This window comes from Agarivorans albus (assembly GCF_019670105.1).
Lineage (GTDB): Bacteria > Pseudomonadota > Gammaproteobacteria > Enterobacterales > Celerinatantimonadaceae > Agarivorans > Agarivorans albus.
The window spans coordinates 2,571,345-2,802,030 of sequence record NZ_AP023032.1 but is presented as its reverse complement, the minus strand read 5'-3'; the positions used below and the strand labels follow the sequence as shown (position 1 = coordinate 2,802,030).

General features: G+C 43.4%; 151 protein-coding genes, 1 tRNA gene and 1 other RNA gene (2 of these 153 only partly in view). 99 read left to right on the top strand and 54 right to left on the bottom strand.

What is annotated here, in order from left to right; translation table 11 throughout:
• The 4 genes from lon to K5620_RS12555 all read left to right on the top strand — a co-directional run.
• Positions 1-1,936: the 3' portion of an endopeptidase La gene (gene lon / locus K5620_RS12570; RefSeq protein WP_016402625.1), read on the top strand. 413 nt of this gene lie to the left of the window's left edge; 1,936 of the gene's 2,349 nt are visible here — the last part of the coding sequence; its start codon lies beyond the left edge, outside the window; the stop codon is at positions 1,934-1,936.
• Positions 1,937-2,148: 212 nt separating this feature from the next.
• The gene (gene hupB, locus K5620_RS12565; protein WP_016402624.1) at positions 2,149-2,421 is read left to right on the top strand and encodes a nucleoid-associated protein HU-beta; all 273 of its coding nucleotides are present in this window, start codon (positions 2,149-2,151) and stop codon (positions 2,419-2,421) included.
• Positions 2,422-2,505: 84 nt separating this feature from the next.
• Positions 2,506-4,374 carry a SurA N-terminal domain-containing protein gene (locus tag K5620_RS12560; protein WP_016402623.1) on the top strand — a complete coding sequence of 623 codons (1,869 nt, stop codon included), beginning with the start codon at positions 2,506-2,508 and terminating at the stop codon, positions 4,372-4,374.
• A 67-nt stretch (positions 4,375-4,441) separates the two neighbouring features.
• Positions 4,442-4,801, top strand: a complete 360-nt coding sequence (locus K5620_RS12555; RefSeq protein ID WP_016402622.1) for a DUF2850 domain-containing protein — start codon at positions 4,442-4,444, stop codon at positions 4,799-4,801.
• A 52-nt stretch (positions 4,802-4,853) separates the two neighbouring features.
• On the opposite strand, the gene fabV is transcribed toward K5620_RS12555, so the two are convergent.
• Positions 4,854-6,056, bottom strand: a complete 1,203-nt coding sequence (gene fabV, locus K5620_RS12550) for an enoyl-ACP reductase FabV (RefSeq protein ID WP_016402621.1) — start codon at positions 6,054-6,056, stop codon at positions 4,854-4,856.
• A 294-nt stretch (positions 6,057-6,350) separates the two neighbouring features.
• On the opposite strand from fabV, the gene K5620_RS12545 reads away from it, so the two are divergent.
• Complete coding sequence (locus K5620_RS12545) at positions 6,351-7,214, top strand: PEP-CTERM/exosortase system-associated acyltransferase (RefSeq protein WP_215426442.1); 864 nt, start codon at positions 6,351-6,353, stop codon at positions 7,212-7,214.
• Positions 7,215-7,223: 9 nt separating this feature from the next.
• Here K5620_RS12545 and K5620_RS12540 read toward each other — a convergent pair whose 3' ends face one another.
• The 6 genes from K5620_RS12540 to pspF form a co-directional block, all read right to left on the bottom strand.
• The gene (locus K5620_RS12540) at positions 7,224-8,006 is read right to left on the bottom strand and encodes a peptide ABC transporter ATP-binding protein (protein ID WP_371923311.1); all 783 of its coding nucleotides are present in this window, start codon (positions 8,004-8,006) and stop codon (positions 7,224-7,226) included.
• Entirely contained in the window at positions 7,996-9,003 is a 1,008-nt protein-coding gene (locus tag K5620_RS12535) for a peptide ABC transporter ATP-binding protein (RefSeq protein ID WP_016402617.1), read from the bottom strand. The genes K5620_RS12540 and K5620_RS12535 overlap by 11 nt, the downstream gene beginning before the upstream one ends.
• Positions 9,003-9,890, bottom strand: coding sequence for an ABC transporter permease subunit (locus K5620_RS12530; protein WP_016402616.1), 888 nt, complete (start codon positions 9,888-9,890; stop codon positions 9,003-9,005). Before K5620_RS12530 ends, K5620_RS12535 begins: the two co-directional genes overlap by 1 nt.
• Positions 9,877-10,842, bottom strand: coding sequence for an ABC transporter permease (locus tag K5620_RS12525; protein ID WP_016402615.1), 966 nt, complete (start codon positions 10,840-10,842; stop codon positions 9,877-9,879). The genes K5620_RS12530 and K5620_RS12525 overlap by 14 nt, the downstream gene beginning before the upstream one ends.
• 3 nt (positions 10,843-10,845) lie before the next feature.
• A complete protein-coding gene (locus K5620_RS12520) occupies positions 10,846-12,444 on the bottom strand; it encodes an ABC transporter substrate-binding protein (protein ID WP_016402614.1) in 1,599 nt (532 codons plus the stop codon).
• A gap of 72 nt (positions 12,445-12,516) precedes the next feature.
• Positions 12,517-13,497: a phage shock protein operon transcriptional activator gene (gene pspF / locus K5620_RS12515; RefSeq protein ID WP_016402613.1), complete on the bottom strand. Its 981-nt coding sequence runs from the start codon at positions 13,495-13,497 to the stop codon at positions 12,517-12,519.
• Between the two features lie 172 nt (positions 13,498-13,669).
• Between pspF and pspA the strand changes: the two genes are divergently transcribed.
• The 7 genes from pspA (at position 13,670) to K5620_RS12480 (ending at position 20,565) form a co-directional block, all read left to right on the top strand.
• Positions 13,670-14,338 (top strand): phage shock protein PspA, encoded by a 669-nt coding sequence (pspA, locus tag K5620_RS12510; protein WP_016402612.1) that lies wholly within the window; start codon positions 13,670-13,672, stop codon positions 14,336-14,338.
• Positions 14,339-14,346: 8 nt separating this feature from the next.
• Positions 14,347-14,571, top strand: a complete 225-nt coding sequence (gene pspB / locus K5620_RS12505; RefSeq protein ID WP_016402611.1) for an envelope stress response membrane protein PspB — start codon at positions 14,347-14,349, stop codon at positions 14,569-14,571.
• A complete protein-coding gene (gene pspC, locus K5620_RS12500) occupies positions 14,571-14,945 on the top strand; it encodes an envelope stress response membrane protein PspC (RefSeq protein WP_016402610.1) in 375 nt (124 codons plus the stop codon). Before pspB ends, pspC begins: the two co-directional genes overlap by 1 nt.
• Before the next feature lie 260 nt (positions 14,946-15,205).
• Positions 15,206-16,678, top strand: a complete 1,473-nt coding sequence (locus K5620_RS12495; RefSeq protein ID WP_016402608.1) for a TyrR/PhhR family helix-turn-helix DNA-binding protein — start codon at positions 15,206-15,208, stop codon at positions 16,676-16,678.
• A gap of 260 nt (positions 16,679-16,938) precedes the next feature.
• Positions 16,939-18,045 (top strand): 3-isopropylmalate dehydrogenase, encoded by a 1,107-nt coding sequence (gene leuB / locus K5620_RS12490; RefSeq protein WP_016402607.1) that lies wholly within the window; start codon positions 16,939-16,941, stop codon positions 18,043-18,045.
• Positions 18,046-18,160: 115 nt separating this feature from the next.
• Positions 18,161-19,339, top strand: a complete 1,179-nt coding sequence (locus tag K5620_RS12485) for a cystathionine beta-lyase (protein WP_040307381.1) — start codon at positions 18,161-18,163, stop codon at positions 19,337-19,339.
• Positions 19,340-19,485: 146 nt separating this feature from the next.
• A complete protein-coding gene (locus K5620_RS12480) occupies positions 19,486-20,565 on the top strand; it encodes a DM13 domain-containing protein (protein WP_016402605.1) in 1,080 nt (359 codons plus the stop codon).
• Positions 20,566-20,876: 311 nt separating this feature from the next.
• On the opposite strand, the gene K5620_RS12475 is transcribed toward K5620_RS12480, so the two are convergent.
• The 4 genes from K5620_RS12475 to pdsR all read right to left on the bottom strand — a co-directional run bounded on the left by K5620_RS12475 (position 20,877) and on the right by pdsR (position 27,714).
• Positions 20,877-23,654: an EAL domain-containing protein gene (locus K5620_RS12475; protein WP_215426441.1), complete on the bottom strand. Its 2,778-nt coding sequence runs from the start codon at positions 23,652-23,654 to the stop codon at positions 20,877-20,879.
• Between the two features lie 353 nt (positions 23,655-24,007).
• Positions 24,008-24,760: a substrate-binding periplasmic protein gene (locus tag K5620_RS12470; protein WP_016402603.1), complete on the bottom strand. Its 753-nt coding sequence runs from the start codon at positions 24,758-24,760 to the stop codon at positions 24,008-24,010.
• 99 nt (positions 24,761-24,859) lie between these two features.
• Complete coding sequence (gene pdsS, locus K5620_RS12465) at positions 24,860-27,022, bottom strand: proteobacterial dedicated sortase system histidine kinase (protein ID WP_016402602.1); 2,163 nt, start codon at positions 27,020-27,022, stop codon at positions 24,860-24,862.
• Positions 27,022-27,714, bottom strand: coding sequence for a proteobacterial dedicated sortase system response regulator (gene pdsR, locus K5620_RS12460; RefSeq protein WP_016402601.1), 693 nt, complete (start codon positions 27,712-27,714; stop codon positions 27,022-27,024). The genes pdsS and pdsR overlap by 1 nt, the downstream gene beginning before the upstream one ends.
• A gap of 220 nt (positions 27,715-27,934) precedes the next feature.
• On the opposite strand from pdsR, the gene pdsO reads away from it, so the two are divergent.
• The 3 genes from pdsO to K5620_RS12445 all read left to right on the top strand — a co-directional run bounded on the left by pdsO (position 27,935) and on the right by K5620_RS12445 (position 31,590).
• On the top strand, positions 27,935-28,675 hold the full coding sequence (gene pdsO, locus K5620_RS12455) for a sortase-associated OmpA-like protein PdsO (protein WP_016402599.1): 741 nt from the start codon (positions 27,935-27,937) through the stop codon (positions 28,673-28,675).
• A 26-nt stretch (positions 28,676-28,701) separates the two neighbouring features.
• Positions 28,702-30,885 carry a marine proteobacterial sortase target protein gene (locus tag K5620_RS12450; protein WP_016402598.1) on the top strand — a complete coding sequence of 728 codons (2,184 nt, stop codon included), beginning with the start codon at positions 28,702-28,704 and terminating at the stop codon, positions 30,883-30,885.
• 84 nt (positions 30,886-30,969) lie between these two features.
• Entirely contained in the window at positions 30,970-31,590 is a 621-nt protein-coding gene (locus K5620_RS12445) for a class GN sortase (protein WP_016402597.1), read from the top strand.
• 14 nt (positions 31,591-31,604) lie between these two features.
• On the opposite strand, the gene K5620_RS12440 is transcribed toward K5620_RS12445, so the two are convergent.
• From K5620_RS12440 to K5620_RS12430, 3 genes are all read right to left on the bottom strand, one after another.
• Complete coding sequence (locus K5620_RS12440; RefSeq protein ID WP_016402596.1) at positions 31,605-32,609, bottom strand: AraC family transcriptional regulator; 1,005 nt, start codon at positions 32,607-32,609, stop codon at positions 31,605-31,607.
• A 53-nt stretch (positions 32,610-32,662) separates the two neighbouring features.
• A complete protein-coding gene (locus tag K5620_RS12435; RefSeq protein WP_016402595.1) occupies positions 32,663-33,454 on the bottom strand; it encodes an SDR family NAD(P)-dependent oxidoreductase in 792 nt (263 codons plus the stop codon).
• Positions 33,455-33,630: 176 nt separating this feature from the next.
• On the bottom strand, positions 33,631-34,707 hold the full coding sequence (locus tag K5620_RS12430; protein ID WP_215426440.1) for a DUF3179 domain-containing (seleno)protein: 1,077 nt from the start codon (positions 34,705-34,707) through the stop codon (positions 33,631-33,633).
• A 409-nt stretch (positions 34,708-35,116) separates the two neighbouring features.
• Here K5620_RS12430 and K5620_RS12425 point away from each other — a divergent pair, with 409 nt between their 5' ends.
• The 12 genes from K5620_RS12425 (at position 35,117) to K5620_RS12370 (ending at position 47,664) form a co-directional block, all read left to right on the top strand.
• Positions 35,117-35,980, top strand: coding sequence for an AraC family transcriptional regulator (locus tag K5620_RS12425; RefSeq protein ID WP_016402593.1), 864 nt, complete (start codon positions 35,117-35,119; stop codon positions 35,978-35,980).
• Positions 35,981-36,133: 153 nt separating this feature from the next.
• Positions 36,134-38,275, top strand: coding sequence for a TonB-dependent siderophore receptor (locus K5620_RS12420; RefSeq protein ID WP_016402592.1), 2,142 nt, complete (start codon positions 36,134-36,136; stop codon positions 38,273-38,275).
• Positions 38,276-38,320: 45 nt separating this feature from the next.
• Positions 38,321-39,037 (top strand): siderophore ferric iron reductase, encoded by a 717-nt coding sequence (locus tag K5620_RS12415; RefSeq protein ID WP_016402591.1) that lies wholly within the window; start codon positions 38,321-38,323, stop codon positions 39,035-39,037.
• Between the two features lie 17 nt (positions 39,038-39,054).
• The gene (locus K5620_RS12410) at positions 39,055-39,825 is read left to right on the top strand and encodes an ABC transporter ATP-binding protein (protein ID WP_016402590.1); all 771 of its coding nucleotides are present in this window, start codon (positions 39,055-39,057) and stop codon (positions 39,823-39,825) included.
• Positions 39,816-40,727: an iron-siderophore ABC transporter substrate-binding protein gene (locus K5620_RS12405; RefSeq protein WP_016402589.1), complete on the top strand. Its 912-nt coding sequence runs from the start codon at positions 39,816-39,818 to the stop codon at positions 40,725-40,727. The genes K5620_RS12410 and K5620_RS12405 overlap by 10 nt, the downstream gene beginning before the upstream one ends.
• Positions 40,724-42,694, top strand: a complete 1,971-nt coding sequence (gene fhuB, locus K5620_RS12400) for a Fe(3+)-hydroxamate ABC transporter permease FhuB (protein ID WP_221077373.1) — start codon at positions 40,724-40,726, stop codon at positions 42,692-42,694. Before K5620_RS12405 ends, fhuB begins: the two co-directional genes overlap by 4 nt.
• A gap of 99 nt (positions 42,695-42,793) precedes the next feature.
• Positions 42,794-43,573, top strand: a complete 780-nt coding sequence (locus tag K5620_RS12395) for a DUF3450 domain-containing protein (protein ID WP_016402586.1) — start codon at positions 42,794-42,796, stop codon at positions 43,571-43,573.
• A complete protein-coding gene (locus K5620_RS12390) occupies positions 43,570-44,904 on the top strand; it encodes a MotA/TolQ/ExbB proton channel family protein (protein ID WP_016402585.1) in 1,335 nt (444 codons plus the stop codon). Before K5620_RS12395 ends, K5620_RS12390 begins: the two co-directional genes overlap by 4 nt.
• The gene (locus K5620_RS12385; protein WP_016402584.1) at positions 44,894-45,433 is read left to right on the top strand and encodes a MotA/TolQ/ExbB proton channel family protein; all 540 of its coding nucleotides are present in this window, start codon (positions 44,894-44,896) and stop codon (positions 45,431-45,433) included. Before K5620_RS12390 ends, K5620_RS12385 begins: the two co-directional genes overlap by 11 nt.
• Positions 45,430-45,834 carry an ExbD/TolR family protein gene (locus K5620_RS12380; RefSeq protein WP_016402583.1) on the top strand — a complete coding sequence of 135 codons (405 nt, stop codon included), beginning with the start codon at positions 45,430-45,432 and terminating at the stop codon, positions 45,832-45,834. The genes K5620_RS12385 and K5620_RS12380 overlap by 4 nt, the downstream gene beginning before the upstream one ends.
• Entirely contained in the window at positions 45,834-46,478 is a 645-nt protein-coding gene (locus K5620_RS12375; RefSeq protein ID WP_016402582.1) for an energy transducer TonB, read from the top strand. Before K5620_RS12380 ends, K5620_RS12375 begins: the two co-directional genes overlap by 1 nt.
• A complete protein-coding gene (locus tag K5620_RS12370) occupies positions 46,471-47,664 on the top strand; it encodes a tetratricopeptide repeat protein (RefSeq protein ID WP_221077372.1) in 1,194 nt (397 codons plus the stop codon). The genes K5620_RS12375 and K5620_RS12370 overlap by 8 nt, the downstream gene beginning before the upstream one ends.
• Here K5620_RS12370 and K5620_RS12365 read toward each other — a convergent pair.
• The 4 genes from K5620_RS12365 to K5620_RS12350 form a co-directional block, all read right to left on the bottom strand.
• Positions 47,661-48,107 (bottom strand): hypothetical protein, encoded by a 447-nt coding sequence (locus K5620_RS12365; protein WP_016402579.1) that lies wholly within the window; start codon positions 48,105-48,107, stop codon positions 47,661-47,663. The two genes, K5620_RS12370 and K5620_RS12365, sit on opposite strands and share 4 nt — an antisense overlap.
• A 281-nt stretch (positions 48,108-48,388) precedes the next feature.
• A tRNA-Pro gene (locus tag K5620_RS12360) sits at positions 48,389-48,465 on the bottom strand.
• A gap of 87 nt (positions 48,466-48,552) precedes the next feature.
• On the bottom strand, positions 48,553-50,367 hold the full coding sequence (locus tag K5620_RS12355; RefSeq protein ID WP_016402577.1) for a DUF3413 domain-containing protein: 1,815 nt from the start codon (positions 50,365-50,367) through the stop codon (positions 48,553-48,555).
• 27 nt (positions 50,368-50,394) lie between these two features.
• On the bottom strand, positions 50,395-50,616 hold the full coding sequence (locus K5620_RS12350; protein ID WP_040307371.1) for a YejL family protein: 222 nt from the start codon (positions 50,614-50,616) through the stop codon (positions 50,395-50,397).
• 75 nt (positions 50,617-50,691) lie between these two features.
• Between K5620_RS12350 and yejK the strand changes: the two genes are divergently transcribed.
• The 5 genes from yejK to K5620_RS12325 all read left to right on the top strand — a co-directional run bounded on the left by yejK (position 50,692) and on the right by K5620_RS12325 (position 57,009).
• Positions 50,692-51,696 (top strand): nucleoid-associated protein YejK, encoded by a 1,005-nt coding sequence (gene yejK, locus K5620_RS12345; RefSeq protein WP_016402575.1) that lies wholly within the window; start codon positions 50,692-50,694, stop codon positions 51,694-51,696.
• 285 nt (positions 51,697-51,981) lie between these two features.
• On the top strand, positions 51,982-53,163 hold the full coding sequence (gene malE / locus K5620_RS12340) for a maltose/maltodextrin ABC transporter substrate-binding protein MalE (RefSeq protein ID WP_016402574.1): 1,182 nt from the start codon (positions 51,982-51,984) through the stop codon (positions 53,161-53,163).
• A gap of 87 nt (positions 53,164-53,250) precedes the next feature.
• The gene (malF, locus tag K5620_RS12335) at positions 53,251-54,882 is read left to right on the top strand and encodes a maltose ABC transporter permease MalF (RefSeq protein WP_016402573.1); all 1,632 of its coding nucleotides are present in this window, start codon (positions 53,251-53,253) and stop codon (positions 54,880-54,882) included.
• Between the two features lie 12 nt (positions 54,883-54,894).
• Positions 54,895-55,785 carry a maltose ABC transporter permease MalG gene (gene malG / locus K5620_RS12330; protein WP_016402572.1) on the top strand — a complete coding sequence of 297 codons (891 nt, stop codon included), beginning with the start codon at positions 54,895-54,897 and terminating at the stop codon, positions 55,783-55,785.
• An 87-nt stretch (positions 55,786-55,872) separates the two neighbouring features.
• A complete protein-coding gene (locus K5620_RS12325) occupies positions 55,873-57,009 on the top strand; it encodes an ABC transporter ATP-binding protein (RefSeq protein ID WP_016402571.1) in 1,137 nt (378 codons plus the stop codon).
• Between the two features lie 70 nt (positions 57,010-57,079).
• On the opposite strand, the gene K5620_RS12320 is transcribed toward K5620_RS12325, so the two are convergent.
• Positions 57,080-57,796, bottom strand: a complete 717-nt coding sequence (locus tag K5620_RS12320; RefSeq protein ID WP_040307370.1) for a PilZ domain-containing protein — start codon at positions 57,794-57,796, stop codon at positions 57,080-57,082.
• 116 nt (positions 57,797-57,912) lie between these two features.
• Between K5620_RS12320 and K5620_RS12315 the strand changes: the two genes are divergently transcribed.
• Positions 57,913-58,785: a 6-carboxytetrahydropterin synthase gene (locus K5620_RS12315; RefSeq protein WP_016402569.1), complete on the top strand. Its 873-nt coding sequence runs from the start codon at positions 57,913-57,915 to the stop codon at positions 58,783-58,785.
• A gap of 43 nt (positions 58,786-58,828) precedes the next feature.
• Here K5620_RS12315 and K5620_RS12310 read toward each other — a convergent pair whose 3' ends face one another.
• Complete coding sequence (locus K5620_RS12310) at positions 58,829-60,865, bottom strand: methyl-accepting chemotaxis protein (RefSeq protein WP_040307369.1); 2,037 nt, start codon at positions 60,863-60,865, stop codon at positions 58,829-58,831.
• A gap of 314 nt (positions 60,866-61,179) precedes the next feature.
• On the opposite strand from K5620_RS12310, the gene K5620_RS12305 reads away from it, so the two are divergent.
• From K5620_RS12305 to K5620_RS12280, 6 genes are all read left to right on the top strand, one after another.
• Positions 61,180-62,640: a COG3014 family protein gene (locus tag K5620_RS12305; protein WP_016402567.1), complete on the top strand. Its 1,461-nt coding sequence runs from the start codon at positions 61,180-61,182 to the stop codon at positions 62,638-62,640.
• Positions 62,641-62,653: 13 nt separating this feature from the next.
• On the top strand, positions 62,654-63,043 hold the full coding sequence (locus K5620_RS12300) for a YcfL family putative periplasmic lipoprotein (protein WP_016402566.1): 390 nt from the start codon (positions 62,654-62,656) through the stop codon (positions 63,041-63,043).
• 14 nt (positions 63,044-63,057) lie between these two features.
• On the top strand, positions 63,058-63,648 hold the full coding sequence (lpoB, locus tag K5620_RS12295; RefSeq protein WP_040307368.1) for a penicillin-binding protein activator LpoB: 591 nt from the start codon (positions 63,058-63,060) through the stop codon (positions 63,646-63,648).
• A 6-nt stretch (positions 63,649-63,654) separates the two neighbouring features.
• Positions 63,655-64,686, top strand: coding sequence for a beta-N-acetylhexosaminidase (gene nagZ, locus K5620_RS12290; protein ID WP_016402564.1), 1,032 nt, complete (start codon positions 63,655-63,657; stop codon positions 64,684-64,686).
• 44 nt (positions 64,687-64,730) lie between these two features.
• Entirely contained in the window at positions 64,731-65,279 is a 549-nt protein-coding gene (ycfP, locus tag K5620_RS12285; protein WP_016402563.1) for an alpha/beta hydrolase YcfP, read from the top strand.
• Between the two features lie 183 nt (positions 65,280-65,462).
• Positions 65,463-66,758: an NAD(P)/FAD-dependent oxidoreductase gene (locus tag K5620_RS12280; protein WP_016402561.1), complete on the top strand. Its 1,296-nt coding sequence runs from the start codon at positions 65,463-65,465 to the stop codon at positions 66,756-66,758.
• Between the two features lie 127 nt (positions 66,759-66,885).
• Here K5620_RS12280 and K5620_RS12275 read toward each other — a convergent pair whose 3' ends face one another.
• The 4 genes from K5620_RS12275 to K5620_RS12260 are packed head-to-tail and all read right to left on the bottom strand — an operon-like array spanning position 66,886 to position 72,531.
• Positions 66,886-67,278, bottom strand: a complete 393-nt coding sequence (locus K5620_RS12275) for a DUF2919 family protein (protein WP_016402560.1) — start codon at positions 67,276-67,278, stop codon at positions 66,886-66,888.
• An 8-nt stretch (positions 67,279-67,286) separates the two neighbouring features.
• Complete coding sequence (locus tag K5620_RS12270) at positions 67,287-68,504, bottom strand: CsiV family protein (protein WP_016402559.1); 1,218 nt, start codon at positions 68,502-68,504, stop codon at positions 67,287-67,289.
• Complete coding sequence (gene mfd / locus K5620_RS12265; protein ID WP_221077371.1) at positions 68,488-71,943, bottom strand: transcription-repair coupling factor; 3,456 nt, start codon at positions 71,941-71,943, stop codon at positions 68,488-68,490. Before mfd ends, K5620_RS12270 begins: the two co-directional genes overlap by 17 nt.
• A gap of 9 nt (positions 71,944-71,952) precedes the next feature.
• Complete coding sequence (locus tag K5620_RS12260) at positions 71,953-72,531, bottom strand: hypothetical protein (RefSeq protein WP_016402556.1); 579 nt, start codon at positions 72,529-72,531, stop codon at positions 71,953-71,955.
• Positions 72,532-72,743: 212 nt separating this feature from the next.
• Here K5620_RS12260 and K5620_RS12255 point away from each other — a divergent pair, with 212 nt between their 5' ends.
• The 3 genes from K5620_RS12255 to lolE are packed head-to-tail and all read left to right on the top strand — an operon-like array spanning position 72,744 to position 75,859.
• On the top strand, positions 72,744-73,928 hold the full coding sequence (locus tag K5620_RS12255) for a lipoprotein-releasing ABC transporter permease subunit (RefSeq protein ID WP_016402555.1): 1,185 nt from the start codon (positions 72,744-72,746) through the stop codon (positions 73,926-73,928).
• Positions 73,921-74,619, top strand: coding sequence for a lipoprotein-releasing ABC transporter ATP-binding protein LolD (gene lolD, locus K5620_RS12250; RefSeq protein ID WP_016402554.1), 699 nt, complete (start codon positions 73,921-73,923; stop codon positions 74,617-74,619). The genes K5620_RS12255 and lolD overlap by 8 nt, the downstream gene beginning before the upstream one ends.
• A 1-nt stretch (position 74,620) precedes the next feature.
• Positions 74,621-75,859: a lipoprotein-releasing ABC transporter permease subunit LolE gene (gene lolE / locus K5620_RS12245; RefSeq protein ID WP_016402553.1), complete on the top strand. Its 1,239-nt coding sequence runs from the start codon at positions 74,621-74,623 to the stop codon at positions 75,857-75,859.
• A 52-nt stretch (positions 75,860-75,911) separates the two neighbouring features.
• On the opposite strand, the gene K5620_RS12240 is transcribed toward lolE, so the two are convergent.
• Positions 75,912-76,415 carry a DUF2062 domain-containing protein gene (locus tag K5620_RS12240; RefSeq protein WP_016402552.1) on the bottom strand — a complete coding sequence of 168 codons (504 nt, stop codon included), beginning with the start codon at positions 76,413-76,415 and terminating at the stop codon, positions 75,912-75,914.
• 35 nt (positions 76,416-76,450) lie between these two features.
• Here K5620_RS12240 and K5620_RS12235 point away from each other — a divergent pair, with 35 nt between their 5' ends.
• Genes K5620_RS12235 through K5620_RS12210 form a run of 6 tightly spaced genes read left to right on the top strand, consistent with a single transcriptional unit; the run spans position 76,451 to position 82,865 of the window.
• Positions 76,451-78,664: a DNA internalization-related competence protein ComEC/Rec2 gene (locus tag K5620_RS12235; RefSeq protein ID WP_084681910.1), complete on the top strand. Its 2,214-nt coding sequence runs from the start codon at positions 76,451-76,453 to the stop codon at positions 78,662-78,664.
• 56 nt (positions 78,665-78,720) lie between these two features.
• Positions 78,721-80,469, top strand: coding sequence for a lipid A export permease/ATP-binding protein MsbA (msbA, locus tag K5620_RS12230; protein WP_016402550.1), 1,749 nt, complete (start codon positions 78,721-78,723; stop codon positions 80,467-80,469).
• A gap of 3 nt (positions 80,470-80,472) precedes the next feature.
• Positions 80,473-81,453 carry a tetraacyldisaccharide 4'-kinase gene (gene lpxK, locus K5620_RS12225; RefSeq protein WP_016402549.1) on the top strand — a complete coding sequence of 327 codons (981 nt, stop codon included), beginning with the start codon at positions 80,473-80,475 and terminating at the stop codon, positions 81,451-81,453.
• Positions 81,443-81,631, top strand: coding sequence for a Trm112 family protein (locus K5620_RS12220; RefSeq protein ID WP_016402548.1), 189 nt, complete (start codon positions 81,443-81,445; stop codon positions 81,629-81,631). The genes lpxK and K5620_RS12220 overlap by 11 nt, the downstream gene beginning before the upstream one ends.
• On the top strand, positions 81,628-82,362 hold the full coding sequence (kdsB, locus tag K5620_RS12215; RefSeq protein ID WP_016402547.1) for a 3-deoxy-manno-octulosonate cytidylyltransferase: 735 nt from the start codon (positions 81,628-81,630) through the stop codon (positions 82,360-82,362). Before K5620_RS12220 ends, kdsB begins: the two co-directional genes overlap by 4 nt.
• A gap of 26 nt (positions 82,363-82,388) precedes the next feature.
• Positions 82,389-82,865, top strand: coding sequence for a DUF2947 domain-containing protein (locus K5620_RS12210; RefSeq protein ID WP_016402546.1), 477 nt, complete (start codon positions 82,389-82,391; stop codon positions 82,863-82,865).
• A 70-nt stretch (positions 82,866-82,935) separates the two neighbouring features.
• Here the strand turns inward: K5620_RS12210 and gltA are convergent, their stop codons facing one another.
• Positions 82,936-84,207: a citrate synthase gene (gene gltA, locus K5620_RS12205; RefSeq protein ID WP_016402545.1), complete on the bottom strand. Its 1,272-nt coding sequence runs from the start codon at positions 84,205-84,207 to the stop codon at positions 82,936-82,938.
• A gap of 398 nt (positions 84,208-84,605) precedes the next feature.
• Here gltA and sdhC point away from each other — a divergent pair, with 398 nt between their 5' ends.
• The 9 genes from sdhC (at position 84,606) to K5620_RS12160 (ending at position 96,390) form a co-directional block, all read left to right on the top strand.
• A complete protein-coding gene (gene sdhC / locus K5620_RS12200; protein WP_040307366.1) occupies positions 84,606-84,986 on the top strand; it encodes a succinate dehydrogenase cytochrome b556 subunit in 381 nt (126 codons plus the stop codon).
• The gene (sdhD, locus tag K5620_RS12195) at positions 84,980-85,321 is read left to right on the top strand and encodes a succinate dehydrogenase, hydrophobic membrane anchor protein (RefSeq protein ID WP_016402543.1); all 342 of its coding nucleotides are present in this window, start codon (positions 84,980-84,982) and stop codon (positions 85,319-85,321) included. The genes sdhC and sdhD overlap by 7 nt, the downstream gene beginning before the upstream one ends.
• A gap of 5 nt (positions 85,322-85,326) precedes the next feature.
• A complete protein-coding gene (gene sdhA / locus K5620_RS12190) occupies positions 85,327-87,096 on the top strand; it encodes a succinate dehydrogenase flavoprotein subunit (RefSeq protein ID WP_221077370.1) in 1,770 nt (589 codons plus the stop codon).
• Positions 87,097-87,106: 10 nt separating this feature from the next.
• Positions 87,107-87,820 carry a succinate dehydrogenase iron-sulfur subunit gene (locus K5620_RS12185; protein WP_040307614.1) on the top strand — a complete coding sequence of 238 codons (714 nt, stop codon included), beginning with the start codon at positions 87,107-87,109 and terminating at the stop codon, positions 87,818-87,820.
• 124 nt (positions 87,821-87,944) lie between these two features.
• Positions 87,945-90,746: a 2-oxoglutarate dehydrogenase E1 component gene (sucA, locus tag K5620_RS12180; protein WP_016403619.1), complete on the top strand. Its 2,802-nt coding sequence runs from the start codon at positions 87,945-87,947 to the stop codon at positions 90,744-90,746.
• 21 nt (positions 90,747-90,767) lie between these two features.
• Positions 90,768-91,955 (top strand): 2-oxoglutarate dehydrogenase complex dihydrolipoyllysine-residue succinyltransferase, encoded by a 1,188-nt coding sequence (gene odhB, locus K5620_RS12175; RefSeq protein ID WP_016403618.1) that lies wholly within the window; start codon positions 90,768-90,770, stop codon positions 91,953-91,955.
• 92 nt (positions 91,956-92,047) lie between these two features.
• Entirely contained in the window at positions 92,048-93,214 is a 1,167-nt protein-coding gene (gene sucC, locus K5620_RS12170; RefSeq protein WP_016403617.1) for an ADP-forming succinate--CoA ligase subunit beta, read from the top strand.
• Positions 93,214-94,086 carry a succinate--CoA ligase subunit alpha gene (gene sucD / locus K5620_RS12165; protein ID WP_016403616.1) on the top strand — a complete coding sequence of 291 codons (873 nt, stop codon included), beginning with the start codon at positions 93,214-93,216 and terminating at the stop codon, positions 94,084-94,086. Before sucC ends, sucD begins: the two co-directional genes overlap by 1 nt.
• 216 nt (positions 94,087-94,302) lie before the next feature.
• Entirely contained in the window at positions 94,303-96,390 is a 2,088-nt protein-coding gene (locus K5620_RS12160) for an FtsZ/tubulin family protein (protein ID WP_016403615.1), read from the top strand.
• 49 nt (positions 96,391-96,439) lie between these two features.
• On the opposite strand, the gene K5620_RS12155 is transcribed toward K5620_RS12160, so the two are convergent.
• The gene (locus K5620_RS12155) at positions 96,440-96,592 is read right to left on the bottom strand and encodes a hypothetical protein (protein WP_016403614.1); all 153 of its coding nucleotides are present in this window, start codon (positions 96,590-96,592) and stop codon (positions 96,440-96,442) included.
• A gap of 461 nt (positions 96,593-97,053) precedes the next feature.
• On the opposite strand from K5620_RS12155, the gene pfkA reads away from it, so the two are divergent.
• Positions 97,054-98,016: a 6-phosphofructokinase gene (gene pfkA, locus K5620_RS12150; protein ID WP_016403613.1), complete on the top strand. Its 963-nt coding sequence runs from the start codon at positions 97,054-97,056 to the stop codon at positions 98,014-98,016.
• Between the two features lie 62 nt (positions 98,017-98,078).
• On the opposite strand, the gene K5620_RS12145 is transcribed toward pfkA, so the two are convergent.
• Positions 98,079-98,831, bottom strand: a complete 753-nt coding sequence (locus K5620_RS12145; RefSeq protein WP_040307615.1) for a DUF547 domain-containing protein — start codon at positions 98,829-98,831, stop codon at positions 98,079-98,081.
• Between the two features lie 98 nt (positions 98,832-98,929).
• Between K5620_RS12145 and ffs the strand changes: the two genes are divergently transcribed.
• Positions 98,930-99,026: signal recognition particle sRNA small type (gene ffs / locus K5620_RS12140), an RNA gene on the top strand.
• A gap of 227 nt (positions 99,027-99,253) precedes the next feature.
• On the opposite strand, the gene lepB is transcribed toward ffs, so the two are convergent.
• The 7 genes from lepB to K5620_RS12105 all read right to left on the bottom strand — a co-directional run bounded on the left by lepB (position 99,254) and on the right by K5620_RS12105 (position 114,039).
• Positions 99,254-99,916: a signal peptidase I gene (gene lepB, locus K5620_RS12135; protein WP_040307613.1), complete on the bottom strand. Its 663-nt coding sequence runs from the start codon at positions 99,914-99,916 to the stop codon at positions 99,254-99,256.
• Between the two features lie 86 nt (positions 99,917-100,002).
• Positions 100,003-100,338, bottom strand: a complete 336-nt coding sequence (locus tag K5620_RS12130) for a hypothetical protein (RefSeq protein WP_016403609.1) — start codon at positions 100,336-100,338, stop codon at positions 100,003-100,005.
• Between the two features lie 17 nt (positions 100,339-100,355).
• Positions 100,356-101,708, bottom strand: coding sequence for a hypothetical protein (locus K5620_RS12125; protein ID WP_016403608.1), 1,353 nt, complete (start codon positions 101,706-101,708; stop codon positions 100,356-100,358).
• Complete coding sequence (locus tag K5620_RS12120) at positions 101,708-108,322, bottom strand: Ig-like domain-containing protein (RefSeq protein ID WP_016403607.1); 6,615 nt, start codon at positions 108,320-108,322, stop codon at positions 101,708-101,710. Before K5620_RS12120 ends, K5620_RS12125 begins: the two co-directional genes overlap by 1 nt.
• Positions 108,323-108,336: 14 nt before the next feature.
• Positions 108,337-112,194: a carboxypeptidase-like regulatory domain-containing protein gene (locus K5620_RS12115; RefSeq protein WP_016403606.1), complete on the bottom strand. Its 3,858-nt coding sequence runs from the start codon at positions 112,192-112,194 to the stop codon at positions 108,337-108,339.
• A gap of 129 nt (positions 112,195-112,323) precedes the next feature.
• A complete protein-coding gene (locus tag K5620_RS12110; RefSeq protein ID WP_016403605.1) occupies positions 112,324-113,205 on the bottom strand; it encodes a peptidyl-prolyl cis-trans isomerase in 882 nt (293 codons plus the stop codon).
• A gap of 3 nt (positions 113,206-113,208) precedes the next feature.
• Positions 113,209-114,039: a peptidylprolyl isomerase gene (locus K5620_RS12105; RefSeq protein WP_016403604.1), complete on the bottom strand. Its 831-nt coding sequence runs from the start codon at positions 114,037-114,039 to the stop codon at positions 113,209-113,211.
• Between the two features lie 545 nt (positions 114,040-114,584).
• Here K5620_RS12105 and K5620_RS12100 point away from each other — a divergent pair.
• The 4 genes from K5620_RS12100 (at position 114,585) to K5620_RS12085 (ending at position 157,115) form a co-directional block, all read left to right on the top strand.
• Positions 114,585-152,795 carry an Ig-like domain-containing protein gene (locus tag K5620_RS12100; protein WP_221077369.1) on the top strand — a complete coding sequence of 12,737 codons (38,211 nt, stop codon included), beginning with the start codon at positions 114,585-114,587 and terminating at the stop codon, positions 152,793-152,795.
• The gene (locus K5620_RS12095) at positions 152,792-154,366 is read left to right on the top strand and encodes an alpha-amylase family glycosyl hydrolase (protein ID WP_016403684.1); all 1,575 of its coding nucleotides are present in this window, start codon (positions 152,792-152,794) and stop codon (positions 154,364-154,366) included. The genes K5620_RS12100 and K5620_RS12095 overlap by 4 nt, the downstream gene beginning before the upstream one ends.
• A 287-nt stretch (positions 154,367-154,653) precedes the next feature.
• Positions 154,654-155,814: an arginase family protein gene (locus K5620_RS12090; RefSeq protein ID WP_016403683.1), complete on the top strand. Its 1,161-nt coding sequence runs from the start codon at positions 154,654-154,656 to the stop codon at positions 155,812-155,814.
• Positions 155,815-155,867: 53 nt separating this feature from the next.
• Positions 155,868-157,115, top strand: coding sequence for an MFS transporter (locus K5620_RS12085; protein ID WP_221077368.1), 1,248 nt, complete (start codon positions 155,868-155,870; stop codon positions 157,113-157,115).
• 103 nt (positions 157,116-157,218) lie between these two features.
• On the opposite strand, the gene K5620_RS12080 is transcribed toward K5620_RS12085, so the two are convergent.
• Positions 157,219-157,911 (bottom strand): pseudouridine synthase, encoded by a 693-nt coding sequence (locus tag K5620_RS12080; protein WP_040307627.1) that lies wholly within the window; start codon positions 157,909-157,911, stop codon positions 157,219-157,221.
• Positions 157,912-157,972: 61 nt separating this feature from the next.
• Positions 157,973-159,592 carry a transmembrane adenylate cyclase gene (locus K5620_RS12075; protein ID WP_215426487.1) on the bottom strand — a complete coding sequence of 540 codons (1,620 nt, stop codon included), beginning with the start codon at positions 159,590-159,592 and terminating at the stop codon, positions 157,973-157,975.
• Between the two features lie 301 nt (positions 159,593-159,893).
• Between K5620_RS12075 and K5620_RS12070 the strand changes: the two genes are divergently transcribed.
• Complete coding sequence (locus K5620_RS12070; protein WP_016403676.1) at positions 159,894-161,051, top strand: Ldh family oxidoreductase; 1,158 nt, start codon at positions 159,894-159,896, stop codon at positions 161,049-161,051.
• 393 nt (positions 161,052-161,444) lie between these two features.
• Entirely contained in the window at positions 161,445-162,242 is a 798-nt protein-coding gene (locus K5620_RS12065) for an SDR family NAD(P)-dependent oxidoreductase (RefSeq protein WP_016403675.1), read from the top strand.
• 47 nt (positions 162,243-162,289) lie between these two features.
• Here the strand turns inward: K5620_RS12065 and mepA are convergent, their stop codons facing one another.
• The gene (gene mepA, locus K5620_RS12060) at positions 162,290-163,129 is read right to left on the bottom strand and encodes a penicillin-insensitive murein endopeptidase (RefSeq protein ID WP_016403674.1); all 840 of its coding nucleotides are present in this window, start codon (positions 163,127-163,129) and stop codon (positions 162,290-162,292) included.
• Between the two features lie 144 nt (positions 163,130-163,273).
• On the opposite strand from mepA, the gene K5620_RS12055 reads away from it, so the two are divergent.
• Both K5620_RS12055 and K5620_RS12050 read left to right on the top strand, forming a co-directional pair.
• The gene (locus K5620_RS12055; RefSeq protein WP_016403673.1) at positions 163,274-163,804 is read left to right on the top strand and encodes a GNAT family N-acetyltransferase; all 531 of its coding nucleotides are present in this window, start codon (positions 163,274-163,276) and stop codon (positions 163,802-163,804) included.
• A 146-nt stretch (positions 163,805-163,950) separates the two neighbouring features.
• The gene (locus tag K5620_RS12050; RefSeq protein ID WP_016403672.1) at positions 163,951-164,973 is read left to right on the top strand and encodes a hypothetical protein; all 1,023 of its coding nucleotides are present in this window, start codon (positions 163,951-163,953) and stop codon (positions 164,971-164,973) included.
• A gap of 84 nt (positions 164,974-165,057) precedes the next feature.
• Here K5620_RS12050 and K5620_RS12045 read toward each other — a convergent pair whose 3' ends face one another.
• A complete protein-coding gene (locus K5620_RS12045; RefSeq protein ID WP_016403671.1) occupies positions 165,058-165,987 on the bottom strand; it encodes a polysaccharide lyase family 7 protein in 930 nt (309 codons plus the stop codon).
• 549 nt (positions 165,988-166,536) lie between these two features.
• Here K5620_RS12045 and K5620_RS12040 point away from each other — a divergent pair.
• From K5620_RS12040 to K5620_RS12020, 5 genes are all read left to right on the top strand, one after another.
• A complete protein-coding gene (locus K5620_RS12040; protein ID WP_016403670.1) occupies positions 166,537-167,451 on the top strand; it encodes a dienelactone hydrolase family protein in 915 nt (304 codons plus the stop codon).
• Positions 167,452-167,595: 144 nt separating this feature from the next.
• Positions 167,596-168,636, top strand: a complete 1,041-nt coding sequence (locus K5620_RS12035) for a bifunctional transcriptional activator/DNA repair enzyme AdaA (protein WP_016403669.1) — start codon at positions 167,596-167,598, stop codon at positions 168,634-168,636.
• A gap of 5 nt (positions 168,637-168,641) precedes the next feature.
• Positions 168,642-169,001: a luciferase domain-containing protein gene (locus K5620_RS12030; protein WP_016403668.1), complete on the top strand. Its 360-nt coding sequence runs from the start codon at positions 168,642-168,644 to the stop codon at positions 168,999-169,001.
• Positions 169,002-169,115: 114 nt separating this feature from the next.
• Positions 169,116-170,981 carry a putative nucleotidyltransferase substrate binding domain-containing protein gene (locus K5620_RS12025; protein WP_016403667.1) on the top strand — a complete coding sequence of 622 codons (1,866 nt, stop codon included), beginning with the start codon at positions 169,116-169,118 and terminating at the stop codon, positions 170,979-170,981.
• A gap of 8 nt (positions 170,982-170,989) precedes the next feature.
• Positions 170,990-171,691 (top strand): exonuclease domain-containing protein, encoded by a 702-nt coding sequence (locus tag K5620_RS12020; protein ID WP_016403666.1) that lies wholly within the window; start codon positions 170,990-170,992, stop codon positions 171,689-171,691.
• A 218-nt stretch (positions 171,692-171,909) separates the two neighbouring features.
• Here K5620_RS12020 and K5620_RS12015 read toward each other — a convergent pair whose 3' ends face one another.
• Together K5620_RS12015 and K5620_RS12010 are read right to left on the bottom strand one after the other, a co-directional pair.
• Positions 171,910-172,458 (bottom strand): RICIN domain-containing protein, encoded by a 549-nt coding sequence (locus tag K5620_RS12015; RefSeq protein ID WP_016403664.1) that lies wholly within the window; start codon positions 172,456-172,458, stop codon positions 171,910-171,912.
• A gap of 523 nt (positions 172,459-172,981) precedes the next feature.
• Positions 172,982-174,757, bottom strand: coding sequence for a sodium:solute symporter family protein (locus K5620_RS12010; RefSeq protein ID WP_016403663.1), 1,776 nt, complete (start codon positions 174,755-174,757; stop codon positions 172,982-172,984).
• A gap of 476 nt (positions 174,758-175,233) precedes the next feature.
• Between K5620_RS12010 and K5620_RS21820 the strand changes: the two genes are divergently transcribed.
• Together K5620_RS21820 and K5620_RS12000 are read left to right on the top strand one after the other, a co-directional pair.
• Positions 175,234-175,953 carry a FadR/GntR family transcriptional regulator gene (locus K5620_RS21820; protein WP_221077367.1) on the top strand — a complete coding sequence of 240 codons (720 nt, stop codon included), beginning with the start codon at positions 175,234-175,236 and terminating at the stop codon, positions 175,951-175,953.
• Between the two features lie 453 nt (positions 175,954-176,406).
• Positions 176,407-177,177, top strand: a complete 771-nt coding sequence (locus K5620_RS12000) for an SDR family NAD(P)-dependent oxidoreductase (RefSeq protein ID WP_016401903.1) — start codon at positions 176,407-176,409, stop codon at positions 177,175-177,177.
• A 150-nt stretch (positions 177,178-177,327) separates the two neighbouring features.
• Here the strand turns inward: K5620_RS12000 and K5620_RS11995 are convergent, their stop codons facing one another.
• The 4 genes from K5620_RS11995 to imuA are packed head-to-tail and all read right to left on the bottom strand — an operon-like array spanning position 177,328 to position 183,092.
• Entirely contained in the window at positions 177,328-177,963 is a 636-nt protein-coding gene (locus tag K5620_RS11995) for a CDP-alcohol phosphatidyltransferase family protein (protein ID WP_016401902.1), read from the bottom strand.
• 36 nt (positions 177,964-177,999) lie between these two features.
• Entirely contained in the window at positions 178,000-181,056 is a 3,057-nt protein-coding gene (locus K5620_RS11990; RefSeq protein ID WP_016401901.1) for an error-prone DNA polymerase, read from the bottom strand.
• Complete coding sequence (locus K5620_RS11985; RefSeq protein ID WP_016401900.1) at positions 181,056-182,438, bottom strand: Y-family DNA polymerase; 1,383 nt, start codon at positions 182,436-182,438, stop codon at positions 181,056-181,058. The genes K5620_RS11990 and K5620_RS11985 overlap by 1 nt, the downstream gene beginning before the upstream one ends.
• Positions 182,439-182,465: 27 nt before the next feature.
• Positions 182,466-183,092 carry a translesion DNA synthesis-associated protein ImuA gene (imuA, locus tag K5620_RS11980; protein WP_016401899.1) on the bottom strand — a complete coding sequence of 209 codons (627 nt, stop codon included), beginning with the start codon at positions 183,090-183,092 and terminating at the stop codon, positions 182,466-182,468.
• 221 nt (positions 183,093-183,313) lie between these two features.
• Here imuA and fbp point away from each other — a divergent pair, with 221 nt between their 5' ends.
• Positions 183,314-184,324 carry a class 1 fructose-bisphosphatase gene (gene fbp, locus K5620_RS11975; protein ID WP_016401898.1) on the top strand — a complete coding sequence of 337 codons (1,011 nt, stop codon included), beginning with the start codon at positions 183,314-183,316 and terminating at the stop codon, positions 184,322-184,324.
• Positions 184,325-184,326: 2 nt separating this feature from the next.
• Here the strand turns inward: fbp and K5620_RS11970 are convergent, their stop codons facing one another.
• Positions 184,327-185,136: a DUF1853 family protein gene (locus tag K5620_RS11970; RefSeq protein ID WP_016401897.1), complete on the bottom strand. Its 810-nt coding sequence runs from the start codon at positions 185,134-185,136 to the stop codon at positions 184,327-184,329.
• Between the two features lie 136 nt (positions 185,137-185,272).
• Between K5620_RS11970 and K5620_RS11965 the strand changes: the two genes are divergently transcribed.
• The 3 genes from K5620_RS11965 to K5620_RS11955 all read left to right on the top strand — a co-directional run bounded on the left by K5620_RS11965 (position 185,273) and on the right by K5620_RS11955 (position 186,558).
• Positions 185,273-185,476 carry a DUF2517 family protein gene (locus K5620_RS11965; RefSeq protein ID WP_016401896.1) on the top strand — a complete coding sequence of 68 codons (204 nt, stop codon included), beginning with the start codon at positions 185,273-185,275 and terminating at the stop codon, positions 185,474-185,476.
• A 66-nt stretch (positions 185,477-185,542) separates the two neighbouring features.
• On the top strand, positions 185,543-186,295 hold the full coding sequence (locus tag K5620_RS11960) for a Nif3-like dinuclear metal center hexameric protein (protein WP_016401895.1): 753 nt from the start codon (positions 185,543-185,545) through the stop codon (positions 186,293-186,295).
• 71 nt (positions 186,296-186,366) lie between these two features.
• Complete coding sequence (locus K5620_RS11955) at positions 186,367-186,558, top strand: bacterioferritin-associated ferredoxin (protein WP_016401894.1); 192 nt, start codon at positions 186,367-186,369, stop codon at positions 186,556-186,558.
• A 20-nt stretch (positions 186,559-186,578) separates the two neighbouring features.
• Here the strand turns inward: K5620_RS11955 and K5620_RS11950 are convergent, their stop codons facing one another.
• Genes K5620_RS11950 through cdd form a run of 3 tightly spaced genes read right to left on the bottom strand, consistent with a single transcriptional unit; the run spans position 186,579 to position 189,965 of the window.
• The gene (locus tag K5620_RS11950; protein WP_016401893.1) at positions 186,579-187,931 is read right to left on the bottom strand and encodes a hypothetical protein; all 1,353 of its coding nucleotides are present in this window, start codon (positions 187,929-187,931) and stop codon (positions 186,579-186,581) included.
• Between the two features lie 2 nt (positions 187,932-187,933).
• Positions 187,934-189,109: a formate-dependent phosphoribosylglycinamide formyltransferase gene (gene purT / locus K5620_RS11945; RefSeq protein WP_016401892.1), complete on the bottom strand. Its 1,176-nt coding sequence runs from the start codon at positions 189,107-189,109 to the stop codon at positions 187,934-187,936.
• A gap of 10 nt (positions 189,110-189,119) precedes the next feature.
• Positions 189,120-189,965 (bottom strand): cytidine deaminase, encoded by an 846-nt coding sequence (gene cdd / locus K5620_RS11940; RefSeq protein ID WP_016401891.1) that lies wholly within the window; start codon positions 189,963-189,965, stop codon positions 189,120-189,122.
• Between the two features lie 159 nt (positions 189,966-190,124).
• Here cdd and K5620_RS11935 point away from each other — a divergent pair, with 159 nt between their 5' ends.
• Positions 190,125-191,855, top strand: coding sequence for a glycoside hydrolase family 36 protein (locus tag K5620_RS11935; protein WP_051147616.1), 1,731 nt, complete (start codon positions 190,125-190,127; stop codon positions 191,853-191,855).
• Between the two features lie 14 nt (positions 191,856-191,869).
• Here K5620_RS11935 and K5620_RS11930 read toward each other — a convergent pair whose 3' ends face one another.
• Positions 191,870-192,412 (bottom strand): hypothetical protein, encoded by a 543-nt coding sequence (locus K5620_RS11930; protein ID WP_016401889.1) that lies wholly within the window; start codon positions 192,410-192,412, stop codon positions 191,870-191,872.
• Positions 192,413-192,488: 76 nt separating this feature from the next.
• Complete coding sequence (gene sbcB / locus K5620_RS11925) at positions 192,489-193,901, bottom strand: exodeoxyribonuclease I (protein WP_016401888.1); 1,413 nt, start codon at positions 193,899-193,901, stop codon at positions 192,489-192,491.
• Positions 193,902-194,157: 256 nt separating this feature from the next.
• On the opposite strand from sbcB, the gene K5620_RS11920 reads away from it, so the two are divergent.
• The 6 genes from K5620_RS11920 (at position 194,158) to K5620_RS11895 (ending at position 206,684) form a co-directional block, all read left to right on the top strand.
• Entirely contained in the window at positions 194,158-194,928 is a 771-nt protein-coding gene (locus K5620_RS11920) for a dienelactone hydrolase family protein (RefSeq protein ID WP_016401887.1), read from the top strand.
• A gap of 234 nt (positions 194,929-195,162) precedes the next feature.
• Positions 195,163-200,241, top strand: coding sequence for a PAS domain S-box protein (locus K5620_RS11915; protein WP_221077366.1), 5,079 nt, complete (start codon positions 195,163-195,165; stop codon positions 200,239-200,241).
• A 78-nt stretch (positions 200,242-200,319) separates the two neighbouring features.
• Positions 200,320-201,354, top strand: a complete 1,035-nt coding sequence (gene pyrC, locus K5620_RS11910; RefSeq protein ID WP_016401884.1) for a dihydroorotase — start codon at positions 200,320-200,322, stop codon at positions 201,352-201,354.
• A 680-nt stretch (positions 201,355-202,034) separates the two neighbouring features.
• Positions 202,035-202,454 (top strand): CBS domain-containing protein, encoded by a 420-nt coding sequence (locus K5620_RS11905; protein WP_016401883.1) that lies wholly within the window; start codon positions 202,035-202,037, stop codon positions 202,452-202,454.
• A gap of 64 nt (positions 202,455-202,518) precedes the next feature.
• Positions 202,519-206,379: an ATP-dependent RNA helicase HrpA gene (hrpA, locus tag K5620_RS11900; protein WP_016401882.1), complete on the top strand. Its 3,861-nt coding sequence runs from the start codon at positions 202,519-202,521 to the stop codon at positions 206,377-206,379.
• A 5-nt stretch (positions 206,380-206,384) separates the two neighbouring features.
• A complete protein-coding gene (locus K5620_RS11895; protein WP_016401881.1) occupies positions 206,385-206,684 on the top strand; it encodes an Rdx family protein in 300 nt (99 codons plus the stop codon).
• Positions 206,685-206,730: 46 nt separating this feature from the next.
• Here K5620_RS11895 and sodB read toward each other — a convergent pair whose 3' ends face one another.
• A complete protein-coding gene (gene sodB, locus K5620_RS11890) occupies positions 206,731-207,312 on the bottom strand; it encodes a superoxide dismutase [Fe] (protein ID WP_016401880.1) in 582 nt (193 codons plus the stop codon).
• A 212-nt stretch (positions 207,313-207,524) separates the two neighbouring features.
• Here sodB and K5620_RS11885 point away from each other — a divergent pair, with 212 nt between their 5' ends.
• The 9 genes from K5620_RS11885 to K5620_RS11845 all read left to right on the top strand — a co-directional run bounded on the left by K5620_RS11885 (position 207,525) and on the right by K5620_RS11845 (position 222,479).
• Entirely contained in the window at positions 207,525-207,863 is a 339-nt protein-coding gene (locus tag K5620_RS11885) for a Grx4 family monothiol glutaredoxin (protein ID WP_040307201.1), read from the top strand.
• Positions 207,864-208,025: 162 nt separating this feature from the next.
• Positions 208,026-209,741: a DEAD/DEAH box helicase gene (locus K5620_RS11880; protein ID WP_040307184.1), complete on the top strand. Its 1,716-nt coding sequence runs from the start codon at positions 208,026-208,028 to the stop codon at positions 209,739-209,741.
• A gap of 172 nt (positions 209,742-209,913) precedes the next feature.
• Positions 209,914-211,203, top strand: a complete 1,290-nt coding sequence (dacB, locus tag K5620_RS11875; RefSeq protein WP_016401877.1) for a D-alanyl-D-alanine carboxypeptidase/D-alanyl-D-alanine endopeptidase — start codon at positions 209,914-209,916, stop codon at positions 211,201-211,203.
• Between the two features lie 198 nt (positions 211,204-211,401).
• Positions 211,402-212,781: a sodium-dependent transporter gene (locus tag K5620_RS11870; RefSeq protein ID WP_040307182.1), complete on the top strand. Its 1,380-nt coding sequence runs from the start codon at positions 211,402-211,404 to the stop codon at positions 212,779-212,781.
• 139 nt (positions 212,782-212,920) lie between these two features.
• Entirely contained in the window at positions 212,921-215,545 is a 2,625-nt protein-coding gene (gene pepN / locus K5620_RS11865; protein ID WP_016401875.1) for an aminopeptidase N, read from the top strand.
• Between the two features lie 13 nt (positions 215,546-215,558).
• Positions 215,559-215,777 (top strand): DUF2835 domain-containing protein, encoded by a 219-nt coding sequence (locus tag K5620_RS11860; protein WP_016401874.1) that lies wholly within the window; start codon positions 215,559-215,561, stop codon positions 215,775-215,777.
• A 159-nt stretch (positions 215,778-215,936) separates the two neighbouring features.
• Entirely contained in the window at positions 215,937-220,769 is a 4,833-nt protein-coding gene (locus K5620_RS11855) for an NAD-glutamate dehydrogenase (RefSeq protein ID WP_016401873.1), read from the top strand.
• A 57-nt stretch (positions 220,770-220,826) separates the two neighbouring features.
• Positions 220,827-221,837, top strand: coding sequence for a quinone-dependent dihydroorotate dehydrogenase (gene pyrD, locus K5620_RS11850; RefSeq protein WP_016401872.1), 1,011 nt, complete (start codon positions 220,827-220,829; stop codon positions 221,835-221,837).
• A 90-nt stretch (positions 221,838-221,927) separates the two neighbouring features.
• Entirely contained in the window at positions 221,928-222,479 is a 552-nt protein-coding gene (locus K5620_RS11845; RefSeq protein WP_016401871.1) for a cell division protein ZapC domain-containing protein, read from the top strand.
• On the opposite strand, the gene K5620_RS11840 is transcribed toward K5620_RS11845, so the two are convergent.
• Positions 222,476-223,117: an arylesterase gene (locus K5620_RS11840; RefSeq protein ID WP_051147618.1), complete on the bottom strand. Its 642-nt coding sequence runs from the start codon at positions 223,115-223,117 to the stop codon at positions 222,476-222,478. The genes K5620_RS11845 and K5620_RS11840 overlap by 4 nt on opposite strands.
• Positions 223,118-223,137: 20 nt before the next feature.
• Between K5620_RS11840 and K5620_RS11835 the strand changes: the two genes are divergently transcribed.
• The 4 genes from K5620_RS11835 (at position 223,138) to K5620_RS11820 (ending at position 229,618) form a co-directional block, all read left to right on the top strand.
• Entirely contained in the window at positions 223,138-223,836 is a 699-nt protein-coding gene (locus tag K5620_RS11835) for an ABC transporter ATP-binding protein (RefSeq protein ID WP_040307180.1), read from the top strand.
• Positions 223,837-223,846: 10 nt separating this feature from the next.
• A complete protein-coding gene (locus tag K5620_RS11830; RefSeq protein ID WP_016401867.1) occupies positions 223,847-226,345 on the top strand; it encodes an ABC transporter permease in 2,499 nt (832 codons plus the stop codon).
• Between the two features lie 138 nt (positions 226,346-226,483).
• Positions 226,484-227,470, top strand: a complete 987-nt coding sequence (cysB, locus tag K5620_RS11825) for an HTH-type transcriptional regulator CysB (protein WP_016401866.1) — start codon at positions 226,484-226,486, stop codon at positions 227,468-227,470.
• 327 nt (positions 227,471-227,797) lie between these two features.
• The gene (locus tag K5620_RS11820) at positions 227,798-229,618 is read left to right on the top strand and encodes a sensor domain-containing diguanylate cyclase (RefSeq protein WP_016401865.1); all 1,821 of its coding nucleotides are present in this window, start codon (positions 227,798-227,800) and stop codon (positions 229,616-229,618) included.
• Here K5620_RS11820 and K5620_RS11815 read toward each other — a convergent pair.
• Positions 229,615-230,019 (bottom strand): GFA family protein, encoded by a 405-nt coding sequence (locus K5620_RS11815; RefSeq protein ID WP_040307179.1) that lies wholly within the window; start codon positions 230,017-230,019, stop codon positions 229,615-229,617. The genes K5620_RS11820 and K5620_RS11815 overlap by 4 nt on opposite strands.
• A 341-nt stretch (positions 230,020-230,360) precedes the next feature.
• On the opposite strand from K5620_RS11815, the gene K5620_RS11810 reads away from it, so the two are divergent.
• Positions 230,361-230,686, top strand: the 5' portion of a protein-coding gene (locus K5620_RS11810) for a hypothetical protein (protein WP_016401862.1). It continues 421 nt past the right edge of the window; only the first 326 of its 747 coding nucleotides appear in the window; it begins with the start codon at positions 230,361-230,363; the stop codon falls past the right edge of the window.

Genomic DNA, 230,686 nt, shown 5'->3' with positions numbered 1-230,686 from the left:
TGAAGGCTATATCAAGCTAAACAAGAAGATTCCGCCTGAAGTGCTTACTTCTGTTTCTGGCATCGATGATGCAGCGCGTTTAGCCGACACCATGGCTGCTCACATGCCGCTCAAGTTAGAAGACAAACAGTCGGTGCTTGAAATCGCCAGTATTCCAGAACGCCTTGAATACCTAATGGCAATGATGGAGTCCGAAATCGATTTGCTACACGTTGAGAAAAAGATCCGCGGACGTGTGAAAAAGCAAATGGAAAAAAGCCAGCGTGAGTATTACTTAAACGAGCAAATGAAGGCCATCCAAAAAGAATTGGGTGAGTCGGAAGATGGTCAAGACGAATTTGAGCAGCTTTCTCAACGCATCGATGAAGCCAAAATGCCTGAAGAGGCAAAAGAGAAAACGCTTGCCGAACTCAACAAGCTTAAAATGATGTCGCCAATGTCGGCAGAAGCTACAGTGGTTCGCGGTTATGTTGATTGGATGCTTAGTGTTCCTTGGGTGAAACGCTCAAAAGTGAAGCGTGATTTAGCCAAAGCCGAGCAGGTGCTTAATCAAGACCACTACGGTTTAGAGAAAGTAAAAGAACGTATTTTGGAATACTTGGCAGTGCAAAGCCGAGTCAACAAACTTAAAGGTCCTATCCTTTGTTTAGTTGGTCCGCCAGGTGTAGGTAAAACTTCGCTGGGCCAATCTATCGCCAAATCAACCGGACGTAAATACGTACGTATGGCCTTAGGTGGCGTGCGTGATGAAGCTGAGATTCGCGGGCACCGTAGAACGTATATTGGTTCTATGCCGGGTAAGCTGATTCAAAAAATGTCTAAAGTGGCGGTGAAAAACCCACTATTCTTGCTTGATGAAATTGACAAGATGGCATCTGACATGCGCGGCGACCCTGCCTCTGCATTGCTAGAAGTATTAGACCCAGAGCAAAACAATAGCTTTAACGATCATTACCTTGAAGTCGATTACGACTTATCAGATGTAATGTTCGTTGCTACTTCAAACTCAATGAATATTCCAGGTCCATTGCTTGACCGTATGGAAGTGATTCGTTTGTCGGGCTATACCGAAGACGAAAAACTAAATATTGCTAAACAGCACTTAATTAGCAAACAGATCAAGCGCAATGGCTTGAAAGAGCACGAAATAGTTATCGAAGACAGCGCTATCACTGGCATTATTCGTTACTACACCCGTGAAGCTGGTGTGCGTAGCTTAGAGCGTGAAATCTCAAAGTTGTGTCGCAAAGCAGTGAAAGAAATCTTGCTAAACAAAGACACCAAGAAAGTAGAAATACGCCAAGATAACCTCAGTGAGTACCTTGGTGTGCAGCGTTGTGATTATGGCAAAGCCGATGAGAACAACCGTGTTGGTATGGTAACAGGCCTTGCTTGGACTGAAGTGGGCGGTGACTTGTTAACTATCGAAACAGCATCGGTGCCAGGTAAAGGTAAACTTAGCTATACCGGTTCTCTTGGTGATGTGATGCAAGAATCTATTCAAGCAGCCATGACTGTGGTTAGAGCTCGCGCGGATAAGTGGCGCATTAACAGCGACTTCTATGAGAAACGTGATATTCACGTACACGTACCGGAAGGTGCAACACCAAAAGATGGTCCAAGTGCCGGTATTGCAATGTGTACTGCTTTAGTTTCTAGCCTAACCGGTAATCCGGTAAAAGCTGAAGTCGCGATGACCGGTGAAATTACCTTACGTGGTGAAGTATTGCCGATTGGTGGCTTGAAAGAGAAGCTATTGGCTGCGCATCGTGGTGGAATTAAAACCGTTCTTATTCCACAAGAAAATGAACGTGATTTAGAAGAGATACCAGAAAATGTTATTGGCGACCTTAAAATCATTCCAGTTCGCTGGATTGAGCAGGTTCTGGAAGCGGCTTTAGAGCAAAATCCTGAAGGCTTTGAAGTAAAAGCTTGAGTCAATGCAAATAAACGATATTCAATCGTGAAATAGTACTTGCCAGCCTTGTTCAAGGGCTATAGCCTAAGGCTGGCAAGGAAGCCGTTGATAACAATATTGATGGTATATTTTAACTAAATGTAGACTGACGAACCTCATTCTGAGCCGCGATTATTAGGGAAGCTTCCCTGCGGTGAGAAGAAAAGGAATAACAACAAGGGGAACCAATTGTGAATAAAGCTCAACTCGTAGACAAAATCGCTGAAGGCGCTGACATTTCTAAGGCCGCTGCAGGTCGTGCGCTGGATTCTTTCATTGACGCGATTTCAGACACACTTAAAGAAGGTGACAACGTTGCTTTGGTAGGTTTCGGTACTTTCCAAGTTAAAGAACGTTCTGCCCGTACTGGTCGTAACCCTCAGACTGGTGCAGAGATCCAAATTGCCGCTGCTAACGTACCGTCGTTTAAAGCAGGTAAAGCGTTAAAAGACGCTGTAAACTAACTGTCAGACGCAATTGCGATCTGTCAAAGGCGCATCCATTCGATGCGCTTTTTCATTATTTAATGTGGTAAAGAGTAATTAAGCATGTTGGAAAAGCTCCGTGAAGGAAGCCAAGGTCCGGTAGCCAAAATCATCCTAGGTTTGGTCATATTATCTTTCGCTCTGGCTGGTGTAGGTAGCTACATCGCAAGCCCTAGTGAGCAATTAGCCGCTGAAGTTAATGGTGAGTCCATTAGCCGTGCAGAGTTTGATCAAGCTTATCAAAACGAGCGTGCCCGCTTAGAAAGCCAGTTTGGTGCTGCGTTTAATCAACTAGCCGCCGACCCAAGCTACATGGCCCAGTTTAGAAGTAACGTATTAGACCGAATGATTGGTGAGCGCTTGTTAGACCAAGCTGCAGAAAGCTATGGTTTACGAGTAAGCGACGCGCAAGTTAAATCACAAATTTTAGGCATGCAAGAATTCCAAGTTGATGGTCGTTTTGATAACGAGCGTTACTTAGCTGTTCTTTACCGCGCCAACCTCCAACCTGCTCAATTTCGCGATATGATTCGCAACGACTTAACCCGTCGTCAATTGCAGCAAGCTTTGTTAGGTAGTGAGTTTGCGCTACCAAGTGAAGCTGAGTTGCTGGTTAAGCTAAATCAACAAACTCGTGACGTGCGCTACGTTACGATTCCTGTGGCTCAGTTTGCTAACCAAGAAGCGCCAAGCGAAGAAGACTTATTGGCTTACTACGAAGAACGTAAAAACACTTTCCGCACTGAAGAGTCGGTAGATGTTGAGTACATCGTAGTTGATGCAGAGAAAATTGCTGCAAGCATAGAAGTTAGCGAAGAAGACATTCAACAATTTTACGATGCAAATCAGCTAACTTATTCACAACCAGAGAAGCGTAAAGTTGCCCACATTTTGGTTGCTGATGAAGCTAAAGCTGAAGAGCTGTTAGCTAAAATCAATCAAGGTGAAGAATTTGCGACGCTAGCCGCTGCTGAATCTGAAGATACTTTTAGTGGTCAGGAAGGTGGTGAACTAGATTGGTTTGAAAGTGGCGTAATGGCTCCTGAGTTCGATGCTGCTTCATTCGCACTTGTTAATAACGGTGACGTAAGTGAAGTTGTTAAAACTGAGTTTGGTTATCATCTGATTAAATTGCTAGATGTTCAAGAATCTCAAGCACAACCTTTAGAAGAAGTGAAAGAGCAAATTAGTCAGCGCCTGCAACAAGAACAAGCACAAGATGCGTTCTATGAGCAAGCTCAGCGTCTTGCTGAAGTATCTTTCGAAATTCCAGATTCATTAGTTGATGTTGCTAGCGAAACGGGCTTAGAAGTTGAAACTGTTAAAGGTTTAACTCGCGCTAGTGCCAATGGTGCCTTAGGTGAGCCTCAGGTCATTAATCAACTATTTAACTTAGACTTCATCGCTGAAGGCTTAAATAGTGATGCAATCCAGTTGTCAGACAACAGTTCAATTGTTGTTCGTGTTATGGCTCACCAAGCTTCAGAAGTTAAACCTTATGAAGAGGTTAAAGCACAAATAAACACTGCACTTACTCAGTCTCGTTCAACAAAGGCCGCACAAGATTATGCAGATAGCCTAATTGCTGCGCTTGAGAGCGGTGAAGGCATAGATGCTTTGTTGTATGAGCAGCAACTTAAACTGGACTCTAAGTTTAAGGTAGCTCGCGATAGCCAAGATTTTGAGCCTCAAGTGGTGCGTCATTTATTTATGATGGCAAAACCTTCAGAGCAAAAAGTAGCGAGCCGTATTACTACCATGAGCGGTGACCAACTGGTTATTCAATTAACAGCAGTTAACGAAGCAGAAACCGTTGATGCCAGTGAAACTAATCAATGGTTACAACAACTTAGCAACGTTAAAACTGAAGCAAGTTATCAAGTATTGATTGATGTCTTAAAAAGCAAAGCAGAAATCCAAAACTTGTTGTAAGCTTAGTGCTTACGTAAGATACTGAAAAAAGGACGTTTTACGTCCTTTTTTAGTTTTGGAGAACAATGTGAAGAAATCCATTGTGCTGCTTATAGCACTTCTTGGTATTGGTTTAGGCGTAACATCTTTTGTTTACTTTGCTTATCCAGAGTTGGTTGGCATAGAGCCTGAGCTTAAAGTAAACCCTATTGTAGGTACCTGGGAAGCAGAGCATGATTTTTATGGCAAGAAAGAACGCCTTGTATTCTCAGAAGATGGCCAAGTTAAATCTGGCAGCCGGGTAGCGACCAAATACAAGATAAATGGCAATCGCGTGGTAGTGACCTCAGCGGATAAAGTGATTGAATACCGCATTTCAAAAGATGGTCAGACATTGGATGCATACTTGCCAAGAGCAGGGCGTATTCGTTATCAAAGAATCAATTAAAAAAGCCCTTAACTGCAACGGTTAAGGGCTTTTGTGGTTGTTAAGCTAGTTATTAGTCTAAGGTTACTACTTCAAACGGCACTGCTGTTGCAACATCTTCTTCGTAATCAACACCGTCAACCCCGAAGCCAAATAGCTTCAAAAACTCCGCTTTATAGTATTCATAGTCAGTATGTTCTTTCAGGTTCTCGGTGGTAATTTGTGGCCATAGGTCAACACAAGCTTGTTGAATATCTTCACGTAATTCCCAATCATCTAAACGCAGACGATTCTGCTCATCTACAGGAGCTTGTTCACCTTCTAGGTACAAACGTTCATTGAATAAACGATAGATTTGCTCCATACAGCCTTCGTGCAGACCTTGTTCTTTCATGATTTTGAAAACCATCGAGATGTATAAAGGCATCACAGGAATTGCAGAGCTAGCTTGAGTGACTACACTCTTAAGCACTGCAACGTTGGCTGAGCCTTGCTTACTGCTTAGTTTTTCATTAAGTGCTGTTGCAGCGCGATCTAGGTCCATTTTCGCTTTACCTAAAGCGCCATCCCAATAGATTGGCCAAGTTAGCGCGGTGCCAATGTAACTGTAGGCAACGGTTTTACAACCTTCAGCTAGCACGCCGGCTTCATCTAAGGCTTTAATCCAAAGCTCCCAGTCTTCACCACCCATTACCGTTACTGTATCAGCGATTTCTTGCTCGGTTGCTGGCTCCACGCTCGCTTCGATAATGGTATCTTTATTGGTATCAACAGCTGTTGCTGTGTAAGTTTCACCGATAGGTTTTAAGCTAGAGCGAATCAGTTCTCCGCTGTCTGGTAATTTACGAACTGGAGAGGCTAGCGAATAAACCACAAGGTCAATCTGTCCAAGATCTTGTTTAATTAAGTCAACAGCGGCTTGTTTTGCTTGATGTGAGAAGGCGTCACCATTGATGCTTTTAGCATAAAGGCCGGCTTCACGCGCTTTTTGGTCAAATGCAGCAGCATTGTACCAACCTGCAGTACCAGGTTTCTTTTCAGTGGCAGGCTTTTCGAAAAACACGCCAATAGTTGCGGCATCGCTACCAAAAGCTGCCGCGATGCGCGATGACAAACCATATCCGCTTGAAGAACCAACCACCAATACTCGCTTAGGGCCATTACTTACTTTGCCTTGCTGTTTGGTGTAATCGATTTGCTCTTGTACATTAGCCGCACAGCCTACCGGGTGAGTGGTGGTACAGATAAAGCCTCGGATCTTGGGTTTGATGATCATACTAATTCCTTTAAGGTGTCCGATAATAAGGCGCTGAATACATGATTGTTATAGCGCTAAAAAATGCAGTGATTCTAGCATGTTTACCGCTAAAGTTGCATTTAGCCTAGCTGATCAGAGCAGTTAAATAGGGAGGAATTTGGTTTTATTGTGTCGTTAGTTTATAGCCCCTTGCTTAGGCGATGTAAATTTATTATCAAAAGAACTATACATTATCTTATTTAGGTAGTATCAATAACATAACGCGATAAAAAAATAAGACTAAAGACACTTAAGGGAATAAGGGTTAAGCTTTTGAAAAGTAAAATATTGCCGACCAGCATTAAAGGAAAGGTGGTTGGTTTACCCACCAGTAAAACCACTCAGCATGCTGCTAAAAAGAAAGCTGCAGAGATTGCCAAGCATTATGAAACCTATTTTCATCCACTTGTCGCGCTCAGCGACGAAGATGTAGAAAGTGTCTATCACCTTCGTCACGATGTTTATTGTGAAGAGTTAGGCTTTGAGCCGGTTAACCCGCAAAAAGTAGAACGCGATGAATTTGACGATTACTCCGACTATTGCTTAGTGCGACACAAGTCTTCAAATACCTATGCTAGTACCGTGCGAGTTGTGGCCCCGTCAGGCGAGCAATTACTACCTTTGGAAAAGTATTGCGAAGGTGCTATTACCGATGAGGAATTACATCCGCAAAATTTTGCTCGAGAAGACGTTTGTGAAATTTCCCGTTTAGCATTAAGAGCAACATTTAGACGACGTAAAGCCGACAAGTTTAAAGACTCAGCGGTAGGTGGGATTAACATCAACGAGCTCTATGAAGAAGAGCTGCGCTGCTTTCCTTTTATCACTGCTAGTATGTATCTAGCCGCTACAGTGTTGGTAGAGCGACATAATATCAAACATGCTTATGTGATGATGGAGCCTCGCTTAGCTCGAAGCACCGCGCTGTTGGGCATTAAATTTCAACAAATTGGTCCCGTTGTTGAGTACCATGGACAACGCGCGCCATATTATATTACTGCTGAAAAGATCCGCAGTGATTTGCCCATTACCTTAAGACCATTAATGAATATGATCGAGCGCGAAGTTAACGCTTCTCTTTCTATGTCACAAGTGGTGGGTGCGCAAGAAAGTATTCTGTATCGTGGTAATTCTTAATACCTCTCGCTATTTACGAAAGGCATTTTGATAGGCATTTATCAGTCGTTGACTCAGCTCGTGTTCGGGCTGAGTAAAGAACTCTTCGGTATGCTTAAATTCTACGGCTTTGCCTTGTTGCATCACCAGAACCTTATCTGAAAAATGTCGAACTAACCCTAAGTCATTGGATACAAAGATATAGCTGATTGCAAATCGTTGCTGCAGCTCTAGCAATAGGTTAATGATTTGGGCTCTCACCGAGACATCAAGGGCCGCAATACTTTCATCAATAACAATGATCTTGGGGCTTAAAATTAACGCTCTAGCAACCGCAATACGCTGTTTCTGACCGCTAGATAGCATACTGGGGAAAAACTCGGCATGCTCTTCTAATAAACCCACTAATTTTAAGGTAGCAATTACCTTTTGTTGCTGCTCTTGCTGGGAAAGTGCGGTATTTAGAATAAGTGGTGCAGACAAAATTCGACCGATGTTAGAACGCGGGTTGAGCGAGCTATTTGGATCTTGAAATATCATTCTGATTAAGCGGCACCTGCGGGTGTAGTCGCCAAACTTTAAAGCCTCGCCGTTAACAAAAATATCCCCGTTACTCGGTTTGTTGATGCCCGCTAATACTTTTGCCAAGCTAGATTTACCTGAACCTGACTCACCAATTATCGCTAAGCTTTCACCCATGTTTAGCTCGAAACTTATGTCATCGATGGCTGCAAAACGTTGCCTGCTCAACCAACCTTTGTGAACATAAACGTGTTGAGATAAGTTTTTTACGTGCAGCAAATTAGCCATTATTGCTTACCTTTTTCTCTAAGTTTAAAGGGTAGTGGCAAGCATATTGATGACCTTTCACCTTTTTAAGTTTGGGTTGAGTAACACATTTTCGCTGCGCTTTTGGGCAACGCGGGCCAAGTCGACAGCCAATCGGCAAGTGTTGTAAAGCGGGAATTGAGCCGGGTAGGCCAGGTAAAAACGCTTTGCGCTCAAAAGGTTTATTAAATTGTGGTGCTGAGCTCAGTAAAGCTGAGGTATAAGGGTGCCTTGAACTTCCTACCACTTGATCAGAACGACCCACTTCTACCATTTGGCCGCAATAAATTACGCTGATGGTGTCAGCTAAGTCGGACAGTGTGTTTAAGTCATGACTAATCAACAAAATGGCGGTGTTATTCAGTTTATTAAGTTTGTGTAATAAGCGTAATATTTGGCTGGCTGTGGTCACTTCCATGGCTGTAGTTGGTTCATCGGCAACTAATAGCTTAGGCTGCCCTGCAATGGCCATGGCAATCATAACTTTTTGGCAAAGCCCATCCGATAGCTCATAAGGGTAGCTGCGCATTACCTTGTGGTGATCTTTAACACCTACTTTATGCAGTAAGGCTTGCGCTTGCTTTTTTCGCCACTGGAAACGTCGCCAAAATCCACCTTTAATATTGTGGCAGGGAATGGCTTCCTCAATTTGTTTACCAACCTCTTCCGAGGGGTCTAAACATGAGCTAGGTTCTTGAAATATCATCGCAATTTCATGGCCTAGCACTTTGCGCCGTTGGCGGGTAGTTAAGGACATTAGGTCTACGTCACCCAGGCGCATGCGGTCGGCTTTGATGGTCCAGCTGGGTTTAGTTACCCCTAATAATGCTTTGGCTATCAAGCTTTTGCCTGAACCAGATTCACCGACTAAGGCCTTTATTTCGCCCTCTGCCATGGTAAGGCTAACTCGATCTACCGCTTTAACTATTCCTGCGGGTGTGTTGATTTCAATAGTTAGGTTGCGAATATCTAGTAAAGCCATTAGTCGACTCCTTGAATCATCGCTTGGCGTAAACCTTCACCTACCATATTCACACTAAGAATACTGGTCATGATGACGAAGCCGGGTAGGGTAACGGTCCAAGGCGCAGAAAAGAGTAAATCTTTACTTCCACCTAACATGGCGCCCCATTCTGGCAGTGGCGCTTGTGCACCAATGCCAATAAATCCAAGGGCGGTAATATCGATAAGTGATGAAGAAAAGCTGCGACTAATTTGAAATACAATTGAGTCAGCAATATTAGGGAGCACGCCATTTTTCAAAATACGGTAGTTAGTAGCACCATCTAGGCGAATCGCCGTAATGTACTCCTTTTGAATTTCGCTTGAAACAGCAATATAGGTAAAACGAATAAACTGCGGGATCTGCGCCAATGCAATCGCAATCAATGTATTCTCTAAGCCGGTTCCGAGAAAAGACACCACCATAATTGCAATTAACAGGGAAGGAATCGATAACGCGGTATCCATCACGTGGTGTAGCACACTCGATTTAATTCCACGGCTCATGCCAGAAAGAATGCCTACGGGAATACCAATTAAAGCGGCAAGCGTTACTACTATAAAGCCGCCACCAAAGGTTAATTGGCAACCATAGATTAAGCGGCTGAGTAGATCTCTGCCTAAGTCATCAGTGCCTAAAAAGTTATCTACATGGCCCTGCTGATTCCAAGATGGAGGCTGTAATAAGTTGTCACCTTGATAATCCAGTGGGTAGGGCGCAAGCAGCGGGCCGAACAAGGCCAGCACTAAAAAGCCGAGTAACACCCAAAAACCAACCATCGCAACAGAGTTGTCTCTAAAACGGATCAGTACCTGCTGCAAGGCACTGGAAATAGTCGTTTCAGAAAATACATTAGTGCTGAGCATAAACTTCTCTTCGACGCAGTGGGTGGATGAGTGCGGTAAATAAATCGGTTAAAACAAAGGTGATAATCACTAAGGTTGCTACAGCTAACATACCGCCTTGAATGGCAATATAATCTTGCTGATAGATGCTTGAAATTAACCAACGCCCAATGCCCGGCCAAGCAAATACCACTTCTAGCACCATTGCCATAGTTAGCACGTTGCCAAATTGCAAACCTAAGCTAGGAAGAATAGGGGGGAGCGCATTGTGTAAGGCATGGCGAGTGACTATTTGCCATTTCGACAAGCCCTTTGTAGCAGCGGCTTTAATGTAATTCTCACTCATTACTTTAGCCATAGAGTTGGATAGCTGGCGAATAACCTCTGTAGTGGGCACTACAGCCAGTACTAGGGTAGGCAAAGCTAAGTGGCTTAATATGCTCATTAGTGCTGGCCAGCGGGCTTGAGGCTCTAACCACATCACGTCAATAATGCCAAAACCGGTTACTTGGGGAATTTCCAATAGCAAGTCATAACGCCCTGATACGGGGAACCATCCCAGCATTAAGGAGGAGTTCATGACTAGGAGTAGCGCAAGCCAAAAGACTGGAATACTGTAACCCACCATTGTCACGCTTAAAATTAGGTTTCTAATCCAGTGCTGATGGTAAATTCCGGCTAGGGTACCCAACGGGATCCCAATAATAAACGACAGCAAAAAAGCCGAAAAACAAAGCTCTAAGGTAGCAGGGAGAAAACTTACCAGTTCATCAAATACCGGCTTGCCGCTAATGCTAGATACACCTAAGTCACCATTGATATTTTGCAAAACAAACAATGCGTATTGTTTAAACCAAAAATCATCGGATTCAACTAACAGGTTTTGATTCTGCTGAAAAATAAAAGCAATTAGGTTGATGATTAAAAATGTAATCACCAGTAGGTTAATGCGGCGAATCAAATATCGGAGCATGGCTTACTTCCTATAGGCGTTGTTGAACGAAACGCCTCCAAATGGGTTCCAAGTAATACCGTGAACGCTGTCGTTATAGGAATACATTTTTAATGCATGGGTTAAAGGCAAAATAGGCACATCTTGTTCGATTATTTTTTGGATCTTGTAATAGTTTCTTACTCGGTCGGCAAGGCGCGGAGAGGCGGTTGCAGCATTGAGTAGCTGTTCAAAGTGACCATTACACCAACGGCTAAAGTTATACCCTTGTTCTACCGCATCACATGAGAATTGCTGTCTGAAAAAGTCATCGGGGTCACTATTGTCGGTAGACCAGCCAACCAATAATAAATCGTAGTTTACTTCTGGCGCGCGCAAATAACGGCGTAATACTTGCCAATCTAACAAACGTACGTTGACTTGATAGCCATCATTCACCAAATCGTTTCGGATTAATTCAGCCGTTTTTCGTGGTTGTGGGTTATAGCTTTTAGCTTCATTTAATACCCACAACTCTATGGGTTGTTGCTTGGCTTTTTCAATGTAGGGGTAAACCAGGTGGTCTTGCTCTGGTGAGCGAGATTGATGGCGGTAAGCCCAAGAAGAAGGAGAAAGAACTCCATTGGCAATGTCTGCAGTTGATAAATAGACCGAGTCTAGAATCCGCTGCTTATTTACCAGCCCAGCTACATTTCGGCGAATTCGTACGTCGGCAAAAGGAGGCTTTTGAGTATTGAATGCTAAGTAAGAAACGTTGAGTCCAGCCTGCACAGAGACCAACAGTTCTTCACGGGCTTTAAGCACTTCAAGCTGGTTTGCTGCTGGCTGCGCCATAATATCGCATTGACCAGTTAGCAATTTGGCTAAGCGAATAGAAGAGGTTGGGGTTATATCAAATACCAACTGCTGCATCGGCGGCGCACCACGCCAGTGTAACCAATGACGGTAGTATCGAATAAAGTGGTCTTTACGCTGGTTAACGTAATAAAACGGCCCGCTGCCAATAGGCAGCTGGTCGAGCAGCCCAAGTTGGTTTGCTTGGCTGAGCTTATCGGCATATTCAGCTGATAGAATTACAGCATAGTCGCTGGCTAGGTTTGCCAAAAATGCCGCATCTGGTCGCTTTAACTCAAATTCAACACTGCTATCAGACAGCTTAGTGAGTTTACGAATATTGCTGCCAAAACCAATATTATTGAAAAAGGGATAATCGCCGTTAGCCAAGATGTATAGAGGATGTTCGGGGTCAAGAATGCGTTCGAAGCTTAGCATCACATCATCGGCATTTAAGTTGCGCGATGGGCTAAAGTAATCGGTTTTATGAAAATGAATACCTTGACGTAAATAGAAACGATAACGCAGCCCGTCTTCGCTTACCTGCCAGTTATTAGCAACACCGCCAACCAGTTGCTGAGTAATTGGATCAACTTCAACTAAGCGGTCATAAAGGTGTCGCGATGTCACCGCAATCGCATTGATTGAGCTTTCAAGTTGTGGATTAAAAGTATGCGGTGCGGTTTCGGTACAATAGACTAAACCAAGCTTTTTTACGTCTTTTTGCTGGTCACAGCCAAGTAGCAAAAAAGCCAGACACATCACTGTGCCAATTGAGAATGCATTCATGAGAAGCTGATATCCTGATAACTGCTTGATAATTTACCATTAACCATCTGCTTATCTCAACCAATGAAAGGCTTAGCCTTGAGTATTAATGTGATGTTTTTTGATCAAACCCCTTAGTTGATGGTAGCTGATCTGTAAGGCTTTAGCGCTGGCTGTTTGTTTGTAATGATGGTTTGCTAAGGTTTCACTAATTAATTGCTTCTCAAAGTCGGCTACTTGTTGATTAAAATCGAGCTGCTTGGGCCTAATCTGCGAATCTTGTGGAGCTTGCTTTAGTGGTCGCCATGGCGAAGCAAAAGGGTCTAGGTTTATTGCATCAACTAAACCTTGGTTATCACTGTTCTCTACCACCGCTCGCTCTACAACGTTTTTAAGTTCACGAATATTGCCAGGCCAAGTATAATCATTTAGTTGTGTTAGCACCGTTGGGCTAAAACTAGGGACCTGGGAAAAATTGAGTTCTCTGGCCATTTTGTGAGCAAAATGCTCGGCTAATAGCTGAATATCTTCAACGCGGTGGCGTAATGGTGGCAAGGTAATCACTGCGAAAGATAATCGGTCTAGCAAATCAGCTCTAAAATCCCCTTGCTCCACTAACTCTGGCAGATCTTGGTTAGTGGCACACACTAATCGAACATCTACCTCAATTGATTTATTACTGCCAAGGCGCTCAATTTTATTGTACTCAATGGTGCGTAATAGCTTCTCTTGCACTTCATTTGGCATGTTGGCTAGTTCATCTAAGAACAAGGTGCCTTTATCTGCTTGTTCAAATCGGCCAATACGTTGCTGAGATGCCCCGGTATATGCGCCGGCTTGATGCCCAAATAGCTCAGATTCAATCAAGTTTGGGTTCAAGCTTGCGCAGTTTAAGCTTAAATAGTGTTTGTCCCAGCGCTCCGACAAAAAATGTAAGCGTTCAGCAATCAGCTCTTTACCGGTGCCCCTTTCACCAATAACCAGTACTGGTCGGTTTAGCGGAGCTAAGAGTGATACCTTGTCTAACACCTCCAAAAAGCTAGGTGCCTTACCTAATAGGCTAGGGGAATCCATTTGGTCTCTCTGACTAAAAGTTGATTAGTATAACTATATAGTCATTATTGAGTTTTGTCATTTATCTATAAAATCCATAAGTATCATTGGTTTGTTAACTTGGCATGCGACTTGTAAACAATTATCTCGAAAACATACATTGATCTTTATTCGACCTTATTAGGAGTCCCCCATGGGAATGTTTAGCCGCTTAACAGATATTATTAACTCCAACATCAGCACCATGTTGGATAAAGCTGAAGATCCGCAAAAGATGCTACGCCTTATCATTCAAGAAATGGAAGACACCTTGGTGGAAGTGCGTGCTAGTACTGCAAAAGTATTGGCCGATAAAAAACAGCTGATACGTAAAATTGAGCATTTAGAAGAGCAAGCTGAAGATTGGCAAGCTAAAGCTGAACTTGCCTTAAGCCGAGAACGAGAAGATTTAGCGCGCTTGGCATTAGTTGAGAAAAAACACTTACAAGAATCAATTAAGCAACAGCAAAAAGAACTAGGCTTAGTGGACGATAGTTTGTTGCAGTTGCAGCAAGAAATTGAGCAGCTAGAGCTTAAATTAAGCGAATCAAGAAATCGTCAAGCTGGTTTATTAGCTCGTCAAACAACAGCTAAAAACCGCCATGCAGTAAGGCAGCAGCTAGATAACGAACGCGCGCTAAAAACGCGAGAAAAATTTGAACAGTTTCAAGCTAAGATCGATCAACTAGAAGCGCGCGCAGAGGTATTTGGTAAGGAAGGTGATAACAACCCTGACTTAAACAAGCAATTTGCTGAGTTAAGTGCTGATGCTGAAATTGCCGACGAGCTAGACAAGCTTAAAGCCAAGTTAGAGCAAAAATAGGAGAATTTATGCTTACCGTATTGGTGACGCCATTAATTTTGTTTATGGCCATAGTGGCCCCACTGTGGCTTATTTTACATTACAAGAGTAAGCGTCAGGTAGAACATGGAATTAGTGAACAAGAGCGCGAGCAGCTAAATGCTTTAGCTACTCGAGCCAAAGATATGTCAGCGCGCATTCATGCTTTAGAGAATATTTTAGATGAAAGCGTGCCGCATTGGAGGGAGCGCTAATGTTTGATAAACCGCTATATCGCGACCCACAAAAAGGAAAAATTGCAGGGGTGTGTGCTGGTTTAGCACATAGCCTTGGCGCCGAAACATGGTTAATTCGAATCATTGCTGTGACTTTGGCAATTACTAACCTCGGACTATTTTTTATTATCTATGGTGCAGCGTGGTTGTTTATGGATAAACGCCCCAGTAATTTAAGAGGGGATGAGGGAGTAACCATTAAGTCAAAAGTGTGGCAACGTGGCGAAACGCCTAGTCAAGCAGTTAGCGAGCTAGAGCACCAGTTTGATGATTTTGAACAGCGTTTACGCAAAGTAGAAAAAGTGGTCACAGCACGAGATTTCGAGCTTCATAGTCAGTTTAAAAACCTCTAATTCAAGCGCATCTTGCAAATACCTAGTTCAAATTAACTCAAGTGAATGTTAAATGACGCTTGGGTTAAGCTTACTTTTTTGGTTAGACTAAAGAAGTATATACACAATTGGACAGTCTAACTCACTGGTCCGATAGGGAAATAGGAGTGCTTTTTGCGTTTAGTATGGATAGTTGGAGAAGGCGGTATGTGGTGTTGCTGTGAGTTTTTACAGGCCCTACAGCTGCTGTCTGCATCACTAAAAGAGCAAGCGGCAACAACATGCGCATAGAGTTAAACTGCCAACAAAACACCGAAGTTTTTAGCGCGGTTCTCGGCGTTTTAGTTAAACATGGTTTAGCGCTACAAGCCATGCAGAGTGTCGACACTGGGCACTTGTTTCTTCACCTTACCGAATTAGAGCTTCCTCTAACACAGCAATTGCTTAGTGAATTTCGTTGCCTCAATGGTGTTTCTGATGCGCGTATTGTGTCGGCCTTGCCTTCTGAAGTTGAACACAAAGAAGTTCAAATTTTATTAGACAACGTACCTTACCCAGTGGTGCTGATTGATAAATCTGGAGAAATTCGCCAGTTTAATCAAGCTTTTGAGCAATCCTGCGGTGATACACCTCATCCTCTTACCAACAGCGATATAAGCAAATTTTTGCGTGGATTTAGTGTCCAACGTTGGTTTGGTAGTGGTTCCGGTAAGCGAGAGCTAGTAGAAATTCAGCTGAGCGGCCGAGTCTACATGGCTGATATTATTCCGCTGTCAGAAACAGCACTGTTTTCGCATCTACCTGGCGCGATTATGCTGTTTAAGTCTGCCCATTGGTTAGAGGCTAGCTTCGATTTATCGCAAATTGAACTTGGGATTAGTGAAGGGCGTTTAGTTGCAACTAGCGATGAGACCAGCAATGTTCTTAATAGCTTAAAACGTTTAGTTGAACACCCAATGCCAACGCTATTGTTTGGGGAAGCAGGAGTTGGTAAGCGATTTTTAGCGCGCTTGTTAAACGAGCTTTCTATGGGCAGTGATGAGCGCTTTCATGCGGTAAGCTGTCATAACCAAGAATATAGTTTGTCTGAGCAACTAGCAGAAATTGCTGCTGAACAACCCAATACGGTGTTGTTAAGCAATATTGAAAAGCTAAAGAGCAGCGAAGTTGAAGATGCGGTTAGCTCTTTAAGCGCGCCTCAACTCGGGATTAAACACCTACTGTTCTCTAGCCGCTATACGCCTGAGCAACTGGCCGCGCTATGGGGAGGCGACTGCTATTACTCGTTAATCAAAAACAGCATTAATGTTCCGCCACTTCGTCAGCGAAAAGAAGACATTGTGCCATTGGCGCAATCTTGGTTAGATTTTCAGTACGCTAAACACCAAGAAGTTCCGCCACCTCTAAGCAGAGAAGTAAAGCGCTACTTAGGTTCTTTAAGTTGGCCGGGTAATATTCCTCAGCTTTATCAAGTGCTGCAAGACTCCTTGGATATTGGCAGTATGAAAAAATGGCAAGTGAGTGACATTAAATATCATCATGAAAAAGTGGTAGATAATGTCAGCATAGAGAGCTTGCTGCAGCAAGATTATCACTCTGCTATGGGGGAGTTCGAACACCTGCTGTTAAGTTATCATTATCCTCAGCACCCTAGCTCGCGGCTATTAGCGAAAAAGTTAGGCCTGTCTCATACCGCGATCGCCAATAAATTACGTGAACACAATATTCGTAATAAAACCGACTTAGATAATTAAGCATACTTTAGTATGTTAGCGTTAGTCACCGAAACTAAGGCTTTCGGTGACTACCTAGCTATATCTGCAAACTGGTAATTTCGTCTTCAGCTTACTGCTTTGTTTCGAGTGTTAAGCAAACCCTTTGCAAAATTAAAGCTTTTAGTAAAAACAGCCCTGAAATAGCCCTTGAAAACGCGATCGGTGGTTTACCCGTGCGCTGGTTTTGCTATGATGCGGCAAGCAAAAAATTAAACTAATGCAACGGAGACGCAAACACAATGAACACTTATAAGATCGCCTTATTGGCCGGCGACGGCATCGGCCCAGAAGTAATGAAACAAGCGGTCAAAGTATTAAAAGCAGTTGAAGCGCGTAACCCTGAAGTAGCATTTGAGTTAAACGAAGCACTATTTGGTGCAGTAGCCTACTTCGAAACGGGTAAATCTTTTCCTGCTGAAACCATCGCTATTTGTGATGAAGCAGACGCAATCTTAAAAGGCACCATTGGCCTTAACCACGAAGATTCTAAAAAAATTCCAGTAGACGAGCAGCCAGAACGCGGCGCGCTGCTGCCTTTACGTCGTCGTTACAATACCTATGCTAACTTTCGTCCAGTTTACCTACCTCAAGAATTAGCTCACTTCTCGCCACTTAAGCCTGAAGTTATCGGTGAAGGTATTGACCTTATGATTATCCGCGAGCTAGTGGGTGGTTTGTACTTTGGTGAAAAAGAAGTAGGCAAAGACGACAACGGTAAGCGTTATGTTCGTGAAGTACTTGAGTACGACGAAGATCAAATTCGCGATATTTTAAAAGTAGGTTTTGAAACTGCTCAGCGTCGTAAAAAAGTGCTGCATAACATCCACAAAAGTAACGTACTTAAATCAAGCGTGTTGTGGAATGAGATCCTAGAAGAAGTAGCAGTAGACTACCCAGATGTAGAAGTTAAGCACATTTTGGTTGATGCGGCGGCTACTTACTTATGTTTAAACCCAGGCCAATTTGACGTAATGGTTATGGAAAACATGTTTGGTGATATTTTAAGTGACCAGGGCGGTGGTATTTTAGGTTCATTAGGCCTTATGCCTTCAGCGTGTGTTGGTCCAGAGAAGTCTTACTACGAACCTTCTCACGGCAGTGCTCCAGATATCGCGGGCAAAAACATCGCTAACCCATACTCAATGATTGGCTCTGTAGCATTAATGCTAGAAATGAGCTTTGGCATGGAGCAAGAAGCGAAGAACCTATGGCACGCAATGAAGTCGGTGTTTGCTAATGGTTACGGTACGCCAGATCTAGCCAAAGGTGAAGATGCAAAACTTATCGATACCGACGCCTTTGGCGACATGGTAGTTGATGAGCTAAACAAAGCACCTCGTGTCTAATTCGTAGAATGCCAAAAACCAGCCTACGGGCTGGTTTTTTGTTATAGCGCTTCAATCAGTCAGTGCGCAATGCATGCTTAAGTGTATTGTAAAAAACAAGCTGGATTTAACTACCATGAAAAAATCAACCAAAATAGTGAGTGCTGGTCGCGATAAAAAGTGGACTCAAGGCTTAGTAAACCCTCCGGTATCTCGTGGGTCTACCGTTGTATTTAACAGCGTTAAAGAGATGAAACAAGCCACGGCTAAACGTCATGACAAAACCTTGTTTTATGGACGTAGGGGCACCCAAACCCATTTTGCCTTTCAAGAGGCTATGGTGGAAATAGAAGGCGGTGCAGGCTGTGCGTTGTATCCTTGTGGTACGGCTGCAATTAGTGGCGCGTTGTTGTCTTTTTTGAAGCATGGTGACCATCTGCTCATGGTGGATGCTGCCTACGAACCAACTCGCGACCTTTGCGACAAATTGCTTAGCCGCTATGGCATAGAAACCACCTATTATGATCCAATGATTGGCGGTGCTATCAGCGAGTTAATTCAAACCAATACCAAAGTGATTTTCTTGGAGTCTCCAGGCTCTTTAACCATGGAAGTGCAAGACTCTCCAGCTATTGTGGCTGCAGCGCGAGCGGCAAACCAAGATATCGTGGTGATGTTAGATAATACTTGGGCATCGCCAGTTAACTTTAGTTCTTTTGATTTCGACATCGATATTTCTATTCAAGCGGCCACTAAGTACATTGTGGGGCATTCAGACGTAATGTTAGGCACCGCGGTGGCTAATCAACGTTGTTGGGATCAACTGCGCGAAAACTCTTATTTACTGGGTCAGTGCACTTCACCAGACGATATTTATTTAGCAATGCGCGGAATGCGTACCTTGGGTGTGCGTTTGGCACAGCATCAAAAAAATGCCTTAGAAGTGGCTAATTGGTTAGCACAGCGTGATGATGTTGACCATGTTCGCCATCCCGCTTTGGCAAGCTGCCCTGGCAATGCGTTTTTTGAACGTGACTTTCAAGGTTCTTGTGGCTTGTTTTCCTTTGTCATGAAAGGCGGCAATCAAGCGGCATTAACCGCGCTATTAGATGGAATGGAACATTTTAAGATGGGCTATTCTTGGGGCGGTTACGAAAGCTTGATCATGGGAGTGAATGGGGTAGAGAAGCTACGCACTGCTACTCAATGGAAGGCTGAAGGTACCTTGATTCGTGTTCATATTGGCCTTGAAGACACCAGCGATTTAATCGCCGATTTAGACGCTGGCCTTGCGCGATTTAACGCTGCCTTGTAGTGGTTTATTTTATCGCTGTTTATAAGTCGCCCTAGGGCGACTTTTTTGTGGCTAATTATCACAATTTGATAACATTTGCCCAATCGGCTTGTTGCTTGAAATTTGCTTTGTTAGCGTTAATGCATAATTAAAGCAAAGGAATGCACATGCTAATTCAAGCAACTTTAAAATGGTCCACCACGCTGTTATTAGCGTGTTTACTTGCTGCCTGTGGAGGTGGAGGAGGAAGTGATGGTGGAACGCCTTCACAGCCCTTAACCGGCGCGCAACTATTTAGCCAAGCAGATCCCGCTGGTAATCAATTTTCTTGTAGTACTTGTCATGCTACCAGTGAAAATGCGCAAGGCTTAGATGCGCAGCAACTTCATCGGCCAGCGCATTCTCTGTTAAACGCTACCCGCCGAAATGCCTTTTATAATGGTACGTTTAGCGAAGTGATTGATGCGGTAAACAATTGTCGAGTCGATTGGATGGATGCAAGCCCTTATGTTAGCGACAGTAATGATTGGTTGGCATTAGAAGAATACTTAGCAGGCTTGAGCGATAGTGGTGATGCAACAGAAATTGCCTTTAATCAGGTCGCTGCCGTTAGTGATTTTAGTGCAGCGGATATAAGCGCTGGGCATGATCTATTTAATCAAACCTGTGCTACTTGCCACGGACAAAATGCCGCAGGGACCGGACTAGCAAGAACGCTTGTCGGCAGCGTCTTAAGTGCTCAACAAGTGGCTAATAAGGTACGTAACTCTGGGCCAACTACCAGCAGTTATTTCACCAACCTCTCAGGTGGCAATATGCCGTTTTGGAGTGAGCAACGACTCAGCGACCAAGAGTTAGTAGACATTGCAAGTTATGTTGAAAGCATTAATGGGCCGCAAAGCTTTAGTTGTAATGCCAGTGACCATCCTAAGGTTGGCCAAGTCGCCATGTTAAGCACACTTTCTCACAATGTGAGCGGGCGGGTAGAGATCATCGACAATTGTACAATTGAAGTCACCGAATTCAATTACGATGGTGGTGGTCCAGACGTACTATTTTATGGTGCTCCAAGCAGCGATTATACCCAAGGTGGTTTTGCTATCGGCGATATTATTAATGGCCCGATGTATAACAACGATACTTTAAGGTTAAGCTTAGCCAACGCCCAACAGTTAGATCAGCTAGCCGGAATTAGTGTGTGGTGTCGAGATTTCAGCGTAAGTTTTGGCGACGGTTTATTTAATTAAACACTAGGGGCTGTTTATCTTTCGCGGTTAAATTTTGTTCGCGAAAAAATCGTTTTAGGCACGGCAAGGCGTGTGTAGCCTAGCATTCTAGGTAAATTCGCCTTAACAAAGCATAAAACGATTTTAGCCGAACCCTTCGGGCAGCATTTGTGGTTTTTATTTCTACTGTGTTATCAGCTTCTCATATAGGCCCACTACACATCAAAGCTTCTGCCTTGTAGAAATAAGCCACAAATTGCTGCAAAAATTATCTCGAAAGATAAACAGCCCCTAGTCAAAGGCGAGCATTGTTCGCCTTTAAAATCTGCCTGTTACTCACAAGGCTGAGGTTTCCCAATGCCATAACCTTGAACAAAATCTACGCCTATTTCTTCTAACACTGCGTGAATCTCCGCATCTTCTACAAACTCAGCTACGGTTTTCATATTCATTAAATGTGCAATGGCGTTAATCGACTCAACTATGGCGCGATCGGTAGGTTGTTTGACAATGTTGACCACCAAACTACCGTCGATTTTTAGGTAATCAACTGGTAGATTCTTCAAATAACCAAACGACGAAGCACCACTGCCAAAATCGTCTAAGGCAAAGCGAACCCCAATTGCTTTCATTTCTCGAATGAACTCAAGTGCCCGTGAGAGCTGTGATATTGCTGCGGTTTCGGTTATCTCAAAGCAGATGTTTCTAGGGTTAACTTGTGAGCTTAGTAAGAGCTCTTTAACCTGATTTACAAATTCGTCATTACTTAGGCTAAGACCCGACAGGTTTATCGATACCACGGTATCACCTTCGGGAAAGTACTGCTGATAGCGCTCGAATACCGTTTTTAAAACCCACTGGTCAATAATGGTTATCACGCTGTGTTTTTCTGCAGCAGGGATAAACAAATTAGGAGGAATGGTTTTACCTTGTTCATCGCGGTAGCGGATTAAAATCTCATAATGTTTGTGGCTATCTTGTTGGCCTATTGGCGCAATAACTTGCTTGGCTAAGTAGAATTGGTTTTGCTCTATCGCTTGGGCAACATTGGCGATGTAGCCCATTTGTTGTTCTTCATTAAACAACTCATCATCGTTTAGATTGGCTACATAAACCCGCCCACGGCCAGCTTCTTTGGCTTTGTAGCAAGATAGGTCGGCTTTACTAAGTAACTCGGTGTCGTTTAATGCGCCAGTAATCGGCACCATGCCAATGCTCACACCTACGTTAAATAGCCGTTGATTCCAGTGAAAGCGGTAGCTATCAACCTGTGCAATAACTGTTTCACACAATTGCTGGGCATCGCTTAAGCTTATATTTGGCAATATTAGGCCAAACTCGTCACCACCAAAGCGGCCAACAATATCTTGGTGAGTGGTGCAGCGTTTAATTACGGTGGCAACTTCTGCCAACATTGCGTCACCGATAAGATGGCCTGCAGTATCGTTAACCAACTTAAATCGGTCTAAATCTAAAAAGCATAAAAAGCCACTAACAGCTTGCTGCTGAGATTGTTGCACATAAGTTTTAAGCTTTTCATTAAAACTAGAACGGTTGATTAAACCTGTTAATTCATCGTAAGCGGCCTGATAAGCAAGCTTTTTACTCAACAGGTGTTCTTCAGTAATTTCTTTGCTAATGCCACGATAACCAATATATAAGCCGTGTTTATCAAATACCGGCTTACCATTAAGCAGGAATATTTTTATGTCTTTACTGGTTAGCTTTAGCTTAAAAGTTAAGTTGTTGATGGGCTGCTGGTAGGCGAGGGCGGCTTCATATTCAAGCCACGGGAAGCTTATATTAGGATCATGTTTGCACAGCTCTGCCAAGGTTTTACCAATAAGTTGATTGGGCTCTTGTCCATACAGAGCTTGGGTTTCGCCAGATATATAACTAAGGCGCTGCTCGGTATCTGTTTCCCAGAATACATTCGCACCAGCATTGGCTAAATCTCTGTAGCGGGTTTCATTCTCCGCCAGGATATGGCGAGTGATACTGCCGCGACGAATAACCTCGGCGAGTAAGATGATGATGAGAATGCTCACAATAAATGCCGACACTACTAGGCGAACCATCAACTTGTATTTCTCGTAAAAGGTTTCTTCTTTGTTGATGATTAAAGCGTCTTCGGGAAGGGAACTGAGTTTAAAATTGTGTTCGTTTAGTTGTTCCCAGTTAAATACCCACTGGCTACGCGCTAAAGTGATGGGTTCTATGCTTTCTAGCGGTTCGTTACTTAGAATGCGTTTTACTAGCTCGGCCGCTCGCATCGCATGTTGTCGGCCATCAAGCTCATCAGCCCCCACTGCGCCATACTTGAGTGTGGTTATGGCTATGGTGTAAATCGGGTTGTTGGTCCAAGTAACCAACTGCTCGGTGCCTTGGTTCCAACTTAGTAGCGCATTGTTTTGATTTGGGTTGGTGAGTTGCCCTAGTAACAACACCGGCACATTGCTGGAGAATCGGCTGAATACTTCGCTGATATCATCTAAGGATAATTCTTCAATGACATGAATATTACTTGGTGCACCAGGTTTACCAAACACCGTGCGCGCTTTGGCTAAGTTGGCTAAGCCTGTGGCACTTTTGTCAACAATTAGCACCAGCTCATCAACTCCGCTTTGGCTTTTGATGCTGGTTATGGTGCTGGCAATATCGCGGTTTTCAAATACTCCGGTCATATTTGGAGCATCGAGAACGTCTTCTGTTACTCGATTAATGCCTAAATAAACGATGGGCGTGCTAGTAAAAAAATCGTTTCGATGATGGCGGATTAAGTTGAAAGCGGGGTCATCGGAAATAACAATAACATCTAGTTCAGTACTGGCATATTTGGTCTTGAGATACTTCAAAAAGCTTAGATTGAACTCACCTTGTGGATAGCGTTTAGCATCTAAGTATTCGTGGAATAATCTAGTATCTTGATCTTCTTTGAACGAGCTGTCTAAGCCCTTTTTGAGATACCCCGTCCAAAAATGCTCTGCATGGTAAGAGTGGATAACTAATACATTATTGCTAGCTTGAGCGGCAAAACTTAAGGCCGCAAATAGTGCAAATAAAGGCAATAAACTTTTTAGCAGATATTTTAGGATACTCGAGTATTGCAAATTGGCTCCCTGCCTTAGCATTGTATTAGCTATCCCTAGATACAGTATCAACGTGAACGTCTATTAAGCCTAAGCCATAGTTTGATACTTGCTCACCGATTTAAATAATCGCACAATGTTTATGATATATCGTTATTTGCGTAAGTGCTTATTAATAAAGCGTGAACTTAATTACAGCTTTGCTTAGCGGCCTAAACAACAGGCCTACTAATCACAATGATTACTGTAATTACCGCCTAGAAATTTAGTGGTTTGTGAGCCAGTTACTTAGATTTAAATTGTGCTAATTTCCTTAAGCTGCACAGCACGATCATGGCAAAGCTCTGCGAGATACTTTTGTAGTTATGAGACTCTCAGGGCTTTAGCTTTTGTTGTTGATAGTTGGCGAGTAATTCTTGATAAGCATCGGTTTCTTTTACTTGCTTTAAAGCCTGCTTAAATTGCTCAATCACCGTATCGTCTACGGCTTGATTAAAGGCGTAACAAAGCTGTTCTTGGTTAAGCACCCATTTTACTTCGTAGTTGCTTAGCGAATAGCTATTTTGTTTGGCGGCGTGTCTAATGGTTTGCTCGGTTCCGGCAATGAAGTCAACTCGATTGGCTACTAGCAGCTTTATTAGGTGGTGGTAGCTGTCGGTGAGCATTAAACTGCCATCGTCTACTTCATTGTTCAGCAACAGCTGCTCGCCAACATCGGCTCTTAGAACGCCAACCTTCAACTCATTGAGTTGCTCAAGTGACTGAATATTTGGTGTGCTATCTGCTTTGCCTAGCAGCACAACACTAACGGTATCAATTGGGCAAACCCACTTAAAATATTGTTTACGTTTGGCAGTGAGAACCGTTGCAAACAATACTGTGTTTGGCTTCTGCTCTAATAAATAATAAGCGCGCTCCCAAGGCATCACTTTAATTGCTTGCTCGGGATGCCCCATCTGTTGCCACATCAGTTTTAATAGTTCAACCGCAAAGCCCTGAGCTTGTCCTTGCTGGTCAAGATAGTTAATAGGGTAGGCATCTTCTGTTAAATAGCTCAGTTTATCTAGCGCGGCATAGCTAGATAAACTAAAGCAATATAAGCAGAAAAGGGTAAACAAGCGCCGCATAGATCTACTCTTCGAATAACAATTCGTTTAAGTATAGAAAGTGAGTTACTAAGCTTGCTAGATTTCTGCTAAATGTGCGCTAAGTAGAACTTTAAGTAATTACTCAATAGGCAATCGCACACAAAACTCCACGCCGCTGTTGTCGGTAAAATTGCGAGCACTAATGGTGCCGCCATGAAATTCTGTTATTAGCCTAGCAATATACAAGCCCAAACCTAAATGCGGTTTTTGCTGAGCTTGTTGGCTGCGAATCGATACCATTGATTCAAAAATCTGCTCCACCATGTTGTCAGGAAGGGTGGGCCCATGGTTGCTTATTAGCAACACGGCATCTTTGTTGTCTTGCTGGAAACTGACTTTAATGGCCTTATCTGGAAGACTAAATTCCATCGCATTGGCCACTAATTTATCCATTAACTGAGCAATGTATTCCGGCACACCGGTTATCAGCATGGTATTTGGGCTAATATCGCAGTCGAAGGCCTGTTCAGGGTAAGTGTACTGGTAGCCTTGCATGCAACCAGAGACTACCTTGTTTAGTGGAAATTCACTGGTTTCTGCTTGAGATAGACTTTGCTCTAAACGGGTGGCTTCGCTCATGTTGTTGAGGATCATGTTTAGGCGATTTACCCCTTCTTGGGCTCGGTCTAGGTATTTTTGCGTATCCTGATCATGCGTTTTTAGACTTAAGTGCTCTAGCGAGGAACGCACTACTGCAACTGGTGTTCGTAGTTCGTGAGATAGGCGCGAAGACATATTTTCTAAATAATGGGTATATTGCGCTAAACGACCAACAATATTGGCGAAGCTACGAGAAAGGTCACCAATTTCGTCACGGTCTTTAGAGCCTTGTAACGAGGCTTTAACCCTTCCTTGGCTATCAATGGCTTTTTCTGCTTGGTCACGTAGTTTGCGAATGCGGCTAGAAATGCTGGAAGCAAACAAAAATAGCGATAGTGTGCCCACTCCCATCACTAGCAGAATAATGTTAAATAAGCGCTCTAAAGCACGATTACGTAAGGTACGAATGCCGTTGGTGGTTTCCTCTGCTATTACTACTCCCATCACTTGATCGTCTATCCAAATTGGGCTGGCAGCGGCCAATACCACAGCTCTCCCATCGGGGGTTAAACGCCAAGTAGAGCCCGGTTTTCCGCTTAATGCTTGCTTAATGTGGCTGCCATCTAATTGGGTGGAGTCTTGTAATGAGTCGACAAAATCCTGAGGCGGTTTGGTTAATACCTTGTAGTAAAGAGGGTGAAGGTATTCGCTGGTGAACTTGTTCCACCAGCTTTCTTTGTTTATTGGGCTTAAGCTGCGAGCCCAAATGCTTTGGGTGCTTCGAATGTCGCCAGATTTAGCTAATACGCGGCCATGTTTATCAACTACCCAAATGCGTGAGCTGTTGTGGCTCATGCCTTTAATAATGCTTTCTATTTCCGGAGAAGGGACCAGTACTGTGCCAAGTTTATCCACTGTGTCAATGGCCGAGGTACCAACAATTGAAACCAATTCTCGCTTGGGCGTGCGGTTTACATCATAGATAGAAAAGCCTAACTTGCTGCCCACCATGCTAAGAGGGATCCGTAGCTCAATATTGTAGCCTTTATCCGTTTTTAGCCATTGCCCCTGAATCTTAACCTCAGGTGTTACGGGAGTAGTTTGGCTGGGGTCGAGCGGTAGCTCAAAAGCGTTGATCCAACCATCTTCGGTAGTGGCAACAATATAGCGGCGGAACTGACCGTCGGGAGCTAAAGTTGCAATCGCTAAATGGTCGTTATTATCTACTCGTAAGGTGTTTTTACCTCGGTAAACCACATCGCTATCGGTCACTTCAAAATAGGCGTATAGGTAACGGCCAAATTTTCCCACCATGTGAGTAAATTCGCTAGTTAAAGCTGTATTGGGATCTGCTTGATAAATAACATGTTCTTCACCATAGCGTAGCATGCGATGCTGATATTCCTGCCAATCGTTGAGCTTGCCATCGAGCTGAATTGGGCCAGACAAAGGATAAGCATATAAATCACGGCCTTTTTGCACTTGGCTTAAAAAGCTGGCTTGGCTGTTAAACAGTTTTGGCCGCTCATGCAGTGCGGTAGCAAGTGCTTGGGTGGTGCCTTCTAAAGTTTTTTCCTGACCTAAACGTAGGTATTTTTCCATCTCCCAGACATATTGATAGCCCAACCAAGGCAGGCACAACAAAAACAGTGACAAGATGGTGACTTTGGCCCGTAGGCCAATAGGTAATACAGGTAGCATTAGGCGAGGCTATCCCAGCGGTAACCCATGCCGTACACCGTATCGATACACTCAAAATTTGGGTCTGCGGCTAAAAACTTTTTACGGATCCGTTTTACATGCGAGGTAATAGTGCTGTCATCTACAAAGATTTTTGCTTCGGTCATTAGCTCTTGCCGGCTGCGCACATGTCCTGGACGCTTGGCTAAAGCATGCACCATCCAAAATTCGGTCACAGTGAGCTCGATGGTTCGCTGATCCCAGGTTACTTGCATGCGATTGCCATCAATGGCTAAGGGCCCTCGTTCTAATAAGTTGTTCTCTTCTGGGGCTGCGCCGACTAACTCAGAGCGGCGAAATAACGCTGCTATGCGGGCAACTAAGTGGGGGAAGCTAATATCTTTGGTGAGGTAATCGTCGGCACCTAGACGTAAGCCACATACGGTATCAAAGTCACTATCTCGAGCGGTTAAGAAAATAATTGGCAAGGTGCTAGACATAGCACGCAGTGATTGGCATAAGGAAAAACCACCGTCTATTTCATCTTCTAAACCAATATCAATAATCGCCAAATCGGGCAAGCGGGTGTTAAAAGCGGCTAGTGCCGTAGGCCGGTTGGCATAGGCTTGCACACTGTAGCCTTGTTGTTGCAATACGTCTTTGTAGTTTTCGCGGATCGCCGCTTCATCTTCTACGATGGCAATTCGTTTCATATTGATACTTAAGTTCTAAGCTGCTGACTTGCATAGACTATACATTATTTTTAAGCGCCTTTGGGGGCTTCGGGGCAATTGCCATTTTGTTGCCACAATTGATAAGCGAACTGCCATTTTTACCGCCTGATAATGCCATTTCAGCGGTGTTTAATTGATTCATCGAAAGGGCAAGCACAAGCAAGCCTATTAAGTTAAACACACTGAGAAGGACATACTCATGAAAAAGCACCTAATTGCATTAACCGTAATCAGCACCTTAAGCCTATCTACTCAAACAATGGCCAACAACCAGATTCAAGCAAGCGAGCGAAATGGCAAAACCGAAATGATTGGTTTTGGCTCTGGCGCAGCTGTCGGCGCTCTAGTTGGTGGCCCAATTGGGGCATTTATTGGCGGTTTTACTGGTGTTTGGATAGGCAAATCGGTCGCCGATGAAGAAGAGTTAGCCGCCCAACAACAACAACTGGGCGAGCAGCAACAAGAAATTGAAGTACTGGCAAAACGCAGTGAGCAGTTAGAGTCACTTACTCAGCAACATGCCCGCGTGAATGCTCAGCTCTCTCAGCTAAAAATGGCGCAACAGCAAAAACTTGAAGAGTTAGCAATTGGTTTGAATGTGCAGTTTAAAACTGGTTCGTCGGTGATTGAGCCTCACTTTAAACAACAGCTTGACGATGTGGTATACGCCATGAGTTTAGCGCCTGATTTAAAGCTCGACCTTACCGGCTATGCCGATCGCCAAGGTGATTCTAGTTATAACCAAGCCTTATCGGAACAACGCTTAGCTGAAGTTCGTCGCTACTTAATTAATAACGGTATTGCTGAGTCGCGCCTACATTCGCAAGCCTTTGGCGACACGGCTCCCTTAAAAGCCGAAGCTAATTTAGAAAACAACTTCTTTGACCGCCGAGTCACCTTAAAGCTGATGTCTGACCGAGGCATGTTGGCCGCACAGTAGTAATGGCAGCTAAAGGAGATAGCGTTATGAAAATAGATCTACTGAAAATCAGTACCCGCTTTTGCTATAGCGTCTCTTTTGGCGGCGCATTCATCATATTATGGGCGGCCTTCGTGTCGCCCAGCCAAGCGGCACTGCACACCGAGCGAGATGTTGTTGAACAATCTGAGCAAGCCAGCTTGGTGTATTTCGATAGCAACGGGCAGCGCCAGTACAGTTTGCCTTTATCTACAGAGGTAAACATGCAAGTCTCTGGCATGACCAATAGAGTTACTTTGAGCCAAACTTTTGTCAATGACAGTGAGCAGTGGGTAAACGGCACTTATATGTTTCCTTTACCCAATAATGCCGCGGTCGATCAGATGCAGCTGGTGGTAGGAGAGCGCGTTATTGAAGGGCAGATTCAAGAAAAGAAACAAGCCAAACGCACTTTCGAAACAGCCAAAAAGCAGGGCAAACGCGCTAGTTTGCTTGAGCAGCTGCGGCCAAATATTTTTACCACTGCAGTAGCTAATTTAGGGCCAAACCAAAGCTTGGTGGTGAAGATATCGTATCAGCAGCAACTCAGCTATGAAGATGGCGAATTTAGCTTGCGTTTTCCTATGGTGGTGAATCCACGTTACAGCCCACAAATTTTCAAAGACCAAACCCGAAGAACGCTGGCCGATGAAAGCGAAATGCCCTTGTCTTTAGCCAGTTTGCTTCAGGAGCCTTATCAACAAGAAAACAACAGTAGTGAGTTTAACCAGGCTTATCAGCTATTGCGCCATAGCGCTCGCCAATATGCGCAGGCTGGAAGCCAACCCTCACTCAAGGCAGATTTGCATATAGCGCTAAATAGTGGCTTTGAGCTCGAAACCTTAGATAGCCTTTATCACCCAATAGATAAGAGCATTCGTAGTGACGGTACCATCGACATAAGCTTGCTCGATAGCAAAGCCAATCGTGACTTTGTTTTAAAGTGGCGACCCATAGTGGGCAGTCGACCAGAGGCGGCCTTGTATAGTCAAACCGGTTTAACTCACTCAAGCACTCAATTGCCTGCCAAAGACGACTACGCCTTGTTAATGCTGATGCCACCACAAGGCAAGCCTGCCGATATTATCGATATTCCCAGAGAATTGATTTTAGTGATTGATACCTCGGGCTCAATGTCGGGAGAGTCGATGATTCAAGCGCGTGAGGCCTTGCATGAAGCCCTGTCTGGATTAGCAGCAGGGGATTACTTTAATATTATTGAGTTTAATTCAAACTATCGTCGTTTTAAGCCCAATGCAGTTAGCGCCAATGCTAGCAATAAAGCCAAAGCGCGTCGCTTTATTAATGGCTTAAGCGCTAATGGCGGAACCGAAATGTTTGGTGCACTTAACGCTGCGCTCAGTGATCCCAAACAAGCAGCCTCAAACGCCTTACGCCAAGTGATTTTTATTACTGATGGAGCAGTGAGCAATGAACAGTCATTGTTTGAGCTAATCGATAATCGCCTGGCAGATAATCGTTTATTTACCATAGGCATTGGCTCTGCACCTAACTCTCATTTTATGCAGCGGGCTGCCGAGTTGGGGAAGGGCACCTTTACTTACATTGGTAAGCAAAGTGAAGTAAAGCATCAAGTTACACGTCTGTTTAATCAAATTGCTCACCCTGTGGTGAGTGATGTTAAGTTGGCATTTAGTGATGGTACGGTCCCTGAATACTGGCCGGCTAACATTCCAGATCTCTATTTAGGGCAACCGCTAGTGCTGAACATAAAACTGCCTAGCGGCGCGCATCCGCAACTGGTGGTGAGTGGCAATATTGATGGGCAATTTTGGCAACGCAGCCTTAACCTACAAACCAAGCAGCCGGCAGCTGGCTTAGATTTGCTGTGGGCTCGCCAATATATTGCAGCCTTGGAGCTAAGTAAAAGCCACATAAATCAACAGCGTGTAGAACAGCAAGTATTGGCCTTGGCACTTAAGTATCACCTAGTGAGCTCGCAAACCAGTTTGGTTGCAGTAGATGTAACGCCTGCTAGGCCGGCAAGCCTGCCTATTGTAAATAAACAAATAGATGGCGGAATGCCGCATGGTTGGCAGCCTCCAGCCGCTTTGCCTCAAACCTCAACAGCAAGCCGTTTACACATTTTGTTCGGTTTAGTTCTGCTAATTGCTGCCATGTTAACGCTTAGAGAAAAGCCGTTAACAGTGCTAGCTAAGTTCAAAACATAAACGCCGCTAGAGAGCCGCCAGCTAACCAAGCTGGTGGCTACTCAAACCTCTACTTTTCACAATTCACTGCTTTTAGGGAACATTATGAGCATTAGTTTTTTAGCTAAACACCCCGTGCCATGTAGTTTATTTTTGTTGGGGATTTTGGTACTAGGCCACGGCGCTTATATTCAAGCTAAGGCATATTTGGCGCAGTTTTTAATTGCTCAAGCTTGGCAGCAAACCTTAGATGACCAGCAAGTACATAAACCATGGCACTGGGCCGATACTTACCCAGTTGCAAAACTTAGCTTTGTAACCAAACAAGAAAGCATTGGTTTTAAGCATCAGGTTGAATCGGTTTATGTATTAGCTGGTGCATCGGGCAGAACTTTGGCTTTTGGTCCTGGTTTAGTATTAAGCGGAGCTCCTATTGGGGAAGTAGGTAATACTGTTATAGCTGGGCACCGCGATACCCATTTTGCTAATTTAGCCGCGGTAAACAAAGGTGATTTATTACAAGTAGAAGCCAAGAATGGTGAAATACTGCTTTACCAAGTGGTGAATACACAAATTGCTCATCAAAGTGATACCCAGTTTATGGCGCCCAGTGACGATAACCGCTTAACCTTAATCACCTGTTATCCCTTCAACCAACTGAGTGGCGGAGCAGAGCAGCGCTATATTGTGGAAGCGCTGCATGTGAATAAACCTGCGGCTATATAAGCCAATGATGACGACTAATGCCGCCGACTGTGTTGTTCGCGGTATTGCTCGGGGGTTCTGCCTGTCCATGCGGCAAAGGCGCGATAAAAAGACGTTGCTTCATGAAACCCGAGTAAGAAGGATACTTCGTAACTTGAAATAACCGTTCGACTTAAGTAAAACTCGGCTAACTCTTGCCTTGTTTGATTTAACACCCCTTGGTAATTAACCTGCTCGGCACTGAGTTTTCGTTGTAGGGTACGTTTACTCATTGCTAACTCGCTGGCAACGTTTTCTATTGATACCTGACCACTGGGAATGAGCTCTAGCAGGGCACTTTTAACCCTTTGTTCGGTAGCTACATTGCTTTCTATCTGAGATAAGCGTTTTTTTAGTTCAGGCTCAAAGATATTCCACATACCATTGTTTTCAGTGAGAAATGCTTGCTCTGTATCACTGGTGCGAAAAGCTAAACTGAGCGTATCGCCAGAGCTCACAGCAACACCAAAATATGCTTGGTATTGTTGGCCGGCGGTAATGCCCTTAGGGCAAGTAACGCTTAGAGGCTGAATATGTTTTCTTGTTGCGGTGCGGAGTAGTTGAGTGAAAAACACCGCTTCCATTAATACTAAACTTCGGCACAGACTTTGTTGTTTATCTAAGGGTTGTAAGCTTAAGCGAGTAAGCTCTTGGTCGGTTTCTATTTCAAGCTTTAGCGGCGCGATTAGCGGTTTAAACTGCTGCAGGCGCATTAAGGCTACTTTAAAGTTCGGGCTGCATAAGCTGGCAAAGATAGGCGGGTCAAAGGCTTCAACACAAAAACTATCAGCAAAACATAGCGCTATGTCCCTGTCGCCAACTAGTTGGTCCAAACTATTCCAAAACCGAAAGTATTCGCTACTGGTAAGCATTGCGCCTTCTCGAGAGAATAAATCTGCAGGCAGTTTAGCAATTCGAAGTAGTTCACTGGGGGAAATACCAAAGTCGGTGAGCATTACTTGCCAACCTTGGTGAAGCGGAAATTTTGAAGCAGGTTTCATTGTTTCTCCATAATGGAAGGCTTAGCTAAATTTACTAAGCCTAAGCATTTATTTTAAGCGGTCTTTTCCATTGCTTGGCGAGATAGCTTTAATACTAATTTACGTGGCAATAATGGAATAATCCAGTTGAGCATAAAATGTAAGCTAGCCTCGTTAATTACTAATAGTTGACCCTTTTCCATGGCTTGATAGCCACATTTTGCTACTGATTCAGCACTCGCTGCATTTTTCCAAGCATCTACGCCTTGTAGGTTGCCGGCTTCGACAAAACCAGTGTTTACTGTTCCTGGGCACAGCACGGTAACGGTAACGTTTGTATCTGAAACTTCTTCTGCAAGTGCTTGAGAAAATGAGGTGACATACGCTTTACTGGCGTAATACACCGCTTGTAAAGGCCCCGGTAACATTGATGCTGTTGAAGAAACGTTAAGAATTTTACCTTTGTTTCTGGCTACCATGCCTTGTAAGTAAAAATGGCTAAGCTCGGTTAAGGTCACCATGTTTAGTTGCATCATTGCTTGTTCGGCGGCGAGGTCGCGCTCGTGAAACTTACCATGACCACCAAAACCTGCGTTATTGATTAGCACATCGACCTGAATACCTAAACTTTCGGTTTGCTCGAACAATGTTTTTGCTGCATCGGGCTTGGCTAGATCTTGGGCTATAACTGTCACTGATACTTTATATTGATTCTCCAGCTCCACTTTTAGTGTTTCTAGGCTTTGTTTACTTCTTGCCACAAGAACTAAATCGCCGCCTTTTGCGGCATGTAAGTAAGCAAATTGTTTGCCTATGCCACCTGAAGCACCAGTGATTAAGGCGATGTTATTTGTTTGCAAAGTCATGTTGTGTTCCTAGCTGCTGTAGTTATTTTATGTAGCCAGTTTATTAGCAGAAAAGGACAAAATCTTTTCCGATAACGACACTTTACTAGCCATTCGTGCCAAAACACAAAAAGCAAAATGCTTAATGCGAAAAAGGCCGCTATTGCGGCCTTTAGTTGTTTATCAGCGATAAGCTTTTAGCTAAGTACTAGGGTGTTGGGGAAGAACTGCGTCCAAATACCGTAGTGAACACCGTTATGAGTTGCCACTTGTTTACCTTCACTATTTAGCAGCTTTACAATTTCGCCATCGGTTTCTATTTGTAAGGTTTCTCCGCCAAACTCAAAGGTAAAGCCATTGTTATTTCTAGCAAAGCCTGGGTCGATGGCAATTTGCTCACTGCCATTGTCATAACCAAATATTTCTAGTTTTGGATTTAAGCGAGTATCGTCCAAATTCAAGGTATCAAAGATGAAATCTGGGTTTTCAATGTTACGTTGGTTCTTAAGTGGTTGTTCGAATAAACCCAACAATACTTCGTCAATTAAGCGTTCCATTCCATAAATGTATACTTGAGCATCTGGGTACAAGGCTTTGGCAGTTTCCCACTCCATTTGGGTATTAGGAAGCACAGATGTTTGGTGTTCGGTAAACTCAGACTGCATAGTGATTTGCTGAATAGCAGTACCATTATTGATGTCTTTAAATACAAGGTTGTTATGTACTTGGCCTAATACCTGTAGGTTTGACTCACCCAAGCCATAATCAGTTTCCACCACCATTGGCAAGTTTGATAAACCGCAGTAGGTAACAGCATACTCGGTGCCATCTTGCTCAAAGCCAGCCACGTGCGGTACTTGTAAGTGATAGCGTGGGAAGATATAGCTTTGCTCACCCAGCTCAACAACGTATACCCGTGAATCTTCTTCAGGAATCAGTTTGTCAGCTTGCTCTACCGAGTAGTATTGCGCGGAAAACTGCTCTGTTGGAAACGCCGTTGGCATGGCATAAGATTGCGCCCAAAAAGTAACAGCGACTCCTGCAGTAGACAACGCCATCCACATCGGCTTCCAATATTTTCCCTTGCTGTTTGCCCACCATAAAATGCCTAGTGCAATGGCTTGCGCAGCCCAAAAGTAAGGCATATAGCGGAAATAGTGTAAAACCCAATCTCGGGGTACACCTATGGTTTGGCCTGGCTCGGTCATTAACACTGCACAAAAAATAGCAATTAATGCCAATGTTAATGCATACAAATTAAAGAGTATTTTCATTATTCCTCCCCTGTGAGCAAATTGCTGTTAGCGCTTACGTCTGCTTCAACAACGCTGCACTTTTGCTCTCGCTCACTTAACTTAATGAGTGGCAGTTAACTGCCGTTTCAATTCAAAACTTGGTTAAAGTTTTACATAGCGATGAGTTGGGAGTAATGCCCGTTAGTGGGAAGCATTGTTGCAAATAGTGAACTAATAGAAACTTAAGCTAACTATTTATAGAGGCTATGGCTAAGTGTTGGTTGTTGGCCACTAATGAATGATGCCTTGGCCATAGAAGGGTAGATTAAAATCTTGTGCCATTATAATTAAATAAGTTAAAAGTAGGCAGCTGTTGAAACGCTTAGGCGAATCGTATTACCTTTAAGCAACCAACAGTCAGTTATTCGGTAATGTATAAGGAACTATATTGTCGCGCCTGTCCCCGCAGCTTAATCGCATAAACAGTTTGCTTGCTTTTATTCATCAGAATATTGAGCAAAGCATGAGTGTGCATGATTTAGCCGCGCAAAGTTGTTGGTCGCGCTGGCAGCTGCAACGTATTTTTCAGGAACTCACCAATAAAAACTTGGCCAAGTATGTGCGTGAACAAAAACTGAGCCGAGCGGCAGAGCAATTACTTGATGGCAAAATGCGAGTAACCGACATCGCGCTGCAATATGGCTTTAACTCTGAAGTAAGCTTTAGCCGCGCCTTTAAACAGCATTTTGGGCTCGCTCCCGGCGCGTATAAACGCCGCGGTGACCGCCAAGGCATTAGTGCTCCAATGGTGCTAATGGATAACCCGCGTAGCCAAACTCAACGAATGATAGAGGTTCGCATAGAGAGCCGGCCTGCATTTAAGGTCTACGGTGTGGCGGGGCAAATAGATAATTTGTATACCCCCCAAGCAGATTTTAAGCTAAAAGTTCCTTCTTTATGGCGCAGTTTCCATCAGCTGTATCCGATGCAAAGTGAAGGATTAACTGGAGTGGTGGACACCCTAAATATTCACGCTAGCGGTAAACTTAATTACTTGGCGGGTAGCCAGCAATTAAGCGAAGCCTCTGAACAGCTACAGTGCTGGAACGTGCCACAACAACTGTATGCCATTGTTAGCCACACCGGGCTTATTCAAGACTTGGCTGCCACCATCGATTGGTTTATTCATCAATGGTTGCCAGAATCTGAATACCAAGGGGTAGATGGCTACGAGCTAGAATGTTATCCCGAGAACTACCAACCGCAGTCGCCAAGCGCGACGATGGAATACTTCCTACCTATTCAAAAATGATGATTTAAGTCAATCTCGCTGTAAATAATGCAAAAAATCTTGTTATTTGCACCAAATTGTTAAGTTTTTAAAATGTGATCTGTATAGAATTAAAAATGAGAATCATTATCAGTAGCATTTAACTTTGCGTTAACAAGAGATAACAAACGGATCATGTTTAATACTAAAATCACTCCCATTGCGATGCTGGTGGCCTCTGTATTGAGTGCACCAGCTTTGGCTGAAGAAGCCGCCATTAGCGAAAAACAAGCAGACGAAAAGCTAACGGTACTAGGAAAAACTTACCGTAATACGGCAACTAAAACAGCACTGTTGCCAGAAGAAACACCGCAGTCAATTTCAACCATTGATCGCGAAACCTTAGATTTACGCGGAGTAAACTCGGTTTCAGAGGCACTACGCTACACCCCTGGCGTGCACACTCAATTGCGCGGTGGGGCAGTTAATCGCCTAGATCTATTCAATATTCGTGGTTTTACTAACTATCAAAACTACTACGATGGTTTACAGCTGCAATACAATGCTTGGAATCTACAACCACAAATTGACGCCTTTGCGGTAGAGCAGGTAGAAGTATTTAAAGGACCAACCTCGGTACTTTACGGCGCAATGCCGCCAGGTGGTATGGTTAACCTTATTGCTAAGCGCCCAACTATGGAGCGCGCTACCGATGTAAGCGTAGCATCAGGTAGTCATAACCTGCTAGAAGCAACAGTTGATTCGCGCGGTCAAATAGGTGACAGCAATGTTGCTTACCGTTTCTTGGGTAAAGCAACTAAACAAGATGGAATGGCCGATACTTCTAAGCAAGAGCGTTACCTTATCGCTCCGTCGATTGATTGGCATGTGAGTGATAAAACGCTGGTTAACCTAAATGCTTATTATCAGAACGATCCTCATGCGGGTATTTACACCACCATGCCAGCTTATGGCACGGTGTTAGACAATCCAAATGGTAAGCTGTCGAAAAACTTATTCACTGGTGACGAAAACTGGAACAAGTTTGAACGCGAGTTTGGTTTGTACGGTTTTAAAATTAACCATGAGTTCAACAGTAATTGGACCCTGTTGCACGCTACCCGTTACTTAGATGCAAAAGCACTGCAGCACAATACTTACAATGTAGGCTTAGAACCAACAGACGGGCGCACCGTATACCGCCGTGCATACCTAACGGATGAAAGCTCTAAAGGTTGGACGACCGATACGCAAATAAACGGTAACTTCACCACGGGTATGGTTGAGCATAGCTTATTGATTGGTTTTGATTGGCAGCAGCTAAAGTCTGAGGTGACTTACTACGATGGAGCAACAACATCTATTGATATTTATGCGCCAGACAATAACCAGCTAAACCCAAATGAGGTTTACGATTACATCAAAGGTAACCCAGACGGTTATAACCAAGTAAACAGCTATAAAACCACTCAAACTGGTGTGTATATTCAAGACCAAATGCGTATCGACCGCCTAATTGTTATGGCTGGTGCCCGCTTTGACCAATACAAAAGTGACAGTGTTTACCACCTAGCAGGTGATTACACTGACAGCGTCGATCAAAACAATACCTCTTATCGTTTAGGTGGCTTGTACGAGTTTGATAATGGTATTTCGCCATACATTAACTACGCCGACAGCTTTGAGCCAACGCCGGGAACAGACAAAGACGGTAATGCTTTTGAGCCTTCAACTGGCAGCCAATGGGAAGGTGGTATTAAGTACAACTCAGCAGATATGAGCCAAATGCTTAACTTAGCAGCATTCCATATCACTAAAGAAGGTGCCTTAACTCAAGATCCAGATGGTGCTCCGCATCACCAGATTCAGGTTGGTGAATCGGTATCGAAAGGTTTTGAAGCGGAAGGTCGTTGGTGGGCAACCCCTAATCTGGATCTTACCGCAAGTTATACCTATCAAAATGTTGAGATCACTAAAGATAACTCAGGCTTAGAAGGTAAAACGCCGGTATGGGTTCCTGATCAACTAGCCAACTTATGGGCAAATTACCACTTCTTTGGTGGCAGCTTAGACGGCTTAACCCTAGGTGGTGGTGTGCGCTACATTGGTGAAACTCAAATTGATGCAGCCAATAGCAGCACGGTAGACGGCTACACAGTGGCAGACGTTTCAGTTAACTATGGCCTTGGCCGCTTAGGCAGCGGGTTAGAAAGCTCTGCGGTATCGTTAGCAGTAACCAACTTGTTTGATAAAGAGTCTTACAGTTGTTATGACACACTAAACTGCTGGTCAAACGATGAACGTCGAGTTGTCGCTCGACTAAAAATGGGCTTCTAAATAAGGGTTACGGAGCTAGCAAATTATTGCTAGCTCCGAGTAGTAATGACGGTAAATAGCGATAAACACTATAACCAAATGCTGCAACAATTTGCTGTTGCAGCTTTTGAGTTTCTGAGTCCTGTAGATTCGGCCGAACAATGGGTGCGTGAAGGCTCTGTAGATAGCATGGGTGAACTGTATCAGTTTTGGCAGTTACAGCATCCAGAAGCGGGCAAAATCTACTGGCAAAGTCGCAGTTGGAGCATGTTGGCTTGGCAACCTATCAGCCTTGCCTTGATTGCTTGTTACCAAGTGCAAGCCAGCCCCGATTTATCTCGCTTGAGTCAGCGTTATCATTTAGGCAATGTATTTGGTTATCGTTTCGAAGCTAACGAGTTAGCGCTTTGGCAGCAATTTGAGTCTGCTACCTTACTACGTAAATCAATTGCGCAATCTCTACGAGTTTTGCTGGATCAGCTGCTAAAAGATTTTAGCCAAGTAGCTCGGATCAGCCCTAGTACCGCTTATCGAAATATCGCTGATGGGGTATTGGATATGATGTTACGTGGAGCAAAAGCTAGCCACCAAGTGATTAAGCCCGAACTTGTCGAGCATGAATTTCAACATTGGTTGCAAGATTTAGCACTGCCTCTTGAACCCCGAGCAACATTATTTGAAGACCCACAAGGTAGCCTGCAAGTTGCGAGGGTGAGTTGTTGTATGGACTATAAAAAACAGCAGGGGAGTTATTGTGTTGGCTGCCCATGCGAGCCGAAATAAAAGGCAGAACAATAAAGATGTATCAATTAAGCAAGATAAACGTTGAGCGTGATAATAGAAGCATATTGTCTATTGACGAACTAAGCATAGATCCCACCGCCTTTACCGTAGTGCTTGGACATAATGGCTCAGGCAAATCTACCTTGGTCAATCTGTTAACCCAGCAGTTTTCGCCAGATAGCGGTGAGATAAGCCTTAACAACAAAACCTTAGCCAGCTATAAAGCGCGCGAGTTAGCGCAGTTAGTGGCTTATCTTCCTCAGCAACTACCGCAAGTTGCAGGTATGACAGTACATGAGCTTTGCAAGCTGGGGCGTTTTCCGTGGCGTGGAAGTTTTGGCCGCTGGCAGCCTCAAGATTATCAGGCGATTGAGCAGGCCATTGTTCAAACTGATTTAGTTGAATATCGGGACAGTTTTGTCGATGAGCTAAGTGGCGGCGAGCGCCAGCGCGCATTTATTGCGATGTTATTGGCGCAGCAGTCGCCCTTATTGGTACTTGATGAGCCGACTTCAGCCTTAGACATTAGCCATCAATATCAGCTTATGGAGCTGCTTCAATCGCTCAACAAACAAACTCAAAAGGGCATGGTGGTAATTATTCACGAACTTAATTTGGCCTTGCGCTACGCCACCAATGTTATTGCCTTAAAGCACGGCAAAGTGGTGTTTTCTGGTCCTAAAAGTTTGTTGGAGAATGAAGCGACGCTTTCCGATTTATTTGCTAGCAATATTAAGTTGCTTGAGCACCCTCAAGATCACACCAAGGTGGCAACAGTATGTTTGTAGCACTCACTCGTATTAGTTTAATTTTTTGCTTATTTACGGCTGCTGCTAAGGCAGACATCATGGTTGAAGATAGCCTCGGAACCCATAAACTGAGTGCGCACCCGCAAAGAGTTGCCGCACTTAACTGGGATGTTGCCGAGCAAGTGCTGGAGTTGGGCGTTACACCTATTGCTATGTCTGACATTGGCGGCTATCAAGAATGGGTAGTACAACCCGAGGTACCGCAAGGGGTGGTGGATATTGGCACACGCACCGAGCCAAATCTGTCGTTACTGGCTGAACTAAAGCCCGACGTTATTCTTATTGCTTCTCCACAAAAAGATCTTATGGCGCGTTTATCTGCCATTGCACCAGTGCTGTTCTATCAAAACTACAGCGCTAAACACAAAAACGCTGAAGCGGTGGTGGAGAATTACCTTCGAATCGCTCAGTTATTGAATAAAACAGAGTTTGCCCAGCAACGCTTGGCAGATACCCAACAAGAATTAGATACACTCTCCCAGCAGTTGCTTGAGGCTTATGGTGGAGAGCTGCCAGAAGTTGCTGCTATTCGTTTTGCCAGCACCAGCTCTGTTTATCTTTATGATGAAAATTCTATTCCGGTGCATGCTCTCAATCGCTTAGGTATTCGCTCTGCCATGCCAGAGCGAGGCAGCCAATGGGGCGTGGCCAAAAAACGCATTACCGAACTTGCCCAAGTAGAGCAGGGCATGGTGTTGTATTTTGAACCTTTTGCGCATCATCAAGCCTTAGATAATTCTAGGCTGTGGCAAGCAATGCCTTTTGTTAAAAATCAACGAGTAAGCAGTGTTGCTGCAACTTGGAGTTATGGCGGCGCTATGTCGGTGTTGTATAACGCACGAGCTTTAACTAAAAGCTTACTGGAACTATCACCTCAATGATTAAAGCGTATTCCATCTCGCTTGGCGCGCTGCTGCTTGGTTTGGTATTAAGCCTAGTGTTTGGTAGCGATTTAGCGTTTCAGCGGCAATGGCAATTGATTAGCGGTGTTGAGCCTGAACAGTTTATAGATTTTGCGTACCTTTACTCACTGTTGCCACGTATGACCATGGCCTTAATGGTTGGGGCAAGTTTAGGCTTAGTGGGCAGCTTAATGCAGCAGCTCACTCAAAACCCTCTGTTGTCTCCGTTAACTATGGGAACCTCTTCAGGGGCTTGGCTAGCTTTGGTGATGCTTAACTTATGGGTGCCGCTTGATATTGCAGATTTAAGTGCGGCGGCCGCGATGATTGGTGCAATGTTCGCCATGTTTTTGGTCATCGCCATTGTAGGTATACGCAACCTTAGTGGCTTGCCAGTCGTGCTGGCCGGTATGGCGGTAAACATTGTTTTAGGGGCGGTGGCCACCGCAATCATTTTGCTGAATGAGCAATTTGCTAGCAACTTGTTTATTTGGGGGGCAGGCGATTTAGAGCAAAATGATTGGTTTTGGCCGCTTTGGTTAGCACCTCGTTTGTTGCCAGCAATTTTGATTTTTCTATTAGCCCCGCGGGTACTGAGTTTACTTAAACTTGGTCAGCAAGGCGCAGCGGCACGTGGTTTAAATGTAGTGCCAATGTTTTTGCTGTTATCGGTAGTGGGCGTGTGGTTAGTGGCAGCCAGTATTACTGCAGTAGGAGTGATTAGTTTTGTTGGGTTAATTAGCCCTAATATCGCGCGGCGCGTAGGCGCAAGAACAACCAGCAATGAACTTTGGTTGAGCTGCATTATCGGTGCCTTGCTATTAGTATTCACCGATTTATTAGCCAATGCCTTAAGTGAGCAAATTGGTGATGTTGTGCATAGTGGTATTGCAGCTGCACTGGTTGGTGCGCCAATACTTATAGTGCTATGCCAGCGGCAGTTGCGCGCGCAAGATCAGCTTTCCTTAAGCTTACCTCAATCAAGATTGCGTTGGCGTAATCGTTATTATGGCTTGGCTGCTTTTATTATTGCTTTAATTGCTTTGCTTTCTTTACTGGGACAGCATAATGCAGGAAGTTGGAGCTTAGCGATCCCAGATGCATTCAACTGGTTATTACGCTGGCCTCGCTGGTTAACTGCAGTATCGGCTGGTGCAGCGCTCGCGGTGGCTGGGTGTGTATTACAACGTTTGATTTTTAACCCTCTAGCTAGCCCGGACATATTAGGGGTTTCTGCTGGCGCCACCATGAGCTTGGTAGGTTTAACCGTTATCACTGGTGCCAGTATTTTTAGCGCATCTCCCTGGGTGGCTATATTAGGCAGTACCATTGTATTAGCCCTATTGTTTTTGTTTAGTACTTATCGGCAGTTCTCTCCGGCCAAACTGGTTCTGTGTGGTATCGCGTTAGCGGCATTGATTGAAGGTTTAGTGCACTTCGCATTGGCCAGCGGCCAGCAAGAGATATACGAGATTTTGGCTTGGTTGGCAGGTTCTACCTATCGGGTTAGCCCAGAGGCCGCATTACGCTTAGCTGCAGTAAGTTTTGTGGTAATTTTAGGCTTGTATGTGTTACATCCTTGGCTAAGTTTGATTTCGGCTGGTCGCTCGTTTGCACAAGCAAGAGGCCTAGCTGTGCCCAAAGCTTATGTGTTGATGTTACTGGGAGTAGCCTTACTGTGTGCCATGGTAACTGCTACCATGGGGCCGGTAGCATTTGTGGGTTTGCTAGCGCCACATGTTGCGGTAATGCTAGGGGCGCGTTTAGCTAAACAACAGATTATTGTGTCTGCCTTGGTAGGGGCTTTATTGTTGTCTTTTGCAGATTTGATAAGCCAATGGATTTTTTATCCTAGCCAAGTGGCTGCTGGAACCCTGGTATCAATTATTGGGGGTATTTATTTTATCGCCTTATTGGTGCGTGGTCAGCGACAGGCCAGAGCTTAATCAATGAAAATGAGAATTAATTGCGTTACACTCGGCGCGTATTACTATTGCTGCCAGCGCTTAATTAGCGCTGGTTCTATTAAACGATTGGAAGTATTCATGTTTAGTTATCTACTTCGAGTCAAATGGTTGTTGTTAACAGCCAGTTTGATGACAAGCATTTCCTTTGGCTCACAAGCCGAGCAGTTAGATCAAGCCCGCAAGATTGAAGGCGAGATTGTTGACCAAGCAAAACACAGTCAACAACGTATCGACCAATCAAGTGATCAGGCTTTGGCCTTAGCGTCAGAGATTCAAGCGCTTGAGCGAGAAGTGAGCCAACTAAAGGTATACAAAAATCACCTTAGTCGCTTAGTTGAAAGCCAGCAAAGTGAGCAGCATAGTTTACAAGAACAACTCAATGAAGTTGGTTCAACTCGCTTGGGAGTAGTGCCACTTATGTATCAGATGCTCGAGGGGCTAGCCCAGTTACACGAGCAAGATTTGCCGATCCGCATTGAGGCTCGCCAGCAGCGTCTAGCGAAGTTAAACACGCTAATGAGTCAAGCGGATGTTAGCGACTCAGAAAAGTATCGTCGGATATTAGAAGCCTATCAAATTGAATTGGATTATGGCTTGAAATTAGGCAGCTACGAAGCGCAAATTGAGCTTGATGGCCTACGCCAAGTAGAGCTGTTAAATCTAGGCAGAGTGAGCTTGGTGGCGCGTAGTTTAGATCATCAACAGTATTGGGCATGGCATCAAAATAGCCAGCAATGGCACGTTATCGAAAGTAAGCAACATAGCAATGTAGGCTTAGCCTTTGATGTTGCAAATAAAGTCGCAGCACCGAGTTTATTAGTGCTGCCACTGGCGCTAAGTGCGGAGGCTAATCAATGAAACCACTTGTATTGATAACACTGCTCGCTTTAAGTAACAGCGCCGCTTTGGCAGAAGAAACTTTACTAAGCACCACGCAACAAGCTAAGCAGCAAGAGTTACAGCATAACCAAGTAAGAGAGCAAGGCTTTGAGCAAGAACTAGCGAAGTTTAAAGCGCGCCAGCAAGCTTTATTGGCCGAGCGTGATGCCTTACAAAAGGATACAGATAGTTTAAGTGATAGTTTCACTGACAATGAAAAAACCTTAGCAGAATTAGAAACCGAGCTACATTTAGCGTCGGGTAGTTTGGGCGAGTTGTTTGGTGTAGTGAGGCAAGCCGCTAAAGAGCTCAAACTAGAGTTACAAACTAGCGCATTAGTGGCAAATCAGCCAGAGGTGTTATCCACCTTAGATCAAATAGAGCAGGCACGTGCGCTGCCTTCAATGGTTGAACTAGAAGGTTTGTGGCAAGCATTTGCTAGCACCATCCAAGCTAGTGGCCGTATCGAACACCTGCAATTGCCTTATTTTGATAACCAAGGGCAGTTACAGCAGCAAAGGTTCTGGCGTTTAGGCGGCTTTGGTTTGGTTAACGAGCAAGGTTATGCTCGCTGGGATGGTAAGCAAGCTAAGTCTTTTATTGTGCAGCCTGAACTTGCGCCTACGGCCACAGAGTTACAGCAAACGTCGGGAAGATTTGTAAGCATGGATCCAAGCCATGGAGGTTTGTTGCAACAATTGGCCGAGCAACCTACTTTAGCTCAGCGTTTTGCTCATGGAGGTGTAGTAGGTAAAGTTATCGCACTATTGTTTGCATTAGGAATGCTGATTGCTTTATATCGAGGTATTCGTTTACTCATCATTCGCAGTCAAATTCAGGCTCAGCTAAAGCAACCTGCTAATCCAAAAGATAATCCTTTAGGCCGAATATTACAGGCTTATAAAGCCGACCAAGACCAAGCTGTAGAAGCAATTGAGCTGCGTTTACTTGAGCAAATTGTAGATGAACAGCAGCATTTAGAGCGTGGCTTAAGCATGATTAAATTGCTTGCAGCGCTAGCACCAATGTTGGGTTTATTGGGGACAGTAACTGGAATGATTGAAACGTTCCAGGTGATTACTCAGTTTGGCAATGCCGATCCTAAAGTAATGGCAAGTGGCATCTCGATGGCCTTGGTGACGACTGTTCTTGGGCTTATTTCTGCTATGCCTTTGTTGTTCTCACACAATGTATTGCATGCACAAGCCGAGGCAATTCGTAACATACTCGAGAAGCAAAGCTTGGGATTGGTTGCACAGCGGGCAGAGGCAAACCATAGCTTAAAGGCTGTAAGTAACAATGCTGCTTGAGCTAATCAACCAGCTACCTGACTGGGCCAATATTAACGAGTTTATGCTGCGGGGCGGGCCGGTACTTTGGGCTTTAGTTGCCGTGGTAGCTGGTTTTTGGTTACTTAGTTTAGAGCGTTTGCTGTTTATAGTGTGGGATTTTCCTCGCTTGCAAAACCTCTGGAAGTCTCGCTGGGATGCCCGTGAAGAGCAGCATTCTTGGCTGGCTTTGTGGCAGCGTAACGCTTGGTTGAGCGAAGCAGAAAACGCTTTGAAAAGAAATTTTAATCTCTTGAAATTGTTGGTGGCACTTTGCCCAATGTTAGGTTTACTTGGCACGGTAACTGGGATGATCGTGGTATTTGATACCATGGCTAGCCAAGGAAATGCCGATCCGCGATTAATGGCAGCAGGCATTGCTAGAGCAACGCTACCTACCATGGCTGGCATGGTCGCAGCCCTTACCAGTATGTTTATCTATTCACGTTTATCGCGGTTAAGCCAGCGTAAACAGCTACATTTAGAAAAGCTTTTAAGGAGTCGTCGATGAGATTAGGTCATCGCAGGCAACAGCACGAAGAAGCGCAAGTCGACCTTACGTCGATGCTGGATATTGTATTCATAATGTTGATTTTCTTCATTGTGACTAGCTCATTTGTTAGAGAGTCGGGCATGGAAGTGCAAAGGCCACAGGCGAGTAATGCGGTTGCTCAAGCTAACGCTGGAATTTTTGTAGCAGTGGATGCGCAAAACCGGATCTTTATCGAACAACGCATGATTGACGTAGAGCGAGTTCAAGCTAATTTGGAGCATTTACTGTTAGAACAACCTAGCGCCAAGTTGGTTATTCAGGCCGATAAACATGCCTATAATGGCACAGTAGTAAAAGTGATGGATGGCGCTAAAGCTGCCGGTATTCAAGAAATCGCTTTGGCCACCGAGGCGCCATAATGTTACGTTTGTTGTTAATCAGCCCCTTAGCGGTGTTGTTAGCTATTAGTCTGTTTGTAGCGATGAACTCTATGGTGCACTTTCAACGCAGCTTGCCGGAAGATAATTCAGCGAAGCCGAATTTGTTTATTCAGCTACAACAGCCTGAAAGCATTGCCCAGCGCAGACAGCGCCGCTTACCTGAGCCGCCAGAACCGATGCCAGAAGCGCCAAGTTCAAGCGCTACCAGTGCACCTGAGCAAGCGTCTAGCAACGACCAACAACTTAATACTTTAGCGATGCCAAGTATTAACTTTGAAAGTAATGTTAGTGCGCTAAGTTTGTCTGCGCCCAATTTACCTATGGTTGCCAACGTTCAACAGCAAGACATTTTGCCACTGCATCGGATAGAGCCTAAATATCCTGAGCGGGCTAAACGACGTAATATTGAAGGCTATGTGAAGTTCAGTATTACTATCAATGAGGCTGGGCGAGTAACAGATATTAAGGTCTTAGATGCCAAACCCAAAGGGGTGTTTGAACGCGAAGCATACAAAGCGCTGTCGCGATGGAAGTACCAACCACAAATGGTAAATGGTAAAGCCACAAAAATTACAGATCATACTGTTATTATTGATTTTGAGGTTCCAGCTGCAGATGATTAGGATCTTATTGGCTACTTTAATGTTTTGCGGGCTAAGTTCAGGGCCGCTGTTTGCTCAAGAACTCAGTCGGAATACAGCAGAACGGGTGCAACGAGTATTTCAATTACAACAAGATGGCGAACTCGCTAAAGCCATTTCTCAGTTAGAACAACTCAAGCCCAGCGCTAAATATGACCAAGCTTACATAGCTAGAATGTTGGGGATTTATTATTGGCAAGACGAGCAAGTAGCGTTATCTAAAGCAAAACTGGCAGAGGCTGTGAACTTGCAAGCGTTTCCCCCACAACAGGCATGGGAAACGCGAAATATGCTGGCCGAAATATTACTCAGTGAGCAACAGATTGATGAAGCATTAAGCCATTTTGAGATATTGCTGACTCATGCTCAGCAACCTGAATTAGAGCTTAATATTAGTCCCTCACAAGCGCTTAGTTTACGTGCTAATTTAGCTTACGCTAATTATCAACAACAAAACTGGCAAGTGGTGTTAGATCATTTAGCCGCGCTAGAACAGCTGCAAGTGTTAGATAAAAACAATCTAAGTATGCGTTTTATCGCTCAAGTGCAGCTAAAGCAGTTAAAAGCGGCTATCGTCACCAATCAAGCTTTACTGGTGTTAGAGCCAGAAACGCTGCGTTGGTGGCAACAACTAAGTGCTTTGTACAGCCAAACCCAGCAACATCAAAAAGCCTTAGCTACCTTGGTTTCTGCTGAGCGTTCGGGATTAGCCTTGGGGGAGAGCTTGTTACGCCATAAAGCCCAGTTATATGCGTATCTGAGAGTGCCAGAAAAAGCAGCTTTGAGTTATGCCCAATTGGCTGATGCGGATTCTGATACCTCATTATTACTTCGCCAAGCACAACTTTGGCAGCAAGCAAGAGAATGGCAAAAGTCAGCGAAGTATTGGCAACTGCTTGCTGAGCATAAGCCTGAGTACAATCTGCAGTATGCTCAGGTGTTGTTATTGAGCAATCAATATACTCAAGCTATTGAGGCTTTAAAACTAGCTGATCCGCAAGAACAACAAGCTAAATCGCAGCTATTATTGGCTGAGATTTACTTAGAGATAAAAGATTACTCACTGGCTTATACCGCTGCTCAACGTGCGCATAACCTTGAACAAAGCTCGCAAAGCGAGCGCTGGTTAAACTATTTAGAAGCCTTAGTTGCCGATACAAAAGCTTAAGCAAACCAAGCTAATCGGAAGGAAAGGCCAAGGGCAACAAAGCCAACACTGAGCAAAGTAACTGCGATGATATGCAAGGCCATATCCCACAAGTTATTGCTGGATAGTTTAGGTAAAACGCGTAACTTGGCGTCTAAGGCTAAACCAAAGGTTAAAGCCAATAATAGTAGTTTACCGGCGATGCCGTGGCTTATAGGGTTACTCATGCTAAACCAAAGGCTCACATCGGGGAGCCAATGGTAAGCCAGAAAAAGCCCGGTAATCACTTGAATAATTAAAGCTGGCATTCCCACCTTTTCAAAAGCTTGCTCAAAATCTAGCAGCACTTCTGGTGATTTGGCTCTTAAAACTTTGGGTAATATCACCAAGCAAAGCACGATATGTCCGCCGGTCCAAATAGTTGCCGCGATGAGGTGAGCGAGCAGCAAAAGGCTGTATGTCATTAGGTTTCCTTACCTTGGGTAGTTATTTGCACTATAAGCGAATGGCTAGCTTGTATCCTTGATAATTATCATTCAAATACGAATGTTAATAGTTTTTGTTACTAGGTTTGAAGAGACATCAGGTTGCACGTTTTTTGAGGGCAGGTAGGTTTTGAAAGGTGGTAACTAAAGTGCTTTGCTTTGGATAGCTTGAGCTTGTACAACTTTTATTGGCCCAAGCAAAAGCAGATGTTTTGCAGGTAACAAAAAGCCCGTAGCTCATTGAGCTACGGGCTGCTATTTGGTCGGAACGAGAGGATTTGAACCTCCGACCCCCGACACCCCATGACGGTGCGCTACCAGGCTGCGCTACGTTCCGAATTGAGCAATGAATTTACTTAGCTATCAGAGTGCTGTCAATACACCACTTTGGTTTTTGTGCTTAAGTGTTCATTCAATGTACAAATTACTGTTGTGGTTGATAAAAACGCTTTAAGTCGTTTAATACTTGTACCAACATAGGCACAGATACACGAGCGTTGCTGGATTTTAGATCGCGGTCTAACACCCGATAGCTACCTGATTGATTAAAGAGAGTAATCTGGTTGCGTTGAACAACAGCTTGTTGTTCTTGGTTACCTATTAATATCCAATCGCGCTTACGCTTCTTAAATAAGTTTTGTCCGGTGCTATAGTTTGCGCTGTTAGATGCTACTGAGAGCATTTCTTCAAGCAAGGTTGGCACTATATCGTTATGGCTAGTATCACTGTGCAATAGTGATGGGTTTTTATCTGGCCAAGATATAAATAACGGTACTTGAGTTTGATAGCGGCTAAAGTTGCTATTGTTGCCCCAGTAGTTGCTATTGCCATCGTTTAGTTCGTTTCCGTAATCGGATGTTACCACTAAAATGGTGCGTTCTAATTGGCCGCTTTGAGCTAGTTGTTGGTACACCTTGTTCAGTTGCGAGTCCACAACTGTGGCGGCATCTGAGTAATGTTGGCTTAAGGACTCAGGTGTCACTTCGCTCATAGTTTCACCGCTGCCATTGTCATAAGCAGCAACGCCATTTAGATATAAAAAGTTAAACCAAGGAAGTTGCGCATATTGGCTTTGCTGCCAGATTAGCCATTCTTGTATGGCTTTCTCGTCACCCGCAGCTCCGCCAGGCCATTTGGTCATGTCGAGGTTTGAAAGCTCGCTAAAGCTGGTTCCTGCTAATTCCGGCAGGTTTAAGCCACGGCTGCTAAACAATTCAATCTGATAGTTGCTGTCTTGTAGTGCAGACACCAATACAGAGCCTTGGCTTTCCGTTTTAAAGCTCGGCCAATAACTGGTTGGGATTCCGTAAAACAAACTAAATAAACCTTCTTGCGGTTTATTGCTGCCACTGTGGTGACTAAAAAACTGGCTAGAGCGTTTAGCTTGCTTCCAGCTGTTTGGCATTGCTTGTTGATTAAGCATATCCCAGCGTAAGCCTTCTACTACCACGAGCATTAAGTTGTAGCGCTGTTCAACTTGGTCATATTTTAGTGGTGAGATAGGGTAGCGAAGTTGCCCTTGCTGCTCTTGTTCTTGTGCTTTGATTTGTTTGTAGTAGGCATCTACATCAAAAATGCCTTGCTCTTGTAAGAAGCTTCGCGCGGTAAGCGGGTAGAACAAAGGGTAGTTATTCTTTTGTCGAGTAATGGTGGTGTAATTTGTTGCATCGGCCCAAGCGTGCACAAAGTGGGTTAACAAAAAGCAGATGAATAAGACACCACCAATTGGACCACCAAGGCGTTTATGCTCTAAACGGCGTAAATACTTCCAACACAGTTTTGCGAGCCAAAGCTCTAATAGAAAGATAAAAGGTACAGATACAAACAATAAGTTAAGTGTATTGGCTTGGCTGTTTTGCTCTTCGTCTACAAGTAGTTCCAACAAAGCTGGATTTAGGTGCAAATTAAAAGTAGCAAAGACCTCTGTATCAACAATCAGTAAGCTTATTCCGATGGTGGCGAACAACGCCCCAACAAAACGCAATGAGCGATTACTAGGAATAACAAAACTGAGTGGAAATAGGGTAAGCAAGAAAATTACAAAGGCAATAAAGGAAAATTGCCCTAACCAACTCACAATTAAATAGCTTTGACCTAAAAATGTTTCCGGTGGGGTAGCCAGAACCAGATAACGTAGGCCAACAATTAAGGCCAAAATTATATTTGATAAACAAAACCAGTGGCCCCAGCTTATAAGCTGAGACACTTTGTCGCGGTACTGTTTTGAGCTATTTACCATTGCGAGACAGGAAATCCTTTTGTGTGCTTATTTTTCGTCGTTAATCGAATTTTTTAGCGCTTTGGCAAAGCCTTCGGTGAGCTTTTTTCTTTGCTCTGGTGCAACACGCTGATTGATCATACAGGTAGCGGCATTGCCCAGTACCATTAGCGCCAGATCAGTGGTTACATTGTGATTGTCGACTACTTTGAGTACATCATTAAGTAATTGTTCCACCTGCTCTGTGGAATATTTTGAAACTATTGCCATTACTTCTCTGCAAATTTGCTGATAAAGACGCGTATAATACCCCACCTTGTCAGCAAACACTAACAGTAAGAGACTATGAGCATTTCCTTAAAACACCTTATTTTACATTCACTAGAGCTAGTTGAAGATGGCACCATAGCGCTGCAAGCACGAGCCGAAGAAATGGCTCATAGCGAAGAGGCGCTTAGCTTAATAGAGAGCTTACATCTCAACTATAGTGGAAGAGCAGCTAAAGGCTTTGGCTTTTATAACCAAGAAAATGACAGCCCCTTCAAACAACAATTGGATGCCTTATTAAGCCAAGACGTTGATTTTCATAAATACAGTGTTGATGCTGGCACGGTATTGGTTGAAGAACTAAAGAAATATGATTTTGTAGAGCAAGGTGTATTGCTTCTGGCTAACTACGAGCATGTTGCTGGCGAGTATCTGCTTATCATGCTGCTAGAAAATAAAACCTCGCCTGCAGTAGACGATAGCTTAGAGCTTACTGCTAGCCGCTATTTAGAAACCAGTTCTGTGCAACTTGCTGCGCGCATCGATATTACCGATATGCAACGTAATCCTGAATCACAGCGTTATGTTTCTTATGTAAAAGGAAGAGCTGGGCGCAAAATTTCAGATTTCTTTGTGGAGTTCTTGGGTTGTGACGATGGCTTGGATGTCAAAATGCAAAATGCCGTACTTATGCAAGCTGTTGACGATTACTGCCAAGCGACTCAGTTAGATAAAGAAGAAAAGCTTGCCTATAAAGATGAAGTTAAGTCTTACTGTGAACAACAGCTAAAAGATGGCGAAGAAATTGTAGTAGGGGAGTTGGCTAAGGCTTTACCTACTGCCGAAGAGAACGTTGATTTCTACCAGTTTGCTGCTGAAAATTACCCCCTTGAAGAACAATTTCCAGCAGATCGAACAGCACTGAAAAAACTGGCTAAATGTTTTGGTCAAGGGAAAGGGGTGTCGGTAAGTTTCGAACAAAAATTGTTAGGAGATCGCGTTTTTTACGACGAAGCAACAGATACATTGACGATCGTTGGAATCCCACCTAACTTAAGAGAACAGTTGAAAAATAACAAATAAGTTAATTGGATTGCTTGAAAAGGTTATCAGTTTCAATTTTGTAGTTTAATTACTACATGGAAAGGTTTTCAAGTGTATCCGTTGGTAATTATGTTGTTTTATTACCACTGTTAGGTGATTAAATCACCTCTTGAGGCAGGCTGCACCTCGGTTTAGGGGTTTGTAGTATAATTTCAAAAGTGCGAGCTAAGTCATGTGTTAAGCCAGCCTTATGAGCTAGAATCTAGCGCAGCAAGTTACTCTTGCGACCCAAAAATAATCATAACGACAGTTAAGGAAAGGCTAATGAAAAAGACAATTCTTGCATCTGCTATTGCGGTTGCTTCTTTAGGCATGGCATCTAATGCTTTTGCTGCAATTGAAGAAGGCCAATTAACCATTTGGGTAAATGGTGATAAAGGCTACAACGGCTTGGCTGAAGTAGGTAAACGCTTTGAAGCTGATACTGGTGTTAAAGTAAGTGTTGCACACCCAGACGATGCCCCTGGTAAATTCCAACAAGCGGCTTCAACTGGTTCAGGTCCTGATATTTTCTTATGGGCTCACGACCGTTTCGGTGACTGGGTTGATGCAGGTCTATTAACTGAACTTAAGCCAAGTGCTGAGAAAAAAGCAGCAGTAGAAGACTTTGCTTGGAACGCGGTTACTATCGACGGCAAGGTATACGGCTACCCAATCGCTATTGAAGCGGTAGGTCTTATCTACAACAAAGACTTAGTGCCAAACCCTCCTAAGACTTGGGAAGAAATCCCAGCTCTAGATACAGAGCTTCAGAAGTCTGGTAAGCACGCTATCCTATGGGATTACAACAATACTTACTTCTCATGGCCTCTACTGGCTGCGAACGGTGGTTACATCTTCAAATACGAAAACGGTACTTACGACGTTAAAGATACTGGTGTAGCAACTGACGGCGCTAAAATGGGCGCTAAAGTAATTAAAGATCTTATCGAAAATGGTCACATGCCAAAAGGCGCTGACTACGGTGTAATGGACTCTGCCTTTAACAAAGGTGAAGTAGCAATGGTTATCAACGGTCCTTGGGCTTGGGATAACATGGAAAAAAGTGGCATCAACTACGGTGTAACTTACATTCCAACTATCAACGGTAACAAAGCTAAGCCAATGGTTGGTGTATTAGCAGGTGCGGTTAACTCTGCGTCACCTAACGCTGATTTAGCGGTAGAATTCCTAGAAAACTACCTTGTTACTAATGAAGGCTTGAAATCTGTGAATGACGATGTACCACTAGGTGCTGTAGCACTTAAGTCGTACATGGAAGAGCTTTCAAGCGACCCTCGCATCGCTGCAACTTTCGCAAACGCTCAAGATGGTGAGCCAATGCCTAACGTAGCTGCAATGGGTAAATTCTGGTCTGCGATGGCAACATCTCTAACCAACATCACTAGTGGTCGTCAACCTCTAGAGAAAGCACTAGACGCCGCTGCGCGTCGCATAGCGAAATAATACGGTCATATTATTTCGGTCAGGAGGAGGATATTGGTCTATCCTCCTCTTTATTAATTTCGGTCAAATACAAAGGTTGTACATAAGATGGGTCTTTCTGCGTCTCCAGGTTTTATGCAGGGCAAGTATGCTTGGCTAAAACTTCTGCTGATCACGGCGATTGTATTGCTTAACGGCTATGCAATTGTTTTGATGTATGCAGGTGGTGAATATGCATTTGCATTGCTCACCCTTGTTGTTGTTTCTACCGGTGTTTACGTTTTTTTAAGCAAAAAAATGTATGCGCACAGATATATCTTCCCCGGCATTGCGGGGATGGTCGTATTTATCATCTTCCCTCTGGCATACACCATTGGAATTGCTTTCACCAACTATAGTGGCACCAACTTATTGTCGCTTGAGCGGGTAGAGCAGTTACATATCCAGAAGACTTATATGGCGAAAGGTGGTTCATTTGACTTTCAGCTACATCAAGAGTCTGAAGGTAAGTATGTTCTAGCACTGTCACAAGACGACAAATATTTTGTTACTCGTCCTGTTGAAGTAGTGTCTAACGCCGATGTTCGCGCACGCAAATTAACGCTGGCAACTAAGCGAATTAAATTACAAGAAGTTGACGCTTTACCTTCTAGTGAAAAAGCGCCAATTAAAGAAATTATCTCTCATCGTCAGTTCTTCAATAGCATCGTATTAGTTACGCCTAATCAAGATGAACTGGTTATGAATGGCCTTCGCAAATTCTCTGCGATGAAGCCTTTATATACACGCCTTGAAGATGGAGTAGTGCTAAAAGAAAGTGGCGCTATTTTACCTGGTCCTTCTATTCTGCGTAACAACCAGACTGGCGAGCTTATGCTGCCAAACATGGAAACAGGTTACTACCAGTACATTGATGGTGATGGCGAGTTTGTTGGTAACCGTTTAGCGCCTGGCTTTACTGTTGGCGTAGGTTGGAAAAACTTTGAACGTGTTGCTACCGATAAAGGTATTAAAGAACCGTTCATCGAAATCTTCATTTGGACAGTTATTTTTGCTGCTGCATCTGTAGCATTTACCTTAGCAATTGGTATGGTTTTAGCCTGTCTAATTCAGTGGGAAGAGCTAAAAGGTCGCGCTATTTATCGCGTAGTACTCATCCTCCCCTATGCAATTCCAGCCTTTATCTCAATCCTAGTATTTAAAGGTTTATTCAACCAAAATTTTGGTGAGATTAACGAAATCTTAAATGGCTTATTTGGCATCAAGCCAGACTGGTTTACTGACCCGGTAATGGCCAAGTCGATGATTTTGATCGTTAACACTTGGTTGGGTTACCCCTACATGATGATTTTATGTTTGGGTATGCTTAAGTCTATTCCAGAAGACTTATACGAAGCTTCTGCGATGGACGGTGCGGGTCCAATTAACAACTTCTTCAACATTACTGTTCCGTTGTTAATGAAACCTCTAACACCATTATTGGTGGCTTCTTTTGCCTTTAACTTTAACAACTTTGTTTTGATTCAGTTATTGACCAACGGTGGTCCTGATATCATTGGTGCTTCGACACCAGCTGGTACAACCGACTTACTCGTAAGTTACACCTACCGAATTGCCTTCCAAGGTGACGGTGGTCAGGATTATGGTCTTGCAAGTGCCATTGCAACCCTAATTTTCTTAGTGGTTGGTGCACTAGCATTGATTAACTTGAAACTAACTAAAGCTGATAAAGCGGCATAAGGAGAAGCTACTATGGCAATGGTTCAACCTAAATCATTGAAATATAGAAAACTGGCTACTCACGTAGTGCTATGTTTGTTTCTATGTTTAATTATTTTCCCATTATTAATGGTAATCACAATTTCATTCCGTACGGGTAACTTTGCGGTAGGTGAATTGATTCCATCAAACCCTACTTTAGATCACTGGCGCTTGGCCTTAGGGATTACCGTTGTAAACCCTGATGGTTCATTAACACCGCCTCCATTCCCAGTATTAACTTGGTTATGGAACTCGATTAAAGTAGCGGGTATCTCAGCCTTACTAATCGTGGCTCTATCTACTACTAGTGCTTATGCGTTTGCTCGTATGCGCTTTAGAGGTAAAGCAACCATTCTTAACGGTATGTTGATTTTCCAAATGTTCCCATCTGTATTGGCCTTGGTAGCAATTTACGCCTTGTTCAACAAGATTGGTGAATACATTCCTTGGTTGGGTCTAAACACTCACGGCGGGTTAATTTTCGCTTACCTAGGTGGTATTGCACTTCACGTGTGGACCATTAAAGGGTACTTCGAAACTATTGACCCGGCCTTAGAAGAGTCTGCTGCTATCGATGGCGCAACTCCTTGGCAAGCGTTTAGATTGGTATTGTTACCGCTTTCTGTTCCTATTTTGGCAGTAGTGTTCATTCTTGCATTCATTGGTGTAATTACCGAAGTACCAATGGCGTCTGTATTGATGCAAGATGTTGATAAGCTCACGCTCGCCGTAGGTGCTCAACAATATCTCTATCCGCAAAACTACTTGTGGGGCGATTTTGCCGCTGCAGCTGTATTGTCAGGATTCCCTATCACGCTAGTGTTCCTAATGGCTCAACGTTGGTTGGTCGGCGGGTTAACAGCTGGTGGTGTTAAAGGTTAAATTATTTGGGCGTAGCTACTGGTGTAGCTACGCAAAACAAGATTGATTGCGAGTAAAGCGAACGCTTTATTCAGTTTGGAGCTAATAATGGCTGATGTAATTCTAAAAAATGTACGTAAAAACTACGATCCGGCAATTCACCAAGATACCTTGCGTGATATTAACCTAGATATTAAAGATGGCGAGTTTGTTGTATTTGTTGGTCCATCAGGTTGTGGTAAGTCAACGTTGCTACGTATGATTGCTGGCTTAGAAGATATTACTAGTGGTGAGCTTAACATCGGTAGTAAGTTCATGAATGACGTACCGCCAGTAGAACGTAACGTAGGTATGGTGTTCCAGTCTTACGCACTATACCCACACATGGATTTACGCGAAAACATGTCTTTCGGCCTTAAATTGAAAAAGGTTGATAAAGATACGATTAAAACTCGAGTAGATAATGCTTCTGACATTCTAGGCCTAGATCCTCTTCTAGACCGTAAGCCAAAAGAGTTAAGTGGTGGTCAGCGTCAACGTGTTGCTATTGGTCGTTGTATTGTACAGCAACCAGGCGTATTCCTATTTGATGAGCCACTATCTAACCTTGATGCAGCACTTCGTGTGAAGATGCGTATCGAGATTGCTAAACTGCACAAAGAACTGCAATCAACTATCATCTACGTTACCCACGACCAAGTGGAAGCGATGACCTTAGCTGATAAGATTGTGGTACTTAGCCCACTAGACCCTAATGCTGCAACTAACTTGGAGCAATATGGTTCTCCGTTAGAGCTTTACCATAACCCAGCCAACAAGTTTGTTGCTGGCTTTATTGGTTCGCCAAAAATGAACTTCATCGAAGGCGAAATCGTAGAAACTGGTGAGCACGAAAGTAAAGTTAAGTTAGTGACTGGTGATGTTATCACTGCTGCGGTTGATACTAGCCGTGCAAGCGTAGGTGATTTAATTGAGCTTGGTTGCCGTCCTGAGCACTTGGTAGAAGATACCCATGCTCATGCAGAGAACTTCATTACAGGTACAGTAGTAGTTGCTGAACACCTAGGTTCAGAGTCTTACGTTTATATGGACGTTAAAGGCTTTGATTTCACCTTTAAAGCACGCAGCGAATTCCCAAGTAAAAATGGCGATGAATTACGTGTAGGTCTGCCAACTAAAGCTTGTTACTTGTTTGATAGCAATGGCATTGCGTTCCCGCGTACTGCCAAGTACAACAAAGACTAGAAGTTGACCGTTAATTCAAAAGCGACCTTCGGGTCGCTTTTTTTGTGCCTTGAATAGTGCTTACGCTGGCTTAACCGGGGGTTTTGTTTTCTCGTTGCACAATTTCTAAAAGCGCACTCTCAATAAATTTTTGCTTAAGTTTGTCGTCGGCATCAAAACTTAAACCGTAATGCACTTTTTCTGGTGAGCGTTGTTCCAAATGCTGATTGCAGATACTCGCGGTTATCGCCAAAGGATCTTGGCCTTCTATTGGTAATTCTAGCGTAAATGCTTGTTTGGTTAACGGCAGCGGAATAGGGCTAGACACAAAGCCACCGCCATTTAAGGACAAGTCTTTAAGCAAACCACTAAAGGATTCTTGGCTATCAGCGCTACTGCGCATATTGCAAGACAAGGAAATAGGTAAGCGACTATGTTGGCGCAAACTGATTTTTTGCACGTTGCGCGGATAATCCAGTACTACCCAGCGGCCAACACTGCTCATTAGTTTAGAAATAGAGCCTCGATAGGCAAATATTGTCGCGTTTGGGTCACCTTCGTTTACAATACGTACAACAATTGACTGACCTTCTCGAATTAAATCTCTAGCTGCTTCCCAATTTTGATCTATTCCGCGAGATAAAATCACACACATTCCTGGCTCAATACCAATTAAGCGACTTCTTAAGCGCAACGGCTTTGTAGGAGTGGGTATTTGTAGATGCACTTCGGTTTGACAAGGAAGGGCATTAAACTGCTTGAGAAGTTCCGGAGCTATAGGGTCCACATCGATATCTATCGTTTCCATGACATAGTTTAACCATATCATAGTTCTACGCTGTTTGGATTAGAGAGCATTGAGGCGATGACTATTCTATGCGCTTGCCGTTATAATGAGCCGCATTCGCGTTTATGAGCAGCACTATGAAATTATTTGTAAAAGATTTAACCGTAATCGACTCTACCTATCTTTGCCCTGATCGTGGCTTAGTTGGAGAGAGTTGGTTAGTAGACATAGAGTTAGGTGGTTCACTTAATGATATGGATATGTTGTTAGATTTTGGCCAAGTAAAAAAGCTGATTAAACGTTTAATCGATGAAAAGGTCGATCATAAACTGTTGGTGCCTAATCGCTCTCCTCTATGTAAGGTAAAAACAGGCGAAGGTTATACCCAATTGGACTTCATGCGACCGCATGGAAAGAGCATTCATTTACGTTGCCCTGATGAAGCGTATACCTTTATTGACTCGGTAGAGGTGAGTAACGAAGCCTTAACTGCGTACGTAAAAAATGTAGTTTTAGAGCAGCTGCCGGCGAATATTCAAGATCTGGCTATTACCTTAAGACACGAATCTATCGATGGCCCTTATTATCACTATAGCCACGGTTTGAAAAAGCACGATGGCAATTGTCAGCGTATTGCTCATGGGCATCGTTCCACTATCGAAATTCAGGTAGATGGGGAGTATGACATTGACTTAGCCACCAGTTGGGCGATGAAGTGGCGCAACATTTACCTTGGCAGCGAAAGTGATGAAATTAGCCAGCAAGACATTAGTTTTTACCAGCAGCAAGCCTGGCAAGATCATTACGCGTTTGCCTATCAATCGCCGCAAGGTTTTTTTGAACTGGTGCTCCCTAAACAAGAAACAGACATTCTGCCCTGCGAGACTACCGTAGAGAATTTAGCTGCGTATATTGCGTCTACCCTCGCTAAGGTGATGGAAGGACATAGCTTGAAGGTTATAGCTTATGAAGGTGTAGGAAAGGGTGCCATATCAGAGGTTTATCGCTAATAAAAAAGGCTCCTTTAGGAGCCTTTTTTAATTGCAGCGTAATCTACAGTGTAAAGCGTTTAACTAGTGAATCTTGTTGTCCTGCTAATTCACCAAGCTCTTCACTTGTGCTGGTCACTATTTCAATGCTTTGGTAGTTCTCATCGCTAATGTCTGAGATACGGTTAAGGTTGTTGGATATCTCAGCGCCGGTGGCTTGCTGTTGTTCTGCCGCAGCAGCAATTTGGCTACTCATATCAGAGATTTGAGTAATAATACCTTGAATCTCTTCCATTGCCCCGTTAGCGTCAGAGCTTTGAGAAATACTGGCTTGCATTTCTGATGAACACTCCGACATAACCGATACTGCGCGTTGAGCGCTTTTCTGTAGGTTTTCAATCATAGATTGAATTTCGGTTGTTGAGTTGGTGGTTTTCTGCGCTAATACCCGCACTTCGTCAGCAACTACTGCAAACCCACGACCTTGCTCACCGGCTCGAGCGGCTTCAATAGCGGCGTTTAAGGCTAACAAGTTGGTTTGATCGGCAATACCTCTGATTACATCTAAGATTGAACCAATACTGTTACTCATGCTGTCAACTTCACCAATAACCGAACTACTGTGTTCTAGTTTTTCTGATAATTGGTGAGTAGTCGTAATGTTGTTGCTCATTACTTGTCGACCAGAGTTTGCAGCTTCTTCAACTTCCATTACTTTTTCTAAAGTAATGTTAGCGCTCTTGGCTACTTCTCTAACCGATTGCTCCATTTCCGTCATCGCTGCTGCAACCGACGCTGTTTCTTGGCGTTGATTATCCAATTCAACTTTGGCGGTATTAAGGGTAGTGGAGTTACCGTTAGATACATTAGAGAGACTTTCAGCGGCCTGGCTAATATCATTCAAGACTGAGCGCATTTGCTCCATCATGCTGTTGGCAGAATCAGCTAGTTGGCCAAATTCGTTGGTACTTTGGTACTTAACGGTTTCGGTCATATCACCGGCGGCTGCCGCTTTAAGGGTCTTAAGTAATAAGTTAAGTGGTTGTTTTATAGAACTTGCAACGTTCCAAGCAACCAATAAGGCTAATGGAATAACGATTACCATCGCAGTAATTAACTGAATCCGGCTAGACTCCAACATCTTGTTGGCATTTTCGGAGGCATTGTCTACCTGAGCGTTTGCAATGTCGTTAATGCTAGAAAGCTGGCTAATGGCTTCTGTAATTTGAACAGAGGTCTCACTAACACGTTGAGCAATGGCTTCGTTGTCTTGTGTTACCTTTAGGTGAGCAGCTAACACACCATCAGACTTGGTCGAGTCCTTAACGAACTGGTCAATCTGATGGCCCATATCGTTACGTAGTTCAGGAATTTCTTCTTCTAGATCTGAGGTGGCGCTCAAGAAGTTTTTGATTAGCTTGTTGTTGCGCTTAAGGATTACAGATACTTTTTTAGACTGGCTAGTATTTAAGCCTTCTAAGGTATTTAGCTCGATAACGGCCATCGCGTTCAAGAAGCTCTCAGCCGCCCAACGGATGTAGTCATCGTTCAATGCAGCTACTTTATCTGATAGGTTTTTCTTAAGTTGCGGTAGCATTACCGACAATTGGTTGGTACTACGCTTAACTGATTGTAAGTCTTCCAAGTAGTTAATGTTGTCGTTCATTACCTGTTTAGCTACTTGGAAGTAATTTTGGTCCAGAGCATTAAGCGCATCTAGGCGAGATTCCAACTCGTTATTGCCTTCCGACATTGAACGTAAAGTGCCAAGTGAAGAAATAAAAACGAGTTCACTTTGTTCAAAAGCCTCGCTACTAGCTTTAATAACATCTGCTTCGCTAGAGGTTAGAGCATCTTTAAAGTATTTATCTGCGGTGAGCAAATCTACCGCAAATTGGCTACTTTGTAACACTAGTGGAGTGGCTTCTTCTGTTACGGTATCAAGCTGTTGGTTAAAGCGACTGCCAGTTTGTAACGACAATACATTGGTGAGTACCATCATTAAAACCAGAAAGCCAAAACCAATGTTTACTCGATGAACAATAGAAATATTTTTAAAAAATTGGAGCGATGAGGCTACGTTCAGTGACTTTTTTTTCATAATTCCTCGACCAACCGATCTTGTTAGCTATTTATAGTTTTTATATTGTTTTATTTTGTTAAAAGTATGCCCTGTGTTGGCTGTTCTTACTATGTAAGAGATCACAACTCTACTCGCGCAGGCCGCTTTTATACTGATATTAGCGGCTGATTTAACTAAGACTTTACCTTTTAAACTTTTATCTAAAGCTAATCGTTCAAATAAAACACAACTAGGGCGCTTTTTTGCTAAATAATCTACCGCTAGGTTGGGCCTGTATAGCAAAATAGTTTATAAAGAAGATTCTTCATCCACATGGGTTTTAGCTTAGACAAATGGCCTTTGTACCTCGCATGTTTAAGTGCATGTTAGTAAACCGTCAGTTTCATCACTTTCTTTCGTATAAACCGCGAGTGTTTTTGGCTGCATTTTTTTCTAGCATAGTATTACTAGGTTGCAGCAGTGCAGTTTTCAGTGATCTTTTTGTGAGTTATGACGAGCAATTGCGCGCGAGCCGTTACCAACTAGGTTCAGGAAAATTTGAGCTAGCCTCGGACTTATTGGCCGAAGGTAAACAAGGCGATAATAGCTACTACCTTAAGCAACTAGAAAAGGGGCGGATGAGTTACTTAGCGGGCGACTTTGAACAAAGCCAAGCACATTTCACTACCGTTGACGAACAACTTCAGTGGTTATCTCGGCAGGCGGAGTACCGTTTATCAACGGGTTTACAGAATGTTTCAGCCTTGGCGACCAACGATAACTTTATTGAGTACCATATTCCTGTTTATGAACAGGTTATGTTGCATCATTATCAGGCGATAAATTACTTGCATAGCAATGGCCTAGAGTCGGCTTTGATTGAAGTACGCCGTGCGGCAATGATTCAACAACAAGCTATGCAAGAAGCACCAATTAGCCTAGAAGAACAATTACGGGATTACACAGCACAATACGACGATTTAATGCAAGAATACCCGCAACTAAACTCCAAGAATAAAGCCCTGGATAATGCTTTTCAAAATGGTTTAACGTTTGCTCTATCAGCTGCATTGTACTTGGCGGCGGGGCAAGAGGATGATGCTTACATCGATTACCGAAAGGCCTTGGCACTGGCGCCTAACAATAGCTACTTACAAGCAGAAGTTGCCCGCCTTGGCAAGAAACTCTCGATGAGTGACTATAAAAAGTATACCCCAGCAGAAGCAACCCCTTTAAGTAAACAACAAGGTTTGCTGATTGTTCTTCATGAACAATCAATTGTTGCCGCTCGCCAAGAAGCCCGTTTTACACTGCCACTTTATAACCATAATCGCTGGGAAACCTACACGGTAGCGCTGCCCATTATGAGGGGAAATGCCCAAGTAAGCATTCCGCAAAAGCTAGCCGTTAATGGTGAGCGGTTTGCTACCGAGCGTTTAGTGCAGTTTGATGACTTAGCGGCTACGCAGTTGCAACAAGACTTACCAGGCATATTGCTACGGCAAATCTTGCGGGTTATCACCAAAGACCAATTTAGGCGAGAAGTGAACAAAGACAAAGCAGATGACGAAGAAAATTGGGCGAACGCCTTAGTCAATATTTACAATGTTGCTTCAGAGAGAGCCGATACTCGTAGTTGGCAAACCTTACCGGCTTTAGCACAGATTGCCGTTAAAGCTTTGCCTGTTGGTGAACATACTCTAGAATTTGAGGGGTTAATTGAACCATCTACAAGCATTACTTTAAGGCCCAGAAGGGTTACCTTGGTGTTAACCAATGATTTGGGTGCTCCTGCTCAAGTATTTAATTTATGAAGAGGGTAAAGCTATGAAATATTTGCTGTTACTAAGTGCATTGTTGGTTGGGTGCACCACTGATACCTCCGGAATAGCAGCCGACTCAGACAAACCTGATGGTAAACAATGGTTAATAGTAGATAACCTTAATCTAGGTCGTAAGCTCACCATCATTGATGCAGCAACCCACCAAGGTATGGATCGCCTACGTGGTGTCGCCACAATACAATCTTTATACAAAGGTGACTTAGATTTACAGTATCGTTTTTATTGGTACGACAGTAACAATGTACAATTGAACAACGCAACAACAGCATGGACGCCGCTAAGCTTGCACGGCAAGCAACAAATTCAGGTCCAATCGGTGGCGTTAGTTCACAACGCTAACCATTTCAAAATTTATGTTAGAGAAGTTGAATAACAGAGAGATATCCCATGAAAAAACTTGTATTAGCAGCATCCGTACTGGCATTTACCTTGACTGGGTGTTCAACTCAGGTGAGCTATGGCGACCCTCAAGAAGTTGAAACTGTAGATGTTGCTTTTGGTTCGACTGATTTGCAAAAGATTGCTGGCGAAATGACTGACTCCATGATTTCATCTCCTTTGTTAGCAGAAATCACCGCCAATAACCGTCCGATCGTGTTTGTTGAACGGATCAAAAATAAAACTACTGAACACATCGATACCGAATCGGTAACTGATTCCATCAGCACTAAGTTATTGCAATCTGGCAAATTTCGTTTTGTTGATATGAGCCGCGTAAATGAAGTGCGAGAGCAGCTCGACTTTCAGAATGATGGTGGTTTAGTTGACCCCTCAAAAGCGATTGCATTTGGTCAGCAGGTTGGCGCTGAATACATGCTCTACGGTAACCTAGCGAGTATCGTAAAAACCAACAAAAAGACTAAAGACGTTTATTACAAAATGACCATGCGATTAATGGATTTAAAAACCGGCCTAGTAGAATGGGCTGATGAGACTGAGATCCGTAAGGCCGAAACTAAATCTACTTTTGGTTGGTAGTGATTAATGGGCCCACTTTTTATCGATTTACTTGGCACAGAGCTGAGTGCTGAAGAAGCTGAAATGCTCCAGCATCCTCTGGTGGCTGGGGTTATTTTATTTAGCCGTAATTATCAAGACCGAGCTCAATTAATAGAGCTAGTACGAACCATAAGAGTGGCCAGCAACCAGCGTTTACTGATTGCTGTTGACCATGAAGGTGGGCGTGTCCAAAGATTTAGAGAGCAGTTTTCTGCTATACCTGCAATGGGGCAAATTGCCAACACCGCCAATCAGTTAGGTTTGTCTAGCATTGAATGGTCAAAGCAATTAGGTTGGTTAATGGCGGTTGAGCTCCGAGCTTGCGACATTGATATCAGTTTTGCTCCTGTGTTAGATATTAATGGCGTGAGTGACGTGATTGGCCAGCGGGCATTTAGTGACAAGCCTGAACAGATTGCTCAGCTTGCCAGCGCATTTATCGATGGTATGTCGGTAGCAGGAATGAAAGCTACCGGTAAGCACTTTCCTGGTCATGGTAATGTAAAAGCCGATACTCATCATTTAGAGGCGCGTGATAACCGCTCTTTTGCCGACATTCAACAGCAAGATATGCAAGTGTTTGCCTCGCTAATAGCCCAGAATAAGCTGGACGCGGTGATGCCTGCGCATGTTATTTACTCGCAAGTTGATGAAAAGCCAGCTGGTTTTTCTCAGATTTGGCTGCAGCAAGTTCTCCGCAAAAGTTTGGCCTTTAAAGGTCTAATATTCAGTGATGATTTAAGCATGAAGGGTGCTGCAGTGGTGGGCGATCATGTTGCTCGCGCTAAACAAGCATTAAATGCTGGCTGCGATTTGTTGCTCGCCTGTAATGATCGAGAAGCAAGCATTAGTTTGCTAGATGGTCTAGAGCATACTCAAGTGCCCGCCGGTGAGCGATTAGTAGGCAAAGCATATCCACTTAGTTGGTCTGAGTTAGAAGCGCAAGCTCAGTATAAAGAAATTGCCGCTCGCGCTGCGAAAATAGCGCAAATGAGTAGTGAAACAAACAGTTTATAAATACACTTGTTTTTAGTGTGTGATTCTAAGGAAGGTAAAGCGAGATGATTATTTATCTACACGGCTTTGACTCAACAAGTCCGGGTAACCACGAAAAAGTGCTGCAGCTGCAATTTGTCGATCCAGACGTGCGACCAATTAGCTACAGTACAATTCACCCAAGGCATGACATGAGCCATCTTCTAAAAGAAGTGCACAAACAGCTCATGTTAAGTGCTGATGAAGAAGTGGTGATTTGTGGTGTGGGACTAGGTGGCTATTGGAGCGAACGCATTGGCTTTTTATGTGGTATTCCTTCGGTGATTTTTAACCCGAATTTACACCCAGAAGTGAACATGCAGGGCAGAATTGAGCGACCAGAAGAGTACATTGATATTGCTTCTAAATGTGTAACCGAGTTTAGAACCAAGAATAAAGGCAATTGTACGGTAGTGCTGTCGGAAAACGACGAAATTCTGGATAACAAAGTATCGGAACAAGAGCTTAAAGATTACTACCAGGTAGTATGGGATAAAGAGCAAAGTCACAAGTTTAAAGATATTAGTCATCACTTACAGTTGATTAAGTCTTTAAAACGTTTACCAAGCCTGTAGAAGCTTATATTTTTGTCAAAAGAGGGATTTAATCCCTCTTTTTTATTGCGCTCTTTTTGTGATCTCTATCAAGTTACGTATAATGAGCGCTGCTTCACCAGCAGTTCAAGGCACAAAAAATCAACTAAATGCCTTTTGGGTAAAGCAAAAACACTTCAAGTTGTTACAAGGAAACAAGCAAGCATGACTAGAATCGTTGTAGTTGGTGGTGGTGCCGGTGGCTTAGAGCTAGCGACACGTTTAGGGCGTAAACTAGGAAAAAAAGGCCAAGCGAGTGTAGTGCTGGTAGATAAAAACCGTACTCACCTTTGGAAACCCCTGTTGCACGAAGTAGCCACTGGTTCATTAGACGCCGGCATTGATGCGCTTAGTTATCGCTCTCATGCTGCTAATCATGGTTTTGAGTTTCAACTCGGTGAAGTTGACGACGTAAATCGTGAAGATCAATTAGTTACCCTAAAACCAATGGTTGAGGAAGGTAAAGAAGTATTGCCTGCTCGCCAACTTAACTACGACTACTTGATAATGGCGATTGGCTCGGTTTCCAATGACTTTAATACCAAAGGTGTTAAAGACAATTGTATTTTCCTCGATAACCCAAGTCGCGCTGATTTATTCCACCGTCGCATGCTTAATCGCTTCTTACAATACTCGCAAAATGACGAAGCGCAAAGTGGCGAAAAAGTACGAGTTGCCATTGTTGGTGCAGGGGCAACCGGTGTAGAACTTTCTGCTGAGCTCCATAACGCCTTAGATCAGCTTCGAGCTTACGGCGTACCTAATCTAAGCCACTCTAGTTTGGCGGTTACCTTGGTAGAGGCCGGGGAAAAAATTCTACCTGCTTTACCAGTGCGCATTTCTAGTTCAGCCCATTCAGAGCTACAAAAAATGGGTGTGGATGTTCGCACTAAAACCATGGTGACAGAAGCAACACCTGAGGGTTTAACCACCAAAGATGGCGAGCTAATTAAAGCTGACATTATGGTTTGGGCTGCTGGCATTAAATGTCCCGAATTTATGAAGGACTTAGGTGGATTAGAGACTAACCGCATTAATCAGTTAGTGGTAAGGCCAACTCTGCAAACCTCTCGCGATAGCAACGTTTATGCAATTGGTGATTGTGCTAGTTGCGCCATGGGCGAAGATGGCTTTGTACCGCCACGTGCTCAATCGGCCCATCAAATGGCAACATTGGTGTTTAAAAACATTGTGCGTCAAATAGAAGAAAAGCCACTGTTAGAGTTTGAATATAAAGATCACGGCTCATTGGTATCACTTAGCCGCTATTCAACCGTTGGCTCGTTAATGGGTAACTTGATGCAGGGCTCTATGATGATTGAAGGGCGCATCGCACGGATAATGTATATTTCCTTATATCGCATGCACCAAATCGCCTTACATGGTTACATGAAAACCGGCTTGATGATGCTAGTAGGGCGTATAAACCAAGTATTAAGGCCTAAGCTTAAGTTGCACTAAGTGCGTAGGATTGATGATTAAATAAAAAAGCAGCCTAAGGGCTGCTTTTTTATTTTGTTTAATGGCACCTTTAATCCAAAGGTAGCGAGTTAGGCACTTGGTTTTATTAACTGTTTTTTTACTCGGTTTAATGCGAAGGATTTTTGTCTAAAGCGGATTTGAACACAATAAAGCTCATCATTAAGCTTATCCACAACGTAACGGCATTAAGCGTTTCAAAACGCCAATAGTTTAAATTAATAGAGTGGATCTGAATGGCTATGTCGCTGAATAATAGAACTAAAATGCCCCAAAGTTGACTCCTAATGGAGAGCTTTTGCCAAAGTTTCGGAAAGATCAATCGAGTGAGCGGCAAAGCGCCCATAGCCAAGCCAACGTAAAACCAAAAATGGTCAGGGTAGAGTAGACCGAGTATTTTGTCGCCAGTTTGTCGAGAGCTGGCGGCAATGGCCAGCAATAACCAGGTTCTGCTTAACAGCGCGCAAGCAAATAGCACGCTGGGTTGACTAGCAAGTAACACAAATGTACTTAAGAAGCGGGTGTAACAGAGCTGTTTTGCTGGTCGCTACTAAGCTCTGATGCTTCATTTACATTAGCTTGCTCAGCCTCAACGATAGGATCTGGTTCCGCTTGAGCATCGGTTATAGGTGCTTGCTCGGCATCGACAGAAGCGTTAGTTTGCTCTTCCGGGCTACGACGAATCTGAATCAGCATGCCCATTAACGGGTGGTCAAAGTAGTGAATCTCGCCCGAACGTACACGACGTTTTTGATCGAACTTAAAGCTGTGTAGCTGCTCTTCTGTGTGGTATTCACTAATTAAGCTGCCTTGCTCTGTTGTCTCTGCGTCTGCGCTCAACACAACCACTTGTTGCTCTTCACTAGGTACAACAACTTCAGCAACAGCAACATTGGCAGGAACTTCTACAGTACTTTCTTCAGCGATAACAGTTTCTTGCTGTGGTAATTCTGCAGGTTGCTCAAGCAGAGGTTCTGGTTCGTTCAGCAACAGCTCTACTTCAACAGGGCGTTTTAGCAGTAACTCGCTTTCGATATACAGGTAGTGCTGCAGGTATACACGAATTCCGCCTTCCAGTTCCCAAATAGCTGGCGCTGGCTCTGGTTCAATATCAAAAGCGCCAACTGCTGAGTCGGGTTCATCAAACAACGAAATATTTTCAGCGGCTAAGTCGAAACTTTGGCTTTCTTGCGCATATTGCTCATCAGAGAAAGTTAAAGAGCCAAGTAAACGTCCTTCATCATTGAAACGGGTAGAGAAGTCTTCACCGGCTTGTACTTGGTAATGCTTAGCGCGATTGCGAGGAGCAACAATTTCTCGCCAGCCTAGGTGTAATAAGGGCGTGAACGCTGCATGCTGGGTGAGTTTCGCAAACTCATCGTTTAGCTCAAGCTGCTCTTTACTTAGCATTTGGCGTTTAGTGGCGCCGCTTATCGGCCAGCCTCTACCATCAATGCTTACTGGTAGCTTATCAAAACGTGGCGCAATACAAGGCTCTTGTTCTTCGCTGCAACCAAATAGTGGTGCCAGTAAAGGCTCACTCGTATTGGCATTAAGGCTTTGTGGTTGCGGCCAATACTCTTGGCTACTTTCAACACTTACGTTACGTTTGAAAAAGATAACTTCAATGTCAAACCAGCGAGGCTCTTGAGCAAAACTAGATAGGCTGGTAAAGCTTACTGCAGCTAAGCTACCTAGCTGCAGGGCATGTTTAAGAGTTAGTCGCATTGGCAGTAAATTGCTCCAATAATGATTCGATTAAGCTTAATCGCTGTTCTGGGCTATCGCTAGGTACCGCAAACTTAAGTTTGTTGGCACCTTCTAGGCGATAAATAGCTGGCTGTGATTGTAACAGGCTTACTAGAAAAGCGGCATTAACTTTTGTGGTTTCGGCAAACTCAACTTGGCCACCTTTAGGCCCTGCTTCAATACGTTTAATGCCTAGTTGTTCGGCTTCAATTTTGAGATTTTGCACTTCAAATAGGTTTTTTGCCTGCTCAGGTAATAAGCCAAAGCGGTCAATTAACTCAACTTGTAGTTCTCGCATTTCTGCTTGATTGGCACAGTTAGCGATGCGTTTGTACATGGTTAAGCGTGTGGTTACGTCAAAAATGTAATCATCGGGCAGTAGAGCGGGTAAGCGCAGTTCAACTTCACATTGGTCGTTCTGGCTTAAGTCCCAATTTAGGTCTTGGCCATTTTTTAGAGCCGTGACAGCTCTATCTAACATTTCCATGTAAAGCGTGAAGCCTACTGCTTCAATTTGTCCGCTTTGGTCATCACCTAATAGTTCACCCGCTCCACGAATTTCTAAATCGTGAGTAGCGAGGGTAAAGCCGGCACCTAAATCTTCTAGCTGCGATATGGCATCTAAACGTTTTTTTGCATCTTTTGTGATCAACTTAGGTGGTGGCGTTAGCAAATACGCATAGGCTTGGTGGTGCGAGCGGCCAACACGACCACGTAATTGGTGCAATTGGGCTAAACCAAAATTATCGGCGCGGTTAATAATGATGGTGTTGGCACTAGGGATGTCTATGCCAGTTTCAATGATAGTGGTACACACCAGTACATTGAAGCGTTGGTGGTGGAAATCACCCATGATTCGTTCAAGTTCGCGTTCACGCATTTGACCATGAGCCACGGTAATTCGCGCTTGTGGTAACCATTCTTTAAGCTCTTGAGCTACACGTTCGATGGTTTCGACTTTGTTATGCAAGAAGTAAACTTGACCGCCGCGCATCACTTCACGACTAATTGCTTCTTTAATTAGCGCGGCGTCGTGCTGGCGAACAAAGGTTTTAACTGCCAAGCGCTTCGCCGGTGGGGTGGCAATAATCGATAAATCACGCATGCCACTCATTGCCATATTTAAGGTTCGAGGAATTGGCGTAGCGGTAAGAGTAAGAATATCGACATTAGCACGCATCGCTTTAATCTGCTCTTTTTGGCGCACCCCAAAGCGGTGTTCTTCGTCGATGACCAACAAACCTAAATCAGCAAATTTTACATCTTTACTAAGCAGTTTATGGGTACCAATAATTATATCCACTTTGCCAGCAGCAAGATCCTTTAAGACTGCATTTTGTTCTTTGGTGGTTTTAAAGCGAGATAACGAAGCGACTTCTATCGGCCAATTAGCAAAACGATCGCTAAAGTTGTCGAAGTGTTGCTGGGCCAATAGGGTGGTTGGCACTAATACGGCGACTTGTTTGCCAGCATTTACGGCAACAAATGCTGCGCGCATGGCAACCTCTGTTTTACCAAAACCTACATCACCACATACTAAGCGGTCCATGGCGTTAGGAGTTTGCATATCTTGCAAGGTTGCGCCAATGGCCTGTTGTTGGTCATCGGTTTCTTCAAATGGGAAATCGGCAGCAAATTGTTGGTAGGCGGCGTCATCTAGCTCATAACCAAAGCCGGGTTTGGCGGCGCGTTTTGCGTAAACTTCTAGTAACTCGGCGGCAACGTCGCGAATTTTCTCAGCAGCTTTGGCTTTGGCTTTTTGCCACTGGTCATTACCTAGTTTATGCAAAGGCGCTGTTTCGTCGTTAGCGCCGGAGTAGCGACTAATTAAATGCAGGGCATTTACCGGCACGTAAAGCTTGGCTTCGTTGGCATACTCTAGGGTTAAAAACTCTGTTTTAATACCGCCATTTTCAAAGCTGCTTAAACCATGATAGCGACCAACCCCGTGTTCAATGTGTACCACTGGCTGACCGATACTTAGCTCAGCTAAATTGCGAATAAGTACATCAGGATTAAGTGTTTTACTTGAGGCTTTACGTTGCTTAGCTCGTACTTTATCGCCGAGTAAATCAACTTCACTAATTAGCTGAATATTGGGATCTTTTAGCTCAAAGCCCTTATCTAAAGGTGCCACCACCATGGCCAAGCTGTCTTTACTTGCCAAAAACTCACTGATACTGGCAACATCTTTGATGCGCAGTTTAAGCGGGCTAAGCAAGTTTTTTAGGGCTTCTCGACGGCCTTCTGTCTCGGCGATAAAACAGGTTTTAGGTTTTGGGTGATGTTCTAGGTAATGACTTAGCGCTTGCAAAGGCAAGTTTAAACGGTGATTTACACTTAAGTCTGGCAGCGCGTGGGCATCTAGATTCAGTTTACCTTGGCTATTACGGGCCGGGCCTTTATGTAGTTTAACTCCTGCGAACTGTTTTAGTTCTTTAAAGCATTGCTCGGTGCTTTGGTATAACTCGTCTGGCGGTAAGATCGGCCGCGCTTTGTCGTAGCGTCGATTTTCATAACGGTCCGTCAACTCACTCCAAAATTGCTTACCGGCATGATCCAAATCACCTACTTTTAGAATCACCGTGTTGGTGGCTAATTGGTCGGTTAAGCTTTCGGTGTGAGCATGAAATAACGGTAGATAATACTCAATGCCCGCTGGCATTATACCTTTGGTGACTTGTTGATAGATGGAGCCCGCATCTCGGCTTGGTTCAAAACGATCGCGCCACTGTTGGCGGAAGGTTTCTATACCGCCTGCATCGGTCGGGAACTCGTGCGCTGGTAATAAGGTAATGCTTTTGCGCTGCTCAGCACTACGCTGCGTATCGGGATCGAACTCGCGAATGCTGTCTAGCTCATCATCAAAAAAGTCCAAGCGAAAAGGCAGGTTGCTGCCCATGGGAAAGAGATCTAGCAAGCTTCCGCGAAGAGCAAACTCACCGTGCTCCATTACTTGATCAACGTGCTGATAACCAGCGCTAACTAAACGCTCTTTAAAAGCATTGAGGTTTAAGCTTTGACCTACTTTAAGCTGCAAGCTGTGCTTGGCTAAAAACTCTGCCGGCGCACAACGTTGTAGCCAGGTAGCTATGGGCGCAATAAGCACGCTGTTTTTATCGTGACTTAGTTGATTAAGGCTCAAAATACGTTGCGATACAATATCTTGGTGCGGCGAAAAGGTGTCGTAAGGCAAGGTTTCCCAGTCGGGTAGTAAATGCAAGGCACGCTGAGGTTTTAAGCCGTTTACCTCTCGCTCTATTTGCAGGGCGCTCCGGGTATCTTCAGTTAAAATCACGATGGGCGCATCAAGTTGCGCGATGTATTCTTGAATAACAAAAGCAAGCGCGCTACCGGGTAAGTTGCTTACTTGCTTTTGGTCGCCAGCATCAACTGGGCAGGGTAAATTTAGTAACACTGATAACTCTTATTTTTCGGCTTGTTGGCGAGCATCTGCTCGGGCTTTTAGCTGCTGGCTTTGAATGTGTAAGCTGGCTCTAACCAGTGCTTCAACATCTTCATCTCGGATCAAGGTATAGTTTATTTCTACCAAGTGTTCACTGCGATGAGCAATGGCTTTGCTTTGCTGTACTTCACCATAGCAATACACGGCAGTGGACTCTTCTGGCAGAAAAATCTTCAGCTTTACTGCTTGCCCTTGCTGCAAGGCTTGTGGCCAGAAACAATGGATTTCTGAGCCGCCAAATTGATGACTGAGCGTACGGTGTTCAGGGCTGTCTTGTTGTACTAGCACGTAACTTAACACTCGGTTTAGCTTTTGTTCTTGAGCGTGCAAATAAGATAAAAGCTGTTCGCCTGCTTCGCCCAGTTGTTTAATTGCGCGCAAACCGAGCAGAGAATGATGCTGTCCTGGGTTAGCCAGGGTAAAGGGCTCAGGAATGCTGGCTTCAAATGCTGCTTTTGACTGAGGTAAGTCATTTGGCTCAATTAACTCAAGGTTTACATTAAGTTGATGAGTAACGCTAAAATATTGTTGTTCCTGCATACATTCCCAGAAGCGCCGTGCGGCGAGTTGTCAATTAGACCATGCTTAAAGCGTAGTTGAAGGCGAAATTACAACAAGTTGCGTAGCGGATTGCAAATAATCTGAATATCTTTGTTTTTTATGTGATTAAGCAAGAGTTGTGACTTGTTGGCCTTAGTGCCGCGCGGTATGATTAGCGCGTTTTTTTGTGCCTAGGGATGTTCGTTGCTTCAATGAAATTAATTGGCTTTATAGCATGGCGGTTCTCGCGAGGAGCCAAACAGCAACGTTTTGCGTCGTTTGTGAGTTGGTTTTCTACTTTGGGCATTACATTAGGGGTAGCTGCGCTTATTACGGTTATTTCGGTAATGAACGGTTTTGAAAACCAGTTAAAGCAACGCATCCTCAATTTGGTTCCTCATCTTACTATTGCTAACCAGCAAACCCTGCCGAATAACTTGTCCGCGTTAGCTACTGCACCATTGGTGCTGAGTGAAGTTGTACTGCAAAGTAGCAGTAACTTGCATGCCGCGATGATGCAGGGCATCGATATCGAGCAACAAAAAGATGCAGCGCTGCTGCGTGAAAAGATGCTGATTGGTGATCTAGGTAGCCTGCAAGCAGGCAGTTACAATGTAGTGATAGGCATTGGTACGGCTAATGCTCTGGGTGTGCGTTTAGGTGACACCATTAGGCTGCTAGCTACCGACAGACTGGTATATACCCCACTAGGTGAAATGCCCTCTCAACGTAACTTTGTGGTATCGGGTATTTTTGAGTTTGCCGCTGAAGTCGACAAACAATTTATTTTACTCAATATAGAAGATAGCGCGCGCCTACTGCGTTCTCCACTTTCCGCTGTGAGCCAACAGCGAGTGTTTCTTGATGATCCGTTCCAAATAGAAAACATCGCCGCTAGCCTTAATCAGCACAATGTAGAGTTTCAAGACTGGCGGCGCTTTTATGGCGAGTTATTTGCCGCAGTTAAAATGGAAAAAAACATGATGGGCATGCTGTTTTGCCTAATTATTGCGGTAGCCGCGTTTAACATACTGTCGAGTTTGGTGATGATGGTAGGGGAAAAGCGCAGCGATGTGGCCATTTTGCAAACCCTGGGTTTATCGCGCGATAAGGTAGTAATGGTGTTTGTTATGCAAGGTGCCTGGAGCGGTTGCATTGGCGCAGCCGTTGGAGCCTTAACTGGCTGGTGGCTAAGTTCCAACATTAATAGTGTTATGTCTGCTATTGGCCTTAACTTTGCGGCCAACTTTGGTGGTGCAGGTTTACCTGTGTTGCAACGCAGTGAGCAAATTATCTTCATCACCGTTGCTGCCATGTTATTAAGCATTGTCGCGACGATTTATCCTGCTTGGCGCGCCAGCAAAATCCATCCTGCAGAGGCACTTCGTTATGAATGAGATTAATGCTCAGCCCGTTTTAGTGGCGAAAGAAATATATAAAACTTACCAAGACGGCAATCAATCTACTGAAGTGCTTCATGGCGTTGATTTTGAAGTGAATGCTGGTGAAGCAGTGGCCATTGTAGGTAGCTCGGGTTCTGGTAAAAGTACCTTGTTACATATTCTTGGTGGATTAGATGAAGCCAATAAGGGCACGGTAAGTATCGATGGACAGGCTATCGATGGTTTAAGTAGCAAGCAATTAGCTGGGTTACGTAACCAAAAACTTGGTTTTATCTACCAGTTTCATCACTTGTTAGGTGAGTTCTCGGCCATAGAGAATGTTGCAATGCCCCTGTTAATTGCGGGAATGGCAAAAAAGACCGCTATGCAAAAAGCGCAAGCTTTATTGGAGAGAGTTGGTTTAGGCCATCGCTTAAAGCACCGACCATCTGAGTTATCGGGAGGCGAACGCCAGCGCACGGCTATCGCTCGCGCCTTGGTTAATGAGCCAAGCTTGGTGCTAGCCGATGAGCCCACCGGAAATTTAGATAGTCAAAGTACAGAATCTATTTATCAGCTTATTTTGGAACTGAACCGAGATTTAAATACAGCGTTTGTTGTGGTTACCCATGATTTAGCTTTAGCTGCTAAGTTTGCCCGCCAAGCATATATGCAAGACGGAAACTTTGTGAGCAAGGGCGAATAGCATGCGTTTGCCTTTGTCATTTTTTATAGGCTTGCGTTATCACCGAGCCAAAAATAGTAATGGATTTATCTCGTTTATCTCGGCCTCATCTACTTTAGGCATAGTGTTGGGAGTAGCCGTTTTAATCATTGGCCTTTCGGTCATGAATGGCTTTGAGCGAGAGTTGCGCGAGCGCTTTTTAGCGATTGTAAGCCATGGCGAGCTAGAGGCGGTAAACCCTCCCTTGAGCGATCATCAGCAGCTGTTAACTACAGCTATGGACCATACTAGGGTTCTGGGCGCTGCTCCTTATGTTAGCTTTAGTGCACTGGTGCAAAAAGGCAAACAGATGAAAGCCTTGTCGCTAAAGGGTATCGATCCAAACTTAGAGAAGAATGTAACTAACCTTCATCAATATGTTGGGGATAGCGCTTGGCAAGCCTTGGCAAGTAACCAGCCGCAAATTGTTTTGGGTTCGGGTATCGCTAAACTGCTTGATGTAACCGAAGGCGAGCAGGTTACTTTGTTGTTGCCTAAAGCTAATCAACAAAACCGTTTAAGTTCACCACAGCGGGTTCGGGTTAAGGTTGTGGGCTTAATGAAAGCTGGGGGACAATTGGATAATCAGTTGGCCTTTATTAATTTGGCATTTGCCCAGCAACTGATGACCTGGCAAGACGGCGTTTCTGGAATTAGCTTGAAGGTTGCAGATCCCTTACAAGCCGATCAAGTGGTGCGTTCTGTGGCAAAGAACTTTCCCCAACTGGTTTATATTAAAAGTTGGATCCGCCAGCATGGTTATCTCTACCAAGACATTCAGTTAGTTCGCACTATTATGTACGCGATAATGTTATTGATAGTGGCAGTGGCTAGTTTCAATATTGTATCAACCTTGATTTTGGCGGTAAGCGAAAAGCGTGGTGACATTGCTATTCTAAAAACCATGGGTGCGAGCGACCAAACCTTATTGAAGAGCTTTATCGTATACGGCTCATATAACGGGGTTTTAGGTTGTGCGTGGGGGGCATTGTTAGGCGTGTTAGGTAGTTTTGGTTTGCCTAAATTAGTCGCGTTGATTGAAGCCCTAATAGGGCATAGTTTGCTCTCTGCCGATATTTATTTTATCGATTTTCTTCCCGTTGAGCTTATTTGGACAGACGTTATAGCTGTCGTTGTGGCGGCGCTGGTATTAAGTATGTTAGCCACTATATGGCCAGCTTGGCAGGCGACCCGAGTTAAGCCTGCTCAAGAATTAGGTTAATGCCACATCAACAAAAAAGGAGCTGTAAGGCTCCTTTTTTTGTTTTGGACATCTATCTGCGTTTGCGGTAGCGACGCCTAACTGAGTAACGCCACAATGCGTTAATCGCAAAATAACCACACACAGAAAAAACAATACCGTTAACAAGGCTGCCTAGTAAAAAGGCTGGGCCAATGGTGGCGATGAGATGTTCTAGGCCATGCCAAGTTAGCTCTAAATGGTAGTCGGCTACCGGTTGACCTAAGATCCCCGTTCCAACTAAATAACAAAAATAAAAGATAGCCGGGATAGTAAACGGGTTGGATATCCAAACTAAGGCAACCGATAAAGGCAGGTTTACCTTAAACATAATGGCTAAAGCTGCTGCAATAATCATTTGAGATGGCAGCGGAATAAAAGCCACAAACAAACCTATGGCAAATGCGCCCGCAGCTGAGCGCCGGTTAAGGTGCCACAAATTAGGGTTGTGTAGCCAATCACCAAAAAATTTTAGATGTTTGCTTGCTTTTAGATCTTCAGTTTTAGGAATAAATCGTTGTATCGTTTTTTTTGGCATATAGTTTGTTATTGATAATAAACTTCTTATGACATATGAATGCCTTTTTACTAGCAAGTTTGCTAGCAATGACTTCATCGCTATTCTGGCCGAACCTACTTAGCTTACCACTCCTATATGTTAGCTTCGTTGCACTTGTGGCTTCGCTTTGGAAAAGAAAGCTCTGGGCTGCTGGCTTCATATTTGGCGTGTGTTGGATGACGAGCCATGCGCTGTATTATCAGTCATGGATTGTTAGCATCCAACAAAAAACGGCCAACTTTAGCATAATTGGCGAGATCTTGGCAGTTGATAATAATCAATACTGGCAAAAAATTACTGTAGAACTACATCAATTAGATAGCCGTACCAGTATAGCGTGGTGGCAGCCAAAACTTACCCTTTATCATTCTCGTTCAACAAAGGATTTTGTGCCACTTCAGGCTGGTCAGGAAATTGCTGGTGAGGTTAAGCTAAAACCTGCCTTTGCCAGTATCAACCCGGCAGGATTTAATTATGCAAGGTGGTTAGTTGCTAATTCAATTACTGGGCGCGGAAAACTGATTAGTTATGAGCTATTGGAAAGCGAACCTTCATATCGGGAAGCTTGGTTAACAAAGTTAGTCAAATCACTGCGAAACTATCAATATTCCGGTGAGATGTTGGCGCTAATGACGGGTGATAAACGGCTTCTCTCGCAGCAGCATAAGCAGCTATATCAGAAATCTGGCTTAGGTCATTTGTTTGTATTGTCCGGATTGCATCTGGGGATTGTGGCTTTTTGGTCGTGGTTGTTAGCAAAGCTTGCGGGCATTGCGTTTAGGGTTAATAAACAGGCGATGCCAATTTTGATTAGCTTGGCATGTTGTATCGCATTTTGTTGGCTGGCCAATTGGCAGTTATCAATGATGCGAGCATTGCTAATGTATAGCTGTTCGATGCTATTTATATTATTAGGTAACCGCAGAACAGTTGTTTTTGGCTTAATGTTTAGTGCACTACTCATCCTGCTTATTTGGCCGTTTAGTGTTTATAACAGTGGTTTTTGGTTGTCCTATTTTGCTGTCGCTATTGTATTACTCTGCTTGTGGTTAGGCCCAAGAAATAAGCTGGCAATGCTTGTATTTATTCAGTTGGCTATTGGTTTATTAATGATGCCACTGCAGGTGTTGTTGTTTGGATTAGTGCCTAGTTCAGCGTTGTTGCTTAACCTTGTTGCCGTGCCGTTGTTTAGTATGGTGATTGTGCCAGCCTTGTTGTTATTTATTTTGTTTTCTGCAGCTGACAGTGATTTAGCACCATATTTGGCGCAGTTTGTTGATTGGTTGTTTTCGTACCTTTATAGCTCGCTTGAGTGGCTGAATAGCAATTTGTCGGTGAGTTTAAGCTCGTCGTCGATTGTTATTGGTTTACTGCTAATTCTGCCGCTATGTGCACTGTTGCTGAGGTTTTACCATAACCGTTTGTATTGGGTTTTGTTGTTACTTTTGTTGTTACCTAGCAGCTATCGATTAAGCCAGGCTAAAGATAGCTGGCATGTATATGTACTAGATGTAGGGCAGGGGCTTGCTGTGGTGGTTACTCATCGAGGAGAAGCGATAATCTATGACACTGGGCCAAGGTTTCGCAGCGGTTTTAGTTACGCAGAAAGTGTGATAATTCCTCTTATTGCGGAGCTAAGAGTTCAGCATGTTGATAGCATAATAATTAGTCATGGAGATAATGACCACGCAGGTGGGAGAGAAGTGTTAGAGCTTACTTACCCCCAAGCCAAGCAATATTACGGCCGAGACCAGCGCTTGCCAGAAACATTTTGCCAAGGTAAGCGGAGCTGGGGAAAGCTGCAGTTAGATTTCTACTTAGCCGACCTTGGTTATGGAAACAATGGGTCTTGTGTATTAAAGCTCAGTGACGGCCACACAAGCGTGTTGCTGACTGGTGATATTGAGCAATTGGCTGAACAACAATTACTAAATGCTGGCTTAAAACAGGTGAATATCATGTTAAGTCCCCATCATGGTAGTAATAGTTCATCTTCGGCTAGCTTTATTCATGCGCTAAATCCGGAAGTGGTGATTCATAGTAGCGGGGCGTTTAATCGATTTGGTTTCCCGCATCAATCGGTGCAAGAGCGTTACACCGAGAGCAAGCAGTATATAACGGGTCGGGATGGAGCAATAAAACTTGAAATTGATGACCGTTCATACCAAGTTTATCTGTATAGACATTTACAAACGAGTCCATGGTACCAGCAAATCATCAGTTGGTGATTTGGCTATAAACCGCTAAACTAAGGCAATTTTTTCGATGGAATAACTCTGTTCTTATGATTCCAGATACAGCTACGAATACAAAAGCTAACTTTCTCCGTTTATTAAGCTACGTGAAAGACCGTAAGATTGGTTTGATTGTTGCCATTATTGGCATGATAGGTTACGGCGCCGTAGATACGCTTTTTGTTTACTCTATCAAGCCGCTGATCGATGAAGGTTTGTCCGGTAAAAACCCGGCAGTGTTAACTTACATGCCAATCTTTGTTTTAGGCATTGTATTGTTGCGTGGTATTTGTGGTTTCGCCAGTAGTTACGGTATGTCTTGGGTTGGTGGTCACCTAGTGATGAAAATTCAACGTCAGATATTCAATCATTTGATGTTAATGCCAGTATCGTTTTTTGATAAAAACCCAACGGGCACGCTTATTTCAAAAATTACCTATGACTCTAACCAAGTGAGCACGGCTGCCACTGCAAGTTTGGTGAATTTAGTGAGAGAAAGTGCCACCATTATTGGTTTGTTGATTCTTATGTTTTACAACAGCTGGCAATTATCTCTAATCTTTTTTGTAATTGGTCCGCCAGTGGGTTACGCAATCAACTTGGTTAGTCGCCGATTTCGTAAGATTAGTACTAACTTGCAACACGCTGTAGGTAACGTTACCACTACTAGTGAACAAATGCTCAATGGCCATAAAGAAATTCTTTCATTCGGTGGGCAGCCTAAAGAAGAAGCAAGATTTAATAGTGCAAGTAACATGATTCGTCGCCAGCAAATGAAAATGGCTACTGTAAGTGCTATTGCCAACCCTGCGGTACAGTTTATCGCTTCTATTGGCTTGTCTATTGTATTGTTTGCCGCATCATCACCTGAGCTGGTGGCAGAACTTAGTCCAGGTACCTTTACCATTATTGTTACCTCTATGATGATGTTGCTAAAACCATTAAGAGTAATTACCCAGTTAAATAATGATGTGCAAAGAGCGATGGCTGCTTGTACTAGCTTATTTACCGTAATGGATATGGACACTGAAACTGATACTGGTAGCCACGTTACTAAACGTGCTAAAGGTAAAATCAACTTAGAGAATGTTGAATTCAAGTATCCCACCAAAAATGAGATTGTACTTAAGAGTATTAATCTAAATATCGAAGCAGGGCAAACCGTTGCTTTAGTAGGGCGCTCTGGCAGTGGTAAGTCAACTATCGCAGGCTTGTTGCCTAAGTTTTACGAAGTGCAATCAGGGCAAGTATTACTTGATGATATTCCTGTTCAAGATTACCAACTCAAGAACTTACGTGAGCAGTTTGCTCAAGTATCGCAAACTGTTCACCTGTTTAGCGGTACCATTGCCGAAAATATTGGTTATGCCAATGAAAACGCCAGTCGAGAAGAGATTGAGCGAGTGGCTGAAATGGCAAATGTAACCAGCTTCATAGAAAAGTTTGAAGATGGCTTTGATACTGTTATTGGTGAGAAAGGTGTGATGCTTTCTGGCGGCCAACGTCAGCGCATTGCTATTGCTCGTGCCTTACTAAAAGATGCACCAGTTTTGATTTTAGATGAGGCTACCTCGGCGCTTGATACTGAGTCAGAGCGTAAAATTCAGCAAGCAATTGACAGAGTTTGTTCTGATAGAACTGCCATTGTGATTGCTCACCGCTTATCAACCATTGAAAACGCAGACATGATTGTTGTTCTTGATGAAGGTGTAGTGGTTGAGCAGGGCAGTCATGCTGAGTTAATGGCTAATCAGGGTGACTACTACCAGCTACATCAAATTCAATTTGGTGAAAAGTAAGCTGTGAAGTTTTGGTATCAAGCTAAGCAGCAACATTGGATAAAAATTGGTTTATTGCTGCCGCTTAGCGGCTTATTTTACTTAGTTGCTAGTGCTCGCCGTTTGGCTTTTAAGCTGTCTTGGTTTAGTAGTTATCGCCCACCGATCCCAGTTGCCATTGTGGGTAACATTAGTGTGGGTGGAAACGGTAAAACTCCAGTTGTATTAGCGCTGGTTGAAGCGGCAAAGCAGCGGGGTTTCAAGCCCGCAGTTGTTAGCCGTGGTTATGGCGGTAAAGCGCCTTACTATCCTTTTGTTGTTAGCTCTACTAGCCAGTCTGCAGAGTGTGGTGATGAACCTCTGCTTATTTATCAGCGAACTAAGTGCCTAGTGGTCGTAGACCCAAATCGCAGTGCGGCGTGCAAAGCTGCTGTTGAGCAGGGGAGTGATCTGATTATTTGCGATGACGGAATGCAGCACTATGCCTTGCAACGCGATATAGAAATTGCGGTCGTTGATGCTCAGCGAGGTTTAGGTAATGGTTTGTGTTTACCTGCGGGTCCTTTACGAGAAACAGCCTCTAGGCTGTCAGCGGTCGATTTGATTGTGAGTAATGGGGAGCCGGCGTTTAATGCCAATAGTCATTTGTTGCAGTTACGAGCCAGTGGTTTGCGCCGCGTAAGCGATCAGCAACAAGTGACGGATGTTACACAGTTTGACGCTGCTATTGCTGGAATTGGCAATCCAGCGCGCTTTTTTGATTCACTTACTGTTTTAGGCTTTGCTTGTAAGAAGCAAGTCAGCTTAGATGATCACAAACACCTTAGTAAAGAACAGCATAAAGAGCTGTTTGAGAAACGTATAATCATGACAGAAAAGGATGCGATTAAATATCGCCATACAGCCGGTGATGAGTGGTATTATTTACCCGTGGATAGTGTGCTGCCTGATGCGTTTTATCAGCAATTTTTCTCATTGTTACAGGAAAAAATTCATGTCAGTTGAACATAATTTATTAGAAATTGTTGCTTGCCCCTTATGTAAAGGCAAGCTGCATTACGACAAACCTAATAATGAATTAGTGTGTAAGTTTGACCGTTTAGCTTATCCCATTAAAGATGCCATTCCAGTTCTTTTAGTCAATGAAGCCAGAGAAATGTCAGCCAACGAGTTACCGCAATGAAATTTGTAGTGGTTATTCCAGCACGTTATCAGTCTACCCGTTTACCGGCTAAGCCACTGCAAGATATTGCGGGTAAAACGATGATTGAAAGAGTCTATCGGCAGGCCTGTAAATCAGGCGCCGAACGTGTGGTTATTGCAACTGATGATCAGCGTATTGTCGATGTTGCAGATGATTTTGGTGCTGAAGTTGTGCTCACCGCTGCTTCTCACGAATCAGGCACCGAACGCTTAGCTGAAGTGTGTAAAAAGTTGGCATTCTCGAGCGATACCATTGTGGTTAATGTTCAAGGTGATGAGCCGTTGATCCCACCTGCGGTTATTTCTCAAGTAGCTGGCTTACTCGAAGATGCGCCCGAAGTAAAAATGGCAAGTTTGTCTGTGCCTATACATGAGGATACAGATATTCATGATCCTAACGTTGTTAAGGTTGTTTGTGATAAAGACGACCACGCCTTGTATTTCAGCCGCTCAGCAGTACCGCACGAGCGAGATGGAGATTGGCAATGTGAGCTGTATTCAAGGCATATAGGTATATACGCCTATCGCGCGCATTTTGTCGGTGAGTATTTGCAACTTAGTCCGTCTCCCATTGAGAAGATGGAAAAATTAGAGCAGTTACGCGTTCTCTGGCATGGTTATAAAATCAAGATGGCAAGAGCAATAGAAACACCCGCTCATGGTGTAGATACTCCAGAAGACTTAGAAAAAGTTCGCGCTTTATTTGCGTGAGTATGCCAAATCGTTATAGAGAAGATATGAATTACATTCCCTTAAGTGAGCACAAAAAAGCTTGGATCTTTAGACGGGCTGATCTACCCATTAGCAGTGAAGATAGCGCTGCAATTAAACCTATGACCGAGTCTCGAGCGAATTTGTTATGGAAAGACCTTGTGAGTAAACAAGTTGATCACCCAGATTTTTTTCGTAAGGGTGATTGGGCCTTCAATCTAGAAACTTGGACTGGGCAGGGTAACTGGGAAGCTGTATGGGATAGCGAGCAACTTGCTTTACCTGAGGAGCTATTGATCCACTTAAACTGGCAAGATAATACAGTGGTTTATTATTGCAATGATCAACGAAACGTTATTGAAACGACTTGGTCGGTATTTAAGCGTTGCTGGAAAAACTTTTTGTTCATGGATGACGGAGCATTGTTAGTCGCTAAAAAGCGTAGCGAAGTTGCCCAATTCCTTGCCAACGGTAGTTATCAATTTGGCAATAAGCCTGCTTAGCGGTAGGTGAAGCGTTAATAAAAAACCGAAGCAAGTGCTTCGGTTTTTTTATGGCGCTAAGTAAGAAGTATTACTTGAACGGACGGTGCGGTTCGCCAGTGTATAACTGACGTGGTCGACCGATGCGTTGGGTCTCTTCTTCCATCATTTCTTTCCAGTGAGCTATCCAGCCAACTGTACGAGATAGCGCAAAGATTACAGTAAACATGCTTACTGGAATACCAATTGCCTTAAGAACAATACCTGAGTAGAAATCTACATTCGGGAATAGTTTTTTCTCTTTGAAATAAGGGTCAGAAAGCGCGATGCGTTCTAATTCCATTGCTACGTCTAGTAGTGGATCATCGATGTTTAATTCGTTGAGCACTTCATGACAGCTCTCACGCATTACTGTTGCGCGTGGATCGTAGTTTTTGTAAACGCGGTGACCAAAGCCCATTAAGCGGAATGGGTCATTTTTGTCTTTAGCACGTTCAATAAACTCTGGAATACGGTCTACTGAGCCAATTTCTTCTAACATTGTTAGACATGCTTCGTTGGCACCACCATGAGCAGGCCCCCACAAACAAGCAATACCAGCAGCAATACATGCAAACGGGTTAGCACCAGAAGAGCCTGCCAAACGCACTGTTGACGTAGAAGCGTTTTGTTCGTGATCAGCATGCAACGTAAAGATACGGTCCATTGCGCGTTCAACTACAGGGCTAACCTTATATTCTTCGGTTGGCACTGAGAACATCATATTTAAGAAGTTTGCTGCGTAGCTCAAATCGTTGCGAGGGTATACAAACGGTTGGCCTGCAGAATACTTGTAGCTCATTGCGGCTAAAGTAGGCATCTTAGAAATTAAGCGATAAGCTGCAATTTCACGATGGCGCTCATTAGAGATATCCATCGAGTCGTGGTAGAAGGCAGATAATGCACCCACTACACCTACCATGATCGCCATAGGGTGCGAATCACGACGGAAACCTTGGAAAAAGTGGATTAGCTGCTCGTGCACCATTGTATGGCGTGTAACAGTGGTTTTGAAGTTTTCGTATTGTTCAACGTTTGGTCGTTCGCCGAACAAAAGAATGTAACAAACTTCAAGGTAATCAGCGTGTTTTGCTAGGTCCTCGATTGAGTAACCTCGGTGTAACAAAATACCTTGCTCACCATCGATGTAAGTGATTTTTGATTCACATGAAGCTGTCGCTAAGAAACCTGGATCAAAAGTGAAATATCCTTTTTTTCCTAGTGTACGAACATCAATTACGTCATGTCCTGCTGTACCAGACATAATCGGCATCTCGTATGCCTCTTGGCCTGGCAGCGTTAGGGTGGCTTTATTGTCAGCCATAGCACGTCTCCCTTGCTTGTTCTAATTGTATTGTTTTTTGGATACAAAGCGCAGCACATTCTCACCTAGAACAAGGTCAAATGTCAATTGGCTCTGGTTGTGAAATATGGTGACTTATAGCGTATATGTTAAATTTTCGAATTAAGTTGGCTGTTTCGTTGCGCTAAATTAGCTAAATGAAGGAAATGTTAATTGTATTTGTATAATGTGGGCGTTATACTTTCCTCGAAGTATGGCGCTAGTCCGAGCATTTTTTGCGCAATATAAATGTGAGTTTTTATACTTTAGTCTTAATTTAGGCCTTAAGTTCACAAAATTAACATTATCGCAACTCGCTGCTCTGTCCAGAGCCTCACTTTATAACCATAATAATACTCAAGGACCTGAGTGGGCAGAGAATCGTGAAAACAAAACAAAGACCAGTAAACCTCGACCTACAAACCATCAGATTTCCCATTACCGCAATTGCGTCCATCTTGCATCGTGTTTCCGGTGTGATTACCTTTTTCGCTTTGGCTATTTTGTTAGGCCTACTTGCTGAATCCCTTCAATCAGCAGAAGGTTTTGCGAATGTGCAATCTATTATGGATAACTTCTTGGTGAAGTTAATCATATGGGCAAGCCTTACCGCGTTGATGTATCACATTGTTGGCGGAATACGTCACTTGATCATGGACATGGGCTATTGGGAAGAGCTAGATAGTGCATCATCTAGCGCTAAAATCTCATTCATTATCACTGCTGTACTGGCAGTACTAATGGGAGTAATCGTATGGTAACTAATGCTGCAACTTTTGGCCGTAGCGGTGTACATGACTTTTTGCTCATCCGCGCAACCGCCATTATTTTAACCCTATATACAATCTACTTACTTGGCTTCTTCGCATTTAACGATGTGACATATCAGTCTTGGAGTGGATTTTTTGCTTGGCTTCCAACCAAAGTATTCACCTTACTTGCACTTTTATCGATGCTGATCCATGCCTGGATTGGTTTATGGCAAGTGTTAACTGACTACGTGAAATGCACGGCATTGCGTGTTGGTTTACAGTTTTCTTTAACAGTTCTGGCGCTAATTTACGTAGCGACCGGCCTGTTTGTTATTTGGGGGTAAGTCGAGTGGCAATTTCTATTCGAGAGTTTGACGCCGTTGTAATCGGTGCCGGCGGCGCGGGAATGCGTGCTGCTTTACAGATTTCTGAAGAGGGCAAATCTTGCGCTCTAATTTCAAAAGTATTTCCAACCCGTTCTCACACTGTATCTGCTCAGGGTGGTATTACGGTTGCGTTAGGTAATTCGCACAAAGATAACTGGCAGTGGCACATGTACGATACCGTTAAAGGGTCGGACTACATTGGTGACCAAGATGCCATTGAATACATGTGTAATGTAGGTCCTGAAGTTATTATTGAACTTGAAAAGATGGGGTTACCGTTTTCTCGTTTTGATAATGGCTCAATCTACCAACGCCCATTTGGTGGACAGTCTAAAGAGTTTGGTGGTGAGCAGGCAGCTCGTACTGCCGCAGCTGCAGACCGTACCGGCCATGCTTTGTTACATACGCTGTACCAGCAAAACGTTAAAAAGAAGACCACTATTTTCTCTGAGTGGTATGCCTTAGATTTAGTAAAAAATGCTGATGGTGATGTTGTAGGTTGTACTGCAATGGATATCGACAGTGGCGAAGTGGTTTACTTTAAAGCTAAAGCAACCGTATTAGCTACTGGTGGAGCAGGGCGTATTTTTGCCTCAACCACCAATGCTCACATTAATACTGGTGATGGCGTGGGCATGGCGTTGCGTGCTGGCGTACCAATCCAAGATATGGAAATGTGGCAGTTCCATCCAACCGGTATTGCTGGTGCCGGCGTACTAGTGACCGAAGGCTGTCGTGGCGAAGGTGGTTACTTATTAAACAAGGACGGCGAGCGCTTTATGGAGCGCTATGCTCCAAATGCTAAAGACTTGGCTGGCCGTGATGTTGTTGCGCGTTCAATGATGACTGAAATCCGCGAAGGCCGTGGATGTGATGGACCTTGGGGCCCGCACATCAAACTTAAAATGGACCATCTAGGCGAAGAAGTTCTAGAGAGCCGCTTACCAGGTATTTGTGAACTGTCTCGTACGTTTGCGCATGTTGACCCTGTTAAAGAACCGATTCCTGTTATTCCAACGTGTCACTACCAAATGGGTGGTGTGCCTTGTAATGTAAACGGCCAAGCTATTACTCAAAATGAGAAAGGCGAAGACGAAATCATTAATGGCTTGTTTGCTGTGGGTGAAATTGCTTGTGTATCGGTGCACGGCGCCAACCGCTTAGGTGGTAACTCATTACTTGATTTGGTTGTGTTTGGTCGAGCAGCAGGTAAATTCTTAGGTGAATACCTAAACGATGATATCAATATGGCAGATGCTACAGAAGCAGAATTAGATGCTGCCATGGCTCGTTATAATCGTTGGGAAAACTCGACTTCAGACGGTGAAGATCCAGTTCAAATTCGTAAAGACCTCCAACAGTGTATGCAGCTTAATTTCTCGGTGTTCCGTGAAGGCGAGTCTATGGCTAAAGGCCTAGAAGAGTTACAAGTTATTCGCAAACGTTTAGCTAACGCCCGTTTGGATGACAAGTCGAAAGACTTTAATACTCAGCGTGTAGAGTGCTTAGAATTAGACAACTTAATGGCAACAGCAATTGCTACAGCCCATGCTGCAAACTTCCGCACTGAAAGTCGTGGCGCGCATAGTCGCTTCGATTACCCAGATCGTGATGACGCACAATGGCTGTGCCATTCACTGTTTGATCCAGCTAGCGAGACCATGGGCCGTCGTGAGGTGAATATGTCACCAAACCTACGTGAAGCTTTCGAACCTAAAGTTCGCACATATTAAGGAGGCGGTAATGAACGTTAATTTTTCTCTGTACCGCTACAACCCGGATACGGACACAAAACCAAATATGAAGTCATATCAGCTTGAGGTCCCAGAGGGCTCTGATATGATGGTACTAGATGCATTGATTTTGCTTAAAGAACAAGACCCTAGCATTGCTTTTCGACGTTCATGTCGTGAAGGCGTTTGTGGTTCCGACGGCATTAATATGAATGGTAAAAACGGCTTAGCTTGTGTGACTCCTTTGTCAGACTTGTTAGGTAAAGGCGATATTGTTATTCGCCCGCTGCCTGGCTTACCTGTAGTACGCGACCTCGTGGTTGATATGGGGCAGTTTTACGATAACTATGCGCGTATTAAGCCATTCTTAATCAATGATGAACAAATTCCACCTGCTCGTGAAAACTTGCAGAGCCCAGAAGAACGTGAAAAGTTAGACGGAATGTACGAGTGTATCCTATGTGCATGTTGTTCAACGTCTTGTCCTTCTTTCTGGTGGAACCCAGAGAAATTTGTTGGCCCTGCTGGCCTATTGGCAGCATATCGTTGGTTAGCAGATAGTCGAGATACGGCTACTGATGAACGTCTTGCAGAATTAGACGATGCCTTTAGCGTATTCCGCTGTCATGGCATTATGAACTGTGTAAGTGTTTGTCCTAAAGGATTAAACCCGACAAAAGCTATCGGCCATATTAAGTCGATGCTGATAAAACGGGCTGTTTAGCAAAAAGTTAATTTTTATAATTAGCTGGTTCTAAATAGCCATTTTACTTCGGTAGGATGGCTATTTTTTTATAAAACCCTATAAAGTCATACAGTGACGTAGAAAATAAAGGGATAGCGTTTAAATGCAAAATGGCGTAATGAAGGCCTGGCTAGAGTCCTCGCATTTAGCTGGTGCTAATTCGACCTATGTGGAAGACCTCTATGAGGCATATTTAGAAGATCCTTCTTCTGTATCTGAACAATGGCAGGAAGTGTTCGCTGAGCTTCCAGCTGTGGAAGGTACATCTGAAGATACCCCTCACGCTCCTATTCGTGACTACTTTCGCCGTTTAGCGAAAGATACCTCTCGTTTTAGTTCTCCGGTTGAAGACCCTCAACACGGTGCCAAACAAGTTAAAGTATTGCAGTTAATTAATGCTTACCGCTTTCGCGGCCATCAGCATGCGCAACTGGATCCTTTAGGTTTATGGCAACAAGAACGCGTAGCCGACCTATCTCCAGAGTTTCATGCCTTAGATAGTGCAGACTTTGAAGAAACGTTTAACGTAGGTTCGTATGCCATTGGTAAAGAAACCATGGCACTTAAAGATTTACATAAGTCTTTATTAAAAACCTACTGTGGCTCTATCGGTGCTGAATACATGCACATTACCGATACTGACGAAAAACGTTGGATTCAAAGCCGCTTAGAGTCTGTTGAAGGGCAGGGCGACTTTACACAAGAAGACCGAATTCGCTTTCTTAAAAGCTTAACAGCAGCAGAGGGTTTAGAAAAATACCTAGGCGCTAAATTCCCAGGGGCAAAACGCTTCTCGTTGGAAGGTGGCGATAGCTTGCTGGTAATGCTTAAAGAAATTGTTCGTTCTGCTGGTATTCAAGGTACTAAAGAGGTTGTTGTGGGCATGGCTCACCGCGGTCGCTTAAACGTACTGGTAAATGTACTGGGTAAAAACCCATCAGAATTGTTTGATGAGTTTGCCGGCAAACACGACGACACTTGGGGCACTGGTGACGTTAAGTACCACCAAGGCTTTAGTTCAGACTTTGCTACTCCTGGTGGCAATGTACATATGTCGTTAGCCTTTAACCCATCGCATTTAGAAATTGTAAATCCGGTAGTGATGGGCTCAGTTCGTGCTCGACAAGATCGCCGCGCAGGTGAAAACTGTTTGCCAATTACCATCCACGGTGACTCAGCTATTGCTGGCCAAGGTGTTGTACAAGAAACCTTTAATATGTCACAAGCGCGTGGCTTTAAAGTTGGCGGCACAGTGCGAATTGTGGTGAATAACCAAGTTGGTTTCACCACCTCCAATCCGCGTGATACTCGCTCAACCCAATACTGTACTGATATTGCAAAAATGGTGCAGGCTCCAATATTCCATGTAAATGGCGACGATCCAGAAGCGGTTGCTTTTGTTAGCCGAATGGCGCTGGACTACCGCAATACCTTTAAGCGTGATGTAGTTATTGATTTGGTATGTTACCGCCGTCATGGTCACAACGAAGCCGATGAGCCAAATGCAACTCAGCCTTTGATGTACCAAAAAATTAAGAAGCACCCAACGCCACGTAAATTTTACGCAGATGTGTTAGTTGAGCGCGGTCAATTAGATAGCGCCGAGGCTACTGCGTTGGTTAATGGCTACCGTGATCAACTAGATAATGGTGATTGTGTTGTTGAAGAATGGCGCCCAATGACTGAACACAGTGTTGATTGGCGACCATATCTCGGTCATGAATGGGATATGGAATACGATTCTTCGTTACCCGTTGAAGCTATTCAAGATCTTGGTGAAAGGCTAACCAAGTTACCAGAAGAACATAAGCTGCATCCTCGAGTTAAGAAAATTAACGATGATCGCCGCTTAATGGCCTTAGGTGAAAAACCACTTGATTGGGGTTTTGCAGAAAATTTAGCTTACGCAAGCTTGCTTGACGAGAAGCAAAATATCCGTATTACCGGTCAAGACTCCGGCCGTGGTACTTTCTTCCACCGTCATGCTGTGTTGCATAACCAAACAGATGCATCAACCTATGTTCCATTGAAAAACCTTGCTGAAGAGCAGGGGCATTTAGCTTTATTTGACTCAGTATTATCTGAAGAAGCTGTGCTTGCCTTTGAATATGGTTACACAACTGCAGAGCCTTCTACTTTGGTTATTTGGGAAGCGCAGTTTGGTGATTTTGCTAACGGTGCCCAAGTGGTAATCGACCAATTCTTATCATCTGGCGAGCAAAAGTGGGGCCGTATGTGTGGCCTTGTGATGCTGCTTCCACATGGTTATGAAGGTCAAGGTCCAGAGCACTCATCTGCGCGTTTAGAACGTTACTTGCAATTGTGTGCAGAACACAACATGCAAGTATGTGTGCCATCTACACCTGCCCAGGTTTACCATATGTTGCGTCGCCAACAGGTTCGCCCTATGCGTCGCCCGTTAGTGGTAATGTCGCCTAAGTCTTTACTTCGTCATCCTCTAGCGGTGTCTAGTTTAGAAGAGTTAGCAGAAGGTCAGTTCCAAAATGCTATCGGTGAGTTAGACGATATAGACCCAGCTCAGGTTCGCCAAGTAGTTATGTGTTCAGGCAAAGTTTATTACGACTTGCTTGAGCAACGCCGTAAAAATGAACAAACTGATGTTGCTTTGGTACGTATTGAGCAGTTGTATCCGTTCCCCGACCAAGACGTGAAACAGATTTTTGAACAATATCAACATGTAGAAAGATTTGTTTGGTGTCAGGAAGAACCGCTTAACCAAGGTGCCTGGTATAGTAGCCAGCATCACTTTAAATCTGTAATCCCTGCCGGAGCAGAATTGCGTTATGCTGGTCGACCAGCATCTGCGTCACCTGCGGTTGGGTATATGTCCCTTCACTTAAAACAACAACGCGCTCTAGTTACTGATGCGTTGACAGTTGAATAAAAAAGAATAAAGGAAGCCTTAATGAGCATTGAAATTAAAGTGCCAGACCTACCTGAATCAGTAGCTGATGCAACAATTGCCACTTGGCACAAGCAGCCTGGTGACGCAGTAGAGCGTGATGAAGTAATTGTTGATATTGAGACAGATAAAGTTGTACTTGAAGTACCCGCATTGGAAGCTGGCGTGCTTGAAGAGATTGTTGAAGCAGAAGGTGAAACGGTACTTGCTCAGCAAGTTATCGGTAAGATGAAAGCAGGCGCAGTTGCTGGCGAAGAAGTTAGCACTAAAGCTGCAGATGCTGGCAACGATAAAGCTGATAGCGGCGAAGAGTTGTCACCATCTGTACGCCGTTTAGTGGCAGAGAAGGGTATTGATGCCTCTGCAATTAAAGGCTCTGGCCCAAATGGTCGTATAACCAAAGAAGATGTAGAAGCACATATTGCTAAACCTGCAGCAGCTGCCAAAGAAGCTAAAGCCGAAGCCGCTGCGCCACAAGCGCCGCTATCTTCGCGTAGCGAAAAGCGTGTAGCTATGACGCGTTTACGCAAGCGTGTAGCTGAGCGTTTGTTGGAAGCCAAAAATACCACTGCAATGTTAACAACCTTTAACGAAGTTAACATGAAGCCAATTATGACTTTGCGTAAGCAATATCAAGACGTATTTGAAAAGCGTCACGATATTCGTTTAGGCTTTATGTCTTTTTACGTAAAAGCAGTTGTTGAAGCTTTAAAACGCTTCCCAGAAGTTAACGCGTCTATCGACGGCGATGAAATTGTTTACCACAATTACTTCGACGTAAGCATCGCTGTATCAACGCCTCGTGGCTTGGTAACGCCGGTACTGCGTGATTGTGATTTGCTAAGCGTTGCTGATATTGAAAAAGGTATCCGTGAACTGGCTATTAAAGGTCGTGATGGTAAGTTAACCGTTGATGAATTAACCGGTGGTAACTTTACAATTACTAACGGTGGAGTATTTGGCTCGTTAATGTCTACGCCAATTATTAACCCACCACAAAGCGCTATTTTGGGCATGCACAAAATTCAAGACCGCCCAATGGCAGTGAATGGCCAGGTAGAAATTTTACCAATGATGTACTTAGCGTTGTCTTATGACCACCGCTTGGTAGATGGAAAAGAGTCGGTTGGTTTCTTAGTAACCATTAAAGAGTTACTCGAAGACCCAACGCGCTTATTGCTCGACGTGTAATAAAAGTTTGTATTGGGCCTGTTTTTCAGGCCCTTATTCGGAAAGGTGTTCAGCACCTCTAATGTATCCCCTAACACTATGGATAGAACATCATGAATTTGCATGAATATCAGGCCAAGCAATTATTTGCCGACTATGGCTTGCCAGTGCCAGAAGGTTACGCCTGTGATACCCCACAAGAAGCAGCTGAAGCTGCGGGCAAAATCCCTGGCTCTACATGGGTAGTAAAAACTCAAGTTCACGCAGGTGGACGCGGTAAAGCTGGCGGCGTAAAAGTAACGTCTGATAAAGAAGAAATTAAGGCATTTGCTCAACAATGGTTAGGCAAAAACTTAGTCACTTATCAAACCGATGCTAATGGCCAACCTGTATCAAAAATCTTGGTAGAAGAAGCCTCTGACATCGCTAACGAGCTTTACTTAGGCGCGGTTGTAGACCGTGCAACGCGTCGCGTTGTATTTATGGCATCAACTGAAGGCGGCATGGAAATCGAAAAGGTTGCCGAAGAAACGCCAGAGTTGATTCACCAAATGGCTATCGATCCCTTAGTGGGTCCTCAAGCTTATCAAGCGCGTGAGTTAGCGTTTAAATTAGGCCTTGAAGGCGCTCAAATTCGTCAATTCACTAAGATCTTTGTTGGTCTTGCAGAAATGTTTACTGACCACGATTTGGCGCTTTTAGAAATTAACCCGCTAGTGGTTACCGGTAGCGGTGATTTAGTTTGCCTAGACGGTAAAATTAACATCGATTCAAATGCGATGTACCGTCAGCCTAAGCTACGTGAAATGCACGATCCTTCGCAGGAAGATGAGCGTGAAGCACATGCCGCGCAATGGGAGCTAAACTACGTAGCACTGGATGGTAGCATTGGTTGTATGGTTAACGGTGCCGGCCTAGCAATGGGTACTATGGATATCGTTCAACTACACGGCGGTTCTCCGGCCAACTTCCTAGATGTTGGTGGCGGCGCAACCAAAGAACGTGTTACCGAAGCATTTAAGATTATTTTGTCAGACGACAAAGTAAAAGCCGTATTGGTAAACATTTTTGGCGGTATTGTACGTTGTGACTTAATTGCCGACGGTATTATTGGCGCTGTAGAAGAAGTTGGTGTGAGTGTACCAGTTGTTGTTCGTCTTGAAGGTAACAATGCAGAGCTAGGTACCCAACGTTTGGCTGAGTCAGGCCTTAACATTATTGCAGCTACCAGCTTAACTGATGCTGCAGAGCAAGTAGTTAAAGCAGCGGAGGCCAAGTAATGAGCATTCTAATCGACAAAAACACTAAAGTGATCTGTCAAGGTTTCACTGGTGGTCAAGGTACTTTCCACTCTGAGCAAGCTATTGAGTACGGTACGCAAATGGTAGGTGGTGTATCACCTGGTAAAGGCGGTCAAACTCACTTAGGTCTTCCAGTGTTCAATACAGTAAGTGAAGCGGTACAAGCTACTGGCGCAGACGCTACAGTAATTTACGTGCCAGCTCCTTTCTGTAAAGACGCTATTTTAGAAGCAATCTCAGCTGGCATTAAAATCATCATCACTATTACCGAAGGCATTCCAACTTTGGATATGCTAGAAGTTAAAGTGAAATTAGATGAAGCTGGCGCACGTATGATTGGCCCTAACTGCCCGGGTGTTATTACGCCTGATGAATGTAAAATTGGTATTATGCCAGGCCACATTCATAAAGCCGGTAAAGTTGGTATTGTGTCTCGTTCAGGCACACTAACGTACGAAGCAGTTAAGCAAACTACCGACGAAGGTTTTGGTCAGTCTAGCTGTGTAGGTATTGGCGGTGACCCAATTCCAGGCTCTAACTTCATCGACATTTTGGAAATGTTCCAAAACGATCCAAAAACTGAAGCAATCGTAATGATTGGTGAAATTGGTGGTAGTGCAGAAGAAGAAGCAGCAGCTTACATTAAAGAAAATGTAACCAAGCCTGTAGTTTCTTACATTGCTGGTGTTACTGCTCCTCCGGGTAAACGTATGGGCCACGCCGGTGCCATTATCGCTGGCGGTAAAGGTACTGCTGCAGACAAGTTTGCTGCTCTTGAAGATGCAGGTGTTAAAACAGTACGTAGTCTTGCCGATATTGGTAAAGCATTGCGTGAAGTTACCGGTTGGTAATTTTTAACTTAATGCAATAAGGCGCCTTAGGGCGCCTTTTTTATTGGCTAAATTTTGTTAGCTCTTTGGTGGTATGAACGTGGAGATTTGTAAGCGACTTACTATTATCACAATAACCATTGTTAAGGGGCTGAATAACTTGCTTTTAAGCGGGGAATGAACAAGGATGAAGGGATAAAAATAAAATAATTACTAGACTAACGACAAGGATGAACTATGAAGGATTCTCTTCCTATAGAACATTTGTATTACACAGAGAGTAGCCTAGAGAAAATTCTAGGTAACCTCGATAAAGTTAGACAGAATATCTTTCCTAATTTGTCTGAAGAAAAAGACTTATTAGAACAAAGCTTCCCCTCTGTTTGCTTAATTGGCCTAGGTCGCTGCGGATCAAACATAGCACTTGATGTAGCCACTTTGGTATACAACTCCCGTAATCACTATCTTAACGAGCTGGAGTACCAAGACCAACTCGCTCAGGAACGTGAATTTAAACCCATGCGTTGGATTAAAAATCATTTGCCACTGGATAGCGGTAACGGTGACAACCCAGTATTTTTGATTGAACCCGTGGTTCTGGTAGGCGATTTAGATAAAGACATTGCCGGGCGTATTAAGTACTCCTCACAAGCCGGTCGCCAAAAGTTTCTCGATGAATACAAGAAGCTCCAGTTGATGGACTTATCTGAAGTACACGCCGGAGGCGCAGGTAACGCGCCAATTTTAGGCCAGTACTTAGCTAAGATTATTTTAAATAAGGAAACTGCCAGCTTCAGAAACGAAGATTGGCGTCACATTCACTCTTACTTGGTTGACTCTTGCGGCATTAAAGCTAACCAATCGCGCCTTTACTTCTATATATTTAGTGCAGGTGGTGGTACGGGTTCTGGCATGGCATCCGAGTTTGGCCTTGCTCAGCAGTTTTCTTACCTAAGTAAAACCTTTGATTATCAAGTTTCGCCATCTAATCAACCCGATAAACGCGATTCTTTTGTTTTTGAACCAATCTTCACTTCGGGCATTTGTATCCTGCCTAATATCTCGGGTAGCAGTATCGAGGTGTCTGAAGCACTGCATATCAACGCCGGTCGTTTGTTATGTAAGTACCTTTCTGAAGAATGGGATTTCTCGTATAACGTAGAGCGTGAAAGTAACGATACACCCGAAGATGTGATGAAGCGGATTCGCCCTTGGAACTCTATGATGTTGATTTCTAACGATATCATGCGTTATGTAGAGCAAGAAGAAAGCGATAATGGCAAAGATATTGACGTAAATACTATGGAGAAATATGCCAATCAGTATATCTCTCAACAAATATTCAATATCTTAACCGCGCAAGCCGTAACCACTGATTACGACGAAAACTACTTCCGCCGCGCAGGCATTGATATTTCAGAAACCGTGCGCTTAGATGCAAACGATTTGTTCATGAGTATGGCAGGCCCTGTAGCGGTCGCTTACGCAGAGAGCGTGGTAAACAAATCTGTAAATGATGATGTTGATATTGATGAGTTGTTTTTCCGCTCAATAGATTTACCTCACTTCAATCGCGATACTCAAGCTATTGAAGGTATCAGTATTTTACCTATCGAATCGCAGCGTTATAAGCAGTCATTGAAGAAGTATCAAGACAGCCAATATAATGCAGAAGAGCTAAACGACTTACACTTCTTCAAGCATTGTTCGTCGGTAATTTCTATTATCTCTTTGCCAAAAGACTACAAGCTGTCGTTTATGGATTTAAACAAGCTTAAAGTGCATATTAACAAGCTGTTCCCTAACACGACTTTAAAGCGTTATGCCTTGGTAATTGGCGCTTCAGCAAACTTGTCTTTAACAACTTTGGTAGCCAAAAGCCCTTGTTTAAGTGATGACTTTTTGACCTTGGTAGTTGCTTATATTAAACGTTGTTTTGCTAAAGAAGAGTATCGTTATAACGATGATATCGACCAAGCAATACTGCGCTTTATTACCCAAGATGAGTTTAAGCCAGAAGAGTTACAAGAGTTCTTATGGGAGTTTGAAAATCCAGCCAAGATCTTAGATACCAATTGGTATGCTATTAAGCCAATGTATGAGAAGAAATATCGAGAGTTGATTGGCGAAGCTGATAAGTTTGTATCGATTAACGATATTCGTCTGGACTTTAAGAATGTGGAAAATGCGATTAAATATCTGCGTGAAATTTATCGACACCGCATCAGTAAAACCAACATTCTATCTTTGGATAATGATGCCGGCGGAGTTATTCACTTATCGCCAGGGCTGCACTCAATAGAGCCTGTGGCCGAATCCAAATAAACACTAAAAAAGGGGCTTTAGCCCCTTTTTTATGTGTGCAGCAAGCAAATTAGTTATTGGCTAAGCTTTCGCTGTCTAATACTAACTCTAGTGCTTCGGCTGCAAGGTTTTGCTCTTGTTGGCGTAGTAAGTTGTAGTTCTCTACAGCGCGGCGATTGGTCGCTACGTTTCGTTCGATAGCATATTGAAGATCAGTCTTCATGGGATTCCCTATATATACGATGATCAAACTTATGACCTTATGGTCGGCACAAGTTTGAAGGCGCAATGTTACACAAATGTGAAAGAAAGGTGAAGTGTTTACTTTGTGTTTTGAGCCCGTTTGCCGCTTAATTGCTCAAAATAAGCAGAAAGCCAAATTCCTTCTATAATCGGGGGCAAGCCTTGTGATTATACTTGGACAAGGATGAAAATTTGTTTCAAAATGTGGGCGTTATCTGATTAGGGTCATAAAACTTTTACCCTTTGCGTGGCAAAATGCGCGCTCATAAAAACAGTGGGTTGGAATTGTGAAGTCGCCGATTCTAGCGCTGTTAAAAGAATATTTGTTGTTTCGTGCAGCCAAGTTAAGCCAATAAAAGCAAAAAAGCATTAAAAGGCAGGCACGGAGGAATTGTTGAATTATTACGTAAGTTTTGGTCAGTTCAGCTTTGTGAGGGAATGATGGTTAAGAAAATTGGTGTTTTAACAAGTGGCGGCGACGCTCCTGGTATGAATGCTGCGGTACGTGCAGTTGTGCGTAGTGCGTTATCTAAAGATATTGAAGTATACGGCGTATACGACGGTTACATGGGCTTATACGAAGACAACATTAAGAAGTTGGATCGTTACAGCGTTTCTGATGTTATCAACCGTGGTGGTACGTTCTTGGGCTCAGCTCGATTCCCAGAATTTAAAGAACTTGCTACCCGTGAAGTAGCAGTAGAGAACATGAAGAAACACGGCATCGAAGCGCTTGTAGTAGTGGGCGGTGACGGTTCTTACATGGGCGCTAAAAAGCTAACTGAAATGGGTTTCCCATGTATTGGTTTGCCAGGCACTATCGACAACGATATTGCAGGTACTGATTACACCATCGGCTTCGATACTGCGCTAAACGTAGTGATTGACGCGATTGACCGTATTCGTGATACCTCTTCTTCTCACAACCGAATTTCTGTTATCGAAATTATGGGTCGCTACTGTGGCGACTTAGCCATGCAAGCTAGCATCGCCGGTGGTGCAGAATACGTGATTATTCCTGAAAAGGGTTTTGATCGTGAAGAGCTATTAAACAGCCTTAAAGATGGTCAGAAAAAAGGTAAGAAACACGCTATTGTTGCGATTACCGAGCACATCACTAACGTGAATGAGTTAGCTGCCGGTATCGAAATGGCCACTGGTCGCGAAACTCGTGCAACCATTCTTGGCCACATTCAACGTGGTGGTACACCAACCGGTCGTGACCGCGTAATGGCTAGCCGTATGGGTGCATACGCCGTAGACCTTCTACTAGAAGGCGAAGGTGGACGTTGTATCGGTATTCAAAACAACAAGATGGTTCATCACGACATCATCGATTGTATTGAAAACATGAAACGCCCATTCAACGAAGAGTTGTACGACTTATCTAAGTGCTTGTTCTAAGCACTAGCACTATTAAAAAAGCCCGCAATAGCGGGCTTTTTTGTATCTTCAATTCACTGTCATTAGCGATAGTCGTTTAACGACCAATCGTAATCTAGGTAAGATATTTTAGCCTTTTTAACTTGCTCAGGGCTTACGCGTAAATCTGCAGCATACTGGCTTAAGTAGTTATTAAGACCACCTTCAAAGTCACCTTTGTACCATTTGAAAATTGAAGAGAGGTAAAGCCGTTCATTTTCGTCGTCATAATAGTTTTTGTTGCTATGTAAAAACTCTCTAAACGCTTGGATGAGTTGTTGCTCAACGGCTTCGCCAGTAAATGCCACGCTTTGTAGAGGAGGGCAGCTAATAGCAGCACACACCACCGCCGCATGAATGTGTGGATTATTGTAACCGGGTCGAATTAAATCGTGTTCGATATGATCAAGGCTGACTTTTTCGCCAAACAACATAAAGCGTTTTTTCTTCCAAGGGGATTGAAACAAGTTACCTAAATCTCGAATAGAAGTAATGTTAGGGTAGGCGCTAAGAATGTACTGCACGGTATAAGCATTGTAGGCATTAATTAGAAATGCCAGTTGCTCGTTATCAGACCAAGAATCAAATTCACTTTGCGTGATGCTTGCCAATTTGTCTAAATAAGCCTGCAATTCTTGTCGATCAAAGTTGGCGTAGTCTACACGACTCTCTTGATTAGCCACCGGCCAATGAACATATTCTTTAAGCAAACCATCCCATTGCGAGTGATCAAAAGATTCTGCCAAGGCCAATGGTGATGCAATTAAACTAATAAGGATTAAAACTTGAGCAAACAAACGCTTTGCAGGGTTAAAAAGCGTTTTTAGCGTTTGCAAAACCGCAAGGCTTAAGCGAGAATAGCCTCGCTTCTTCGGAAGCTCATCTATGGTGGCCCTATTGGTCCTCCCGCATTGATACTCTGTGAACTCGGCCAGGCCCGGAAGGGAGCAACCGCAGCAGACGACTCGAGTGCCGGGATGTGGCTGGTAGGGTTGCCACCCAATCTTATAAGCTACTAATTTAATAAGATTTCTCACGTTTCTTCCTCTCTAATACTCAGCATATATTTTATTGCAGAAACACATTTAGTATTGGTGTAAATGGCGTTGCTTATTGTTATTAATGAGACAGGACAAGTAAGCCATTTCTTTCAGCTATTTAGTGAGCTAATGTGAATACCCACCTTAATACAGATTTTAGCTTAGTAAGCGCTTAGGCCTTAGTTAACCCACACTAACGTTACCACTCCTACAATATCTTTACTGGCAATAGCGCCAAAGTTTCGGCTATCAAAGCTGAAGGCGCGATTATCGCCCATGGCAAACCACTGTTGCTCATCTAAATGTATGGTTTGTTGGCCTTTGGCTAGTGGTGGTTGCCATCGCAACTGTGGGCAATCCCACGGCTTTTGCTGTTGAGTGAGTAAATGGCCTTGTAGGGTAAACTGGCTATTAGGCGGGGCGACTAAGCGTTTTACGTAGTTTATTTGTTGGTGTGTAAATACTACCATGTCGCAACGCTGTGGCTTAGTGTAGCGATCTACCAAAATAATAGAGCCCAAGGGTAGGGTAGGCAGCATAGAGCCAGAAGGTACTTGGTATAAAGATAAGCCTGAAGCAAAAGCCAACACTAGGCTTAATAAGGTACTGACAGGCAGTAATAGCAACCATAGTAGCCCAGTTTTTATGTTGTGTTTTGGCTGCCTACCTAAATACTTTCTTCGACGTTGCTGCTGACCAATAATCGCCAGCAGTAACAGTAATATGCCAAGGTTTAGGCCCAAAAAAGCTGTTAGCAATATAGGCCAAGATGGGGCAGGTAAGCTTTCTGATATGCCAAAAAGTATTTGTAAGCTGTTACCAAATACACTTATCCATCGCATTACGCCAACAATACTCAGTATTATTGTGGCCGCAAGGCCGCAATAAAGAGTTGTTCTGGGGTGGGGACTCACTTTAGGCTAAAGGTTTAATCGGCGTCATCACAGCCTAACTCAATAGTTAAGGCTTTAATTGGCAGTGGTTCAAAAAAGCTCTCTAGGGCTTCGGCCAGCTCTTCTGCCTCTGGCCCAGCTAGGAATTCTACACTTAGTTTACCTTGCTCAAATTCGGCTTGTTCTACCCATAAGTCGGGAAATTGTTCGAGTATTTCTTCAAAGGTATCACCTGCACCAGCGAGGACCTCATCAAACAAGTCTTGTAGTTTGGCACCAGTGCTATTGTCTTGCAGCAATAGCGCCACTTGCTGCCAAAGTTTGCTTGCAGAGTCGGGGCTGATTAACTGTAATTGTACGGTTTCGCTCATTAAATAATCCTTACTATTTAATCTATTATGATTACGTCGTCGTCTCTGTCTTCCAAGTCCGCATCGTAATATTGCCAGCTTTCTAATTCGCAGATGGGGAGTTGGCTAAAAATTTGATAAATCAATTGCTCTGCCTTATCAGCTTGGCTTTGGTCGCCGGCCTTGTATGAGTCTATTGAGTACCTAATCTCAAAGTGCAGCCCTTCATGATAAGGAGCGGCTAGGTTGATTAAAGAAACATTAACGCTAAAAGGCCACAATTGAGGCCACAGCCTAGCTTGCTCAGGTGCATGCTGCTCTAACCACGCTAGCATTAAGTCTGGCTGGTTGTCTTTTTTATCACTATGGGTAAGTGACCACCAACGAGGAGCCTCTTCTTCACTGTCTATAGGTTCATGTACAAAGTGCTGCTGCCATTGTTTAAATAACTCAGGGCTTATTTTAAAGTGAATTTTTTGGGCTTGGTAGCTACGTAGCCTATCAACAAAAAAACTGTCTCGGTGCTCAATGTCTAGGCAAACCTGCTTAAAAGCAGGGATGTGCTTGGCCAGTGGCAGTAAACAAGCTAATACTTGCTCCCGTGCTTGGTTATAGTCCTGCAAGCGCGGGCTAAGCGTTACCGCATCACTAAACAGCCCTGCGTCGATTAGGCTCCATAAATAACGTTTAAACTGGTGTTCTGCTTGCCTACGGTGAGGGATGTTACGGCTATGCGCTTCTATGGGCAGCAGTTTAAAGGCCGACACTAAATAATCGAGGCGTTTTAACCATAAGGGCGGGCAATGGTTGAACTCTGCGCAGTGCATCCATGAAACAATATTGCCTAAGATATCACGGCACATGTTTAAGGGCTCTATGCTTAACTGCCAGCCGGGGTGCTTAGGGTCGAGAACATTTTCTACGCGGCGTTGTGGGGCAAATTCATCACCCAATAGCCAATCCACCACCGCTAAACGCTGTTCTATACTTTGGCTTTGGTGGGGTTTTGGAGCAAAGGGAGAATAATCGAGCATTAAGCTATCAGCAAAGCGCAGAACATCATCACTGCATATCTCTAGTGGTCGTTTAACTAAATCTTTTATGCCCAAGGTAGGCAGTACCGTTAATAAATAACTGATGCTTTGTTGGTTTATTAACGGATAAAGAGCTAGTAAGTTCTCGACTGCCACTTGACCAAAATGCTTAGGGGCTAGCTCACCAGTAAAATAATAGTGTTTAACGGCCTTGGCTTCGCTGCGTTTAAAACCTGCGTAGTAGCTCTCTAAGTGAATATCCCACAGGCGCTGACGCTCGGCCTGCCATTGCGGGTTACTAATAGTTTGCGCCAGCTCGCTGGCGAGCGACTCTGGTAGGGGAGTAGGTGGTGACATTATTTAACGACCTCTTGTTCTATAATATCGTGGATTTCGGCGATATCTAAGTGGGTGGCTATGCTTGATGTAGCAAGCTGAGTTAATAAGCTGTTGATATTAAAAGCCCTTAATCTATTTGCTTGTTTTTGGATAAAAATCTTTGGGGTGGTACTTGTTTCTTGATTCTTTTTAAGTCCAAAGAAAGGTTCCATATATTTTGCTTCTCCACTCAGTGGCGGAGTGGCTGCGTACCAGCGCGGGCTTTTAGTTTCACTTATTGAGCCGGGTTCTAGAGAGGGTACCGGTTTCGGTTTTTTAGGGTGTTTAAGATCCACGCCCTCGTATTTAAAGTCTTGCAGCCACCAGCGATTTTCTTTTACCGACACCTGTGCCCCGCCTTTTGCTGGCGACCACCATGCTACGTTAGTAGTACTTGCCGACCAGTCTAAAGACATTTGGCGGTGAATTGCCGAGCCATTGCCAGTAAACTTCCAAGGAGTGGGTGGTTGTGATGAAAATTGACTACGCAAGGTAGCAGTATCGCCTTTGGCTTTAAGGCTTTTAGCTTCTACCCAAATCTCTTGTTGGTTTTCATCTTCTAGTAATATATCGATATAGCGAAAGTAAGATTTACCTAATTCTTTATAATTCCCTAATTTACTTTTGTTGAAAATTTTAGTTCTTTCTGACTCATTCACTTTAGGTAAGGCTATATAGCGTCCCAAATCTGAACCGATTACTTTTTCATTCCCTAATAAGCGGTATTGTAATTGGTAGTTGGCCAATAAAACTAAGTGGAACATGGCTCCGTGGCCGCTTATACCAATGGTAGAGTCCTTTTTGAAGTTCTCTTCGGTGAGTTTTGCGTTGGCAGAGTCGGCAAATACTTTGGCTATTTTAAGCCCTACGTCTGTGGCTATTTGACTGTTTAAGCCCTCTCGGTCACCACAGCCTAAACTTTCGGGGGTAATAACTGTATCGCCAATTTTTAAATCGTTGTCTTCGGTATGTGGGTCTTGAGCTGCGCCGCAGGACATTTCCCAACCTAAATAAGTAAATACCGCCATCATTTGAGCAGTGGTGTAACGCGAGTTGGTGCGGCCTTTAAAAAAGTTTCTCAGGGAGTTTTTACCGGCAGCAGACATAATAAATAAGCTAGATCTTAAAAAGCCGCTACTGCCATTTTTAACCAAGTTTTTAATGGTTAATGAATTGTCTAGGCCGCCTAGGGCTGCCTCTCGAATATGCTTAAGCGCTTCGGGAACACTTCGTGCCTGTTTTCCTGTAACGCTTGTAGCCACCTTAGTTAAGCTTCTGCCCAGTGGTATTGCTGCCAATTTACCCACTTGCATTATAGATAACTTAGCGGCGTGAGCTTGTGGAAGTGGCAAGCTAGCAGTGTAATACGGCGTGCCTACTGGCGCAGTTGCTGCTGTGCTAACCGGGCCATCTTCCCACAGCGAGCCCACAAAGGCGAGGTGCTCTACCCAGTTTAATAAGTCATCGCTGCTAGATACCGTTTTAAACATAAACACCATGCCTTCGCGGGCTTCGTCATCGAGGTACATTTGTACCGCTATAGCTAAAAATGGGAGCATGTTTTCTAGCATTTTAGTGTCGCCACTTTTTGCTTTATTGGCTACTTTGCCGATAAAGCCACCCATGTGAACCATCAATTTAGGATTGATTTTCTTTAACATGCGAGTCATGGCTCTTAAAGGTGTGGTAACAAGCTTTAAGGGTTTGGCTAAGGGGAAAATAGTGATTACATTAATGCTGGCTAATGTGGTTTCTAAGCCATCAAACTTTTCTGGATCGTTCGCCAAATACCCTATTTGAGTTATCAGTATTTTTACGTCTTCGATGGGCAGAATAAAGCTCACCGCGCTCATTACCATCTCACTAAACCAACCAGCATGGGCAGTGGGTAATAGCTCTCCGTAAAGGGTGTTTATGCCGTTGCCATTAAGGTAGGCCCTGTCGCGTTGATAGGCCAGTTGCTCGTTTACCTTGGGGATATCTTCGGCTAAAAAGTTTACGTGAAAGTCACTTAAGTTAGTAAACAGGGCGCTGGAGATGATGGAGATATCTTGCACGTTATCATTAAAGCTTACCGCTACCCTTTGGATCTGCTGGCTAGCACCGTTGGCATTCATTAAGCCAGTGCTTTTAATGATGACTTTTTCGGTGCCGGTATTGCCAACGGTGACTGCCTTAGTTATAGAGCCATCTTCAAAGGTGGCTAGTTGAGGTTTGGACCAATCATAAAATTTTAAGCGATTTAGTTGGCCAGTAAAGCCTTTGCCGACCTCTAAAGAATTGTCGCCCAGATCAATGGCTAATTTTTCGTTTGTAGCTAGCGAGTATTGCTGGTTGTTTACCCACAGCTCTATTTTGTTGTTAAAGTGGCGAGCCGAAATTTGATACCAGCTTTTTTCATCTAAGCTGTCAGACTTAATACTTAATTCGCCGTTGGCTGTGCGCACTTGGTAAACCAGTTGCTGACTACTGTTGAGATATAGCTGTTGGATACCATTGCTTAAGTTAACTAACTCACCGGTGAGCTCTTCTGCTTTAAGCTCTAGAGTAAAACCAATGTTGTTAGCTTGGCGCAACGCCGGTAGGGAGTCGGCAAATAAACGGCTGGGCTTGGTTGTTAAGCCATCTACGTGGTTTTGGGCTGTAAAGTAATAGCTAGTACCGGTACCCATTTGAGTATCTTGTATTGGGCTTACAAATTCTGGGTAGAGCTGGTAACGGCCGGTTTGATCGATTTCGATATTTTGATCAAAGCCATTCATGCCGAAGGAGGCGAGTGGAGCAATAGCTGGATTATGAACATTACCTAGTTGTACTTGTACGGTTTCGCCTGCCTCGCCGTAAACACTCACTTCTTGCTGGGTGTAATAGTTAACATTTACCAGGCTGCCGTCGTCACGGGTATGGCTAATAAAACCGTCTTGGCTTTTATCGCCAATTAGTACCGCGAAATGACTATTACCGCTTACCTTGGTGCCAGGTTTATGAACCGCGGAGTAGGGGTGAATGGTAAAACGACTCATGCCCACTTGAGCGGTAAGTCGACCTTGTCCTTCAATGGTAGGCACTGTAAAGATGGATGAGGCAATACCTTGGTCATTAGTTACCACTAGCTCTTGGTTTAAGTAGCCATAGGTACTGTCTAACATAACTTCTACATTAGGCACAGGCTGACCGCTAGGATCAGTAACCAGTAAGGAAATTGGCTGTTGGCTGCCAGTGTATACCGTAGGGCTTAAATCAAGAAACTCCAGTGTTAATGGGTTTACCTCGAAGCTGTAATCTAGTTCTTTTTGACCGACTCTAATTTTAATTGATGCAGGGCCACTGTACTCGGCACCCGTAAGGGTAATGCTAGCCCGACCAAAATCTCCTATAGCGTCATCTTCCTCGATAATATTTACGCTGCCTTCAGTGACAAAGGACAAGCCAGTATTTTTTGCAGCATAGTTGCCGTGAGCGTCTTTGGCTTGAATATCTAGTTTTATCTGGGTAGCTCCACCTACGGTGGCATAACCTGTTTCGGTGACGTAGATATGCTCGGTAACGCCTGGTAGTACAATAACCGGTGCCAGCTTAATATTGGTTTGTTGGTCGTCTACTGACCTTACGCTCACGATAGATTGGGTATTGGCAATAGGGGCTAAGGTTAGCTGGTTTAGCTGTACGCCTTCTTGTGACACTGGCGCTGTAGTGGTTTCTAAACTAGCACTACCGCTAGCTTCCCAGTGCAGCACAGGAGGTGGTAAAGAGTCATTTAATCCATTTATCTCTGCTATGAGCGGCACCGTTGGGTCATCGGCTGTGACATACATTGGTTCGCCAATAAGTAAGGTATCGCCGGCGATTGCGGTATCAACATGTAGATACTCAAAGGCCAGTTCCCATAGAATATTAGCGGCATCTTCATTGGTGTATAGGCGTAAGGCTAAAATATCTTGGGCATTTAATTTACTTAAGGTACTTAGAGAGTTGTCATCGAAAGTAACCTTACCGTTTTCGTTAATGGTGAGTTGAATCTCGCTTTCACCTAAAGCTAATACTAAGGTTTGTTCGCCGTCGACGGAGGAGAGGCGGTCGAAATCAGAGTTAGTTAGGGAATACAAAAGGTTTAGCACATCGTCGGTTGAACCAATAACTGGCCGAGAGTTTTCAAGCAGGTTTTGTTGGCCGTTGGTATTGGTGTCTAGATCGACAGTTTCAGCGGCATTAACCTTAAAATTGTAACGACTGAATTGATACTCCGGCCTGTATAACCATTGGTAAAGCTCTTGTGGTGTATTGGGTTTGATTAGATCGTCTTTATCGTCTGCATTTTCGTAAGCATTGTTTAACTGGTTGTAGACTAACCATTGCTTTAAGTTGGCTTGCTCGTCGTATCTTGGTGTTAACATTGGAACTAGATGGCTTGGTCGGCCATCTAGGTCTTGATTGTTTCCAGAAAAGTCTGGGCCTTCATTTAATGGAGTGCCGGATAGATGTATATAAAAGTGCTCTGGAGGTTCATTTTCACCAGCAAACTTTATAACGTGTGTTTGTTGGTTGGGTCTAATTGAAAAGCTTGATAAGCCTGAACCTGAGGCGTCATTGAGTAGATTGGGGGCAACAATTTTGGCTAGTCGGCCAGATAAGCCGTACATTGCACCGTTGTCGGCACCCAAGCCACTAGGAAGTGGATTATTGTTGGTGTCTAACCATTCGCTATAAACAACTAACTCATCATCTGATGTTAAGCCTACCCCCTCGGCACCAATTAGGTACTCTCTGCTTTCTCCTTGGGTGCCACCACTTTCAACATTGTACTTGCGCTCTGCCCAAATTTTGATGTTAGGTGGGCTTAATACTATTGGGTCTACAATGTTACCGTTGGTGATGGAAGTAAGCTGGGTACGCTGTGTTCCGGTATATCCGGTTGCTCTGTTAATAGCGACGATAGTCACCCATTCACCGGGTTTTAGGTGATTTGACTCGCGTTGCTGGTAGTTTTCGGTATAGCCTGCGGTGCTTGTCCAATCTTCAAATTTTTGAAAAATTGGTGAGTCTGGTCCTACGCTAAATGTACTAGCATTGACACCTCTTAAGGTAACCCGGTAAAAAACTTGCCCATTGTTTAAGCCAATTTGGTGACTTCCCATTTCTCCATCTTTTAAACCTTGACGTTGGACAACGAGTTCTCCAGTGCTTTCTCTGAACACTAATATGTCGGTATTTTTAAGATCTTGCTCACTAATGCTTTCTAACAAGCCATTATTGGTTAGATTTGTTTTTAGGTCTATCAGCCTTATTAAGTCGGGTGGGGACTCTGGGTCTTCATTGGTACTAAACCAAACGGCTTGCAGCTCCGCGGGTTCTCCGGCTAAATCACTGCTAAACCGCTGCGTTATTTCTCCGTCGATGTCTTCGGTAATCCACTTACCGAGCACCGCTTTATCGGGTTTGCCATCGCCGTCAAAGTCGTAGTTTTGTGAAGCAATTTCTTCATGGTTTTTTGGGGTTATTTGGTAACGGGTTTGAGAGGACGTTGCTATAGGGCTGTCATCGGCATTTTGTAACCTAATTTGTCCAGAGATTGACATCATGTCGACCAAAAATGGCACTTTATAGATGGGTATATTTATGTTTTCGAGTATTTGCGTTATTTCACTTTGAACACCACTTTGTAGTAGTCCTGGCCCTAAATTGGGCGTACTCATGCAGTAGTCATAGGTGTTTACTAGCATCCAGTAGGGTAGTTGTGCTGAGCCATTGGGGGTGAAGGCTTGATAATGAATTGGTGCTGCCAATTGCACTGTATGGTGGGTTCCCCAAGGTGAACAATATGGGAGCAAGGTTTGAAAGTAGAAAACTCCGTTATTGTCTGTAATCGCTGCTTCGTGCTCACGACCAGTAACCGAAACTCTTATTCCACTTACTGCGCCATAGGCCTCATGTTGGCTTGGGTCAAATTCGGTATTTGACACATTGCCGTCACTACCGTAATACCCAACTCGAGGTCCTACTGCTTTTTTGTGGGCGCTTAATATTTGCCCTGAAAGGTTGCTAATAAGTGTGACGGCTCCTGGAGGTACGCTGTAGCCTTGGCTTAAATCAAGATCAAACTGGAGTAGGATTAAGCTTGTTGGTTTACTCAGTCTGTCCGCTTGACCTCGTACAAGAACGCTTTTTACTGATTTAAGCAATGTAGGTTTATCTAGCGTAGTTTTATTATCAGCAGCTAAAAATGTCATACTGTTGTATTGGTCTGCCGATAGTAACTCTGCGCTTCGGCCTAAGTCGTTGGCGTGAGCAATCAAATAGTTTTGCAGCTTAAGTTGCTGACTCAAATAATGAGTGGCAGGGATTACCTTAAGTTGTGAACTGGCTTGGGGTAAGTTGATAGGACCAGCTTCGCTACCATCCTCGTTGTACTCTACCCAGATTGCGTCACCATTCTCATCGGTGATCACTGTTTTAGCCAATACATAGCCAGTTTTAAGGCGTGGTTGGACGATACTAGATTGAGAAGCATTACATAAGTTTATGAGCGCTAGCGTTATGATAAACAGGCCAAAACTGCTCATCACCTGGGCTTTGTTAACAAAACCTAAAAACATATTATTCATCCTTGTTACTCGCTCAGGTTTTGGGTTATGGCGGCGGTGAGTTCAAGCAAGCTTTTCTCTCCCTTAGCAACTTCTGCGGCCAAGCTTTGTAGCTCGTGGGGAATCCAACTAGCACCCAAGTAGTCTAGAGAATCTAGCGTGATGGGGTGTTGGCTAATAAGTCGTTGATTGTCATTTATTTTTGCTACCCCAATAGGTGCTATCACACTCTTATCTGGTTGGTAGGCGACTAACATCATGTATTCGCCCAGATACTGCAAATAGTTGTAGCTTTCTTGGTATTTGGGGAGTTTGATGTCAAGGGCTACGCTGCCCTCGAAAGTTATGCCTTTAGGCTGAGTTGCAAACGCCCAAAGTGGAGAAAATTCACTGATAAGTGGCGCATTGATGGTGGATGGTGACGCTAACTGAACGTAAACCGTACCTTTATCGAATCCGTCAGGGAATAACACTATGGCGTCACTTAGGTCTAATTTTACATCTCCACCAGCAAGCGCCGCTTGTTGGTTACCACTGTTTATAAACTCGGCGGGTAGCGCGGTATTAATTTGACTAACTCTTAACATGCCTTGATCGTTTCGCCGTTGCGCTTTTATGTTTATGGTGCGGCGTTCTTCGCTCATGCCCGGCGTATGCATAGCCCTATTAATAATTAAGGTGTATGAACCAGTAGCGAGTGGTTGATTAGCTGCACGTTGGTAACCAAAGGCAAATCCGCCATCGGCATTGGTTGTTGTAGATAGTTGCAAAGCGGGGATTTCGACTTTAATACCCGCTAAGGTTTGATTAAATTGGTCACTGACTGCCCCGGTGATTAAGGTAGGCAGGGAGCGTGTAGTAAATTGATGTCTGCTTAAGGTGCTACCCCTGTAATTTACTTCTACCTCTACGTTTGCACCGTAGCCCAATGGGGTTTTAGGGTATACCGCAACGGTAGTTGCATTTGGCAGTTGTGCAAGGCTAAAGTTAACGGGTTCTCGGTTTCTAAAAACTTGCTGCAGGGTATAGCCTTTGGCTTGTAAAAAATCGGTACCGGGTGCGTCATTATTTATATAGGTATAACCATTAAGGGTTTCTAGTACACTTACTTGCAATTGGCTTAAATCAATTTTTTGATTGAAGTATAACTCTATTGCTTCGTTGGGCTCGGCGTATTGGGCTCCGTTTACGGGCTTAACTTTTTGTATAACCAATGGCACAGACGCTTGGGCCACTTGGCTTACTTTTGTAGATGCACTGGCTAATGCTACGTTGTCCTCGTCTAGTAATGCAAAGTGAATGGTTACGTCACCTTCTTGCATTGGTAAGGTAAGCTCGCCGCTGGCAACAGTAGCCGAGGTATTAAGTACTATAGGTTCTTGTTGCGTTACCCACGCTGCCACTCTGCTGTTTTGTGGCAATTGATTGTAACTTACCGCGACTTGAACTTGATTGGCTGATTCGGCCAACATAAAGGTAGCATTATTGGGCGGCAGCAAAGGCTTCATGTTAACACCGCTACTTGATTGGAAATGGAGCTCTTTAGCGACTTGATTACCGGCAAAATCAAAGGCTCTTATAACTACAGCTAAATTGCCATTTACTGGCATATCTTGTTGGCTGCTAAATAAGAACTGATTGGGCGAATTACTAGGTATTAAGCTTAGTGCTTGGTTGTTGATAGATGCACTAGATATGTTGTTGTCGCTAATGCTACCACTAATAGTAATAGTGCTTTGATTTACTTGGTTTACTGCTGGTATAGCAAGGTAGTTGTTTACTGCAATCGTTGGCAGTTGCTTATCTCTAGTTACATTTACTGTAGTTGAAGCGCTGTTCCCCAAACTGTCGACAACTGCGACATTAATAGCCAAGTTGTTTTGGTTTGCGGGGAAGGACAGTTTTTTGTTTATTCGAGTTATAAATTGTTGGTTTTCTGAATAAGAGATGAGGTCACTATTTGCGAGCGCTTGGCCGTTTATGCTTACATTTACTGCACCGCCGTAGCTAACTACACTGGCAGCTACAGTTAACTCGTCTTGATTGACCACCGCTCCCTCTAAAGGCGCGTTTATCTGTATGCTTGGTGGTAATACTTCTGCGTGGCCTTGTGGTTGATAAACTAGATGTAGTTGTTGGGTAGCTGTGCCAACATTGCGCCCTTGTGCGACAAGTGTAAATACGTTGTAGCCTAAGTCTAGAGTGAGGTTTTTGGCTGTAAAATAATAAACATTCTCGCTACTATTTAGCGTTGGTTTCACCAAGGTTTGGTTGATTCTTATTCCATCTACCACAGCCTCTTTAGGAACGTGCAACTCGCCTGATATTGTTACTAAAGGCTCGTTAATTATACTTTGATTGCTGGGGCTTAGGTTTTTCCACGATACCACCGATAATCGCTTGATACTGGTTTGTGCTGTGCTGGTATTACCGCTTAAATCTTCTGCTATAACATTGAGGGTATTTTCGCCATAAGAGAGGGGAACTTCGGCAGAAAAATTGTCACTTGAAAGTGTTGCGTCAAACGTCGCCGAAAACAGGCTGCTACTTACGGTTACTCTAGATATTCCTGCAAGCTCACCCTCCGGGTCGTTAACTTTGCCACTAATTTTTATTGTGGAGGCGGTGGTGGTTCGCGGTAGTTTATTTATGCTAATGGCAGGGGGTATAACATCGGGATCTGGCTGATAAATAATATGGTGTTCACGCTTAGTTACACCGCTTGGTGTTGATAACTGGAAATAAATTACATTTTTTCCGATGGAAAGAGGAAGGTCACTAACTGAAAACGCAAAGAGCTCTGGTGTATCAAGTTTTGAAAGCGGGTAGGCCTTGTCATTAACCTTAAGTTGCATATCGCTCAATGGCCAAGTACTTGATACTTCGCCGGAAATGGCTGTTGGCGAAGTCTTTACGGTTGCTTGATTTGGAGGGAATATGTTGTTTATAGCGTCGCCGATTTCACGTTGTATGGTTAACGAAGCATTAGCCACAGAGCGCCCATTTCTTCTGGCGACTACGTTTAAGGTATTGGTACCTATAATAAGAGGTATGTTTGCACTAAATTGTGGTTTACTTAACTCTGAGAGCGTAATTGAATCGCTGGTTTGAGTATTGCTTATATGTAGCTCTACACCCTCTAAATCGGATATTTCACCAGATTTTGGCTGTATTGTGCCTTGTAAAAAATAGTGGCTTTGCGTGGTTGGCGAGTTAGCAGGATCTAAATCTATCGAATAACTCGGATTTGCCTTAATAATGCTCGCTAAGAATTTGAATAGTCTATAAAAGATAGAGTCAGGGCTGGTAATTTTTAGCTGAAATCTATTCTCTCCGTCCACTAAGCTTACCCAGTGAGTAAAACGGTAATGGTAGGTAAATGAGTTAGAAGCCCGGCTAGAAGCACTGTCTGTTCTTGCCGCTGCTACTTGCGAAATCAACTCAAATTGTACCGGCTGGTCGTCTATATATACCGTTATGTCTTCTGCTGGCCAGGTGCTAGAAAATGTGCCGCTTAAGGTTGTTGAGTCTCCAATGACCTCTGTATCATTTGGAGGGTAAGTAGGGATAGCTTCTTGGTCATCTTGAAAATTAATTTCTAATGTCTTAGTTAGTGTATAACGTTCATTAACAGTGGCGGTGACAACTACAGAATTGAGGCCTGGTTCAAGCTTTAGCCAAGAGAAAAATTGTTGATTTTCTATTTCGGCGTTTATAGGTAACTGAGAATTTAGGCTTATTTCAACCCTTAGCTCATTGCTTGAGGTGTTGGCAATTTCACCGTGTAGCCGAATTTCGGCAAAGGGTGTTGTTTCTGGTAATGGAGTAATAACTAAAGCAGCAGACTTGCTGCCACCTTCCCAGAACGGACAGCCTGCCAGCATCAAACAAGCCGAAAATAGTATTAGACTGCGGCTAAAACTTGAAGTAGAACTAAATGGAGTTATTAATTTAGAACTAGTTTTCTTTATCCATAAAGGTAGAGCTAGCATCCTGCCATTCTCACTAGGTTGTTATTGTTGAGGCGCGTTGTTCCATTCAATAGTTGCGGCGTTAGTGGCTATATCCGAAGCTTCTTTCACTGCTTTTTTAAGCTGAATGGGGGCTAATCTTTTACGTATGTCAACACTGACTTCTGACAACGGTTTTGGCGGTAACTGTCGTTTAGATAACAAACGCAATATATAAACATCGCCATTGATGAGTGTTGGTTTAGATGTTGAACCCACAGACAAATTATTGGTTATGGCTTGAAGTTCAATTGGTAGTGAGCTTGTTTCTACTAACTCTGTTTTTAAACTTAGGTTTAGCTGGGTAAAAAGAGCTGATGAGGCCGACCAGTCTTGTTGACTTTGCAAATTCTCTAATTTTGCAAAAAGCAATTTACGTTGTTGCTCTGAGGTGTTGGCTGCTTGAATCGCTAGCTCTAGGTTTAACTGTTCAACTGCACCAAATTCTTCGGGGTGTTGTTGGTAGTAATTAGTCACCATAGCCGAACTTACGGGGGTAGGTGTAACGTTTTGTTGCAAGAACTGCTTAACCAGTAATTCTTCCTTGAATGCAGCTACTTTTAACTCAAGTTGTTTTGCGGTTTCGCTGTCAAGTTGTTGGGTAACTGCCATACTCATTGCTTTACTGGCTATTAGGCTGTTAACCACTGAATTACGTAGTTCTGGGGTTGCATGGTTACGCCCATCTTCACCAAACATTTGGCTAATAGTAAAGTCTACTGTCTCTTCGGTGATGCTTTGACCGTTTACAGTAACGACTATTGGTGATGTTAAAGTTTCCTGCGATAGGGGGGCGGGGGCTTTATCTTGCTCACAACCCACAATCAACAATAAGCCTGCAGCGCTCATTAGCTGAGCTAGTGTTAAAGAGAAAAGTGATTTCATTTTTTACTCTTTTATCGCTTGTCTAGTTACCTTTACATCTTGCTTAAGTCGCTCAATCTCTGCAGATTTTGCTTCACTGCGCAGCTGATAACGAATTGAGCCTTCTACTGCTTCTAAAGGTTTACGCGCAGTTTGTGGTTCTTCTAGTAGAGTGACGATATGAAAACCAAAAACGGTGCTAAAAGGTTCGGTAATTTCACCTTGTTTTAACTTAAATGCTCTTGAAGAGAACTCTGGACTCACTGCTCCTTCAGATAGCCAGCCAAGATCGCCGCCTTTATTGGCTGAGACAGTATCTTCGGATATAGATTTAGCAATTGCTTGGAAGTTTTCACCGGATGTTAATTGGCTATGAATTTGACGAGCCAAGGTGAGTTTGGCTTGCCGTTCTTGTTCACTCATCCTGTTGTTTGTTCTGATTAGAATGTGTGCAACACGTGCTTGTTTAGTTTCGTAAAGTGTAATGTTGTTTGCGTAATATGCTCGAATCATATCATCGCTAACGCGTTCAGCTAAGAATTTATCGAAGTAGCGATTTATATAGAGTTGGCGCTTTAAGTCAGCTATTTCTGCAAGGATAGCTTGTTCGTTAATAGTGTTTTCTTTGGCAATCTCTTGAGCTAAAGATTCTTTATAAACTAAGTCATCTAATACTTTTTCTTGTATTGCTATATCATTTTGCGGAATTCTTTTGTACGTAAGGTAGGCTTCGAAATCACTTTTAGTTATTTCTTTATCACCAACTTTGGCTAATACATTGCTATCTTCGCACCCATTAAGAAACGCTGACGTTAACAATATCAGTGCTAGACCTGCTACTTTATTTCCTTGCATGGCAAACTTGTTACATCCTTATGTACAAAAAGACTAAATAATACAAGCTGGCAATTATCATCCCCTTTCTCTTAATTTACAAACAATATTATTAATTAATGTCTAAATATGGTCGGAATTTAGTTTTTTAAGGCGTTATGCCGCTCAAGTTCTTTTTATTGATGTACAAAGAAATTTAGATGTAAGCATAATGATTTGGTTTTGTTGATAAATTTTTGATGGATAGCTTGTGGTATTGGCTATATGTTAATCATTTGTGGCGTGATATTAGATATTATGATTTTATTGATTAAAATGTTCATATTGATATTGAGTAGGTTGGTTGAGTAAGTTAATATCCGCTGGTTATTAACAGTATGAGATGAAATGGTAGATATTTCTTTGTATGGATGCAGGGGAACTATCATTTACTTTTTGCCTTCTCTAAGTAGTTTTCATCGTTAGTACCACTAAATTTATTTGCGAATGATCGCTTTTGGAGAACATGGATGTATAACCGCAGGCATTTGCGTTGTGTTTTATTTTTATTAGTTTTTGTGTCAGGAATGTGTGGCGCACAAATTGATATTAGAGCCACTTCTTCCCTCTCTGATAGTAATGAACAAAGTAGTTATAGTGCTGTGTTTAGTGATTGTTCTTCTATTGCTTACATAGAGGCAGGAAGTGTTAATCTACGCCATGCTTTTTCTAGTAATGAAGTTAGTGCTTGGAGTGATTCAAGTGGTCGTTGCCAGATAAGTTTTACTTTGAGTGGCGCTGAAAAATACTCTCCATCCGTAAAGATTGTAAGACTTGATGAAACTGAGACCGTCCATAACGAGCAGTTTAGCAATGAATCTAATGCTCCCAAAATTGATGTTGTTGGAGCATCAATTTCAGTTGATAAAGATCAATACCTAACAGTTACCTTTAATGCCTCCGATGATACAGATCTTTCACGTCTTGAAGTAAATGCAATAGGCTTAAGAGCTTCTGATATTCGCCAAGCTGGTGGTGTAATTAACGAGGCAAGAAAGCGTTCTTTTGCTAAGACTGAAGAAACTACTTCCCTTATTCCGATAAGTAATGACCAAAGTTTGTTCACGTTGACAATACCGGTGAATGGCTCATTAAGTAACGCTGCTATTGCCAGTGATGTAGTTGTATTGGTTGATGTTGTCGCCATTGATGCTTCTGGTAATCAAACTGCTTTGTCTGAGCTGGTTACAACGGGTGACAACATTCAAGAAGATGTGTTGTCGCTATCACTTGAATCGGCTTTGGTTCAGATTACCGACCCTCTGCAAACAGTAGCATTAAATCCAATTGTAACCTTCGAGTTTCGTGGCCCTATTAGTATGGCTGGTTTAGGTAGAGCCATTAAATACGAGTCTAGTTCACCTGAGTTAGTAGCTGTAACGCCTGCTGGGGTTGTGTATCCGTTAGCTGAAACGTCTGACCACCCAGTGACTATTACGGTTACTTACCCAGGTTTACCTCCAGAACAAGTTACTGTTGATGTCGATTACGATAAGACCTTAGAGCGTCTTTCGTACCAAGGTGGAGAGAATAAACAGCCTTGGGTACTTCCTTCTTTAAACCAGCCGTATACTTTACCCAATATAATGGGGCATTACTCCGATGGCTCAGTAGTTACGATTCCAGAAAGCTGGAAGATTGCTCTAGAGATTCCTGAAGCTTATAAAGCCTTACTTAAGCTAAAATCGGCTAATTCGTTGCAAGCTAACTCGCCTATTGTTGAAGATTATCCTGCGATAGTGACTTTTTATTTAGAAGCTATACCTAACGCCAAAGGGTTGTTATATGTTGCTTCAGCTGACGCATTTCCTGAAGTGAGTATAATCTCGCCAAAACAGCTGTTGGTCCCATCAACCTTGGAGTTAAGTGCTATAGCGAGTGATGATGTCGCTATCCAAAAAGTCGAGTTTTTGGTCGATGGAGTGGTTATGGGGGAGCTACTTGAGCCCCCTTATAAAATGTCTTTCCCGCTAGATGCTAATTTTGCCGGCCGTTCTATTGATGTCACTGCTATTGCCACTGATTCAGCAGGTCAAAGATCTAGTACAAATGTTTCTGCGATAGAATTGGTCAATGCCCCAGAAGCTGTTGCACCACAATTTGAATTTGAAAATCCTATTGATGGAACCGTGTGGGTAGAAAGCACTCAAATTAAAGCAACAATTAGTAGCCTTTTAGGTACATTACCTGATTTAAGTAAACAAAATAGTGGCATTACTAAAGCGGAGCTTTATCTTGATGGTGAACTCGTTGGAGAGGCTAACTTTCCATCTGTAGAACAAAGAAAAAACCTCGATGATGAAGATGAGATCTTCGAAACTTGGTCGGTAAATTACCAATTGCCAACTATCTCCACTAACGAACGCAATATCAGCGTCTACATGAATGTTTATGGCAGTAACAACGCCGTATTTAGAACTAATTCTCGTTTAATTCGAGTGGTAAAAAATGACAGGCCTAGTATTGTTATTAGTTCTCCAACGGCTGGCAGTTCTGTTACTGCTGGGCAAACAATTCCAATTTTGTTGACGGTTGAGGACGATACTCTACTGGCTGGCACAGAAGTCGCGTTGTTAGTAAATGGTGTTGAATTTGAATCGAAAGTATTGGTTGATAACAATCAACATATTGGGAAAAAGAGCCTTACTGAGCAAGTACAATTTGACTACTTTATAGATCCTGAACTGATCTACACAAATTTAGACTTACAGGCAAAGGTAACGGACTACCACCAAGAGCAAGTGCAAAGTACCGTTGTTAGTGTCCCAGTTAAACAGGATTTTGCTCCATCAGTAGCAATTACTAGTCCGACAGAAGGGTATGTGGCCACTGCAGGTTTGCCTGTTCAAGTTCGTGCTGATGCTGTTGATGACATTGGCGTTGAGAAAGTCGAGTTTTATGTTGACGGAAGATTAATTGGTAGCGATAAAACGAGACCTTATGCAACAGTTTATGATACTCCAGAGAACATTTCTTCGGCTCAGTCTTTGAGATTGTCGGCTGTCGCCTATGACACTAAAGGACAAACAAATAACAGCGCTGCGGTTAATATTACCTTAGGATTTGACGAAGAAGCCCCTGTTATTAACTTAGCATCTCCACAGATAAATACCTTGAAGCTAGGTCAGAATTACGCTGAGCTCATTGAAAACTCAGAGTTTGTTATAAAAGTTACCGGTTATGACAATGTAGGTGTAGATAGGCTTGAATTAGCTGGAGTTTACAAAGAGGGTAACGATTTTTATCTCTCGGGAAGTTTAGATACGAAAATAGCCAGCGACGACTTTTCTCCTCAAGATATTCCTGGAGCGTTAACCGCTTTTTCAGCTTTGAAAATGGCAAGGGCGCCAGAGTTTATCGGTAGTTCTGCTAATGATTTTGATAGTTATCCTATTTCGATAACGGCATGGGATAAAGCAGGTAATAGCTCTGTTGTAACTGCCTGGTTAGCTGTATTGGAAGACCAAGCTCCTACTATAGTAGAGATGGTTAGTGATAAGGAGCTTTACCGCCCTACAGACTTAATTAGCTTGAGTGTATTGGCAAAAGACGATCGCGCTGTTGTAGGGGCAGAATTAGAGTACTGGCAGGATAATAAGCGCATTGCGGTACGTCGCTTTGACCAAGTATCGGGGTTGACGCCCGGCCCAGAATTATTGATTTCTGACCAACTTAATATGGCAGATTTTGATTTGGACAACAAAGCTAAACCTATTCTAGTAAAAGCAATAGCGTGGGATTTACTTGGTCAGGTATCAGCTACAACTTCATTAGAGCTGTCAGTGCTTGCTGATGAGACTGGTCCAAATATAGCCTTAATCTCTCCCAAAGCAGGCGTTGCATTGGTAAATCACCAGGATCATACCCTAACACTTAACGTTAAAGACTCTGCTGGACTAGCTAGTATTACAGTCAGTGTAAATGGTGAGGTTAATAAGTACACGATAGAAAACAGTGAACCCGATTATACCTTGACTCAAACACTGAGTGTTTTAGATCAGCAATCGGTTGAATTGAGGGTCGAGGCTGTTGATAACTTCGGTAACCAGAACGTTGTTGATTGGGTATTTGATACATTAGAAAATGAAGCTCCAGTGATTTCGTTACGTCAGCCAGCTTCAGGGCTTAGTGTCACTGAAGGTGAGGCCTTAAATATTGCTGCTTTAGTAAGTGATGATTTGGGATTAGCTCAAGTTGATTTTATTGTTACTCAGAATGGGAAGGAATCAATATTTGAGCAGTTTTATGGTGAAAAACTCAAGGAAGTTGTTGCCTCGGGAGGGTATTTTACTGCATTTACGCGTATACCTAAGCTTGAGCAAGACACTCAAATTTCGATAAGGGCAATCGATGTTCATGAAGCTAGTTCTACTCTGGTATTAGAGTTACGTTATAACCAAGATGTTGTAGACCCAAGCATTTCCTTGATCCAACCGCTATCCGATCTAAGCTTACTGCCCGATCAAGCTTTTAATGTTGTAGGAACAGCAGCGGATGATCGCTATATCGCAGCTATAGACGCTGTTTTATTAGATAGCGATGGTGTTGATACTGGTGTTGGTTGGGAAAGTTTAGCGAGAAAAGACAGAGTAGAACAAGTCACGGTTGATAATGACAATTCTTTTGGCTCTACTGTAATAGCTGAACATTTCTATTCAGACTTTACGGCACGAGTTCGATTACCAATAAATATTAGTGAATTTGGTGACGGTAAGCACTTTAAGTTTGCTGTGCAAGCATTTGATCAAGGTGGTAATCAAATTGTTTCTAGGTTGATTGACCTCGTAATTAAAGATGATGAAGTAGCGCCAACAATTAGAATCTTAACTCCTTTGACCAGCATTGTTGAGGGGCAAGAATTAGACTTTCGCGCAGAGTTGCAAGACAACGTAGCGATTAGCAGCTACAAAGTTACCTTAGTCGCCGACAAAATTGTTGAATTAATGGCTGCTGACCAGCTAAATCAAGCTAGCATAACTTTGTCTGCAAGTTCGGTGTATGATTTATCTGCTTTGGGGGTTGTTCCTTATGAAGGTATGAGCGTTGATCTAAAAATTGAGGTTACAGATACTTCTGGGAATGTGGAGAAAGTTACTCATAATGTTGCTATAAAACCTGATTTAGCTCCTGTGGTAACTTTGATTGAGCAATTACCAAGTAGGAATTGGCAAGATGGTGACTTGGTTCGTACTCGGTTTTCTATCGATGATGACTATCTAGATGAAGAGATACCCTCATACTTTAGCAGTTTTTGGAGTAATTTAAGCGCGGATAATATGATTGATCCTCGCTTATTTAGCAGCGAAGTTGAGTTAGTTGATCAAGACCCAAATTGGGCAGTTACTACCAGTTATCCAGAGCAAGCCTTGAGCCCTGCAACGCTGGAGTTAGACGATAAACGTTTTGTTGCGTTCAAAGACCAAAAAATACTTGTATCACCAGCACAGTTCCGAGCAAGCTCATCACTGAGATTGATCGTAGAAAATGCGACTGTGTCGTACAAGCTTAGCTACTCCGAGGCTTCCATTTGTCAAGTTGAACCTAGTTCATTTGTTGTTGAAGCTGATCAATTAATTGATGACAACGGCAAATTGATATTTACCAAATGGATCCCCAAAAATACTCCATATGTTGAAATTAAGCCGATTATAGATGGCGTTGAAGATAGCTTCTATGTGAGACAAATTCGCATTGATTTTCTCGGCAAATCGGGGCCTTATGTTGTTGGTGAGCAAGCGCATAGCGCAAGTGGCTCTACTCAGTTGCAATTAGTTGTTAAAGATAACTCATCTGCCAATGGAACGGCTTTGTTGTTGTTTAACAGTGCTGAGAAGCTAACTCAGTTAAACCAGTCTGTTGTTCGTACATGGCTGATTCCTTTTATCAGTTCTGCCCGTCGTTTATCTCTCTTTGCTTTTGCAACAGATTGGCGTTCACATTTAAGAGAGGCGGTAACACCAAATGCTATTATCTCTACAAATCTGAATGTTGACCAACAAGCTCCAGAAGTAAACATACAAGCACCTAGTGTTGAATCTGAGGTTATTGATGGAGAATTTTTATCAGTTAGATTGAATGCTAGTGACAATGCAGGAATTAAGTCTTTGTCGTTGCTAGACAACAAAGGTTTATATTCCAAAGTTGCTAGTTGGCCACAAACAAAATCTTTCGAGTTTCAATACAAAGTTCAAGATATTCTTCCTGGTAGCGCGCTAAATCTTACCGCTATAGTTGAAGATCATTCTGGAAAGTTGAGTTCTCAAGAAATAAATTTGCCGATTATCGAGAATAATGCACCGCTTTTAAAATTGAAAAAACTGTCTTCATACAAGGTTGATGGCAAGTTTCAAAAGAATATCATCGATCCAGCGGTGTTGGAGTATGCGGAATTTTGGCTGCGCACCGGTGAAGACTTTGCCTTAGAATTTGATGTATCTGATGATACTGAACTTCATCATTTAGGTTTATACCGTGTAACAAGAGATGGTTCGCTAGTTGAAGAGTATCTCGAGGAGTTTGAATTCACATGCCCTGCATATCCTACACGTAGTGTATTGAACAAGCATGTTGAAATAGCATTTTTACAGACAGAACCTACCGAGTACGTACTAAGAGCGATAGATGGTTCTCAACATGTTTCTGAACGCCGCTTTATTGTCCACCCTTTGGCTAATATTGCTCCTGAAATTAGAATTGTTAGTCCTGCTGCTGATCAATACATCGTAAATGGAACAGTGCAAATAAGTGTAGGAATTGTTGCCACCGATGACCGTTTATTAGGTAAGTCGCAAATACAAGTGTTTGCCAACGGAGAACTACTACAAACCATTGAATCTGAAAATGGTGCAAATGCTAGTGATGCTCAAATCAATCAAGCTATTGAAGAGATGTATGATGAATATGAACGAAAGTACTCGGTTTCTATAGCGGAACAATTTGCTAAGAAAAACAGCCCTAATTTAACGACCAAAAGGTTTTTACTGAAGGTTCCGGCTACTGTTTATCAAAGAAATGATCAGATTGAGCTAACTGCAACAGTTACCGATAGCGACGACGCTCTTGGTAAACATAGCATAAGTGTTATTGCTGCTGTTGACGAAATTAATCCAGAGATTGCCGTAATATCTCCTGAGTTGGGTTTTGCCGCTACCGAACATAGTGATTTTAGTTTTAGGTGGAGAGCTTTCGACAACGTTAAAGTGTCCAGTATGTCTGTGGAGGTGGGGTACGGATTGTGGGAGGAGGGCTTAGCTTATAGAAAACAAGACGCTTTCGAAACAGTTAGGCGAGTAAGCTCTATTCCAAGTGTTGATAGTGATCCAAGTACAACAAGTAGCTTCGATACCCCTATATATTCACAGCTATTGCATGTAGAAAGGTTGTCTGAAATTGTAAATCGCTTTGACAATGTTTCTGATATTAGTACTGCTCGATTTGATTATTGGGTAAAAGTTAACGCTGTTGATGCTTCAGGCAACACTAATAGTACAGAATTTAGTTTACCCATTAAAATTGATGAGCGACCCGTTGTAGATATTCAGCGTCCTATCGATGGTACTAATCAAGTCGCTGGAAGTTTTCTAGATATTCAAGTCAATGCTTATGATGATGTTGGCATTGACTCTGTAGTTGCTGTGGTTCGCCGCGGGTCCGAGGTATTACTAGACTTTAGAAACAGAAAACCACCTTACAATTTTGGCCTAAACCTACCTGAGTTCGATCATTCAAACCCAGAAAACAATATACTTTTTATTGAGATAGAAGCGCTAGATACCTACGGTGCTAAGTATGGTGATTTGGATAAACATATCGCCAAGGAACAGGTAGCCATTCAATTGGTGGAGGATATGCCGCCGACGGTGGTTATAGCTTCACCTACAAATAATAGCATTATGACCGAAGGTGAGAACCTACTCATCCAAGTTAATGCCATTGATGACGTGGCTGTAGATAGGGTTTCTCTTACTGTAGCAGGATTAATGTCTGGTGATAAAACCTTTATCTCTACAGCCGCCCCTTATGACTTTTACCTGAACATTCCATTTGGGCAAGCGGGACGAGATCTTCAGTTAACAGCAGGTGTGACCGAATTGAGGACTCTCAGTGATCCTCGTACGGTGCATACGGCTAACACAACTAAGGTTATTGTAGAAAAAGACACACTAGCACCGGAGCTTAGTATTAATTATCCAGTGGTTGGTGGTACGGTGGCGGAAGGGAAGCAGTTACCGTTTAGTTTTGTGGTAAAAGATAACGTTAAAGTCGCAAATGTTAAAGTTGAGTTATTAGCCGATGGCGATCTCAATGGCATGTTTGATTCCAACTCAGAGTTAGTCTCATCTCAAGTGTTATTAGCCGCTCCATGGAGTGGGCAATTAGCTGTAGCGAAACTATCAGATTATGTTGCTGAGCAATCAACTTCTTTAACGAGTTTACCTTTGTTAGTTAAGGTAACTGCTAATGACGGCGCGGGGAATAAAACAGTTGTTTCACGCAGTGTTCAGCTAGTTAAAAATCAAGCTCCTGTTGTTAATGATATTTCATTTTTAAACTCTCTTGGTCATGTTATTGCGATAGATGGAGCAACGGTTACTGAGGGTAGAGATCTAGTCGTAAGTGTTACCGCGAGTGATTTAGAGTCTGGAATTAACCGGGTTAGTCTATATCAGGCAGTAGATTTTGACACCCTAGCAAATGCTAATTTCCAAAAAATTGGTTCTGATGGCTTAGCTCCTTATCAATTTGATATAGCTGTGCCTCAGGGAATGGCGGGTAGAAAGATTGCGTTTAGGGCGATAGCAGAAGATTTAGATGGGAATAGTTCAGAGCCTTCTTTAGCGGCGCAACTTAACATTCAAGTTGATCAGCCGCCCACCGCAACAATTATTCAGCCGAGTAACGATTTAGCTTCAGTCATTCAGGGACAAGTTATGTCTGTGGTTGCTGAAGTGGGCGATGATTTGGGCGTGGAAGGTATTGACCGTGTCGATTTTTACATAAACGGCTCATTGGTTGATAGTGTATTTGAAAGTATCTCTACTCGCTCTGGAGGTATTGGGCAATTTGGCCAGTATCAATTAGAGATACTGCCACCAGAGGGTGCTCAAGGCTTTGCATTGCAAGCGGTAGCATACGATAGATTGAACCAACCCGGTCGTTCTCAAGTGGTACACGTTGGTATTTTAGAAGATACAGTTAAACCGCTTTTGGAAGTACTAAACCCAGTTGATAACGATATATTAACTCAAGCTGAGACTTTAACTATCGCTGTGGCTGTTACGGATATTGGCGTTGCTGAGAATCGCAGTGTGTTAGCAACACTTATTCGAGAGCACCAAACTGCAGACGGACGTTGGGTTGAGTTGGCGAGTAAGAATACTCAGCTATATCGCATTGATCATGGTGTGCGCCCCGATATAGAGCTTAGTGAGCCAAACTCACATCGTTATATTTATTGGACCCAGTTAGCTGACGGCAAGGTATTAGCTAGACAGCGTAATCGTAATGAAAGGGTGAGGATTGTTGCCAAGGTGGTCACTCCAAACCATGAAACCGTTGCTGAGACCACTCATGAAGTGGGTTTAGGTTTGACTAATCAGACTTATTTCATGCCGAGCCCAGGTACCGAAGACGCAGCCAAAAGTGTTTACTACAATGCGATTCAGCAGTTTAGTTCTAATGAACGTCGAGGTGCAGTGGTAGGAAGTTGGAGCACCGTAGATCCTTTAGTTGTTGAACAAGGCATTTCATTTGTAGCGAATGAACTAGCAAATGATCCCTGTGGCGCATGCTCAGGCCTGTTTTTAACGGAGTTTGTCGCCGAAGATAATGAGCTTGGTGAACGTTTTGTTTATTCACAGTTGCTAAATGGGGCATCTGAATATTTTGAAGGCATTATTAGTGAGATTCATACAGATGCAAATTTTGTTTTAGCATCAAAACACGGAATTGCTATCAGTAAAAAGAGTCAACCTGGGTCTTCCTTTACTTCGAGCCTACAAGAAGAAATTGATCTTAACCCCGAGACTGGCGCCAAGTACTATGGTGGCCAAGATGGAGAACTATTGGTCTTTTCTATACGTAATGGCGACGGGCAGTTTGGCCTGCCGTACTTATTAGAAGGGCGTTATACCTTGCCATACTCTCAGGTATTTGGTCTTGATAGAAAAGATGGTTTAGCTTTTGTTGCTAACGGCTATGGCGGAGTTCAAGTTATTGACCTTAAGCAGTTGAGTGCGCCTAGGCGAGTTGGTTTTATTAAACCAGATGGTTTTGCTCGTGATGTCAAAATTTCTGGTGATTACGCCTTTATTGCTGCATCTCACCAAGGCGTGGTTATTGCCGATGTTGCTGATCCTGCCATGCCGATTGTTGCATCAATCGATACCTTGGGTGTTGCGAATCGCATTGAAGTTGTTGGTGACCGTGTATTTGTAGCTGAAATGGCTGGCGATGGTCAAGTGTCTCAGTTCTCAGTGATTAATGTTAGAGACCCTCACAATCCTAAGTTTGTCCAATCAGTGTCTATAAAAGCTGAACGACAAGATTTCCGGGCTAGCGGTAGTTACGATATAGCTGTAGTGGGCAACCAAGCTTACTTAACTACCCAGTATCTTAACCAAGAAGACAAACCTAGCCAAACGGTGTTGCAGGTATTTGATTTAGACAGTTTGAACCAAGCTGGTGTAGATGCTTCTATTCCCGCGTTGTTAAATCATAAAGCGGCAGAATTAGGTTATGTTGCGAGAGACTTAACTTTAGCGGGCGGAGCGATTCAAGTTGCTAGTGGTAAACAAGGTATTGCAAGAGTTGAATTAGCAGAACTAACTGTTGTGGGCACGCTACCAGGGCGAAATGAGCAACACGTTAGCACCGCGATCCCTTCATTTATTATCGATTTTTCTGCGCCTTTAGGACTAGACCAAAATGTTGTTGATTTTGTGCAGGTTTTTGAAGGTTCTGTACTGATAGATAGCCAAGGTAATTATCAACTGGGTGAAGATATTAGTGAGCAGTTTTCTGTCTCATTTGTAGATAGGGCTGTGGATAGTCACACAGCATTACAAGTGACTCCACACCAAGAACTACAAGCTGGAGTTACTTACACGGTAGTTGTTAAATCTGGTTTAAGTCCTCTCACAGGCTACGCTCTTGCTAATGATTACGTTTGGGAATTTAACACTTCAGTTGCTGGTGATTTGCCGTTCCCTATTGTTAAATCGATTAAGCCATCATCGGGTACAGTGAAAGGTGGCGAAGATGTGATTATTGAGGTTACTCATCTTGGTAAGGAGCCTCGGGTTACTTTTGGTCATCAAACCGCTCAAATATCTTCAATTGACTCTACTGATGGAGTGAGCCGTTTACATATAGTGACTCCACCTAATTATGCGGGCCCTGCTGCCGTTAATGTCTCTAATTCTGCAGGTTTATCCGCTTCGATTATCGGTGGGTTTACGTATTTGGACGTATTGCAGATTAATGCTGTTACTCCCGGCGTTGTAAATGTTAAACAAGTTGGCGCAGGCGAACGGGTAACGTTGACTGGTTATGGTTTTAATGAGTCATTAGGTTTAAAGGTTTATCAACATGGTAGTTCAGAGCTGCTATATCAATCGCTTGTAAACAATGACTCTCTTATTTTACATAGTGGTGAGCGCCTAGAGTGGGTGGTACCTAATATTGACTTACCAACAAGGTCTTATGTCGACCTAGTGTTGGTTGATTCCATTACCAATCAAGTCGCTCATAAGTCTAAGGCTCTATTTTTTGGCGGATTGTCGGTAAATCGCACACTGCAAACTCGAGAGCGTGCAAGTATAAGCCAGATACTGAAAGATATTGATAGAGCTGCTAAAGGCTTGCCTCCACTAATAGCACCGGACGTAACGAAGTTGCCGCCTGGCAGAATTATTGGCTTGGAGTCGGATAGTGAGTTGGGCTTAGTATATGTATTGGGCGTGCCGATTCCTTTTGTTGATGGGCCACACCATAACAATTTAGTTAATACTAATGAGTTTAATCAGTTGGTTTCACCTGCTTGGTTATCATTGGTTCACTATGACTTAGATGAACTAGAAAATGCGGCACCAATGCATGGTTTAGGTTATTACGACTTGCCTAAAGATGTGTGGCCTAGAACGATGGTGTTATCGGATACTCAACTTTATGTGTCTGCCAATGGCTTCGATATACCACTAATAAATACACCTTATAAAAGTCGAAATTGGATTTTGGTCTATGACCGAGAAACTCGACTACCGGAAGAGTTAGGTCAAGGCAGTAAAAACCGAGACATACTGTTTGCTTTACCTATACCAAGTGCCAATGCACCTACAAAGATGCAGGTAGTCGATAAATTGTTAATAGGGCAGGTAGACAATAGCGAGATTACGCTATTTAGTTTAGCTGACCCTGTAAGACCAAGTTTATTACAGCGTATAACGACCGCTAGCATAGGTGGGGTTGTTCGACCATTAAACATTCAAGATTTTGCTATTGTTGGCGAAAAGTTGCTGGTTAATTCTTCGTTTGGTGGGAAATCGTACCTCGTTGACTATGACCTGTCTCGACCTTCCGCTCCACAAGTAGCTGTAAGGTTACTAGATGGAGAAAATTCTCTAAAAGTATCTTCTCAGGGCGATAACAATCGACTTGCAGTTGCTGGCTCTGGTGTTGGCATTGTTGGGCTTCAAAGTAATAACTCCTTAAACCATTTAGGGCATTATCAAGACAACGGTTTTCCTTTAAAAACTCATCTTGATGGTATGAGTAGCACTTATACCTCGGTTAGCCAGTTGAGAAGTAATGGCAAAACTCTAAGAAGTTATGAATTTGATCTTTTAGATACGAGTCGCGTTGATAATGTTTCTGTATTGGATGCTCTGCATTTAGCCTCTGATTTAAATACTTGCCGGGTAGAAGGCAACTATAGCGGGGTGAATGACCTTCCCAATGCTGTAGAACACCTTACGAATGACGGTGTGGCCTTAGCTGCTTATGTAGAAGAAACGCAAACTGGAGAGGGTAGTTGTAACTTAGGTTACATTTCTCGCCTACAGTTTACCGATACTTATGTTAGCGATATCGTTAAGCATTCCCCCGAGCAAAACGCTACTCATGTTGCTGTTGATAGCACTATTGTTATTGACTTTAATCATGGCTTGAGTATCCCTGCTAACCAAGACGCAGGTGCGTATTTAGCTCGCTACCTTCACTTAAGTAAAGATGATGGCAGTACGAATGGCTTGGAGTTGACGTTTGATGCGCAACTAGACCCATTGTTAAGTACGCGTCTACTGATTAAACCTATAGAAGATTTTGACGCTGATTCTACTTATAAAGTGGTGATCGAATCTGAACTTGGAAGCCGTAGAAGTGCAGGCTTGGTAAACTATGAACTGCGGTTTGCAACGGCCAATGTGTATGGTGATGCTCCGAGAATAGTTGAGGTAGAACAGGCTGTTATTGCAACAGCTGGTGGCCAGTTTGTTCTTAAGGCTATGTTTGCCAATGATCCTATTGTTCGTATTGGTGAAGAAATAGCGGGTGTTGAACTGCTTAACACCGATGGTCTCGTATCATCTTATACCATCACTGCACCTCCGCATGCAGCTGGGGTTGCCTCTTTAGAAGTTGAAGTGGCTGATGGCAGAAAAGACAAATGGTTAGGCGCGGTACGTTATGTAGAACCGTTAAACTTAAATACTATTTCGCCAACAATTGGCAGTGTAAACGGTGGCACTTCGGTAGTATTAAGTGGTAGCGGTTTTGTTAGCGCAGGGGATACTCGAGTTTGGATTGGCGGGGTTGAAGTCGACAACCTGAAGGTACTGAGTCCAGAGCTTATTGAATTAGTTACTCCGCCAGGGCAGTTAGGCAGTAGCGATGTAGTGATAGTTAATACCGATCAACAAACGGTTACACTAGCTGCAGCTTTTGAATATCAACAAGCCAATAATATGCGTATTGAGACTGGCAAAGACGGGCAACAAGCCGCTCGGATTTATCAGATGGTGATGGACCCAAGCAATACTTATGTTATTGCTGCAGCCGGACGCGATGGGGTATTAATTACTAACATAGATGCGTCGACTTACATTTCTGATGTAGATGACATTGCTAACCCAGACGAACTATTACAGCGCATAGATAAAAATCAAGATCTGCTAGATGATCGCGTTGTCGGTCGAATTGCCTTACCAACGGGTTATCGCGCACTGGGTGTTACTGCATCGTTTAGCCGAAACAGCAAACGAATTTACGTGAGTGCGGCTAAATTTAGCAGCTCTCAGCCTAGTAGTGCCAGACTGTTTGTTATCGGTGTTAACAACGATAACTTATCTGATTCTGTTATTATTCGCTCTTTGCCATTAAACGCAGCGTTCGCTAGAGGTATTAAGCTTCAAGATAAAGCTCTGATGCTGGCCTTGGCGGAGCGCGGTGTGGGTCAGATTGATGTAAGTTTGGATACCAAAGCCTATTTGGTAGATACAATCTCTTTACCACATAAATTGCCTGCTTTGGATGTTGCTACAGTTAAGGCCGATCAACGCGGAACAGTCTATAGCGTGGTTGCTGGCAATTATGACTTTGATCAACAACGCCTAATGAGTCCTGAATTCAGTGAGCTGGGTGGGTTTTACTTACTGGAAAATAATAGCCTGCAAGGGACTAAGGTTTTATCTAGTTTAGATATCCCTGCTTCTCGGGTATTTATTCAAAATAGCCACGCTTACTTGGCTGCCGGTGACTCAGGCATGGTAGTTATTGATATTAGCGATTTGGCTAATCCCCAGGTAGTAAGTCGCGTCAGTAATGTAGGGCATGTATATGATATTTCGATGTCTGGTGATTTTGTTTATGCGGTAACTGAAGACAGCGGGGTAGTTGTCGTTGATGTGACCAACCCAATTAGCCCTATTGTGATTAATAGCTTTGCCAACTCAGGTGATGCTAGAACTTTGGTCACTACACCATACTCGGTGATTAGTGCTGGCAATGGCTGGATAGAAGCTGCTCCTGACGTGGTTTTGAAACTGAACAGCATCGATCCGTCTTCAGGCGTTGTTGAATTAAGCTCAGTTGCAGAAGCAAACATCAGATTACGCTTTAATAAGGCGATAGATTTAACCGACAATAATCAGCAGTACTTTAGACTAGTAGATAGTCAGGATAAGCCCGTTCCTTTTGATATCGATATTGTGAACAATGATGCACTTATTCAATTAACGTCTCCTGAACAATTGAACACTGGAGATGTAATAACTCTGTCGGTGCTTAAAGGATTGACAGCAGCGAAACCGATTATAGTGGGTGGCGTAACAAGTAGTATTACGCTTTATGAGTTAAAACAATCTATTAGTCGCCAACTGCTTATTTCTCAATCTACGGTTGACCCTATAGAGTTGTATGCTGTTGTTCCCAATCACATATCAGCAGGCACTCCTGTCGCGTTAACCATTTCTGTCAAAGGTATACCATTATCTACCGATGGTTTAGGCGTTTATATTGGTGGTAAGGCATTAACCATTACCGATGTACAACGCAGTGATGCAAATTCATTGGTTAGCATTATTCATGCTACCAGTGATGGCTTTGAACAAGCGGGAATTTACGATTTATTTGTTTCATTGGAAAAAGATGGAATAACGCGCAAAGCTAATCAAGCAGGAGCTTTAGTCGTTGATCAAGTGCTGTCTCTTGATTACATGACCCCAGCTTGGGGGCCGTTAAGTGGCGGTACCAGAGTCACCTTAAAAGGTAGTGGTTTTGAACCTGGTACCTCGGTTAGCGAAAGTATTGTGGTTAGTATTGGTGGCGCCACAGCGCGAGATGTGGAGGTATTATCTAGCGATACTCTAATGCTTACAACCCCGCGTGGAGTGAGCGGTAAATCTGAACTTATTGTTAAAGATCGCTATGGAAATCAAGCTGTTCTAAATGCAGAACAAGGTTTTGGCTATGGTTTAGCCTTACTTGGTGAAACATTCTCAGATAAGGTTAAACCTGTAGATCTGTTGATTGACCATGCTACAGGGATGGCAATTACGGCTTCTGGTTACTATACAAGCCACAAATCTATGACTGAGATTGAAGGGCATCTGCTTTCTTCATCTTGGTTGGCGAATAGTTTTGATATTCAAAATGCTAATCAACCGGAGCTAGCTGGAGGTGCATTTTCTATAGGTAATGGAGCTATCCAACAGCGACATCTTGACAGGGCTATCACATCTACTCAGCTACAAACAAAAGCTTTCAACATCAATGATGCAAGTTATGACCTTTCTCGTCTTAGTGAAGCTGAATTACGCACTTTGGAACGAAATAAGGGGCATAAGTTGCCTTTATCGGCAGATTCTATTTCGGTACAAGCATCTCGCGTAGCTGGACAGGACTTAGTGTTTACAGCCAACGGTGCAGCAGGTGTAAACTGGCTAAACCTTAATGACCAAAACAGCCTGCAAAGCCAAGGCAACCTATACGCAAATGAAAGTAAATTAGTTAGTGGTTTGTTCCAGTCTGGTAACGCATTATTTTCAGCTACTTATAATGAGTTTATTCCTGAAATAGCCCCAGAACCTTGTAATTACTTAAGTGGTCAGGTTAATGCGGGAGCTGTTTTGGCGGCTAATTTTACAGCTATAAATGACCCTGTAGATGTTTCTCCTGGTATTAATTTAAGGAAAGCCGGTTCACTTTATTATCAAAAGGACTGGTTGTACGGCCAGAGCTCCGGAGCTTCTGCGGTTTGGAAACCATGTGGTATTCAAGCATTGGATACGGCTAAGGAACGAGGTAATGGCCAAGCGGACGAAATAAATGCGGTTAACTTATTTGACCCTTATTTAAGTCGTGATTGGTTATTTGACAACACGGTATTTGATCTTGAGTTTTATGGTGACTATGTCTTTGTAGCCTTAGGCAATTTAGGGATTGAAATTTTCCACCAAGAACGTCCAGAACAGCGTTTACGCTTGCCGCTTGATATTTCATTACAAGCTCAAGGCAGTAACGCAGTTGGTTTAACTCGATTGGCTAACTTATTGGCGGTAGCGACAACGACAGGATTGGTGGTGGTTGACATTACTGAGCCTATGTCGCCGACTATTGTGTCGGCGGGTAATAACGAACCAGTGTTAAATGTAGACTACTACAATGGTCGTTTAATTACTGCTTCCGGTGATGGTGGATTGAAGAGCTTTGATCTTCATCAGGTGTTTGTAGCCGAGTCTACTTTGGAACCTGCAACTATTCTTGCAAGCAATCAGACTATTACGCTGCGTTTTAGCGAAGCTGTAACCTTAGCGTCTGTGATAGCTGGTGTAGAGCTTAGTGAAACTGAAACTAGTTTACCTATTGCTGTTACTATAGAGCCTCTGGATTTACAAGGAGACGCAAGTTTTGCGTTTAATATTCAGTTTAGCCGTAAACCGCTAACTCAATACCAGTTGGTGGTTAACAATGTCCGCTCATTGCGAGGCTCTGGCCAATGGCTAGCGTATAGCGTTGATTTTTCAACCGCTGCTGAAGACGAGTTAACACCTGTTATTCACTCGGTTGACAATGGTGCTTACCGTCAATATTCCCAGTCTACTATCAGTATTAACGGTCAGGACTTTTCTGCTAGCGACAAACTTAGAGTCTTTGTTGATATGTATGAAGTTCCTTATGTTTGGCTTAGTGAAAACCGTCTAGATATTCCAGAAAATGCGCTAAGTATGTTGCCTTTAAGTATTGGTCAACACCATGTGAAAGTAGTTAATGGTAGCCAATCAGCCCAGTATTTAGGGGCCATTGTTACTGCGGAACCTAGCGAAGACCTCCAATACGATATTTCGCCCCAAGCAATAGATCTTGTTGGTGGAGATCTTATCAAGGTGACCGCTTCGGCTGATGCTATATTGCCAGGAACGCGGATAGTATTGGAAGGCCCTGATGGGAAGTTATACCACACCGAATATACCGTTGAGGGTGGTTTAATCACCGACTTAGAAGATGATGTGGTGTCTTTGAGTGTCTTTCAGTTCCGCTCTCCTGGAGTGTTAAATGGTGGCGTCTATAAGGTATATTTATCGCTAAATGACGAGTTGAGCTTTATTGGTACTTTGGCTTACGTAGAGCGTTCTTCCGACTTGTTTGATTTACCTAATGTTCCTCCACATCAAATTAGCTCATTACAGGAGCATAACAATTTATTGTTTGTGGGTATTTCTGCTGGTGCCAAGCCTAGCCAGAGTAATTCAACACTGATGGAACATGGCTTAGAGATTTATGACATTACTCTGCCATCACGTCCCTTACGTTTATCTCAACTACGTACTGAACAGGCGGTGAATAGCTTAGTTGTTGTAGATAATCTAGTATTTCTTGCTAGTGATAGTGATGGTTTACAAGTTGTAGATGTGACTGAACCAACTAATCCACTGTTGATTGAAAGTTATCCTGTGCCGGGCTTTACTGCTACTGGAGTTGATTACAATAGAAACAGTCAGGTAGTGGCTCTGTCAGTCGCCGATCCCTTTGGTAAGGGTTTTGTTCGATTTTTCGACTTAAATCATCCTCGACTAGATCCCCCATTAGGCCTTTCTAATCTCGTGTTTGCTGAAGGCGAGTTACAAGGGCAGCCTGTAGATGTTAAGTGGCATAAGGGCTTGCTACATATATTACTGAAACGAGATGGTCAGTTATTTTTGGTGGTGTTCACTGATCTCGAAAGAGGCTTGTTCAAATCACAAGGCTTAGAAGGGCTGTCACTTAATAATCTTAACGCTAGTTTTAGCCTGCAATATGGTCAATTAATCGTAGCAACCGATTCGCTAGTAGGCGTTTATGCGGTTAACTCAAACAACCTCTGGGAAGCCAATGCTTGGTATCCAAGTGATTCTAAGGGCGGGGCTATTGCTGTTAATGATGGGCAAACCTTGGTAGGTAATCAACCTGGGGTAGGTGAATTACCCAACCCTAATTTTGTGATCAGCGAAGTATCACCGAAAGAGGGCGCCACGTTAGGTAGCCAAGAATCGATAGACATTTATTTCAATCAATTGATAAATACCGACTCTTCGAATATAGATCAAGCCGTTAGCATTAGCCTTGATGGCAACATTCTTGGCAAAGACCAGTATCAAATAGTCGCCGCTAATCGAGTGAGTGGTGGCTTGGTTCAAATTTCAGATATTGACACCGCTGATAAAAGTAGTGGCGTAGTTGAAATTAAGCTTAATAATCAGTTACTAAACTTATACGGTTCAACGCTTTCTTATCCGGTGAGTTTACAATATCAGTTGGTACCGCTAAAACCAGTCTTGGAACGAGTGGTTAGAATCAAGGATGGTAAGGAATTTGGTCACTATATTCACGGTGAAGCTGGCGAGCAATTACGTTTAGAGGGCAACTATTTTGGTGAGGACTCTAACGTAATATCGGTAGTGATTGGTGACGTGGTGGTTTCAAACGATGCTATCTCTTTTGTTGACCAAACTAGCTTGGAGCTTGAATTACCCAATTTATTTTTGGGCAGTAGCACAGTAGCCTTACCTGTATCTATTATCCGCAATGGTGTTGCAGATACCTTAAATGGCGCTGTGGTAGTAATGCCAAAGATTGATATTCAAGACCTCAATCCTTTGCAAGGACGACCTCAAGGCGGGAATTATGTTGATCTTTACGGTTCTGGTTTTGGTTCGTCTACTCAGGTTTGGTTTTCTGGTGTACCAGCCGCTAATATCACCGTTGCTAATAGTCATCGTATGTCGGTGCAAGTACCCGCTGGTGACTTTGGATATAGTGATGTTACTGCCGCTAACATTCAATTTCCAGATGACGTAGCTCAGGCTTCGCAACCGTATTTCTACACGGGAATATCGACTGGCTCGGTGGACTTGTCTAGTGATAAACCGAGCCCAGTATCTGGTATTGTTATGGCTAATCAAGTGCTTTATGCCATAACCGGCGGAGAATACGATGTATATGATTTTTCTGGCCGATTGAGCAAGAAATTACGCACTAATGTGGCTAGATTAGTTGTTGCGGATGTGTCTGATCCGGTTAAACCAGTGATCGTAGAAAAAAGCTTTAGCGATTTAGTCAAGCCTTATGTGTTTGACGTTGATGGTGGTTTAGGGTCAAAAGGCTTTGAAACTATCGCCTTGAGTAAAAACGATCTGTTTATCGCCGGTGGCCGCGAGATGTATCACTTTGATGTGACTTTAGCGACCGACCCTATTTTGCTAAACCGCTATGAATTGAGCGGCAACGTGCGCGATATTCTTACCGATGAAAAACTTATATACGTATCGCATAGCGGTGGTGTTGAAGTATTTAGGCGCGAGAACAACAGAACATTATGGTCGATAGCACTGATTGATAGAACGGTGCTAAGCGGCACGCCATACCAGTTGGCAAAGTATGATAACAGTTTGTGGATCGCGATGACTGATTCTAGAAAAGTTATTGAACTTGAATTGGCCAGCGGCCAATACCAATTGGTTTCTCAATTTAATACTACTGATTTAAGCGAAACCAGATTTAGACCCGAAGATATAGTGGTTCATGGCAACCTGATATTGGTGAGTTCTGGTAAAGGCGCGTCGGTTGTTGCGTTTGATCGTAACCGAGTAGAAGGTACTACCGCAGTAGATAGTGTAAATCTTGCCTATTTAGTTCGAAACGGTACCGTAAATGCTGGGCAAATTTCCTTGCAAGGCCAAACCTTATATGTGGCAGCGGGACAAGGAGATATTCAATTATACGATATCTCTCCGTGGTTGAGTGGTCAGTATTCTGAAGCTTTACCATTACGCCATTATTTCTCGGTACTAGGTGATACCACTGCTATAAGTGTTCAACATCGGGCAGTTTATGCTGGTTCTGCTTTCCCATATTTAAATGGTGAACCAGCTGAAAATCCTATAGCTGAACCCACTCAAGTAAATCACTTGGGGGGAAGACTAAGTACTATAGAAAATGACTTACTGCAAATTACCCAGCATGTTCCTGCAGCAGAAATGGTATGGCCAAATACAGCCCCTATTGACCTTCAGTTTAACCGAATCTTAGACCGTGATTTATTAAGTCAATTTAGTGACAGTTTGGTTGAGCTATATGTTGATGGATCTAAAGTCGCTGGAGACATATCGCATGAAGTTTTTGCAGATGGGTCTCGCTTGCGCTTTACTCCGCACCAAGAGTTATTAGCGGACAAACGTTATCAAGTAGTTGTGTCAGGGGCTATTCGAGATATTCATGGGCAACAGCTGGTCAATGACTATCGCTTCAGATTTGTTGCCGCTAGCGGTAAGCAGCCAGAATTGCTTGACGTTAGGCCTGCATTTGGCTCATGGAGGGGGGGCGATGTCATTACCGTCGTTGGCGAAAACTTTAATGACTTATCTCGCATAAAAATTGCGGGCGAGTTGATTGACCCAGCTAATGTTACTTGGGTGAATAGTAGTGAACTACAGGTGTTAGTACCTGGGCTTAATAAATCGCCAAACGATAATATTAGTGTTGGAATAACAATACTGAACGAGTCGTTCACCAGTAGTTTAAATGGAGCATTTACATATATTGCGGATCCGGTCATCGACGCGCTTGGCATTTGGGAAAATGGTGGCGTTAATGTTAATCAACATCGTTTGATATATGGTGATAATAATTGGTTGGCAATTGTTGGTAGAGGCTTTAGTAGCGACACCGTATTAAAGGTGAACGGACAGTTAGCTGAACAAGTTCAGCTGTTTGATCCTAATACTCTTTTGTTCCTGCAGCCTGATTATACTCTTGGTGAACTAAACCTTGAATTGAGTAATCAAGGCTTTGATCTTGATGGCGTTAGCAATACAGACTTTAATGTTGTTCTACAGGGTGAATCGAGATTAGCAGAAGTAAATGGGTTTGAACGCCATCAGCATTTACTGCTTAGCTACCAACATCGTGAATGGAAGTTATGGAGCACTCTTGAATCTGACACTCCTCAATTGCTAGCTAAAGGCTCGGTGAACGATAGCATTAAGCATGTTGCTATAGCGAATGGCTACATAGCTATTGCTTATGGTGACAGTTCGCCACAAGTTGATGTATTAGAGTTATCTAACCCTTACTCTCCGAAACTCGTATCACACTATGCAAATAACGAAAACCAAGTGTTTGATCAAATTGGACTATGGCGTGATGTGTGGTTTGGCTTTGGTAATTCTGGAGCTGTCGTATCTCCAATATACGGCGATGTTGTTAACCAAATATTCTGGGATGCAGCTATTGATGCACGGGCTAATCAAAATGGCATCTATCTACTTTATTCCGGTCAATTAGATTTTCGTGCCATCGAAGCTATCAATGAAACTGAGTCATTTAACCACTCTGTAATTGCACCAACACAATTGGTGATGGACCAACAGCGCCTCCTCATTCGCTCAAATAGTGAGTTAGAATTGGTCGAAGTGAATGGCTCAGTATCATCATTGGGCAAAGTGCTGATGAGTCAGCAGCAGGTTCGTTTGTCAGGGGAGTTGCTGATTGCAAAATCTGCCTCTCCAGAAAGGGTTGTTGTTTATGATTTAGATAATCAGTTGTCAGGATTAACGCTGACTAAAATCGTCGAAATTGACAATGTAATAAATACCAAACAATGGGGGATTCAAGGCAATGTATTAGAGTGGGTAGGTGATGGACAATACTGGAGTCTAGCTTTACCACTTAACAACTTATGGGGTGTTCGTCCCTATCAATTGAGTCATGCGAACCAATTAGTGTCTGGATTGATTGCCGGTGAAGGTGATGATTGGTTATCAGTACTCATTGATATTGCTTCTCAAGGCAGCAATCTGCTGATTGATGGCGGCACAGTATTGGTAGGTAAAGAATTACGTTTTCAAGCATTTGGTGAGCAATATACTTTAGGGGACGTTTATAATGTAGGTCTGTTTAACCAACCATATCAGTCAGTTAACGGTGCATTAGTCAATGTTGATTTACCTTGGAAGTTGGTTACCAAACCCGCCTTTACTCATTCTGAGCCGCGTATAACTCATGTTGTTCCAAGTGGTTCTATTACTGGAAGAAACACGCTGTATACCTTGTATGGCGAACGTTTGAATGAAGTAGTAGAGCTAAACATTGCTAATTATAGTTTAAGCGATGCGCAATTTAGTGTTAATCAATCAGCTACGGAAATCAGTTTCTCTTTAGCTATTTCTCAACCCGGTATATATTCCGTGACAGCTAGTTTTGCCAATGGCGAAAACCAAGTTACTTTACCTGCAGCGGTATTAACTAGCCAAGCTATAGAGCTAACTAGTGTTACTTCGAACAATAGTACTGGACGGCCAGATGTTTTGAGTGATTCTGGTGATGACCAAATAGTTCTTTCAGGCTTAGGGTTAGAAGGCAAACTAGAGGTATTTTTACTGCCCGTTGGGAGTGGTTGGGATATTGGCGATTTGCAGCCAGTAGAGTACCAATTGGATAACGATACACTTGTTATCTCAAGCTCGCCTGCCGCCCAATCAGGTACCCAATATCAAGTAGTAGTTAAACGTAGCAGCACCAACGAAGTTGTTTATGCAGAAGAGTCCATGTGGCTCACTGTCATTGATGATACGTCCCCTCAACTTGTTGGTTCCGATTCTTTAGGTTACAACCAGCCGCTTACTTTGCTATTTAACGAAGCAACAAGTGCTAGTGGTTTCTCCGTGATTAAGCATTTTAAAGATTACAGCGAACGCGAAAGTATTGATATATCAGATCGCTTTGAGCTAATTCCGCTTAACCCAAGCGTTATTCAATTACGGATAAAATCTGGCACCGTAGAGCATAATGCTGAGTATTCGATTAACGTTTTTGGCCTTAAGGATTTGGCTGGGAATAGCGTTGAAGGCGGTGATTATAGCGATCGCTTTATTGCTAAAGATACTCTTGCACCGAGAGATTTACGTATTCAGCGTGTTTCAGATGGACGATTAGTTGATTTAGATATGCTCTTAACCAGAGGTCGAGAAGAGTTTTTTGAGGTAAGTGCTATTGATAACTACGGCGACACAATTGCTTATACTTATCGCTTGTCCACTGCCTTTGGAGCTCCTTCGAGTAGCTGGATGTCAGCCGCTGAGCAAATAAGCGCAGAAATAAAAGAAGAGTTTGAGTATTTAGAGTTGCGCTTGTCGGCCCGTGATTCTGCTGGAAATCCTAGCCAACAGAGTTTTAGGGCATCGTTGCGCGACCCTCTTATAGAGTTACAGTCGTTCCATACTAATCCAGAAGAGCCTGAAGAGTCGGTTCGTTCAGAACTTTATTTCGATTTGTTTGGCGATATCGATATGGTGAATGACACGACCATGAGCGTAGACAAAATTAGAGATGGTGCTCCAGTTAATGTTTACGGCTCATACTCTGCTGCTACTGGTTTAGTTAAAGGTTCATTCTTAAACCCTAAAATTAAGGATTTGTTGCCCGACTCATCACCTGTTACCCCAGTAGAGTTAAGAGCGCGCTTAAATGTTATCTACGGTTTTGGAGCTAGTAAGGTTTTTGACCAAGCTTACACCTTGTACTTAGATCGCACCGCGCCAACCATCGAAATTGTATCGCCAGGTGATGGCGAGTTTATCGCTCTTGATGAACGTACCGATGTTATCATTAAATCGTTCGATAAATACGGAATAGAAAAAGTAGAAGTAAGGCAAAATTCTGGAGCTTGGCAGCAGTTAACAGATCCTACGAAATATAGTGTGGTGCCTAATTCAGAAGATCTAGATAAGGGTATTTTGTTAGACGCAAGAGCTTATGATCCTAATGGAAATGTTAGTGATATTGCTAGCGTGAAACTATACCCCTATGACGCGGAAGCTGGGGCACCCAAAGTTGCATTTTTGTCTCCTGAGAATGGTTCTACGTTCCGAGAAAGCGAGCCTGTGACCTTCGAAATAGTATTAAGAAATGTACTTGACGCTGAAATCTTCTTTGATATTGGCGGAGTAGAATCAGATACCGCGATAACTCAAGTCAGCAGGTTAGAAACGGATGGTGAACGACAATTTGTCACCTTAAAAATGCCAGATATTGATGAAAATGTAGTAGTTTTAGTTCGCATTCAGAAAGCTAATCTAAAAGGCTTCACCTTTCTTAACGTGGCTAACGATGATGGCATTGACGAAGATATGCCTGTAGATCTTATGCCGCTGCAACATGTGTTAACCGGCACACAAATCAAAGTTGAAGCGAAGCAGCCTGTGGATATGGTGGATTACTCTCCCTTATCTGCTGTAGAAGTCCAAGATCCCATTGATAGCCAGCTTGTGCAGACTCTGGAAGTTGGGTATCCACAATATGTGGATGTATCCAATATAGGTGAATATGTAGGCGTTAGTTCTGTGCTGCGAGACCGTTCCGGTCATGAGAAACGCTATTCACAAACCGTAGAGAAGATCCCTTATTTTGAGGCTGGTGAGTGGGCCGTTAAAGCTACTGTAGAATCAACAGCAGAGTCTGTGATTGATATGGTTGTGTTAGCAGGGCTAGATGGTGATAACGAACTTTTGGTCGGTTATGCTAACCGTTCTGGAGGTTATCGTATAAGTAATGGTTCAAACACGGTTATTGAGTCTGATGTAGGTATATTAGAGTCGATCAAAGTGGGTGTGCATGGCGTATACGTGGTGTCTCGTATAGACGCTCAACGAAGTGTTTCTAGATATCCAATTGAACGGACTGGTATTGTGAGCCAGCCTTCGCTTACTGCTTCGGTAGATGGCGATTTACTGGATGTAGCTGAGGACCTATTGTGGTTTAAGCAAGGCAAAGCAATTGTAGCATACATCGATGCAGGTGATGCGTTGGTAGGGGTCGCAGCTCATACGGTTTCTGGCGAAAGCATTCTTTCAGCCAAAGCAGATGGTCGAAGTTTGTTGGTTTTATCGACTACTGGTTTACGCCGCTTAGTTGTAAATACCGCTCTTATTCCAGCTGTTGCATTAGAACATTCAATTGCCCTTGCCAATGAAGCATCTAATTTTGTCGTTAACCAAGGAGCCATTACTACTTGGCATAATAACCAGCTTAATAACTATCAACTGTTACCCGATGGCCACCTAATAACAACAGACTCTCTAGTTGTCGCTGGTGAGATTGAAGATGTAGTATTAGATGGAGAAATCCGTTGGATTAAGCTCAACGATGGCCAGTCACGTTGGTTGGCGGTTAACAAGCAGGAACCTGTGGGGTACTTAGCTAAATCGGCAGAACGTTTAACGGTTGTTCCTCAAAAAATGTATATGCTTGGAAAAGTGGGTGAACTGCCTACTGTGTTCGCTCGTCAAATTCATGTAGCCAACGCCGAGCTTAATTCAGCTATTTCTATTACCGAGCAAGCTCATACGGTTGAATTACAACTAGAGCTAGCGCAAAAGCCATTTGGCCAAGTGAGTGCTGCTGTATTCAGTGGCCAACGATTCGTTGCCGATGCTGTGGTTAATTTACAATCTCAGGGAGCTTATCGCTGGCGCATTCCACGCAATGCTTTAAATGGAAACTCAGTCACCTTAATCACTCAGTCACATTTAGGCCTTACAGAGCAAGTTGTGGATTTGGTGAGTGAACGTTATAGCGATGTGGAAAGCCAATCTCCTCCAGAGCTACAAAGTCTAGCGCAAGGTGCAACTGTGCCCGTGGTAACTTCGTTAAGTATTCCATCTCGCGCATCAACTGCAGATGGTGTGCTTGGCAGCTATCCAATAAGCCTTGCTCCAATTAATGAATCCCAGTTTGTTGGGTGGGCGGAAATTGCCAGCCAAGATGACGCTGGCTTCAAACTAACGGTTGATGGGCAGAACCAGCTTGAATCGCAACATCCTATAGTCGAAAATCAGCCTGATGGTTTGTCTGTTAACATCTTGTCTCCAATCGCTGCGAGTTCTTTTGCTAGTGGTTCAATGGTTCCGGTTAAGTACCAAACTTCAGGAGACGAATTAGACAGTTTCCGCTTTGCAGAAATCCGTTTGTATGACTTTAATCGCAATCAGCTGGGTCGTTGGTTAACGGCTGATACGAATGGCGAAATAGACATTCCGTTACCGCGACAGTTGAGTGGTGATACCTACCATGTTCAGGTAAGGGTTTATCACGGTGACAGTTACTTCTATAGCCAGCGAGAAGTATCTTTTAAAGTGGTAGCAAGAAATCAATTACCAAACCCAATCGTAGAAGGCGTATATGCAACAGCCATGGTGGGAGCGGAAGTAAGCTATGAGCTTACAAATGCCTCGTTGGAGCTTATTGGTGAATTACAGGTATTTGATAACGATGGCTCTCTAATTGCAGCAGGAGCTAAACACGTTAGCTTTGTTGTGCCTAACACGCAACAGCTTAGCGTTCAAGCCATACTTCGAGATTCAGAAGGTAATCGTTCTACCAGTGAGCAGCGGGTTGCTGTTATTAGTGGTGTAACGGTTCATGTTGATGATCAAGTATTACCATTTGATGCGATGTTGGGTGACGCTGGCCAAGCATGGTATGCGGTAGGTCGCCAGTTATTTGATCATACTGGCGAAATGCAAACCGAGATGGCAGGTGATATTACCGCTATTTTACGCTTAGGTGATCGCTTATTACTGGCTGTTGCCGAGCATGGTATACAAATAGTTGACCCTCTAGAAAACTTCCAGCTGTTAAGTACCACAAGTACCTCTTCTAATATTGGCAATATGGCTATATACGCCGATATTTTGCTTACCGAGCAAGAGCTGTCTTTAGTCGCTTACCAAGTTAAGGGGAATACTCTTGAACAAGTGGCGGTGAATAGTTGGCAAAATTCTTCATCGCAGCCTTATAGTGGTGAGGGTGAGATCAAGGCGATTAATGCTACTGCCTCTGGATTTACAGTATTACAAGGAAACAATGTACTTAAATTTAACGGTGATTTAGACACGTTGGGGGCTAGTCAATTGTTAGTTCTGCATGAGTTGACAGAGCAGCGGATATCTATAGAAGCTCCCATCAGTAGCCTTGTTAAGAATGGAGTAGAGTTTGTATTAACTGATCAGCAACTGTTAATTGCGTTGCTAGGGCAAGAAGTAATTGGTCAAGTAAGGTTAACTGAGTCCGCAGAGCAGATTAGAGTATATGGTCGCTACCTATTGGCTATTAGCGCATCGTTAGGGCAAATAACCTTGATTGATGCAGTTAATCCTAGTGAATTGGTAATGTTGGGTTCGTATTCTATTTCATCCACTACCGGTCCAACGCGCAGTGTTTGGTTTGATGGGAAATTATGGTTAGGTGGCGAATACGGAACGATTATTGAAATACATGAAATTCCTAGGTTACCAAGCTTGGCTTACGCTTCTCCAGGCAATAAAGGACTTGTGAACGACGTAGTTTTCCAAAATGGCCAAGTCGCTGTAGCGGCCGGCTACTATGGCAGCTTGTTATATCAACGCCAAGCTGAACAATGGCAAGAGAATAGCTATCCGCAAAAAGGCTATTCTCAAGCTGTAGATAAAGTGGCTATAGATGAGCAGTATGCTTATCTTGCTAGCCATGCGTTTGCCAAAGTAGAGCGAGTGGCTCTTGATGATGTTGCTCAATCTTCTGCTGTAGCTGAGACCGTATTTTCAAATGTGGTAGCGGATGTTCTGCTGGCTACGTCTACACGGATTATTGCTGCGCAAGGTAATCAATTAATGATTGCAAACAAAGGTAACCTAAGTTTGGTTGATTCGGTTAGCTTGCCGGTAGGCGAAGCTGCAATAGCGATGAAACATGTGGGTGAAACCTTGTTTGTAGCAACCAGTAACCGTCGTTTGTACCGCATTCATTTAGGTGATATGCCTTTTGACCCATTTGTTACAGTTATTGAAAGCATTGTTGATGGCGCTGATGAATCGATCCGTCTACTAACACACTCTAGTGATGCGCTTTACTTTATGCAGGGAGACTCTCTTCTCAAGTTATCCTTACTAGACTATTCAACAAGCAGTGTTTCCATTGTTGGCTTGCAGAAAGCTACAGCGCTGAGTTACGCCGACGGTTTTGCTTATCTAGGCTACCAAAGTGATTTAGGCAGTCGCGTTGCAGTAATAGATGTGACCGATATGCGCGTATCTGATCATTTGCCGACCAGCTTTAATGACGAAATAACTGCTTTAGCAATAGATCAAGACATACTGGCTATAGGTTTAGCTAATCAAGGCCTTAGGGTTTACGAGCTTAATCATCAATACCATTTACCAAGGCCTGGTTTAGTGTCACCAGTACAAGGCCAAAGCTTTGTACAAGGCGATTGGTTAGCGCTGCGTTTAGATGATCAAGAGCAAGTTGCTTCGGTGCGTTACTTCATCAATGATGCTGAAGTAGGAGGAAGTGATGTAAGTCCATTTGTTGTAGATGCATTAGTGCCACCAAGCTTACGCAATGGCCAACCCTTTTATGTTAAGGCTTTAGTTGAATTACAAGATGGTCAACATTTTCAAAGCCAAGCAGTAAAAGCGTTATTACAAGGTGAAGAATTGCCAGGTAATGCCTTCAGTGTGTCATTGATTAAACCAAGCAACGGAGTCGCGACCTATGTACCTAAACCTTTAGAGATTCGAGCAGTAGTAAATGACGCTAGTGTGCCGGTTTATCAGGTTGAATATTTGGAAGCGGCTACTGCCGAAGGCCCATATCAAGTTATAGGTAAGCATTTTGGTCCTGAATATGTTATCTATCGAGACTTCGGTTTAGAGTCAAGCGGTACATTCTTAAAAGTAAGAGCGGTGGATGTATTTGGTAACCTTACTGAATCTTCGCCTATATCATTTTTACGAGCTGAAGATGCAATTTTGCCAACCATTGGAGATTACCAATTAACTGGTGCCTTAAGTAATGATGGCGATATTATTGAGCAGCACCCCTACCAAATTAAGGTAGCAGTTAGTGATAACGAAAGTGGTGTTGCGTCAGCGATTATGAAACGTAATGGTTTAATGGTTGCGGCACGTTTCTCTGATGGTGATTTGGTCATTAATGAGAAGGGGGCAGTAGCGGGAACACAATATAACTATCAGATGGAAGTGGTTGATAATGCAGGTAACCGCAATGTTTACCAGCAAGAATTCACCATGGTTGAAGATTCAGCCCCTGTTATTAGTAACGTTGAAATCATACCCGCGGCTGTATTTGAACAAGGCCGCTTTGCGCTAAATGCTAGGTTTGTTGATGACGTTGAGTTACGTACTGCAGAAATGGAATGGAATGATTTTGTTTACCCGTTATCGGTAAGCGGAAAAGCGGTAAATCATAAAGGCAATTACCGAGACCAGCGTACCGAACGTTTGTCTGCCAATAGTACTGAATTACTTACTCTGCGAGTTATTGATAATTTAGGCCAGCTAACCGAGCAGCAGATCAGTGTTGATCTGCTTCAAGACAACGCTCCAGATCTGAGTCTACTGGCTGTAGAAGTAGATCCAGCCAGCTTTTATGGTGGGCATGCTCGTCTTACTCTTAGTCAATTTCATATGGCTAACGAAGGCGATGACCCTGTGAGTGTAGAAATTGTACCCACATTCCCAGCTACTATGGCAATGACCAGAGCAAGCTTTAACCCTACCGATAATAATCAGGGCAGATTGAAGTTATCACTGGCCATGCCAACAGAAGAGGTGGCAGGGAACGTTTATCGCTTTAAGATTCGTTTAACCGATGCTCTGGGTCAACAAGGAGAGTCAGAAGAATTTTCTATTCCTTTGTGGTTCCGCCCAAATAGCTTGGCATTTGTTAACGCTTTAGCTGAATCGAGTGTGAATAAGGCCTACCTCTCTGCTGGTGAGCCTGCAAGCTATCGAGTGGCGGTGCTAGATAGAACCGGACGACGCGTACCTTTACAAACTATTAATTGGCTATTACAGCCATATGAGAACGGTTTAGCGGTAGGCGAATTAATTGAGTTAGGTAGCCAAACGTCAAACGTAAATGGTGAAGTAGAGTTAAGCCTAGATACAGCGCTCAGCACTGGCTTATACCAACTAAGTGCGCGGTTAAGTAATGCCGCTTGGTTAGATACCGACCCAGGAATCAACAATATTGACGTTGCTATGGGGGTACGAATATTAGCCGGTGAAACGGTAGAAGTTCAGCTCGATTATTTGCCTACACAAGTGGCAGGTGAGCCTACTCAACTTCGATTTATAGCTAGAGATGCCGGTAACAATATGGTTGAGTTGGACAACCAAACAAAAGTGTTAGTGGCATTCGAACAACCCGGTTTCTACTTTGGCTATGCCGACAATGTGCTGGTTTATCCACAAGTAAATGGTGGCGAGCAAGCCATTATTAGCCTAAAAGACGGTTATGCGGCTGTACCCATGTCGGTTGCGCAAACTGCGGGTACGTATAACTTGTCGTTAGCTTTACAAGACAACGCTGCGGTATTTGCTAGCTATGAACTAGACGGCGATAACCACTTTGTTGCTAGAGACCAGATAGATATTGACGTTGTAGGTGCGAACGCTGCGTTGGTTACCTTAGAAGCTATTGCTCAAACCAATTTGCAGCTGGGGCACCCGCATCGCTTGGAAGCAGGGGAAGTAGTAACGGTGCAAGCTACCTTGCGTGACCAATACTATAACCATGTCACAACTGCATTGCCTTTTGAACAAGACTTAGCTAATTACGACTTGTTGTTAGAAGTAAACGGTTCTGCGGTAATCAATCAGCAATCCAACTCTCTCTCGGTGGCTATGTCTTCAGGGATTGCTACAGCCGAAGTGACTACATCTTCAGTAGAAAAAATCACTGTGCTTGGTAAAGAGTTACTTGATGGAGGCATTAACTTACAGCGTTTAGGCACTTTAGAACTCGATTTCCTCAAGTCACTGCCTGCGATAGAGAGCCTAGAAGTAAGCATAGTGGATGATAGTATAATTTCGCCCTTAACAATGGCATTTAACGAGCCGGTAACCCAGTTGTCTTATGGTGAAATATTAAGCGTAAGATCAGCAACTAGCGATGAGTTAGTAGAAGGTGAATTTATTGTTGATCAACAGCAAGTAGTATTTACGCCTTATGAACCATTGACTCTGTCGGAATGCTACGAGGTTAATAGTAATAACTCGGTGCTACGTGGCTCAGCCGCAAATGACGCGCCGTTACCACAACGACTAAATGTGTGTGTTCCAGCCTTGCGTATGCAATTGCCGAGTTACCCATATGTGTTAGAAGGGCAAGAGATTACGTTGCTTGTAGAGAAGGCAGCAAGCTTTAATGAAAACGACCTACAGATGCGCTTAGTGATAGACGTTGAAGGGGATGATCCCATTTATCAAGTCGCCGAGTTAAGTAGCTTAAGTCTTAGTGCACCTGTGCACAGTGACAAAGTAGGTTATTTAGATGGCACCGCTCTCAGTATTTCTCTGCAAGCTCGCTCTGCTAACACTGTAGTGGCTAGTTCTCATAACCGAGTAACGGTCCATGTGTTACAAACTGGTGGGGATTTTGACCAAGATGGATTATCTAATGAGCTAGAGTTCGCTACCGATGGACTCGACCCTGCTAATCCAGATTCTAATGGTAATGGCACATTGGATGGTGATGATGATCTTGATGGCGATGGAGTAGCTAACCGCGATGAAGTTGAGCATGGAACTAGTCTTACTAATCCTGATTCTGATGGGGATGGGTTATCAGATTACGATGAGATTTATGTGTATGGCACTAATCCGCTGTTAAAGGATACCGATGGTGATGGAGTGCCAGACTACTTAGAAGTCGAGTTCGGTTCTGACCCAAATAATGCCGCCGATGTTTGGGTGGACCCATTCTACATTACTGATATTCAGGTAAACCCTATAGAGTTAACTCATCAATTAGATGACGGTGATAATCAATTCATCTTTGCTGTTACCGCAACAGCAAATGTTGAAGGAAGGGTATTTGCCGGTATCCGTTTAGATAATGCTTATGACTTGTTAGAGCTAAGTAGTTCAGACAATACCATTGCAAGCTTTGATATGAGTAAACCAGGAGCATTATTACAAGTACAGCAGGCGGGGACTGCAGAGTTAACAATTGGGCTACTAGAAAACCCAAGTTTGTTTAAAACTGTTGCCCTAACAGTACTTGAACCTAATCTAGGTGACCAATCAGTACCAAGGTTGCAACTCTTAGGTAGAGAAGCTGACCACACCTTGTATTTAGGTGCTGATCACGCACGAATAAGCTTTGATATTGTTTCTGACGCCCCTTATGTGCTTAAAGGCTTCGCATTAGATGGTCAGTTGATCGACTTCTATCAAACCGAGTTTTATTGCCATCGAGTGGAAGATTCATCGGAAAATTGTAATGGGACTTCTGCTTATGTGTTTGCAGATGGACAGGCTAACACAAATGATCTTAGTGAAGCGCTTCAAGAAACAGGTCGAGCAGCACAGCGTTACGTATTAAGCATGCCTAAAGGTGTTCCTCTAGAAACTGAAGGAGTGTTAACGGCGCTAGTAGTGCTAATTGACTTTGAAACAGAAAATGAAGTTAGTTGGCCAATTCATAAGCAACTACCTATGGAAGAAGATCCTCTACCGAAGGCAATTATTAACCGTGAGCTGGATGATATTTTCCAAGTAGTAGAGGGACAGCCATTTAGCTTGGATTACCAACTGGTTGATCCTGCATTTAACCAACTAAAAGTGGAGTTAATTGCTGATGGTAATGTGTTAGGCCGAATAGCAAAAGCAGATGCTCATCAATCTGCTTTGAGCATGGAAAAATTCTACCAAGTAATAGAGCTAGGTGAGAGTTGCGATTTAACTGCAAGCTGGGAGTCTATATATAACTCTGAACAAATAGGGGAGCTTGCTTACTCAGGAAATACCATAATTAATATTGCACCATATGCATACTCTGATGCAGCTTCAATTTCATACGATGCTGGTATGACTTGGACTAAACTGTTACCCAAGTTGCCTTATGCTGGGGATTTATGGAGTCTAAACCTGTTCTCAGTAGCAGGGGATGATGATGGGAATTGGATTATGGCGACAAGCAGCGGATTTTTCGCTTCGCATGATAACGGCCATACCTGGTTCGTGCGAGAAGTGTTGCCTACTAGCTGGAACATGAAGGTTGCAGCAACAAAAGAGGTTATGTTTGCTAGTGGATCTACTGGTTCAGCCATCTCTTTTGATGGAGGTATTGTTTGGGAAGCTATTGACGCACCTCGGTTTTCAAAAATAACGTTAGGAGAGGGGGGGACATGGATTGGTAAGAGCTACTCGGGAGGTAGTAATTACTATAAAACAAATGATTATGGCGCTACTTGGAATGAGTTAACAGACGTACAGGTATTTTCAGAATCTTATATTAGTGGAATTGAAGCGGGTAAATCAGGTGTTTGGGTTGCCTATTCTGGAAGTGATCATATTGCTGTATCTAGAGATAATGGTACTTCTTGGAGTGAATTTGTTTTGGATGAAAACGCTTCGAGTTTTATGTCAATAGTTGCTGATAAAATGGGCAACTGGGTAATTGCTTCGAGAGGTGATATTTATGTCTCGGCTGATAACGCTAAAACTTGGAATAAACAAGAGCTTAGCGAAGATAACTACATCTACAATGTAAGTATTTATTTAAATGAAGGAGCTTCATGGGTTGTGTTCGAATATGAGACTTATGGGACCCAATGTAATGCTCCAAATGGTATTGACTCTCCTGTTTTGTTTTCTAGTGAATTTTCGGGAGCCTTGTTGTCTTTACGAATCACTGAATTCGGTGTGTTGGGGGAAAGAACTGAAGAGCAAGAACTTGGTTTATTAGAAGTCGTTCCTGCAGCTACTTGTGACAATGCAAGTATTCAGTTACCGGCTAATTTTGCATCAGGTTATTTAGCAACTCAATGGGGGTTAAATCGTAAACTAGGTAATTTGCCAACGACCATACTTGACGATCTTTCTTGGCAAAGTAAATATTTGGAAGAAGTGCTTGCAGCTATAGATTTAGACGAAAGTAATGACTTAATCATTGAGAAAAATGACTTTTATGTAGAGTCAAATAATCTTACAGAGCTTAGTCTTAAGCTAATTGATAGCGGTCAAGAGCTAATTGTACCTATGCAACTGGCGAGCAATGGGCGTTTCTATTTGTCTGGGTATAAAGAGGCAATAATTGCTGCGGCCAAAGCTGGGCCACTAAGCTTTGTTGGTACAACTCCTTGTGGTTCACAAGTGCCTATTTCACTTGAGTTAGAGATAAGCGAAGATGTTGCCACGACTGCTATACCAAAGAATCTACCCATTGCTCGCAACTCTTCTCGAACAGTAGAGTTATCCCTTCAGGATAATGGGAAGAACATGCTGTATTTAGGTGTTTATGTCGAAGTTGCAGGTGATGCTCCCTATCAACTATTAGGTGAAATTAGTGAACTAAAGCGTATGGCTAAATGTACTGGCAATGCTTATTGTTTAGGCGACTGGGATATTAGCCAAATTTGGCAGAAGTATGCGCAACAAAATAGTGTGTCAATTACTGCACAAGTCCCAATACAAACAAGCTTATTGAGTGGAGCCTACCCAACTTGGGTATTAACTATAGACGCAAATGGTAATCAGTCTTTCGTACCTTTAGGAGAGCTTGTAGTAAACGAGCAAACATCTATTGCCGATTATCCCAATACTAACAAATGGTTAGTAAGTCATGCTGGTTCTATAGATGCTTCTATGGTTGGTTCGTTTCAATTTACAGTAGAACAAGGCAGCTTTTTAACGCTACAAGTACCTAATGCAGATTTTTATGCACAAATTTACGTGCTTGATGAAGAGGGGAATTTGGTTTATAGCTCTGAGAGCCTCGGTGAACAAGAGTTAGTTGCTTGGTTCGAGCCTGGTGAGTTTACCGTTTATGTTAGTGAAATAGGTTATAGCCTGGATCAAGCAAAAATGGGCATAAACCCTGGAAGTTACGGTGGTGACTTTAATCTAGTGGTGGAATCTTGTGGGGTAAGTGTGGTTGAACAAGGTAATCATAATGCCAACAGTATTTGTTGGAAAAATGCGCAAGTGAGCTCCGGTTTAGCAAAACAACGCAGATTTGCAACTCTAGAGTTAGCGAGTCAGCAGGCTTTGTACAAAGGCGATAGAGATATTAAAGTAGATTTTGGTATTGTTTCAGACGAATCGTTCACAGTCCAAGATAACTTTTCTATCAACGGAAAAATGTTAAAGCAATTGCAAGATGAAGATTGCTTATACAGTAATTGTGCTGAAGGAAATAGTTACGTTATTTCGTCCCATTGGAACCATATTCGTAATGACAATAGTAGTGGTTACAGTCGGTATATATTGAACGATCTTGATATCCTCGAAGGTAATTACCAACTCTGCGCTTCCGTACGTTTTGATGACCTAGATATTACGCAAGCTATCTGTAAGTGGATTCGCTCAGCCGAGGCATTGAAACCGAGTATCAGTTTAGCAAATGGTTATGAACAAGGCATAGTCTTAGCAGAGGGTGACACTTTAGATTTGCAATATGAGTTAACAAACACAAGTAACAATCGTTATACCACGCAATTACTTATGAATGGCTTCCCATTTAATCAAGAAGCGTATACCAGTATTCATCAACCGGTGTTTAATCCGCTAACTAGTAATACTTATTCTAATCTTGAACAATTGCCATGGGACGAGAGCGTTAAGCTGTGTAATGCTGAGGAGTGGCATCGAGTGCATAACGGTAGACTAGGCTCTAGTCCAATCGTTGGAGACGGCGTGTATTTGTCCAAGTTAAATAGTACGACTCTGGAGGTAGTTAACACCCTTAACTTTAATAGGGAATTGATTGATTTTGATGCCAGTATTTCTGCCTTTTCTGTTGGCGATAATAGTACTTGGTTGGTTATAAGTGGGCTAGATGTTATGCGCTCAGTAGATAATGGTAAATCCTGGAGTGTGGTTTATTCACTCGGTTCTAGTGCTTATGCAATTAAAGCTGAACATTACGAAGATGGTTTGTGGGTCCTAAAAAATAGAGGTAGCTTCTATTTCTCCTTAGATGATGCTTTAACTTGGAATCAAGTATCTCCCGCATCAGGTTTATCTAATAGCGCAAAATTTTCTCTTACAGACAATGGCTCACTACTTATTGTCGATAAGGGCGATGTTTACTTATCAGATCCAGCCTTTGAAGTGTGGAGTCATTCACCTCTAGTTGATAACTCAAGTAGTAGTTACACTGATTTATTTAGTTTAGGGGATGGCTTGTGGATTTTTAAATCTAGCTCAGAGTTTTTTATCAGTAGAGATCATGGTGTTAGTTGGCATGCTCTTCCACAGCATCTAAATACGGCGGAAACCAACCAATACCGCGAATATAAGATAGAAAGTGATGGAAATGGCAATCTGTTGGCTATGAGCAGTTCTGGTTATCCTTCAATTTCAAATGACAATGGAGTTACTTGGCTTTCGCTTCCACGTTATTTAAACACATGGGGGCGAACGTTGTCTGAGCTCATCGACAGCGATAGCGGACGTTGGTTAGCTGTATTGGATAATGGGCAATATGCGGCATACTCTTATGATAAGGGCAGAACTTGGCAAAAAGGTGATGCTGTAGTCTGGAATGACAATTCTACAGCAGGAGCTTATGCCTTTGACGGAACTAGACGTTTGTTGGTTGCGAAAGCTAATAAAATTTACTCCTCTGATAGTTTTGGAGATAGTTGGCAGGTAACTTCGATTGGTAGTACTAACGATTACGCGAGAGAGTTCATTGAAACTGACGGCATATGGATGTTGAATAGAAACAATGATGTGCTGGCGCAGTGTGATTTTGCATTTGGAAATACCAATGCTTATACAGTGAAACCTGAAGATGATGGTAAGGTACTGGCGTTACAAATCACTGAAGAGACAGCTTTTGGTGAACAAGTAACAGAGCTCGCTCTTCCGAGGTTAAGTGTTGAGTCTAGACCTTCCTGTTCTGCTCCTGTTAGCATTAATTTGCCGCAGAACTTCGAGCAATTGTTAATTAATGATTGGGGAATTAACTATAATTCGGAGCTAGTTGAGGAAGCTTTAGCTTCTTATCGTTATCGAAGTAACTTCCTATCTTACAAGATAATGCCTAGTTTACAAAAAGGCAAAGAATCTGGTTTGAGGACTCAAAATAGTCAGCTTTATTTTGAAACCAGCCGTTTTATGCAGTTAACAATTGAAGGGGGGAGCAGGCAAGTAGAGTTAACTAGGAAAGCTGCTGACCGTTATAGTTTTAACGGTAGTGCTTCGGAATTAAGAGAATTACTTGTGGACGGTTCTCTCAAGTTTAATGGATATACGGCTTGTGAAGAGCCATTTGAATACGAGTTACCGTTAGTTGTTAACAGTGATCCTGCACCACAAATTTCTGATGTCGGTGTAATAAGCCTTACGAAGGAGAAAACTACCAACATTCTCAATGTTAGTGTTCATGATAAAGGTAGAAATTTACTGTATTTGGGGCTGTTTATTGAGCTGAGTGGAGAGATAAGGTTGTTAAGTGAAATATCTGCTTTAAAAGATCAGGAAGATTGTATTGAACAAGTTGAAGATTGTGACTCCCTAGGCACCTGGACCCAGTTTGACTTATCTGAGAGCGAAGATATTACACTACGCTTACCAATTAATTCCAACGCCGCTTTAGGTTCATACGATATAAGAGCTATTGCTTTAGACTCCACTGGTAACTTGACCAACCGAGTGATTGGAGAGCTAAATGTTATTGGGGAAAATCCACAATGACGATTAAGTGTTTTCGCTTATTTTTCTTGGTATTGATGCTCGGTTCTGCAGCTAAAATAAAAGCTTTTGAGTTAGATATTGGTGTAGTAGCAAGTGAAGGTTCTGCTTCTTCACTACCAGCAAAATGGTATTCAACAGCAACATTCATGGAAATTTATGTTCGTGCTTATAAAGACAGTAACGGAGATGGTATTGGTGATTTTAACGGTTTAACCAGCAAACTAGATTATCTGCAAGACTTAGGCATTAAAGGTATTTGGTTATTGCCAATAATGAAAAGCCAAGACAGAGATCACGGTTACGCGGCGGTTGATTATAGAAAAGTTGAACCTGATTACGGCACTGAGGAAGACTTTAAACGTCTGCTCGCTGAAGCTCATAAACGTGGAATAGGGGTAATTATTGACTATACCTTAAACCACAGTGGAGCAGAGAGCCCGCTGTTTATTGAATCAGCAAAAGGTAACCCTACATATCGCGACTGGTACCACTGGAGTGATTACAAGCTACGTTGGACTAATTGGACCCGCGATCCTACTTGGCACGAGAGTAATGGGGCGTTTTATTACGGTTTGTTTTGGGACCAGATGCCAGACTTTAATTTGGATAACCCGGAGGTGGTAGCTTATCACCAGAACAGTATGCGTTATTGGTTAAATATGGGAGTAGACGGGTTTAGATTTGATGCTGTTAATACTTTGTTTGAACACCCAGAGACAGGGGCGTTTGATAAGCGAAAGAATTTTGCTTTTATGAGCGAAGCTATATTGCCTGTTGTTCGTGAATATGAAAATCGTTTTGCGATTTGTGAAGTACCATTTCATTCAAAAGATGCGTCTGCAATTTGTGATAGTGCTTTTTATTTTGGTATGCATGCCAGAATGATGGGGAGTGCAAAGTTTAAGCATAAAAGGCCTAAGCTAGTTAAGGATATTCTAGATGCTAACATGGATGAAATGGCGACAATTTTATCCAATCACGACTCCTTTACAGGAGGCAGGCTTAATGAACAGTTTGCAGGCAATATAGGCAAGTACAAAGCTGCTGTGACCACTTTGCTCACGCTTCCTGGAACGCCTTTTGTTTACTATGGTGACGAAGTTGCGATGGGACATCGAATTGATAAATCTGACCCTGATGCAGACCATAGGCTACGTGCTCCTATGAGTTGGACTGCAGATCCGATTAATGCAGGCTTCTCAAGTGGCATTCCCTTTAGAGAGCTAGCCCGAAATTCCCAGGTAGATAACTTAGATAGATTATCTAAGGACCCAAATTCGATTTACCACCACTATCGAGATTTGATTCATCTAAGGAATAAACTTCCGGCTATGCACAGTGGCTCGTTTTCTCCATTGTCAATAGATAATGGGAAAGTGTTTTTATTTGAACGGCAATATAAAAAGCAGCGATTAGTGATAGCTATCAACTATGCAGATAGTTCGCAGCTGGTAAAACATGTAGTGTTTGGCCAATGTTTAAAAAACTTAAAGGGCGCACATGTCAATCAGCTCATGTCTGGAATAAGAATTCCACCTCACGGTTATAGTATATTGTTGGAATGCTCTTAAGTTGGTGACACTATTGATTTCTGCGTTCCAGACATAATGATTCCTACTTGGGTTTCGTCTCCCTAGTTGGTGTTCAATCGAACAGAGGACACTTAAGACTAAATAGATTCATATTAGTTTCTACAAGTCGCTGACTTTCAGTCTTTATTCTACGTGTTACCTCCTGTCACTGTGTTACTCCAGTAACTTACTTCTTTGTGTTTGTTCAAAAATCCACAATGGCTCCGTCAAAACAAACAGCGCTTAGCTAAAGGCTTAGCCGTTGATTAAAACCGGAGACTAAAACAATGACTACATCTACTTTTAAAAAACATCCGCCAATTCCTGCAGAGCGTTTAGCAAAGTACCAAGACTTGTGGCTTAACTCGCAAAGCATTGATGGCATTGATCAAGAAGTAATGGAGCACTTGGTGCGCATTAGTGAAATGGGCGGTGTAGGTCTTGAGGTGGTAGGTAACCTAAACAAAGAATATTTGGGCGCATTTATGGCCCCGTTCTCTAGAGACACCAAAAATGCCGATATTGCAGTGGTTGGGCAACCTTTAGAAAAAGCCGCTCCAATGAATAGCTCGCATAAATATGGGCCAAAGGCACTGCGAGAGTTGTCTAAAAATGCCATGGGTACTATTGAACCAAGCCCAACCGGCGGCTGGGATATTCCTTTCGATAATGCGCGTATTATCGATTATGGCAATATTGATACCTACGGCCAGTTCGATATGAAAGACGAAGTGCAAAAAATTGTTGATGAGTACGAGAAAATTGTACTAGAAGACGATTGCGTTACTTTTACATGGGGTGGCGACCATACCACTAGCTATGCACCTATCGCGGCCCTGGGCAAAAAGTTTGGCCCATTAAGTTTGATTCACTTTGATGCGCATTATGACTTAGTTACCTTCGCAGATTTTGAGTACCCCTATCACTCGGGCAACCAGTTCACACGTAACTTTGCCGAAGGGAACTTAGATCCTGAGCGCATGATTACCATGGGTATTCGCGGCCGAATGACTGCCTTGGTGGGGGGGCATGCTAAAAACTTTGGCGTAGAAACTTACAGCTCTGACGATGTGTTTGATTTAGGCACTACCGAGATAGCCGAGCGTATTTTGAAGCGAGTAGGCAATGGCCCTTGTTACTTTAGCTTTGATTTGGATGCACTAGATGCAACCGACAATGCGTCTAACTCTGCCATTGAGCCTTTTGGTCTTAAGTCGCGCCAAGTGTGGGATATCATTCGTTACTTGCGTAAACACGGCAACATTAACTTAGTCGGTGCCGATGTGGTGGAATACACGCCGCAACACGATATGTCAAAACGTGATGGTTACATTGCTGCAGGCATTAGCTGGAAACTGCTTTGTTGGTTAGCAGATTGCACCGCTAAACGTAATGGTGAAAAACGTAAAACACAATGGCCACAAGCTTTTGGCAAAGCCAGCCTGTAATAAATGGGGCGACAGCAATGTCGCCTTTTGCTTTTGTGTTTTAGGAGTATGTTATGAATAAGCCACGTTGGGGTTTAGAGGCTTGGTATACCGCGCACTTATGCTACGGCATTATCCAGTTGGTATTTATCCCTATTCTAATTCCCACTTTTATTCTTGATAAAACCGGCAGCCCAACTCAAGTGGGTATTGCCATGGGTATTTTGGGCTTGTCGGGTTTGCTGGCACCTGTACTGGGTGGACTTGCCGATAAATATCGCGCGCACCGAGCTGCACAGTTAATTGGTTTAGCGGCGATTGCTATTTCAGCCTTAGTTTTTGCACTGTCAGGTGCGAATTTCATGCTGCATTTGTTGGCGGCTGTGTTTTTAGGTTTGGGTTCCGCTTCCCTTCTGATGATTAACCCGGCGTTTATCGTCTCCGGGGGTTATGAAGCAGAAGAGGAAGCCTCCAAGCTTACTTTGCTTAATCAGGTTGCTATTGTGGGTTCGTTGCTTGCCGGCATTGGTTTAGCGGCATTAACCGAAGCTGGCGTGTCGTTTGAGCTACGCTTTGCAGTAATGTTCTTCATCCCATTGTTGGCGCTGCTAGTAACCGCCGCGACCAACAAACAAGCCGCTGCGCAGATTAAAGTAGAACAAGTCAATGAGGGAGGCGAAGCCGGTGGAATCATGCAGGTGGTGCTTTCTCGCTTTGGTTTGATTTTGCTGGCTATCTTTTTTGTATCGATTGGCCAAGGTGTTATCACCGGGCAGTTTCCTAACTATATGGCTGAGGTATTTAAGGTTGACGCCGCGCTTTCATCTATGGCCTTGTCGGTATCGGCGGTAGTTAGCTTGGTGCTGTTATCTTTAGTGGGTAAAGCCATGGCTAAAGTAGGTGGCGAAAAAGTATGGTTGCTGGCGGTAGTGGCTAAAGTCGTGGTGATGCTAGGTCTTGCTGGGCTTGCCTTATATGCTGGGCAACTTGCAGCATATTTACCTTTAGGTTTGTATCTAGTTTATTTACAAGGAGTGACAACGGTAGATATGGTGCAGCCAGCCATTGCAGCCAAGGCTTCTCGAGCCGGTGCAGGGATGACTCAAGGCCTGTTAATGTTTGCCATTGCCGGTGCTTATGCTGGTGGTAATGTACTCAGTGGCATTAGTGCCGACAGTTTTGGTTGGAGCTCTTTAGCTAGCTTAGTGGCAGTGGTTAGTGCTATTGCCTTAGTGGTTGGTTTAACTTGCTTAGTAAGCAAACCCAGAGTGGCCATTCAACGGGCTACTTTTAATGACTCCGAGTCAACCAGCAAGCTTTAAGATTTAGCGCTTCATCTTAATTCTCCAAAGGCACTTATTAGCTTAAGTGCCTTTTTTATTGGCAAAATTACCATGCTAATTTGAATATCTGAAACTAGTTTGGTTAAGTTGAAGAAAAACAATCTATTTCTAACTGGCTTAGTGCTCTCCATTCTCCCGGTGCAATGTCCAATACAATATCGGCAATTTGTTGTCGATGTAGGGCTTTGACGCGGTTGCCCGTTGCCGCAAACATTCGCTTTACTTGATGAAATTTGCCTTCATAAATACTTAATTCAACTTCAGTGGCGCTTAAGGTATTAACCATAGCGGGTAGGGTGGCTTTAGCTTCTCCTTGAAGAACTAAGCCTCGTTCGAGCTGCTCAATGGCATTGTGAGTAATGGGCTTAGCTAACGTAACTTTATAAACCTTAGGGCAACGTTGCTCCGGCCGAGTGATAGAGAATGACCACCTACCATCGTCAGTAGCTAATACCAAACCGGTAGTATCGGCATCTAAACGTCCGGCAATATGCAGTTGCTCATTTTGGTTTAGCCCTACAGCTTTGAATACCGACGGATAAGCTTCGTCTTTATTGGAGCAAATACACCCAGCAGGTTTGTGGATCACAAAATACTGAGAGGGGCGAGCAAATAAGCGCTCACCCAATAGTTCTATGTGGTTGTTCTCGTGTACTTGCATTGCTGCATCTGTTGCAGTTTGCTGATTAACTTGTACCTGATGTTGGCTAATTGCCAATCTTGCCTGAACAAGTTCAAGCGTAGTGCTTTTGCAAATAAACTTGTCTAGTCGCATTGACGCTTACAGTGTTGGGAGAAATTGAGCGGAGTATAACGAAATCCCCGCTCGAGTATTCTTAAAGTTTATCTAATGCTGAAATAACTTGTTGCTTTAAATTTGGACAAACTAAATAAGCACTTAAGTAATGCTCGCGTCGTTGTTTAAAATCTGGGCAAAGTTCAAGTACTTTTAGGTAGGCGGCTTTAGCCTGGGCAAATTCACCTTTTTCTAGGTGTAATACACAGCGCAGTAGAGGTTGCCAATAGAGGGTACTTAATGAGAATTGATCTAAGGCTTTAAAGGCCTGATCAAAGTCTTGCTCTGCATAAAAGTAAAGAATATCTGCCAAAGCAAACCAAGGTGGGCGAAAGGGATTTAACGCCTTAGAATTAGCTAACAACTCTCTACCTTGTTTAAACTCACCAGCTAAACACAGTGCCCAACCGGCTAAGCCCACTTGGTAGGCGGCATTAGGGTTAAGGGCAATAACTTTATTTACTGCTTCAATAAGGCCTGCTTGATCGCCGCGGCTTAAGTAGCCCATGGCCAAGGCCATTTGGCATTCTTGATTATTGGTATCTAGCTCTACTGCTTTACGGGCACATTCAAAGCCTAGCTCACTGGCATTAGCAATGTCTGCCATGGCTAGCTTATCGGCATCAAAATAAAGAATGGCTAACATTGCCCAAGCAAGTGCATATTCTGGCTCTTGTTGGGTTGCTTTTTGCAGTGCTTGCAAAGCCGGTTGGTATTGCTCTTTGCCTAAGGTCATTAAATAGTGGCGGTAGCGTAGGGTGGCTTCGTAGGTGGATAATTGCTCAACTTTTTTATGGTTGCAGCTTTGGTAAATTTCGCGGTGAATAATACCAAAACTTGACGCCAATTCTGCCACTATCTCGGCAATGATCTGATCTTGCGCTTCGAATAAGTCATCGGTAGACATATCACAGGTGTATTTCTCGGCCCACACTTGTTGTCCTGTATCGGCGCGATATAGGCGAGCATGAATACGCATTTGATTGTTTAAAGCACGCATGGTGCCGCTAGTGATAAAGGAAACCTTGAGCTGCTTGCCTATTTGGTTGATGTCGGCGGCAGTGTTTATATCAAAACTGGTATCACCCATGGCATACATCGACACCACATTAAGCGTATCAAAGCGTGATAATTCGGTGGCAAGCTCTTCGCCAAAACCATCGGCAAAAAATTGCTGTTGGTTGTCGTCGGCTAAAGATAAAAATGGCAGAACGGTAATGCTTGGGCTTAGGCTTTCAATCTCTGCGGGTTCTGTAACAGGAGCAATAGCTTGAGGATTAAGATCTTGTTCACTGCGTAACTTAAAACTAGGAACATAACGCCCTTTAGGCACCGAGATATAAAGCGCGTCGTTGGCACCTTCGGTAAAATAATAGGTGTCGAGAGAGCGACGCACTCGGCCTGCTTGAATGCGTACAATGGGATCGGATTGGTGGTCAAAGTCTGCGTCACGGTCAAAAATCTCAATCGCAATAGTGAACTGCTTTAAGCGGTCGCCGTTGCCTTGCAAGGTTTGGTCAACCAAGTAGCTCAGCAGTTCTTTCATTTTTGGGCTTTGTTCGAAAACACTGCTCTCGACTATGCGCTCCAGTTGTTCGCGGATCAGTATTTGGTGCTGCTGATTATCTAGGTCTAAGTTTTTACCGTTGGCCACTTTCATTACCTATTTCTATTTACGCTGGGTTTATTCTGCCATTAATGCTGCCTCAAAAGTAGCGCCTAATTTGGCAAAGTCTTTCACTAACAGTAGTTTAGTTGTTTCTGCTTAACATATTGCGGCTTGTTACCTATTGTTACTCATTTACTGTCATTGCTAATCGTTTATAAGTTTCTGTTTTTATTTGGGTATTTTTCTTTTTTGCCGACGATCCAGTGTGTAACTTCGAGATTTTTGGGCTTTAAGTAAACTGGCTCTCGTCAACTAGATACACATTGTTAATTGCCAATAAGAGAGACAGATTATGAGCACACAAGTTCAAACCAAAAAAGTAGATGCAGGCTTCATTGAGTTTTCTTTGAAGCGAGTTTGGCAAGCCACCGGCGCCAGCGAAGAACATGCAAACGCAGTATCTCGCGCACTAATGACCGGCATTCGCCAAGGCAAACTAAACCAAGGTTTAGGTGTTTATGAGGCCATCGACCTTACCTTTCAAGCTGGTGAGTTAGACATTAAGGCTGAGCCAGAAGTGGTTGGTGAGGGGGATGCTTGGGCGGTGGTCGATGGTAAGCGCTCTAGCGGTTATTGGACAGTGACTAAAATGGCCGAGCTTGCTATCGCTAAGGCTAAAAAACACGGTATCGCTATCGTATTTGGCGGTAACCATAACGATGCAGGTAGCTACGGCTCTTATGCTTGGATGGCGCACGAGCAAAATATGTTTGCTCAAACCTCAAATAACTCGGTACCAATGGCTTCGCCATATGGTGGCATGGCTAACGTATTATCTGTACCGCCTTTTGATGCTATTGCGCCATCTGGTAACGAAGCGCCGGTTTGGACCAGTGTGAAGCTATGTGAGTGGTATGACGCAGACACTGCACAATCAGTATTGCAGGGCACCAAGGTTAAAAAAGACTCAGTGATTGACCCGCAAACGGGTGAATTAGGCAATGACCTTGCGCCATTTGCGCGCCCTGTAGAAGGCTATGGCCGAGTGTTTGATCAATCTTGTTACCAGAATCTTACAGACCCGCGTTTGTATTCTTTAAACCTTTGGAACGAAGCTCTTAGCGCCATTATTAATCCGCTGGGGGTTATAGCGCCAGAGATGCCAACGCTAACCGATTACCTAAGCGGTGATGCCGATAAACCATCGGTAGGTGGCTCTTACTACATTGCTATCGACCCTAGCCATTTCGGGCCAATAGGCGAGGTATTAGCTAAAGCAGACCGCTTTACTCAGGCAGTACAACAGGCTAAGCCATTGCCAGGCAAAGGTGCACCACGTATGCCTGGGCAAAAAGGTTATTACAGCTTAAAGGCTCAAACAGAAGAAGTGGAAGTTTTGGCCAGTCACTGGGCTCCATTCTTCGAGAAAACCGCGGCTAAATATGGGCTAAATGAAGCGAAATTACGTGAAGAGTATGCGCTGTTAACTCAGCAAGAAGTTATGGCATAAGCAAATCACAAAATCTCGTACGAGTACTTAAGCACAGTCGAGGGATAGATTGAGGAGCGCAGGGAGCGCTTCGTTTTAAGTCCTTAGGGGCTGTTGATCTTTGGTGTTGATTTTTTGTTCGAGATAAGCGGGCTTTAATCGCGGCGAGCACTTAGAAGCCTAGTGGGCTAAGCAAGAAGTGCTTAACAAAGAGTAAAGTTCGCTTATCCGAACCCTTCGGGCAGCATTTCTTAGCCATTTATTCCGCGTTAGCGAGTGATTATTAAGCCCACTTAACTGCACACTCACTGCCTTGCCTAAATGGCTAATAAGTTGCTGCAAAAACCATCAGCAAAGATCAACAGACCCTAATATTGATTATCTCAAAACCAACATTGATATCAGAGGATTACTATGACACTTAAGGGTAAAGTCGCCATTATTACTGGCGCGACAAAGATGAAAGGTTTAGGCCGTGCTATTGCACTTAAACTAGCTAAACAAGGCGCTAAAATTGCCTTAACTGGACGAACAAGTTCAGCAGAAGGTTTGCAGCAGGTAGTGGACGACCTTAAGGCGCAAGGCGCAGAGGCTATGGGGGTAATAGTAGACGTAGCCAACCAAGCCGAAGTTAATACTGCAGTACAGCGGGTCATTGACCATTACGGCAGCATAGACATATTAGTCAATAATGCCGGCATAGGTGCTGGCTCGCCAGTATTTCTAGAAAATAGTAACCGCGATTGGGATGCCAACTACGCGGTAAACGTAAAAGGCACTATGGCTATGTGCGCAGCGGTATTACCGCAAATGGAGCGTCAAGGCTCGGGTGCCGTTGTAAACATTGCTTCTTTAGCGGGCCTAGGCGCCTTGCAGGGCATGCCTTATCCTTATACCGCCACTAAGTTTGCCTTGGTCGGGGTAACTAAAGAGTTGGCTTTAGAATATGCCAACAAAGGTGTGCGAGTTAACGTGGTGTGCCCGGGCGCTATTGCAACCGATATGTTGCAGCAAGCTTATCAAGGAATTGCTGAAGCGGAAGGCATTAGCATCGAAGAAGCTGCAAAGTTAGAAAATTCGACTATTGCCATGGGGCGCCCAGCCGAGCCCAGTGAAATTGCCGATACCGTTTGTTATCTTGCCAGCCCAGCAGCCAGCTATGTGACTGGTGTTGCGATGCCAGTAGGTGGCGGAATGCTGCCTGGTTTGTAAACGACATTTAAGTTAAGACAGCAAGCCAAATAGTAGGCTTGCTAGTTTTATTGCTTTGCTTGCAAGCTCTTAATTAAGGGCTCGCAAGGAAGTGGTTTTGTTTTTAAAGGTTTAGGTTTCTGAGGTTTACTAAAAGTAGGTGTTTTGGCGAGCTGCTCTTTCCACCAGCTTAGTTCATCGCAACCGTGGCCCTTTGCTATTGGCTTTTGATTGTTACATTGTGTATCGCCCGTTGGGCAAACTAGACGCACGTGCATATGAGAGCTATGCCCCCACCAAGGACGTATTTTTTGCAGCCAGTCATCACCAGTTTCGCGTGCATCACACAGTTGTTGTTTAATGATTGGGTTAATAAAAATACGCGCAACTCGCTCGTCTTGAGCAGCGACTTTTAGCATGGTTTTATGCTCGTCTTTCCAAGTGTTTTTATTGATGATCAAATTTTTCTTGTCTACCACACTTACCGCATAAGGGCTGGCTAGTTGTTTGGTTACCAGTAAGTCGTCTTCTAGTCGTAACCAAATGTCCACGTCTAAGCCAATTTGGTGGCTACTATGCCCATAGTTGAATTGGCCTCCTCTTGGCATCGACATATCTGCTATCAAAATATTGTTAATGCCTTGGCTGCGCAGTTGTTTGGCGTAATCACTAATGAATGCGATAAGGCTTGGGTGGCCATAAAAGCGATGACGTTGGGCGCGAATAACTTGATAGCCTTCGCCAGCTAAGGGAAGCGCTTTTGCTCCGGCAAGGCAGCCATTGGCGTAGCTACCAATTGCAGCAGCTGGGGCTTGGTAGGTGCTGGTGGCCTGTTCCCACGGGTTGTATTGGGCTTGTGCCGTGCAGCAAGAAGCTAGTAACACCAGTGTGGCAGATAAACTCTTCATTCCTTTCGGCTCTCCCTATAGCGTCCAATTGCTAGTGTAGTCGCCTTTGCCAGTGGTTTCAGTTACATTTAATCGCAGTATGCTGCTGAATGCGTTTCGCCTAACAAACGCTTGGCACCATTTATAGGTAGGAAATTGAGGGCGGTGAAAGTGTATTCTGAATCGATCTTTACTACTGAACGATTGAAGGTAAGCAAGCTTTACCATAAGCATGCTATCAAACAAGAAACTTGCTTGTTACCTCGTATTGTTGAACTGCTAAGGCCAGCAGTTGTAGAGGCGTTGCCGCCATATTTTCAACAGATAAACAATGAAAAGGACGCCTTGCGCTGGTTAAACACGGTGTGTTCAGAAAGCCAGCTGTTTGCCGTTTCGTTTAAAGACCAAGCGCTACTTATAGGCTTTTTGTTTGTACATGAACAAAGCAAAAGCACCGTTCACATTGGCTATTTATTGGGAGAGGCTTACTGGCGACAAGGCATTGCCAGTGAATTGTTAAGTGGATTTATCGATTGGGCAAAACAGCATACATCTTACCACTGCTTAGTCGCAGGTTTGGATGGCGACAATCAAGCTTCAAAGCGCTTATTGCTTAAATTGGGGTTTAGCTTGCAGGCAACTAGCGATGCCAATACACAAATATATCATTACAATTTCCATCTTGATTTAGCCTAAGATCTGGCGGTTTGCCCTTATACCACCCGAATTCAGTAAAAAGCTTCAAAGTTTAATATATGCAGTATTCTAGCGACAATAATACTGAGCTTTGGTGTAGGCTAAGATGCTGTATTTTATATCTTTTGCTGCTATTGGTCGCCCTCATGTTTAAATTCTCTATTGCTGTTCTATTCGCTCTTGCGGTGTTTGTCTCTCCAACACTGCACGCAAAAACTTTGCTTAAACCAGAGGCTGACAGCTACTTCTCAATTACCGGAGGTAGTGGTATTACGCACTTAGATGATGGCGCAAGCGATGAGCAAAAGAAGCAACAGTTTCGCTCCTTTGATATTCGTTTCGCTCAGCACTTTCATAAAAATTGGCGGGTAGACTTAATTCATGCCAACGAAGGGCATCCTTATAATCATCATCGAGATGGTTTTTCCGCACATGCCACTTATGTATACGTTCCAACGGACTGGTTTCGTTTAGAGCTTGGCGCTGGGCCGTACATGTCATTTGACACCACTATTGATGAAACGGGATTGGAGTTAAACGAAAAACGCCTAGGGGCGATGAGTACTCTAGCGTTTATCTATCCTTTAAAACGCTTTAGTGAAAGCGCTCACTTACGTTTGCAATTAAATAGCTACCTTATGGCTGCACGACCTAATGGCAACTCGCTGTTGATTGGAGTGGGCTGGGATATTGATAACTCCGATTATCAGCGTAAGGAAACACGTTACCAATGGTTTGATGATGCTTGGGTGTCGATTATTAATACTAAAATTAATCATGGTGGGCCAGAAACAAAGGTTGGATACAGCTTTGATTTGGCAAAACGCTTTCATAATAATTTGGCTTTATCGCTGGGCTACATCGACGAAGGGGGCTACAACGGCGCCACCGACCGCAGCGGTATTTCAACGCAGCTATGGAAGGTGATTCCTTTAGGCAAGCGTTTCGAAGGACGAATGGGTGGTGGAGGTTATTTTGTGCTTGATAAAGTTGAGCATACTAGTGCCTACGACTTAAAAGGAATTATTAGCTTTGGGGCTAACTATTATCCTAGCTGGTCATTTTTTGAAGATGGCTACTTAGGTGTAAGCATTAGCCGAGTGATTGATCGAAAGGGTCACCAAGATGATGCTGATCTATTCCGCTTTAGCGTTGGTAAACGCTTTTAGTGACAAAAGGTGGGCTGTTTAGGTGGTACAAAAAAACGCGTTGAAGCTTGTTTCAACGCGTTTTTAGTTTTGGTTAGTTCGTCACTACTTAGCAGAGCCGTGGTTTACATCTAAGCTGTAGAAGGTTGCTTGAACATAGTCCTCTGGGTTGCCAGAACGGTTTTGGTTATAAACACCAGCTTTAAAATACATCCACTGATCTTTCAAGCCGTAGCCTGAGTTCTGCATATCAACCTTTTGTACAACGTCAGCCTTACCTTCGCGGCTAATCGTTACAGTCATGTCAGAGCCATTAATATCAATCTCGTAGGAGAATTTTTCACCTAAGGCGATACCATCATTGTATGACTTTGGAATATCTTTATCTTTTTGCTTCCAGTAATTTGGCTTAGTTGGACCAATCATTGGAAAAATTATGTCGTCTCCACCATTTGGCTCATGACTAATCCATACCGAACCCGTTTCATGGTTAGGCAGTTTGCGGTAGTAGATTTTAACTGGCTCATCATCTGGGGCATGAATTTGGCCAATAATTACTCGACCTTGTTGCCAAATTTCACCGGTAGAGGTGACGTGATCGACAGATAAGGTCGCTTTTAAGTTACCGTCTACACCCGCCGCATTTTTCAATGAGTCAGCCGACTCGTTATGACTAAATACCCAGTTGTTGCCATTAACGCCTTTTGTTTTATGGCTAGTATCACCACAGCGCATCATTTCACGAAGCTCCGAGCGAACATACTTGGTATTTTTAGAGGTTTTAATGCCTTGAATCGGTGAGCGAAAAACCACACCATCTTTGGCTTCGTTTACGTAGAAGTAATCTTCATGCATTGCGCCTTTAGCAATCTCTTTCTCGCTAAACTCTGTAGGGCGGTCACCATTGTCCAAAGACACTGGTAAGGTTACTTTCCAACAAGATAGATCTAATACTTCTGCTGGCGTAGTCGTGGCCGCAGATAGGCTGGTGCTTAGCGCGCCAAGCATCATAACAACAAGAGTTTTTATTTTCATTCGCTTACCTATAGCTTGCTTTTTGAGTTATTGTACTACAATAATCTTATGATGCTTCTCAAAAACAGAAGGTCAATTAGCGCGTTAATTATTTGAGACATCAAACTGGATTAGGCCCGATTTTAAGCTCTTAAATGTGGGCGGCTACAAAGTAATTAGCTTGTTGAGAGGCGATAAAAATAGCGCTGATCTTAAATTGGCACTATGCCGTTTTTATAAGCTGAGCCTGTAAGTCCCCTTGAAGTTCGCTGTTGTACACCGCAATGAGAGAGCCAAGTGTGAACGAACAGAGGTGAACTAAGAGAGCTATGCAAGTTAGGAATATTACTTGTGTGGAGTGGCTAGGTGGGTTACTAAATATATAGCAACTAAGACATTTTCAGTATTGTCATGGGTTTAGACCATGAAGTTTACTGATGATGCTCATGTAGCTAATCTGTTTGTTATGCTTAGTCAGTTTAGTTAAGGGCTGAAAAACTCAGCCAAGTGAGTTCAAGACAATTTATTTGGTCTAAAGTCATTCATTAAGGTAAAGGTAAGGAGCTAGATATGGACTCATCGAAAACGGACGCGCTACCAACTCAACAAACCTATTCTATTCCTCAAGAAGCATTTGATTGGTATGACGAATATGCACACGGACTTATTGACCGCCGAACGTTTTTAGCTCGTTTGTCTAAATTGGCGGCAGTTGGCTTTTCAATGGCGGTGTTATCGTCGGCTTTACTTCCTAATTACGCTCTGGCTGAGCAAGTGTCGTTTAACGATCCTGATATTAAAGCAAGCTTCGCAACTTTTGCTTCCCCCCAGGGTTACGGTGAGGGTAGAGGGTATCTTGTTATGCCCGCAAATTTAGAGGGCAAAGCACCCGTAGTATTGGTTATTCACGAAAACCGAGGGCTTAATCCTTATGTGAAAGACGTGGCAAGGCGTTTAGCTAAACAAGGCTTTATTGCCTTTGCCCCGGACGCGTTATACAGCTTAGGCGGATACCCTGGGAATGATGATGAAGGGCGCAGCATGCAGAAGTCATTAGACCGCAGCAAAATTGAACAGGACTTTTTAGCTGCTGCTCAGTTTCTAAAAAAACATGATGCAAGCAGCGGTAAACTTGGCGCGGTGGGTTTTTGCTTTGGAGGTTATGTAGTAAATATGCTCGCAGCGCGAATGGGTAGCGAGCTTGACGCTGGCGTGCCATTTTATGGGACGCCGGCGGCCAAAGAGCTTAGAGCCAACATCAAAGCACCATTACAAATTCAATTAGCAGAACTTGATAAGCGGGTTAACGCAACGTGGCCCGAGTATGAGCAAGACTTATTGGCCAATAAGGTTGATTTTGAAATGCACATGTACGCAAAAGCTAACCATGGATTCCATAATGACTCTACTGGCCGCTATGATGAAGAGAATGCAGAACTGGCGTGGAACAGAACTATTGCATTTTTTGAACAGCATTTAGCCTAGCTATCTCTCTGTTGTTTAGGGTTAGTTTTCACCACGTGAAGCTAGCCCTACTCGTTAGCTAAAAATACTTGTTCAGTTTTCGGTAGCGCTGCTCAGCAAACTTGCTAATGTAGTTCCAAGTCTGTTCTATGTAGTGAAAAGTTTATGAAAGCACTAAGTTTTCAGCAAAAGTATCAAGCTATGAGTCGCAAAGATGCTCAGTATGAAGGGGCCTTTTATACCGCGGTTAAAACCACCGGCATTTTCTGTCGGCCTAGCTGTAGGGCGCGTAAACCTAAAATTGAAAATGTGGTTTTCTACGACACCGTGCAAGAAGCATTGCAGCACGGTTATCGCGCATGCAAGGTGTGTAAACCGATGCAGCCACTGGATGCTGCACCTTTGGGTATTAAGCAGTTATTGGACGACCTTCAACAAGACAACTTCACTCGAATTCAAGATGGTGACTTACGTGAGCGAGGCTTAGATCCCGCGCAGGTGCGCCGTTGGTTTAAGAAACATCATGGGATTACCTTTCACGCGTACCAGCGGATGTTGCGGATTAACTCAGCTTTTAGCCAAATTCAGCAAGGCGATAGTGTAAGCAATAGCGCCTTTGATAGCGGTTATGAGTCTTTGAGTGGCTTTAACGATAGCTATAAAAAAGTATTTGGCGGAGCGCCTAGTGAACAAAACAAAGCGGTTATCAACATTGTTCGTTTCACCACGCCCATTGGGCCAATGTATGCCTGCGCCACTGATAAAGGGCTTTGTTTATTGGAGTTTACCGATAGACGCATGCTAGAAACCGAGTTTGCCGATCTTACCAAGCGATTAAAAGCGGTGATTTTGCCAGGAGATAATCCGCACTTAGACCAAGTTCAACAGGAAATTGCAGAGTATTTTGCGGGAAGCCGCAAACAGTTTGACGTGGCGCTAGACACCCCAAGCACCGAGTTTAGACAAAAAGTTTGGCAAGGCTTAATGGATATTCCTTACGCCGAAACGCGCAGTTACGGCCAACAAGCCGAATATCTTCAAATTCCTAATGCCGTGCGAGCTGTGGCATCGGCAAATGGGCAAAATCGCATTAGTATCATTATTCCCTGTCATCGGGTAGTTGGCGCTAATGGTCAATTAACCGGTTATGGTGGGGGGATTCATCGCAAAGATTGGCTGTTAAAACATGAGCAGGCAAATCGCTAAATCTTTTGGTTTTACTGGTAGAAGGAAGGCGCTTTATCACGCAGCAATCAAGCTTAAAACAACAGTTGCACCATTGGTTAGAAGCTCAACAAGGCGTGAGTAGCGTGTTTTGGCCAAATGATAAAGGCGGCTTTTATGGCTTTCGCTATAAAGAATGTGAGTTTGCTCATTTTCATCAATCTGATGAACTTGATCTAAAGCTAGGCAAAAACACCATTGCTAAGTTGGGTTTGGAGCGGCCGGTTCGCTCGCTTGTCCACCCCAAACGCAGCGCAGGATCTGCATGGATAGAGCTAGCATTTAGTGATTCGCAAGATCTAGAAAAGATAAAGGACTTGGTGAAGCTGACAATATCTCAGCTATAGTTGCTCTAGGCCGCGAGTTATAAGCGGTTAATATCTCGACATATTGAAGTTAGCTCATAGTATTTCCGCAAAATAGCAATATAATACTACTATTGCTGATTATAGGTTATCACCATGCCGCAAACCCTACTGCCAAATATTATTGAGTTCCTCTCGCAAATTTATCCCTTTAATTTGTTGCCACCTAAATTGCAGCGTCAAATAGGGGAGTCGGTGCAAATTACCTATTTGGCGCGTGGCGAAAAAATCAACTTTGGCAGCGAGAAGCAAGAGTGTTTTTTGTACATTATTCGCACTGGCGCAATGGAGCAGCGTAAACCCAATGGTGTTTTACGCTCAAAGTTAGGTGAGGAAGATTTATTTGGTTTTACTTTTTTAGCGCCACTTAAAGATGCATTAGACGGTTACAGTGCTACGGCGATAGAAAACACCTTGTTATACATGGTGCCACACAGCCAACTCACTCAGTTACTAGAAGAACATCCAGAATATGCAGATAGCTTTGCCTCTAAAGCGCGAGTGCGTTTGCAGTCGGCGCTTAATGTGGTGTGGTCAGACAATGAAAAAGGTTTGTTTTTCAAAAAAGTCTCAGAAGTTGCTAGCGGTACGGTGGCAGTTGTTACTGGTGACATGTCTATTCAAGCGGTGGCTAAAGAAATGCGCGAGCAATGCCGTTCATCAACCGCTGTAATCAAACAAAATGGGGTGATTAGTGGCTTAATTACCGACCGAGATATGACCAAGCGAGTAATTGCAGAGGGCTACGACATAAGCTGCCCCATCAGCGAGGTGATGACGACACCCGCCATTACCACCAAACCTAACGACCTTATTCTTACTGCTGCTTCGTTAATGATGGAGCACAATATTCGCAGTTTACCGGTAGTTGAAAACAATCAGGTACTTGGCTTGCTTACTACCTCGCACCTAGTGCAAAAGCATCGGGTACAAGCAATTTTCCTTATTGAAAAGATCAAATACACCGAAAGCATAGAAGGTCTAGCTAAGCTCACTCCCGAGCGACAAGCTATTTTTGAAGCTTTAGTGGAAGGCAAAGTAAGGGTGGAAGTAATCGGCCGCGTAATGGCGATGATTATGGATGCTTACAATCGCCGGCTTATTCAAATGGCTGAGCAAAAGCTTGGCAAACCGCCTTGTGCGTATACCTGGGTGGTGGCTGGCTCGCATGCCCGAAACGAAGTGCACATGCTCTCTGATCAAGACAGCGCAATTATTTTGCCAGAAAGCGTGAGTAAATCAGACAAAATCTACTTTACTCACTTAGCCATGTACGTGTGCAATGCGATGGATAGCTGCGGATACCCGTTGTGTAGTGGCAAGTTTATGGCAGCTACGCCTAAGTGGTGTCAGCCAATTAATGTGTGGAAAGAGTATTACCGTAAGTGGGTTTCTAACCCAGAATACAGCATGCTACTTAACGCTACGGTATTTATGGAAGTGCGTTGTATTCATGGTGACGGCAGCTTGTCTGAGCAATTGCAGCAGTATTTGTACAGTTTGCTAAATAACAATAAAACCTTTTTAAACTCCTTAGTGACAGACTCGGTTTCGGTAAACCCACCGCTGGGTATCTTTAATAATTTGGTGCTAGAAAAAGGCGGAGAACACAGCGAAATGCTCGATATTAAAAAGTACGCTTTGTTACTGATTGTCGATTTAGGCCGAATTTATGGCTTGGCGGTAAACTGTGATGATACTGGCACCGAGCAACGCTTTAACCAAGCGGCCAAGCAGCATATTTTAAGTGATGATGCCCTTAAAGATGTGTTAGGTGCTTACCGCTTTATTACCCAGTTACGTTTTCGCCATCAACTAAAAGCCTTAAAAGAAGGGCAACAGCCCGACAACTACATCGCACCTAAAAGTTTTGGTAACTTTGAGCGTGAACACTTAAAAGATGCCTTTAGAATTATTGGTAATCTGCAAGATGCAGCCAAGCTGCGTTTTAGTGAGAAGTAATTTTAGCTATGTTTAAGCGTTTTAAACCCATAGCAAAACTGACTAAACAGCGCAGTAAGGCTTTAGCTTCTACACAGTTACCAAAGCAGCTCATTGAGCTTCTAAAGTCTGAACTACCTAAAGAAAATGAGCTAATAAAAGACCTAGAGTTTTTAGCCTTTGATATAGAAACCACTGGTTTAGACCCCAGCACAGATCAAATCTTAAGCATTGGTTTTGTGCCAATGAAAAAACTGCGGATCAACGTGCAGGATGCAGAGCATTATTTCGTAAATAGCGGCACCCAGGTAAAAGCCGAAACCGCCGTTATTAATCAAATAGTGCCAGAGATGTTAGAGCAGGGCATTAGCCTAGATGCGGCAATGGATAAGCTATTCAAAGCTATGCACAACAAAGTTTTATTGGTTCACGGTCGCTGCGTGGAGCAACAATTTATAGAAGCGTATTTGCAGCAGCGTTATCAAGATAGCCACTTCCCAGTGTTATGGATTGATACCTTAAGCATCGAAAAGTCTTTGCTAGCGAATGTAAATCGTCAAAAAACGGGAGATTATCGTTTAGCAGCAGTACGTAAACGCTATGGGCTGCCAGAATACCCTGGGCATAATGCACTGGCAGATGCAGTAGCCACCGCTGAATTATTACTTGCTCAAAGCAAACGTGTTTATGCGCAAACCCCACAAGTGATAAGTGCTTTAGTTAAGAACTAAGTTAGTTGCCGGAATACAGTTTGAGCGTTAATGGATGTCCCATTGGTCATCTCATCGGCATTACAAAGCTAAGGCTTGATAATTCTTGTGGTAACTCCGCGTTAAGTGGTGAGCAAGGCCACCACTCAGGCTAAGCTTTTGACTTTAAAAAGCTCAGGCTAAACTAAGATCGCTAGGTGATGGGAATTACTGTTGAATATGTTGTTGTTTTAAATCGATTATAAAGGCTTAATTGTCCAAACTTGATATTCATTTTTGCTTTCATCACACAGCTCGAGAGAGAGTGGTCGCATAATATGCACAGGAGAACCTCCACGCCCTTCTTTAATGTTATCTCCATCAACTGTTACACATAAGCGAGAGTCTGTGTTGAGAACGATCTGACCATCATCATTCAGTGAAAATTTTTGGTTTTCAGAAGAGTTACATTCCTGCAATTCAATCGATGCATTCAGCTCAAGTGAGGAAGCCGACATACAAACATCATAGTAAGGAATTCGAAACACGCCTTTCGAAATGAGCGATATATCAAAGCCTTGGTCTTCTGAAATCTCGCCCGTGTAGTTATAACAAGTATGTGCTTGTAACCCTTTGTCTAAGGGCGCATTTGCCCCTTTACCACCAGCAATGTCTAAGCAATAGCCGCGAGCCTCTTCTAAGTTTGACACCAACATAATTTCAGCGACATTCTCATCAGCAGAAGATTGAGCTAAAAATGGAGTAACCGTTAGTAAAGCCGCGCTTATGGTTAACAAGCTTGCTTTCATAGCTTTCCTCTACAAATGATTGAAATCAAAATTTATTATAGTAAACGTTTTGAAAATGATACTGATTCTTTGGTCGCTGGTGGCGCGACGAAATGCGAATAACGCTGTAGCATGATACTGAAAGTGAAACCGGTAAGTGTTTAGAAGTACTGTTAACGCTTGTATGTAAATTTGTTGACTCAGTGGATGGGATCGTTGTGGAAATGAACTCTTCAAATAACTCTAAATGCCTGACTATTGCCAGCAGAAAATGGCTTGTAGAGCTGCTTTAAATCACGCCATTACTAGGTTTTGTATCCCTTTTTGTTGGTGTGCAGCAGGCAATTTAGCTTCGAGTAAAGGTAATTGTTACAAATAAAAAGCTAAGCACTTTGTGCTTAGCTTTTTTGTTTATCTACCTAAAAGAAGAGGGCTTAAAGCCGGTTTTTTTGTTGGAGGCTAAAAGCAAAAAGGCAGTGTTTAGGCCAACACCCTAAACACTGCAAAAGAAGGAATGGTCAGTTCCTTGTTGCTACAGGTCTTACTAAGACTCGGTTTCTACAGCTTGGCTAAGAGGTGGCTTCTTATTGCTGGTGTTTGCTTTAATAAGCAGTACACCCACCGCAAGAATAATGGCACCACAAAGGATGAACACTAAACGGTCACCAAGGCTGTTTGGAAGAACAACTAACAACATTACAAAGGCACCCGCTGCTGCGATTAATTTGCCTAACATGCTACGTTGTTTGTTATCTAACACTTCTTGTTCGGCAGATTCGTTAACTAATGGCGTGTGCAAGTTGTTGAAGAATTTATCTACGTCTTTTGAACGCTCTTCACTCAAACCTTTGTAGAACAGTTGAGACATTACAAAGAAGCCGCCAGTTAAAGTAATGTGACCGATTAGGGCAATTGCTACTTTAAGATCTTTCCATTCGCGGTTAGTAAGCTCTTGTTCTAAGCCAAACAGGTCTTGAATATGCTGCGGTCCGATTACAAAACCTACGATGTAAGACACACCAGCACCAACAAGTAAGGTACCCCAGCCAGCCCAATCAGGCGTTTTCTTGATAAAGAAGCCTAGGAAAGCAGGAATCGTCATTGGGAAACCTAGCATTGCACCAGCAAACATCATCGCATCAAATAAACTCAAACCTTTTAATGAGTTAATGAATAGGGCGAAGAGAATAATAAGAATACCAAATACCGTAGAGGTGATTTTAGATACTGCTACTAGTTCTTTTTCTGAAGCATGTGGGCGTAGTACTGGTTCGTAGAAGTTTTTAACAAAGATACCAGAGTTACGGTTTAGGCCAGAGTCCATAGAGCTCATGGTGGCAGCAAACATTGCGGCAATAAGCAGACCCACCATACCGGCTGGCATGTATAGTTCAACAAAGGCTAGGTAAGCGGCATCAGCGGCTTTACTGCCCATTTCTGGGTGCATAGCGGCTAAGTCAACGCCTTGACCTGCTAAGAACCATGGTGGAATAAACCAGATAACAGGACCTAAGGTCATTAAACAACAAGCTAGTAAAGCAGCTTTTTTAGCGTTCTTTGAATCTTTAGCCGCAAGGTAGCGGTAAGAGTTAAGCATGTTATTGGTAATGCTAAACTGCTTAACAAAGATGAAGAATGCCCAAATAGTTAAGATGCTTACGTAGTTAAGGTTGTCACCGATAACAAAGTCACGAGGGAACTCATCTAGAATATTACCAACACCACCGGAGTGAATAATGGCGACAATACAACAGGTTACGGTTACTGCCATAATCACAACCATTTGCATAAAGTCGGATGCGATAACAGCCCAAGAGCCACCGGTAACAGACATGATTAGAACGACAAGACCGGTTAATACAATGGTCCAAGTCATATCAAAACCAAAGATACCAGAAGCGATAATGGCTAAGCCGTTTAACCAGATACCCGCAGATACCACACTGTTAGGCATACCCGACCAAGTAAATACTTGCTCGTTATACTTACCAAAACGCATGCGAATTGCTTGGATAACCGTTACTACGCGCAGTTGGCGGAACTTAGGAGCGAAGTAGGCGTAGTTCATGAAGTAACCAAAGGCGTTGGCTACGAAGATAATGGCAACGGCAAGACCGTCGTTATAGGCTTTACCTGCTGCGCCGGTAAAAGTCCAAGCGCTAAATTGGGTCATAAAGGCGGTTGCACCTACCATCCACCAGAGCATTTTACCGCCCCCACGAAAGTAGTCGCTGGTATTATTGGTAAATGTTCTGAACATCCAGCCAATGGCGATCAAAAAGCAAAAGTAAATGAGTACAATCAGGACGTTTAAATCCATTTCTGTTATTCCTCTTCCATAGTAGATGCGCTTACCTTAACAAGCAATATGGCATTATTGTATGACATATAGGTCTAACTGCGATTCCGATCTCACTTTTATATGTAATCCAGTTGAAAACGTTATCTGGATCCCATCAAATTACTCTCAAATGATAGTTCGAATATTAGGGGAGGGGATTTCGAATAATCGAAATGTAACAAAATACCAATTTGGTGGCTGCAATCCATCTCACAATTTGTAATACATTTATTGTTCGATAAATAGTCAAGTGTCGGTAATTGGCGACAGTTTTTGGCTGTTTTTAGCCTAGGGTGTATTGAAAAAAGTACAGTAATATCAAAACACTATCGTTATTCGGGTAGTGTAAATTTTTAAATCTGTTAACGTAGGCATACATTAGTCGGGCAGCATCGAAATTGCTGCACTAAATTAATATGAATGGATGAATTCATAGGATAGTAAAAAGGACACCTATGGCTAACGAATTTGCAATGATTGAAGGCGCTTCGCGCAGTTTACACTTACAAGTAGCAAGGGAGATTGCCAAAAGTATTTTGTCTGGCGCGCTTCCTCAAGACAGTATTATTCCATCGGAGATGGAATTGTGTGAACAATTCGGCGTAAGCAGAACTGCTTTGCGTGAAGCAATTAAGCACTTAAGCTCAAAAGGCTTGCTGGAATCTCGCCCTAAAATTGGTACACGAGTTAAAAGTCGTGAACATTGGAATATGTTAGATTCTCAACTGTTAAGTTGGATGTCTGGTGTGGGCGAAACAAGCGATACACTCACCGAGTTTTTAGCCTTGCGTCGTGCTATTGAGCCAGAAGCTGCAGCGTTAGCTGCTATTAATGCCAGTGCTGAACAGCGGATGAAATTGTCTGAGTATTATCAGCGTATGGTTGAAATCGCCAAGAGTGAAGACCAAAGTGAATGGGTAGAAACAGATCTGCAGTTTCACCGTACAGTATACTTAGCCACTGGCAACAGCTTTTATATTCCTTTTGCTAATGTATTGCAGGTGATGTTCATTGGGTTTTTCCAGCATTCTTCTAAAGAAGGCGGAACTTGTATGTCAGAGCATACTGCTATTTACCAAGCAATTATGGCTGGCGACCCGGAAAAGGCCCGCGAAGCAAACTTGGCATTGCTTAATAATAGCAACCACCGATTGCCAGAAGAAAATGTAGCTTAAGGTCAAAAAATATAAAAAAAGCCTCGCAGTGCGAGGCTTTTTTGTGCCTATCGATAAATTTCATGTATTACAAAAGAAAAGGTTTTTTAGGTGGAGTTAGAGTTGAATGCCTAATCATCCACTTGTTTTTGGCTTAATTCATCTTATCTATTTAGCTATTTTTTAGCGCCTATATTTCGCAGTTTTTGCTGACCATTTATTTACAACTTTCCATTTAAATTTGAGATCTTATATAAACTACTGAATAAGTTGGTTATTTATTCGGTTTGGTAAGTTTGATCCACTTTGCTTTGTGGGTTTTTGTAGTACTTTTACCGGTGTTTGTATTCAAGCCTTTTTGCTTAGGTAACTTACCTAAGGTTCCAGTGTGTAACTCTGTTAAAGCGGTCAACTTCGGTAACTTGTCGTTATTCAAGGCGGCATAGAGCTGCACAAACGATAAGAGGTGAGAAGATGAATCAACTATTTAATTTAGACGGTAAAGTAGCGGTAATTACCGGTGGCACTTCTGGTATTGGTGCAGCAGCAGCCGAGCGTATGGCAAAAGCGGGTGCAACAGTAGTGATTGCCGGGCGAAAAAATGCTATCGAATTTGCGGAACGTATTGGCGGTATTTTTGTAAAAACTGATGTATCTGATGAGAACTCCGTTCGCAACTTAATGGCTGTCGCCAATGATTTATGCGGGAAAATCGACATCGTTGTTAATTGCGCTGGGGTTAATCGCGGCTACAACACTTTGCTTGAGTCTGAAAAAGAAGACTTTGATTTCAATTTTAATGTGAACACCATGGGTGTGGTATATGGCATCAAACACGCCACTCAGTACATGAGCCAGGGCGGCAGCATTGTAAATGTTGCCTCTGCCGCGGGTGTGCAAGGCGTGCCTTACTTAGCCCCTTATGTAAGTTCTAAGTGGGCAGTATTGGGGATTACTAAAACCGCAGCCTTGGAATTAGGTGAGCAAAATATTCGGGTGAATGCCATTTGCCCAACGTCGGTGGATACACCAATGGCGCGAGCTGAAGGTGGTGAGCCTCAACTACGCATGGAGCATAAAGCAGTGCCGTTGGGTCGTATTGCCGAGCCGGAAGAGGTTGCAGCCATCATTCACTTTTTAGCCGCTCCCGACTGTGCCTTTGTTAACGGACAAACGATAGGGGTAGATGGTGGCTTTACCGCAGGTATGAGTATTAATGCCTATAACAGCCTAGCTGCAGAGTAGTGTTGCGCTAAGGCTTAGCGCAGTGATTCGCGTTGTTAAGTTACATAAACCGCTAAGTGTTTGGTGAACGATAATTTCTGCCTGTTATTGTTTTGACGCTTAGTTTGGCAAGTTGCCACCGGTAATACAGAGTATTACCGGTTTTTTTGTTTACGCAGCGGTGTTGTTAGTGCCGCCATTGTCGGTAAATGTGGCTTTAGCTGCCAGTATTCGAGTTACCGTGGTAATGCTGCATAAAGCAGCAAATATAAATGCCAACTTAGCAAAGTACTGCGGGAACAAACAAAATAGTACAAAGGTGGCGATAGTTTCTGTACCTTCCGTCAAGCCACCTAAATAATACAAAGACTTATGCGGATACACGGTGTTATTAATGTTGCGTTTAGCGGCCATAATTGCAAAGGTTAAGAAGCTTGAACCGGTGCCCATAAAGGTCCAAATAAGTACATTGGCCGCAACGGCATTTTGCTCGGGAGCTGCTAGCGCAAAACCTAACACAATGCCGGAGTAAAAAATAAAGTCGCAAACAATGTCGAGGTAGCCGCCAAAATCACTGCAACCTTGTCGGCGCGCTAATGCGCCATCTAAGCCATCAAAAGTCCGGTTGAGTAAAATAAGCGCCAAGGCAACATGGTATTGCTGAAAAGCGAGAAAAGGGATGGCGCTTAAACCAATAAAAAAACCAATAAGGGTAATTTGATTGGCGCTTAAACCGGCATTATCGAGTTGTTTCGCGCTGTAATCTAATGGTGCTTTTATAATTTTTATGGCGTAACGGTCTAACATTGTTGTCCTATTTGCTGTTGTTTATCTATCGCATGCTTAGCGAAAGTCTCGCGAGCGTACCGATAAATCGGCGAGTAACCACGAACAGTCTTCAAGCTTCCCTGCAATAATATGTATCACTTCATCGCAGCGTTCTAATCGTCCGTGTACTTTTAGAAGACGAGAAGAAATAAGAGCTTGGCGCTGCGCTTTAGCCGTTGCTGACCAGACTATCACATTGCTGTTGCCCGTTTCATCTTCTAAGGTGACGAAGGTGACATCGGCTGAAGAACCTGGCCGTTGTCGACCCACTACTAAACCTGCCACCTTAACTAACTGACCGTGTTTACAGTGATGCAATTGCGCTTGTGAGTAACAATTTTTTAATGCTTGGTGTTCACGTAATAAATGCAGTGGATGTCGGCGCAAACTAACCCCAGTTGCGTGGTAGTCTTGGCGAATATCTTCTATTTCACTAGGTGCAGTTAAGTTTACCGGTGCTTCTTTGGGCATAGCAAATAGCGGTAAGGGGGCCTCGGTACCGCTCATTTGCCAGCGGGTTTGGTGGCGATGCCCAGCTAAACAGGCAAAAGCGTCGGCAGTGGCTAAAGACTCTAAGCTGGTTTTGTCGAGTTGCTGGGTTAATTCACTGAGTTGGTTAAAACCTTGGCTTGGTCGATTTGCTAATAAGCGAGCAAACTTTTGTTTGTTTAGTCCTTTTACTTGTTTTAATCCTAATCTAATTGCGCCCTTAGGATCTTGGCTGTAGTCGAGGCTATGTTCCCAATCGCTTTGGTTAATGTCGATGGGCAGAATACTCACCCCGTGGCGTTGTATATCTTGAATTAATTGACTAGGGCTATAAAAGCCCATGGGTTGGCTATTAAGCAGTGCGCAGCAAAATGCCGCTGGCTCATGGCATTTAAGCCAAGATGAAATGTAAACCAATAAGGCGAAACTGGCTGAATGAGACTCGGGAAAGCCGTATTCACCAAAACCTTGAATTTGCGAAAATAAACGCTCAGCAAATGCGACAGGGTAGCCGCGCTGTTGCATGCCGTTGATGAGTTTATCGCGAAAGTAGGCTAGCTTGCCGTTGCGCTTCCAAGTGGCCATAGCGCGACGCAGTTGGTCTGCTTCGCCGCCACTAAATCCTGCTGCTACCATGGCTAACTTAATTACTTGTTCTTGAAAAATTGGCACGCCAAGGGTGCGCGCTAATACGGCTTCTACTTCTGGGCTAGGGTAATCTACCGGCTCTTCGCCATTACGTCGGCGCAAGTAAGGGTGCACCATGTCGCCTTGAATTGGGCCGGGGCGAACAATCGCCACTTCTATCACTAGATCATAATAGTTGCGTGGTTTTAGCCGTGGCAACATGCTCATTTGTGCGCGAGATTCAACCTGGAAAATGCCCACACTGTCGCCTTTGCATAACATGTCGTAAGTGGCGCTATCATCTTGTGGAATATCGCTAAGGCTAATGGTGCGTTGTTCTCGTTGGCTTAAGCTGGCAAGGCAGCGGCGAATGGCGCTTAACATTCCCAAAGCCAGTACATCTACTTTCATTAAATGTAGTGCTTCTAAGTCATCTTTATCCCACTGGATGATAGTGCGATCGGCCATGGCGGCATTTTCTATGGGGACTAAGTCACACAGCTTGTCTTGGGCAATAACAAAACCGCCCACATGTTGTGACAAGTGACGAGGAAAGCCGCGTAGTTGTTCCACTAGTTCAGCAAAATTGCGTGCATTGGCTTCTGGCAATAGGCCAGCTTGAACAATTTTTTGGCTGGTTGAGTTACTGCCATCACGCCAATCAATATTGTGGTTAAGGCCATGTAGTATATGCGCAGGAATAGCTAAGGCTTTGCCTATTTCGTTAATTGCACTGCGGGTGCGGTAGGTGACAATACTGGCAGCTAAAGCAGCGCGGTCACGGCCGTATTTTTGATAAATGTATTGAATGACTTCTTCGCGGCGCTGGTGTTCAAAATCGACATCGATATCTGGTGGTTCATTACGTTCTTTAGAAATAAAGCGCTCAAACAGTAAACCTACTTGGCTGGGGTTAACTTCGGTAATATGCAAGCAATAACACACCACTGAGTTGGCGGCAGAGCCTCGCCCTTGGCAGAGAATGTTTTGCTGTCGTGCGTAGGCCACAATATCGTAAATAGTGAGAAAGTAGTGTTCGTAATTTAGCTCGCTAATTAAGCTCAACTCATGTTCGATTTGTGCTCGTAGTTCAGCAGAAAGCTGCTCACCAAAACGCTGTTGTATGCCTGTTTCAACAAGTTCTCGCAGATATTGCTGGGCGCTGTAACCCGCCGGTACATTGTCTTTAGGATATTGGTAGCGGATCTCATTAAGACTAAAACAACATTGCGCAGCAAGTTGAGTGCTAAGGGCTAATTCGTCACTAGAGTAGCGCTGTTGCAAATGAGGCCACTGTAATAGGCGACGTTCGGCATTACTGCTTAATAAAAAACCGGCTTGCTGCACTGTGCTGTGTTGGCGAATAGCGTCAAGAATGTCGGCTAAGCGCTTTCTATTAGCCAAGTGCATGCGTGGGTTAATGGATGCAAGGCAGGGTATTGCGTGTTGCTTGGCTAATTGCCGATAGCTATTTAGCACTTTAGTGGGTTGAGATAAGTCGTTATGTAACAGTAAATAGAGGTTTTGAGATAATTGCTGCAGCTGTTTAAGGTGTATTGCTTGTAGCGCAGGAGTGGCTTTAACCAAGAGTAAGCATTGGTTAAGTCGTTGATCAAATTGTTGTAGTGTGACTTGATAACTGCCTTTTTTACTGTGCTTTCTTGCTTGAGTAATAAAGCGACAAAGTTGCTGATAACCTTTAATATTTTTAGCCAGAACCACCAATTGGCATTGTTCATCGGTGGTGAACTGGCTACCTACAATAAGCTTAATGGCCAATGGTTCGGCGGCTTGATGAGCTCGAACAACTCCACTTAATGAGCATTCATCAGTAATGGCAATGGCTTGATAGCCGTAACGATGGGCTTGCTCTACCATTTCTTCTGGGTGTGAAGCGCCGTATAAAAAACTAAAATTACTCTGGGCATTAAGCTCGGCGAAAAGTGTGTTATTCATTAGGCAAACCAGCCGTGCAGGTACCACTGTTTTTTTTCTTGGCATACCCAAGCCAGACCTTGATTGGGACTTTGCGCCATGTAGTAATCTCGGTTAATGCTTTGTTCATCCCACCACCCGCTAGCGATGCGTTCGGGCTCAGAGAGTAGGGTGTAATGTTCAATATTGATGGGTTTTAGCTGCGGCAGTAACCAGCAAGGGCGAGCAAACTGTTTAGGGTAATTAAGTGTCTCATGCCGAGACAAAGGCTGGTATTGGCTGGCGAATTCGGGGCGAAAATCTGCTTGGCAGCTTAAGCGGCTAATTGCTTGCTCGCCCAAACGCACACTTAATTGGTCAAACAGCAAGCTATCACCAATGGGTTGCTGTTGTTCAAACAAACCGGTGATTTGGTGACCAAGGGGATAAAGAGCTTGGCAATCTAGGCTAAACTCAATCACCGCAGCTGCTAGGCGAGTAGATTCTAACTTTAAGCGAAATAGTGCTAGCCAATCTTGGCTGGTTTGTAATAAACGAGCACTTTTTAAGATAATTTGTTCGCTGGGTTTATCTCTAAAATTTAAGTGCAGGACCAATATATTGCTGCAAAGCTGGTGTTGTCTTAACCACTGCTGAAAATGCTGGCAAGCCTGTTTCAGTGAAAACATTAAACCTTGAATTGTGTGGGTTTCGGCTAATAAAGGAAAACGTTGCTGGTAATGGGCTTGTGCTGTGATGAAGCGTAGTGGAGTCGTTAATCGCCCATTAGCTTGATCGAGTAACGCTAGGCTATCTTCGCCTAAACGTTTACGCAGCTCTGGCCGAGGTAAACCATTAAGCTGTTTAATGGTATATAAGCCCATCGCTTGTAAAGCCGTGATTTGGTGAGAGGGTAAGTCGCTAAAGTTCAGTGGTAAATCTGCTAGCTGAGTAATTCCCGATCCTGCTTGCTTAATATCTTGTGATCGAGCTAACCAGCGGGCAGCTATCGCGCTATGGGCATGGGCAATACGAAAGTTAAGCTGTTGTTGCTGGTAGTGTTGTACCAACTTAGACACATGCTGCTCTGGTTTAGGGTAAATGGTATGCATACCGGCACCACTTATATATAAGCCATTATCGGGGTGAGTGGCGACTTGAGCGCAATAGTGCAAAGCCTGTTGAGCTAAACCCATAAAGTAAGCATCGCAAGATAAATCGCTTTGTTGGTATAAGCAGAGCTGAGGTGCCAGCTGATAAGCCGTATTGAGTGAGCAGCCTAAATACACCCCCAAATTATGTGCAACTTGGTTTAACTGAATAATTTGTTTGTTGTGGTGTATTGCCAAGGCCTGCTGGCTAGGGTGCTCGCGTTGTAGTAGGTCCAACGCGAGCTGGGGAAAATCAAGGTAAATCCAATACATGTTGCACTTGCATAAAAGGCATCGGCATTAATTAAGTCGTGGAATGTGTTGCTCATAGAGCGGGGCGCCACCACGACGTTTTAGCAGATGGTAGTTAATGTGTTCTGGTGACTTGCTAGGGTGCAAGGCCATTCTTACGCTGGCGCTAGAGCTTTGCTGTTGTTGCTGTAGCGGTCTAAATAAATAACTTAAGCAATCTCCTTGTTCTGCTGCTAACTGCAAGCGGCGGCTGGCTTTTAAATCTAAGCCGTCTAACCAGCCTAATACTGCGCTACAAGAGCCACTTTTTAATGCTTGCTCAATGGTCCACAGGGCATCGCTACACTGCTCAGGTCGAATAACAATGACTTTACTAATATCTACGCCGTGTTGTTGTAGTGCAGGGGCATTAGGCATAAATGGTGGTGCAACCCAAATAATCCAGCGTGATTGTTGACTAAGCTTAGCTAGAGCAGGAAGCAATAATTGTAACTCGCCAATGCCATGTTTTTCGTACAGCACCTCGGTGATGCCGCCCTGTGGCCAACCATGGTTAGGTAGTTGTTGGTCGAGTTGTGCAAAGCCACTTGAATGAACGTCAAGATGACTGTGTTGCCATTGGCTGCCTTGCCATACCTTGTTGCTTTGTAGCAGTTGTTCAATTTGTTGTGCCATTGTTCGCTCCATGCTCTAAGTCAATGTCGAAGTTTAACTGTTTTTTTATACAGTGTATGAATATACAGTATTCTTTGTTTGGAGATTTTGCAAATGTTTTTTTTGCTTTATATGTATGACAATTAAACTGATGTGCTAGTAATTTTTCGTAAATACTTGCAAAATAACATTGAAGGCTGAAAAGGTTTTCATAGGAAGCGTGCTAATAAATAGGGATTAAAATGATAACTCTTGGTGAATACATAATAGAAAAACAACACCAGTTTCCCGATGCCACAGGGGAGCTTACTCAGCTATTAGGGGCTATTCGTTTAGCCGCTAAAGTAGTTAACCGTGAGATCAACAAAGCAGGGTTAGTTGATATTATCGGCGCTACTGGCGTAGAAAATGTGCAAGGAGAAGTGCAACAAAAATTAGATTTATATGCGAACGAGAAATTTAAAGCGGCGCTTGAAGCGCGTGGTGAGGTCTGTGGCGTAGCCTCTGAAGAAGAAGATGAGTTTGTTAGTTTTGACAGTGCTCGTTCTATCGACAGTAAATACGTTGTGCTAATGGATCCTTTAGATGGTTCCTCAAATATTGACGTAAATGTGTCGGTTGGGACCATTTTCTCAATTTATAAGCGTATCAGCCCTTGTGGTGCGCCAGCAGTATTAGAGGACTTTTTGCAACCGGGTCATCGCCAAGTTGCTGCAGGATATGTGGTATATGGTTCATCGACGATGCTGGTATATACCACAGGTCATGGGGTACATGGTTTTACCTGTGATCCATCGTTAGGCGTGTTTTACCTTTCTCATGAGAATATGACCATTCCTGATGACGGGGTAATTTACTCAATCAATGAAGGTAATTACCTTAAGTTTCCAACTGGGGTTAAGAAGTACTTAAAGTACTGCCAAGAAATTGAACCAGAAACCAATCGACCTTATACCTCGCGTTACATTGGATCTTTGGTGTCTGACTTTCACCGCAACTTGCTAAAAGGCGGAATTTACATCTACCCCTCAACGGCTTCTGCACCTAAAGGGAAGTTACGTTTATTGTATGAATGTAATCCGATGGCCTTTTTGATTGAGCAAGCAGGGGGCAAGGCCAGTGATGGCTTTACTCGTATTATGGATATTGAACCAGAAGAGCTGCATCAGCGGGTTCCCTTCTTCTGTGGCAGTAAACATATGGTTGAAACCGTTGAAGAGATGATGCGAGAGTATTCATCTGAAGAACAGTAAAACTAGCTCTTAATATTGTTTGCCCTGGTGAGCCAATCATCAGGGCAAACAAAGATACGCTTTTCCTGCTGCTTTGCTTGCTCTGGTAAGTAGAGTTGTACAGGGCCTCGTGAAACATCTACTACATTACCTGCTTTGCTTAGTGGATAAGTGTTAGGGCTAAGCCATTGCTGCTTAGCTAATATATACCACCCTTGAGCTTGCATTGCCTGCCATTGAGTTAGGCTATACCAATGCAAATTTTGTGGAGTGGGGTGGCTATCATTGCCTAATCTAAACAAATACCCGGGCAACACAATGCGCTGTTTAAAAGAGTAGTTAGCATAGTTTTTGGCTAATGCTTGGATCTGTGGGTGTTTACCTAAAGGGATTTGCTTGAGCAGTAATTTGCTGAGTTTATTGCTTAGTCTGTCTTGTTGATTGGGCCCCAAGTAATCAGAAGCGCAAGGTGAAGCATTACGTGCTAGGTAAAACTTCACCGCTAGCTCCCAGTGCTCTATTTGTTGCTGCTGATGGTTTACCAGCAAAAAATCGATAGCGCCTTGGGTTCGCCCATGTTGTTGCACAGCGACATTATCGGCGAGTAGCTGCCATTCTGGGTGTGCTTCAATTAAGCTCCGCCACAATTGCTCAAAATATAAACCTAAGCGAGAGTTAGCCTGTGGCTCAGCTATATGGGGTAAATGCTCCTTAAGCGTCCATTGCCACTGTTGCTGCCAGGTAGAGTCAACCATAAAAGGCAGGGCATGAGGCAGCAAAGCCGGCGCGTTTAAACACCAGTGCAGATCATTTTCCCATGCTTTTTTATTCACAAATGTTGCCCTTTTGTTATTAATTTACACTTATTTAAATATTTTGCTTTTTATTTCGACTGTTTTACCGGTTTTTGTAGTTTTATTACCAAATGTTAGCTACCATTTGGTGGTCTAACCAGTTGAGGTGTTCGAAATGAGTAAGCAATTTTCTACCAGCATTATCATCGTTCGTCGTATCGCACTATTTTTAGTGGGTTTGGTTTCTTTCCCTTTTGTTGCCCTTGCTGGCCTAAGAGCGCCTTTCTATAGCGCATTACACCGCCAGTGGATTAAGCGCAATGATCGTCCAAGTTGGATGCAGCAAGCTGACAAAATTAACCAGTTTGTTTTGTTCTAATCTATAAGGCTTGTTTAAAGCTGGGTCTGCTACTTACAATGTGCCAAACCATTGTGAGTTAATGTAATGAAAAATACCCGATTAGAAAACATATTAAACCAGCACTTAGAAAGCTTTAAGTTTAAAGACTACTGTCCCAATGGCTTACAAGTAGAAGGTCGTGCAGAGGTTAAGCGAGTTGTTACTGGTGTTACAGCTTGCCAAGCTTTAATTGACCAAGCCATTGAGCATAAAGCCGACGCTATCTTGGTTCATCACGGCTTCTTTTGGAAAAACGAAGCTGCAGTGGTTACCGGTATGAAGCGTCGTCGCCTGCAAGCGCTGTTAAACCACGATATTAACCTTTATGGCTACCACTTACCCTTAGATGTACATCCTGAGCTTGGTAATAACGCACAGCTCGCTAAGCGCCTTGGCATTACTTTGAAGCGCGGCTTGGAAGCGTGGGATCCGCGTAGCGTAGCCATGGTAGGTAAGTTAGAAGAGCCACTTTCCGGTGAAGAGTTTGCCAAACGTATCGAGCAGGTGCTGCAACGTAAACCTTTGCACATTGCTAATGGCCATAGTATTCAAAAAGTAGGTATTTGCACTGGTGGTGGTCAATCCTATCTTGGTTTGGCTGCTGAGCAGGGCTTAGATGCATTTATTAGCGGCGAAATCTCTGAAAACACCGTACATACTGCGCGTGAGATGGGCATTGATTACTTTGCCGCTGGCCACCACGCTACCGAACGTTACGGCGCGCAGGCACTAGGGGAGTGGCTGGCAGAAACTCATGACCTAGATGTTACCTTTATTGATGTAGATAATCCGGTATAAGCCTAAAAAGATATTGCGAATGATAATAGTTCGCAATATAATTGCTTTATTGTGATTGATGAGGTGAAGCAATGTTTGTATGTTTATGCCACGGCATTACTGATAAGCAAATTAAAGAAGCAGTACAACAGGGCTGTGAAAACTTAGCTGATGTACGCAAAAAGAATGGCGTTGCTTCTGAGTGTGGAAAATGTGCCAGAATGGCAAAAACCATCATTGATAAAGAATTATCTATTACACCTAAGTACTACGAAGTAGCCTAGTAAGCATTTGCTTAGGCTACTTAATCCGCTTCATCGCGGTGAATTAACAAATCAAATCCTTTATCCCGCCAATATTGAATAAGCTCAGGCTGCACGCCTAATATCGCTAACGACACCTGTTTCTCTAAACAGCGCTGCTTTATGGTTTGCCAATATCCACGATTGTCATTATTTACGTTGAGCAAAATCCACATATCCAAAGAAATCACTAGCACATCAATTAAGTCCAACACTGTGGGATTGTTTATTAGTTGAGCCACTAAGTTGGGTTGCCAAGCTAGTTGTACGTTTTGTTGTTTAATACGCACTAAGCTAGTTAGATTTTCCATGGGCAGCTCAGGGCTAAACACCAACATCATTTCTGAGTAATGATCGGCTATTTGCGTTAGCGTCAAATTACGGTGATTCAGCTCTTGCTTAAAGTGGTGCCAATATACTGCATTAACAGGGGCATTAAACTGTTCATCTTGTTCAATGCTTGTTGGCCAATCCCAGTAGCCAACTAAGCTGTTGTCTGTCGTTGCATGAATCAGATACTGGCTATGTTTAGTGGCATGACTAAGCTGATTTAACTTGTGGCGATATAAGCGGAAAAATTGACGGCTCAAGTAGCCTATTTGGGTTTTGAATTGCCCAACTGTGATCGACGTATATAGGTTTAAACCGTAATGCTTTGCCAGCAAAATTATGCTGTTTTTCAGTTTAGATTGCTCTTGAAAAACCAGTATTAAGCCAGGGCGGTGCAAGATAGCCGCAAGACGCTCTATGGTATCAATGATATGTGGATCATCATCGTATACTGCCAGCATCACTAAGTTAGCCTGTTGGAGTTGCTGAGCAATACCTTGCTGCTGCGGCTGCCAATATTCACAAAAGCTAAAACCTAACTCTTGCACTTGTTGCCGCAATGGTTCGGTAGGTCGAGGGTTATATAAGTAAACGAACTTATTGTTAGCCCATTGTTGGTACTGTTGGTTAATGCTGTCGCCCCAATGAGCAAACTGTTCATCTAACTCTTGCTGGCTATAGCAGTAGATAAAATCGGGTAAGTCAAATGACATTGCGGGCATTTCACCTATCAAAAATACCGAGATCTGCGATTGCTCTTCAAGTAAATCAGCAAGTAAAGCTAGCTGCTCACTGTTTAATTTGGCACAGTTTAAAACAATCGCGTCAAACTCATTGGATTGCTGAAGCTGCAGCTGTAATTCATCAACTTGTTGGACAGAAATGTGTTCAATGGGGGAGGTGTTACAAATAGGCGTTTGTTGAAACCACAATACTCGAAGTAATTTTGAAGAGGCAGGGGCTGAGCTTGGCGCTAATAGAAGCGCCAATTCTTCGTCATTTAAAGCAAATGACCCTGCCGTCATTACTAGTAAGTCACCTTAACATTTGCCGCAACTTGCTTGGCGTTATCTACGGCTTGCTCAATGCTGTCGCTACGATTTAAGGCTACCCCTAAACGGCGCTGACCATTAATGTCTGGTTTAGAGAACAAACGCAGCTGGCTATCGCTAGTATCTAAAGCTTCGGCCAAGCCACTAAAACGAATGTCTTGAGATTTGCCATCGCCCATGATCACTGCCGAAGCGCTAGCACCAAATTGGTGGATTTGTTTGATAGGCAAACCAAGAATGGCTTTAGCATGTAAAGCGAACTCAGATAAGTCTTGTGAAATTAGGGTTACCATGCCGGTATCATGCGGGCGTGGCGACACTTCGCTAAAGAACACCTCGTCGCCTTTAATAAATAGCTCGACGCCGAACAAACCATAACCACCCAGTTCGCTAACAATCTTACGAGCTACCTCTTGTGATTTCGCTAATGCAAGCTCTGACATCGCTTGTGGCTGCCATGATTCGCGGTAATCGCCATCTTGTTGGCGGTGACCAATTGGCGCACAAAAATGAATACCGTCAACGGCACTTACTGTAAGCAAGGTTATCTCGTAATCAAAATCCACAAAGCCTTCTACAATAATGCGACCCGCACCAGCCCGGCCACCTTCTTGCGAGTAATCCCACGCCGCGGTAACTTGGTTGCTATTACGTAAGGTTGATTGCCCTTTACCAGAAGAACTCATCACTGGTTTGAGTACACATGGTAAACCTACATTTGCTACGGCTTGTTGGCACTCTTCTAAGCTATCGGCAAATTGATATGCAGAAGTAGGCAAACCTAGTGTTTCGGCGGCTAAGCGACGAATGCCTTCGCGATTCATGGTGAGTTGGGTAGCACGCGCAGTTGGCGTTACCGCATACCCTTGTTGCTCTAATTCAACCAAAGCGTCGGTGGCAATGGCTTCTATCTCGGGAACAATATGCTGTGGTTGTTCTTTAAGAATTAGGGCTTTTAGCGCCTCTCCATCTAGCATATCTATAACATAACTGCGATGCGCAACGTGCATCGCTGGAGCGTTGGGGTAACGGTCTACCGCAATAATTTCAACGCCATAACGTTGTAATTCAATGGCAACCTCTTTGCCAAGTTCGCCTGCTCCGAGCAATAACACTTTAGTTCCAGAAACGCTTAGCGCAGTTCCTAACATTTAAATACTCCTAAGTTGAAGGATAGTAATGATGGACCATTGGTTTTTGAGAATGTTCCGCGAAATTTTGTAATTCTTGCTTAAAGCTGAATCGATTGTCTTTATGTTCCCATAATTCGAAGCGTTCAACATTGTTTAAGCTCAGGTGATTAAGGGTTAATTGAGATAATAAAGTGAGAAGCGGCGAGAGAGAAGGATTAAACGCTACGTTTTCTAGATAACAGCTCCAAGCGATTACTTTGTCGCCCTGATAAGCAAACATGGCACTTTGTACTTGGGTATAAGGGGCATAGCTAGCCTTAGCAAAATCGGGAGCTTGGCTGGCCTTATCAAGCTTAAGCTTAGCCAGTGGAGCTTGCACGCCTAGATCGTTTGGTCCAAAAGATTGAGGAAGCAATTGAGGGAAGCCATAACTTTGTTGATTAAAGCGCACCTTTAACTGCGCAGCGTTAGCTAACTCGTTGATAAATTGACGACAATAGCCACATGGCGCTGCATTAATCACTAAATCGGTGAGTTCGTCTGCTTGGTGGCTAAGTGCATTAAATATGGCACTCTGTTCCGCATGCAAACTGCCGGTTAGTGGCCCATATTCCAACTCATAGTTAGCGCCTAAAAATAGCTGTTGTTGCTTATCGACCGCAATCGCCCCTACATGGAAGTTAGACTTGGGAGCAAATGAAAAACTGGCTGCTAAAGGTAGCATGCGTTCTGCAAGCTCAATAACGTTACAGCTTAGGATGTTGCATAGTGTTTTGGTTTGTTGGCTATTGAGCATATTTGGCAGTTGCTTGCTGGCCAAAACGGTTTGGAGGGCGTTAGTTAGCGATAGGTCTGCTTGGGTATTTTCTGACATTTCATCGTTCCCTTTAATTTGTCGAACCTAGCAACAAATGTTGATTACTTTGCTAAGACTTCGATTATAATCCGCCTAATTCGTGTTTAGTTAAAATATATCTTTGTTTTAGCTGTTTCTGTGTAGCGCGTAATTTATTGTAACTAAAGGTGTTGATAAGTGTTTTCAAAGCTTGATTCTGTTCTTCGGTTGGTTCGTCAGTGGCAGTTAAGCTCGCCACATGAGCAAGGTTTATACACGCCACAATGGAGTGGGGCGGAATGTGTGATAAGAGTAGATAATTTGTCTGCTCATAGCATGAGCTTAGGGCAGATTGATTTGTTCGACGGCCAATTACCCGACAATGCCAAGTTTCATGGTGAGGGTTTTCAAATGTTAGCGCAGAACTACGGTACTGCGAATAACATCACTGCGATTGGTCGCTGCCCCGATGCAGGAGAGTATCGGCTTAGTGAAGATGCTGATCATTTTACTGCATATAATCAGCTACTTATTGAAAGTAACGGATGTTACATCTTACTGGGTTTTAGTTCATGCCACCGCTTTAGTGGTTATTTTAAGGTATACCCTAGTGGCCGTTTAGTCATTGGTATTGATAGCGATACCCTTGCGATCCCCGCCCACCATTACATCAATAGTGAAAGCTTATTTGTGGCTAGCGGAGAGAGCCGCGAAGCCGTGTTAGAGCAATTTGCCAATGCAATACAGCAGCATCACCCTCGGCTTAGCTGGCCGAGTAAGCCTAATGGTTGGTGCTCGTGGTATCACTATTATGCTGATGTATCCGCAGAGGATATTGAGGAAAATCTTCAACAGCTTATTAGCCCACATGACCACTTAGATTACTTGTTGATTGATGATGGCTACCAAGAGTTTATGGGGGATTGGCTGTATCCGTCTGATCGTTTTAGTGGTGGCGTAGAAGGTTTATGCAAACGAATTAGAGAGCAGGGGAAAGAGCCCGCGATTTGGGTTGCGCCTTTTATTGCGCAAGCAGAGTCTCGGTTGTTTAAGCAACATCCTGAGTGGTTTGTGAAAGGTCAAGACGGTCAGCCTTTAGCAGCAGAAGAAGTAACTTATGGCGGGTGGCGCTGTACGCCTTGGTATGTATTAGATACTACCCAAGTGCAAGTAAACCAGTATCTGCACCAGGTGTTTAGCCATATGTACCACCACTGGGGAGTGAAGTACTTTAAGTTAGACGCTATTTATTGGGGAACATTGGCTAAAGGCTATCGTGCTGATCCCAATAAAACTCGGATTGAAGCTTACCGAATGGGTATGGAAACCATCAATAAAGCCTGTGATGGGCAGGCCTACATTCTTGGCTGTAATGCCCCAATGTGGCCTTCATTAGGTTTAGTGCATGGGATGCGTATTGCCGATGATGTTGAGCGAAATATTGGGCGATTTAAGCAAATAGCTAAAGAGACTTTCTTCCGCAATTGGCAAGATATGCGCTTATGGCATAACGACCCCGACTGTGTGACCTTAAATAATATCCCTAACCAACAGACAGATGAAGACGCTTACAACTGGCACCGGGTGAGTTTATTGGCGAGCAGCGGTATAGTGTTCTCTGGCGATCGCCTAACAGAGCTAGACGATGCGCAGGCTAGCGTATTAAGTGTGCTAGAGAAAAACCAAGCAGACGCGGCCCGTTTTGCTGACTTTAGCTTGCAGCATGCTAAGCAATATCAAAACCAGCAGCTAGTTCGCCAATATTGGTTTAACTGGGACGAGCACAATAGTTTGAATATAGAGCTAAGTTTAGATCAGCAGTGGCAGGTTTTATGGGCTGACAAACGCTTTGTTAGTAAACAAACTGATAAGGGTTTAACCATTTGCTTAGCACCAAATAGCGCGGTGGTATTCGAAAAAAAAGGGTAAATGAAGTGGTGGGTTTAGTATTTAAATTCTAAACCCACTGAAAAATTACTGTCGCCATAGCCAGGGATATCGTGGCTAGAAATAATAGTTCGCATCGACATTTGTTCGTTTAGTGGTGCCACAAACCCTAAGCCAACTGCAATATCAGTTTTATCAACCAAGTAGGACATTTGACGTTGACCAAGGTTATGGTAGACAGAGTCTTCATGTAACTGGTTGTACACCGAGTATTTTGGATCATAGATGTGGCTAAACAACTCTAGTCTAAAGCTGTTAAATGGTGTTTGCACCACTGGCACAGCTACCATGTCGTAAAGCTCAGAATCGGAAAAGTAACTATTTGTTAGGGTGGGCGAGAAGTCGGTATCTTGATAGGTTTTTTCGAAGATTTCGCCTAACACGGCGAATTGCTCGGCACTAAGTCGCAGCAGCGAAGAAGGGCGGAGGTTTTGCAACTCATAGGTGGCGTAACACTTTGGCGAAAAACACAAGGTCGCAGCAACAGCAAGACTTGCTGTAGTAGCTATCGACCATTTGATGTGTTGACGCATTTTCATTTGTATTACTTTACCTTCCCTGAACAGTGTTGATTATAACTTAGGCAGCCAAATAAAATAGTCTTTTGCTCACGTTTTAAAGGTTTTCTATGTAGTTATATAGGCTTTTTAGTATATTTATTTTATTAGTATCATTTTGATACTCACTCATCAGCATTTCTAACTCTGGAAACACCAGCGCAACTTGCTCGGTAATTGAGGCTTGTCGATGCGCTTGCCATTGCTGCAATTCGCTTTCATTTAAACACTCGGGGTAATTGCGTGCCTTGTAACGCAGGATTAATTGGTTAAGCCTTGGATCAGCAAATTGAAACTGCTGTTTGCTAATCAAGTTAGGATCGCTAGAGCGTAAAACTTGCATGAGGTTTTTATCGGCATTGCCAATAAATCCGTTGTATAAGGCAGTATCGGGGTTACTGTCTTGGTCAAACTCACGCTCTATAGCAAATACTTGCGACAGCTTCTGTTCAACCTCAGCTTTGTTTTTTGCTATTAAATCTAAGCTTTGACGACATTGTGCTCGGTTTAAGCCTAACTCTTCCGCTCGTTCCGGCGTTAAGGTGCTAGCTGGGGCGAGTACTGGGCATTTATTGGTGTGAATAAGTTTTACCGGAATCGGCAGTTCATCGGCAGCCAGCTCACTACGTGCGGTATACAGCCGTTGGTGGATTTCCTCTGCACTTAGTGACAGTAAAACGCTGGCGTCTTTGTTTAAGTCGATCACTATCATGGCGTTTTTGTTGATTGGATGCCAAGCAATAGGCAACACCCAAGAGGCACAGCCTTGAGCCGCTCCAAACATTCCCGATATGTGCACCAAAGGTTTGTTGTTGAGTAGATCAAATTGTTGAGCGACGGACTTTTTGTTCCGAAGATTAAGCAAATAGTTGAATAGCTTAGGCTGCTTATCTTTAATCAACTTAGCCATGGCGATGGTGGCGTATACATCTGATACTGCATCGTGGGCATTAGCATGGCTTAAACCGTTGGCTGCAGTGAGCAATTCAAGCCTAAAGCTGACTAAGCCATCGTCACTAGTTGGCCATTCAATACCTTCTGGTCTAAGCGCATAACACGCGCGAACCATGTCGATTAAATCCCAACGAGAATTACCATTCTTCCATTCACGTTCATAAGGATCGAGAAAGTTACGGAATAGGGTATAGCGGGTAACTTCATCATCAAAACGTATGCTGTTATAGCCGACACCACAGGTACCGGGTTGACTAAACTCATTATTAATTCGTTCTATGAAGTCACTTTCAATCAGGCCTTTTTTCATGGCTAATTGCGGGGTAATACCTGTAACCAAACAAGCTTGTGGGTGCGGCACGTAATCATTAGGCGGCTGACAAAACAGCTCAATGGGCTTTCCTATTGGGTTTAAGTCCCAATCGGTACGTATTGCAGCAAACTGACAAGGGCGGTCTCGCCCAGGGTGTACGCCAAAAGTTTCGTAGTCGTGAAATAAAAAAGTGTTGTCACTCATCGCAATAGTTAGTCTTTTTTTGCTTGTTCGTTATCCCGTATAACCATACCACATAATGCGTGAGCTTCTTGGTAGTTGAAGGCTTAACTGTTTAGTTTACAGCCAGTTGTTATTACCAGAGTAAGTTGCTAGTTTAATTTTGAAGCAGCAAGTAATTTAGCAGCGCTTCTCTATAGATACATATTTTCAGTGTTCGAAAACTTTTCTACTACACTGAGCGTAATGCTTGAGGTAATCACGACTATAAGGACATACAATGAAAACTTTTACTTTACTGGCTGGCCTGGCGCTTTCTTTTAATATTCATGCGGCAATGGTAAGCCAAACTGTTACTCATACGATTGGTGACAAAAGCTTTGAGTCCACCTTGGTCTTTGATGATGCCAAGCAAGGACTACCAGCAGTATTAATGGTCCCTAACTGGATGGGTCCTACCGAAGGTTCATTGACTAAAGCGAAAAAAATTGCCGAGATGGGCTATGCGGTAATGATGGCTGATGTGTATGGAAGCGATGTTAGGCCAACCAATGGCGAGGAAGCAAAGGTAGCTGCCACAGCTCTACGTAGTGATCGCCAATTGCTGCGTGAGAGAACCAAAGCTGCTTTAGAAGCAATGAAAAGTAGCCTGCCTAAATCGGCAGATGCTTCAAAGGTAGCGGCCATTGGATTTTGTTTTGGCGGTGGTGCAGTGTTAGAGCTGGCGCGAGCTGGTGAAGAGCTTGGTGGAGTAGTGTCATTTCATGGCAATTTAGATACCCCCAATGCTGAGGATGCTAAAAATATCCAAGCACCCATCTTAGTATTGCATGGCGCCGTTGACCCCTTTGTTCCAGCCGAGCAAGTAAGTAATTTTGAAAAAGAAATGAACGCCGCAAATGTTGATTGGCAACTGATTGCTTACGGCGGTGCGGTACATTCGTTTACTAATCCAGCAGCAAAAAGAGCCGGACAAGCAGAGTACCACCCTAAAGTGGCGGCCCGTTCTTTTGTAGCAATGGATAGCTTTTTTAGCGAGACATTTAATTAACACTCGCTATTTGAGTAAGGCAAATCTGCTTTCTTAAACAAAACGACTAGCATTAATCTAAATACGTCTTCACATTAGTGGAGACGTTTTTGTTTTGAGAATATTTGTTATTGGGTTGAATCTAATCGAATTTTGGCTTTTACAGTGAAGTTCTGTATTTAGTTTGCATTGAGCATTATAGTTAATTTATTCAGTTAAAGAGCTTCATGCTAATGGGCTTATCAAGGATGGATTATGTCGGTTGAGCAGTTATTGTGGGTACTATTTGCCTTATTAGGCTTAATTTTGCTGCTGTTAAATCGACTCCGCAAAACCAATCTCGAGAGCGTGAGTTTACTGCTCAGTTCTAGGAAAAGCATTCTTGTCATATTAGCCATCTGTAGCGCTGCGGTTGCCGTTGTTGCAGCAATCACTAGCATTGGTTTAAAGCAACTTAAGCATCATCAGTTCAATCAATTAGAAGAAGTTATTGGCTCAGTGCTTGATACTGCAGATGCCGGGCTTGATGAATGGAAACAAGGCTGGCAATCAAAAGTTGATGCTATTGCCTTAGACCCAGCATTCCAGCATTTTTCTTATGTGCTTATTGAATCTGAGCATAGTAAAGAAGGGCTTCTTGCTAACCCTGCTTTAGAGAGTTTGCGTCAATCGGTAGATAACTATCGCACTGTGTTTGATGATCTGGGCTTTTTTATCATCTCACGCGATCGCATTAATATTGCCTCTATGCGCGACGAAAACCTAGGCGAAATCAATGTAATTACACGCCACTATCCACATTTACTTAACCGGGTATTTGAAGGCGAAACGGTGGTTATTCCGCCAATTCGCCCAGAAATTGTCTTAGATGGCATGCTGCAAAACAGCGTTAAAAGTGCTCATTCAACCATGTTTATTGCTGCTCCAATAAAAAATGGGGATGGACTAGTTGTTGCCATTCTTACTTTGCGTATGGATCCAGAACGCGAATTTGCTCAATTACTCAAGGGAGCTCGAATTGGTAAGACGGGTGAAACCTACCTTGTGAGCCGCTCGGGTTACATGATTTCACCGAGTAAGTTTGAAGACGATTTAGTTCGTTTGGGCTTGCTAGAGCCCGAGCAATCATCGGTGTTAAATATTCGATTGCAAGTACCAAGTTATACCCGTGAGCGACCCGATTGGACAGAAAGTGGTTACGCGATTATTGCCAAATCTAGCGGCTCAAACTTTCAAGGATATCTAGATTATCGAGGTGTATCGGTAGTAGGAGCGTGGCACTGGGATAAGGATCTGGAAGTTGGTTTGGTATCTGAGATCGATCATGAAGAAGTGATGCAAGGTTATTTGCAGTTTCGTGATGTGGTGTTGTTGGTTTTGGGGTCAGCGCTAGCTTTCTGCATTATTTTGTTTGTGTTGGTATTTGCCTTAGTGCGCAAAATCAACTTGCGACTTAGTGAATCTAAACAGGAGTTAGAGCGGCAAGTTGAGCAACGCACCTACGAGCTGCAAGAGCGTGAAAAAACCCTTTGGGATCTTTATGAGTTTGCCCCAATTGCTTACGCCTCGGTGGATAAAGAGGGGCGTTTTCTGCAACACAATTTAAGTTTTTCTGAACTCATTGAAGTAGAGCGTGATGGCTTTGAAGCACTGTCTTTCCATGACTTTGCAGAGAACCAAGAGCAACGTCAGAAATCTAAAGAGCTACTAGCAGCCGCCTTTGTTGGCCACAGCTTTAACGATGAAGTGCTTAGTATTTTTACGTCCAGTGGCCAGAAAAAAACGGTGAGTATAAACATCGTGCCTAGTCTTGATGAAGAAGGGCATATTCATGTGGTTAAAGTTTCTTTAATCGACATGACCGAACGTTATCAAGCGCGCTTAGCCTTGGCTGATAACGAAGAGCGGATCCGCACCATTGTAGATACTATCGCCGATGGCATTATTTTGATTGAACAATCAGGCATTGTTCGCAGTTTTAGTCCCGCAGCAGAGCAAATTTTTGGCTACAGCGAAGCAGAAGTCATTGGCAAAAACGTAAAAATGTTAATGCCAAGCGACATTGGTGATCAGCATGACCGGATACTGGCTGACTATAAACCCAAGAAAGAATCTTCGGTCATTGGTAATGAGCGAGAGGTATTTGGTCTACGTAAAAATGGTGAGCAGTTCCCCATGGAGCTGGCTGTTAAAGAAGTATTCTTAAAAGGGCAACGCCACTTTACCGGGGTTGTGCGAGATATTACCGCACGAAGAAAAGCTCAACAAAAACTTGCCGATAGTGAACGTCAATTTAGGACCCTAACCAACAACTTGCAGTGTGTCGTTTACCGTATTCGCCTTAAAGAAGGTGAGTATCCAGAATGGTTGTACATTAGCGAGCAAATTGAAGAGCAAACGGGCTACCCGATTAGCGATTTTGTTGGTTTAAATCCAGTTCGTCGTTACAAGGAGCTAGTGCATCCTGATGACGCAGAAGAGAGCCTCGCTCGCTCTCGAGAGCTCAATCAAAAGGGTGGGGCTATTTCCCAAGAGTTCCGCATTATTGATGCATCTGGAAAAGTTAAACACATGCTGCAAAAAGCCTTTGTATCAATGGATGAGGAAGGGCGACCTGCTTATTCAGATGGTGCAATTTTTGACATCAGTGAAATAAAGCAGGTTGAAGCGCAGCTAAGGGAAAGTGAGGAACGACTAGATTCTGCGGCATCTGGTGCCGGTTTAGGCATGTGGGATTACTACCCACAAGAAGATCGCATTGAAGTTAATGCCATTTACGAAAGCATGTTAGGTTACGCGAAAGGTGAGTTGCGAGACGGCGATGGCCTTTGGGCTCGTCTAAAAGGTGATACCGCAACTTGGATGAAGTTGATTCATCCTAGCGATGTTATTACTAACAATGAGAAACTTGAGCAGCACTTGGCGGGTGAGAATGATGTGTTGCGAAATGAAATTCGTCTGCGTTGTAAAAACGGCCAGTATCGTTGGATTTTAACCATTGGTCGAGTGTCTGAGTTGGACGAGCACGGTAAGCCACTGCGGATTAACGGTATCCATGTTGATATTGAAGAAACCAAGAAGTTAGAGGCAGCCCTTAACGAAGCGCGAGCCTTAGCCGATAGTGCCAACCAAGCTAAAAGTGATTTCTTAGCGAATATGTCGCATGAGATCCGCACTCCAATGAACGCCATTATTGGTATGTCTTATTTGGCTCTAGAAACAGAGTTAGACAATAAGCAACGTAACTACATAGATAAAGTCCATCGTTCAGCAGAAGCCTTGCTGGGCATTATCAATGACATTCTCGATTTTTCTAAGATTGAAGCGGGTAAGCTGGACATAGAAAAGATCGATTTTCGTTTAGAGGATATTCTCGACAACCTAGCTAATTTAGTGGGGTTACGTGCAGAGCAAAAAAGTTTGGAGTTGCTGTTTGATATTGACCCTAGCATCCCAACAGCATTAATTGGTGACCCCTTACGTCTAACTCAGATACTGGTTAACTTGTGTAATAACGCGGTTAAGTTTACTGAACAAGGCGTAGTGGTAGTAAAAATAGAGGCAAAACAACAAGACAACAAACAAGTTCAGTTGTACTTCTCGGTTAGCGATACCGGTATTGGTATGACACCAGAGCAGCAAGCTAAGTTGTTTAAACCTTTTTCACAAGCAGATAGTTCAACCACGCGTAAACACGGTGGTACCGGTTTAGGCTTAGCGATTTGTTTAAAACTGACTGAATTAATGGGCGGGAAAATAGCCTTAAGCAGCGAGTTAGGACAAGGTAGTTGCTTCTACTTTGAATTACCAATGCAGATTCAGGAAAACGCGCAAACACTTCGCGATACTAATTCAGCACAACTTAGTAGCCTCAAAGCTTTGGTTGTGGATGACAATGCTAATGCTCGAGATATTAATCAACAAGTGCTAGAGAGCTTTGGCTTAGAAGTTGAATCTGCCTCAAGCGGTAGCGAAGCCATAGCGCTGATTAAGGAACATGCAGAAACGTCGGCCTTTGATATGGTATTCATGGATTGGAAAATGCCAGATATGGATGGCGTACAAACTGTCCAGCATATTCAGGATCAGGGCTTTGACCTAGACGTAATAATGGTGACTGCGTTTGGTCGTGACGAACTCACTAAAGAAGCTGAAGCAGTTAACATTGATGCGGTGTTAACTAAGCCTGTCACGCCGTCTCATTTGTTCGATACAATTGTGCAAGTACGTAAGATCGAGGTGCTAGAACAAACTCGTAGAGAAGCGCAGCAGCAGGGGGCCAACTTAGATATTGCTCAGTTACAGGGAGCAAATATTTTGGTCGCTGAAGATAACGATGTTAACCAAGAACTAATTACTGAGTTACTCGGTTCCAATGGATTAAATTGCACAGTGTGTGACGATGGCTCACAGGCAGTTGAATACCTAAAAGAAAACAAGGTTGATGGGGTACTGATGGACTGCCAAATGCCGGTGATGGACGGGTATACTGCAACCAAAGTAATTCGTTATCAGCTAGGCCTAAAAGAGCTGCCAGTTATTGCGCTTACTGCAAATGCCTTGGCGGGGGATAGGGAGAAAGCGATTGAAGCAGGAATGAATGATCACATTCCTAAGCCAATTAATGTGAATAGCTTGTTTAGCACGATGGCTAAATGGATTACGCCCGCTTCACCAACTACGGTTAATCAAAGTGGACAATCAGCTAAGGTAGCTAATGATCAAGACCTAAAGTTGCCAGAGATTGATGGCTTAGATACCGAAGCAGGCTTGGCGAATGCTGCTGACAATAAAGCTTTATATTTGAAGTTGATCGGCAAATTTGCAAACGAAGAAAACACTCCGATGGACGATCTAAATACTGCTTATACTGAAGAGCGTATTGATGAATTGCAGCGAATTGCTCATACCATAAAAGGTGTTACGGCTACGCTGGGTGGGCAAGCGGTGTCCGATTTAGCTGCGGTTGTAGAGCAACAAGCCGAAGAAAATACAGTTCAGCCAAGCAGTATTGAAGCGCTAGGTAAGCAACTAATACCACTTCAACAAAGCTTGCAAGAGTTTGTCTCCCAAGTTGAAACAACTGAAATAGCAGAAGAGGGCGCTTTACAAAGTGTAAGTGAAGAAGAGTTATTGAGTTACTTGCAGCAGTTGGCGCAACTACTTGATGACTTTGATGGTGAGAGTAACGATTATCTCGATAGCCACGACTGTATTTTGCAAACCTTCCCGGCACAGGCGAAAAAACTACAAATGCTTATTGAGGAATACGATTACGAAGCCGCTGGAGAAATTGTGCAAGAGATGCAGCAACAAGTGACTAAAAAAGCCTAGTAATTTCCTGGGGTGGCAAGACTTGCTAGCCAAGTTCGGGTAGACTTTGCGCCAATTATTTATACCTAGGGGATAGTTGTGACTCAAACACTTACCATTACCAGACCGGATGATTGGCACCTTCACTTGCGCGATGGCGCTATGTTAGAGGTAGCAGCAAATGCTACCGCTAAGCACTTTTCTCGTGCCATCATCATGCCTAACCTAACCCCACCAGTTACTCAAGTTGCTGATGCTCAAGCTTATTATCAGCGCATTAAACAGGCTCTTCCCGAGCAAAGCCAGTTTGAACCATTAATGACGCTTTATTTAACCGATGCCACTACCCCTGAGATAATCGCAGACGCAGCGGCAAGTGGAATTGTTAAAGCATGTAAATTGTATCCGGCCAATGCCACAACTAACTCTGCCCATGGCGTAACCGACGTTGCCGCTCTTCGCCCGGTATTTGAAGCAATGGCAAAACATGGTTTGTTACTGTTAGTTCACGGCGAGGTGACTCACGCTGATATCGATATCTTTGATAGAGAAGCAGCATTTATCGACGCTCACATGCGTGGTTTGGTGGAGTCACTGCCTAACCTCAAAATTGTCTTTGAACACATCACTACCGCCGAAGCGGCTGAATTTGTAATGAATGCACCAGACAATGTAGCTGCAACCATTACGCCACAGCATTTGATGTATAACCGTAATCATCTGCTAGCAGGTGGTTTACGTCCTCATAACTACTGTCTGCCGGTGCTTAAGCGTCAAACTCACCAAAAAGCTTTACAGCAAGCAGTGGCTAGCGGTACCAAAAAGATATTTTTAGGAACGGATTCGGCTCCTCATGTTCAAGGGGCTAAAGAAAGTGCCTGTGGATGTGCGGGTTGTTACAGCGCACCTGCCGCCATTGAATTGTATGCCGAAATTTTTGAGCAACTAGGTATATTGGATAAACTTGAAGCCTTTGCTAGCTTTAATGGCCCAGATTTTTATGGCCTACCAAGAAACACTGATACGATTACTTTGACCAAAGAAGCTTGGCAGGTGCCTGGTTCGGTAAAAGTTGATGGTGAAAACTTAGTGCCATTCTTTGCTAACGAAACTTTAAACTGGCAAGTTAAATAGGCAAAAAAAGAGCCCTTTGCTCTAGAGCAAAGGGCTTGCATAATCGTGTAATGTTTACACAGCAATAGGTAACTAAACGCGTGACTAAGTTAGCGACTCAGTCGAGATAAATAATAACCACGCTGGACCAATCAGGCTATTACCCAAATGGGTGAAATTTAAAAGTTAATAAATTTCCCATATATTTTAATGCCTTGCATACTCCTCACTGTTTAACAAAGCAAAAAAAAGCCCTTTTACATAAGTAAAAGGGCTTGCGTAAAATTTGTGTAAAGGTTGTACACAGCAATAGGTAACTAAACGCGTGACTAAGTTAGCAACTCAGTCGTGTTAAATACTATCTTTGAACTCGCTCTCTCTCCATTCCCCAAATGGGTGAATTAGCTACTTATTTCACCCAAGCTTATGAAATTGAAGACAAAAAAAGACCCTTTGCATTGGATAACAAAGGGCCTGCATAAATTTGTGTAAAGATGTACACAGCAATAGGTAACTAAACGCGATGACTGAGTTAGCAGCTCAGTCGATATAAATACTACTCCTCGGCCATTATTCTCACCATTACCCAAATGGGTGAAATTTGCCATTGATAGCTTAAATGCCAGCTTGTATGTGCTAGCTGGAGTAATTCGACTACGCCAACTAAGCTAACAGTAAGGCAACTAGCAGGAGTAAAGGTTATGCCCGAGAACCTCAAAGTGCGCGATTACATGTTAATGCGCCCGGTTTGCTTTACCGCAAAACAACCCATCGCAGAAGTTGTACATAGCTTGCTAGAGCATAAACAACTAGGTGCTCCGGTGATTAATGAACAAAAGCACGTTATCGGTTGGATCTCCGAGCAAGACTGCTTAAAGAGTTTGCTTGAAGCTACATATCATTGTGAAACGGTCTCGTTAGTGGAAGATTTAATGCGCAGTGATGTGCTAAGCGTTGGCCCCGAAACCAGTATTTTAGAACTTGCCCAAAGCATGTTAATGCAAAAACCTAAAATGTATCCGGTCATTGAGCAGGGCAAGCTACTGGGCCTAATTACTCGTGAAGAGGTCCTAGCTGGCATCGATAAACATCTACATAGTTGCTATAAGCAGGTGAGTTAGACTTGTTTTCTTAAGGATTGTTGATAGCATTTGCGCCTCGTACGCAACCTACGAGGCTTTTTTCTTGCAGTCGGCTCTCTCAAATTACAAACAACAAATATCACAGGCATTGGCTAAAGACCGCTTTAGGCTTCAGCGCCAGCTTAGCAAGCTAAATGCAGATGATGTAAAAAACAACAGCTCACAGTTACTCAAGTTCACTCAAGCACTTGAGCGCTCAAGTGAGCTTAGCGGCCGCAGACGAGCCTCAATTCCAAGTATCGAATATCCTCAACACCTACCGGTAGCCGAACAAAAGCAAACAATTTACGAAGCTGTTCGCGATAACCAAGTGGTTATCATTGCAGGCGAAACTGGCTCGGGTAAAACCACCCAAATACCTAAAATATGTTTAGAACTAGGTTTAGGTAGCCGCGGTTTCATTGGCCATACCCAGCCTCGTCGATTGGCTGCGCGTAGTGTGGCAGCGAGAATTGCTGAAGAACTCAACACTCCGGTTGGTGAATTAGTGGGTTACAAAATCCGCTTTAACGATCAAATTAAGAATGACAGCCTAATCAAACTGATGACCGATGGCATGTTGTTGGCAGAGATGCAGCAAGATCGGTTTTTATCGCAGTATGAAGTATTGATTATCGATGAAGCCCACGAGCGCAGCTTAAACATCGATTTTATTTTAGGTGTACTTAAGCAGCTATTGCCAAAGCGACCCGATTTAAAGGTCATCATTACTTCCGCTACCATCGATCCTCAACGTTTTTCTAAACACTTTAATGATGCACCTGTTATTGAAGTTTCTGGACGTACTTATCCGGTAGAAACACGTTACAGGCCGCTAAACGAAGGCGAGCAAACCAAAGATATACTGGAAGGCTTAGCCGATGCTGTAGATGAGTTGTATCGAGAAAAGCCCGGCGACATTCTTATTTTTATGAACGGTGAGCGAGAGATTCGTGACGCTACCGACTATCTGCAAAAGCGCCAACTGCGTGATACCGAGGTGTTGCCACTATACTCGCGTTTATCTAATGCCGAGCAAAACAAGATTTTTTCATCTCATCGTGGCCGGCGTATCGTTCTAGCTACTAACGTTGCCGAAACCAGCTTAACCGTACCTGGTATTCGCTATGTTATCGACCCAGGTACAGCACGGATTAGCCGTTACAGCTATCGCTCTAAGGTACAGCGTTTACCGATTGAGGCGATTTCTCAAGCTAGTGCTAATCAACGTAAAGGTCGTTGTGGGCGTGTTGCCGAAGGTATTTGTATTCGCTTGTATAGTGAAGAAGACTTTGAAGGGCGCGCAGAGTTTACCGATCCTGAAATTTTGCGTACTAACTTGGCCTCAGTTATTTTGCAGATGCTGGGATTAAGGCTAGGTAAGTTAGAAGACTTCCCGTTTATTGATATGCCCGATCAGCGAAATATTAAAGACGGCTTAAATCTGCTAGAAGAAATTGGAGCACTAAAGCAGCAACATGGCAAACCTAGCCTAAGCAATTTAGGCCGCGAGGTGATTAAGTTTCCTATCGACCCGCGTTTAGCCAGAATGATGGTCGCCGCTAAGCAGTTTGATTGTGTGCAAGAGATGATGGTGATATGTGCCGCGCTATCTATTCAAGATCCGCGTGAGCGGCCCAATGATCGTAAGCAAGCGGCTGACCAAAAGCATGCTCGCTTTGTCGACAAAGACTCAGACTTCTCCAGCTATTTGTTGCTTTGGCGTTATTTGCAAGAGCAACAAAAAGCCTTATCAGGCAATCAGTTTAGAAAACAATGTAAGCAAGAGTTTTTGGCTTATATGCGCATTCGCGAATGGCAGGATTTGGTTTTTCAGTTATCTACTGTAGTTAAAGAATTGGATTACACGGTTAATCAAAACGAAGCTAACTACGATGCTATTCACCAAGCAATAACCGCTGGCTTGCTGAGCCACTTGGGCTTTAAAGACAAAGAACGAGAATTTTTAGGCGCGCGGAATGCACGCTTTGTGGTGTTCCCTGGCTCAAGTCAGGCTAAAAAGCCACCTAAATGGGTGGTTGCGGCCGAGCTCGTTGAAACATCCCGCCTATTTGCTAGAGGCGTAGCTAAAATTCAGCCAGCTTGGTTAGAAAATCAAGCAGGGCATTTAATTAAAAAGTCTTACAGCGAACCTCATTGGTCTACTAAGCAGCAAGCTGTAATGGCTTACGAGAGTGTTCGTTTATACGGCGTAGCGCTAGTAAACAAACGCTTGGTTAACTATGGGAAAATTGATCCTGTGGTTGCCCGCGAGGTATTTATCCGCTCTGCTTTAGTAGAGGGGCTGTGGCCAGCAAAACATGCTTTTTTCAAACAAAACCAGCTATTGCTTGATGATGCTGAAGCCTTAGAGCAAAAGCAACGTCGCCGAGATGTGCGAGTTGATGACCAAGTACTCTATGACTTTTATGCAGAGCGTTTGCCAGAAGGTATTGTTTCGGCTAGTCATTTTAATCGCTGGTGGAAAGAGGCCAGTAACAAGCAGGCCGATTTACTGAGCTTTTCTAAGCAAATGCTTTATCAGCATGACGCAAGCCATGTCACTGAAAAGCAGTATCCTGATCAGTGGCAGTTTGAACAGGTTTCTGTTGCTTTAAGCTATGTGTTTGAACCGGGCCAAAGTGACGACGGCGTAAGTGCTCATATTCCTTTAGCGCTGTTGAATCAATTAGATTTCACTCGGTTTGAATGGCAAATTCCAGCGTTTCGCGAAGAACTTATTAGTGCCTTGATTAAATCCTTGCCTAAACCTATTCGCCGCAATTTTGTGCCGGTTCCAAACTATGTGCAGGCCTTTGTTCAAGCAGTGCCGCATGCAGAGGGCAATTTGTTAGAGGTACTGACTAAACAACTGCTAAGAATGACCGGAGTAAAGATACCTGAAGATGCTTGGAATCTAGATTCGGTGGCCGATCACCTTAAAGTTAATTTCAAAGTGATTAACGACCAAGGCAAAGTGGTTGCGCAAGGCCGCTCTTATCAAAGTTTGCAAGAAAAGTTACAAGATCAGGTAGAGCAGAGCATTGCAGAAATTGCCCCAAGCTCTTTTGCTGAGCAAGCGAAAGTTACCGAGTGGAGTTTTGGTGAGTTGCCTGAGCTTATTGAGGAGCAGCGCCAAGGATATCAAATTACCGCTTATCCAGCCTTGGTGGATGAAGGTAAAACAGTTGCACTTAAGCTGTTTGATAAGCAAGAAGAAGCGGGTTGGAGCCAAACTCGCGGCTTAAGCAAATTGTTGCAGCTAAATATTCCTTCACCTTTAAGTTACTTGCAGCAGCACTTACCGAATAAAGCCAAATTAGGTTTGTACTTTAATCCCTTTGGCCGCGTGGATGTATTGCTCGATGACTGTTGTTTAGCGGTGATCGACAAGTACTCTCAGCTTGAAAGTGTTAACACTGCTGAAGCATTTCAAGCCTTGTGTGACAAAGTTCGCGCAGAGCTGGGTACAGAAACCTTAGAAGCGGTTGTGTTAGTGGAGCAAATATTGAGCTTGCATTACCAAATAAACAAACAGCTAAAAGGTAAAGTAGGTTTCGACAGAGTATTGGCACATGCCGATATTAAAGCACAGCTAAATGCGTTGGTGCATAAAGGTTTTGTTCGTGAAGTGGGGCTGCAGCGTTTAAGTGATTTACAACGTTACTTAAAAGCCATTGAGCGACGCTTAGAAAAACTAGCCATCGATTCTCATAAAGATAGATTGGCGCTACAACAAATCGAAACTGCTGCCGAGCGTTACCAAGAGTTGGCGTTGCCAGTTTATAGCCAAGAAGGGCAAGAACTGCGCTGGATGATTGAAGAGCTAAGGGTGTCTTTGTTTGCCCAGCAATTAGGTACTAAATATCCAGTATCATTGAAGCGGGTACTTAATCATATTAGTGAATTGCAAAAAAGGAAGTAACGGTAGTGGAACAGCAAGACCCAGTGTTACCCAAAGTTGAAATATATTACTGCAGTTTATGTGGGTGGTTATTAAGGGCTTCCTGGCTTAGCCAAGAGCTATTAACAACCTTCTCGCAAGAGTTATCGGAAGTCGCACTTAAACCTGCTTCAAGTGGGCGTTTTCAGATTTATCTGGATGGTGAATTAATTTGGTGTCGAAAGGCCGACAATGGATTTCCAGAGGCAAAAATTCTTAAGCAGCGGGTAAGGGACAAAATTGCACCCGAGATGGACTTAGGTCATAGCGATAGCAAGGAAACATAAAGCATAAAAAAGGGCGCATTAAGCGCCCTTTTTACATCGCTAGCTTTTACGCAAAGTTAGCTGAAGCAAATTCCCAGTTTACTAATGCCCAGAAAGCATTTAGGTAATCAGGGCGAACATTGCGGTAATCAATGTAGTAAGCGTGTTCCCATAGGTCACAGGTAAGAAGCGGAGTTACGCCTTCGTCTGTAAGTGGGGTAGCAGCGTTGCTAGTGTTAACAATGGCTAGGCTACCGTCAGCGTTTTTAACTAACCAAGTCCAGCTAGATCCAAAGTTGTTAATAGCGCTGTCGGTGAATTTAGCTTTGAACTCTTCAAAAGAACCGAAGCTTGCATCGATAGCTGCTGCTAGAGCACCAGTTGGTTGGCCACCAGCATTTGGCGCTAAACAGTTCCAGTAGAAGGTGTGGTTCCAAACTTGGGCTGCGTTGTTAAATACGCCACCAGTAGAAGACTTAACAATCTCTTCTAAACTTTTTTCTGCTAGGTCAGTGCCTTCAATTAAACCGTTTAGTTTTACTACGTAGGTATTGTGGTGCTTACTGTAGTGGAAAGACAAAGTCTCAGCTGAGATGTGTGGCTCAAGTGCGTCTTGTGCGTATGGTAATTCAGGTAATGTAAATGCCATGTGTTTCTCTCCTTGTAATAATTGGCTTTATTAGCGCAATCTTTTATATAGTAAAAACTTTACAAAAGAGTTTAGCACTAGTGCTTTATCACGCAAAGCAAAAATACTAAAAAAAATTGATCTAGAGCAAAGTGGTGAAATTGGCAACTATTGTTGCTAGGATACGCCCAACACCTAGAATAGACTTAGTGCAAAAATTAGAGAAGTTTAAAATGGAAACGATTGAAAAAATCAAACAGCAAATCGCTGAAAACCCAATTCTACTTTACATGAAAGGTTCGCCTAAATTCCCAAGCTGTGGTTTCTCTGCCCAAACAGTAGAAGCTGTAATGCAGTGTGGTGAGCGCTTTGCTTATGTAGATATTCTACAAAATCCAGACATTCGCGCTGAGCTACCAAACTACGCAGATTGGCCAACCTTCCCACAACTATGGGTTGAAGGTGAGTTAATCGGTGGCTGTGACATCGTAATGGAGATGTTCCGCAGCGGTGAACTACAACCTTTAATTAAAGAAACTGCAGCTAAGCACCCAGCGCCTGAAGCAGAATAGAAATTTCTTCTATACTTAAAGAAAATAAACCGCTCACTAGAGCGGTTTTTTATTGGTCCATATCAAGATGGTCAATGTTTTTCTATAAAAAGCTAAAATCAATGAGACTTTTTGTGATCAAAAGCGTATAGTGCGCATCCTTTAAATAATTGTGGGCCAAATATGACAGAATCCAGCAGTTCAAGTTTTGAGCAATTCGCTCTACCTGAAACGATTTTAAACGCTATTTCCGAGATTGGATTTGAGACGCCGTCTCCGATTCAGGAAAAGACCATTCCGTTACTGCTGGAAGGACATGATGTACTTGGCTTGGCACAAACTGGCACCGGTAAAACGGCCGCGTTTTCTCTTCCTTTAATTGCCAAACTTGATCCAAAGCTTAATGCTCCTCAAATGTTGGTTCTTGCACCAACGCGTGAGCTAGCAAACCAAGTTGCTGATGCAATTAAAGACTTTAGCCGCAATATTCCTGGTTTACGTGTATTGGCTATTTATGGCGGTGCAGATTACGGCCAGCAAATTAAAGAGCTACGTCGTGGCCCGCAAATTGTTGTAGGTACTCCTGGTCGTACTATCGACCACCTAGATCGCGGTAAGTTGAAACTAGATCAACTTAAAGCCTTAGTATTAGACGAAGCTGACGAAATGCTTCGTATGGGCTTTATTGACGATGTAGAACGCATTATGCGTGATATGCCTAAGCAGCGCCAAACAGCGTTGTTCTCGGCAACTATGCCGCCGGCAATCAAAAACATCACCAAAAATTACATGTCTGAGCCAAAAGAAGTAAAAATTGCGGCTAAGACTCAAACAGTATCAAATATTGATCAGTTCTACTGGCATGTTGCTGGTTTAAACAAGATAGAAGCGTTGGCCCGCATTCTAGAAGTTAACTGTGATAGCGCTTCAATTATTTTTGCTCGAACTAAAACGTCTACCACCGATATTGCAGAACGCCTAGAAGCAAAAGGCTTTAGTGTTGCCGCATTAAACGGTGATATGAACCAAAGCATGCGTGAGCGTACCATTACACGCTTAAAATCTGGCAAGTTAGACATTGTTGTAGCTACCGATGTTGCTGCACGTGGCTTAGATGTAGAACGTATTGGCTTAGTGGTTAACTTTGACATTCCTTACGATGCAGAAGCCTATGTTCACCGTATTGGCCGTACTGGTCGTGCTGGACGTAGTGGTAAAGCAGTCATGTTTGTTGGTTACCGCGAGCAACGTTTGTTACGCAATATTGAACGTGTAACTCGTCATAAAATTGAGCAAATGCAGCTACCTACTCGTGAAGAAATCGAGAAGAAGCGCGTTTCTAGCTTCCAAGACAAGCTGGCTGCAGCGGTAGAAAATGCCAAGCTTGAAGATTACCAAAGCATTGCATCTGAACTTGCGACCAACCTAGGCATGAGCGAACTTGAACTCGCTACTGCGTTGTTGTTCCAAGCGCAAACTGCGCGTCCGTTCAAATTGCCTGCTGATCCAGAGCCTCGCTCAGCTCGCTTTAGCAAAGATAAAGAACGTGGTCACCGAGGCCAACGCGGTGAGCGTGGCGAGCGCAACCATCGCGGTCAACGTGGTGAGCGCAACGAACGTGGTGAAGGCGGTGCTAAACGCAAACGCCGTACTGCAGACGTGGAAATGAATACTTACCGTGTTGATGCAGGTAAAGAACACGGTGTGCAAACTAAGCATATTGTTGGTGCTATTGCTAACGAAGCAAACATTAGCAGTGATTACATTGGTAGTGTTAAGTTGTTTGATAGCTACTCAACGGTTGAGCTACCAAGTGGAATGCCTGAAAAGACATTTAATCACTTAAAACGCAGCTTTGTTCGCCAACGTGCGATGCGCTTAGAGTTAATTGCTCAGTAAGCGATTAACTTAGCAAAAGAAAAGGTGAACTTAGGTTCACCTTTTTTTATATACTCGGCATATTGTTTATTAGAGTTTGGCAACTATGCGGGCTATTGTTAGATTTTCAGCTTTCCTTTCTATTGTTCTTACACCCTTTTTTGTCCATGCGATCGTTGAGCCACCTGGTGCCTTGATCAGTTTTGTTAGCCCTGATAGCTCACAACATGCTGATTTACTGTTAACTCCCGCCAGCACTCTTAAAGTAGTAACCGCAACCGTTGCCCTTAAGCAACTAGGTAAAGATTACCGCTATACCACTAAGTTGAGCATTAAACCCAGTGATAAAGGCATGCATCTTCGCTTACACATGCGCGGCGATCCGAGTTTTACCAGCCAAGATTTAGTTGCACTGCTGAATAAAGCTAAAACACGTTTTGGTTCTAAAGTCGCGTCTATTCAAGTTGATGACAGCGAGTTTACAGGCCATAACCGAAGCCAAGGGCAAGTATGGAATGACATCGGTATTTGTTTTGCTGCGCCAGCTAGCTCTCTAAATATTGATAACAACTGTATTAACGGTAATTTAAAGCCGGGCAAGGTAGGGCAGTTAAGCCGTCTACATATTAGTGATTCCCGTCTACTCAACATCGACAATCAAATTATTACTGTGAGCCAAAATCATCCCGATTGTGAGCAAAATCTGCGTGTGGGTGATCATAACCAGTATTCGCTGCAAGGTTGTATAAAGGCGAATAGCAGCATGATGCCATTACGTTTTTCGATTAACGATGAACAGCGTTATTTTTCAACGAAGTTAAAGCGAAGCTTGGCGAGAGCGGGCTTAAGCTTTAAAGGCAATATTTCGTACCAGCAGCAACTTAGTCCTTATTCTGAGAGCGTTAATCACCTCTCTGCGCCGTTACTTGAGTTATTAGAGTATATGCTGGTTGAATCCGACAACTTGACGGCAGATAGCGTATTTAAAACTTTAGCCAGAGAGCAACAGCGCGCTGGTACATATCAGCAAGCCAGTAAAGTTGTAGTTGAACAATTAAACGCTTTGGGGCTTGATTTAAGCCGCGCACAAATTCGCGATGGTTCAGGTTTATCTAGAGAGAACCTGATTAGTGCAAACCTGCTGTATCAGGTCATGCAGCTTTGGCAATCAGATCCACAGTTACAAGCCTTAATTAAACGCCTACCTATTGCTGGACAAACCGGCACCTTAAAATATCGTCGTAGTTTGACTCGTGCGCCTTTAAAGGCGCAGGTGCTGGCTAAAAGTGGTTATGTAAATGGGGTAGTCAACTTAGTTGGCTTTATCGAAAAAGGTGATCAGTTAAGGCCATTTGTATTGATGGCAAATGGGGTTTCTTTAAACGAACAAGAAGCAACTGCAGTAAAGAAAAGACAAACCTTACATCCCATACTACGCTATGAAAAGGAATGGTTAGAGCAACAGTGGCAAGCGTTTAATTGATGTTTAATGCAATAGTTCAGAATGACTATTCAGGTGGATTAACTTGTTGTTGAACTATTTGTAGATTGCTTGTGCCGACAGACCGCATAATTTCAGCATAAAGATTCATTTTGGCTGTAATTTTCCCTTTGTTTATGCTTATATTGGCGCCCTAAAATCATGGACGCAATTAGCAAACACAATATAAAAGAGAAAATCATGAGTAATAACACTTCGGTGAGTAATCGCTGGTCAAGTAACTTTGCTTACATTTTGGCTGCCACCGGCGCAGCTGTAGGCCTCGGTAACATTTGGAAATTCCCTTATATTATGGGTGAGAACGGCGGTGGTGCCTTTGTTCTTGTCTATCTTCTTTGTATTTTATTCATTGGTATCCCAGTGATGATGGCCGAGGTTTACTTAGGTAAACAAGGTCGTTCTACTCCTGCCAACGCGGTCGCTAAAGTTGCTATAGAAAATGGTCGTTCTAAGAACTGGGCATTTATTGGTGGCATGGGCGTATTAGCGGGCTTTTTGGTATTAAGCTTTTACATCGTTATTGCTGGTTGGGCAGTTGCGTATGTATTCAAATCTGCGGGTGGCGATATTAGCGCTGCAGCGGGTGACGCAAAACAAATTGGCGCTTTATTCGACGCATTAACCTCTGATCCCAAGCAGCTTGTTTTATGGGCTACTTTGGTAATTGTGGGCACTGTAGTTGTTTTAGCTAAAGGCGTAACCAAAGGTTTAGAGCGCATTGTTACTTTACTAATGCCTGCACTGTTTGTATTGCTAACCATCATTATGATTTATGCAGCAGTAACCGGTGATTTTGGCGCTGCAGTTAGCTTTATGTTCAGCCCAGACTTCTCGAAGCTGACAATTAATGGCGTGCTTATGGCACTGGGTCATGCATTCTTCACCTTGAGTTTGTCGTCAGGGATTATGATGGTTTATGGCGCTTACCTTCCGGAAGGTGCTTCAATTGCTAAAACCTCTATTTACATCGCAATTGCCGATACCGTTGTGGCGCTAATGGCTGGTTTAGCTATTTACCCAATTGTATTTGCCAACGGTATTGAGCCAAGCGCAGGTCCTGGTTTACTGTTTGTATCATTGCCAATTGCCTTTGGAACTATGCCACTAGGTGGCGTGATCTCTACAGTATTCTTCGTAATGGTAACCGTTGCTGCCTTTACTTCAGCCTTGGCGTTGCTTGAATCAACTTCTGCTTACTTAGTTGAGCGTAAAGGTTTCCGCCGTAACGTTGCTGCGGTTGTTTCTGGTAGTGCGGTTTGGCTATTAAGCTTAGGCACTATTGGCTCATTTGCTGGCTGGGAAATCTTCCAGTTTGAAGAAAGCCCAATGGGTAAAAACTTCTTCGAAGTTTTAGATTACATTACTGCTAATATTCTACTGCCTTTAGGCGGCTTGTTTATTTCTGTATTTGTTGGCTGGATTGTTCAAGCTGACAAAGTGAAGCAAGGCATGGGCTTAGAGAGCCAAGCCTTCCAAATGTTCTCGAAGAGCGTTCGCTTTATCTCACCAATTGCCATTGCGGTAGTTTTCTTAAATGCGATTGGCTTATTGTCTTTTTAAGCTGAACGTATCTAAAAAGCCGGCTTAGGCCGGCTTTTTTGTTTTTAAAGCAGCAACAAAGCGTTAGCTGCGCATACTATTATCTTTTACAATAAAATCTGCTTACAAGATTTTCTCTTTTCTCAAATAAGGAAGTGTCATGGCCGACTCATCAGCTCAACCTACAGCCAAGTACCGTTCAGATTATAAAGCGCCTGATTACACTATCGAAAGTGTTGCCTTAGAGTTCGATTTAGATCCTAGTGCTACCAAAGTTATCGCTGTATCAACGGTGGTTAGGCAGACAAATGACATTACCGACCTAGTGCTTGATGGTGAAAAACTGGAGCTGCTGAGTATTAAAGTTAATCAGCAAACTCATGATGCTTATCAAGTGAGTGAAGGGCAGTTAGTTATTAGTGAATTGCCAGCGCGTTTTGAGTTAGAAGTAGTGACTCGAGTTAACCCTAAAGAAAATAAAGCCTTTGAAGGTTTGTATCAATCGGGTGATGCTTTTTGTACTCAGTGTGAAGCAGAGGGCTTTCGCCGAATCACCTACTTTTTAGACCGACCGGACGTGTTGGCTACTTACAGCACTAAAATTATTGCCGATAAAGCCCAATATCCGTTTTTGCTATCGAATGGTAACAAGATTGATCAAGGCGAGTTAGCCGGTGGTAAACACTGGGTAAGCTGGCAAGACCCATTCCCTAAACCAAGCTATTTATTTGCTTTGGTTGCTGGTGATTTTGACTTGTTAGAAGATAGTTTTGTTACCCAATCGGGTAGAACTATTGCGTTGGAGTTATTTGTTGATAAAGGCAATTTAGATCGTACCGAACACGCGATGGCATCGCTAAAAGCGGCAATGCGTTGGGATGAAGCGCGCTTTGGCTTAGAGTACGACCTTGATATCTATATGATTGTTGCCGTCGATTTCTTCAACATGGGCGCAATGGAAAACAAAGGCCTAAACGTATTTAACTCTAAATATGTTCTGGCTAATAAACAGAGTGCCACAGACAACGACTTTTTAGGCATTGAAGCGGTAATTGGTCATGAGTACTTCCATAACTGGACCGGCAACCGTATTACTTGTCGTGATTGGTTTCAGTTATCGTTAAAAGAAGGTTTAACGGTTTTTCGCGACCAAGAATTTAGTTCTGATTTAGGCTCGCGAGCAGTAAATCGAATTAAGAATGTTCGTATATTACGCAGTCATCAATTTGCCGAAGATGCAGGGCCTATGGCGCATCCCATTCGCCCAGATAAGGTGATTGAGATGAATAACTTTTACACCTTAACAGTGTATGAAAAAGGCTCGGAAGTGATTCGTATGCTGCATACCTTGCTAGGCGAAGAGGGTTTTCAAGCGGGTATGAAAACCTACGTGGAGCGCCACGATGGCCAAGCGGTAACTTGCGATGATTTTGTGAATGCGATGCAAGATGCTAGCGGCAAAGATTTAAGCCTGTTCAAGCGCTGGTACAGTCAGTCAGGCACACCGGTGCTTAAAGTTCAAAGTGAATACAATGAAGCTAAACAACAGTACAGCTTAACCATTCACCAGCATACACCAGCTACCGCTGAACAAAGCGAGAAACAAGCATTGCATATTCCAGTGTCTGTAGAGTTGTTAAGCAGCAATGGCGAAGCTTTAGCGCTTAACTCGAATGGGCAAGCTGTTTCTTCAGTATTAGAGCTTACTCAGCAGCAACAAACCTGGCACTTTGAAGGCATTAGTGAGCAACCTACATTGGTAATGCTGCAAGAGTTCTCAGCCCCTGTAAAACTAGATATGGAATACAGCACAGACCAACTGCTGCTAATTATCAATCATGCCAGCAATACTTTTGCGCGCTGGGACGGCATGCAAAAGCTAGTTAGCGCGTGGATGAAACAAGCCGTAGAACAAGTTCAAGCAGGTAACAATTTGCAGCTAGAAGAGGCGATTATTAATACCTTTAAGCTGCTATTAGAAGATACCTCAATTGATAAAGGTTTATTGGCAGAGCTACTTACCATTAGTGGTGAGAATGAAATTGCTGATGGTTTTGCCCAAGTAGATATTGATGCAATTGCTCAAGCTCGAGACTTTTTCATTTATAGTTTAGCTGTCGCATTGCCTGAGCAATTTGCAGCCTTAGAGCAAGCTTGTGCAAAAGCCGATAAACAGAGCTTGGCCCATGATGATATTAATTTGCGCTCGCTACGTGCCGCATGTTTACAATATGTGGCGCATACTCAGCCAGAGTTAGTTGCAGCGGCCTATTTCGATAGCCCAACCATGACTAATAAATTGGCTGCTATGTCGGCTGCTAACAATGCCGGTATTCAGCAGCGAGATGCAATGTTTAAAGACTACGAGCAAAACTGGCAACATGATGGCTTAGTGATGGATAAGTGGTTTGCTTTAGAAGCCAGTTATGCCAAAGAGGGCAGTTTAGCCAGGGTAAAAGCCTTGGCGGAACACCCCAGTTTTAGTATGGAAAACCCTAACCGAGTACGCTCTTTAATTGGTAGTTTCGCTAACAACAATGCGCGTCACTTTCACGCAAAAGACGGTTCTGGTTATCGCTACTTAACCGATATCTTGTGTGTACTAAATACTCAAAACCCGCAAGTTGCATCGCGTTTGATTACCCCGCTGATCCAAACAGTTAAATTGGATGATGAGCGTAAAGCGCTCATTATTGAGCAGTTGCAGCGCTTAGCTGAGCTGGAAGACCTCAGTAAAGATCTATTTGAAAAGGTAACAAACGGCTTGCAACAACTTAAGGCCTAAGTGCAATCGAGCAATGAAGCAGTACTTTTTTAATATTCACATTTCTTATCAGGAGTTTGAGCGGGTATACCGAGGAACAGCCCGCTCTATTATTGCTACAGATAGCAATGGTATGCGCATTCAGATCCCTGCTTTGCGCTTTTTGCCTTTTTTAGACCGAAGCGGAATAAATGGTCGTTTTGTCCTGTCTACTGACAGCAACAATAAATTTCTGTCACTTCAAAAAGTCTAGTCATCTATGTTGTAAATATGTAAAAACGTGGTTTAATTGTTTGTAAGGTGAAAGTGGTTGTTTTGTCGATTATTTTCTAAAGCCAACTACACTGAAATAAACAATAAGCCATTGTTTTACACAATAATAATATTACTCTACTAGGATAAGGAATGCGTTATGACAAGAGCGCAGCAACATGCCTCCGTACTGCTTAAAAAAGTCTATCAAATCGTCAATCAAAAACTGGATAAAACGGCTGCTCCCTTGGCCGAAGAGTTTCTCTCACGACTGTTTTCAGGCATGGGCAGTGATGATTTAGCCAATCGCAGCGACAGTGATTTATATGGAGTAGGAGTAGGGCTTTGGAATGCCCTTAATCATACTTCAACCTGCGAACGCCACATTAAGGTTTATAACCCCGAACTGAGCCGCCATGGTTGGCAATCTAGCCATACAATTATCGAGATAGTGGTGCCAGATTCGCCGTTTCTGGTTGACTCCATCCGCATGGCTTTAGGGCGTAGTGGCATTAATACTCACTTGTTAATGCATCAACCGATGCGCTTAGATCGAGATGATAATAACAAAGTGACGGCCGTTCATGATGTAGAGCATGCCCAGCTTGGCAATCAAACAGTATTCATGATTGAGATCGACCGCCAGAGTGATGAAAAAGCCTTACGACGCCTAAATAAAGAACTTAACACTGTATTGGATGAAGTTAACGTAGTGGTGAATGACTGGCAACCGATGCTCGAAAAGTTAAAGTCGGTGGCGGATGAGTTAGCTAATAGCAATGGCGCAAAAGACGATCAATCTTTGGCCCAAAGTACCGCTTTTTTGTCTTGGATGTCGGATAACAACTTTACCTTAATGGGCTATCGACACTATTCACTTAAACAAGTAAAAGGCGATTTGCAGCTAATACCTGATGAAACTGGCAGTTTAGGATTGTACCGAGAATACGTAACCAGCCAAGTTGTCTCATTGTCGTCTTACACCACCGCAGGGCGAGATTTAGCCACCAACCAAGTCCCCTTGGTGTTAAATAAGAGCAACCACAAATCAAGGGTTCATAGACCAGCCTATATTGACCATGTTGGGGTTAAAGTTTTTGACAAAAGTGGCAAAGTGATTGGTGAGCACCGTTTCATTGGTTTGTATGCCTCTTCTATCTACAACCGTAGTGCTCTAGAGATTCCTCTGATTAACCAAAAGCTAGCGAAGATAATGGTTAATTCAGATCTTCCTGCCGGCTCTCACGCTTATAAATCTTTACTAAACATCATGGAAACTTATCCCCGTGATGAGCTTATTCAGGCCACCGAAGAAGAGTTACTCAACATTGGTTTAGGCGTAGAGCAAATCCAAGAACGTGATTTGGTGAAGTTGTTTGTACGTAAGGATATATACGGACGCTTTTATTCTTGCTTGGTGTATACCACAAAAGAGCGCTACAACACTGCTTTGCGGATCCATAGCCAGCAAATTCTTAAGGAGCATTTTAAGTCTAAGGAAGACGTGGAGTTCTCAACTTACTTCACCGAAGGTTCAATGGCGCGAACCCATTACTTGGTGCGTGTAGAAAATAACGATCAGGAGTTTGACTTGAGCGACCTACAAACCAATCTTATTGAAGCCGCAAGAACCTGGGAAGACCGCTTAGTAGATTCACTTGTTTCTAATTTTGGCGAAGAGCGGGCCATTCAGCTTAGTAATAAATATCAAACTGCTTTTCCTCGTTCTTATAAAGAGAATGTATTACCGGGCTCAGCGGTAGCCGATATTATTCAGTTTGAAGATCTTGATGATGAAAACCAGTTAGGCATGCTGTTCTATCGACCTCAGGAAGAAAACATCGATAGCAACCACGTTCGTTTAAAGCTGTTTCACCTAAATGAGCCTTTGCACCTGTCTGATATTTTACCCATGTTAGAGAACATGGGGTTACGAGTAATAGGTGAAACGCCTTATCGATTGACCACCAGCGATGGAAAAGTATATTGGCTGCTCGATTTCGCTATGACCTTTGTAGCTTCTAAAGAGCTGGATATTGAAAAGAATCGCGATAACTTCCAGCAAGCTTTAGCACAAATTTGGTCTGGTAGTTTGGAAGATGATGGCTTTAACCGTTTAGTCTTAGCTGCACAGGCGTCTGGTCGAGATGTTGCGTTGTTGCGTGCTTACGCAAAATACATGCGCCAAATTGGTAGCAACTTTAGTCAAAGTTACATTGAAGAAACTTTTGCTAGCTACCCAGATATATCGGTTCTGCTGTTAGAGCTATTCCGTCGTCGTTTTAATCCAAGTCTTAAACGCTCAGATAAAACAGAAGAGAAGATTGAAGCTAAATTAATTTCGCTGTTAGACGCAGTAGAAAACCTTGATGACGATCGAATTATACGTCGCTACTTAGAGATGATTAAGGCCACCTTAAGAACTAACTTCTACCAGCTAAATCAAGATAAGCAGGTAAAAGATTATATCTCTTTCAAAATGAACCCGAGTGCAATATCAGACATGCCACAACCGGTGCCTATGTTTGAGATTTTTGTTTACTCTCCACGGGTAGAGGGGGTGCATTTACGGGGCGGCAAAGTGGCACGCGGAGGTTTGCGTTGGTCAGATCGACGAGAAGATTTTAGAACCGAGGTACTTGGCTTAGTAAAAGCTCAGCAAGTTAAAAATACGGTAATCGTGCCAGTTGGAGCAAAAGGTGGGTTTGTATGTAAACGTCTGCCAAGCCCAAGTGATCGAGATGCGTGGTTGGAAGAGGGTAAAGAGTGTTACCGCACCTTTATTCGCGGTTTACTCGACATTACCGACAACAACGTAAAAGGTGAGATTGTTCCGCCGAAGCAAGTGGTTCGTCGTGATGAAGATGACCCTTATTTGGTTGTAGCTGCAGATAAGGGTACTGCTACTTTCTCAGATATTGCCAATAAGCTGAGTGAAGAATATCAATTTTGGATGGGTGATGCTTTTGCTTCCGGCGGCAGCAATGGATACGACCATAAAGGCATGGGCATTACCGCACGTGGTGCTTGGGAGTCGGTTAAGCGTCATTTCCGTGAAATAGGTATCGATTGCCAAACTACAGACTTTACCTGTGTGGCTGTGGGCGACATGGCTGGCGATGTGTTTGGTAATGGTATGTTGTTATCCGAGCATACCTGCCTGGTGGCAGCATTTAACCACATGCACATTATCATTGACCCAACTCCTGATTCTGCCTCTTCTTACAAAGAACGTAAGCGCTTGTTTGAGCTACCTCGTTCTTCTTGGGCAGATTACGATAAGAGCTTAATTAGTGAAGGTGGTGGTATTTTCCTTCGTAGCGCTAAGTCAATTTCGCTTACACCTCAAATTCAAAAACTGCTAAATACAAAAGAGAAGAGTGTTACACCTAACGCGCTTATCAAGCTCATTTTGTGCTCGTCTGTAGACTTATTCTGGAACGGTGGGATTGGCACATACGTTAAAGCAAGCTCAGAGTCTGACTCAGAAGTTGGTGATAGAGCTAACGACGCGGTACGAGTTAACGGTAAGCAGCTTGGTGCCAAAATTGTAGGTGAGGGTGGTAACTTGGGTATCACCCAATTAGGGCGAATTGAAATCGCATCTAACGGTGGTCGAATAAATACTGACTTTACTGACAATGTGGGTGGCGTAGATTGCTCAGATAACGAAGTTAACATCAAAATCTTACTAAATGGCTTAGTCAGCAATGGTGATTTAACCGAGAAGCAACGCAACAAACTACTGGTGGACATGACCGAGAACGTCAGCGAGATTGTATTAGATAACGCTTATCGTCAGGGCCAGTCTATTAGTATTTCTGAGCAATTAGGCGCAGCTACCGTTAAAGAAGTTATCCGCTTTATGCATGCACTAGAGCGTGACAATCTGCTTGATAGAAACCTAGAGTTTTTGCCTAGCGACGAAGAGCTAATAGAGCGCCAATCTAATGGCCAAGGTTTAACGCGTCCCGAGTTAGCGGTGTTAGTGGCTTACGGTAAGATGGTACTTAAAGAGTGGTTTAATGTTGAAGAGGTGACGGAAGATCCCTATTTAAGTCAAACACTCATCACGTCCTTCCCATTGCTGTTGCAGCAACGCTACGTAGCCGAGATGCATCAACATCCTTTAAAACAAGAAATTGTGGCAACTCGTTTAGCGAACAAAGTGGTTGACGATGTAGGCTTTAATTTTGTTACCCGTTTAGTTGAAGAAACAGGAGCGACCCCAGCTGAGATTTGTAACTGCTATGTCACAGCCTGCGAAGTGTTTGGTGTGTGGGAACTGTACGAAAAAATTGAAGGCTTAGATAACAAAATCAGTGCTCAGCTACAGCTGAAAATGATGGATAATTTGCGCCGCATTATTCGCCGTGCGACTCGTCGTTTCTTAACCTTGCGTGACCGCTCACTGGGCATTGCTCAACAAATAGAACGCTATCAGCCTAGCTATTTACAGCTGCAAAAGAACCTTATGGATGTATTAGCCGCTGAAGAAGTTAAGCTGGTTAACGATGAGTCTAAACAGCTGCAAGACCAGCAAGTACCGGCAGAAATCGCTTGTGCAATGGCTAAAATGAACTCGCTTTACTCAGTGTTAGACTTAACTGAAGTAGCAGAGCAAGCCGAACAAGATATTGTAGCGGTAGCTAAGCTGTACTTTAACTTAGGGACTAACATTGGTTTGCATTGGTTCTTGGATCAAATCAACCTACAAAGTGTTGATAACCATTGGCAGGCACTAGCTCGATCTTCCTTTAGAGAGGATCTTGATTGGCAACAGCGTCAGTTAACGGTAAGTGCATTGAAATGGGCCAGTAAAATGGAAAGCAATGATCCCTTAGATGATTGGTTAGCAGCCCACGAGCCTTTGTTAGACCGCTGGAATCATATGTTAGCTGACTTTAAGACCGGAAATACCCACGAGTTTGCAAAATTTTCGGTTTTATTGAGGGAATTGAACCTATTAAATTTAAACTGCTCCGTAAATTAGTATAAAATACTGCCCCCGAAGCCCTGCATCTTCGGGGGTCTTATACTAGGAGTTCAAATGTATTACCCACTTGCTCGAAAACTTATCTTTCAACTTGATCCAGAACGCGCACACGATCTTACTATTGAGATGTTCAAACGCACCGGTGGAACTTTATTAGATCGTGTTTACCGCCAGAATATCGCGCCTAATCCGGTAGAGTTGATGGGCTTAACTTTCCCTAATCCAGTTGGTTTAGCGGCAGGGTTGGATAAAAATGGTGAGTGTATTCAAGCCTTTGATGCTATGGGTTTTGGTTTTGTAGAAGTTGGTACTGTTACACCGCGTCCGCAATCTGGTAACGATAAACCAAGAATTTTCCGAGTATTAGATGCCGAAGGTATTATTAACCGAATGGGTTTTAATAACTTAGGGATCGACAATTTAATTAATAATGTTGAGCAAAGCCAATATAAAGGGATCCTTGGGATCAACATTGGTAAAAACTTTGATACTCCGGTAGAGAAGGGTAAAGATGATTATTTAATAGGCATGAATAAAGCGTTTCCACATGCTTCTTATATTGCTGTTAATATTTCTAGCCCAAATACTCCTGGTTTACGTACACTTCAATATGGTGAAGCGTTAGAAGATCTATTAAAGGATCTAACTGAACGTAAAGATCAACTTTCTCAGCAATATAATAAACATGTTCCTTTATTGATCAAAATAGCGCCAGATTTATCAGAAGCTGAAATAGAACAAATTAGTGACTCTTTATTAAAATATAAGCTCGATGGTGTAATTGCTACTAATACAACGCTAGAGCGCTCAATGGTAGAAGGGATGAACCACGCTAGTGAAGCTGGTGGCTTAAGTGGGCGTCCTTTGCAATTAAAGTCCACTGAAGTTATTAGAAAATTAGATCATTACTTAAAATCTGAGATCCCAATTATCGGGGTTGGCGGAATTGATTCAGCAATGGCCGCTAAAGAAAAAATGGATGCTGGCGCAAAATTAGTTCAAATATATAGTGGCTTTATTTATAAAGGCCCAGAATTAATTAAACAAATAGCCAAGGCTGTATAAATTTTAATTAATTTAATTTGTCTTTGTTGAGTTCTCGTAGTACATTTGTTTATTAAGTGAACTCAACATGGACAGTTTTTCTTTTTAGCAATGTTAATTCAACCTAATAAACAATGGCACTGGGTATTTGATACTAACAAGGGAGTAATGACTCTTGAGTTAGGTGAAAATATGCTGTTTGTGTCTAAGTTGTGTAAAAAGCGTTGTGTTCAACATGCTCAAGAAGATGGTCCGTTTACTACCGAGCACACTCAGCTCTATTATCAATTTCTCGAGCAGTTAGAACCCTTTAATTGGTCAGATCCGATTAAAGTGCAGATTTGTCTAAATGCTGTTGCTTCAGCTCAATTCTTAAAACCTTTAATGCCGCAAAGCTGGTTTTTTACTAGTAATGCTGGCACTCATCAAAACCTCTTACAAATCGGCGAGCTAGCAGTATTGCAAACCGAAAACGCTCAAGCGCGTTGCGTGGTGGTAGAGGTGAGTGAGCAAACTTACACCTTGATGACGATTGAAGGTGGTTTAGTACTGGATAAGCGAAAATCGCTAAGCCAATTCGAAGCCATAAAAGTTATGCAAGATCGGGTTGTTCCGCTTTCTCAGCTATTACAAAACGCTAACGGCTTTGCCCAAACCGGCTAACCGGCGTTCACCAACTCCTTTAGTTGTTCCCTCATTTTCTGACTGATAAGCGGTTGAGCTTGTTGGTTAGGATGTATTCCATCGTTTTGCATCAGTGACGAGTTTGTGGCTATTTCTTCAATAAAAAACGGTAGATAGTTAATCTGTTGCTGTTTGGCAATTTTGGGGTACAAACCCTCAAAAGCTTGGCGATAGCGTTTGCCGTAATTAGGTGGGATACGAATTTGCATCAACGCAATCTTGATGTCGTTTTGTTTAGCCAAGGCAATAATTGCGTTTAGATTGTTTTCAATGTTGGAAGTAGGGTGGCCTTGTAAACCATCGTTACCGCCTAGTTCAATCAATAACCAGTCGATCTTATGCTGTTGAATCAACGAAGGTAATCGCCTTAAACCACCTGCTGTAGTTTCGCCACTTATACTGGCATTAATGAGATCGATAGCTTGGTCTGTTTCGTTGTAGTATTGCTGGGTTAATGAAACCCAAGCCTGTTCTATTGGCATGCCATATCCAGCACTTAAACTGTCACCTAGGATAAGAATCGACTTGGTATTGGCAAAAGCCTTTGAACTCAATGTAAAAAAGAGTAAAACAGATAGTGTAACTAGCGTTAAAACTTTATTTTTGTGTCTAACCATCATTTTTGAGCACCTACTATATGCCAACAGCTAATTCAGATTCAGCGTCTAACATAATCATAAACGCCAGCGGACTCAATCATCATGTTGCAACTCCGGGTGGAAATTTAAATCTGCTGAATGATATTGATTTAACTGTGCAACAGGGCGAATCCCTAGCGATTGTTGGAGCCTCTGGCTCAGGTAAAACCACTTTGTTGAGTATTCTAGCCGGCTTAGACAGTGCCAGTGAGGGCAGTGTGGAGCTTTGTTCAAAGAACTTAGCTGCGCTTGATGAAGAGCAACGCGCCAGTTTACGTCGCGACAATGTAGGCTTTATTTTTCAGCAGTTTTTGTTGGTGCCTGCACTAACTGCGCTAGAAAACGTAATGTTACCTGCGGAGCTTAAGGGTTTACCTAATGCTAAAGAACTCGCAGAACAGTGGCTGGCTAAAGTGGGTTTGGCTGAACGTCACGATCATTATCCAAATCAGCTATCCGGTGGCGAACAGCAAAGAGTAGCTATTGCGCGGGCGTTTATTTGTCAGCCTAAAGTGTTGTTTGCCGATGAGCCTTCGGCAAACTTAGACAATAATAACGGCCAAATCATTGAAGACCTGCTGTTTGAGCTAAACCAACAGGCAGGCACCACTTTGGTACTGGTAACTCACGAGCAAAAACTGGCGGCACGTTGCTTGAGACAAATCACATTACAAGCTGGTCGTATTATTCAGTCTTAAGGAGCCAAGGATGAAGAGTTTAATTTGGCGTTTATTTAAGGCTGAGCTAAAGCGCGGTGAGTTAACCATTATTTCTGCCGCCATTGTGCTGGCGGTGAGTTCGGTGTGGTTGTTTACCAGCATAACAGACCGAATGGAGCAGGCCATCTTTAACAAAAGTGGTGACTTTATTGCGGCTGACCGAGTGGTTCGCAGTGCTCATCCCGTTGACTTACCTTTGGCTGTTCAAGCTGAGTCTTTACAGCTTGATTATGCTGAACAGTTGTTGTTTCCCTCCATGGTTTATGGCAACGAAAACTTAGTACTCGCCAGTGTTAAATCTGTATCCCAAGACTATCCCCTTAAGGGGCGTTTAAGAATAAGCCGAGAAAAAAATGGCTTAACAAATGAGTCCGCCAAGGGCATTCCTCAGGGTGAGGCTTGGATTGGAGAACGTTTGTTCTATCAACTTGATATAGATATTGGCGACCTAATCGAAATTGGCGAAGCAGAATTTCGAGTGACTGGTCGTATCGTTACCGAACCTGATGCGCCCTTTAGTGTATTTATGACAGCTCCTCGAGTGATCATTAACATTAACGATGTTGCACAAACAGAAGTTGTGCAGCCTGGCAGTCGCTTAGGTTATCGTTATATGTTTGCTGGGGACAAAAGCCAGCTAGATGCCTTCGAAAATTGGGTAACACCGCAGCTTGCCGATAACCAACGCTTAGTAACGGTACGTAGTGGCAACTCTCCTTTAGCGGGAGCTTTGCAAAGGGCGCAGCAATTTTTGTTATTAGCTGGTCTTATCGGAATTTTGCTTGCCAGCGCAGCGATTGCTGTAGCCAGTCGCTTATATTGCCAACGTCACTACGACACCGTTGCAATGTTTAAAGTGCTTGGCGCCAGTAAGCCACAGATCAGAACCATTTATCTGGGACACCTGTTTACCGTGGTATTGGTGTCGATTGTATTGGGTATTGCTTTGGCCACGTTGGTGCAATGGCCAGTGACCCATTATGTTGAAAAGCTACTCAATATTGATTTACCCAGTGCTGGCGCTGCGCCCTACTTAATGGCTGCAGGCAGTGGTTTGATTTGTGGGGTTGCGTTTACGCTACCAACACTGTCTCAGCTATTTAACATTGCACCTATGCGAGTAATTCGCCGCAATAGTGATGATGCGGTGGTGAATCCAATATGGATTGCCTTGTGGATGCTAGTGAGTGTATTTGCATTACTGTTACTTTATAGCGGTTCATTTACCTTGAGTGCAATTTTGCTCGGTGTAGGCTTGATTGCGGTGGCACTGTTGTTGGTTGTGAGCCAATTGCTGCTCTGGGGCAGTAAGAAGCAAGCAGAGAAGCTGAAAAGCCTTAGTTTGAAGATTGCGATTTCGTCTCTTTATAAAAGAGCTAAGAAAAATAGGGTTCAGCTTATTGGCTTTACTGTAGCGATCAAGTTAGCTCTGGTTGTTTGGGTTATCCAACAAGATTTGATTAGTGAGTGGCAGCAACAGCTTCCAGAAGGCGCGCCTAATCACTTCATGTATAACATTTCCGAGCAGCAGAAGCCTGAGCTAGCTTCTCGTTTTGCCGATGAAAGTGTTGAACTCACCACCATGTTCCCAATGCTACGAGGTCGGCTGGTTGCCATCAACCAAGAAGCAGTTAGTCAAGAACGAGAAGGGGAGTACTCAGAGAAGACTTCTTCACGACGCCGAGGAGCTGGTCGCGAACTTAATTTAAGCAGTGTATTGGAGCTGCCTTATCGTAATGAGCTGGTAGCAGGTGAATGGCTTACAGCTGGTAGTACTGGTGAGGCTTCGGTAGATGAAGAGTTTGCCGAACGCTTAGATATTAAGCTTAACGACACTCTTGAATTTATGATTGGTGCCAGTCGTTTTACGGTTACCGTAACAAGCTTACGCAGTATCGATTGGAATACCATGCAGCCTAATTTTTACGTATTGCTGAGCCCCGATATTTTGCAAGACTTTCCGACTGGCTACTTAACGTCGTTTAATCTGCCCGAAGATAAAGCCGCTTGGATGGCGCAAACCATGGCGCGTTTTCCAACCTTAGTATTAATTAATGTTAAAGCCTTGATTGAACAACTGTCTCAGGTGGTTGATCAGGTCGCGTTAGCACTCAGACTTGTGCTAGTAGTAGTGGTACTTGCCAGCAGCTTAGTGTTATATGCACAAGTACAAAGCTCTTTGGAAGAACGTAGACGGCAAACGGTGATACTGAGAACCTTAGGCGCGAGCGCAAAGCTACTGCGTAATGCGGTGATCTATGAGTTCGTAATACTCGGCTTTTTAGCCGGATTTATTGCAGCCAGTGCTGCCCAAACTATTTTGGTACTATTGCAAGTGTTTGTGTTTGATATCGGCGCTTCCATTAACCTAGGGTTGTGGGTACTTGGGCCGTTGTTAGGCACCCTGTTAGTCGCCTTAATGGGCGCAGGAGCAACCTTGCGTTTGTTAAAACAAAACTCTGCACAATTGGTGAGAAATTTGAACTGATTAGCGCTTAGTAAATATCTGTTATAAAGACGTTTCAATATCTCTGTAATTGATTATATACTTATGAAAAAATGTAATAAGAACTCGCTAACCGGATAGTTAGCGTTAAAGTTTTTTCGCGCCAGAGAACTCAACTACATGAAATTGCAGCAGTTACGTTATATCGTCGAAGTAGTAAACAACAACCTCAATGTGTCGGCTACTGCGGAGAGTTTATATACTTCGCAGCCCGGTATTAGTAAACAAATTCGTTTATTGGAGGATGAGCTAGGGGTTCAGATATTCAAGCGTAGCGGCAAGCACCTTAGCCAAGTAACTCCTGCTGGCAAAGAAATCATTCGCATCAGCAATGAGATTATGGCCAAGGTTGAAAGTATTAAAGCGGTAGCTAATCAGCATACTCACCCAGACCAAGGCTCGCTTAATATCTCAACCACTCATACTCAAGCGCGTTATGCGTTGCCTGAAGTTATTCAAGGTTTTATCCATCGTTACCCAAATGTTTCTCTAAACATGCATCAGGGTACACCTAACCAGATAAATGAAGCAGTGGCTAAGGGCAGTGCAGACTTTGCTATTGCCACAGAGGCACTGCATATTTTCTCCGATTTAGTGATGTTGCCTTGTTATCATTGGAATCGCAGCATATTGGTGCCCAAAGAACATGAGTTGGCGAAAAAACATTTAAACGGTGAAGTCGTTACCATTAACGATTTGGCTAAGCACTCCATTGTTACTTACATTTTTGGTTTTACTGGTCGCTCCGATTTAGATGATGCCTTTGGTCGTGCTGGCAAAGTGCCAAAGATTGTCTTCACTGCAACCGATGCCGATGTGATTAAAACCTATGTTCGAATGGGAATTGGCGTTGGTGTGTTGGCGAGTATGGCTATCGATAAGCAACAAGACCAGGACTTGGTAGCAATTGATGCTAGCCATTTATTCAGAGCAAGTACCACTAAAATTTGCTTTAGAAAAGGTACTTTCTTACGTACTTACATGTACGATTTTATTGAACGATTTGCGCCTCACTTAACCCGAGATATTGTTGATAGAGCCGTGCAAGCCAAGTCTCTCGATGAAGTGGAAGAGCTGTTCAAGAATATTGATTTACCCGTTATGTAGTTGTTCCTCCTAAAGCAGCCAGATGGCTGCTTTTTTGTTTGCCGTATCCCCAGCCATTGTTAATAAAATTAACTATAATTGTGATTTATAAGCCCTTCTGGCGCGAGTGCAGTTAGTAGTGCTCTTGGTCAGCAATGCCAGATAAATTGTAACAATTAGTACTCAACTTGATGATAATTCACTAATTAGAGGTAGATTCGTAGACTTCCTTAGTGTTTATCTTTAAGCTTCTAATAAGTGGTTAATGTTTTGTTACAGGGCTGTACGAACATTAGATTTAACAACTACTCCGATATCGCAAGGAAAGGCGGCCTACGTAAAACCATCATGATTAATTATTTTTTGCGCTGTTTAGGCAAAACTCAACTCGCTTTGGCCTTGGTTTTGTTTTCTGTTTGTACTCTCTCTGTTGCTCAAGCTGAGAGCTTAAGTGCGTTGCACGTAAATGGTTTAGAAGATGGTGTAAGGCTGGGTGAGCATTTTCAGGTATGGCACGATATAGAAGGCAAGGCTGATCTAGCTGATGCTATCGCTGCTTATCGTTTAGATAAGTTCTCCAGACTACCGAGTAAAGGTTCCACGGGTTTACAGCCAGGAGCGTTTTGGAGCGTTTTCTATCTGCACAATGATAGCGATAAACCGATTACTCTAAATTTAGAATACGTTGACCACCAACTCATCTACTTAAATGCTTATCAACGTAATACCAACGATCCCAGTTTTTTAGAAATTGCCGATCTCGCTTTAAATAATTCTTTTTCAGAGCGCTTAGTCAGTCACCAACGATTTGTAGTGCCGGTAGAGTTAGCAGCTGGTGAAACCCATCAGTTTTACTTTCGCTTTGGCTCTGACGAAAAGGGTTTTGTATTCCCAGATTTAAGGATTTGGCAGCCAGACAAAATGCACTATGTGCAGAGCATCGAGCTAGGCAGTATTGCCTTTCTGGTAGGCGGTCTGGCCTTAATGTCGATTATTTCCTTGGTGACCGGAATTGCCACCAATGATAAAACCTATTACGCGTATTTTGTCTATGCGGCTACCAAATTGGCGACATGGCCCACCATATTAGGCTTTACGCACATGTTCTTCATTCGTGAAGACTTCCATTGGAGTTACATGTCCCTAACTGGGGCAATGTCGATAATGACTGGTGTTATTTTTGCCCGCATATTCCTGCAAACAAAAGTGAATACGCCTCGTTTAGATTATGTTTTACGCTTTATGATCTTAAACGCGGCTTTACTTGCCGTAGCGGCACTAACCAGAGAAACCGTATTCTCAGTGGTGCTTATTACCATTGCTTTATTGCTATACCCGATGTTAGCGATAGCCAGTTTGATTCGTTGGTACCAAGGCTCTAGAGAGTCCGCTGTTTACACCCTAGGCTGGACAGTACTAATTGTGGGTTTATTTAGCCAAGCCTTACGTGATTTAGGCCTTGTTGAACATACCTTTGTAACTTACTACTGGCCGGTTGTAGCCTCATACAGTGAAATGATGGTGATCATGGTTGCCATGGGGATTCACCTGTTTAGATTACGCCGTCTAAAAGAGCAGGCCGAACTGCGCTATCGCAGCCAACTTGAGCGCGCTAAACAAGAATTAGAAATATTGGTGTCTGAGCGTACTCATGCACTTGAAGTTGCTAAGTCTGAGGCAGAGCGTGAAGCTCGCACCGATCCACTAACAGGCATAAACAATCGACGTAGCTTTATGGCGAAGGCCGAAGCGATGTTTGATAGTTGTCGTAACCGGTCTCACCCCATGACCATGTTGATGTTCGATATTGACCACTTTAAGAAAATTAACGATAACCATGGCCATGCTGCTGGTGATAAGGCTTTGAAGAAGTTTGCCAATACCTTAGAAAGTGAAATTCGTGATGGTGATGTATTAGGGCGTTTGGGTGGCGAAGAATTTGGCTTAGCCTTATATGCCGATTTAGATACTGCAGAGCGTTTACGCTCGGCAGTTGAACGGATTTATGTGAATACCGGTGTCGTACAAATACGTTTTACCACCAGCATTGGTATTGCGTTGATGCAATCAGAAGAAAATATAGAGCAGTTGATGAGTTTAGCCGACCACGCTTTATACGAAGCTAAAGACAGTGGACGTAATAAAGCCGTCGTGGCAAACGTAGCTTAATCTGGAAAATGAGGATACTGAGCTATTTCTTCAATATCTTTGTACCATTCAGCTTTCTCGTTGGTAAAAATATGGTCTTGCGGTTTTAAACTAGGGCAATTGTTTAGGCCGCCAGCCGGCACAATTACCCACTGCTTAGTACTCGATAAATAGGGCACTGCACTACCACACTGCTTACAAAAAGCATTAGTTATGCTCCGCTTAGGAACATCGTACCTAGCGACCAGGTTTTCACCAGCCAGCCACTTGAAAAATTCCGGCCTAATAAATAGGTTTGACACATGTGCGCTACCGGACATTTTCTTACACTGATCGCAATGACAGAGATGAAATTGCTGAAACTTGTCTTGGGCTTCAAACCGCACAGCTTCACATAGGCAACTTCCGTTGATGTTACTCATTTTTCAAGTCCTCCTAGGTTTAATTTCTATCAAACATCCATACTTTTATATCATATTGGTATAACCAGTTTAATCTTTAAACAAGGCCTTGTTATGAAAATGCTAAACTGCCTATCTGGGTGTTCATGTGGCGATACAGCTTGCCTTTACAAAAAATAGCCTTAAAGCAGTATTTTATTGATGTTTGTGATATTCCTATTAGCAATATAATCTTACCAAAGCTAATTTATTGTTATTAACAAGTAATTAGCAACTATTGCTGGTTAAGAGCTAAGCCTTAAGCGTTATCTCGCTTTTGGTTATAAGGCAAAGGATTTGCCGCTTTCAAACAAGGACATATTTTGAATCAATTCACTTTTTCTGCACTTGCTTGCACCTTATCTGTATGCCTTATGACAGGTTGTAGCCAATCACTCGAGCAACCTAACTCCGCCTACGATTTAGCAGTTAAGCAGGCTGCATTTCCTCAACCTGAAGATGTTAGCACTAATTTGTTTGCCGTAAATGCTAACAACGAACTGCTGCAATGGAATGAACAAGGCGACAAACTGCTGGTACTCACTTGGAAAAGCCAGGGTGCCATCGACAAATTTGTTTTGCCAAATACCCACAGTTCTACTAATCCAAATTATCCAATATGGGTGAGCCTTGCTCCGCAACTTCAGCA

What these genes read in the sequence shown, in the direction of transcription:
- K5620_RS12560 (WP_016402623.1), top strand. Translation starts at nt 2,506, where the DNA reads ATGTTGGAAAAGCTCCGTGAAGGAAGCCAAGGTCCGGTAGCCAAAATC.
- fabV (WP_016402621.1), bottom strand. Translation starts at nt 6,056, where the DNA reads ATGATCATCAAACCCAAGATCCGAGGCTTTATCTGTACCACCACTCAC.
- K5620_RS12535 (WP_016402617.1), bottom strand. Translation starts at nt 9,003, where the DNA reads ATGGCTTTACTAGATATTCGCAACCTAACTATTGAAATCAACACACCC.
- K5620_RS12530 (WP_016402616.1), bottom strand. Translation starts at nt 9,890, where the DNA reads ATGCTCAGCACTAATGTATTTTCTGAAACGACTATTTCCAGTGCCTTG.
- K5620_RS12525 (WP_016402615.1), bottom strand. Translation starts at nt 10,842, where the DNA reads ATGCTCCGATATTTGATTCGCCGCATTAACCTACTGGTGATTACATTT.
- K5620_RS12520 (WP_016402614.1), bottom strand. Translation starts at nt 12,444, where the DNA reads ATGAATGCATTCTCAATTGGCACAGTGATGTGTCTGGCTTTTTTGCTA.
- pspF (WP_016402613.1), bottom strand. Translation starts at nt 13,497, where the DNA reads ATGGATTCCCCTAGCCTATTAGGTAAGGCACCTAGCTTTTTGGAGGTG.
- pspA (WP_016402612.1), top strand. Translation starts at nt 13,670, where the DNA reads ATGGGAATGTTTAGCCGCTTAACAGATATTATTAACTCCAACATCAGC.
- pspB (WP_016402611.1), top strand. Translation starts at nt 14,347, where the DNA reads ATGCTTACCGTATTGGTGACGCCATTAATTTTGTTTATGGCCATAGTG.
- pspC (WP_016402610.1), top strand. Translation starts at nt 14,571, where the DNA reads ATGTTTGATAAACCGCTATATCGCGACCCACAAAAAGGAAAAATTGCA.
- K5620_RS12495 (WP_016402608.1), top strand. Translation starts at nt 15,206, where the DNA reads ATGCGCATAGAGTTAAACTGCCAACAAAACACCGAAGTTTTTAGCGCG.
- leuB (WP_016402607.1), top strand. Translation starts at nt 16,939, where the DNA reads ATGAACACTTATAAGATCGCCTTATTGGCCGGCGACGGCATCGGCCCA.
- K5620_RS12485 (WP_040307381.1), top strand. Translation starts at nt 18,161, where the DNA reads ATGAAAAAATCAACCAAAATAGTGAGTGCTGGTCGCGATAAAAAGTGG.
- K5620_RS12480 (WP_016402605.1), top strand. Translation starts at nt 19,486, where the DNA reads ATGCTAATTCAAGCAACTTTAAAATGGTCCACCACGCTGTTATTAGCG.
- K5620_RS12470 (WP_016402603.1), bottom strand. Translation starts at nt 24,760, where the DNA reads ATGCGGCGCTTGTTTACCCTTTTCTGCTTATATTGCTTTAGTTTATCT.
- pdsS (WP_016402602.1), bottom strand. Translation starts at nt 27,022, where the DNA reads ATGCTACCTGTATTACCTATTGGCCTACGGGCCAAAGTCACCATCTTG.
- pdsR (WP_016402601.1), bottom strand. Translation starts at nt 27,714, where the DNA reads ATGAAACGAATTGCCATCGTAGAAGATGAAGCGGCGATCCGCGAAAAC.
- pdsO (WP_016402599.1), top strand. Translation starts at nt 27,935, where the DNA reads ATGAAAAAGCACCTAATTGCATTAACCGTAATCAGCACCTTAAGCCTA.
- K5620_RS12450 (WP_016402598.1), top strand. Translation starts at nt 28,702, where the DNA reads ATGAAAATAGATCTACTGAAAATCAGTACCCGCTTTTGCTATAGCGTC.
- K5620_RS12445 (WP_016402597.1), top strand. Translation starts at nt 30,970, where the DNA reads ATGAGCATTAGTTTTTTAGCTAAACACCCCGTGCCATGTAGTTTATTT.
- K5620_RS12440 (WP_016402596.1), bottom strand. Translation starts at nt 32,609, where the DNA reads ATGAAACCTGCTTCAAAATTTCCGCTTCACCAAGGTTGGCAAGTAATG.
- K5620_RS12435 (WP_016402595.1), bottom strand. Translation starts at nt 33,454, where the DNA reads ATGACTTTGCAAACAAATAACATCGCCTTAATCACTGGTGCTTCAGGT.
- K5620_RS12430 (WP_215426440.1), bottom strand. Translation starts at nt 34,707, where the DNA reads ATGAAAATACTCTTTAATTTGTATGCATTAACATTGGCATTAATTGCT.
- K5620_RS12420 (WP_016402592.1), top strand. Translation starts at nt 36,134, where the DNA reads ATGTTTAATACTAAAATCACTCCCATTGCGATGCTGGTGGCCTCTGTA.
- K5620_RS12415 (WP_016402591.1), top strand. Translation starts at nt 38,321, where the DNA reads ATGACGGTAAATAGCGATAAACACTATAACCAAATGCTGCAACAATTT.
- K5620_RS12410 (WP_016402590.1), top strand. Translation starts at nt 39,055, where the DNA reads ATGTATCAATTAAGCAAGATAAACGTTGAGCGTGATAATAGAAGCATA.
- K5620_RS12405 (WP_016402589.1), top strand. Translation starts at nt 39,816, where the DNA reads ATGTTTGTAGCACTCACTCGTATTAGTTTAATTTTTTGCTTATTTACG.
- fhuB (WP_221077373.1), top strand. Translation starts at nt 40,724, where the DNA reads ATGATTAAAGCGTATTCCATCTCGCTTGGCGCGCTGCTGCTTGGTTTG.
- K5620_RS12395 (WP_016402586.1), top strand. Translation starts at nt 42,794, where the DNA reads ATGTTTAGTTATCTACTTCGAGTCAAATGGTTGTTGTTAACAGCCAGT.
- K5620_RS12390 (WP_016402585.1), top strand. Translation starts at nt 43,570, where the DNA reads ATGAAACCACTTGTATTGATAACACTGCTCGCTTTAAGTAACAGCGCC.
- K5620_RS12385 (WP_016402584.1), top strand. Translation starts at nt 44,894, where the DNA reads ATGCTGCTTGAGCTAATCAACCAGCTACCTGACTGGGCCAATATTAAC.
- K5620_RS12380 (WP_016402583.1), top strand. Translation starts at nt 45,430, where the DNA reads ATGAGATTAGGTCATCGCAGGCAACAGCACGAAGAAGCGCAAGTCGAC.
- K5620_RS12375 (WP_016402582.1), top strand. Translation starts at nt 45,834, where the DNA reads ATGTTACGTTTGTTGTTAATCAGCCCCTTAGCGGTGTTGTTAGCTATT.
- K5620_RS12370 (WP_221077372.1), top strand. Translation starts at nt 46,471, where the DNA reads ATGATTAGGATCTTATTGGCTACTTTAATGTTTTGCGGGCTAAGTTCA.
- K5620_RS12365 (WP_016402579.1), bottom strand. Translation starts at nt 48,107, where the DNA reads ATGACATACAGCCTTTTGCTGCTCGCTCACCTCATCGCGGCAACTATT.
- K5620_RS12355 (WP_016402577.1), bottom strand. Translation starts at nt 50,367, where the DNA reads ATGGTAAATAGCTCAAAACAGTACCGCGACAAAGTGTCTCAGCTTATA.
- K5620_RS12350 (WP_040307371.1), bottom strand. Translation starts at nt 50,616, where the DNA reads ATGGCAATAGTTTCAAAATATTCCACAGAGCAGGTGGAACAATTACTT.
- yejK (WP_016402575.1), top strand. Translation starts at nt 50,692, where the DNA reads ATGAGCATTTCCTTAAAACACCTTATTTTACATTCACTAGAGCTAGTT.
- malE (WP_016402574.1), top strand. Translation starts at nt 51,982, where the DNA reads ATGAAAAAGACAATTCTTGCATCTGCTATTGCGGTTGCTTCTTTAGGC.
- malF (WP_016402573.1), top strand. Translation starts at nt 53,251, where the DNA reads ATGGGTCTTTCTGCGTCTCCAGGTTTTATGCAGGGCAAGTATGCTTGG.
- malG (WP_016402572.1), top strand. Translation starts at nt 54,895, where the DNA reads ATGGCAATGGTTCAACCTAAATCATTGAAATATAGAAAACTGGCTACT.
- K5620_RS12325 (WP_016402571.1), top strand. Translation starts at nt 55,873, where the DNA reads ATGGCTGATGTAATTCTAAAAAATGTACGTAAAAACTACGATCCGGCA.
- K5620_RS12320 (WP_040307370.1), bottom strand. Translation starts at nt 57,796, where the DNA reads ATGGAAACGATAGATATCGATGTGGACCCTATAGCTCCGGAACTTCTC.
- K5620_RS12315 (WP_016402569.1), top strand. Translation starts at nt 57,913, where the DNA reads ATGAAATTATTTGTAAAAGATTTAACCGTAATCGACTCTACCTATCTT.
- K5620_RS12310 (WP_040307369.1), bottom strand. Translation starts at nt 60,865, where the DNA reads ATGAAAAAAAAGTCACTGAACGTAGCCTCATCGCTCCAATTTTTTAAA.
- K5620_RS12305 (WP_016402567.1), top strand. Translation starts at nt 61,180, where the DNA reads ATGGCCTTTGTACCTCGCATGTTTAAGTGCATGTTAGTAAACCGTCAG.
- K5620_RS12300 (WP_016402566.1), top strand. Translation starts at nt 62,654, where the DNA reads ATGAAATATTTGCTGTTACTAAGTGCATTGTTGGTTGGGTGCACCACT.
- lpoB (WP_040307368.1), top strand. Translation starts at nt 63,058, where the DNA reads ATGAAAAAACTTGTATTAGCAGCATCCGTACTGGCATTTACCTTGACT.
- nagZ (WP_016402564.1), top strand. Translation starts at nt 63,655, where the DNA reads ATGGGCCCACTTTTTATCGATTTACTTGGCACAGAGCTGAGTGCTGAA.
- ycfP (WP_016402563.1), top strand. Translation starts at nt 64,731, where the DNA reads ATGATTATTTATCTACACGGCTTTGACTCAACAAGTCCGGGTAACCAC.
- K5620_RS12280 (WP_016402561.1), top strand. Translation starts at nt 65,463, where the DNA reads ATGACTAGAATCGTTGTAGTTGGTGGTGGTGCCGGTGGCTTAGAGCTA.
- K5620_RS12270 (WP_016402559.1), bottom strand. Translation starts at nt 68,504, where the DNA reads ATGCGACTAACTCTTAAACATGCCCTGCAGCTAGGTAGCTTAGCTGCA.
- K5620_RS12260 (WP_016402556.1), bottom strand. Translation starts at nt 72,531, where the DNA reads ATGCAGGAACAACAATATTTTAGCGTTACTCATCAACTTAATGTAAAC.
- K5620_RS12255 (WP_016402555.1), top strand. Translation starts at nt 72,744, where the DNA reads ATGAAATTAATTGGCTTTATAGCATGGCGGTTCTCGCGAGGAGCCAAA.
- lolD (WP_016402554.1), top strand. Translation starts at nt 73,921, where the DNA reads ATGAATGAGATTAATGCTCAGCCCGTTTTAGTGGCGAAAGAAATATAT.
- lolE (WP_016402553.1), top strand. Translation starts at nt 74,621, where the DNA reads ATGCGTTTGCCTTTGTCATTTTTTATAGGCTTGCGTTATCACCGAGCC.
- K5620_RS12240 (WP_016402552.1), bottom strand. Translation starts at nt 76,415, where the DNA reads ATGCCAAAAAAAACGATACAACGATTTATTCCTAAAACTGAAGATCTA.
- K5620_RS12235 (WP_084681910.1), top strand. Translation starts at nt 76,451, where the DNA reads ATGAATGCCTTTTTACTAGCAAGTTTGCTAGCAATGACTTCATCGCTA.
- msbA (WP_016402550.1), top strand. Translation starts at nt 78,721, where the DNA reads ATGATTCCAGATACAGCTACGAATACAAAAGCTAACTTTCTCCGTTTA.
- K5620_RS12220 (WP_016402548.1), top strand. Translation starts at nt 81,443, where the DNA reads ATGTCAGTTGAACATAATTTATTAGAAATTGTTGCTTGCCCCTTATGT.
- kdsB (WP_016402547.1), top strand. Translation starts at nt 81,628, where the DNA reads ATGAAATTTGTAGTGGTTATTCCAGCACGTTATCAGTCTACCCGTTTA.
- K5620_RS12210 (WP_016402546.1), top strand. Translation starts at nt 82,389, where the DNA reads ATGAATTACATTCCCTTAAGTGAGCACAAAAAAGCTTGGATCTTTAGA.
- gltA (WP_016402545.1), bottom strand. Translation starts at nt 84,207, where the DNA reads ATGGCTGACAATAAAGCCACCCTAACGCTGCCAGGCCAAGAGGCATAC.
- sdhD (WP_016402543.1), top strand. Translation starts at nt 84,980, where the DNA reads ATGGTAACTAATGCTGCAACTTTTGGCCGTAGCGGTGTACATGACTTT.
- K5620_RS12185 (WP_040307614.1), top strand. Translation starts at nt 87,107, where the DNA reads ATGAACGTTAATTTTTCTCTGTACCGCTACAACCCGGATACGGACACA.
- sucA (WP_016403619.1), top strand. Translation starts at nt 87,945, where the DNA reads ATGCAAAATGGCGTAATGAAGGCCTGGCTAGAGTCCTCGCATTTAGCT.
- odhB (WP_016403618.1), top strand. Translation starts at nt 90,768, where the DNA reads ATGAGCATTGAAATTAAAGTGCCAGACCTACCTGAATCAGTAGCTGAT.
- sucC (WP_016403617.1), top strand. Translation starts at nt 92,048, where the DNA reads ATGAATTTGCATGAATATCAGGCCAAGCAATTATTTGCCGACTATGGC.
- sucD (WP_016403616.1), top strand. Translation starts at nt 93,214, where the DNA reads ATGAGCATTCTAATCGACAAAAACACTAAAGTGATCTGTCAAGGTTTC.
- K5620_RS12160 (WP_016403615.1), top strand. Translation starts at nt 94,303, where the DNA reads ATGAAGGATTCTCTTCCTATAGAACATTTGTATTACACAGAGAGTAGC.
- K5620_RS12155 (WP_016403614.1), bottom strand. Translation starts at nt 96,592, where the DNA reads ATGAAGACTGATCTTCAATATGCTATCGAACGAAACGTAGCGACCAAT.
- pfkA (WP_016403613.1), top strand. Translation starts at nt 97,054, where the DNA reads ATGGTTAAGAAAATTGGTGTTTTAACAAGTGGCGGCGACGCTCCTGGT.
- lepB (WP_040307613.1), bottom strand. Translation starts at nt 99,916, where the DNA reads ATGCGATGGATAAGTGTATTTGGTAACAGCTTACAAATACTTTTTGGC.
- K5620_RS12130 (WP_016403609.1), bottom strand. Translation starts at nt 100,338, where the DNA reads ATGAGCGAAACCGTACAATTACAGTTAATCAGCCCCGACTCTGCAAGC.
- K5620_RS12125 (WP_016403608.1), bottom strand. Translation starts at nt 101,708, where the DNA reads ATGTCACCACCTACTCCCCTACCAGAGTCGCTCGCCAGCGAGCTGGCG.
- K5620_RS12120 (WP_016403607.1), bottom strand. Translation starts at nt 108,322, where the DNA reads ATGTTTTTAGGTTTTGTTAACAAAGCCCAGGTGATGAGCAGTTTTGGC.
- K5620_RS12115 (WP_016403606.1), bottom strand. Translation starts at nt 112,194, where the DNA reads ATGCTGGCAGGCTGTCCGTTCTGGGAAGGTGGCAGCAAGTCTGCTGCT.
- K5620_RS12110 (WP_016403605.1), bottom strand. Translation starts at nt 113,205, where the DNA reads ATGAAATCACTTTTCTCTTTAACACTAGCTCAGCTAATGAGCGCTGCA.
- K5620_RS12105 (WP_016403604.1), bottom strand. Translation starts at nt 114,039, where the DNA reads ATGCAAGGAAATAAAGTAGCAGGTCTAGCACTGATATTGTTAACGTCA.
- K5620_RS12100 (WP_221077369.1), top strand. Translation starts at nt 114,585, where the DNA reads ATGTGTGGCGCACAAATTGATATTAGAGCCACTTCTTCCCTCTCTGAT.
- K5620_RS12095 (WP_016403684.1), top strand. Translation starts at nt 152,792, where the DNA reads ATGACGATTAAGTGTTTTCGCTTATTTTTCTTGGTATTGATGCTCGGT.
- K5620_RS12090 (WP_016403683.1), top strand. Translation starts at nt 154,654, where the DNA reads ATGACTACATCTACTTTTAAAAAACATCCGCCAATTCCTGCAGAGCGT.
- K5620_RS12085 (WP_221077368.1), top strand. Translation starts at nt 155,868, where the DNA reads ATGAATAAGCCACGTTGGGGTTTAGAGGCTTGGTATACCGCGCACTTA.
- K5620_RS12080 (WP_040307627.1), bottom strand. Translation starts at nt 157,911, where the DNA reads ATGCGACTAGACAAGTTTATTTGCAAAAGCACTACGCTTGAACTTGTT.
- K5620_RS12075 (WP_215426487.1), bottom strand. Translation starts at nt 159,592, where the DNA reads ATGAAAGTGGCCAACGGTAAAAACTTAGACCTAGATAATCAGCAGCAC.
- K5620_RS12070 (WP_016403676.1), top strand. Translation starts at nt 159,894, where the DNA reads ATGAGCACACAAGTTCAAACCAAAAAAGTAGATGCAGGCTTCATTGAG.
- K5620_RS12065 (WP_016403675.1), top strand. Translation starts at nt 161,445, where the DNA reads ATGACACTTAAGGGTAAAGTCGCCATTATTACTGGCGCGACAAAGATG.
- mepA (WP_016403674.1), bottom strand. Translation starts at nt 163,129, where the DNA reads ATGAAGAGTTTATCTGCCACACTGGTGTTACTAGCTTCTTGCTGCACG.
- K5620_RS12050 (WP_016403672.1), top strand. Translation starts at nt 163,951, where the DNA reads ATGTTTAAATTCTCTATTGCTGTTCTATTCGCTCTTGCGGTGTTTGTC.
- K5620_RS12045 (WP_016403671.1), bottom strand. Translation starts at nt 165,987, where the DNA reads ATGAAAATAAAAACTCTTGTTGTTATGATGCTTGGCGCGCTAAGCACC.
- K5620_RS12040 (WP_016403670.1), top strand. Translation starts at nt 166,537, where the DNA reads ATGGACTCATCGAAAACGGACGCGCTACCAACTCAACAAACCTATTCT.
- K5620_RS12035 (WP_016403669.1), top strand. Translation starts at nt 167,596, where the DNA reads ATGAAAGCACTAAGTTTTCAGCAAAAGTATCAAGCTATGAGTCGCAAA.
- K5620_RS12025 (WP_016403667.1), top strand. Translation starts at nt 169,116, where the DNA reads ATGCCGCAAACCCTACTGCCAAATATTATTGAGTTCCTCTCGCAAATT.
- K5620_RS12020 (WP_016403666.1), top strand. Translation starts at nt 170,990, where the DNA reads ATGTTTAAGCGTTTTAAACCCATAGCAAAACTGACTAAACAGCGCAGT.
- K5620_RS12015 (WP_016403664.1), bottom strand. Translation starts at nt 172,458, where the DNA reads ATGAAAGCAAGCTTGTTAACCATAAGCGCGGCTTTACTAACGGTTACT.
- K5620_RS12010 (WP_016403663.1), bottom strand. Translation starts at nt 174,757, where the DNA reads ATGGATTTAAACGTCCTGATTGTACTCATTTACTTTTGCTTTTTGATC.
- K5620_RS21820 (WP_221077367.1), top strand. Translation starts at nt 175,234, where the DNA reads ATGGCTAACGAATTTGCAATGATTGAAGGCGCTTCGCGCAGTTTACAC.
- K5620_RS12000 (WP_016401903.1), top strand. Translation starts at nt 176,407, where the DNA reads ATGAATCAACTATTTAATTTAGACGGTAAAGTAGCGGTAATTACCGGT.
- K5620_RS11995 (WP_016401902.1), bottom strand. Translation starts at nt 177,963, where the DNA reads ATGTTAGACCGTTACGCCATAAAAATTATAAAAGCACCATTAGATTAC.
- K5620_RS11990 (WP_016401901.1), bottom strand. Translation starts at nt 181,056, where the DNA reads ATGAATAACACACTTTTCGCCGAGCTTAATGCCCAGAGTAATTTTAGT.
- K5620_RS11985 (WP_016401900.1), bottom strand. Translation starts at nt 182,438, where the DNA reads ATGTATTGGATTTACCTTGATTTTCCCCAGCTCGCGTTGGACCTACTA.
- imuA (WP_016401899.1), bottom strand. Translation starts at nt 183,092, where the DNA reads ATGGCACAACAAATTGAACAACTGCTACAAAGCAACAAGGTATGGCAA.
- fbp (WP_016401898.1), top strand. Translation starts at nt 183,314, where the DNA reads ATGATAACTCTTGGTGAATACATAATAGAAAAACAACACCAGTTTCCC.
- K5620_RS11965 (WP_016401896.1), top strand. Translation starts at nt 185,273, where the DNA reads ATGAGTAAGCAATTTTCTACCAGCATTATCATCGTTCGTCGTATCGCA.
- K5620_RS11960 (WP_016401895.1), top strand. Translation starts at nt 185,543, where the DNA reads ATGAAAAATACCCGATTAGAAAACATATTAAACCAGCACTTAGAAAGC.
- K5620_RS11955 (WP_016401894.1), top strand. Translation starts at nt 186,367, where the DNA reads ATGTTTGTATGTTTATGCCACGGCATTACTGATAAGCAAATTAAAGAA.
- K5620_RS11950 (WP_016401893.1), bottom strand. Translation starts at nt 187,931, where the DNA reads ATGACGGCAGGGTCATTTGCTTTAAATGACGAAGAATTGGCGCTTCTA.
- purT (WP_016401892.1), bottom strand. Translation starts at nt 189,109, where the DNA reads ATGTTAGGAACTGCGCTAAGCGTTTCTGGAACTAAAGTGTTATTGCTC.
- cdd (WP_016401891.1), bottom strand. Translation starts at nt 189,965, where the DNA reads ATGTCAGAAAATACCCAAGCAGACCTATCGCTAACTAACGCCCTCCAA.
- K5620_RS11930 (WP_016401889.1), bottom strand. Translation starts at nt 192,412, where the DNA reads ATGAAAATGCGTCAACACATCAAATGGTCGATAGCTACTACAGCAAGT.
- sbcB (WP_016401888.1), bottom strand. Translation starts at nt 193,901, where the DNA reads ATGAGTGACAACACTTTTTTATTTCACGACTACGAAACTTTTGGCGTA.
- K5620_RS11920 (WP_016401887.1), top strand. Translation starts at nt 194,158, where the DNA reads ATGAAAACTTTTACTTTACTGGCTGGCCTGGCGCTTTCTTTTAATATT.
- K5620_RS11915 (WP_221077366.1), top strand. Translation starts at nt 195,163, where the DNA reads ATGTCGGTTGAGCAGTTATTGTGGGTACTATTTGCCTTATTAGGCTTA.
- K5620_RS11905 (WP_016401883.1), top strand. Translation starts at nt 202,035, where the DNA reads ATGCCCGAGAACCTCAAAGTGCGCGATTACATGTTAATGCGCCCGGTT.
- sodB (WP_016401880.1), bottom strand. Translation starts at nt 207,312, where the DNA reads ATGGCATTTACATTACCTGAATTACCATACGCACAAGACGCACTTGAG.
- K5620_RS11885 (WP_040307201.1), top strand. Translation starts at nt 207,525, where the DNA reads ATGGAAACGATTGAAAAAATCAAACAGCAAATCGCTGAAAACCCAATT.
- K5620_RS11880 (WP_040307184.1), top strand. Translation starts at nt 208,026, where the DNA reads ATGACAGAATCCAGCAGTTCAAGTTTTGAGCAATTCGCTCTACCTGAA.
- K5620_RS11870 (WP_040307182.1), top strand. Translation starts at nt 211,402, where the DNA reads ATGAGTAATAACACTTCGGTGAGTAATCGCTGGTCAAGTAACTTTGCT.
- pepN (WP_016401875.1), top strand. Translation starts at nt 212,921, where the DNA reads ATGGCCGACTCATCAGCTCAACCTACAGCCAAGTACCGTTCAGATTAT.
- K5620_RS11860 (WP_016401874.1), top strand. Translation starts at nt 215,559, where the DNA reads ATGAAGCAGTACTTTTTTAATATTCACATTTCTTATCAGGAGTTTGAG.
- K5620_RS11855 (WP_016401873.1), top strand. Translation starts at nt 215,937, where the DNA reads ATGACAAGAGCGCAGCAACATGCCTCCGTACTGCTTAAAAAAGTCTAT.
- pyrD (WP_016401872.1), top strand. Translation starts at nt 220,827, where the DNA reads ATGTATTACCCACTTGCTCGAAAACTTATCTTTCAACTTGATCCAGAA.
- K5620_RS11845 (WP_016401871.1), top strand. Translation starts at nt 221,928, where the DNA reads ATGTTAATTCAACCTAATAAACAATGGCACTGGGTATTTGATACTAAC.
- K5620_RS11840 (WP_051147618.1), bottom strand. Translation starts at nt 223,117, where the DNA reads ATGGTTAGACACAAAAATAAAGTTTTAACGCTAGTTACACTATCTGTT.
- K5620_RS11835 (WP_040307180.1), top strand. Translation starts at nt 223,138, where the DNA reads ATGCCAACAGCTAATTCAGATTCAGCGTCTAACATAATCATAAACGCC.
- K5620_RS11830 (WP_016401867.1), top strand. Translation starts at nt 223,847, where the DNA reads ATGAAGAGTTTAATTTGGCGTTTATTTAAGGCTGAGCTAAAGCGCGGT.
- cysB (WP_016401866.1), top strand. Translation starts at nt 226,484, where the DNA reads ATGAAATTGCAGCAGTTACGTTATATCGTCGAAGTAGTAAACAACAAC.
- K5620_RS11820 (WP_016401865.1), top strand. Translation starts at nt 227,798, where the DNA reads ATGATTAATTATTTTTTGCGCTGTTTAGGCAAAACTCAACTCGCTTTG.
- K5620_RS11815 (WP_040307179.1), bottom strand. Translation starts at nt 230,019, where the DNA reads ATGAGTAACATCAACGGAAGTTGCCTATGTGAAGCTGTGCGGTTTGAA.